Annotated in this window: 175 protein-coding genes (1 of these 175 running past the window's edge); 110 read left to right on the forward strand and 65 right to left on the reverse strand. The window is 42.9% G+C overall.

The window, feature by feature from the left end; genetic code table 11:
* Window positions 1-167: 167 nt before the first annotated feature.
* Together clpX and ACEN9X_RS22780 are read left to right on the forward strand one after the other, a co-directional pair.
* On the forward strand, window positions 168-1,406 hold the full coding sequence (gene clpX / locus ACEN9X_RS22775) for an ATP-dependent Clp protease ATP-binding subunit ClpX (RefSeq protein ID WP_413671152.1): 1,239 nt from the start codon (window positions 168-170) through the stop codon (window positions 1,404-1,406).
* A gap of 91 nt (window positions 1,407-1,497) precedes the next feature.
* Window positions 1,498-2,355, forward strand: coding sequence for an AMP nucleosidase (locus ACEN9X_RS22780; RefSeq protein WP_413667311.1), 858 nt, complete (start codon window positions 1,498-1,500; stop codon window positions 2,353-2,355).
* Window positions 2,356-2,445: 90 nt separating this feature from the next.
* Here the strand turns inward: ACEN9X_RS22780 and ACEN9X_RS22785 are convergent, their stop codons facing one another.
* A complete protein-coding gene (locus ACEN9X_RS22785) occupies window positions 2,446-2,700 on the reverse strand; it encodes a hypothetical protein (protein WP_413671153.1) in 255 nt (84 codons plus the stop codon).
* Window positions 2,701-2,793: 93 nt separating this feature from the next.
* On the opposite strand from ACEN9X_RS22785, the gene ACEN9X_RS22790 reads away from it, so the two are divergent.
* Entirely contained in the window at window positions 2,794-4,155 is a 1,362-nt protein-coding gene (locus ACEN9X_RS22790; protein WP_091211422.1) for a pyridoxal-phosphate dependent enzyme, read from the forward strand.
* Between the two features lie 83 nt (window positions 4,156-4,238).
* On the opposite strand, the gene ACEN9X_RS22795 is transcribed toward ACEN9X_RS22790, so the two are convergent.
* The 4 genes from ACEN9X_RS22795 to ACEN9X_RS22810 all read right to left on the reverse strand — a co-directional run bounded on the left by ACEN9X_RS22795 (window position 4,239) and on the right by ACEN9X_RS22810 (window position 9,864).
* The gene (locus tag ACEN9X_RS22795) at window positions 4,239-5,354 is read right to left on the reverse strand and encodes a DUF6438 domain-containing protein (protein ID WP_413667312.1); all 1,116 of its coding nucleotides are present in this window, start codon (window positions 5,352-5,354) and stop codon (window positions 4,239-4,241) included.
* 108 nt (window positions 5,355-5,462) lie between these two features.
* A complete protein-coding gene (locus ACEN9X_RS22800) occupies window positions 5,463-7,025 on the reverse strand; it encodes an ArnT family glycosyltransferase (protein WP_413667313.1) in 1,563 nt (520 codons plus the stop codon).
* A gap of 230 nt (window positions 7,026-7,255) precedes the next feature.
* Window positions 7,256-8,563, reverse strand: coding sequence for a UDP-N-acetylglucosamine 1-carboxyvinyltransferase (gene murA / locus ACEN9X_RS22805; protein WP_091211425.1), 1,308 nt, complete (start codon window positions 8,561-8,563; stop codon window positions 7,256-7,258).
* Between the two features lie 560 nt (window positions 8,564-9,123).
* Window positions 9,124-9,864 (reverse strand): DUF4290 domain-containing protein, encoded by a 741-nt coding sequence (locus ACEN9X_RS22810; protein WP_413667314.1) that lies wholly within the window; start codon window positions 9,862-9,864, stop codon window positions 9,124-9,126.
* Between the two features lie 206 nt (window positions 9,865-10,070).
* Between ACEN9X_RS22810 and ACEN9X_RS22815 the strand changes: the two genes are divergently transcribed.
* The gene (locus tag ACEN9X_RS22815) at window positions 10,071-11,168 is read left to right on the forward strand and encodes a mandelate racemase/muconate lactonizing enzyme family protein (protein WP_413671154.1); all 1,098 of its coding nucleotides are present in this window, start codon (window positions 10,071-10,073) and stop codon (window positions 11,166-11,168) included.
* 4 nt (window positions 11,169-11,172) lie between these two features.
* Window positions 11,173-11,631 (forward strand): N-acetyltransferase family protein, encoded by a 459-nt coding sequence (locus ACEN9X_RS22820; protein ID WP_413667315.1) that lies wholly within the window; start codon window positions 11,173-11,175, stop codon window positions 11,629-11,631.
* A gap of 57 nt (window positions 11,632-11,688) precedes the next feature.
* Here the strand turns inward: ACEN9X_RS22820 and ACEN9X_RS22825 are convergent, their stop codons facing one another.
* From ACEN9X_RS22825 to ACEN9X_RS22850, 6 genes are all read right to left on the reverse strand, one after another.
* The gene (locus ACEN9X_RS22825) at window positions 11,689-11,826 is read right to left on the reverse strand and encodes a hypothetical protein (protein ID WP_162996922.1); all 138 of its coding nucleotides are present in this window, start codon (window positions 11,824-11,826) and stop codon (window positions 11,689-11,691) included.
* A gap of 101 nt (window positions 11,827-11,927) precedes the next feature.
* Window positions 11,928-13,298: a dipeptidase gene (locus ACEN9X_RS22830; protein ID WP_413667316.1), complete on the reverse strand. Its 1,371-nt coding sequence runs from the start codon at window positions 13,296-13,298 to the stop codon at window positions 11,928-11,930.
* Between the two features lie 106 nt (window positions 13,299-13,404).
* Window positions 13,405-13,572, reverse strand: a complete 168-nt coding sequence (locus ACEN9X_RS22835) for a hypothetical protein (protein WP_413667317.1) — start codon at window positions 13,570-13,572, stop codon at window positions 13,405-13,407.
* A gap of 32 nt (window positions 13,573-13,604) precedes the next feature.
* Window positions 13,605-14,705 (reverse strand): hypothetical protein, encoded by a 1,101-nt coding sequence (locus ACEN9X_RS22840; RefSeq protein ID WP_413667318.1) that lies wholly within the window; start codon window positions 14,703-14,705, stop codon window positions 13,605-13,607.
* Window positions 14,706-14,784: 79 nt separating this feature from the next.
* Complete coding sequence (locus tag ACEN9X_RS22845) at window positions 14,785-14,937, reverse strand: hypothetical protein (RefSeq protein WP_413667319.1); 153 nt, start codon at window positions 14,935-14,937, stop codon at window positions 14,785-14,787.
* 231 nt (window positions 14,938-15,168) lie between these two features.
* Window positions 15,169-15,330, reverse strand: coding sequence for a hypothetical protein (locus ACEN9X_RS22850; RefSeq protein ID WP_158286821.1), 162 nt, complete (start codon window positions 15,328-15,330; stop codon window positions 15,169-15,171).
* Between the two features lie 568 nt (window positions 15,331-15,898).
* On the opposite strand from ACEN9X_RS22850, the gene ACEN9X_RS22855 reads away from it, so the two are divergent.
* Complete coding sequence (locus ACEN9X_RS22855; RefSeq protein WP_413667320.1) at window positions 15,899-17,329, forward strand: tetratricopeptide repeat protein; 1,431 nt, start codon at window positions 15,899-15,901, stop codon at window positions 17,327-17,329.
* Between the two features lie 25 nt (window positions 17,330-17,354).
* Here the strand turns inward: ACEN9X_RS22855 and ACEN9X_RS22860 are convergent, their stop codons facing one another.
* The 3 genes from ACEN9X_RS22860 to ACEN9X_RS22870 all read right to left on the reverse strand — a co-directional run bounded on the left by ACEN9X_RS22860 (window position 17,355) and on the right by ACEN9X_RS22870 (window position 20,693).
* A complete protein-coding gene (locus tag ACEN9X_RS22860; RefSeq protein ID WP_413667321.1) occupies window positions 17,355-17,651 on the reverse strand; it encodes a hypothetical protein in 297 nt (98 codons plus the stop codon).
* 218 nt (window positions 17,652-17,869) lie between these two features.
* A complete protein-coding gene (locus ACEN9X_RS22865; protein WP_413667322.1) occupies window positions 17,870-18,238 on the reverse strand; it encodes a helix-turn-helix domain-containing protein in 369 nt (122 codons plus the stop codon).
* Window positions 18,239-18,407: 169 nt separating this feature from the next.
* Complete coding sequence (locus tag ACEN9X_RS22870) at window positions 18,408-20,693, reverse strand: ATP-dependent helicase (protein WP_413667323.1); 2,286 nt, start codon at window positions 20,691-20,693, stop codon at window positions 18,408-18,410.
* Between the two features lie 330 nt (window positions 20,694-21,023).
* Here ACEN9X_RS22870 and ACEN9X_RS22875 point away from each other — a divergent pair, with 330 nt between their 5' ends.
* The gene (locus ACEN9X_RS22875) at window positions 21,024-21,584 is read left to right on the forward strand and encodes an NADAR family protein (RefSeq protein WP_413667324.1); all 561 of its coding nucleotides are present in this window, start codon (window positions 21,024-21,026) and stop codon (window positions 21,582-21,584) included.
* 54 nt (window positions 21,585-21,638) lie between these two features.
* On the opposite strand, the gene ACEN9X_RS22880 is transcribed toward ACEN9X_RS22875, so the two are convergent.
* Entirely contained in the window at window positions 21,639-21,998 is a 360-nt protein-coding gene (locus tag ACEN9X_RS22880) for a two-component system response regulator (protein WP_110585230.1), read from the reverse strand.
* A gap of 352 nt (window positions 21,999-22,350) precedes the next feature.
* Between ACEN9X_RS22880 and ACEN9X_RS22885 the strand changes: the two genes are divergently transcribed.
* Window positions 22,351-23,505 carry a hypothetical protein gene (locus tag ACEN9X_RS22885; RefSeq protein WP_413667325.1) on the forward strand — a complete coding sequence of 385 codons (1,155 nt, stop codon included), beginning with the start codon at window positions 22,351-22,353 and terminating at the stop codon, window positions 23,503-23,505.
* 109 nt (window positions 23,506-23,614) lie between these two features.
* Here ACEN9X_RS22885 and ACEN9X_RS22890 read toward each other — a convergent pair whose 3' ends face one another.
* Complete coding sequence (locus ACEN9X_RS22890; protein WP_413667326.1) at window positions 23,615-25,579, reverse strand: M1 family metallopeptidase; 1,965 nt, start codon at window positions 25,577-25,579, stop codon at window positions 23,615-23,617.
* A 265-nt stretch (window positions 25,580-25,844) separates the two neighbouring features.
* Between ACEN9X_RS22890 and ACEN9X_RS22895 the strand changes: the two genes are divergently transcribed.
* Window positions 25,845-27,866, forward strand: a complete 2,022-nt coding sequence (locus ACEN9X_RS22895; RefSeq protein WP_413667327.1) for a thioredoxin domain-containing protein — start codon at window positions 25,845-25,847, stop codon at window positions 27,864-27,866.
* 12 nt (window positions 27,867-27,878) lie between these two features.
* Window positions 27,879-28,382 carry an FKBP-type peptidyl-prolyl cis-trans isomerase gene (locus ACEN9X_RS22900; RefSeq protein ID WP_091211441.1) on the forward strand — a complete coding sequence of 168 codons (504 nt, stop codon included), beginning with the start codon at window positions 27,879-27,881 and terminating at the stop codon, window positions 28,380-28,382.
* 130 nt (window positions 28,383-28,512) lie between these two features.
* Here ACEN9X_RS22900 and ACEN9X_RS22905 read toward each other — a convergent pair whose 3' ends face one another.
* Window positions 28,513-29,232, reverse strand: a complete 720-nt coding sequence (locus ACEN9X_RS22905) for a hypothetical protein (protein WP_413667328.1) — start codon at window positions 29,230-29,232, stop codon at window positions 28,513-28,515.
* A 68-nt stretch (window positions 29,233-29,300) separates the two neighbouring features.
* Window positions 29,301-32,090 carry a TonB-dependent receptor domain-containing protein gene (locus tag ACEN9X_RS22910; protein ID WP_413667329.1) on the reverse strand — a complete coding sequence of 930 codons (2,790 nt, stop codon included), beginning with the start codon at window positions 32,088-32,090 and terminating at the stop codon, window positions 29,301-29,303.
* Window positions 32,091-32,217: 127 nt separating this feature from the next.
* Between ACEN9X_RS22910 and ACEN9X_RS22915 the strand changes: the two genes are divergently transcribed.
* From ACEN9X_RS22915 to ACEN9X_RS23060, 30 genes are all read left to right on the forward strand, one after another.
* Window positions 32,218-32,784 (forward strand): acyl-CoA thioesterase, encoded by a 567-nt coding sequence (locus tag ACEN9X_RS22915; RefSeq protein WP_413667330.1) that lies wholly within the window; start codon window positions 32,218-32,220, stop codon window positions 32,782-32,784.
* Window positions 32,785-32,836: 52 nt separating this feature from the next.
* Window positions 32,837-34,741 (forward strand): ATP-binding protein, encoded by a 1,905-nt coding sequence (locus tag ACEN9X_RS22920; RefSeq protein WP_413667331.1) that lies wholly within the window; start codon window positions 32,837-32,839, stop codon window positions 34,739-34,741.
* A gap of 259 nt (window positions 34,742-35,000) precedes the next feature.
* A complete protein-coding gene (locus ACEN9X_RS22925) occupies window positions 35,001-36,071 on the forward strand; it encodes a fatty acid desaturase (protein ID WP_413667332.1) in 1,071 nt (356 codons plus the stop codon).
* A gap of 329 nt (window positions 36,072-36,400) precedes the next feature.
* A complete protein-coding gene (locus tag ACEN9X_RS22930) occupies window positions 36,401-37,930 on the forward strand; it encodes a TolB family protein (RefSeq protein ID WP_413667333.1) in 1,530 nt (509 codons plus the stop codon).
* Window positions 37,931-37,946: 16 nt separating this feature from the next.
* Entirely contained in the window at window positions 37,947-38,861 is a 915-nt protein-coding gene (locus ACEN9X_RS22935; protein ID WP_413667334.1) for a TIM barrel protein, read from the forward strand.
* Between the two features lie 182 nt (window positions 38,862-39,043).
* Complete coding sequence (locus ACEN9X_RS22940) at window positions 39,044-39,655, forward strand: gluconate 2-dehydrogenase subunit 3 family protein (RefSeq protein ID WP_413667335.1); 612 nt, start codon at window positions 39,044-39,046, stop codon at window positions 39,653-39,655.
* A gap of 3 nt (window positions 39,656-39,658) precedes the next feature.
* On the forward strand, window positions 39,659-41,374 hold the full coding sequence (locus ACEN9X_RS22945; RefSeq protein WP_413667336.1) for a GMC oxidoreductase: 1,716 nt from the start codon (window positions 39,659-39,661) through the stop codon (window positions 41,372-41,374).
* A gap of 165 nt (window positions 41,375-41,539) precedes the next feature.
* Window positions 41,540-43,219, forward strand: coding sequence for a GMC oxidoreductase (locus ACEN9X_RS22950; RefSeq protein WP_413667337.1), 1,680 nt, complete (start codon window positions 41,540-41,542; stop codon window positions 43,217-43,219).
* A gap of 37 nt (window positions 43,220-43,256) precedes the next feature.
* A complete protein-coding gene (locus ACEN9X_RS22955; protein WP_413667338.1) occupies window positions 43,257-44,684 on the forward strand; it encodes a Gfo/Idh/MocA family protein in 1,428 nt (475 codons plus the stop codon).
* Between the two features lie 118 nt (window positions 44,685-44,802).
* Window positions 44,803-45,369 (forward strand): gluconate 2-dehydrogenase subunit 3 family protein, encoded by a 567-nt coding sequence (locus tag ACEN9X_RS22960; RefSeq protein WP_330858280.1) that lies wholly within the window; start codon window positions 44,803-44,805, stop codon window positions 45,367-45,369.
* Window positions 45,370-45,516: 147 nt separating this feature from the next.
* A complete protein-coding gene (locus tag ACEN9X_RS22965) occupies window positions 45,517-46,668 on the forward strand; it encodes a Gfo/Idh/MocA family protein (RefSeq protein WP_413667339.1) in 1,152 nt (383 codons plus the stop codon).
* Between the two features lie 26 nt (window positions 46,669-46,694).
* Complete coding sequence (locus ACEN9X_RS22970) at window positions 46,695-47,747, forward strand: sugar phosphate isomerase/epimerase family protein (protein WP_413667340.1); 1,053 nt, start codon at window positions 46,695-46,697, stop codon at window positions 47,745-47,747.
* Window positions 47,748-48,142: 395 nt separating this feature from the next.
* Entirely contained in the window at window positions 48,143-49,450 is a 1,308-nt protein-coding gene (locus ACEN9X_RS22975) for an MFS transporter (protein ID WP_413667341.1), read from the forward strand.
* Between the two features lie 141 nt (window positions 49,451-49,591).
* Window positions 49,592-50,035, forward strand: coding sequence for a c-type cytochrome (locus tag ACEN9X_RS22980; RefSeq protein WP_413667342.1), 444 nt, complete (start codon window positions 49,592-49,594; stop codon window positions 50,033-50,035).
* A 10-nt stretch (window positions 50,036-50,045) separates the two neighbouring features.
* Window positions 50,046-51,269, forward strand: a complete 1,224-nt coding sequence (locus tag ACEN9X_RS22985; RefSeq protein WP_413667343.1) for a nucleoside permease — start codon at window positions 50,046-50,048, stop codon at window positions 51,267-51,269.
* A gap of 26 nt (window positions 51,270-51,295) precedes the next feature.
* Entirely contained in the window at window positions 51,296-52,189 is an 894-nt protein-coding gene (locus ACEN9X_RS22990; protein WP_413667344.1) for a hydroxypyruvate isomerase family protein, read from the forward strand.
* A gap of 51 nt (window positions 52,190-52,240) precedes the next feature.
* Window positions 52,241-53,116: a sugar phosphate isomerase/epimerase family protein gene (locus ACEN9X_RS22995; protein WP_413667345.1), complete on the forward strand. Its 876-nt coding sequence runs from the start codon at window positions 52,241-52,243 to the stop codon at window positions 53,114-53,116.
* Window positions 53,117-53,134: 18 nt separating this feature from the next.
* Entirely contained in the window at window positions 53,135-53,905 is a 771-nt protein-coding gene (locus ACEN9X_RS23000) for a DUF1080 domain-containing protein (protein ID WP_413667346.1), read from the forward strand.
* A gap of 499 nt (window positions 53,906-54,404) precedes the next feature.
* The gene (locus tag ACEN9X_RS23005; RefSeq protein WP_413667347.1) at window positions 54,405-58,595 is read left to right on the forward strand and encodes a two-component regulator propeller domain-containing protein; all 4,191 of its coding nucleotides are present in this window, start codon (window positions 54,405-54,407) and stop codon (window positions 58,593-58,595) included.
* Between the two features lie 79 nt (window positions 58,596-58,674).
* Window positions 58,675-59,409, forward strand: coding sequence for an NIPSNAP family protein (locus tag ACEN9X_RS23010; protein ID WP_413667348.1), 735 nt, complete (start codon window positions 58,675-58,677; stop codon window positions 59,407-59,409).
* Window positions 59,410-59,700: 291 nt separating this feature from the next.
* Complete coding sequence (locus tag ACEN9X_RS23015) at window positions 59,701-60,948, forward strand: efflux RND transporter periplasmic adaptor subunit (RefSeq protein WP_413667349.1); 1,248 nt, start codon at window positions 59,701-59,703, stop codon at window positions 60,946-60,948.
* Window positions 60,949-61,250: 302 nt separating this feature from the next.
* Window positions 61,251-62,708 (forward strand): TolC family protein, encoded by a 1,458-nt coding sequence (locus ACEN9X_RS23020; RefSeq protein ID WP_413667350.1) that lies wholly within the window; start codon window positions 61,251-61,253, stop codon window positions 62,706-62,708.
* Window positions 62,709-62,794: 86 nt separating this feature from the next.
* A complete protein-coding gene (locus ACEN9X_RS23025; RefSeq protein ID WP_413667351.1) occupies window positions 62,795-63,460 on the forward strand; it encodes an ABC transporter ATP-binding protein in 666 nt (221 codons plus the stop codon).
* Between the two features lie 23 nt (window positions 63,461-63,483).
* Complete coding sequence (locus ACEN9X_RS23030; protein WP_413667352.1) at window positions 63,484-64,710, forward strand: ABC transporter permease; 1,227 nt, start codon at window positions 63,484-63,486, stop codon at window positions 64,708-64,710.
* A gap of 26 nt (window positions 64,711-64,736) precedes the next feature.
* Window positions 64,737-65,921, forward strand: a complete 1,185-nt coding sequence (locus ACEN9X_RS23035) for an ABC transporter permease (RefSeq protein ID WP_413667353.1) — start codon at window positions 64,737-64,739, stop codon at window positions 65,919-65,921.
* A gap of 21 nt (window positions 65,922-65,942) precedes the next feature.
* Window positions 65,943-67,316: a sigma-54-dependent transcriptional regulator gene (locus tag ACEN9X_RS23040; protein ID WP_413667354.1), complete on the forward strand. Its 1,374-nt coding sequence runs from the start codon at window positions 65,943-65,945 to the stop codon at window positions 67,314-67,316.
* Window positions 67,300-68,601 (forward strand): sensor histidine kinase, encoded by a 1,302-nt coding sequence (locus ACEN9X_RS23045; RefSeq protein ID WP_413667355.1) that lies wholly within the window; start codon window positions 67,300-67,302, stop codon window positions 68,599-68,601. Before ACEN9X_RS23040 ends, ACEN9X_RS23045 begins: the two co-directional genes overlap by 17 nt.
* Window positions 68,602-69,047: 446 nt before the next feature.
* Window positions 69,048-70,718 (forward strand): hypothetical protein, encoded by a 1,671-nt coding sequence (locus tag ACEN9X_RS23050; RefSeq protein WP_413667356.1) that lies wholly within the window; start codon window positions 69,048-69,050, stop codon window positions 70,716-70,718.
* A 586-nt stretch (window positions 70,719-71,304) separates the two neighbouring features.
* A complete protein-coding gene (gene uxuA / locus ACEN9X_RS23055) occupies window positions 71,305-72,498 on the forward strand; it encodes a mannonate dehydratase (RefSeq protein WP_413667357.1) in 1,194 nt (397 codons plus the stop codon).
* A 177-nt stretch (window positions 72,499-72,675) separates the two neighbouring features.
* Entirely contained in the window at window positions 72,676-73,359 is a 684-nt protein-coding gene (locus ACEN9X_RS23060) for a hypothetical protein (RefSeq protein WP_413667358.1), read from the forward strand.
* A 79-nt stretch (window positions 73,360-73,438) separates the two neighbouring features.
* Here the strand turns inward: ACEN9X_RS23060 and ACEN9X_RS23065 are convergent, their stop codons facing one another.
* Window positions 73,439-73,801: a SnoaL-like domain-containing protein gene (locus ACEN9X_RS23065; RefSeq protein WP_377022052.1), complete on the reverse strand. Its 363-nt coding sequence runs from the start codon at window positions 73,799-73,801 to the stop codon at window positions 73,439-73,441.
* A 182-nt stretch (window positions 73,802-73,983) separates the two neighbouring features.
* Between ACEN9X_RS23065 and ACEN9X_RS23070 the strand changes: the two genes are divergently transcribed.
* The 5 genes from ACEN9X_RS23070 (at window position 73,984) to ACEN9X_RS23090 (ending at window position 77,968) form a co-directional block, all read left to right on the forward strand.
* Window positions 73,984-74,532 carry an RNA polymerase sigma factor gene (locus tag ACEN9X_RS23070; RefSeq protein WP_208864721.1) on the forward strand — a complete coding sequence of 183 codons (549 nt, stop codon included), beginning with the start codon at window positions 73,984-73,986 and terminating at the stop codon, window positions 74,530-74,532.
* A gap of 11 nt (window positions 74,533-74,543) precedes the next feature.
* The gene (locus ACEN9X_RS23075) at window positions 74,544-75,359 is read left to right on the forward strand and encodes a zf-HC2 domain-containing protein (RefSeq protein ID WP_413667359.1); all 816 of its coding nucleotides are present in this window, start codon (window positions 74,544-74,546) and stop codon (window positions 75,357-75,359) included.
* A gap of 15 nt (window positions 75,360-75,374) precedes the next feature.
* The gene (locus ACEN9X_RS23080) at window positions 75,375-76,241 is read left to right on the forward strand and encodes a hypothetical protein (protein WP_413667360.1); all 867 of its coding nucleotides are present in this window, start codon (window positions 75,375-75,377) and stop codon (window positions 76,239-76,241) included.
* 11 nt (window positions 76,242-76,252) lie between these two features.
* Window positions 76,253-77,074: a DUF4097 family beta strand repeat-containing protein gene (locus ACEN9X_RS23085; protein WP_413667361.1), complete on the forward strand. Its 822-nt coding sequence runs from the start codon at window positions 76,253-76,255 to the stop codon at window positions 77,072-77,074.
* Window positions 77,075-77,548: 474 nt separating this feature from the next.
* A complete protein-coding gene (locus ACEN9X_RS23090; protein ID WP_413667362.1) occupies window positions 77,549-77,968 on the forward strand; it encodes an RNA recognition motif domain-containing protein in 420 nt (139 codons plus the stop codon).
* Between the two features lie 9 nt (window positions 77,969-77,977).
* Here ACEN9X_RS23090 and ACEN9X_RS23095 read toward each other — a convergent pair whose 3' ends face one another.
* Window positions 77,978-79,321, reverse strand: coding sequence for an FAD-binding protein (locus ACEN9X_RS23095; protein WP_413667363.1), 1,344 nt, complete (start codon window positions 79,319-79,321; stop codon window positions 77,978-77,980).
* Window positions 79,322-79,574: 253 nt separating this feature from the next.
* Between ACEN9X_RS23095 and ACEN9X_RS23100 the strand changes: the two genes are divergently transcribed.
* The 5 genes from ACEN9X_RS23100 to ligD all read left to right on the forward strand — a co-directional run bounded on the left by ACEN9X_RS23100 (window position 79,575) and on the right by ligD (window position 85,636).
* Window positions 79,575-80,219, forward strand: coding sequence for a carbohydrate-binding family 9-like protein (locus tag ACEN9X_RS23100; RefSeq protein ID WP_413667364.1), 645 nt, complete (start codon window positions 79,575-79,577; stop codon window positions 80,217-80,219).
* A gap of 31 nt (window positions 80,220-80,250) precedes the next feature.
* On the forward strand, window positions 80,251-81,543 hold the full coding sequence (locus tag ACEN9X_RS23105; RefSeq protein ID WP_413667365.1) for a sugar MFS transporter: 1,293 nt from the start codon (window positions 80,251-80,253) through the stop codon (window positions 81,541-81,543).
* Between the two features lie 328 nt (window positions 81,544-81,871).
* On the forward strand, window positions 81,872-82,162 hold the full coding sequence (locus ACEN9X_RS23110; RefSeq protein ID WP_091211483.1) for a hypothetical protein: 291 nt from the start codon (window positions 81,872-81,874) through the stop codon (window positions 82,160-82,162).
* 558 nt (window positions 82,163-82,720) lie between these two features.
* Window positions 82,721-82,897: a DUF3606 domain-containing protein gene (locus ACEN9X_RS23115; protein ID WP_413667366.1), complete on the forward strand. Its 177-nt coding sequence runs from the start codon at window positions 82,721-82,723 to the stop codon at window positions 82,895-82,897.
* 12 nt (window positions 82,898-82,909) lie between these two features.
* Window positions 82,910-85,636, forward strand: coding sequence for a DNA ligase D (ligD, locus tag ACEN9X_RS23120; protein ID WP_413667367.1), 2,727 nt, complete (start codon window positions 82,910-82,912; stop codon window positions 85,634-85,636).
* Window positions 85,637-85,797: 161 nt separating this feature from the next.
* On the opposite strand, the gene ACEN9X_RS23125 is transcribed toward ligD, so the two are convergent.
* The 3 genes from ACEN9X_RS23125 to ACEN9X_RS23135 form a co-directional block, all read right to left on the reverse strand.
* Window positions 85,798-86,304 carry a hypothetical protein gene (locus ACEN9X_RS23125; RefSeq protein ID WP_413667368.1) on the reverse strand — a complete coding sequence of 169 codons (507 nt, stop codon included), beginning with the start codon at window positions 86,302-86,304 and terminating at the stop codon, window positions 85,798-85,800.
* 307 nt (window positions 86,305-86,611) lie between these two features.
* Window positions 86,612-86,977 (reverse strand): hypothetical protein, encoded by a 366-nt coding sequence (locus tag ACEN9X_RS23130; RefSeq protein ID WP_413667369.1) that lies wholly within the window; start codon window positions 86,975-86,977, stop codon window positions 86,612-86,614.
* Complete coding sequence (locus ACEN9X_RS23135) at window positions 86,949-87,167, reverse strand: DUF1543 domain-containing protein (protein WP_413667370.1); 219 nt, start codon at window positions 87,165-87,167, stop codon at window positions 86,949-86,951. The genes ACEN9X_RS23130 and ACEN9X_RS23135 overlap by 29 nt, the downstream gene beginning before the upstream one ends.
* A gap of 152 nt (window positions 87,168-87,319) precedes the next feature.
* On the opposite strand from ACEN9X_RS23135, the gene msrA reads away from it, so the two are divergent.
* The 3 genes from msrA to ACEN9X_RS23150 all read left to right on the forward strand — a co-directional run bounded on the left by msrA (window position 87,320) and on the right by ACEN9X_RS23150 (window position 89,813).
* Window positions 87,320-87,928, forward strand: a complete 609-nt coding sequence (gene msrA, locus ACEN9X_RS23140; protein WP_413667371.1) for a peptide-methionine (S)-S-oxide reductase MsrA — start codon at window positions 87,320-87,322, stop codon at window positions 87,926-87,928.
* The gene (msrB, locus tag ACEN9X_RS23145; RefSeq protein ID WP_413667372.1) at window positions 87,928-88,446 is read left to right on the forward strand and encodes a peptide-methionine (R)-S-oxide reductase MsrB; all 519 of its coding nucleotides are present in this window, start codon (window positions 87,928-87,930) and stop codon (window positions 88,444-88,446) included. The genes msrA and msrB overlap by 1 nt, the downstream gene beginning before the upstream one ends.
* 335 nt (window positions 88,447-88,781) lie before the next feature.
* Entirely contained in the window at window positions 88,782-89,813 is a 1,032-nt protein-coding gene (locus ACEN9X_RS23150) for a class I fructose-bisphosphate aldolase (protein ID WP_413667373.1), read from the forward strand.
* A 47-nt stretch (window positions 89,814-89,860) separates the two neighbouring features.
* Here ACEN9X_RS23150 and ACEN9X_RS23155 read toward each other — a convergent pair whose 3' ends face one another.
* Both ACEN9X_RS23155 and ACEN9X_RS23160 read right to left on the reverse strand, forming a co-directional pair.
* Window positions 89,861-90,958, reverse strand: coding sequence for an alginate lyase family protein (locus ACEN9X_RS23155; protein WP_413667374.1), 1,098 nt, complete (start codon window positions 90,956-90,958; stop codon window positions 89,861-89,863).
* Window positions 90,959-90,965: 7 nt separating this feature from the next.
* Window positions 90,966-92,528, reverse strand: a complete 1,563-nt coding sequence (locus tag ACEN9X_RS23160; RefSeq protein WP_413667375.1) for a M20/M25/M40 family metallo-hydrolase — start codon at window positions 92,526-92,528, stop codon at window positions 90,966-90,968.
* Between the two features lie 207 nt (window positions 92,529-92,735).
* Here ACEN9X_RS23160 and ACEN9X_RS23165 point away from each other — a divergent pair, with 207 nt between their 5' ends.
* From ACEN9X_RS23165 to ACEN9X_RS23190, 6 genes are all read left to right on the forward strand, one after another.
* On the forward strand, window positions 92,736-94,022 hold the full coding sequence (locus tag ACEN9X_RS23165) for an esterase-like activity of phytase family protein (protein WP_413667376.1): 1,287 nt from the start codon (window positions 92,736-92,738) through the stop codon (window positions 94,020-94,022).
* Window positions 94,023-94,438: 416 nt separating this feature from the next.
* The gene (locus tag ACEN9X_RS23170) at window positions 94,439-97,618 is read left to right on the forward strand and encodes a SusC/RagA family TonB-linked outer membrane protein (protein WP_413667377.1); all 3,180 of its coding nucleotides are present in this window, start codon (window positions 94,439-94,441) and stop codon (window positions 97,616-97,618) included.
* A gap of 27 nt (window positions 97,619-97,645) precedes the next feature.
* Window positions 97,646-99,265 carry a RagB/SusD family nutrient uptake outer membrane protein gene (locus ACEN9X_RS23175; protein WP_413667378.1) on the forward strand — a complete coding sequence of 540 codons (1,620 nt, stop codon included), beginning with the start codon at window positions 97,646-97,648 and terminating at the stop codon, window positions 99,263-99,265.
* Window positions 99,266-99,499: 234 nt separating this feature from the next.
* Window positions 99,500-101,335 carry a family 16 glycoside hydrolase gene (locus ACEN9X_RS23180; RefSeq protein WP_413667379.1) on the forward strand — a complete coding sequence of 612 codons (1,836 nt, stop codon included), beginning with the start codon at window positions 99,500-99,502 and terminating at the stop codon, window positions 101,333-101,335.
* A 12-nt stretch (window positions 101,336-101,347) separates the two neighbouring features.
* Window positions 101,348-103,312 carry a hypothetical protein gene (locus tag ACEN9X_RS23185; RefSeq protein WP_413667380.1) on the forward strand — a complete coding sequence of 655 codons (1,965 nt, stop codon included), beginning with the start codon at window positions 101,348-101,350 and terminating at the stop codon, window positions 103,310-103,312.
* Window positions 103,313-103,397: 85 nt separating this feature from the next.
* Complete coding sequence (locus ACEN9X_RS23190; protein ID WP_413667381.1) at window positions 103,398-104,168, forward strand: DUF1080 domain-containing protein; 771 nt, start codon at window positions 103,398-103,400, stop codon at window positions 104,166-104,168.
* A 286-nt stretch (window positions 104,169-104,454) separates the two neighbouring features.
* On the opposite strand, the gene ACEN9X_RS23195 is transcribed toward ACEN9X_RS23190, so the two are convergent.
* Together ACEN9X_RS23195 and ACEN9X_RS23200 are read right to left on the reverse strand one after the other, a co-directional pair.
* Window positions 104,455-105,687: an MFS transporter gene (locus ACEN9X_RS23195; RefSeq protein ID WP_413667382.1), complete on the reverse strand. Its 1,233-nt coding sequence runs from the start codon at window positions 105,685-105,687 to the stop codon at window positions 104,455-104,457.
* Window positions 105,688-105,744: 57 nt separating this feature from the next.
* On the reverse strand, window positions 105,745-106,398 hold the full coding sequence (locus tag ACEN9X_RS23200) for a FadR/GntR family transcriptional regulator (RefSeq protein ID WP_413667383.1): 654 nt from the start codon (window positions 106,396-106,398) through the stop codon (window positions 105,745-105,747).
* A 184-nt stretch (window positions 106,399-106,582) separates the two neighbouring features.
* Here ACEN9X_RS23200 and ACEN9X_RS23205 point away from each other — a divergent pair, with 184 nt between their 5' ends.
* From ACEN9X_RS23205 to ACEN9X_RS23225, 5 genes are all read left to right on the forward strand, one after another.
* The gene (locus ACEN9X_RS23205) at window positions 106,583-107,191 is read left to right on the forward strand and encodes an RNA polymerase sigma factor (protein ID WP_413667384.1); all 609 of its coding nucleotides are present in this window, start codon (window positions 106,583-106,585) and stop codon (window positions 107,189-107,191) included.
* A gap of 48 nt (window positions 107,192-107,239) precedes the next feature.
* On the forward strand, window positions 107,240-108,178 hold the full coding sequence (locus ACEN9X_RS23210; RefSeq protein WP_413667385.1) for a FecR family protein: 939 nt from the start codon (window positions 107,240-107,242) through the stop codon (window positions 108,176-108,178).
* A 110-nt stretch (window positions 108,179-108,288) separates the two neighbouring features.
* Window positions 108,289-111,642: a SusC/RagA family TonB-linked outer membrane protein gene (locus ACEN9X_RS23215; RefSeq protein WP_413667386.1), complete on the forward strand. Its 3,354-nt coding sequence runs from the start codon at window positions 108,289-108,291 to the stop codon at window positions 111,640-111,642.
* A gap of 33 nt (window positions 111,643-111,675) precedes the next feature.
* Entirely contained in the window at window positions 111,676-113,190 is a 1,515-nt protein-coding gene (locus tag ACEN9X_RS23220; protein WP_413667387.1) for a RagB/SusD family nutrient uptake outer membrane protein, read from the forward strand.
* Between the two features lie 58 nt (window positions 113,191-113,248).
* Window positions 113,249-115,084: an alkaline phosphatase gene (locus ACEN9X_RS23225; protein WP_413667388.1), complete on the forward strand. Its 1,836-nt coding sequence runs from the start codon at window positions 113,249-113,251 to the stop codon at window positions 115,082-115,084.
* A gap of 156 nt (window positions 115,085-115,240) precedes the next feature.
* On the opposite strand, the gene ACEN9X_RS23230 is transcribed toward ACEN9X_RS23225, so the two are convergent.
* From ACEN9X_RS23230 to ACEN9X_RS23245, 4 genes are all read right to left on the reverse strand, one after another.
* A complete protein-coding gene (locus tag ACEN9X_RS23230) occupies window positions 115,241-117,136 on the reverse strand; it encodes a gliding motility-associated C-terminal domain-containing protein (RefSeq protein ID WP_413667389.1) in 1,896 nt (631 codons plus the stop codon).
* A gap of 640 nt (window positions 117,137-117,776) precedes the next feature.
* Window positions 117,777-118,508 (reverse strand): MIP/aquaporin family protein, encoded by a 732-nt coding sequence (locus ACEN9X_RS23235; protein ID WP_413667390.1) that lies wholly within the window; start codon window positions 118,506-118,508, stop codon window positions 117,777-117,779.
* A gap of 25 nt (window positions 118,509-118,533) precedes the next feature.
* Entirely contained in the window at window positions 118,534-120,048 is a 1,515-nt protein-coding gene (gene glpK / locus ACEN9X_RS23240; protein ID WP_413667391.1) for a glycerol kinase GlpK, read from the reverse strand.
* 57 nt (window positions 120,049-120,105) lie between these two features.
* Window positions 120,106-121,686, reverse strand: a complete 1,581-nt coding sequence (locus ACEN9X_RS23245) for a glycerol-3-phosphate dehydrogenase/oxidase (RefSeq protein WP_413667392.1) — start codon at window positions 121,684-121,686, stop codon at window positions 120,106-120,108.
* Between the two features lie 152 nt (window positions 121,687-121,838).
* Here ACEN9X_RS23245 and ACEN9X_RS23250 point away from each other — a divergent pair, with 152 nt between their 5' ends.
* Window positions 121,839-122,603: a DeoR/GlpR family DNA-binding transcription regulator gene (locus ACEN9X_RS23250; protein WP_413667393.1), complete on the forward strand. Its 765-nt coding sequence runs from the start codon at window positions 121,839-121,841 to the stop codon at window positions 122,601-122,603.
* 4 nt (window positions 122,604-122,607) lie between these two features.
* Here the strand turns inward: ACEN9X_RS23250 and ACEN9X_RS23255 are convergent, their stop codons facing one another.
* A complete protein-coding gene (locus ACEN9X_RS23255; RefSeq protein ID WP_413667394.1) occupies window positions 122,608-123,636 on the reverse strand; it encodes a LacI family DNA-binding transcriptional regulator in 1,029 nt (342 codons plus the stop codon).
* A 352-nt stretch (window positions 123,637-123,988) separates the two neighbouring features.
* Here ACEN9X_RS23255 and ACEN9X_RS23260 point away from each other — a divergent pair, with 352 nt between their 5' ends.
* The 5 genes from ACEN9X_RS23260 to ACEN9X_RS23280 all read left to right on the forward strand — a co-directional run bounded on the left by ACEN9X_RS23260 (window position 123,989) and on the right by ACEN9X_RS23280 (window position 132,441).
* Window positions 123,989-124,609: an RNA polymerase sigma factor gene (locus ACEN9X_RS23260; protein WP_413667395.1), complete on the forward strand. Its 621-nt coding sequence runs from the start codon at window positions 123,989-123,991 to the stop codon at window positions 124,607-124,609.
* 79 nt (window positions 124,610-124,688) lie between these two features.
* A complete protein-coding gene (locus ACEN9X_RS23265) occupies window positions 124,689-125,723 on the forward strand; it encodes a FecR family protein (RefSeq protein WP_413667396.1) in 1,035 nt (344 codons plus the stop codon).
* Window positions 125,724-125,734: 11 nt separating this feature from the next.
* Window positions 125,735-129,184: a SusC/RagA family TonB-linked outer membrane protein gene (locus ACEN9X_RS23270; RefSeq protein ID WP_413667397.1), complete on the forward strand. Its 3,450-nt coding sequence runs from the start codon at window positions 125,735-125,737 to the stop codon at window positions 129,182-129,184.
* A gap of 19 nt (window positions 129,185-129,203) precedes the next feature.
* Window positions 129,204-130,736 (forward strand): SusD/RagB family nutrient-binding outer membrane lipoprotein, encoded by a 1,533-nt coding sequence (locus ACEN9X_RS23275; protein ID WP_413667398.1) that lies wholly within the window; start codon window positions 129,204-129,206, stop codon window positions 130,734-130,736.
* 76 nt (window positions 130,737-130,812) lie between these two features.
* Window positions 130,813-132,441, forward strand: coding sequence for an alpha-L-fucosidase (locus ACEN9X_RS23280; protein WP_413667399.1), 1,629 nt, complete (start codon window positions 130,813-130,815; stop codon window positions 132,439-132,441).
* Between the two features lie 148 nt (window positions 132,442-132,589).
* Here ACEN9X_RS23280 and ACEN9X_RS23285 read toward each other — a convergent pair whose 3' ends face one another.
* The 6 genes from ACEN9X_RS23285 to ACEN9X_RS23310 form a co-directional block, all read right to left on the reverse strand.
* Window positions 132,590-136,159, reverse strand: coding sequence for a hypothetical protein (locus ACEN9X_RS23285; protein WP_413667400.1), 3,570 nt, complete (start codon window positions 136,157-136,159; stop codon window positions 132,590-132,592).
* Window positions 136,160-136,250: 91 nt separating this feature from the next.
* Window positions 136,251-137,138: an ABC transporter ATP-binding protein gene (locus ACEN9X_RS23290; protein ID WP_413667401.1), complete on the reverse strand. Its 888-nt coding sequence runs from the start codon at window positions 137,136-137,138 to the stop codon at window positions 136,251-136,253.
* Window positions 137,139-137,155: 17 nt separating this feature from the next.
* On the reverse strand, window positions 137,156-137,893 hold the full coding sequence (locus tag ACEN9X_RS23295; protein ID WP_413667402.1) for a hypothetical protein: 738 nt from the start codon (window positions 137,891-137,893) through the stop codon (window positions 137,156-137,158).
* Window positions 137,877-138,284 (reverse strand): GntR family transcriptional regulator, encoded by a 408-nt coding sequence (locus tag ACEN9X_RS23300; RefSeq protein ID WP_413667403.1) that lies wholly within the window; start codon window positions 138,282-138,284, stop codon window positions 137,877-137,879. Before ACEN9X_RS23300 ends, ACEN9X_RS23295 begins: the two co-directional genes overlap by 17 nt.
* Window positions 138,285-138,295: 11 nt before the next feature.
* Complete coding sequence (locus tag ACEN9X_RS23305; protein WP_413667404.1) at window positions 138,296-139,066, reverse strand: hypothetical protein; 771 nt, start codon at window positions 139,064-139,066, stop codon at window positions 138,296-138,298.
* Window positions 139,059-139,907, reverse strand: coding sequence for an ATP-binding cassette domain-containing protein (locus tag ACEN9X_RS23310; protein ID WP_413667405.1), 849 nt, complete (start codon window positions 139,905-139,907; stop codon window positions 139,059-139,061). Before ACEN9X_RS23310 ends, ACEN9X_RS23305 begins: the two co-directional genes overlap by 8 nt.
* Window positions 139,908-140,029: 122 nt before the next feature.
* Here ACEN9X_RS23310 and ACEN9X_RS23315 point away from each other — a divergent pair, with 122 nt between their 5' ends.
* Entirely contained in the window at window positions 140,030-140,221 is a 192-nt protein-coding gene (locus ACEN9X_RS23315; RefSeq protein ID WP_413667406.1) for a hypothetical protein, read from the forward strand.
* 107 nt (window positions 140,222-140,328) lie between these two features.
* Window positions 140,329-141,111 carry an exodeoxyribonuclease III gene (gene xth, locus ACEN9X_RS23320; protein WP_413667407.1) on the forward strand — a complete coding sequence of 261 codons (783 nt, stop codon included), beginning with the start codon at window positions 140,329-140,331 and terminating at the stop codon, window positions 141,109-141,111.
* Between the two features lie 64 nt (window positions 141,112-141,175).
* Here xth and ACEN9X_RS23325 read toward each other — a convergent pair whose 3' ends face one another.
* Window positions 141,176-141,787: a hypothetical protein gene (locus ACEN9X_RS23325; RefSeq protein ID WP_413667408.1), complete on the reverse strand. Its 612-nt coding sequence runs from the start codon at window positions 141,785-141,787 to the stop codon at window positions 141,176-141,178.
* Between the two features lie 42 nt (window positions 141,788-141,829).
* Window positions 141,830-142,318 (reverse strand): hypothetical protein, encoded by a 489-nt coding sequence (locus ACEN9X_RS23330; protein WP_413667409.1) that lies wholly within the window; start codon window positions 142,316-142,318, stop codon window positions 141,830-141,832.
* Between the two features lie 540 nt (window positions 142,319-142,858).
* Here ACEN9X_RS23330 and ACEN9X_RS23335 point away from each other — a divergent pair.
* From ACEN9X_RS23335 to ACEN9X_RS23390, 12 genes are all read left to right on the forward strand, one after another.
* Entirely contained in the window at window positions 142,859-143,035 is a 177-nt protein-coding gene (locus tag ACEN9X_RS23335) for a hypothetical protein (protein WP_413667410.1), read from the forward strand.
* Window positions 143,032-143,226: a hypothetical protein gene (locus ACEN9X_RS23340; protein ID WP_413667411.1), complete on the forward strand. Its 195-nt coding sequence runs from the start codon at window positions 143,032-143,034 to the stop codon at window positions 143,224-143,226. Before ACEN9X_RS23335 ends, ACEN9X_RS23340 begins: the two co-directional genes overlap by 4 nt.
* Window positions 143,219-144,184, forward strand: a complete 966-nt coding sequence (locus tag ACEN9X_RS23345; RefSeq protein ID WP_413667412.1) for a sterol desaturase family protein — start codon at window positions 143,219-143,221, stop codon at window positions 144,182-144,184. The genes ACEN9X_RS23340 and ACEN9X_RS23345 overlap by 8 nt, the downstream gene beginning before the upstream one ends.
* The gene (locus tag ACEN9X_RS23350; RefSeq protein WP_413667413.1) at window positions 144,184-145,326 is read left to right on the forward strand and encodes a formylglycine-generating enzyme family protein; all 1,143 of its coding nucleotides are present in this window, start codon (window positions 144,184-144,186) and stop codon (window positions 145,324-145,326) included. Before ACEN9X_RS23345 ends, ACEN9X_RS23350 begins: the two co-directional genes overlap by 1 nt.
* Window positions 145,327-145,520: 194 nt before the next feature.
* Entirely contained in the window at window positions 145,521-145,697 is a 177-nt protein-coding gene (locus ACEN9X_RS23355; protein WP_413667414.1) for a hypothetical protein, read from the forward strand.
* The gene (locus tag ACEN9X_RS23360; RefSeq protein WP_413667415.1) at window positions 145,694-148,783 is read left to right on the forward strand and encodes a SusC/RagA family TonB-linked outer membrane protein; all 3,090 of its coding nucleotides are present in this window, start codon (window positions 145,694-145,696) and stop codon (window positions 148,781-148,783) included. Before ACEN9X_RS23355 ends, ACEN9X_RS23360 begins: the two co-directional genes overlap by 4 nt.
* Before the next feature lie 24 nt (window positions 148,784-148,807).
* Window positions 148,808-150,364 (forward strand): RagB/SusD family nutrient uptake outer membrane protein, encoded by a 1,557-nt coding sequence (locus ACEN9X_RS23365; protein ID WP_413667416.1) that lies wholly within the window; start codon window positions 148,808-148,810, stop codon window positions 150,362-150,364.
* 286 nt (window positions 150,365-150,650) lie between these two features.
* Complete coding sequence (locus ACEN9X_RS23370; protein ID WP_413667417.1) at window positions 150,651-151,127, forward strand: hypothetical protein; 477 nt, start codon at window positions 150,651-150,653, stop codon at window positions 151,125-151,127.
* A gap of 12 nt (window positions 151,128-151,139) precedes the next feature.
* Window positions 151,140-152,975: an arylsulfatase gene (locus tag ACEN9X_RS23375; protein WP_413667418.1), complete on the forward strand. Its 1,836-nt coding sequence runs from the start codon at window positions 151,140-151,142 to the stop codon at window positions 152,973-152,975.
* Between the two features lie 96 nt (window positions 152,976-153,071).
* Complete coding sequence (locus ACEN9X_RS23380; RefSeq protein WP_413667419.1) at window positions 153,072-154,952, forward strand: arylsulfatase; 1,881 nt, start codon at window positions 153,072-153,074, stop codon at window positions 154,950-154,952.
* A 2-nt stretch (window positions 154,953-154,954) separates the two neighbouring features.
* Complete coding sequence (locus tag ACEN9X_RS23385) at window positions 154,955-155,686, forward strand: thioredoxin domain-containing protein (RefSeq protein ID WP_413667420.1); 732 nt, start codon at window positions 154,955-154,957, stop codon at window positions 155,684-155,686.
* Window positions 155,687-155,695: 9 nt separating this feature from the next.
* On the forward strand, window positions 155,696-157,279 hold the full coding sequence (locus ACEN9X_RS23390) for an arylsulfatase (protein ID WP_413667421.1): 1,584 nt from the start codon (window positions 155,696-155,698) through the stop codon (window positions 157,277-157,279).
* Window positions 157,280-157,331: 52 nt separating this feature from the next.
* Here ACEN9X_RS23390 and ACEN9X_RS23395 read toward each other — a convergent pair whose 3' ends face one another.
* From ACEN9X_RS23395 to ACEN9X_RS23420, 6 genes are all read right to left on the reverse strand, one after another.
* Window positions 157,332-158,294 (reverse strand): hypothetical protein, encoded by a 963-nt coding sequence (locus ACEN9X_RS23395; RefSeq protein WP_413667422.1) that lies wholly within the window; start codon window positions 158,292-158,294, stop codon window positions 157,332-157,334.
* 61 nt (window positions 158,295-158,355) lie between these two features.
* A complete protein-coding gene (locus tag ACEN9X_RS23400) occupies window positions 158,356-159,621 on the reverse strand; it encodes an O-antigen ligase family protein (protein ID WP_413667423.1) in 1,266 nt (421 codons plus the stop codon).
* A complete protein-coding gene (locus ACEN9X_RS23405; protein WP_413667424.1) occupies window positions 159,599-160,723 on the reverse strand; it encodes a DUF1972 domain-containing protein in 1,125 nt (374 codons plus the stop codon). The genes ACEN9X_RS23400 and ACEN9X_RS23405 overlap by 23 nt, the downstream gene beginning before the upstream one ends.
* Window positions 160,662-161,864 carry a glycosyltransferase family 4 protein gene (locus tag ACEN9X_RS23410; RefSeq protein WP_413667425.1) on the reverse strand — a complete coding sequence of 401 codons (1,203 nt, stop codon included), beginning with the start codon at window positions 161,862-161,864 and terminating at the stop codon, window positions 160,662-160,664. The genes ACEN9X_RS23405 and ACEN9X_RS23410 overlap by 62 nt, the downstream gene beginning before the upstream one ends.
* Window positions 161,854-162,873, reverse strand: coding sequence for a glycosyltransferase (locus tag ACEN9X_RS23415; RefSeq protein WP_413667426.1), 1,020 nt, complete (start codon window positions 162,871-162,873; stop codon window positions 161,854-161,856). Before ACEN9X_RS23415 ends, ACEN9X_RS23410 begins: the two co-directional genes overlap by 11 nt.
* Window positions 162,866-164,548 carry a hypothetical protein gene (locus ACEN9X_RS23420; RefSeq protein WP_413667427.1) on the reverse strand — a complete coding sequence of 561 codons (1,683 nt, stop codon included), beginning with the start codon at window positions 164,546-164,548 and terminating at the stop codon, window positions 162,866-162,868. Before ACEN9X_RS23420 ends, ACEN9X_RS23415 begins: the two co-directional genes overlap by 8 nt.
* Window positions 164,549-164,752: 204 nt before the next feature.
* On the opposite strand from ACEN9X_RS23420, the gene ACEN9X_RS23425 reads away from it, so the two are divergent.
* A complete protein-coding gene (locus ACEN9X_RS23425) occupies window positions 164,753-166,165 on the forward strand; it encodes an oligosaccharide flippase family protein (RefSeq protein ID WP_413667428.1) in 1,413 nt (470 codons plus the stop codon).
* Window positions 166,162-167,376 (forward strand): glycosyltransferase family 4 protein, encoded by a 1,215-nt coding sequence (locus tag ACEN9X_RS23430; protein WP_413667429.1) that lies wholly within the window; start codon window positions 166,162-166,164, stop codon window positions 167,374-167,376. The genes ACEN9X_RS23425 and ACEN9X_RS23430 overlap by 4 nt, the downstream gene beginning before the upstream one ends.
* On the opposite strand, the gene ACEN9X_RS23435 is transcribed toward ACEN9X_RS23430, so the two are convergent.
* Window positions 167,360-168,160, reverse strand: a complete 801-nt coding sequence (locus ACEN9X_RS23435) for a glycosyltransferase family 2 protein (protein ID WP_413667430.1) — start codon at window positions 168,158-168,160, stop codon at window positions 167,360-167,362. The genes ACEN9X_RS23430 and ACEN9X_RS23435 overlap by 17 nt on opposite strands.
* A gap of 586 nt (window positions 168,161-168,746) precedes the next feature.
* Here ACEN9X_RS23435 and ACEN9X_RS23440 point away from each other — a divergent pair.
* The 6 genes from ACEN9X_RS23440 (at window position 168,747) to ACEN9X_RS23465 (ending at window position 175,894) form a co-directional block, all read left to right on the forward strand.
* Window positions 168,747-169,394, forward strand: coding sequence for an RNA polymerase sigma factor (locus ACEN9X_RS23440; RefSeq protein ID WP_413667431.1), 648 nt, complete (start codon window positions 168,747-168,749; stop codon window positions 169,392-169,394).
* Window positions 169,391-170,689: a hypothetical protein gene (locus ACEN9X_RS23445; RefSeq protein ID WP_413667432.1), complete on the forward strand. Its 1,299-nt coding sequence runs from the start codon at window positions 169,391-169,393 to the stop codon at window positions 170,687-170,689. Before ACEN9X_RS23440 ends, ACEN9X_RS23445 begins: the two co-directional genes overlap by 4 nt.
* A 94-nt stretch (window positions 170,690-170,783) precedes the next feature.
* Entirely contained in the window at window positions 170,784-172,094 is a 1,311-nt protein-coding gene (locus ACEN9X_RS23450) for a hypothetical protein (protein WP_413667433.1), read from the forward strand.
* Between the two features lie 420 nt (window positions 172,095-172,514).
* A complete protein-coding gene (locus tag ACEN9X_RS23455) occupies window positions 172,515-174,725 on the forward strand; it encodes a PQQ-binding-like beta-propeller repeat protein (protein WP_413667434.1) in 2,211 nt (736 codons plus the stop codon).
* A gap of 9 nt (window positions 174,726-174,734) precedes the next feature.
* On the forward strand, window positions 174,735-175,181 hold the full coding sequence (locus ACEN9X_RS23460; RefSeq protein WP_413667435.1) for a hypothetical protein: 447 nt from the start codon (window positions 174,735-174,737) through the stop codon (window positions 175,179-175,181).
* A gap of 47 nt (window positions 175,182-175,228) precedes the next feature.
* A complete protein-coding gene (locus ACEN9X_RS23465; protein ID WP_413667436.1) occupies window positions 175,229-175,894 on the forward strand; it encodes an FISUMP domain-containing protein in 666 nt (221 codons plus the stop codon).
* 55 nt (window positions 175,895-175,949) lie between these two features.
* On the opposite strand, the gene ACEN9X_RS23470 is transcribed toward ACEN9X_RS23465, so the two are convergent.
* A complete protein-coding gene (locus tag ACEN9X_RS23470; protein WP_413667437.1) occupies window positions 175,950-177,230 on the reverse strand; it encodes a hypothetical protein in 1,281 nt (426 codons plus the stop codon).
* A gap of 133 nt (window positions 177,231-177,363) precedes the next feature.
* Here ACEN9X_RS23470 and ACEN9X_RS23475 point away from each other — a divergent pair, with 133 nt between their 5' ends.
* From ACEN9X_RS23475 to ACEN9X_RS23495, 5 genes are all read left to right on the forward strand, one after another.
* On the forward strand, window positions 177,364-178,014 hold the full coding sequence (locus ACEN9X_RS23475) for a hypothetical protein (protein ID WP_413667438.1): 651 nt from the start codon (window positions 177,364-177,366) through the stop codon (window positions 178,012-178,014).
* A gap of 16 nt (window positions 178,015-178,030) precedes the next feature.
* Window positions 178,031-178,678, forward strand: a complete 648-nt coding sequence (locus ACEN9X_RS23480; RefSeq protein WP_413667439.1) for a LamG-like jellyroll fold domain-containing protein — start codon at window positions 178,031-178,033, stop codon at window positions 178,676-178,678.
* Window positions 178,679-178,901: 223 nt separating this feature from the next.
* A complete protein-coding gene (locus ACEN9X_RS23485; RefSeq protein ID WP_413667440.1) occupies window positions 178,902-179,435 on the forward strand; it encodes a M15 family metallopeptidase in 534 nt (177 codons plus the stop codon).
* A 201-nt stretch (window positions 179,436-179,636) separates the two neighbouring features.
* Complete coding sequence (locus tag ACEN9X_RS23490) at window positions 179,637-180,845, forward strand: glycoside hydrolase family 88 protein (protein WP_413667441.1); 1,209 nt, start codon at window positions 179,637-179,639, stop codon at window positions 180,843-180,845.
* 15 nt (window positions 180,846-180,860) lie between these two features.
* Window positions 180,861-181,445, forward strand: a complete 585-nt coding sequence (locus ACEN9X_RS23495) for a TMEM175 family protein (RefSeq protein WP_413667442.1) — start codon at window positions 180,861-180,863, stop codon at window positions 181,443-181,445.
* 2 nt (window positions 181,446-181,447) lie between these two features.
* Here ACEN9X_RS23495 and ACEN9X_RS23500 read toward each other — a convergent pair whose 3' ends face one another.
* On the reverse strand, window positions 181,448-182,890 hold the full coding sequence (locus tag ACEN9X_RS23500) for a hypothetical protein (protein ID WP_413667443.1): 1,443 nt from the start codon (window positions 182,888-182,890) through the stop codon (window positions 181,448-181,450).
* Between the two features lie 112 nt (window positions 182,891-183,002).
* On the opposite strand from ACEN9X_RS23500, the gene ACEN9X_RS23505 reads away from it, so the two are divergent.
* Window positions 183,003-184,985, forward strand: coding sequence for a phosphatidylinositol-specific phospholipase C domain-containing protein (locus ACEN9X_RS23505; RefSeq protein WP_413667444.1), 1,983 nt, complete (start codon window positions 183,003-183,005; stop codon window positions 184,983-184,985).
* 13 nt (window positions 184,986-184,998) lie between these two features.
* Here the strand turns inward: ACEN9X_RS23505 and ACEN9X_RS23510 are convergent, their stop codons facing one another.
* The 6 genes from ACEN9X_RS23510 to ACEN9X_RS23535 all read right to left on the reverse strand — a co-directional run bounded on the left by ACEN9X_RS23510 (window position 184,999) and on the right by ACEN9X_RS23535 (window position 198,692).
* A complete protein-coding gene (locus tag ACEN9X_RS23510) occupies window positions 184,999-186,552 on the reverse strand; it encodes an FG-GAP repeat domain-containing protein (RefSeq protein WP_413667445.1) in 1,554 nt (517 codons plus the stop codon).
* A 30-nt stretch (window positions 186,553-186,582) separates the two neighbouring features.
* Window positions 186,583-187,920, reverse strand: coding sequence for a vanadium-dependent haloperoxidase (locus tag ACEN9X_RS23515; protein WP_413667446.1), 1,338 nt, complete (start codon window positions 187,918-187,920; stop codon window positions 186,583-186,585).
* Window positions 187,921-188,273: 353 nt separating this feature from the next.
* Window positions 188,274-191,528, reverse strand: coding sequence for a VCBS repeat-containing protein (locus tag ACEN9X_RS23520; protein WP_413667447.1), 3,255 nt, complete (start codon window positions 191,526-191,528; stop codon window positions 188,274-188,276).
* 213 nt (window positions 191,529-191,741) lie between these two features.
* On the reverse strand, window positions 191,742-193,367 hold the full coding sequence (locus ACEN9X_RS23525) for a SusD/RagB family nutrient-binding outer membrane lipoprotein (protein ID WP_413667448.1): 1,626 nt from the start codon (window positions 193,365-193,367) through the stop codon (window positions 191,742-191,744).
* A 7-nt stretch (window positions 193,368-193,374) separates the two neighbouring features.
* Window positions 193,375-196,557: a SusC/RagA family TonB-linked outer membrane protein gene (locus ACEN9X_RS23530; RefSeq protein WP_413667449.1), complete on the reverse strand. Its 3,183-nt coding sequence runs from the start codon at window positions 196,555-196,557 to the stop codon at window positions 193,375-193,377.
* Window positions 196,558-197,033: 476 nt separating this feature from the next.
* Entirely contained in the window at window positions 197,034-198,692 is a 1,659-nt protein-coding gene (locus ACEN9X_RS23535; protein ID WP_413667450.1) for a L,D-transpeptidase family protein, read from the reverse strand.
* Between the two features lie 514 nt (window positions 198,693-199,206).
* Between ACEN9X_RS23535 and ACEN9X_RS23540 the strand changes: the two genes are divergently transcribed.
* Window positions 199,207-199,851, forward strand: coding sequence for a redoxin domain-containing protein (locus ACEN9X_RS23540; RefSeq protein WP_413667451.1), 645 nt, complete (start codon window positions 199,207-199,209; stop codon window positions 199,849-199,851).
* Window positions 199,852-199,959: 108 nt separating this feature from the next.
* On the opposite strand, the gene ACEN9X_RS23545 is transcribed toward ACEN9X_RS23540, so the two are convergent.
* A complete protein-coding gene (locus ACEN9X_RS23545) occupies window positions 199,960-200,892 on the reverse strand; it encodes an AraC family transcriptional regulator (protein WP_413667452.1) in 933 nt (310 codons plus the stop codon).
* Between the two features lie 129 nt (window positions 200,893-201,021).
* Here ACEN9X_RS23545 and ACEN9X_RS23550 point away from each other — a divergent pair, with 129 nt between their 5' ends.
* Together ACEN9X_RS23550 and ACEN9X_RS23555 are read left to right on the forward strand one after the other, a co-directional pair.
* A complete protein-coding gene (locus ACEN9X_RS23550; protein ID WP_413667453.1) occupies window positions 201,022-202,548 on the forward strand; it encodes an aldehyde dehydrogenase family protein in 1,527 nt (508 codons plus the stop codon).
* A 109-nt stretch (window positions 202,549-202,657) separates the two neighbouring features.
* The gene (locus tag ACEN9X_RS23555; protein ID WP_413667454.1) at window positions 202,658-203,029 is read left to right on the forward strand and encodes a DUF779 domain-containing protein; all 372 of its coding nucleotides are present in this window, start codon (window positions 202,658-202,660) and stop codon (window positions 203,027-203,029) included.
* Between the two features lie 53 nt (window positions 203,030-203,082).
* Here ACEN9X_RS23555 and ACEN9X_RS23560 read toward each other — a convergent pair whose 3' ends face one another.
* A complete protein-coding gene (locus tag ACEN9X_RS23560; RefSeq protein WP_413667455.1) occupies window positions 203,083-204,315 on the reverse strand; it encodes an alpha/beta hydrolase-fold protein in 1,233 nt (410 codons plus the stop codon).
* Window positions 204,316-204,493: 178 nt separating this feature from the next.
* On the opposite strand from ACEN9X_RS23560, the gene ACEN9X_RS23565 reads away from it, so the two are divergent.
* From ACEN9X_RS23565 to ACEN9X_RS23575, 3 genes are all read left to right on the forward strand, one after another.
* Window positions 204,494-205,186 carry a hypothetical protein gene (locus ACEN9X_RS23565; RefSeq protein ID WP_413667456.1) on the forward strand — a complete coding sequence of 231 codons (693 nt, stop codon included), beginning with the start codon at window positions 204,494-204,496 and terminating at the stop codon, window positions 205,184-205,186.
* 104 nt (window positions 205,187-205,290) lie between these two features.
* Window positions 205,291-206,832 carry an MFS transporter gene (locus tag ACEN9X_RS23570; protein ID WP_413667457.1) on the forward strand — a complete coding sequence of 514 codons (1,542 nt, stop codon included), beginning with the start codon at window positions 205,291-205,293 and terminating at the stop codon, window positions 206,830-206,832.
* A gap of 174 nt (window positions 206,833-207,006) precedes the next feature.
* Complete coding sequence (locus tag ACEN9X_RS23575) at window positions 207,007-207,588, forward strand: hypothetical protein (protein ID WP_413667458.1); 582 nt, start codon at window positions 207,007-207,009, stop codon at window positions 207,586-207,588.
* Window positions 207,589-207,930: 342 nt separating this feature from the next.
* Here ACEN9X_RS23575 and ACEN9X_RS23580 read toward each other — a convergent pair whose 3' ends face one another.
* The 4 genes from ACEN9X_RS23580 to ACEN9X_RS23595 all read right to left on the reverse strand — a co-directional run bounded on the left by ACEN9X_RS23580 (window position 207,931) and on the right by ACEN9X_RS23595 (window position 213,231).
* Window positions 207,931-209,538, reverse strand: a complete 1,608-nt coding sequence (locus tag ACEN9X_RS23580; protein WP_413667459.1) for a nucleoside hydrolase-like domain-containing protein — start codon at window positions 209,536-209,538, stop codon at window positions 207,931-207,933.
* Between the two features lie 96 nt (window positions 209,539-209,634).
* The gene (locus ACEN9X_RS23585; protein WP_413667460.1) at window positions 209,635-211,644 is read right to left on the reverse strand and encodes an FAD-dependent oxidoreductase; all 2,010 of its coding nucleotides are present in this window, start codon (window positions 211,642-211,644) and stop codon (window positions 209,635-209,637) included.
* 175 nt (window positions 211,645-211,819) lie between these two features.
* On the reverse strand, window positions 211,820-212,170 hold the full coding sequence (locus tag ACEN9X_RS23590) for a TfoX/Sxy family protein (protein ID WP_413667461.1): 351 nt from the start codon (window positions 212,168-212,170) through the stop codon (window positions 211,820-211,822).
* A 74-nt stretch (window positions 212,171-212,244) separates the two neighbouring features.
* Window positions 212,245-213,231 carry an aldo/keto reductase gene (locus ACEN9X_RS23595; RefSeq protein ID WP_413667462.1) on the reverse strand — a complete coding sequence of 329 codons (987 nt, stop codon included), beginning with the start codon at window positions 213,229-213,231 and terminating at the stop codon, window positions 212,245-212,247.
* A gap of 222 nt (window positions 213,232-213,453) precedes the next feature.
* Between ACEN9X_RS23595 and ACEN9X_RS23600 the strand changes: the two genes are divergently transcribed.
* Entirely contained in the window at window positions 213,454-213,804 is a 351-nt protein-coding gene (locus tag ACEN9X_RS23600) for a YciI family protein (protein ID WP_413667463.1), read from the forward strand.
* A gap of 69 nt (window positions 213,805-213,873) precedes the next feature.
* Entirely contained in the window at window positions 213,874-215,070 is a 1,197-nt protein-coding gene (locus ACEN9X_RS23605) for an RNA polymerase sigma factor (protein ID WP_413667464.1), read from the forward strand.
* 79 nt (window positions 215,071-215,149) lie between these two features.
* On the opposite strand, the gene ACEN9X_RS23610 is transcribed toward ACEN9X_RS23605, so the two are convergent.
* The 4 genes from ACEN9X_RS23610 to ACEN9X_RS23625 all read right to left on the reverse strand — a co-directional run bounded on the left by ACEN9X_RS23610 (window position 215,150) and on the right by ACEN9X_RS23625 (window position 222,614).
* A complete protein-coding gene (locus tag ACEN9X_RS23610) occupies window positions 215,150-217,327 on the reverse strand; it encodes a glycoside hydrolase family 3 N-terminal domain-containing protein (RefSeq protein WP_413667465.1) in 2,178 nt (725 codons plus the stop codon).
* A gap of 11 nt (window positions 217,328-217,338) precedes the next feature.
* Window positions 217,339-220,659: a SusC/RagA family TonB-linked outer membrane protein gene (locus ACEN9X_RS23615; RefSeq protein WP_413667466.1), complete on the reverse strand. Its 3,321-nt coding sequence runs from the start codon at window positions 220,657-220,659 to the stop codon at window positions 217,339-217,341.
* Window positions 220,660-220,820: 161 nt separating this feature from the next.
* A complete protein-coding gene (locus tag ACEN9X_RS23620) occupies window positions 220,821-221,918 on the reverse strand; it encodes a FecR family protein (protein ID WP_413667467.1) in 1,098 nt (365 codons plus the stop codon).
* 51 nt (window positions 221,919-221,969) lie between these two features.
* Window positions 221,970-222,614 carry an RNA polymerase sigma-70 factor gene (locus tag ACEN9X_RS23625; RefSeq protein ID WP_413667468.1) on the reverse strand — a complete coding sequence of 215 codons (645 nt, stop codon included), beginning with the start codon at window positions 222,612-222,614 and terminating at the stop codon, window positions 221,970-221,972.
* 182 nt (window positions 222,615-222,796) lie between these two features.
* On the opposite strand from ACEN9X_RS23625, the gene ACEN9X_RS23630 reads away from it, so the two are divergent.
* The 4 genes from ACEN9X_RS23630 to ACEN9X_RS23645 all read left to right on the forward strand — a co-directional run.
* Window positions 222,797-224,236, forward strand: a complete 1,440-nt coding sequence (locus tag ACEN9X_RS23630) for an alpha-L-fucosidase (RefSeq protein WP_413667469.1) — start codon at window positions 222,797-222,799, stop codon at window positions 224,234-224,236.
* A 249-nt stretch (window positions 224,237-224,485) separates the two neighbouring features.
* Window positions 224,486-227,158, forward strand: a complete 2,673-nt coding sequence (locus ACEN9X_RS23635; protein WP_413667470.1) for a glycoside hydrolase family 2 protein — start codon at window positions 224,486-224,488, stop codon at window positions 227,156-227,158.
* A 12-nt stretch (window positions 227,159-227,170) separates the two neighbouring features.
* Window positions 227,171-229,465, forward strand: a complete 2,295-nt coding sequence (locus ACEN9X_RS23640) for a family 20 glycosylhydrolase (RefSeq protein ID WP_413667471.1) — start codon at window positions 227,171-227,173, stop codon at window positions 229,463-229,465.
* 16 nt (window positions 229,466-229,481) lie between these two features.
* Window positions 229,482-230,686 carry the 5' portion of an alpha-L-fucosidase gene (locus ACEN9X_RS23645; RefSeq protein ID WP_413667472.1) on the forward strand. 913 nt of this gene lie beyond the right edge of the window, so only the first 1,205 of its 2,118 coding nucleotides appear in the window; it begins with the start codon at window positions 229,482-229,484; the stop codon falls past the right edge of the window.

Here is a 230,686-nt window from a genome sequence, read left to right on the forward strand (position 1 = left end):
AAAGTCCGGAAGTCCGATAAGTCGGAAAGTCCGGATATTTGGAATGTGAAAAAGTTATTAAAGTCCGGAAGCTGAGCAGCTTCCGGACTTGCTGACTTTCCCGACTTACGGACAGAATTTTTTTTTCTGCCACTAATTTTTTAACTTTGAGTAAGAAGACGAATCAGATGAATAAAAACAGCAAGGAGATCAGGTGTTCATTTTGCGGTGCCGGTAAACAGGATTCCCTGATGTTAATAGCAGGACTTGATGCACACATTTGCGATAAATGTGTGAACCAGGCCAATGAAATATTGGCGGAAGAGTTGAAGGTACGTAAAGTGAAGTCATCGCCTCTGGCGCCGGCCTTGCTCAAGCCATCAGAAATGAAGGCCCACCTTGACCAGTATGTTATCGGTCAGGATGATGCCAAAAAGATACTTTCAGTAGCTGTATATAATCACTACAAACGCTTAAACCAGCGTGTTGACAAAGATGAGGTTGAGATTGAAAAGTCGAACATCATTATGGTAGGCGAAACGGGTACAGGTAAAACCCTGCTTGCCAAAACGCTTGCTAAAGTGTTAAACGTTCCATTCTGCATTTGCGATGCTACTGTGTTAACCGAAGCAGGGTATGTAGGGGAGGACGTTGAAAGTATCCTGACCCGCTTGTTGCAATCGGCCGATTATGATGTAACCCTTGCCGAAAAAGGTATTGTTTACATTGATGAGGTTGATAAAATTGCCCGTAAAAGTGATAATGCTTCTATAACCCGCGACGTATCAGGCGAAGGTGTACAACAGGCCTTATTGAAAATTCTGGAAGGTACTATGGTTAACGTCCCACCGCAAGGCGGCCGTAAACACCCAGATCAGAAAATGATCACTGTAAATACCAGCAACATCCTTTTCATCTGTGGTGGAGCATTTGACGGTATTGAAAGGAAAATCGCCAATCGTTTGCGTACCCAAACCGTTGGTTACAAATTTAAGCACGACGAGGGTGATATCGATACCAAAAACTTCTATAAGTATATTACGCCACAGGATCTGAAATCATTTGGTTTGATACCTGAGTTAATAGGCCGTTTGCCGGTACTTACCTACCTCAACCCGCTTGATAGGGAAGCATTGCACAATATCTTAACCGAGCCTAAAAACTCGTTACTGAAACAGTATAAAAAACTGTTTGAATACGAAGGTGTAAAGCTTGATTTTGAAGATGAGGTATTAGAGTTTATTGTTGATAAAGCAATGGAGTTTAAACTTGGTGCAAGGGGTTTACGCTCCATATGCGAAGCTATCATGATTGATGCGATGTTCGAGTTCCCATCCAAAAAAGATGTTAAACGTTTGAACGTAACATTGGATTACGCACACGAAAAGTTTGAAAAATCAGATCTGAAAAAGTTAAAAGTAGCTTAACGTACAATATATAAGTAAACACTTATATTTATTAAAAAATAAAGCGCGCCCTGGTTCTTATACCGGGGTTTGCTGTATAAAAACAAATCATATGAACGAAGAATTAAACATTAAAAAAGACGGAGATGCCTTACCACCGCAGGTGAAAGAAGTGCAATCGCCCGTAAAATCAGGACTAAAAACAAAGGATGCAATTGTAGCAAACTGGCTACCACGCTATACCGGCCGTCCGCTTGAAGCATTTGGTGAGTATATTATCCTTACCAATTTTTCAAAGTATATCCAGTTGTTTTCGCAATGGCATGATAACGCGCCTATCATGGGTGTTGACAAGCCAATGCAAAGCGTTACAGCCAACGGTATAACCATCATTAACTTTGGTATGGGTAGTTCGGTTGCTGCTACTGTTATGGATTTACTTACCGCCATTCATCCAAAAGCTGTGATATTTTTGGGCAAATGCGGTGGTCTTAAAAAGAAGAACAACGTTGGAGACCTGATATTACCGATTGCAGCCATCCGCGGCGAAGGTACATCAAACGATTATTTACCGCCCGAAGTGCCTGCACTGCCGTCATTCGCGCTGCAAAAGGCCATCTCAACCACCATTCGTGATTACTCACGCGATTACTGGACTGGCACCTGCTACACGACTAACCGCCGTGTTTGGGAGCATGACAAAGTATTCAAGAAATACCTTAAAGACCTGCGTGCCATGGCCGTTGATATGGAAACAGCAACGATATTTACCACAGGCTTTGCCAACAAGATCCCTACGGGCGCGCTGTTGCTGGTATCAGATCAACCAATGATTCCCGAAGGTGTTAAAACCGCCGAAAGCGATTCGTCAGTAACCGAACAATTTGTTGAAACACACCTGCATATCGGTATCGAATCGTTAAAGCAGTTGATCAACAACGGGTTAACGGTTAAGCATCTTAAATTTTAAGTTCATTAGTTCACTGGTTCATTAGTTCATTTGTCTTAGCAAGCGCTAAACAAATGAACCAAATAGCAGTGAGCCAGGCATACCAATGAACTAATGAACAAATGAACCAATGACAATCCGCTTCATCCCCTCTCTGCCGTAAAATACCGGGAAATACATCATTTCGGCTTTCGCCGGATTTAGGGTGTATTTACCGTTGTAACGAGGGATGAGGTTTACGTTGAATGTATATTTGCCCTGTTTAAGGCTGCGGCAAAATATGCTTACCTTCTTCTTAAAATATTCGCGGTGTACTTCGCTGTTTTGCCATTCTGATTTTTGGCATATCTTAGATAAGTTATTTATCTATTTACTTTTCCATAAAAGAAATATCATTTAAGAAACTTATTTTTGAGGCGTAACCCTGCTATATATACCGGGTTAGTAGAGATTTAAATTATGTGGTACAATAACATACTCGATACCATTGGCAATACGCCGCTGGTAAAACTGAATAAAGTAGCGAAAGACATCCCTGCTACCGTTTTAGCCAAGATAGAGACAACCAATCCCGGCAACTCCATAAAAGACCGTATGGCCCTTAAAATGATTGAGGATGCTGAAAAAAGCGGCAAGCTTAAACCCGGCGGAACCATTATTGAAGGTACATCGGGCAATACAGGGATGGGTTTGGCTATTGCTGCGGTAATAAAAGGCTACAAATGTATTTTTACCAGTACCGATAAACAATCAAAGGAAAAGTTTGACGCCTTGCGTGCCTTTGGCGCCGAGGTAATTGTTTGTCCAACCAATGTAGAGCCAGAAGATCCACGATCATACTATTCAGTATCATCACGTCTGGAACGGGAAGTTCCTAATTCGTGGAAGCCTAATCAGTATGATAACCTGAGCAATTCGCAGGCGCATTATGAATCAACTGGTCCCGAGATCTGGGAGCAAACCGAGGGTAAGATCACGCACCTTATTGCTGGTGTAGGTACCGGCGGCACTATCTCCGGTATTGCCCGTTATCTGAAAGAAAAGAACCCGGCTATACAGGTGTTGGGTATTGATACTTACGGATCGGTATTTAAAAAATACAAGGAGACAGGTGTTTTTGATAAAAACGAGATCTATCCGTACATCACTGAAGGCATTGGCGAAGACTTCCTGCCGCAAAATGTGGATTTCAGCCTGATAGATCACTTTGAAAAGGTGACCGATAAAGATGCTGCCCTCATGACCCGTGAAATTGCGCGTAAAGAAGGGATTTTCTCCGGTAACTCAACCGGCTCGGCGGTGGCAGGTTTGTTACAGATGAAGGATAAGTTTAAAGAAGGCGATGTAGTTGTGATCGTTTTCCCTGACCATGGTACCCGTTATCTTGGCAAAATGTACAACGACGACTGGCTGCGCGACCGCGGTTTCCTGAAAGACGAAAAATTAACCGCCCGCGATATAATCAGCAAAAAAGATGTACAGGAAATCATTACCATTGATTGCGAAAAGAGCGTACTGGAGGCCATCAATACCATTAAATCGCTTAATATCTCGCAGATCCCGGTTACGCAAAAGGGTATGGTAATAGGTAAGATCACCGAAAGCGATATCCTTGATTCGCTGATCGAAAACCCATCCATCAAATCGCAGCCGATCAAAAACATTACCACTGCACCGTTTCCGTTTGTTGATCTGAATACTTCGATAGACAGGATCTCGGCCATGATCAATAAAGATAATATTGCGGTGCTGGTTGAAGACGGGAATGGCAAAATTGAGATCATTACCCAATATGATATTATAAACGCTATATCAGCCTGATCTAGGTAAAAGGTTAAAGGCGAAAGGTGTTGTGCGATGAGCATGGCACCTTTTGTTTTTTAATGATTTATTGAATAGGTATTTTAATTATCGGTTGCTTTTTTCCAGTGCCAGTTTTGGGTATTTACATCATAAAAGTTAAAGCCAAGATCGATTATAAAGGGTTTGCCTTTTTTAATAAATTTGAAGTATCGCCCATCTGTATCAACGCTATCCCGGGGCTGCCCAAAAGAATACAAGTATAACTTAAAACGTGATTTAAATAAGCTTGTATTAACTTTCTTTCCTTTGTCAAGTAATTCAGAAAGATAAGCGACCTCTGAGTTTTTAAGATAAATTAATGAATCATTTTTCGTGAAAGAGGCACTTGCTATTATGTATGTGGTGGCTTTAATATTCGTTTCTGCCGCCTTTTTTAAAGGGATTGTTTGATATATATAACGTAAGGAATTGCAGGCCCAGTTAAGTGGTAAAAGATCAATATCACTACCGGATTGGATCGTTTTGTAAATTCTACCATTTTTTACATAAGTGGTTGTAACCGTCTCAATATCGGCCGGGAATATTCCATCTTGTTTAATTTTTTCAAAATTAATGATCCTAAAGCTTTTCTGTATCTGTTCATATTTATCTTGAGGCACTGTTCCTGTAAATTGTCCTTTCATTTCCCCGGTAAACATTTTACCACTAAAAAGTATAGTTCTGTCCGAATTCAAAGTAATATCCATTACAGGGCATGTACCCAAACAACCAGAAGTAGATAAAATGATTTTGTCAAACTTGTTTTCTGCGAAGTTATGTGGATTGAAACGCCGAAATGTGTACAAGCCCTCGCTTGAATCAAATTGTAATAAATCAGCCGAAAGTTTGATAAGGTGATAATGCTCCCATTGTCCTTTAACGGGGTCAAAAAGTATTAAACTGTCTATTTTGAGTTTGTACCTTGAACGGGTATCAAGATATGTTTGTGTGTTTTCATTATGTTTTATAAATCCTCCTTTATTATCAAATGTTTGGTCGGCGTAAAATGAGAAACCGGTTTTATTTGGTGGGGCTATAAGCGAGGACATTCCTGTTTTTTCAACGTCCGAATTTCTTATTCTGATCCAGTCGCCTAAAATATCTTTTTGATTATTTTGTAATGTGTTTTTACAGGATGAAAAGAGTAAAAGCAAAAATATAGGCAGCAGAAATTTCATGATTGATAAGGTTTAGGAAAGAAACGATTCTCAGTCTGTTTTATTACAGAAAACAATTTGCCTGTCTGGTCCTTAAAGTCTCCCTTTCAGGGGATATTTAGAGGGGCACTACTCCAACCTCTTCTTCGCTAATTCCGGGCTATACCTTTGATTTAACCGATAATTGGGTGTAATAATAAACACCGCCGTGCCTTTTTCTCTGGCAAGGGGATTGGTTACCTCGCCAACTTTGGTAAAACTGCCGATCATTTTTCCTTCGACAAATTCTTTAATATTTTTTCCGCCGTTTTCGTCTACATAAATCAGGTATTTGCATTTGAGGCTATCGGGTGCCCAGAGGGTGAAGCTGCTATTTAGCGAAATTACATCGGGATAGCCGTATTGTTTGCCATAATGGTGCAGGGCACCGGCTTCGCCGTAGTTATCGGCATAAACTATGGTTTGTTTTTGATCTTCAGGACTGAGGCTTTTGTAGGCTTTATCAACCAGTGAGGCCATATCGTCCCATCCCAGCATATCGGCATAGTCCTGCGTGGTTGCATGTTTTTTACCGTCTTCCCAGGTCATCGAAAAGCGAGCGGGGGGCAGGTGTTTATCGGCAAACCGAAAAAATGCCAGGGTTTGGTTCATTGGCAAAATGGGCAACAAAATTGGTAATAATAAGGCGTTAGGTAACGTAAATAATACCACTAGGGCTGTACGCAAAACATAACCATTCGTTTTTAATAAACGCTCAAAACCGAACGCACCTGCTGCAAACAACATGGGGTAGGCACCGAAGATGTAGTAGCTTTTACCATCCATCATCAGTAAAAAAAAGAAGATGAGTGCATAAGCTAATGCCAGAAACTGGAAATTACGCAACCTGAACGAAAATATCAGGAACGCCAACCCATTAAGCCATACAAATAACGCTATGCCGTTGACCAGTAATTGCTGTTTAATAAAGTCAGTTGGGGTAATGTAGTCAAGCTGCTGCTCGCGCAGGGCCTTCATATGCGTGAATACCGGCATATGGTGCGTTATTTGCCAGATAAGGTTTGGCAGTACTATAATTATGGAAATTAAAGCAGCACCAAGAATATGTTTGTTGAACAGTAATTTACGCTGTTTGCTGATAAGGATACCGATAATCAGCGAAGCTGCAAAAAACAGCATGGTATATTTAGTGAGTATGCCCAGGCCAACTGCAGCCCCCAGCCAGTACAAGTACCTTACATCGGTAGTGTTGAGGTATTTAATCAGCAGCCAAACCGTTATTACCCACCAAAATTGATCAAACACTACAGGTTGGAATAGATATTGAGTCGCTACTAAGGCAGGAGCAAAAATGAGCGATAAACAGGCAAGGGTTATGGCAAACTTCTTTCCGCCAAATTCAATAACTATGAGACCGGTAAGCAGGACAATGAGACCGCCAAACAGGGTAGGGAACAATCGCGCAGCAAAAACCGAATTGCCGAAACAGGTGATTGATATTTTTGCCAGTATGGCTATAAATGGTGGCACTTCCTTATACCCCCAATCCAGGTGATCGGCCAGTACAAGGTGCAAAAACTCATCCCGGTGAAAACCGAAATGGGATATAGCGAAAAGATTAAGAACAACTTTAATAAATACAAATATCAGTACAAAATAAACGTAGGTAGATTTCCGGTTTTTGTAAGGCATTGTTTATGTAATGGTTTTTTTAAAGGTAGTATTTTGAGGTGAAAGGCAAAAGGTTAAAGGAGAAAGGTTTTTAAAAAGAAAAGATCAAAGCTCCCTTTATGTACAACTATTTCAGTATTCCAGATTTAAATATCCTACTTTAATATAAAAAGTTCTAAAATAGAAAAAGGTTAAAGGTTGTGCTAAGTGCAGCTACCTTTAACCTTTAACCTTTCGCCTTTAACCTAAACTTATATTCGGGTTATATCAGCGCCCAAAGCTTTAAGCCTTGTATCGATGTGCTGATAGCCGCGTTCAATTTGTTCAATATTGTAAATGGTTGACTGTCCCTGTGCCGAAAGTGCAGCAATCAACAGGGAAACCCCGGCGCGGATATCCGGCGAGGTCATGGAAATGCCGCGTAGTTTAACCTGGTTATCTAAACCGATAACAGTAGCACGGTGCGGATCGCAAAGGATGATCTGCGCACCCATATCCAGCAGTTTATCCACGAAGAATAAACGGCTTTCAAACATTTTCTGGTGGATCAGTACCGAACCTTTGGCCTGGATGGCAACAACCAGTACAATGCTTAGCAAGTCGGGAGTAAAGCCCGGCCATGGTGCATCGGCAATGGTCATGATACTGCCGTCAATGAAAGTTTCTATTTCATAATGCTCCTGTGCAGGGATAAAAATATCGTCGCCTCTTAGCTCCAGTTTAATACCCAAACGCTTGAAAACGTCAGGGATCATACCCAGCTCTTTGTACTGAACATCTTTGATGGTGATCTCAGAACCAGTCATGGCCGCAAGACCAATGAACGAACCGATCTCGATCATATCAGGCAATAAGCGGTGCTCGGTACCGCCCAGCTTTTCAACGCCTTCAATAGTTAAAAGGTTTGAGCCGATACCGCTGATCTTGGCGCCCATACGGCTCAGCATTTTGCAAAGTTGCTGCAGGTAAGGTTCGCAAGCTGCATTGTAAATGGTAGTGGTGCCTTTAGCCAATACCGCGGCCATCACTACGTTGGCAGTTCCGGTTACGGAAGCTTCATCTAACAAAATATAAGTACCCTGCAGGTTTGATGCATCCACATTAAAGAAGCCATTTTCGGGATTGTAATTAAATTGTGCACCAAGTTTTTCAAAACCCAGGAAATGCGTATCCAACCTGCGGCGGCCGATTTTATCGCCACCCGGTTTAGGGATAGAAGCCTTGCCAAAGCGGGCAAGCAATGGGCCTACTATCATAATCGAGCCCCGTAAACCGCCGCCTTTTGATTTGAAAGTCTCAGATAAGAAGAAGTCCTGGTTGATATCTTTGGCTTCAAAAGTATAGGTATGCTCGTTGATGCGTTCAACAATAACACCCATATCGCCAAGCAGCTCTATCAGTTTGTTTACATCCTTAATATCAGGGATATTGCTGATGGTTACCTTTTCGGCGGTAAGCAATACGGCAGATATAACCTGTAAAGCTTCGTTTTTTGCACCTTGAGGGGTTATTTCACCTTTTAGCGGTTTGCCGCCATTTATTACAAATGCGTTAGTCATGCGGAGTTTCGGATAATTGATAAGATCACCAATGATAAACTATCAAAGCTGTGATCGGTTTTGCCAAATAAAATTTATATGGGGCAAAGATTAGAAAATTAATGCAGATAAAATAAAAGCCAGGTGGGATTTATCATTAATGATATTGGCGCAAAAACGTCATTGCTTAGGAACCATCAAAGAGGAATCCCTGAACAATCATGGTGATGTTTAAATATATTTTGGAGATGGTGCGTGGGGGCTGCTGCGTTAGGGATGGGAGCGGATACCGGCCTGTGGTTAAGGCCTTGTGCAGTATGAGCGCACAGCCCGGGCCGCGGGCAACGCCCTAACTAAAACTGATCAAAAAAACATAATAATCAATGATTTATAATCATGTTATTAATAAGGTACGAAATAATCACAAACTAAACAGAGCGAACCTGCTAATCGGGGATTGCTTTATTTCGAATTTGCACGATGTATACATCAGGACCCTATGCGAGAGACCTGATGGGACATGAAAGACGGTATGCCGTAGAAAGCAAAAGCCCTCCCCTTCAGGGGAGGGTTGGGTGGGATTAATATTTCTTCGCGCCGCCGTTATTACGGTTGCGGTTTTGATTGTTGTTGCGGTTTTGGTTGTTGTTTTGCCTGCCGCCATTGCCGCCGCCGCGGTTTTGGTTGTTTTGATTGTTGTTGCGGCCGCGGTTGTTGTTATTGTTGTTGTTTTGCTGAAAGTTATTAGGACGGAAATCCACGCGGTTAAGGTTAACGTTATCTTCCAGTTTCAGTGTGCCGCCTGATAATGCATATAAGTCGGCGATGATGCTTTCGTCGCTCACCGAATCTTTGTTCCATTGTACATAGGCCATTTTCATGAAATTGGCTATCGCCTGGATCATGTGGCGCTTGCGTTCCGGCTCCTCAATAGCCTTTGCCTTTTCAATCATCAGCTCAATGGTTTTGCCATAGTGCTTGTATTTTATACGCTGATGAGGGTAGTTTAAAGGTGCCGGCTTAATATGCACAGCATCAGGTGACGGTTTGGGGTATGGTGAATCTACATCAATCTGGTAATCAGATATGATATGCAGGTGGTCCCAAAGTTTGTGTTTAAAATCGGCCACATCGCGCAGGTGAGGGTTTAGGAAACCCATAAGGTCAATAACCACCTGTGCATAGCGGTTGCGTTCTTCTTTGGTTGGCAGCGCTACAATATATTTAACCATATTTTGTACGTTACGGCCATATTCAGACAGGATCAGTTTATTCCTGGTTGAGTTATAATCAAAATTTGCAGGCGTGTTTTCTTTAGCCATGTTAATAGTTTTTTATGAAGATTTGAAAGTTAGCCAGACAAATTTCCCTGATGGAAGGGCAAAAGAGGCTAAAATTGAATTGTTACTTGTATTGAAGTAGTGCAAATATAAACTAATACTTATAATACGCAAATTACGTTGGTTAATTGTTGCAATTATTTGTTTTATTTTAGCTTTTAAACATCTACAATTTGGAAAATCAGCAAATTACCATCACCCATACAGATATCTACCGCTTCAGCATCCCAATGGAGCCGTTTACCATTGCCACCGGAACTTTGCCTCATGCTCAAAATGTTTTTATCCGCGTACACACCGATGCCGGCTTTTACGGCGTAGGAGAGTGCTCTGCTTTCCCGATGATTGTTGGCGAAACGCAGGATACCTGCCTGGTTATGGCACGTGAATTTGCCCGGTTATGGAAAGGGAAGGATGCTCTTGATATCGAGGCGCGGCTTCAGGAACTGCATAGCTTTACAGCAGGTAATACAACCATAAAAAGTGCCTTTGATAATGCCCTGTTTGATATAGCTGCTAAAAATGAGGGCCTGCCATTATACCAGTTTTTGGGTGGCGAAAAGCGTATTGTTGAATCTGATATTACTATAGGTATAGCGGGGCACCACACCATGGCTTTAAAGGCGCTTGATTTTAAAGCTTCAGGAGCCAATATATTAAAGGTAAAGCTGGGTAAAAATGTAGTGGAGGATATAGAACGTATTAAGCAGATCCGTGAAGCAGTTGGGCCGGCTATGAAGATCCGGATAGACGCCAACCAGGGCTGGACTTTTAACGAAGCAGTGTTTGCTTTGCAGTCAATTGCACAATATGATATTGAATTTTGCGAGCAGCCTATACGTACCTGGTATGATGATAGGTTACCCGAATTGATGGAACTATCGCCGGTTAAGATCATGGCCGATGAAAGCGTATATAACCACCATGATGCCCGTAAACAGATCAACGCAGGTGCTTGCCATTATATTAATATAAAGATGTCTAAGTCGGGAGGTATTTATGAGGCTAAACAGGTTCATGATGTGGCGGCTTCATACGGCATTCCATGTATGATGGGCGGGATGCTGGAAAGCAGGATTGCCTTAAGTGCTAAATTACATTTTGTGTATGCCTGTCCTAATATCCGGTTTTATGATATGGATACCTGCAAATTAGGGCATTTGGTTGATCCCTGTGTTGGCGGAGCAGTGTATGATGGCTATCATTTAAACATTGAGGATGCGCCGGGGATAGGTGCCGATGCTGATGAATCATTCCTGGTAGATTGTGAACGATTTACTATTTAAATAAATGCTGATCAGAAAAGCTACCAATGATGACCTGCCCGTATTGCTGCAATTTGAGCAGGGGATAATTACTACCGAACGCCCTTTTGATAGCACGCTTAAACCCGATCCTATCAGCTATTATGATCTCAAGGCCTTTATTGCCTCACCCGAAGTGGAGGTGTTGGTTGCCGAAATTGACGGCGAGATTGCAGGCAGCGGATATGCCCGTATTAAAAAGAACCCCGATAACTATTACGACTTTGAAAAATATGCTTACCTGGGTTTTATGTATGTTTTGCCCGCCTATCGCGGAAGGGGCGTAAACCAGGCAATTATTGAGGAATTAAAAAAGTGGGTAGCAGATCAGGGACTTGCCGAAATCAGGCTTGAAGTATATAACGATAATATCGGTGCTATTAAAGCCTACGAAAAGGTAGGGTTTGAAAAGCGGATGATCGAGATGCGGATAAGGCTCAAATAACAAAAAAAACGAGCCGGTAAGTTTTTACTTTCCGGCTCGTGGGGTGTTATAAATATCTTATAACAGGGGCTTTCGTTTCCATTTGCTGTCGCTTAAAGTTTTAGCGGTGGTGTTTTTTTCCTGTTTAAGTGGTTTGTGATCGCGCAACGGCTTTGATGCATCGGTCTTTTCTTTGTCCAATTCTTTAGTTGCCATGGTTGTTTGATTTATATAGTTAGATAATATCATAAATATATTATTTGTTCCGCGTAAAATCAAAAATAACCACCGTTAAATTTAAATTAAAGCTTTATGCCTTAGTTTGATAGCTCGGCAAAATATTTGTGGAACAGTGGAATGGTTTCAATGCCTTTATAATAATTATAAATATCATATTTTTCGTTAGGCGAGTGCAGTGCATCGCTATCAAGACCGAAACCCATCAGTACCGTTTTTAACCCCAGCTCGGCTTCAAACAAGGCAACAATAGGGATACTGCCACCGCCACGGGTTGGGATGGGCTCTTTACCAAATGATTCGGCTATGGCTTTTTGCGCCGCACGGTAAGCTATACTATCGGTAGGGGTTACAGCGGGCTCGCCGCCATGGTGCGGCGTTACTGTAACTTTAACATAAGGAGGAGCGATACTCAAGAAGTGATCGGTAAACAGTTTTGTTATAGCTTCAGAGGTTTGGTTGGGCACCAGGCGCATAGAGATTTTAGCGTTTGCTTTTGAAGGTAATACTGTTTTGGCACCTTCGCCAATGTAACCACCCCAAATACCGTTTAACTCAAGAGTAGGGCGGGTGCCTGTACGCTCAAACGTGCTGTAACCTTTTTCACCCCAAAGCTCGGTAACGTCGAGGTCTTTCTTGTATTCGGCTTCATCATAAGGTGCGCTGTTCAAAGCCTTGCGTTCGGCTTCGGTAAGCGGCACTACATCATTATAAAAGCCAGGGATGGTGATGTGATTGTTTTCGTCATGCAGGCTGGCAATCATTTGTGCCAGCACAGTAATGGGATTAGCTACCGCGCCACCGTAAACACCCGAATGAAGGTCGCGGTTGGGGCCGGTTACTTCTACTTCAAGGTAGGAGAGACCCCGTAAGCCGGTTTCAAGTGATGGATGCTCCATGCTGATCATTGAGGTATCAGAGATCAGCACAACATCGGCTTTCAATTTTTCTTTATTGGCTTTTACAAAAATACCCAGGTTGGAAGAGCCCACTTCTTCTTCACCTTCAATCATAAATTTGATGTTGCAGGGAAGTGTGCCTGTTTGCATCATCAGCTCAAAAGCTTTTACATGCATGTAAAACTGGCCTTTGTCATCGCATGCACCGCGGGCATATATTTTTCCGTCGCGAACAGTTGGTTCGAAGGGAGGGGTTTTCCACAGTTCCAACGGATCTGGCGGTTGTACATCATAATGACCGTAAACCAATACTGTAGGTTTGGATACATCTATGATTTTTTCGCCGTATACGATAGGGTAGCCGGCAGTTTGGCAAATTTCAACATTATCGGCTCCGGCATCGCGAAGCTTTGCTGCCACATAGTCGGCAGTTTTTAATACTTCAGGTTTGTATTTTGGGTCGGCACTAACCGATGCTAAACGTAACAGATCGAATAATTCATCAAGTAAACGCTGTTTGTTTTGCTCAACATATTGCTTTATGTGCTGCATAATATTATGGTTTGCAGCAAATATAGTCAGTTCATTGGTTCACTCGTTCATTAGTTTATTGGTGAATGATTTTTTAGTTGTTAAAATCATAATACCAATTCGCCAATTAGTCTGCAGATCCAAGGTCGTGTTTTGGTGAATTGAGAGTCTGGTTTGAAAATTCAGTTTTCTCAACTTTTACTTTGATTTCAGTTTTCGCCTCTTTGTGAGTCAAGGACACGGCGGTAAGTCCTGTCGCTATTAAAACCGCTGCTGCTATGATAAACTTTTTCATATTGTTAACAGTTTTAGGATGGATTAAAGCAGTTATGCCATGAAATCAGCAGAACCCAAATCTCTTTTTGGGCCAGGACCAGACTGAGCGAAATCAGCAGAACCTAAATCTCTTTTCGGGCCAGGACCAGACTGAGCGAAATCAGCAGAGCCTAAATCTCTTTTTGGGCCAGGACCAGACTGAGCGAAATCAGCAGAGCCTAAATCTCTTTTTGGGCCAGGACCAGACTGCGCAAAATCAGCAGAACCTAAATCTCTTTTTGGGCCAGGGCCAGACTGAGCAAAATCAGCAGAACCTAAATCTCTTTTTGGGCCAGGACCAGACTGAGCAAAATCAGCAGAACCTAAATCTCTTTTTGGGCCAGGACCAGACTGCGCAAAATCAGCAGAACCTAAATCACGTTTTGGACCAGGACCAGACTGAGCGAAATCAGCAGAACCTAAATCTCTTTTTGGGCCAGGACCAGACTGAGCGAAATCAGCAGAGCCTAAATCTCTTTTTGGGCCAGGACCAGACTGAGCGAAATCAGCAGAACCTAAATCTCTTTTTGGACCAGGACCAGATTGAGCAAAATCGGCAGAACCTAAGTCACGTTTTGGCTGAGGACCGAAGGCAAAGTCGGCAGAACCTAAGTCACGTTTTGGTTGAGGACCGAAAGCGAAATCGGCAGAACCTAAATCACGTTTTGGCTGAGGACCGAAAGCGAAATCAGCAGAACCTAAATCACGTTTTGGCTGAGGACCGAAGGCAAAGTCAGCAGAACCTAAGTCACGTTTTGGCTGAGGACCGAAGGCAAAGTCGGCAGAACCTAAGTCACGTTTTGGCTGAGGACCGAAAGCAAAGTCAGCAGAACCTAAGTCACGTTTTGGCTGAGGACCACGGGCAAAGTCAGCAGAACCTAAGTCACGTTTTGGCTGAGGACCGCGGGCAAAATCAGCAGAACCTAAATCACGTTTTGGCTGGGGGCCACGGGCGAAGTCAGCAGAACCAAGATCACGTTTTGGTTGAGGGCCACGGGCATCGGCAGAGCCTAAATCACGTTTTGGTTGAGGGCCATTGGCGGCGTTTGCTAAAGTTGCTGTTGATAATATGGTGCTTAATGCTAAAGTTGCTATCAGTGTTAAATTTTTCATGACGTTTTTGAATGTGTGGGGGTACGTGAATATTTTTTTGTTTAATAAATCTCTCTTGTGTGTTGTTGTCTTTTTTTATTTAGTCGGCGCTGCCTAAATCTCTTTTAAAGCCGGTTGTCAACGAGTTAACCGGGGCAATCACCATTTTTTCTTTGCTTTCATTTTTGTTGGTAGCTGATGATAGTGCTCCTGCACTAAGGGTTACTGTTGCTATGAGGATGAATTTTTTCATGTTGTTTTATGTTTTATTGATCGTGAACAGATAAATCAGTCAGCACTTCCCAGGTCCCTTTTGTAACCCGTTGTGAATAAATGAAGGTTAGCAAACTCAGCTTTGGGGCTTTCCTTTTTGCAGGATGATATAACTCCTGTAAAAAGAACTGCTAAAGTGATGGTGATTATTTTTTTCATGATCGTGTGAATATTATCGATGTTGAATTTTCTGTATGATTTTAATCTGATCTCAGTCGGCGCTTCCCAGGTCGCGTTTAAAACCGGCGGGCGTTTTTGTGAAATTGACAGCTGTTGGCTGAGCATCTTTTTTTGTCGATGATGACAAAACCGATGACGATGAGAGTACTCCGGCGCCTGCGGTCAGAAGTACAAAAAACACTGCTTTTTTCATATTGATTAATTATTGTATTTAATATTCTATTTTTTAAATTAATACGATAGTAAATATTTATTAAAACTCATTAAGCTTATTTTAAGCTTATCACAAATATTTTAAAAGTCAGATTTTATACTCTGTTTTTTTAAAAATCCTGTTATTTTAAATTTTAAATAAAAGCTATCTGTTTCGTATTTTTATGCTGTTAATTATTCGGTTAAATTACTAATTTTAAATGTAATATCATTCCGGTTAGTTGTTAATATGGTATACAATTTGTTGCACGTTTTTCACGTTATTTCGCTTATTTGATATACAAACTATAAACATATGGTACATTTTGTATATATGTTTAAATATTATTGTAATTGGTTATAAGTTACCGTGGGTGATATTGGATGCTTGTTTTTATGTATTTAATACATTGTATATCAGATATTTAACACTGCAAATATAAATATGTTTTTTAATTAGTTAGAAAAAATATAAAAATAATTTTCCACATTGTTTTTTATTCTTAACATTAAATATAATTCAGCATTATTTTATAACTTTCACCCCAACAGAACGTAGAAGTGTTTTAATGAAAAAAATCGGCACATTTATATTATTCTTTTTATTATCGCTTACGGTATACGCGAATGATATAGCTGATGTTGCTGCTAAAGATACTACTGAAGTAATAAGCCTGAACACCAATGCTTATGCAAACAGGCTCACAAACCCCGAACAAACCGTAGAAGACGCTACCAAAGCGCTTAAACTATCTACCAAACTAAACTATATTGATGGTATTGCAGAGGCTTATCGGGTTATTGGTATTGGGAAATACTATCTTGATCAACCCGAAAAAGCTATTGAAAATTATTTGAATTCACTTTCATACTTCACCCGTAACAATAACCTGAGAGGTGAGGCCAAAGTTTATAATAATATCGGGATCCTGTTTCGGGACCATGATTACGAACGCTCGCTTACTTACCTCAACAGATCACTGGAGATAGCACAAAAAATAAACGATACTAAACTGGTTGGATCGCTGTATTTAAACATAGGCAACGTTTACACGCGCAAAAACAACCTGTACATGGCGCTTAAGTTTTATGATAAAAGCTTCCCGATATTTCAAAAACTAAGCGACTCGGTAAACCTGATCCAGTGCCTGCAAAACCGCGGTGTTATTTATTTTAAGCTTAAGGATTATGATAAAGCCCTGAGTTTGCTGCTGGAGGCCAATTCGGGCGCAAAGGCACGTGATTTAAATGAATCGGTTGCCAGCGTTGACCTCACGCTTGCAGCCCTTTATATGACAAAAGGCGATTTTAAGAACGCCGAAAAAATGGTACAGGAGGGAACCGCTTATACCCAGCTGGTAAAGGACCCTAAGCTCGATTACGATTATAAATATACCACGTACGAACTTGAGTATAATAAAAAGAATTTTGCCCGTGCAGTAAATCTGTTGAGGGAAATATATACCCAGGATAGTATTACCTACAAAACCAACGTATCGGCACAAATGAACCTGGTGGAGGCCAAACGCCGGCAGGAGGAGCAGCTGAAAGAAAATGAAAGGATTGCTGAGCGCCAGGCTTATGACCGGTCGAAATTTTGGGCGGTAACCGTGGTTGCGGGTTTGTTGCTTGTAGTAATTGGCTTGCTGATTAGTAATGTAAAGCGTAAAGCCAAAACCAATGCCCAGCTCACGCTGCTAAACGGCGAGGTATCCCGGCAAAAAGATAATCTTGACCGGATCAATCATCACCTCGAAGAAATTATTGATGAGCGTACCAAAGATTTACAGTTGAAGAATAAGAAACTTTCAGAGCATTCTTCATATCTGTCGCATCAGATCAGGGGGCCCATTGCTACTTTACGCGGTTTAATTAATCTTGAAAAAGAAGGCCTGGTTGACCAGGCCGAATGTTTGGATATGATGGATAAGTGTGTATCCGAAATTGATGAAAAAATCATCGAAATGAGCGATATGCTCCATAACCCGCCGCGGGTTTAATTCCAATTACCATTTCTCTTTCGTATTAACTAAAATGTACCGGCAGGCTTGAATGTATTTGCGCTTCAATAAGGCCCAGGTAAATACAATACCACGATATCATTTGTAAAACCAGCAGTTGCCTGTGTTTATCATAACCCTGTGTTTCAAAGGCCAAAGCTTCATTGCCGGCAGTCACAAAAAATCTTAATTCGCCTTTGCTGGGTTTAAAGCGAGCCCTTAGTAAGTCAAATGCTTTTATTTTTAACTTACTTTTAGGATCATGAATAATACCGTCGCTCAGGGTTTCATTTTTTGATATGGAGATAAGATAATTCGACATACAGTTTGTATTTGTAATCCGTATGCCACAATTATTACTCCAAACCTTTATAAAACGCTCATTATCGCTAAATTAGCTAATATAAGAAGAAGATTCTTTATTGATGTTTCCTTTTATTAAATATTGTTAACTGGTATTTAATGGAACCAATAAAACAGGACATCAAGCGAAGCAAACAATGTACACTATCTGTAAACTGTAATATTTACAGCACACATTCATATAGCTACGCTGGCCTTGTTGCGTAATTCTTCGTAAAGTAATATTACTTTGCGTTGTAAATTGGCAATTTCTGATTCGCGGTCTATTAGCTTTTTTTGCGCAACACTTAAACTTGAGGGCCTCATGTCAACTTCTTCGGTGTCAAGAGCCAGTATGTTCACAACGTTAATGTCAAAAATATTGGCTATCTGTTCAAGACGCGACAAGTTAATATCAGTTACTCCGGTTTCAATTTTTGAAAATGCCGGAATAGAGATGCCCAAACGGTTAGCCACATCTTCCTGGCTCCATCCATGCTGATGGCGTAATGTCCGGATGTTTTTACCAACGGATTTGTTTGTTTTCTTTTTTACAGTATCGCTCATATTTCAATCAAAATATTAATTAGGGAAAGGGATACTGATGTAATCCAAATGGTATGCCATCATTAAATTACCTTTAAATTAGTGTTATAAGGGCAATTTAATGATGGACTGTGGTGAGGCCTGGGGAATCAATTCCTCAAAGTAGGGATTTTAACTCTTGGTTTATGTTTTACTGAATGATGTAAAGCTTTGCAAATTTTAGCAATAACTGCTTTTGGCCAATCTCTTTAAAGAAGATGGTGGCTTTTATATCGGGCTTGTTGCCTTCAAGTGAGATCACTTTACCAAAGCCAAAACGTTCATGTTCTACCTCCATACCCACCTGCAGATTGGATGTGTCGGAAGGTTTGAAATTGGCCGATGGCACGTGCGCCTTAGCCAGTATGGACGTAGTTTTTACTGGTGCAGCAGCTGCCGGTTTTGGCCGCGAAAATGTATCAGGCTGCTTATCCCTGCTCCATGCTTTGCGTTCGTCCTCAAAAAATGGATTACTGCCGGAAGTCGGTTTTGCAGTGTAATCGAGTTCAAGGTATTTTGCATCAATTTCGTCCAAAAAGCGGCTCGGTTCGCAATTGATCAATGTTCCAAACTTAAAGCGTGAGGTGGCATAACTGATATGCAGCTTGCTTTCGGCACGGGTAACTGCCACATAAAACAACCGGCGCTCTTCTTCCAGGTCACTGCGCGAATTAAGTGACATCTGCGACGGGAAAAGATTTTCTTCAAGCCCCACAACATATACCTGCGGAAATTCCAAACCTTTTGACGAGTGGATGGTCATGAGCGAAACGGTGTCTGCATCTTTATTTTTATCCTTATCGTCATTGGTTAACAGGGCTACGTCCTGCATGAAAATATCGAGGCCTTTTTCTTCAATATCTTCCCGCTCCGAAAACTCCTTAATACCGTTTAAAAGCTCCTGGATATTTTCGTAACGGTTAAGTCCCTCTACAGATTTATCTTCATAAAGATCTTTCAATAAGCCCGAATGCTGGGCCACATATAAAGCAGATTCGTAGGCTGATTTTGTTTTGGCCAATACCTGGAAGCTCTGGATCATGGTGGCAAAATTGGCTACTGCACCGGATATTTTACCCTCAAGGTATTTGCCGGGTTCAACAATAACTTCCCATGGTGTTATGCCATGCTGATCGGCCGCTACGATGATCTTATCAACTGAGGTGTCGCCAATACCGCGTTTAGGGTAGTTGATAACACGTTTCAAAGCTTCTTCGTCGTTAGGGTTAAAGGTAAGCCTGAAATAGGCTATCAGGTCCTTGATCTCCTTGCGTTGATAGAACGACAGGCCTCCGTATATTTTATACGGGATGCCCAGCTTACGTAAAGCCTCCTCCATGGAGCGGGACTGTGCGTTGGTACGGTAAAGTATGGCAAACGCGGCCCATTTAAGCCCGTTCGAGCTGCGGTCCTGCATGATGGCTTCGGCTACCAGTTTACCTTCTTCGTTGTCGCTAAAGGCCCGCATAACTTTGATCTTATCGCCTGATTCTTTTTCGGAGAATACGTTCTTTTTAAGCTGATCTTTATTATTGCGGATAATGCTGTTGGCTACATTTACAATATTTTGTGTAGAACGATAGTTTTGCTCCAGCTTAAACACTTTCAGATCGGGATAATCCTTCTCAAAATTGAGGATATTTTGAATATTGGCACCGCGGAAAGCGTAGATACTTTGAGCATCATCCCCTACAACGCAAAGGTTTTCGTTAACGGCAGCAAGCTTTTTAACAATCAGGTATTGCGAAAAGTTGGTATCCTGATACTCATCAACCATGAGGTATTTAAACTTATGCTGATACTTGTTTAGCACATCAGGGTGCAGTTTCAGCAGTTCGTTGGTTTTGTACAGCAAATCGTCAAAATCCATAGCGCCGGCACGGTAGCAGCGGGTAGCATACATCTCGTATATTTTGCCCATTTGCCCGCGGCCGCTCGAAAAGTCGTCGGCCTGGATCTGTTCGTTCTTGTTATATTCCTGCCAGGAGATCAGGTTATTTTTTGACGCTGAGATGCGGTTGAGTACAAAGTTTACATTGTACAACTTATCATCAAGGTTCATTTCTTTTAAAATGGCCCTTAAAACACTCTTGCTATCGTCGGTATCGTAGATGGTAAAATTGCTTGGATAGCCAATTTTTTCAGCCTCAACCCGCAAAATTTTGGCAAACACCGAGTGGAAGGTGCCCATCCATATATTTTTGGCTTCGGTACCAACTACATGGGTAATACGCTCGCGCATTTCGCGGGCGGCCTTATTGGTAAATGTTAGTACCAGTATGTTAAATGAATCAACACCCTTGCGTATCAAATGCGCCACGCGATAGGTAATAACACGTGTTTTGCCCGATCCGGCACCAGCAATAATCATTACCGGCCCTTCAGTTTGTTCAACTGCTGCCCTTTGTTCGGGGTTTAATCCCTGTAAGTAATCCAAAATCTTTTCCTCTTTCTATGAGCCAGCGAAATTAAGGTTTTGAGGCGAAAGGGGAAAGGATTTCGGATGTCGAATTTGAGATTTCGGATTTGGATTTTTTGTTGGGATTACACCGATTATTTTTTGATTACACCGATTTTGAATGTTGATGTAGATAACTGCGTTGATTACGCTAATTTTTTAAAGACTGGTTTTAGATTGGGGATTCCTTTTTTACTTCACTTTTATCCTTGCGCTCATCTGTGATGAGTGCTTAACATGGCTTCGCGATTGTATCGCGCGGTGGACGATCTTTAATACTGTTAAACAAAATTTTTATAGTTTTAAACCATGCTACAGCACTATGATAAACAATGGCTCATTCAGGAGTTTAAACAGGAAAAACCGGTTAAATATCTTTTCTTTTGGGGACATACTCCGAAACCAGGCGAACAGGTAGGGAAATTTTGTTTCAGTCAATGGTTTGAATTGCCTTTTACCGTTGATGGGATAACCTATCGCACTGCCGAACATTGGATGATGGCCAAAAAAGCTTTGTTATTTAACGACACCGAAATTCACGATAAAATTATTGAAGCCGTTAAGCCCGGCGAAGCCAAAGATCTTGGTCGGGAAGTAAGAAACTTTGACGACGAGGCATGGAAAGCGCAACGTTACGAAATAGTAAAACAAGGCAACATACACAAGTTTAGTCAATATCCACTTTTTGCCGATTATCTGTTGGCTACCGGAGACCGCGTTTTAGTTGAAGCGAGCCCAAGAGACACGATATGGGGTATAGGTTTAGGAGGGGATAATCCCAAAGCACAGCATCCGGATACCTGGCGGGGATTGAACCTGTTAGGGTTCGCGCTGATGGAAGTGAGGGCTATTTTGAAAGCTGCGAAGTAATATTTTGTTAGGTTTATGGGAATAACTTTTAATTGATTTTAATGAAGTTATTCCTCAATTCAAAAACCTGTTAATGGTTTTCACCAGCTTATTTACATCAAAAGGCTTGGGTACAAAAGCATCATAACCAAAGTTAACCAGGGCAATGGCCTGTTCATGGTAGGCCGAAATTAGGATCACGGGGATATGCCGGGTATCCTCATTGCCTTTGATAAGCTGACAAATACGACCGCCGTTAAGGCCCGGCAACATATAATCAGTTAGTACAAGATCGGGGTTGTAATTTTTTACGGCTGCAATAATATCATCAGTACGGTCAAGACCTGTAACCTCAAAATCATGAAAGGTAAGCACAGTTTCAAGCACCCGTAAAATTTCGGCATCATCTTCAATTATGAGTATATTTTTTGCCATAAGTAAATTGCTAATTTAATACAGTTAGTTATTAGCTTTTAATGTCACAAATAAACAAAATGTTTTATAATTAAAAATATTTCGCGGTATTTAGGTGGAGTTAATATAGAGCTATATTACAAATATCTTCCTTATAAGCAGTTAGATATCATGCTATTTTGATAGTATATTATCTTTTGTAAAGATAATTGCTTTGATCCCTTTTTCCAATAGAAACAACTGATAGTTAACCATATAATCACTTTGTGACAATAGTGCAAACGGCTGCAATGCTTGTTTTTATCAATGAGGTGCAACGCATTGAAAAGTTGCTTGTCAATTAGGGCATAACCTGACAAATATGATTTGCAAAATGAAAATTAAATTTAACCTAAGCTTAATGTTTTTGATGCTTTTTGTTGCTATTGCAAACAACAGTGTTGCGCAGTTAGCCAATAAGATGGAAAGTGATGACAGCGCTCCTGCGGGCCGGGGCGAAAGAGATACGCTTGGCAACAATGCAGCCGGGATCCTTCCCGCTCCTGATGTTTTGAAAAATACAGGTATCGTTTATGATGATAGTGGCGATTGGCAGGATCGGGTTAAAAACGGAGTGTTGAAGATTGCGTCGAAAAAATATGGCAAAGTTTATACAGCCGGTAAATTGGACGAGCTAATGATCGATAACCGTTTTGGCGAGGTTAAAGTAAATACCTGGAGCCGCAACGAGTTTAGTGTGGAAGTACAGGTGAAAATTTATGCCGATAAACAAGCCGACGCCCAGAGTTTTTTAGATGTGGTTGGTGTAAGCGATAAAAGGGGAGAGGCGATGGTATCTTTTAAAACAATTATTGGGAATAACGGCAGTAACAGCAATGTGTTATGGACAGGAGAGGACAAGCCGCATCTTAAAAAAATCGAGATCAATTATGTAGTTTTTATGCCCGCAAAAAATGCATTAAGTATCAGCAATAGTTGCGGCACAACTATTCTGCCCGATTTTAGCGGGAAACTCATATTGAACACTTTGTACTGTGATGTTACGGCAAAGAGGCTGATCAACCCGTTAAACAACGTAAAGGTAAACTTTGGTAATGCCAATATTGAAGCGTTTAGTGGTACCCGGCTCGAGGTTTTGCATGGTAGTCTGGACCTTAATGAAGGCAGTAACTTTAATGTAAGCGTAAGCTATGGCCCCGCAAGGATAGGGCGAATTTATTCTTCGGCTAACGTTGATGTAAAATTTGGCAAACAGTTCAGGATTGAAAATATCGACAAAAGCATCAAAACATTAAACGTAAATGCAGCCTACTGTAGCGTTCAGGTGGGCCGGGTCACCGGGGTAAATGCCAATTGTAATATCAATACCTTTTATGGACAATTGAACATCAACGATCCTAATATTAAATTGCTGAGTAATGCAACATCAGATAATGCAGCAAAAAGCTATAAAGGCTGCCTGGGCAAAGGGAATACAAGCAGGAATATCGTTATAAAAACAAATTTTGGACAGGTTAATTTTGATTAAAAGAACAAAAAATGGCGGTAAGCCCAAACACTCACCGCCATTCAAAATTCCATCTAATCTCTAATTTTCCATAAATCCGAAATTGAAATTCCCAAATCCGAAATTAAAATCACTCTCCCCTGTAAACGTTGTTTTTAAGGTCAACGTCGGGCAGTTGATGATTAGGATCAATCTCCATGCTTTTAATGGCCGATGTTGAAGGATATTTAAACTTCCAAACGCCATCCCGCTGCCAGATATTTACCGGCAAATGAAGAATTTCAGTTTTGCCATTAGCCTGAACAATTTTAAGATCAACAGGCATGGCCATTTTTTCCTTATTGGTAAGGGTGATCAGCGCACCTTCGGCCGGGTTGCCTTTGATATAGCTTACCGAAGTAATGGCCTGGTCAAGCTTCCAGGTGGTAAAGAACCATGATTTCCAAAACCAGTTCAGGTCTTCGCCTGTGGCGTCATTCATTGCCCTGAAAAGATCGTAAGGCAGCGGGTGTTTAAATGCCCAGTTTTTTACATACTCACGGAAGGCATAATCAAAACGCTCGGGACCGATTACTACGTTTCTTAAGATATCCAAACCTAAAGCTGTTTTTGTATAGTATTGACCGTAATCATTCAATCCGATAGCCTCCGGAGGGGTCATGAGCGGGTCTTTGCTGTTGCGGTAACCGGCCAGTATATTTTGTGCCGAACTGCTTCTTTCAACATATTCGCCGTTGTTAAATGCCTTGGTGGCATATTCATTGATGAAAGTATTAAAACCTTCGTCCTGCCACATGTATTTACGCTCGTTTGAGCCCACGATCATCGGGAACCAGTTATGACCTATTTCATGGGTAACATCGCCCCAAAGGTCGCCTTTTTTCAGGTTGCTCAGGCAGAAGATGGCGCCCGGATATTCCATTCCCAAAGCTACGCCCGATACGTTCACTGCCGAGTTCCATGGATATTCAAAATATAAGTTTGAATAGATCTCCATGCTGTTTTTTAGATACTCGGTTGAACGGCCCCAACTGTCATAGCCTGAGCTTTCAACCGGGTAAGCCGACTGGGCAATGCCTTTGCGGCCCGAAGGGAAGTTAACCCGTGCTGCATCCCAGATAAAGGCATCCGAAGCACCCCAGGCAATGTCGCGGGTGTTTTGCATTTTAAAATGCCAGGTAAGCGTACCCTTAAACGGACGGGTTGAACCTTTACCAACTTCTGCAGCGCTGATGACGGTTACCGTTTTATCGCTGTTGCGGGCTTGCTCCAGTCGCTTCAATTGGGTTGGCGTAAGTACTTCTTCAGGATTTTGCAAATCGCCCGAACCAACTACAATTTTATTGGCCGGGGCTGTGATGTAGTAATCAAAATCGCCGTACTCGCAATAAAACTCGCCTAAGCCCATGTAAGGCAGGGTGTTCCAGCCTTCTACATCATCGTATACGCACATACGCGGATACCACTGTGCAATTTCATAAACATAGCCTTGTTTGAATTTTTTGCGGCCCATACGGTCGGCGCCATAAAATGGAATGGCGAAATCATAATTTACCTTGATCTCAATTTTTTCGCCTTTGCCGTCCATTGGGGAATTAAGGCGCAGTTGCATGCGGGCGTCAGTAATGATCGGATCAACCTTATAAGTTTCGCCTTTATAGGTAACCTCAACAGAAGCAATATGGTAACCTCCGCGGCTAAAACCACGAACATCAAACCTATCGCCGGTATAAGGAGTTACCGCTGCTCCGCGCGAGTCGGGTTTAAAAAGGTTTTGATCCAATTGCAGCCACAGGTAGTCGAGCTTATCAGGGCTGTTGTTGGTATAGGTAATGTTAACCTCTCCGGTAATGGTAGTGTCTTTGCCTTCGTTAAGTGAAGCTTTGATCTGATAATCGGCCCGGTTTTGCCAGTAATTTGGCGAAGGTTTTCCGGCAGCAGAGCGGGTTCCGCCGCTGGTAACCGGCCAGGTAATCGGGCCAAAAAGATCGCGGTGATTGTATTTTGTTGTGTCGGTGCTTTGGGCCGATGCCGTTCGCGTTAAGGGCATCAGCGCTACAGCGCATAATAAATAATTCAGTTTAAAACAGTTCATCTTAAATTTTTGGTAACAAGGGGGCAAATAAAGGGAAATAATTTGTGAGTTTGATAATTTTTAGCGTTGAAATGGTTGGATATAAGAACCTCACCTAAATCCTCTCCAAAGGAGAGGACTTTGAATTGCATCATTGGTGAAGTATCAAAGTTTTTACACCCTCTCCTTTGGAGAGGGAAGGGTGAGGTTAAAACTTTTCTAAATAATTACCATTTAACTTACAGGTGCAATTATATCTGCATTTTTGCAGCAAATACACAGCTATATGAATCGTTTGGCCAACTCTACATCGCCATATTTATTACAACACGCCAATAACCCGGTTAACTGGTACCCCTGGGGCAAAGAAGCCCTTGATAAAGCCAGGGCCGAAAATAAACTGATCCTGGTTAGTATTGGTTACTCGGCCTGCCACTGGTGCCATGTAATGGAGCACGAAAGCTTTGAAGATGAAGCGGTGGCTGCCGTAATGAACGAATACTTTGTTTGTATTAAGGTGGATAGGGAAGAGCGCCCCGATGTCGACCAGATTTATATGAGTGCCGTGCAACTCATGAGCGGCAGGGGCGGCTGGCCGCTTAACTGCATCTGCCTGCCCGATCAACGGCCCATTTACGGCGGTACCTACTTCCGTAAAAACGACTGGACATCGTTACTCTTTAACCTTGCCGATTTCTACAAACAAAAGCCCGAAGAAGCTGAAGACTATGCAGTACGGCTTACCGAAGGAATCCAAAAATACGAGTCGATTGAATTTGTGGTTGCACAGGCAGAACATACCAAAGATGATCTGCAATCTATTGTAAATAACTGGAAACGGTATTTTGATAAGCAGGAGGGAGGTACCGGCAATGCACCCAAATTCCCGATGCCCAATAATTGGCTGGCTTTAATGCGCTACGCTCATTTAATGAAGGATGAAGAGATTGCCCAACAGGTAAAACTCTCCCTGCATAAAATGGCGTTCGGCGGCATTTATGACCATGTTGGCGGCGGCTTTGCCCGTTATTCGGTTGATGGGCGCTGGCATGTACCGCACTTTGAAAAAATGTTGTATGATAATGCCCAGCTTATCGGCCTGTATGCCGAGGCCTACACCTGGAAGCCGGATGAATTGTACAGGCAGGTAGTTGATGAGATCATCACTTTCAGTACCCGCGAGCTGATGTCGCCAGATTATGGGTTTTACTCGGCGCTTGACGCGGATAGCGAAGGGAAGGAAGGCAAGTTTTATATTTTTACCAAAGATGAGATCGAAGAGATCCTGGGAGATGAAGCCGGACTGTTCAGCATCTACTACAATATTACGGAGGATGGCAACTGGGAAGAGGAAGAATCGAACGTATTGTTCCGTAAGGATAGTGACGAAGAACTTGCCCAAAAGTTAGGTTTGCCGGTTGATGAATTACTTGCCAAAATAAACGCTTCAAAACAAAAAGTATTTGAAGCACGCAGCATACGTGTACGACCTGGATTGGATAACAAGATACTTGCCTCATGGAACGGCCTGATGTTAAAAGGTTTGAGTGATGCTTATCGAACGTTTAATAAATCGGCCTATCTTGAACTGGCGCTGAATAACGCCGGGTTTATTTTAAATAACCTGCTTGGTCAAAATGGCAGGCTATCACGGGTTTATAGTGCCACATCGTCGCAGGATAAATCTGTAGCATTTTTGGATGATTATGCCAATATCATCGATGGGCTTATCGCCTTATATGAAGTTACCTTTAATGAGCACTGGCTGCAGCTGGCCAAAAGCCTTACTGATACGGCTATAGCCCACTATTATGACGAAACAAAGGGTATTTTCTTTTTCACGGCCGACGATGATGAGCAGCTGATTGCCCGTAAATCTGAAATTATGGATGGGGTGATCCCGGCCTCCAATTCGGTTATGGCAAGGGTGCTTAAAAAGTTAGGCTTGCTTTTTGATAACGAAAGCTACGTTGAGGTTTCGGCTCAATTGTTACGCAATGTAATGCCACAGCTGGCAAAGTATGGTTCGGCCTATTCAAACTGGGTGATGCTTTTGGTGGATGAAGTATTTGGTATAAACGAAATTGCGATAACAGGTACCGAAGCCGAAGCTTTCAGAAAGGAAATGGAAAATAATTACATCCCCAATAAAATTATGTTGGGTGGTAATACAGGAAGTTTACCTTTGCTGCAGGATAAGTTTGGTGCATCAACACAAATTTTCATTTGTAAAGATAAAACCTGCGGATTACCTGCTAATAACCCGGCCGACGCCCTTAATGAAGTTGAAGCCAGATTTTACAACTAAAAACAATTTACAATGAAGATTGCACCTCAGCACGTAGTATCATTAACCTACGATTTGTACGTAGACCGCGAAAACACCGGTACCGAAACTTTGGTAGAAAGTACCACCCAGGAACAGCCGCTTACCTTTTTATTTGGTGCCGGTCAGATGTTGCCTAAATTTGAAGAAAACCTGAGCACACTTTCAACCGGTGATACTTACGAGTTTCGCTTATCTCCTGAAGATGCTTACGGTGTATATGATGAAGAAGCTGTAGCCAACCTGCCTAAAGAAATGTTCCAGGGAACTGAAATTCCTGAAATTGGCAGCATTTTGCCTTTACAGGATAACCAGGGCCACCGTTTCCAGGCTATGGTAGTTTCAATTGCCGAAGATGCCGTTATTGTTGACCTTAACCACCCAATGGCTGGCCAGGAACTGCATTTTAAAGGTAATATCCTTAACGTGCGCCCTGCAACCCCTGAAGAATTATCACACGGCCACGCACATGGTCCGGATGGTCATCACCACCATTAAACCCCACCCAAACCCTCCCCTAAAGGGAGAGTGCTTTAAATAAAAAAGGTTCGCTTTAAGTGAACCTTTTTTATTTAAAGTATGCAAGGAAAGTCTCCCCTTTAGGGGAGATTTAGAGGGGTTGAGGTGCTCAATAAAACTCCAACCCTCCGTCATTCCTGAAACCGCATTTGATCACTACCCGGCAGCTAACTGCTTGGCCGTTTACAGTAGCTGGTACAAATATCTTGTCGGCAGGGTCGGGTACGTCGATGCTCATATTAAAGGTTTTTTCGTACGAGCCGCTATATACATGTACCTTGAATGATGCAAGCCTTCCTAACGGACTAATAAGCAATTCTACAGCGCCAAATGATACATTGGGATTAAGGTTCATTAATTCCGGCGGAAGCTTAAAGAGGTTGAGATAGGGAAGATATCCAAAAAATCTGCCGCCTACTTTAAGCGGCTTGGTTGTTTTTGCCGTATCATTAAGTTTTACATCAACAAAATACTGCAGATTGGAGGTACTGTCTTCAGGCGCTTCATAGGTGATCTGGTTGGTCCTGTAGTCGAAATTTTGTACCAGGTGCCCGCGGTTATCAAAAAAGTGCCAAACGCCAGTTCGCTTATCATTATCGTAATAGCCACTGGCCAGGGCATAGTTTTTTTGATACAACGCCTGGTATAGCCCCTGCCTGATACCCCTGTTAACTTTTAGCACGTTAAACCGTTCAATTACCGAATCGGTGAGGCGATGTTTTACAACCACAGTTTCGGGGCTGTTTTTTGCGGCGGCAGCATCTTTGGTTTGTGCAAACGCACAGCCGATAAATAGTATCGATATAAAGGTTAAAATAAGCTTTCTCAATGCAGGGATATAGATTGTTGTAAATATATAACAGCGGTTAACGTATCTCCAAAAAAACGGGATACAAATTATCCCCTGCCTCCACGACGCCCGCCGCCACCTCCGCCGAAACCGCGCCCGCCACCGTTACGCCCTCCTTGCGGACGACTGCCCGTAAATTTTTGGAGCCGGAGTGTAAAGCTCAGCATAAAATACCTGCCCAGGCGGTTAGTGCGCGTATCAATTATCTGGTTTCCAACCGCTGTACGGGTGATGCCTTTGTTTTCGTCAAAAATGTCAAAGGCCTGGAACCGGAGCGAAGCAATATGCTTGTTTAAAAACTGGTATTCAAGATAACTGCTCAGCAGGGTAGGGTTGGCCTTAACAGTACTGCTGAAGCCGTGATTGATGGTTTGGGTTAAACTATAACCAAGCACCCAGCTGTAAAAAAAGTAATTGCGGCCATCCAGTCCCAGTGTCCAGGTTTGGGCATCGGTATTTAATGAGGATGGCAGGCTGTAACGGGTGGTATTAATGCTGTAATTTGCGCTGATCTCACTGTCCATAATGCTGTCAAGGTCAACCCGGAGTTTAGCCCCCTGGTTAAGTACCCAGTTTTTACCCTCGTTGCGTTGATTCTCTATAAATGATATGTTGTTATTATAGCTGGCGCCGCCATTTAATGATACAGTGTACTTACGCTCGGCAAAAGGTTTGGAAAAGGAATAATTGCCGTTTACATTATAAACGCCATTGGTGTTAATATAACGGGTTTCCTGTATGGTGTTATTGCCTTTGGTGGTTTGGGTATTAGCACTAACCGGCGATGAGTTGGTAACTATTGCATCCTGTGTTTCGGCAAATGATAAATTGGTAAACAGTGAATTGCCGCTTGCAATATCGAATTGATTGTACCTTACATTGAAGCTATTGGTAAAGGACGGTTTCAAATCCGGGTTACCATAAACCCTGTTTTGAGGGTCGGAATAATCTGGCTGAAGCTGTAACTGACTAAACGACGGCTGTGCATTTGATCCGCTGTAATTGAATGAGAATGAATGGTTTTTTGAAAAATTATAGATAAACCTTGCCGTTGGGATAATATTAAAAGTAGATGTAGTGGTATGGAAATTATGTGATTCGCCATCGAGCTTTGAAGGCTGAACCGCCAATCCCAATGTGTAATTATACTTAGGTTGTACCCCCCGAAGGTTTAACCCGATGCGGTTGGTGATAAACTGATAGTTATACAACGTACTTAAGGAGTCGACATAAGTTTGATTACCCGTTACAGGATCAACCCGGTAATTGTAGCGGTTATTATCGGTATTGGAATAATTGTAGCTGTAATTGCTTTCCAGGTAAGTTGTTTTACCAATAGGTTCGATATATGAAAAGTGAAGGCTTACTTTTTGAGATTGATTATCGGAGTTAACCTGCTGAAACAGGGGCGTTACTACGGTATCAGCCCGGGTGGTATACTTATCGTTAAGTTCCTGATCGTTTTTAGAATAGCTTACATTGGCGTTAACGCTAAAATTGCGCCCTTTTTTATGGAACTTGTGGTTGTAAAGCACATTAAGGCTGCCGGTTTGTGATGAGTTGTTGGTTAAAGCCAGTTCATTACCTGTAACTAAATTTTCATTACGGGTATTGCTGAAGGTATCGGTACTCATGTTTTCAGCAGTAGCGTACGAAAACCCCGGGTTTATTTTGATATAGTTGGATGTGTCTATTTTGTATTCGATATTGAAATCAAACCTGTGGTTAATACCGTGATTATGGTTAGTGCTGTTATCCATATTGATGATATTGCCCGATTGATAAAGGTTTTGTTGCAGGGTTGTGCTATTGATATCCCTGTCTTTATCTGCAAAACTGTAGCTGCCATACACCGTTACTTTTTTGCTCCAGTCATCGCGGTAATTGGTGCCTATTGAGCGGTTAGTAGTGATGCCATTAGCAGTACTTACCCCTCCGCCACTGCCGCCGCCTCCACCGCCTCCACGCCCGGCGCGACCGCCACCGCCGCCGCTGCTGCCAATGTTGAACGTATTGGTGTTGTTGTTATTCCATGTGCCGATGAGCGCCAGCTGCCTTGCATCATAAAATGAATTGGCCGACAGGCGGGCCTGGTACCGATCGTCATTACCAACACCCACGCTTCCCTGGCCAAAGTTGCCTTTGCTTTTTCCTTTTTGTATGGTAATGTTCAGGATCTTATCCGGATCACCTGTTTTAATGCCGGTTAAATTGGCCTGGTCGCCATAGTCGTCAATCACCTGTATATTTTCTACGATATCAGCAGGCAGGTTTTGGGTGGCTGTTTGCACATCGCCGGTAAAATAATCCTTGCCGTTTACCCGCACCTTGGTAACCTGTTTGCCATGTGCGGTTACATTGCCATCCTTATCAACGCTTACGCCCGGCAGTTTTTTAAGCAGGTCCTCTACGGGTGATCCTTCTCTTACTTTATAGGCGCTGGCTTTGTATTCGACGGTGTCTTCTTTTATGGTGATGGGGATCACAGCCGAAACCACTACCGTGTTTAGCATATTGGTTTGAACTTTTACTTTAATAGGATCAAGCTTAATAGGCTTGGTATCATTATCCATTACATAACGGCGTGTAAAAGGCTGATAGCCTATACCGCTGATGGTAAGTTTAAAGTTTTTGGATACAACGGCAGGGAAAAAGAATACCCCTGCGGTACTGGTTGCTACTACTGCACTATCTTTATCGGATATCAGTTTTACGGTAATGCCGGGTACCGCGCCCACACTGTCAATCACAGTTCCGTGTACCTCACGGGACTGTTGGGCATAGGCCGTTGATAAAAAAAGAATGCCAATAAACGCAAGCAGTAAGTGTTTTTTCATAGTTTAGGGTCAATTTAGGTTATTGACCGTTAAAGTTTAATGAAGGTTTAATCATTTAATCCTGTGTAATACTAATGTTGCATAAATTGTATTTTAGTGCATAACCTTATACTATCTTAACATCATTATGAGCACTTTATCCGATATCGACGGCTATAAAAGCGTAGCCTTTTCACAAGCCACCATTACCGAACTGATGATCCCTTCATACTCCAATTTCGGCGGAAAAATTCACGGAGGGATCTTGCTTTCACTAATGGATAAAGTAGCCTATGTATGCGCCGCCAAACATGCGGGCAACTATTGCGTTACCGCGTCTATCGACACAGTAGATTTTTTACAGCCTGTAGAAGTAGGGGAGCTGGTGTCGCTAATGGCATCGGTAAACTATGTAGGCAATACCTCACTGGTGGTGGGCATTAGGGTAATATCTGAAAATATCAAAAATCACTCGGTAAAACATACCAATACCAGCTATTTTACCATGGTGGCAAAAGACGAGTTTAACAAGCCAGCCAAAGTGCCCGGCCTGGTACTGGAAAACCGGGAGCAGGTAAGGCGGTTTATCGAAGCCCGCCGCCGTAAAGAAATAAAACAAAGCTATATGAAAGAAGTTGAGCAGATTCAAATGCCTGATAATTATGAACATTGCATTGAACTGTTGCAGGGCGAGCGCTGCCTGGTTGCCGGATAGCTATTGTCCATATTAAGTTTATTATTAGATTGCAGTCCGAAACTGTTTGCGAATGACGAGGCCCGTAGGTTTATTATTGCTGTTGTTGATGCATGGTGGTATGTATGCCCAAAAAGCAAGCGGAACTGATCCCCAAAAATCGCAGTCATTAATCAAAACTATTGATAGCCTTAACAGGGTTATCGAAAATATCTACGTTGGCGCTCCTCATGAGGCAAGGGCAATGGCCGAGCATGCTTTACTGCTTTCGGAAAAAATAAAATATAACGAAGGTACCGGTAGTGCCTTTTTGAATTTGGGGCACGTATATTGGTCACAATCCTATTATCCTATCAGTTTGTTTTATTTCAATTCGGCTTTAACCTATCTGCCCAAAAGCAACCCCCTGATACTTGCTCACTGTTATAGTTCAATAGGCCGCGCTTACACCGATTTGCAGAATTATGGCAAGGCTTTAAAAAATTTAGACATAGCTGCCCGGTTTGCAGGCCATGATCCCGAAATGCTGGCCGAGGTTTACAACGAACGTTCATTTGTTTATGCAAAGCTTAAACAATATGATAAGGGGATAGCCCTCGCAAAGTTCGCCATGCGGCTTAGCCGCACTATAAATGACCAGCCCGCTATTTGCATATTGTATAGCCGGCTTGCCAACGCTTACCGGTTAAAGGGGCAGTATAAGCAGGCAATTGCTTATTCGGATACCGCTTTGCATATGAGTTACTTTGTTAACAACAAGCGCTTAAGGGCTATATCATTTATTGAGCAAGCCACTATTTATAATCTGGTAAATCAGTACGATAAAGCAATTGAACTTTCTAAAAAAGGCGCAGTGTTATCAGATAGCATAGGGATTATGGATGGCATATCATCTGCATACAAAACTATAGCTCACAGCTTTGAGCAAAAGCATGATCTGGTGCAATCGCTGGCTTACCAAAAGAAATATACAGCAGCACTTGATAGTCTTAATGCTACCAATAAGCGTAAAAATACCGAGCTGATCCAAAGCTATTTTGAACTTAACAGTCGCCTAACTGCTATTGCGGCAGTTGAGCAAAAAGCTAAGGAATATCGCGGAAAAATCCATCTGCAGAAAACGATTATCATTACCCTGCTTATTGCGCTGTTGGTTGTGATACTGGCTTTATCCGTTACCTACTATCATTATAAGCAAAAAAGGGTTTTAACCAACCGGATGCGTAAACAGCATAAGGCCCTGCTGATTCAGAAAGAACTGATAGAAGAACAATCTTCAAACCTGGCCAGCATCAACAGCCTTAAAGATAAGTTGCTGGCTGTTATAGGGCATGACCTCCGTACGCCTATTGCCAACCTGCACTCTATATTACGCTTGTATAATACCAATGTTTTAACTGATACAGAGGTACAAAGCCTGATGAAGGAGATTGAACCGGTAGTACAGGGTGCCGAATTAACACTTTTAAACCTGCTTGAATGGGCGGGGAGCCAAATCAAAGGTATTAATCATGAGCCATCGGCAGTTGATATTTATCTGATTGGTGTTGAAATGGAGCGGATCTTCAGCTACCTTTTTCAGCAAAAAGATATCCGGTTTGAAAACAGGGCCTTACCCGGAATATGTGTGCATGCCGACGAAAGGCATATCAAAGTAGTTTTAAGCAATCTGGTTAGCAATGCCATTAAGTTTACTGGCGACAAGGGAATAATCACTTTATCAACTCTTAATGGTCAAAACTCCCTTAAAATTAATATTGCGGATACCGGCAAGGGAATTCCTGCTGAAAAGCTTCAACACTTATTTAGCCTCAATACCAAATATTCAGCAACAGGTACCTCCGGCGAAAAAGGGACAGGCATTGGCTTGTTTTTATGTAAGGAGCTTATTGAGTTTAACGGCGGCAGTCTTTGGGTAAACTCGGAAGTAAATAAAGGCAGCACCTTTAGTTTTAGCCTTCCTTTGGTAACGGATTAACCTTTCCTCAAAAATTATTCCTATTTAAAATCTGTGGGTTTGCTACATGATTAATGCTTATTAAGTAATATCTGTAGGGTATTTGCTTTTGTAATTTCCTATAAAGAAATTTAATTATTTTGAAAAAGTTTTAATCATTTGTTGGGTACTTTAAATCTTTTTCTGTCGTTAATACGTATAAGCAATAAGTAATTTTTACTATATTGTGACAAAATAGACAGATATTTCCTACTCTTTAAACTAACCACCCCAAAACTTAATGGCATTTTTAAACACTGTGCTCGAACCACCTGCATATGGTTGGACAGATGAACTTGGCAATCTCTCAAAACCCACCAACAAGCAAATTGTAAAGGAATTTTTTAAAAGGCTCAACGTATTCAGCAATAAAAAGAACTGGCTTTCATTTTTAAGCTGGTCGCTGGTTGTGGCTTTGGTGCCATTTTTAGGCCTGTTCATTTTTAAATATTTCAGCATCACAGGGCTTATCGTTGCCTTTGTATATAGCATGATCATTATGGGGACCCATGGCACTATCTGGCACCATAGGTATTGTACGCATGGCGCATATACTTTTAAAAATAAATTCTGGCGTTTTTTTACCCAAAATCTTACGCTTAAAATTATTCCTGAAGAGATTTACGCGGTATCACACCACGTGCACCACGCTTTATCTGATCAGCCTGGCGACCCGTACAACGCACAAGGTGGTTTTATGTATTGCTTTCTGGCCGATGTTAACCACCAGCCTATAGCCCGCAACATGGACGAGGCCTGCTATAAAAAATGTGTTAACCTGATGAAGCATACCGGGGTAACCACCAATACTTACAAGCAGTATCAAAAATGGGGCACCTTGGCTAATCCAACGCGTACCATAGTTGGTATTATACTCAACTGGGGCTTTTGGTTTGCGGCTTTCTACCTGTTAGGCGGCCCGGCGCTTGCCTGTGCAGTATTTGGTTCGGCGGGGATCTGGGCAGTTGGCGTACGTACATTTAATTACGAAGGTCACGGCAAAGGAAAAGACATGCGCCGTGATGGTATCGACCATAACCGCGAGGATATGTCGATCAACCAATTATGGCCGGGTTATGTTGCAGGCGAATGGCATAATAACCACCACCTGTATCCTAAAAGTGCCCGTTCAGGCTTTAAACCATACCAGTTTGACCTGGCCTGGTGCTATATTAAAATGATGAGTATGCTGGGTGCGGTAAGCTCATACCGGGATTCCAAAGCTGATTTTTTGAAGGAGTATTGTACGCCTGTTCCTGTTATTGTACCTGTGGCGATACCCGTTAACGAGATATTGGCCGAGGCGGAGTAAGCTGCTTTATAATATTATATATGGAAAGCCATAGCGGGATGATTGCTATGGCCTTTTTGTATTTTGAAATTCCCGTTTCCCTTAGCCGTTGTTGGTGTTGTCACCAACAACTCTGCTCCAAGCCAGCGAGGTTCAGCGTTACCTGCCAGGTTGTTGTTGGTGACAACACCAACAACGGCTTAAATCTCCACTCCGTGTTAAAATTACACTTTGTAAAAATCTGGTTATATGTTAAAAAAGTGGAGAATTGTTAAAATAGTACTATCTTAATTGCGAATTGATTATATACCTTAGTGAACCGATTATAGTGTACACTAAACACCAAACCAATGCGCTGTAAAATATTAAACGTTGTGTTATGCATGGCTTGCGTTGCCTTGTTTTCATTTCGGGTTAAGGCTCAGGGACCGGGAATTTTTGACGGGCAAACCGATGTAGGTACAGTTAAACATGCGGGTAGCGGGGTATATGACCCCAAACTGCAGCAGTATACCCTAACCGGTTCGGGCCAAAACATCTGGGCTACGCATGATGACTTCCATTTTGTGTGGAAGAAAATGAAAGGCGATTTCATCCTTCGCACCAACGCAGCTTTTATAGGTAAAGGCGTTGAGGCCCACCGCAAGGTAGGTTTAATGGTGCGTGCCACGCTCGATTCAAACTCAAAACATATCAATGCGGTTGTGCATGGCGATGGTTTAACTTCATTGCAATACCGTAAAACTGTAAGTGGAATCACTGAGGAAAAGAAAGCATCCATCACCGCCGCCGATGTGATCCAGTTGGAGCGTAAAGGCAATACCTACACCATGTCGGTAGCACGTAAAGGTGATTTGTTTGTGAGTGAAGAAGTTACCGATCTTGATTTAGGCGACGACGTGTATGTTGGCATCTTCATCTGTTCGCACAATGCTGATGTTACCGAGAAAGCGGTATTTAACAATACACGTATTGTTACACCAGCCCCGGCTACGCTTGTGCCGTATAAACAGTATTTAGGCAGTGCGATTGAACTGCTCGACCTGGAGAGTCGGAACGCTACTGTGATTTATCAGTCGCCAAAATCGATCCAGGCGCCAAACTGGATGCTTGATGGGAAATCGCTTATTTATAACAGCGAAGGCTCGCTTTATAAATTTGATCTTAAATCGCATACGCCAACAGTACTCAATACAGGCATCGCTAAGAACAATAATAATGATCATGTGCTTTCCTTTGATGGCAAAATGCTGGCCATTAGCAGTGGTGATGGTGGCCCTTCAATTGGGTACACTGTGTCATCAGCAGGGGGGGAGGCAACCCGGGTAACACAAACCGGGCACGGTGCAAGCTATATGCATGGCTGGTCGCCCGATAAAAAGTATATTGTTTTTTGCGGCGAACGCAATAAGGAATTTGATGTGTACCGCATCCCGGCGAACGGTGGTCCCGAAGAGCGTCTCACCAATACCCCCGGGCTTGATGACGGGCCTGAATATTCGCCCGATGGTAAGTATATTTACTTCAACTCGGTACGTAGCGGCCTCATGCAGGTTTGGCGTATGAAAGCCGACGGCAGTGAGCAAACACAGCTTACTAACGATGATTATAATAACTGGTTTCCGCATATTTCGCCGGATGGCAAATGGATAGTTTACATCACATTCCTGAAAAGCGAAGTATCTCCCGGCGATCATCCATTTTATAAACATGTATATTTACGGGTAATGCCAATTGAAGGCGGTCCGTCAAAAGTAGTTGCTTACCTATACGGCGGGCAGGGTACTATCAACACCCCGTCATGGGCGCCGGATAGCAAGCATCTTGCTTTTGTAAGTAATTCCGATTTATTGTTTCCTGTATTCCCGATAGCAAAATAACCTTAAACATATAACCATGTATACATCACGCAGATCATTTTTAAAAACCGGTGCAATGGCAGTAGCCGGAGCGGCTTTGCTTCATGATAGTTTATTTGCAGCAACTGACAATAAACTAAAGCGCGTAGGGGTGCAGCTTTATAGTGTACGCGATGCCATGAAAGCCGATCCGCAGGGAACGCTTAAAAAGATTGCTGATGCGGGTTATGCACATGTGGAGCATGCTAATTATATCGACAGGAAATTTTACGGCTATACTGCTAAAGAATTTAAAAAGGTCCTGGCCGACCTTGACCTGAAAATGCCAAGCGGCCATACCGTAATGACACCTCAGCACTGGGATGCATCTAAAAATGATTTTACCGATGCCTGGAAATATACCATTGAGGATGCAGCCACCATGGGGCAAAAATTTGTGATAAGTCCATGGCTTGACGAAAAGGTACGCACCGACACCGATGCCCTGAAACGTACAATGGAGCAGTTTAACAAGTGTGGTGAACTTTGTAAGCAATCGTCAATGATGTTTGGTTATCATAACCACAATTTTGAGATCAGTACCAAAGTAGGTGATATCACGCTTTATGATTATATCATTCAAAATACCGATCCGGCTTTGGTTGCTCAGCAAATTGACATCGGCAACATGTTCAGCACCGGCGGTATGGCGTTAGAGTTTATTAATAAGTATCCCGGCAGGTTCCAGTCAATGCACGTAAAAGACGAAATTAAGGTGCCGCCACATAATGGCGATGACACCGAAAGTACAATTTTAGGTAAAGGGATACTGCCCGTTAAAGATATTGTAAAGGCTGGTGCAAAAAAAGGAGGCACCTCGTTATTTATTATTGAGCAGGAATCATACCAGGGGATGGACCCAATCGATTGTGTAAAAATTGATTTACAAATCATGAAAAAATGGGGTTATTAAGAGTATAAAGCTATCTTACGCTCTCGTGAATATTTAATTCCCCGGCCTTTAATTTTAGATTGTAATTATTAAGTTTGGGAACACGTTATAAATCATAAAAAGCCTCATCCTTTATCTGTTCAATAGACTAAAAATAGTATGGCAGATAAAATGGGCTTCGCTAAAACAATTTAGTTTAAACAATGGACCGGCGTACCGTCATTAAAAACCTGGCTTTGATCATAGGAGGAGCGGCATTGCTCCCGGCCTGTTCACAGGATAAAACAAAGTCGAAGGTTGCACTCAAAAATATCGACATCACTGCCAATCAGGAGCAGTTGATAGGTGATGTTTCGGAAACTATTATTCCTAAAACAACAACGCCGGGCGCTAAAGACCTGCAGCTGCATTTATTTGTACTGAAAATGCTGGATGATTGCTATAAAAAAGAAGATCAGCAGGCATTTGTAACCGGTATGGAACATTTTGCAGATCAGTCTCAAAAATTATATAGTAAAACGTTTGACCAGCTGGATACCAAAACCCGGGAGGCATTTTTACTGGATATAGAAAAGGAAGGTAAAGCGGAAGAAGCGGCTGCACAGAAAAGCGGCGACAAGAAGGATGCTGCACCGGCCACTCCGCCGGCAGGGAAATATTCGCCCGAGCTTAAAAAGTTTTACAGCATAGTAAAAAGGCAAACCATAAACGGTTACACCAATTCAAAATATTTTATGACCAACATAGTGGTATATGAGCTTGTGCCGGGCAGGTACAATGCACATTTCCCTTATAAACAAAAGCAAGCAGTATAAGTAATGGCTAATTTAAATATCGACAGCGTTAAGGAACGCACTTTCGACGCGATAGTAATTGGCTCGGGTATGAGCGGGGGATGGGCTGCTAAGGAGTTTACAGATAAAGGGTTGAAAACGCTGATATTGGAGCGGGGCCGCGATGTAAAACACATAAAAGACTATCCCACTACCAATATGTACCCCTGGGAGTTTGAGCACCGCGGCGAATTGCCGATGGCTGTTCAGGAGGCCAACCCAATAGTGAACCGCTGCTATGCATTTGGAGAAAGCGCGGCACACTTTTTTGTAAAAGATGCTGAGCACCCGTATATACAGGATAAACCCTTCGATTGGATCCGCGGTTACCAGGTTGGCGGTAAATCCCTGCTATGGGCACGCCAAACCCAACGCTGGAGTGACTTTGATTTTGAAGGCCCTGCCCGTGATGGTTTCGCTGTTGACTGGCCTATTCGTTATAAGGATATTGCCCCATGGTATAGTTATGTAGAGAAATTTGCGGGTATTTCCGGTAACCGGGATGGTATTGCCGAATTGCCGGATGGTGAGTTTCTGCCCGCATTTCCGTTAAACACTGTTGAGGAATATTTTAGAGATCACGTAAAAAGTAAATATAAAAACAGGTATGTGATCAGTGCGCGTTGTGCGCATTTGTCAACCCCTAAACAGATTCACTTAGATCAGGGTAGGGTACAATGCCAAAGACGTACTATCTGCGAGCGTGGTTGCCCGTTTGGTGGATATTTCAGCGCGAATGCTACTACAATTCCATGGGCGTTAAAATCAGGCCACGCTACGTTAAGGCCTTTCTCGGTGGTTGAATCCATTATTTATGACGACAAGCTTGGCAAAGCAACCGGCGTAAGGGTTATTGATACCAATACCAAAGAAGCTATTGAGTATTACGCCAAAGTAATCTTTGTGAATGCAGCAGCGTTAAATACCAACCTGATATTGCTTAACTCCAAATCGCACCGCTTCCCTAATGGCCTCGGCAACGACAGTGGTGTGTTGGGTAAATATGTTGCCTTCCATAATTATTCGGCCCATATTGGTGCCGAGTATGATGGCGCTAAAGAATGGACAACCGATGGCCGTAACCCTGCCGGCGGTGGTTACATTCCCCGGTTCAGGAACGTATATAAACAGGAAACTGACTTTTTACGCGGCTATGCATCGGGCTTTAGTGCTTATCGTTATCCGCAGCGCAGCTGGGATGGCGTAGGCAGCAGCCTGAAAGAAAACCTGGCTAATAAAGAGCTTGGCCCATGGCACGTAGGTTCGCACATGATGGGCGAAACCATCCCGAAGGAAAGCAATTTTGTAAGCCTGGATGATAAGCAAAAAGATGCCTGGGGCGTGCCTTTATTAAAGATGAACGTTGATTACGACGATAACGATGAAAAGATGAAGAAGGATTATATAGAGCAGCTAACCGAAATGTTTAGCAGCGCCGGCTTTACTAATATTAAAGCCAGTACCGATAAACGCGCCCCCGGTTTGGATATCCACGAAATGGGCGGTGCACGCATGGGTAATGATCCTAAAACATCCATATTGAACAAATGGAACCAGGTGCATAGCGTTAAGAACGTATTTGTTACTGATGGCGCCAGCATGACCTCAACCTCATGCCAAAACCCATCATTAACCTATATGGCCTTTACCGCACGTGCTGCTGATTACGCCATGAGCGAGATGAAGAAGGGGAATATTTAGCCCCCCAACCCCCTAAAGGGGATGTAAAAGCAGCTCCCCCTTTAGGGGGCCGGGGGGCGACCTATGTGTAAAAAAAACACAATGTAATTTTGCAAAATGAATTTTATTCATACATTTAACCAGATAACCAAGTACTAAACAAATTAAACTAATCATATTATTCGTATGTCTGCAAACACTTATGACGCAATAGTCATTGGCTCAGGAATTTCAGGCGGGTGGGCTGCCAAAGAACTAACACAAAAGGGTTTGAAAACCATCATGCTTGAGCGTGGTCGTAATATCGAGCATATTAAAGATTACGTAAATGCAACCAAAGATCCATGGGAATTTCCGCATAGAGGCGGTCGTACCCAAAAAATGATTGAGGATTACCCGGTTCTTAAGCGCGACTATCCGTTAAATGAAACAAACCTTGACTATTGGGCAAGTGATAAAGACAGCCCATACACCGAGATCAAAAGGTTCGACTGGTTTCGTGGTTATCACGTAGGCGGTCGTTCACTAATGTGGGGACGCCAGTCATACCGCTGGGCTGATGTTGACTTTGAAGCCAACTTGAAAGATGGTATAGCTGTGGATTGGCCTATCCGTTATAAAGATATCGCTCCATGGTATAGTTATGCCGAGCAATTTGCCGGTATCTCTGGTAATAAAGATGGTTTACCAATTCTTCCTGATGGCGATTTTATGCCGCCAATGGAAATGAACGTGGTTGAAAAAGACGTTTCAAAACGCCTTAAAGAATTCTATAAAGAAGCACGTCACATGATCATTGGCCGTACGGCCAATATCACTGTGCCGCATAACAACCGTACCAACTGCCAGTACCGTAATAAATGCTGGTTAGGTTGTCCGTTCGGTGCTTATTTCAGCACACAATCGGCTACTTTGCCTGCGGCTATGGCTACCGGCAATTTAACGGTGCGTCCATGGTCTATCGTTACCAAAATATTGTACGATAAGGACACCAAGAAAGCTAAAGGTGTAGAAGTACTGGATGCTGAAACCAACAAAACTTATGAATACTTCGCTAAGATCGTATTCGTAAACGCTTCAACCATAAACTCGGCCTGGATCCTGATGAACTCAGCAACCGACGTATGGGAAGGCGGCTTAGGTAGCAGCAGCGGCGAGTTGGGCCACAACCTGATGGACCACCACCTTAATGTTAGTGCTTATGGCAGAATTGAAGGGTATGAGGACAAATATTATTTCGGTCGCCGTGCAAATGGTTTCTATATCCCACGCTATCGTAACCTTAACGGCGAAAAGCGTGATTACATCCGCGGTTTCGGTTATCAGGGTTCGGCAAGCCGCGAAGGCTGGAGCCGCGACATTGCCGAACTGAATATCGGTGGTGCATTTAAGGATGCATTGACTGAGCCAGGTTCATGGCATATAGGTATGGGCGCTTTCGGCGAAACATTACCTTACCACGACAATAAGGTTACTATCGACAAAACCAAAAAAGATAAATGGGGCTTACCAGTTGTTGCCATTGATGCCGAATTAAAAGCAAACGAGCTGAAAATGCGTATCGATATGGAAAAAGACGGCAAAGAAATGCTTGAAGCAATTGGGGCTAAAGATGTTCAAACTTCCAGCACTAATCCGTTCCTTGGTCGTGGTATTCACGAAATGGGTACTGCACGTATGGGCCGCGATCCAAAAACTTCAGTATTGAATGAGTGGAACCAGGTTTGGGATGCTAAAAACGTATTTGTTACCGATGGATCATGTATGACATCGGCAGCATGCCAAAACCCTTCGCTTACTTATATGGCATTAACTGCACGTGCTGCCAATCATGCTGTTGAGATACTTAAAAAAGGCGAAATTTAATCTGCATCACATAAAAACAACCTAATAAGAACAACCTATGACTGAAGAAAAGGACAAAACCCCAAACCCGTCGAGACGGCAATTTATCAAAAGCAGCGCTATTGCAGCCGCTGGTTTTATGATAGTTCCACGCCATGTTTTGGGCGGTAAGGGTTTTATAGCTCCAAGCGACAAGTTATTGATTGCCGGCGTAGGCGCCGGTGGTAAAGGCCAAAGCGATATTGCTAACTTTTACAAAAGCGGTAAAGCCGAAATCGCTTTCCTGTGCGATGTGGACGACCGCAGAGCGGCCAAATCACGCGGCGATTTCCCTAAAGCAAAGTATTATAAAGACTGGCGCGAAATGTTTGATAAAGAACACAAACATTTTGATGCCGTTTCGGTTTCAACTCCCGATCATAACCACGCTATCATCACATACAATGCGATGCAGTTAAACAAGCACGTTTATGTTCAGAAGCCATTAACCCATGATATTTGGGAAGCGCGTTTGTTAACAGAGGCTGCAAAAAAATACAAAGTGGTAACACAAATGGGTAACCAGGGTTCATCAAATGATGGTACCCGTTTACTTTCAGAATGGTATGATGCCGACCTGATTGGTGATGTGCATACCGTTTACTGCTGGACAAACCGCCCGGTTTGGCCGCAAGGTATTGCATGGCCACCGCCACAGCCAAACATCCCTAAAGAGTTGGATTGGGACCTGTGGTTAGGTACTGCGCCTAAAAAAGATTACGTTGATAAACTGGTTCCATTTAACTGGCGTGGTTGGTGGGATTACGGCACAGGTGCCCTTGGCGATATGGGCTGCCACCTGGTTGAAGCTCCTTTCCGCGTATTGGGTATCCAGTATGCAAAAGATGTTCAGGCCAGCGTTGGCAGTGTTTATGTAGATGAGTTTAAAGAAGGCCATTTCCCTGAAAGCTGCCCTCCGTCAAGCCACATCACATTGACATTCCCTAAAACTAATAAAACAAAAGGCGACGTTACCCTGCACTGGATGGACGGTGGTATCCAGCCTGAAAGACCTATCGAATTGTTAGCAAGTGAAAACTTCGGCGGCGAAGAAGGCAACGGTACTTTGTTCATCGGTACAAAAGGAAAAATGTACGCAAGTACTTATTCTGATGCGCCTACGTTATTACCAAAATCGCTTACCAAAGATGCGAAAGCTCCGCAAAAATGGGCACGTGTACCGGGCGGCGCCAATGGTCACTATGCGCAGTGGGTTGAAGGCTGTATTGCCGGTTACGGTAAAACAGAACTAAGCTCATCGTTTGATAAGGCTGGTCCGCTTACGGAGGCTTTATTGATGGCTAACCTTGCGGTGCGTGGTCATGAGCTTAACGGCGGCAGGGTAAAATTAGTTTGGGATAACCAGGCTATGAAAGTTACCAACTTTGATGCAGTTAACCAATATATAAAGCGCGATTACCGCGAAGGTTTCGTATTAAAAGCGTAATTTAGGAATACGTGATTAGTTGGGAAAAGAGTTACGAAGTTTTTAAACTTCGTAACTCTGGTAAACACTAATTCACTAACCCAACTAATTCACTAATTCATTAAATCAATAATTAAACATGAATAGAAGAGAAGCGATAGGCAGGGTAGGTTTGATCCTTGGCGGTACCATCATCGGCGCCGAGTTCTTCATCTCCGGATGTAAACCATCTTCGCCGAAAGTAAACGACCTTTTTACACAGGATGATGTGGCCCTGATGGATGAAATTGGCGAAACCATTTTGCCTGCAACTTCAACCCCGGGTGCTAAAGCAGCCGAAATTGGTAAGTTTATGACGGTAATGGTACAGGATTGCTACACTGCCGATGATCAGAAAATTTTCACTAAAGGCCTTAAGGACCTGAATGATGCAAGCGACAAAAAATATGGTAAAAAGTTTTTGGAGGCTACTCCTGAACAGCGTACCGAACTATTAACCGCGCTTGACAAAGAACAAAAAGAATATACCAAAACCAAAAAGCCCGAAGATCCTAACCATTACTTCAGGATGCTGAAAGAATTAACCCTGTTGGGTTTCTTCACTTCAAAGCCGGGTGCTACACAGGCATTACGTTATATTGCCGTTCCGGGCAAGTACGACGGCAACCTGCCATACAAAAAAGGCGATAAAGCCTGGGCAACCTAAAAAATTGCAATATCAATTGATCATATCTTTGGTGATTACCCCAATGAATTTATTGTCAAAAACAGCATTATAATGTAATGCTGTTTTTGACGTATACAATCGATTGAGAAGCCTTTAATCAAAAAACATCAACCCCAACAAAAACAAATGAAATTAAGATTAGGAATGATTGGCGGCGGACAAGGTGCCTTTATTGGTGCTGTACACCGCATAGCCGCCCGTATTGATGGCGAATATGAACTGGTTTGCGGCGCTTTTAGCAGTAATGCCGAAAAATCGCAAGCCAGCGGCCTTTTGCTGGGCTTACCTGCAAGCCGCTCATACAGCTCATACCAGGAACTAATTGAAAAAGAAAAACAAATGCCCGAAGACGAGCGTGTACAGGTGATCAGTATTGTAACGCCAAACCATGTGCATTTTGCCCCAACCAAAATGGCGCTTGAGAATGGCTTCCATGTGGTGCTTGATAAGCCCATGACCTTTTCGCTTGAAGAAGCTAAAGAACTGGAAAAAGTGGTTAAGGCATCGGGTAAACTGTTTTGCCTTACGCATACTTATACCGGTTACCCTATGGTTAAGGAAGCTAAACAATTGATCAAAGCAGGCGCCATAGGCACTGTTAAAAAGGTTTATGTTGAGTATCCACAGGGATGGTTAAGCACATTTTTAGAAGGAGAAGATAATAAGCAGGCTTCATGGCGTACCGATCCGGGTAAAAGCGGTATTGCAGGTGCTATGGGCGATATAGGTACACACGCCTTTAACCTGGCCGAGTACGTTACAGGTTTAGAGGTGACAAAAATTTGTGCTGATATCAACATTGTAGTTCCTGGCCGCAAGCTGGACGACGATGGCGCTGCCTTATTGAAATTCAACAACGGTGCAAGCGGTGTGCTTACTGCTACCCAGATTGCTGCCGGCGAAGAAAATAATGTGAAGATCAGGGTGTATGGTGAAAAAGGTGGTTTGGAATGGCACCAGAGTGATGCTAATTCATTAACTGTGATGTACACCGATAAACCGGCTGAGATTTGGCGTACTGGCGGTGGTTATACCAGCTCATTTGCTCAGCATAACACACGTACACCAGCTGGTCACCCGGAAGGTTATCTGGAAGCATTTGCCAATCTGTACCGCAACTTTGCTTTAACGGTTAAAGCCGGTTTGGAAGGTAAAGAAGCTACTCCTGAAGAACTGGATTTCCCGGGTATTGAACAAGGCGTTCGCGGAATGGCCTTTATCGAAAATGTGATAGCATCAGGTAAATCGGACCTTAAATGGACTGATTTCACTATTTAATTTACCATCTACTTAAAATAAAAAACATGACTACTATAAAAGGACCTGCCATATTTATAGCACAATTTATAGGAGACGCGGCACCATTTAACAGCCTTGAATCTATTTGTCAATGGGCAGCTGGCCTGGGTTATAAAGGCGTGCAGTTGCCAACAAATGATGCCCGTTTCATTGATCTGCAAAAAGCTGCCGAAAGCAAAACTTATGCCGATGAAATCAAAGGTATAGTAAATGCTGCCGGTTTGGAAATTACCGAACTATCAACTCACTTGCAAGGTCAGCTGGTTGCTGTAAACCCGGTTTATGATGCACTGTTTGATGGTTTCGCACCTGAACATCTGCGCGGTAACCCGGCCGAAAGACAAAAATGGGCTGTACAGCAGTTAAAATATGCAGCACAAGCTTCAAAAAATTTAGGTTTAAATGCTTCGGTAACTTTTAGTGGTGCGCTGCTTTGGCCTATGGTATACCCATGGCCTCAACGCCCTGCCGGTATAGTCGAAACTGCTTTTGGCGAATTAGCTAAACGCTGGACACCGATTTTGGATGTTTACGAAGAAAACGGCATCGACCTTTGCTACGAGATCCATCCGGGCGAAGACCTGCATGACGGTATCACTTACGAGATGTTCCTTGATCATGTAAAAGGCCACAAACGTGCTAATTTACTGTATGATCCGTCGCATTTTGTATTGCAATGCCTGGATTACCTGGAATATATCGACCTCTATCATGAACGTATCAAAATGTTCCATGTTAAGGATGCTGAGTTTAACCCAACCGGGCGTCAGGGTGTTTACGGAGGCTACCAAAACTGGGTTAACCGTGCCGGCCGTTTCCGTTCATTGGGCGATGGACAGGTTGATTTTAAATCGATATTCAGTAAATTAACGCAATATGATTACAAAGGATGGGCTGTGCTTGAATGGGAATGTGCACTTAAACATCCTGAAGACGGCGCAAGAGAAGGCGCCCCGTTCATCAGAGATCATATTATCCGTGTAACAGAACGTGCTTTTGACGATTTCGCAGCGTCAGGCTCTGATGATGCTTTCAATAGGAAAACATTGGGAATATAATTTTTTGATTTCGGAATTCGGATTTTTGATTTCGGATTTAATCAATGATTTAGAATTTTAAAAAACGTCATGCTAAACTTGTTTCGGCATGACAATAGGGTCTAAGACTTACGAAGTTTTTAAAACTTCGTAAGTCTGGATTTGCAACTTGCTGTCCCCGTCTCGCGCCCGTTTCTAATGAGCGCGTAAGGTGACTTCGTGTTTGTAACGCGAGTGGCGATACAATCGCCAAACCATATTAAGCATTCATTACAAATGAGCGCAAGGAGTATGAATAACCCGCCGGCAAAGAGGGATTTGCAAAGCGGGCAAATACAAAGCTGATGTAATTCGGCAAAACGCATTTTGATAAACCAATTAACCCAATTATCATATAAACCTAAAGTAATTTGAAAATGCAAACTATTAACCGTGCACAGCTATTCAGGGCAAGCTGCCTGTCATTGCTGGTAACTTCATTGTCATTCGGTATCCGTGCCGGGATCCTGAGCGACCAGGGTGTAAGATTCCACCTGAACGCTTCACAATTAGGCACTATCGCGGCAACCGCCTTCTGGGGATTTCCGCTGGCTATTATTATCGGGGGCTTTATTGTTGATATCATCGGTATGAAAAAACTATTGGTATCAGCTTTCGTATTTCACCTGGTAGGGATTTTGCTTACCATTTTTGCCAATGGCTATTGGACGTTGTTCCTCTCTACTTTAATGATAGGGATTGCCAACGGCACTGTTGAAGCTTCCTGCAACCCGCTGGTAGCGTCATTGTTTACCGATAATAAAACAACCAAGCTTAACCACTTTCACCTTTGGTTTCCTGCAGGGATTGTAATTGGTACCTTAATCGTATTTGGGCTGGATACTGCGTTGGCCCATGGCGTATCGCCTAAACCATACTGGATCTCACAGGTAGAGATAGCGTTGATGCTGATCCCTACCATAGCCTATGGTTATTTGTTTTCGAAACTGGATTTCCCGGTTACGGAGCGTGTATCGGCAGGTGTTAGTACCGAGGATATGTATAAAGCATTGATCAACCCACTGTTTCTGTTCATGATTATTTGCATGTTCGGTACAGCTATTACCGAGTTGTTCACCAACCAATGGACAGACGTTTTGTTCAAAACGGTTACGGATAATGCTATCCTTATCTTAACTTTCGTTGCTTCGGTACAGGTATTGGGCCGTGCGTTTGCAAGTCCGATTGTACATCGTTTGGCTCCGCAGGGTGTATTGCTGATCTCTGCGATATTATCGGCATTGGGTATTTACCTGATGGTGCATTTGCACGGCGATGCTATTTATTTTGCAGCGGTGGTTTTTGGCCTTGGTGTAGCTTTCTTTTGGCCATGTATGATAGGTTTTGTGGCCGAAAACCTGCCGCGTACAGGTGCCGTGGGTTTAAACCTGATGGGGGGCGCCGGTATGTTCGGGGTATCCATTTATATGATGTTCATGGGCGGTTTTTATGACAAGATCATGGTTTCGAAATTACCGGCAGGGGCAAGTTTGGATGCTTACCGCTCTGCGCCGGCGGGCTCGGACATGGCTAAGGCATTTGATGCTGCGCGATCTGCAGCGGGCCCGGAAGTGTTGAATACAACGCTGATTATCCCGGTTGCATTAATCGTAGCATTTGTGGGGCTGGTAATTTACATGCGTTCACGTAAAAAAACCGCTTCATTAGGCGCTATATCGGTTTAATAGGGTTTTAATTATGATAAAAAGTTGTAATTTTCGCCTGATTAACCAACCCAATTAAAATTACATGATGAAAAACAGCAGGGGCTTTGTTAAGGAACAGATTTTCTGTTAGGTTATCATCATAAACCACAATTAATCTTTATGAAAAAAGTATTCGTTATTCTTTGTATCAGTGCGGCATTTGCTGCCTGTGGCGGAAATTCATCAAAAAACACCGGTGGCAGCGACAGCACTAACGGTGCCAATCAATCAGCTAAAGCTGCCGATGCTAATGCTGATACTGTAGTAGCAAAAACCGGTACCGAATCGGCAGGTGGTTCTGCAGGTTCATCAGCCGGCGAAAAATTAATGGCTTCGTTAGATTGCAGCACCTGTCATAAAGTTGACACCAAAGTTATTGGCCCTGCATTTGAAGATGTGGCTAAAAAATATGATGCTTCAGAGGCTAATATCGATATGCTTGCTAAAAAGATCATTGCCGGCGGCAGCGGTAACTGGGGTAACATTGCTATGACTCCACACCCTTCATTGCCTGAAAGCGACGCTAAAGAAATTGTAAAGTACATTTTATCACTAAAAAAATAATAAAATTTTCATGACCATAGGGATAAAATCAAAGCTATCGTTCATGATGTTCCTGGAGTTTTTTATCTGGGGCGCATGGTTTGTAACTTTAGGTACTTTTTTAGATAAATCGCTTCACGCTACAGGTGCACAGTCTGGCGAAGTTTTTTCAACACAATCATGGGGCGCTATCATTGCTCCGTTTATTATTGGCTTAATTGCCGATAAATATTTTAATGCTGAGAAGATATTAGGTGTGCTTCATTTAGTGGGCGCTGCATTAATGTATCAAATGTACTCTGCTACTGATGTTTCTGTATTTTATCCCTATGTGTTAGGTTACATGATATTGTACATGCCAACGCTGGCGTTGGTAAACTCGGTGTCATTTAACCAGATGACCGACCCCGAAAAGGAATTTTCATCAATAAGGGTTTTTGGTACAGCAGGCTGGATTATAGCCGGTTTGCTTATCAGCTTTGTTTTTCATTGGGATTCCCCCGCTGGTATAAGCAGAAACATGCTGAAAAATACCTTCCTTATGGCTGGTATAGCATCAGCTGTTTTAGGTTTGTTCAGTTTCACGCTGCCGGCAACCCCGCCAAAGGTTGCTAAGGGCGAAAAGGTAAGCATCAGCCAGATGCTTGGCTTAGATGCCTTAAAATTACTTAAGGATACAAACTATGCTATCTTTTTTGTTGCCTCTATTTTGATCTGTATCCCGTTGGCATTTTACTATCAAAATGCCAATAGCTTCCTTACTGATATTAAGATGGATAATCCAACCGGTAAAATGACCATCGGCCAGATTTCAGAATTATTGTTCCTGCTTTGTTTACCAATTTTCTTTAAAAAGGCCGGCTTTAAATGGACAATACTTGTTGGCATGTTGGCCTGGACTGTGCGTTATGTTTTATTCGCCTACGGTAACGCAGGTGATCTGAGCTTTATGCTGCTTATTGGCCTGGCATTGCATGGCGTTTGTTATGACTTTTTCTTTGTATCAGGGCAGATTTATACAGACTCGAAAGCCGGTGTACAATACAAAAGTGCCGCACAGGGTATGATTACTCTTGCTACTTATGGCGTGGGTATGTTGATTGGCTTTTACGTAGCAGGAAAGATATCTGATAGCTATAATAGTCCCGCAGGTCACGATTGGAAAATGATTTGGCTGATACCGGCTTCTATCGCTGCTGCGGTATTCCTGTTATTCTTCCTGTCGTTCAAAGAAAAAAAGGGTGCAACCCAATAATTACCAGCTCAAACCAAAATATAACCATGGCATCAAATCAAAACAGGCGTTCGGCTATTAAAAGCATGATCGCGGGCACGGCGGCAATTGGCGCGTCGGGCGTATTATCTTCATTTACCACCGAAAACGAAAAAAATATGCAGGCGGATAATAAGCTAAAAGGCAATATTAACCATGCAGTATGCCGCTGGTGCTATGGTGATTTTACCGTAGATCAGCTTTGTGCTGCTGCTAAAGATATCGGCATAAAAGGTATTGATCTTGTAGGCCCTTCAGATTGGCCAACTCTTAAAAAATATGGCTTGTTCTCATCCATGTGTAACGGTGCCGAAATTAACCTTACCGATGGTTTTGGCGATAAACAGTTTCACGCCAAGTTACATGAAAACTATACTAAAATGATTCCGTTGGTAGCTGAAGCCGGTTACAAAAACCTGATCTGCTTTAGCGGCAGCCGTCGCGGTAAAACCGACGAGGAAGGCTGGAACAACTGTGTTGAAGGCCTTAAGCCAATGGTTGCCCTTGCCGAAAAGCATAATATAATACTGGTAATGGAACTGTTGAACAGTAAAATTGACCATAAAGATTACCAGTGCGATAGAGTAGAGTGGGGAGCAGAGCTTTGCCGCAGGATTGGTTCTGAACACTTTAAACTGCTTTATGATATTTATCATATGCAGATTGACGAAGGCGATGTGATCCGTAACATCCGCGCAAACCACCAATACATTGCGCATTACCATACCGGCGGTGTTCCGGGCCGTAACGAAATTGACGAAACACAGGAACTTTACTACCCGGCCATTATGCGCGCCATAGTTGAGGTAGGGCATAAGGGCTTTGTGGCCCAGGAATTCATTCCGAAACAAAAAGACAAAATAGCTTCGCTTAAAAAGGCGGTGCATATTTGTGATGTTTAAACCTTACATCACCTTATCACTCTAAAAAGCTAAACAAACTAAAACAAATACATGACAACCAGAAGAACATTTTTAGCACAAGCCGGACTAATTGCTGCCGGTGCGGTTATTGCACCTAAATTGGTATCGGCGAAGGCTTCAAATAAAGTGGGCCTGCAATTGTATAGCCTGCGCGATCAATTGCCCAAAGATGTAAAAGGTGTTATTGCACAAGTAGCAAAAGCCGGTTATAATGAGGTAGAAACCTTTGGTTTTAATAAAGAAACCGGTTATTGGGGATTAAAAGGCAAGGAATTTAGCCAGCTTTTAAAGGATAACGGCTTAACAACGCCAAGCGGTCATTACGGCCTGGACGAATACTTAGGCTCAGGTAAAACTGATGACCTGAACGCATACATTGAGGTTGCCAATACTATTGGTCAATCACATATCATTATACCCGCATTAAACCACAGCTTTATTAAAACGGTTGACGACTGCAAAGGCGTTGCCGAAAAAATGAATAAGATTGCTGAGATTCTGAAAAAATCGGGCTTGAAATTAGGTTACCATAACCACAATTTTGAGTGGGCACCTGTTGGCGATACTACTTTTTACGATGTGGTGTTAAACAATACCGATCCTAAGCTGGTAGCCATGGAAATGGATATTTACTGGGTAGTACGTGCCGGTAAAAATCCGGTTGAAATTTTTGAAAAACATCCGGGCCGTTTCAATTTTGTACATGTTAAAGACAGGGATAAAACCAATGCCGAACTGAATACTGAGATAGGTAACGGTGATATCGACTTTAAAACCATATTGGGTAAAGCTAAACTTGCGGGCATTAAGCATTTTATTGTTGAGCAGGAAAACTATACCAATATCGATCCGTATGTGAGCATCGCAAAAAGTGCTTCATATCTGAAAAATACGCTTCACGTTTAAACCAATTATTTTAGAGAGATGAAATATCCATTAATATTAACCGCCCTTTTAGCAGGGAGCTGCTTCATGGCAAATGCGCAAAACGCTAAACCAGAGGATACTGAAATTTGGGAACCAATTCCTAAAGTAGTTACACCCGGTAAAAACTTAGGCGATGCCCCTTCAGATGCTATCATCCTGTTTAATGGCAAAGGCCTTGACGAATGGGTTTCTGTTGAAGATAAAACCCCGGCCAAATGGTTGGTAAAAGGTGATGTACTTACCGTAAACAAAGCTACCGGTAATATCGAGACCAAAAAAAGTTTTAACAACTATCAACTGCATATAGAGTGGAAAGTACCTGCAAACATTACAGGCAGCGGACAGGCCCGCGGTAACAGCGGTGTATTTCTGGCCTCAATAGGTAAAGGTGATGCCGGTTATGAGTTACAGGTTTTAGATTCGTACGAAAACAAAACCTATGTTAACGGCATGGCAGGCAGCTTGTACAAACAGGTGATCCCATTGGCAAACCCAGGCCGCAAACCCGGCGAGTGGAACGTTTATGACGTTATCTGGACTGCCCCTGTATTTAACGAAGACGGTTCATTAAAATCGGCAGCAAGGGCTACTGTGTTCTTTAATGGTGTGTTGGTTGAAAATAATTTTGAGCTGCTTGGCCCTACACAATACATAGGTAAACCATCGTATGAAGGTAAAAAACATGGTGCTTCACCAATTAAATTACAAGCTCACGGCGATAAAAGCGAGCCGCTTAGCTTCCGTAATATTTGGGTAAGAGAACTGTAAGCTATATAGCTTTTCTGAAATTATAATAAGCCTTCCGGTATCTGCCGGGAGGCTTTTTTGTGGTGTGTACAGTGTGCTATCGGCGGATATCCTATAACGGGAAATTTCCACACGAATACTTTTCAAATCTTCCACAATTAATCGAATTACACGAATCTTAAATTACATAAAATCTATTAATTGATTGATAAATAATATTGATAAACAGGTTGTTAGCTTTAAGCTTTGTGCATTCGGCTTTAAGCTTAACTAATATCAAATAAAACTCGTGTAATTCGATTAATACGTAAAAATTAGTGTGAAATTTTTTTATTCATCATTTTTTAATCTGCTCCTGATTATGGCTCTCGCTTAATACTGTACCTGTTTTGTTTCTTTTTTTTGCCTATTTTAAACTTATAAATAATATAGCCGTATAAGTTAACTATAAGCCATTTTGTTTCTCTTTTTAAGAGACAGATTTTTCCGGGATCATTAAAACTCAACGCAGACTGTTATTGTGAATATCTATAAATATTTGTTTGTTGTGGTTGCCTTATTGGTTGCCCAAAATGGGTTTTCGCAGGATAGGAACCTTAAGTTTGAGCATATCGGTACCCGGGAGGGTTTATCTCAAATTAACGTAAGCTCCGTAATTCAGGATAGCCGTGGCTTTATGTGGATAGGCACCCGAGATGGCCTCAACCGTTATGACGGGTATGGCTTTGTGATCTATAAACACAGTATCCAGGATGACAATTCGCTAAGCAGCAACCTGGTATCGGATATTGCTGAGGATAAAGATGGTAACATATGGCTGGCAACACTATTTGGCCTGAATAAACTTGATCGTAAAACGGGAAGGTTTGTACATTATTTTCATGACAGCGCCAATCCTAACAGCATCTCAAGTAACCTTGTAAACCGGCTGATATTTGATCATGAGGGTATTTTATGGGTAGCAAGCCAAAAAGGCGGGCTCGACAGGTTTGATATTCCTGCAAATAAGATCACCCATTATAAACATAGCGATACAAATTCATCTTCATTAAGCGACGATGATGTAACAGCACTAAAAGAAGATTCAAAACATCAGTTATGGGTTGGCACCCTTGGAGGGGGGCTTAACCTATTTGATCGAAAGACCGGAGCCTTTACCCGGTATCAAAATAAGCCGGGGATAGCTACCAGTATTTCCGGAACCTATGTAAGTTGTATTTATGAAGATAACTCTGGCCGGCTGTGGGTTGGTACGGAAGATGGTGGCCTTAATTTATTTGCTCCGGAAACAGGTACATTTAAGCACTATCTCCATAACGATAAAGATGCGAACAGCATTTCTGGCAATACCATTTTGTCGTTAAGTATGGATCTGAATGGTAAACTCTGGATAGGTTCGGAAAATAATGGCGTTAATATTCTTGATCCGGTTACAGGCAAAATAACAAACTATAAGCACGATGATATTGACAGGGGAAGTTTAAACGGTAATTCGATCTATAGTATTTGCCGCGACAGGATGGGTAATATGTGGCTTGGGGCGTTTAGCGGGGGCATTAACCTTTATAAGCGCAGCACCGAAAGTTTTTCGCATTTCAGGCATAACTCATCGCCCCAAAGCCTGGCTAATAATTTTGTACTTTGTTTACATGAAGATCAGAATGGTAATATTTGGGTAGGCACCGATGGAGGAGGGGTTAACGTGTTTAACAAGGACGGTACTGTTAAGCATTTTGTAAATGATCCTGCAAATCCTAACAGCCTGATAGGGAATTATATATTAAACATTACCCAGGATTTTAGGGGCGATTTTTGGATGGGGACCTGGGCTTACGGTTTGTGCAGGTACAGTCCTGGCACCGGTAAGTTCACCTACTTTAAACACGATGACTCAAAGCCCGGCAGTTTAAGCAATAATAATATTTACGCCCTCACCCATACCCGCGATCACCGCACCTGGGTAGGCACCTATAACGGAGGCCTTGATTTATTTGACGAAAAGTCGGGGACATTTTCCGCGTTTCGTTATGATCCTAATGATCCTAAAAGTATCAGCAGCGACAGGGTATACGCATTGCTTGAAGATCATGACAATAACTTTTGGGTTGGCACTTTTGATGCCGGGCTCAATTTGATGGACAGGAAAACCGGAACCTTTACCCGTTTTCAGCACGATGAAAAACGCAACAGCATCAGCAATAACAGCATCCCCGATTTGTTTGAGGATAGCAAAGGCCGTATTTGGATAAGTACACTTTCCGGCCTCAACCTGTTTAACCCGGTCACTAAGCATTTTACGGTATTCACCACAAAAAGTGGCTTACCAAGTGATGTAATATATGCTGTGCGCGAAGATAAGCTGGGTACTATTTGGGTAAGCACAAACAATGGTTTATCTAATTATGATCCGGTTAGGCACACCTTTAAAAATTATACTATTGAAGACGGTTTGCAGGACGAAGAGTTTAAGTCGCATTCGGCGCTGCAGACAAAGGAAGGCAGGATCTTTTTTGGAGGGATTAACGGATTCAACTCTTTTACTCCCCAGCAGATTTTAAAGCCATCTGCCTTTATGCCGCTGGTGATCACCAATTTTCAATTGTTCAATAAAACCGTAAAAATTGCCCGCGATAAAGATGATCCCTCGCCCTTAAAGCAGGATATAAGCGATACTAAGGCAATTAAATTATCATATAAACAATCGGTAGTAACCTTACAGTATGCGGCGCTCGACTACTCTTCGTCTGATAAAAAGAATTATAGCTATATACTCGAAAATTTTGATACAGAATGGAATAACGTTGGCAGCCGCAATACGGCATCTTACACCAATTTGCCGCCGGGCGAATACACCTTTAAACTAAAATATCAAAATACGTCGGGGCTATGGTCCCCGCCTACAACTGGCTTAAAAATTACTATTGTGCCTCCGTTTTGGCTAACGTGGTGGTTTAAGTTGATAGCGGCAGCAACTATAATTGGTTTGATATATTTTGTTTATGCCTACCGTGTTAAGTTTTTAAGGGCGCAGAAAACAGTGTTGGAGCGGCAGGTAAAAGAACGTACCGAAAGCCTGGTAAAAATGACAGCTAATGAGCGACTGGCCCGGGAGGCTGCAGAAGAAGCACGTGAGGAAGCCGAAAGTGCTAATAAAGCCAAGAGCATTTTCCTTGCGACTATGAGCCACGAAATTCGTACCCCTATGAACGGGGTTATTGGTATGGCAACGCTACTGGCCAGTACCAGGCTTACAAGCGAACAGGAAGAGTATACCGAAACCATAAAAAATTGCGGCGATGCCCTGCTAACCGTTATTAATGATATCCTCGATTTTTCTAAGATTGAATCGGGCAATATGGAGCTAGATGAGGAAGATTTTGACCTGCGCGACTGCATTGAAGGTGTTTTGGACGTTTTTGCCGAAAAGGCTTCGCGTTTAAATCTCGACCTCGTTTATCAGGTTGAGCATAATGTACCGGTGCAAATTATTTCCGATTCGATACGCCTTCGGCAGATCCTGATTAACCTGGTGGGTAATGCTGTAAAGTTTACAACCCAGGGCGAGGTTTTTATAAAAGTTGGGGTGAAAGCGTTAAAAGGCGATGACCTGGAGTTGATATTTAAAATAAGGGATACAGGCATAGGTATTGCCGACGATAAACTGGAACGTTTATTTAAACCGTTTTCGCAGGTTGATTCAAGCACAACCCGTAAGTACGGCGGCACCGGTTTAGGTTTGGCTATCAGCGAAAAACTGGTGAAGTTGATGGGGGGCGAAATTAGCGTACAAAGCGAAGTTGGGAGAGGGACCACCTTTTCGTTTACTTTAAAATCAAAAGTGGGGCAAAAAGTAAAACGCAATTACGTTTACCTTAACCTCGCCGAACTTGAAAATAAGCGGATCTTATTTGTTGATGATAATGCTACCAACCGTGATATTATTGATACCCAATTGCGGCAGTGGAAGTATGACCCTGTAGTTGTGGCATCGGCAACCGAGGCGTTGAAGGTGCTTAACCAACAGGACGAGCCTGTTGATCTTTTGATAACAGACATGAGCATGCCCGAAATGGATGGCCTGGAACTGGCTAAGGAGGTAAAACAAAAATTTCCTGAAATACCCATTGTGTTGCTAAGCTCCATTGGCAGCGAACAAAGCAAACGGGAGGATAATGTCTTTAACGCGATACTGACTAAGCCTACCAAGCATAATCTTTTACATAAACATATTGTTGAACAATTAAAGGCCGGCAGCGGGATCAAAACAGAGTATAAGCCCGCACAAACAGCTTTTTCAAAGGATTTTGCTAAAAATTACCCTATGAGTATTTTGATAGCCGAGGATAATTTAATAAACCAGAAATTGGCTATACACATGCTAAGCAAAATGGGCTATAGTGCAGATATTGCCGAAAATGGCCATGTTGCACTAAATGCTATGGTAGCAAAGCACTACAACCTCATTTTAATGGATGTACAGATGCCAGATATGGATGGCCTGGAAACAACCCGTTTTATCCGCAGTAATATGCATGACCAGCCGGTAATTATTGCCATGACTGCCAACGCTATGCCCGAAGACAGGCAGGCATGCATGGATGCCGGTATGAATGATTATCTGAGCAAGCCCATGAAACTTTCTGATTTAACGGAAATGCTTGAAAAGTGGGGTAAATATATAAACGGACTCAATAAAGATTTACTGAATTGATTTATATTTACTCCCCAAACATCCCACCATTATGAACCTTTTTTTTAAATCGTCTGTCGCTTTTTTTACATGTTTATTGATGGTTACTATAGCGTTGGCAAAAGCGCCAGCACGTAATTATTATCAGCTTAAAATATATCATTACAAAACACAGGCCCAGGAAAGCACAATTGAAAAGTATTTACAGCAGGCCTACATACCTGCGTTGCATAGGGCTGGCATTAAAAATGTTGGTGTGTTTAAACCTATAAGCCAGGTTGATACTGCAAAGCTGTTATACGTATTTACGCCTTTTCAGTCATGGGATAGGTTAATGGGGATTGATCAAAAGTTGCAGGCCGATGCAGCATATCTTGCTGATGGTAAGGATTATATTGATGCGGCCTACAACGAACAGCCATATACCCGGTTAGAAACTATTATATTACAGGCTTTTCCAGGAATGCCTTCAACAGCAGTTCCAAACCTTACCGCTAACAAAGCTGATAGGGTTTACGAGTTGCGCAGTTATGAAAGCCCTACCGAAAAATACAATGTAAACAAGGTAACTATGTTTAATGTAGGCGATGAAATAGGTCTTTTCAAGCGCCTTGGTTTCAATGCTGTTTTTTATTCGGAAGTTATTGCAGGCAGTCACATGCCTAATTTAATGTATATGACCACCTTTAACAGCAAAGAGGATAGGGACAAGCATTGGGATACCTTTGGCAAAGATGCCTACTGGAAAACACTTTCTGCCAAAGCTGAGTACCAGCATAACGTTTCTCATGCTGATATTATCTTTCTTCGCCCGGCAGATTACTCTGATTTTTAGGTTGCTGGCAGGTTCAACTTATGGACTTGCATCAGAGGTGCAAAAGGTTTGCAGCTTCTAAGTGAATTACATTTTTAGTATGCCAGAGGTATACAACATCTCCGCCTGGAACAGCTCAACGGTAAAAAATAAATCAGCGCCATCAACGCAATCAAAAATCAATCAACGGTCGATATTGAAGATTTTGTCCGATATCGATCACTTTTTGAAAATTATAATATCATAATTTATTTATAATCAATGATTTAATATTGGTATAGCTCTTGCAAAACTTTATCCAAATTTATCATAATGGATAAGGAAATTGCACTTGAAGTTACTACTGCCAAACGCAAAAAAACAGCGCTGGTCATCATTAGCAGCATAGCTGTTTTGGTGCTTGCTGTGATGCTTTTGCGGGGATATATTAAATCAACCATCACCCGGGCCGAAATAACAACCGCCAGGGTTGAAATTGGCAATATAGAAAATACCATAAACGCTACCGGTGAGGTGTTGCCGGAGTTTGAAGAAATCATCACCAGTCCGATAAATGCATCGATCAAAAGCGCGCTGATGGACGCGGGTAATAAGATCAAAGCCGGGCAATCGATATTAACGCTAGATAAATCGGCTACCCAAACCGATTATGAAAAACAAAAGTTTCAGCTCGAAACCAAACGCACCGAGATCAGCAAACTCAAACTTGATCTGAATAAAAGCTTCTACGACATCCAATCAAATAACGACATTAAACAGCTTCACATCAGCAACCTCGCCGATGCGGTTGAAAACGCTAAACGCCTGTACAAAGCCGGCGGCGGCACCCGCGAAAATATTGAGCAAGCCGAACTGAACCTGAAAGTTGCCCAGCTTGAAAAAAAGCAACTTGAAAACGAGATCAAAAGCAAACAACAAACCATGCAGCTGGAGATTAAGGAAGCTGAAATAGCTGCCGATATTCAGCAAAATGATTTGAAAGAATTACAACGCAAGCTTAATCTGGCAAATGTAGTTGCGACACGAGCGGGCGTCATCACTTACGTAAATAAAAACATCGGCGCCAACATTCAGCAAGGAGAGACCCTCGCCCGCATTGCCGATTTAGGCAGTTTCCGGATCCAGGGTAGTGTGTCTGATAACGTGGCCGATCAGGTTCATAGCGGCCTACCAGTTATTGTTCGAATCAATGATGATCAATTGCGCGGACATGTAAGTAATGTATCCCCATCGATACAAAACAGCATAGTTTCTTTCGATGTACAGCTTGACGACAGGGCGAGCAAACTGCTCAGGCCTAATATGAAAGTAGATGTTTTTTTGGTAACGGCCACACACAGCAAAATCATGAGGGTAGCCAACGGTCCGGCGTTTAAAGGTCCCACTGTTCAGGACATCTTTGTGCTTAACAATGGCAAAGCCGAGCGGAGAACGGTACATATTGGCCTCACCAATTTTGATTATGTGGAGATACAAAGCGGGGTGAAGCAAGGTGAAGAGGTTATTACATCGGATATGAGCGAATACAAAAACTCGAGGGAAGTAACGGTAAAGAATTAGAAAGGAAATCGGAATTGCTCGGTCGGTTGGAAATGTTAGTTAAAAAAGCCATGTCATTGCGAGGAGGTACGACGAAGCAATCTCGTAGCTATACAGATCGGACATGCATTGGCTACGAGATTGCCGCACTACGCTTGTAATGAAGTGCCTCTGCCGCTGTTGGTGTTGTCACCAATAGCTCTACGTCAGGCTTTCGAATACGACTTTCCGTGATTATGAAAATCATTGGGGTAAAAGTTGTTGGTGACAACACCAACAACAGCAAAGAGGGGGGCTGGCTGTTTATTTAAAAGGATATTGTCATGAAAATACTATACATCATATTATTACTAACCATAAGCACAGCAGCGTTCGGCCTGAGCAGCAGCGATACGCTCAGGCTAACCCTGCAGCAGGTGGTTGAGCTGGCCAAGGCCAACTCCATAGCCGCCAAACAGGCCGCTACCACGCGCGAAACCAAATATTGGGAGTATCGCACGTACAAATCAAACTATCAGCCGCAACTGGCGTTAAGCGGTATTTTACCGGGGTATACCAAAACATTTTCGCAGGTACAGCAGCCCGATGGTACGATACTTTTTCAGCCTATTCATAATGATAATTCGCAGTTAAGGCTTGATTTCAGCCAGAGTATCGCAGCCACCGGTGGCACCATTTTCGGCACTACACAGTTGCAGCGTTTTGACGATTTTGACAGGCACAATGTATTGTATAACGGCATTCCTTATGGTATCAACTACGCGCAGCCGCTGTTTCAGTTCAATAGCCTTAAATGGGATAAAAGAATTGAGCCTTTAAAGTTTAACGAAAGCAAGCAGGCTTATATCGAAGCCCAGGAAAAGATAGCGGTTGACGTGGAAGGTTATTTTTTCGACCTGCTGCTGGCCCAGGTAAACCTTAAAATGGCAGAAACCAATTTGGCCAATACCGAAGGGATCATCAAAATAGCCAACCTGAAATACGAGTTAGGGAAAGTGTCAAAAAACGATATCCTTCAACTGCAGCTGGAAAAGATCAACGCGCAGAAAGCAGTGGGCACAGCCAGGCGTGATGTGGAAATCACTACGCTTACGTTGCGCAGTTTTATAGGACAGGCGGGAGATGACAGGATAGTTTTGGCAGTTCCGAAAGATATCAATAATATGATTGTCTCATCGGATAGGGTACTTGCCGAGGCTAATGCTAACCGGTCGGCAGCTATCGCTTTTTCACGCCGCCTTGCCGAAGCTAAGCGCGATGTAGCCAGGGCCAAAGGGCAAAACGGCCTTACAGCCACGCTCACCGCTAGTTTAGGCTTTTCAAATACGGCAACCAATATTCCGGATGTATACAAGAACCCTCAAAACCAACAGGTGCTGGAACTGCAGCTATCGATACCGATATTGGATTGGGGCAGATCGAAATCACGGGCTAAAACAGCCCTGGCTAACCAGAAGCTTACAGAATACGCCGTTGAACAGGATAAACAGACTTTTAAGCAGGAGATAGTTACCCAGGTGTCACTCTTTAATATGATGAAGGAACAACTGGTTTACACGGCCAGTGCTGATAGTATTGCGGGCGAAAAATATAAGATAGCCCGTGAACGGTATGTGCTTGGAGATCTGAGCATAACAGATCTTGGTATCGCATTCCGCGAAAATGACCAGGCCCAGCGTGATTATGTAACCGCCCTCCGCGATTTTTGGGGAGCTTACTATCAGTTGCGTTATCTGTCGCTTTACGATTTTGAAACAAATAAGAAAATCACTTATAACTAAATCAATAATTCAATAACCCGATATCAATCCATAACCCATAAAAAATCACTAAATCACTAATTCATTAAATCAATAATTAACCTCTCATGATACGTTTACAAAACATTGAAAAGGTGTACCGCACCGATACCATCGAAACCCTGGCCTTGAACAGCGTAAGCCTTGATATTGCCAAAGGCGAATTTTTATCCATTATGGGCCCTTCGGGCTGTGGAAAGAGTACTCTGCTCAACATTATGGGGCTGCTTGATGCGCCTTCAAAAGGCAATATCCATATTGACGATCAGCAAACAGCTGGCATGAATGATAAACAGCTGGCACAGTTCCGCAATAAAAAGCTGGGTTTTATTTTTCAAAGCTATCACCTCATTAATGACCTCCAGGTGCTTGATAATGTGGAGCTGCCCTTGCTTTATCGCGATACTACTGCCAAACAACGCCGCCAGCTGGCAGCCGAAGCGCTGGAAAAAGTTGGCCTGGCTAATCGTTTAAAACATTTCCCTACGCAGCTTTCAGGCGGTCAGCGCCAGCGTGTGGCTATTGCAAGAGCTATTGTAGGTAAGCCCGAAATTATTTTGGCCGATGAGCCAACCGGTAACCTGGATAGCGCTATGGGCAACGAGATTATGGAAATCCTGCTTAATCTTAACCGCAACGATGGCACTACCATAGTAATGGTAACGCACGATGAAAATATGGCCCACAAAACCCATCGTTTGGTGCGCCTGTTTGATGGCGCGCAGGTTCAGTAATTAACTGGTTTTAAATTAAAATTATGCTTAAAAATTATTTTAAAATAGCCATAGCGGTGTTAAAGCGCCGCAAGTTTTTCACGTTCATCAGTTTGTTTGGGATTAGCTTTACCTTAACTATACTGATGGTTTTAACTGCGTTTATTGATAAAGTGGTAGGTGATACTTATCCGGATAAAAAACGCGACAGATCATTATACATTAACCGCATCCAGGAATCGGGTAAAGATAATTTGCAGTCGAGCACATTATCATATTACTTTTTAAGCCACTATACAAGTATGTTGAAAACACCGGTAAAGGTTGCCATATCATCAGCATTTAACGGTACCAATACCTACGTTAACAATAAAAAAATAGCAGTAAATTATAAATATACCAATGCCGAATATTGGGATGTGCTTGATTATGATTTTACCGAAGGTAAGGCATTCAACGGCCAGCAGGTTACCAATGCTGATCGTGTAGCGGTAATATCTGAGGATATGAAACGGGAGTATTTTGGAGATGCACCCTCGGTAGTTGGTAAATATATCGAAGCGGATAACGTAAGCTACCGGGTTATAGGTGTAGTTAAAAACGTACCCATAACCGATTATATGCTTTACAGTGATATCTACCTGCCTTACACCGTTTCCAAAGCCAATTATAAAGATAAAGGGTACATGGGTGGATATATGGGGATTTTATTGGCTAATTCAACGGGCGATGTACAAAAGATGCGTGATGAGTATGAAAACCTTATGAAAAGGGTACCGGTTGAAAGAAAGGAATTTACCCATCTGTACAGCCATGCCAACCCGTTTTTGGCGGCTTATCTTGATACAGGTAATGAACAGCATTCCGGGGTGTCTATAGCGCTTATGGCCATAAGCGTGTTTGTTTTCATATTTACCCTTTTGCCAACGCTTAATCTGATAAATATCAACATCACCCGAATTATGGAGCGCTCTTCAGAAATTGGGGTACGTAAGGCTTTTGGCGCATCATCCAAGACATTGGTTTACCAATTTATTGTCGAAAACCTGATCCTTACCTTGTTGGGGGGCGTTCTTGGTGTTGCTTTATCGCTGCTGGCACTTTATGTTATCAATAACGCCAATTTGATAGCCAACCTTGAGTTAAGCATCAATTTTACAGTATTAATTATAGGCCTGCTGGTATGCCTTGTTTTTGGTTTATTATCAGGCGTGTATCCGGCCTGGCGCATGTCAAAACTGAATGTGGTTATGGCACTTAAGGCTCAGTAAAATATTTATCATTAATTAAAAATATTATGTTTAAGCATTTATTTAAACTCATCTGGAATAAAAAGAAGCAGAACTTCCTGCTCATGACCGAGATGCTGGTGTCATTCCTGGTACTGTTTGCGGTATTTACGCTGATGGTTTACTATTATAGCAATTATAAAAAGCCCATGGGTATTGAATATCAAAACGTTTGGGTCATAAACTACGGCAATGCATATCAAACAAAAAATATCGATTCACTTAACCTGTACTATGAAACGTTAAGAAAAACAATAAAATCATTGCCGCAGGTGCAGGAAATAAGCTTTGTAAGCGGCAATATCCCATTTTCTCAACAGGTTAATGAAAGTGCCTTAACCTTTAACGGAAAGCACGTTAACCATTTAAATAATTTTACTGTTGAAGACGGTTACAAAGACGTGCTTCAGGTGCAGTTGCTTGAAGGCCGGTGGTTTAACAAGCAGGATGCTGTTGCCAAAAACAAAAGTGTTGTAATTGATGCGGCATTAAAGGAGGCAACTTTTGGTAATGAACCGGCTGCGGGTAAACTTTTTGGTAATGATAACGATAAAGACAGGTTAAGAGTAGTTGGCGTAATTCAAACGATAAAAAGGAACGGCGATTATGTAAATCCAGGCCCCGGGCTGTTTTTCAGAACTGATACTGGGTCGTTTCGCTGGCTTGGTAAAATCCTGGTTAGGGTAGCTCCGGGTACCGACGCAACCTTTGAAGGTAAACTCTACAAAACAATGGCCAATTACATGAAAAATTCAAATGTAGAGATCGAGCACCTCTCCAACAAGCTCAAGGATAGTAATTATTTTGCATTGGTACCCATGATCATATTGGGTATTGTAAGTGCATTTTTGGTAATTAATGTTGCGCTCGGGTTATTTGGGGTATTGTGGTATAACATCAATAAACGCCGGGGCGAAATCGGGCTGCGCAGGGCAATCGGCGCTACCGGTAATTCAGTGTCATCACAATTGGTAAGCGAATCCATGATCCTGGCTACACTTTCACTTATTATCGGGGTGTTTTTCGCCGTGCAATTTCCGCTGCTTAATGTATTCGACCTGTCTGCCGGTATATATATCGGAGGGATGCTTTTATCAGTGCTGTTTGTTTACCTGTTAGTGCTCATTTGTTCACTTTACCCTGGCAAACAGGCTGCGGCTATTTATCCCGCTGTTGCTTTACACGAAGAATAATTACGATATTGACCGCCTGTTATGATATTGGTTATTGATGATGATATTGCTGTACGCACCTCGCTGATCCTGCTGTTAAAAAGCGAGGGCTATGATGCTGTAAGTGCCAATGAACCTGCCGAAGCTTTGAAGATCATTAAGAAAAAAACGGTCGAGCTGATCATTCTCGATCTTAATTTTTCGATAGATACATCGGGGCAGGAAGGAATGGACCTGCTTGCAAAGATCAAGGCTTTTAACAGTGCCATTCCTGTAATCCTGATTACCGGCTGGGGAAGTATCGAGCTTGCTGTAAAAGGCATGAAGCTGGGTGCTAATGATTTCATCAATAAACCCTGGGTAAACGAACACCTCATCCAATCGGTTAAAACCTTGCTCGACTTGCAGGATAAAAAGACCGAACATCGTACCCGCAAACAACTGGATAAAACCTACAATTTTGAAAATATCGTAGGCGAAGATGCACGGATGCTTGATATCCTGGAAACCATAGGCCGCGTTGCGTCAACTGATGCATCGGTGCTGATCATGGGTGAAAGCGGTACAGGTAAGGAGCTGATAGCGGAAGCGATTCACCAAAATAGTCTTCGCCGTAATAAGCCATTTATCAAGGTGAATTTGGGTGGCATTTCTACCTCTTTGTTTGAGAGCGAAATGTTCGGCCACATTCGCGGAGCGTTTACCGATGCACGGTTTGACCGGATGGGCCGCTTTGAAATGGCCAACAAAGGCACCATTTTTTTAGATGAAATAGGCGACCTGGATGCCAGCAGCCAGGTAAAGTTGCTCCGCGTATTGCAGGACCGCACTTATGAAGTATTGGGCAGCAGCCGAACCAAAACGGTTGATACCCGCGTAGTATGCGCTACCAATAAAAACCTGAATGACATGGTATCGCGCGGTACTTTTCGTGAGGATTTATTGTACCGTATCAACCTGATCACCGTTTACCTGCCGGCTTTGCGCGAGCGGCCGAAAGATATTCCTTTGCTGGTTGACTTTTTTATTAATAACTTAAAGCAGATCTATAACCGGCCTAATTTGTCGGTAGCGCCATCAGCCATGAAGTGGTTGCAGCAGTTACCTTTACCCGGCAATATCAGGCAATTGAAAAACCTGGTGGAGCGCTCTATTTTGGTGAGCAGGAGGGATGAGTTGAGTATCGATGATTTCCGGTCGCAACTGGAATTGTCACCTGTTAAAAAAGGAAATATCCAATTGCCGGGCGTAGGCACATTAACTTTAGAAGAGGTAGAAGTAGAGATGATAAGACGGGCATTGGATCACCATAAAAACAAGATAAGCAAGGCGGCAGCGGCGCTGGGCCTCACGCGCAGCGCCCTGTACCGGCGGCTCGAAAAATACCAGATCCCGTACGATGAAGCTGAGGACTAAATACATTTTATTTGTGGTGATCCTGCACCTGCTTACCCTGGTGCTTGCATGGTTTATTTTCATCGACAATAAGATCTATTTTATCATAGCCGAGGCCTTTGTTCTTCTTTCGGCAGCCGTAGCGATACAGCTTTACCGCCAGCTTGTACTGCCTTTAAAAATGTTACTACAGGGGATAGAGGCCATAAAAGACAAAGATTTTAACGTGAAATTTCTTTCAACCGGTAAACTGGAGGTTGACGCGCTGATTGATGTTTATAACCAGATGATGGACGAGTTAAGAACCGAACGGACACGACAGGAGCAACAACATTTCTTTTTAGAAAAGCTCATCCACACTTCGCCAACGGGTATCATTATCCTTGATTTTGATGACCGCGTGCAACAAATCAACCCTAAAGCTTTGCAGGTTTTGGGTATTGATGAAAAAGCCGTGATTGGTGAATTAATTGGCGAGCTCGCTCACTCTATCTTCAAGCACATCAAAGCCCTTAAATCGGGCGAAACGGAGGTGGTTAAGCTGGATGGGGTTAATTCGTTCAAACTGCAAAAATCGCATTTTATCGACCGGGGGTTCTCACGTCATTTTATCATGTTAGAGGATTTGACAGCCGAAATACTGGCGGCCGAAAAGAAAGTTTATGGCAAAGTGATCAGGATGATGGCACATGAGGTTAATAACACCATAGGGCCTGTAAATTCCATCATGCAATCAGCCATGAAAACCGATCAGCTTTGGGCAGGTCATGATTTCGACCCGATAAAAGATGCGCTGCAGGTTGCAATGGACAGGAATCAAAACCTCAATCTGTTCATGCGTAATTTTGCAGATTTGGTTAAGCTGCCTCCGGCCAACAAACAGCCTGTTGTATTGCAAAAGCTCTTAGAATCGGTAGTAACGCTGATGGGCATTCGTGCTGAAGAAAAAGGGATATCGCTTGCAGTTGACCTACCCGAAGAACCGGTTAAAATAATGGCCGATGAACAGCAACTGGAGCAGGCATTCATCAATATTGTTAAAAATGCCATCGAGGCTATTGATGATCAGGGATCGGTAACATTTACCATCAATCTTAAAGAAAAAAAACTCATCATTACCGACACCGGAAAAGGCATCTCGGCCGAACAAAACGCCAACCTGTTTACCCCATTCTTCAGCACCAAAAAAGATGGGCAGGGGATAGGCCTCACCCTGGTACGTGAAATCATGTTAAACCACGGCTTTGAGTTTTCATTGAAAACTGTTGCCGAACGGCAGACGGAGTTTGTGGTTTATTGGGGCTGAAATGGGGTGATAGAAAGAAGGAAATTACGCCGCCGCTCGGCTCCAGCCGAGTGGCAATTATCCAGCGGCCTCTGGCCGCCGTGGCAAAAGTAGCCTAACCTTGGACGAAGCCTGTCTGAAAGAACCTAACCCTGGTCGAAGTTTAGCGTAGCGTAACTTCGTCCAGTAATTGTAGAAGCATTCTGCTTCCGTAGCAAAAGAAAAACATAGCCTTTATAGTCAGGTCGGTAACATACAATCAAGAGTTGTTGAGTTAAGCTGGAAGCTTAACCCATTTTAGGACGAAGTTTAGCGTAGCGTAACTTCGTCCAGTAATTGGATTTTATATGATTGTGCAAAGCCAATAAAAATCCATAATTGTATTAGCATTTGCTTAATCCTTTTAGTAACGTTGTAAACCAATTTACATGTTACCTTAACAGATAATTACTGCAACCACATTCACCATGCAAAGACGGCATTTTATAAAACTTTCTGCGGCTACATCAGCTGCCATGCTTTTCAGCAAGCTCACTTACTCGGCCTCAAACGGAGCTGCAATTATGAATGCTCCCGATGAGGTGTGGGCACAATCAGGCGCCGACTGGGTTAAGCTTACAGCATCAAACGGATCTCATTACACTTATAAAGATATCAGCGCAAGCCTTAAAACTAATGGCAACGGGCTTGGCGTATATATTTCATCACCAAAACAAGAGTTAAATGCGGTGCGCTTAAAATGGAAACATAATACATCTGCTTCTGCTAAATTTCTGGGCGATCATTGGGAACGCTCGTATGGTGACCTGCAATGGAAAACTATGGCTTCCGGTATTAAAAATCCCTGGTATGTAATTATCCATGATGATAAACAAACCGTTTGCTTCGGTGTAAAAACCGGTGCTAACAGTATTTGCTGGTGGGGCGTTAATGCCGATAATATCGAACTTACTTTAGATACAACCTCAGGCGGGGTAGGCGTGTTGCTGGGCGACAGGCAACTGCACGCTGCTGATGTAATTACTACCAATGCTAAAACAGGGGAGGATGCTTTTGCCGCAACGCATCGTTTTTGTAAAATGATGTGCGAAAAACCGCGTATTCCAAAACAACCGGTATATGGTATCAACGACTGGTATTTCGCCTATGGCAATAACTCGGCAGAGCTGATCAAAAAGACAACGGCCATGATGGCCGAACTGGTTACAGATCACAGCAATAAACCTTTTTCTGTTATTGACGCAGGTTGGGCTACCTATTCGCCGTTGTTACCCGGCGATGGCGGCTGGAACGATGATTTCTCGAAGCCAAACGATAAGTTTAAAGATATGCATGCTTTGGGCGATGAGATCAAGAAATTAGGCATGCGCCCCGGCCTGTGGATGCGACCGCTTTGTGCCAAACATGATGAAAAGGCCAGTCTACTGGCACCGAAGATTCCGGGCAGGAATGATCCGAAAAATCCGGTACTTGATCCTACTATTCCTGAAAACATAGCCCGTATCCAGCATAACTTTGATGTGTATAAGCAATGGGGGTACGAAATGGTGAAACACGATTTTACAACCTATGATATTGCCGGTCGCTGGGGTTTTGATATGAAGAATAGTTTCACCGCGCCAAACTGGCATTTTAACGACAGAAGCAAGACTAATGCTGAGATTATCCTGCGCCTGTACCGCTCCATTCGCGAAGCAGCAGGCGATGGCATTTATGTGATCGGTTGTAATACGATGAGCCATCTTTCGGCCGGGGTATTTGAGATGTGCCGTATAGGTGACGATACCAGTGGTCATGAATGGGAGCGCACCCGTAAAATGGGTGTTAACACATTGGCTTTCCGCCTGCCGCAACACAATGCATTTTATGCGGTAGATGGTGATTGTGTAGGCCTTACTACCGATATTGAATGGAAAAGGAACAAACAATGGCTGCAATTATTAGCCGAAAGCGGCGCACCGCTGTTCATCTCCGTTCAGCCGGAAGCTATGGGCGAAGAGCAAAGGAAAGCTGTTAAAACAGCCTTTGCACAGGCGGCAAAAGTACAACCGCTGGGCCAGCCATTGGATTGGATGGAAACATTAACACCCACCAAATGGAAACTGAACGGCAGGGTGGTTGATTTTGATTGGGCATAAACAAAAAGGGTGGGTGTCGCCCTGAGCTTTTCGAAGGGGCGCGCGCAGAGGCCTTGCCCACCATGCTTCGACAGGCTACCCATGACACCCATTTTTAATATAGCGAAGAATCTTCTTCAACATGCAGAACTACTATACAGGGTGAAGAAGTTGCTTCGTTTCTGCTCTTGACATGTTGCAGAACCCAGACTTACGAAGTTTTTAAAACTTCGTAAGTCTTTGCCTTTTTAATTCACTTTTCAAAACCCACCGAATGAGAAGAAATTCCCTTATGCATTCGTAGCACAAAATAATTTGCAATTAACTGTTAGGCGATTAAAAAAATATAACGATTATTGGAGCGCGATAAATTGCAGCCTGACATGTTTTACTGACATTGTTTTGTCAGTGTTCAACTTTTAAAAAACAAGTGTTCAATTAAATATACCGGTAAATATTAAACCGCTGTTTATCAGCTTGTTGGTTGTTTTGTTGTAATTTATTGAACGCTTAAGTTGCTGACTGTCAATGCTGAGTTTTTTTTGAGCTGTTCACACTTTTAAAATTGAACACTCCTGTTTTTGCATATTAAACCTACGATATAAAAATGAGTGATACCAATACAAGCAATACTTTCAGCATGATCAACACCATGCGCTGGTATGGCCCCAATGATCCTGTGAGTTTAGCCGATATCAGGCAGGCAGGGTGTACAGGTGTAGTGAGCGCCCCGCACCAAATCCCCAATGGCCAGGTATGGACCGTTGAGGCTATCAACGAGCGCAAAGCGATTATCGAAGCGGCCGGCCTTACCTGGGATGTGGTTGAAAGTGTACCTGTACACGAGGCCATCAAAACCCAAACCGGCGATTATCAGCAATATATTGAAAACTACAAGCAAAGCCTGCAAAACTTGGCAACCTGTGGTATCCATATCGTTACCTATAACTTTATGCCGGTACTTGACTGGACCCGTACCGATTTGAGCTTTACCGTTGAAGATGGCTCCAAAGCGCTACGCTTTGAAAAAGCCGCCTTTATTGCTTTTGATGTATTCATGCTGCAAAGGCCAGGTGCCGAATGGGAGTACACCAGCGATGAACTTGACCGCGCCAAAGCCCGCTTTGACGGCATGACGGAAGATGATAAACAATTACTGCAGCGCAATATTATAGCAGGTTTACCAGGCAGTGAGGAAAGTTTCACGCTGGATAAATTCAGGGAAGCTTTGGCTGCTTATGATGGTATCGATGCCAAGCGGTTAAGGGAAAACCTTATTTATTTTCTGAGCGAGATCATCCCCGTTGCAGATGCCAACAATGTTAAAATGGTGATCCACCCCGATGACCCGCCATATGCTATTTTAGGCCTGCCAAGGGTAGTAAGTACTGCCGAACATATTAACGCCCTGATAGAGGCTGTGCCATCGTTAAACAATGGCCTCTGCTTCTGTACAGGATCATACGGTGTAAGGCCGGACAATGACCTGCCTGCCATGGTTAAACAATTTGGCGACAGGATCAATTTCATCCACCTGCGCAGTACCCGCCGCAATGAATTTGGCGATTTTTATGAAGATAACCACCTGGAAGGTGATGTGGATATGTACTCGGTGGTGAAAGAGTTAGTACAGGTAATGAAGCAACGTAAATTAAGCATCCCAATGCGCCCCGATCATGGTCACCAGATGCTGGATGATCTTAAAAAGAAAACCAACCCCGGTTATTCTGCCATCGGAAGGCTGCGTGGCCTTGCCGAGTTGAGAGGGCTTGAACTGGGCATCATCCGCTCAATGGAATAAAATAATTTTTAATACAATCCGGAAACGGGAGGTTCAAAAGAGCCTCCCGTTTTTGTTTTATGGATATATACACTTTTTGAAATTATGGTGTACTTAAATGAAATGCCAGTGTAATTGTAAGTTTATTGATGTGCATAGCTTTAGTTAATTATTAAAACCAATTAATTAAATCAAATTATGAAAAAACAATTAAGCAAACTGATGTTTGGCAGCTCGCTGCTGCTTTTAACCCTCGTATCGGCCTGTAGCAAAGACGCAGGCAAACCTGCCGCAACCAATGGCAACACCACAGCGCCGCGGGCCGCTGTTCCTCAAAGCGGTTTTAGTTTATGGGGAACCTGTAATGGTGCACCCTATAACATTTCGGGAACCAATGGTATTTGTGTTCCGGTAGGTAATTGCAGTACCGATATTGATGCGGCGCAACAAAGCACAGGGCAAAACGCTACCGGGCTTCAGTTTAATGGTTGCTTTAAAGGTGGTACAAGCGCTTCCAGTTCGGCAAGTGAGCAGGCAGTTTTCCTGTGCGATAATGTTTCGCAGTGGAATGGTAATGAAATGGGTTTCGTGAAAACCCTGAATGACAATGCCCTGAAAGGGTATTTACAGGGAGGCGGGCAGTACATTACCCAGGTAATATCTGTGGGCGATAACGGTTACCATACTTTTAAATGCCAGGCCCGTTCAGGTAATGTGCACCAGGTTGATTTTTATGTGGATGGGACATATAAATTCACCCTCACCAACAACAGCGGCACTTACTGGAACAACTGGTATTACTTTGTAGGCACAAATCATTGGTATGGCGGTTCAAGCAATACCGGTCAGCAAATTGAAATGTATAACATGACCACTTTTTAATTTTTACTACCCCGATTAAAAAACAAAAGGCCTTTGCGGAGAGCGAAGGCCTTTGTTGCTTATTATTGGTTAGGTGTTCTTAGCCCATGTTATAAAAAAACTGCTCGGCTATAATTTTTCCATCTTTTACTTCATAAACCGCTATTTCATTCATCGGCATACGGCCGCCTTCTTTATAGGTAACATCCATATCCATAGTTACCGCAAAAAAGTTACCGGTAACAATCGGGTCAGATACCTCGCCGCTGTGTACTTCCTGTACCGAGGCATACCAGTATTCTGTTTTGCCTTTAACAGCCTCTTTGCCCTCGGTAAGTTCCATTGGCGAACCCTTTGGCTCACGGCTCACAATATTATCTGCATAAAGTTCATCAATAGCCTGGGTATGCTGGCCCTCGCGGCAATACTGTACTAATTTTTCTGCTACTTCGGTGGTGGTCATGATCTTATGGTTTTAATTGTTGTTATAAAGTTAGTTAATAACGCTTCAAACCAATCGCCTTTTTGGTTTAAATTTCTGTTAAGTTTGATCTGCAATTGCACCTCCCGAAAAAAAATAAAAATTTTCTGTAACCATTTTATGCCGCCGAAGTACTTAAGGTATATTACATAATTACAAACTGATTGAACACGCTTACAGACAATGCCATTATGCTAAAGGTGAAAGCCGGCGACCTTGACAGGATGGGTATGCTCTTTGAACGCTACAATCGGCAGCTGTACGGCTTTCTGTTCCACATGACCTATCAGCGCGAACTGAGCGAAGACATGGTGCAGCAAGTGTTTTATAAAATGCTTAAATACCGGCACACCTTTACCGGTACCGGCGAATATATACACTGGATGTACTCCATCGCACGCAACGTTTTAAAAGATCATTGGCGCAAAAACAAGCAGCAGGTACAGCACGAGGGTGTGGAAGCTGCCGAAACCATAGCCGGGGGCCTGGTACCCGACGAAGCTTTTGAAAAAAAGCAAGCCAAGGCCGAGCTGCACCGGGCCATGGAAAAGTTAAGCGAAAGTCAGCGGGAGATTTTGGCCCTGAGCCGGTTTCAGGAGTTAAAATGCCAGGAGATTGCCGAAATACTGGGCATGACCGAAGGTACAGTAAAAGTGCGCATTCACCGGGCTATGCAGGAGCTTAAAAGTATTTATGTAAAAATGGAACGATAAAACAGTATAAGATGAAATGTGAGCTATATGAAGAACTGTTTACCGGTTGGATAAACAAAGAATTAAATGCCGAAGAAAAGGGGGCGCTGGAACAACATATATCGGGCTGCGACAGTTGCCGCAATGAGTTGCAGGCTTTGCAGCAGCTATGGGGCCACATGGGGCAAATTGAAACACCCGAACCATCGGCCAACATGAGTGTGAAGTTTTATGCGATGCTTGATACTTATAAAGAATCTGTAAAGGAGCAAAGGAGCTTATGGGCTGATGTCAAATACCAGGTAAGCCGCATCTGGGAATGGCAGCCACGCTGGCCAATGGCCTATAACCTGGCAATGGTTGTGCTTTTAGTTGGAGCTGGTTACCTGTTTTTCGGAAAAAGCAAAAGCGATGATCAGGATAAACAATTAAAAGCCCTAAGCTCGCAGGTACACGAGCTTAAACAAACTATGATGCTGGCCCTGCTTGAAAACCCTTCGGCATCTGAACGAATCAGGGGGGTAAGCTATACCAGCGAGATCAAACATGCCGATAAGCAGGTGATCGATGCTTTATTAGCTACGCTGAATAACGACCCTAATGTAAATGTACGCCTGAGCACACTTGATGCATTAACCCATCTTGCCGGTCACGCGGAGGTAAGGGAAGGCCTCATCAAATCAATAGTTGAGCAGGATTCGCCGCTGATGCAACTGGCTATTGCCGATGTGATGCTTAAACTGCAGGAAAAAAGATCCGTGGGTTCATTCAGGGAGTTATTAAAACAAAAAGACCTTGATCATGGCGTACGCGACAAGATCAAACAAACAATAACCCAACTAATTTAAAAAATAAACCAAATCATGAAAAGATCACTAATACCTGTTTTAACAGGTCTCGGGCTTTGCCTTGCCCAACTTTCTGCCCATGCCCAGGATTTTAAGGAACATGTTAGCAAACAGTTCACTTTGCAGGGAGCGGCTTCAGGTACCACCCTGGCTATTTACAATGTTTTTGGATCCATAAGCGTGCAGGGATATTCAGGCAACCAGGTATCTATCGAGATAGATGAAACCATCCGGGGTAACGAGGCATCTGATGTGGAGCAAGGTAAAAAGGAATTTAAACTGGGGTTTGAACAGAAAGCTGATAGCATAATTGCTTACACAGCTGAGCCTTATGACAGCCGCCCGCGCCGCAATTGGAACAGGGACGAGGAGCACAGGCATGTTCACTATACCGTAAAACTGGAATACACCGTAAAAGTACCTTATGGCATGAACCTCTGCGTATCTACAGTAAACGATGGTAATGTTGAAGTTAAAGATGTTTACGGCGCCTTAAAAGTTAATAACGTAAATGGTGGTATTACTATAGCCAATGCTAAAGGCACAACCAGTGCACATACCATCAACGGACCGCTTAGCGTAACTTACCTGTCGGTACCGCCGGATGCTTCAAGTTACTATACGCTTAACGGGAAGCTCGAAGTAACTTATCCGGGCAATTTAGCTGCCGATCTGGAATTTAAAAGCATGAACGGTCAATTTTATACGGATTTTCCGGACGCCGAAGTATTGCCTACCCGGGTAAGTAAAACCGAATCAAAAAGTGGTGCAGGCACTACTTATAAACTCAGTAAAAACAATGGCGTGCGCATAGGGGCGGGAGGGAAGCTGTTTAAGTTTGAAACCCTCAATGGAAATATTTATATCAAAAAACAACAATAAAAGATAAAAACATGAAAACGATAAGATTTACAGGAATATTGATGCTAACTGTGCTGCTGAGCGCGAGGCTTTGGGCACAGGAAGATAAAGGGCAGCTGGTTGTGCCTTTGAGCGAGCCGGGGAAACCTTATAAGCTGGATATAAGCTTGGTTAATGGTTCCATAACAGTGACCGGCTATGAGGGTAAAGATATTATTATTGATGCACAGGGTGAAGAAAGAAAGCATCGTGAAAGAGAAGCAGCTCCCGGAGGAATGAAGCGTTTATTTGCCGGGAATAATTTAGATGTGCAGGCACAGGAAAATAATAATCAGGTAAATATTCATGGCAGCCCCAATAAAACTACTAATTTGACTATTAAAGTCCCCATGAATAGTACCAGTGTAAAGCTGTCGACCGTAAATAATGGTAATATCAATGCTACCAATCTAAACGGTGATCTGGAAATCAGGAATGTTAACGGTTATATTAAACTGAACAATATTTCAGGGTCTGTTGTAGCCAACACGGTTAATGGCAATGTGGAAGTTACCTTTAAAAGCATTGATGCAAAAGCCGCTATGGCCTTTTCAACACTTAACGGCAAAGTCGATGTTACGTTCCCGGCAAGTCTTAAGGCTAATGTGAAGTTAAAATCAGACCAGGGTGATATTTTTACCGATTTTGATGTAGTTACTGAACAGCGCAAACCGGTTGTTACCAAAAATACAGGTGAAAAAGGAATGTACAGCCTGAAGATGGAGGATTGGGTTTACGGAAAAATAGCCGGCGGTGGCCCCGAATTATTGATGAAAACTACTTTTGGCAGTCTCTATATCCGCAAGGCAAAATAAAATTAGCAACATCAGTTAGTTATTGGGAAACTGTGGGGAATTTTGTCGGCAAATTTGGGCTGATGACCAACGATTCACGAATTTTAAGAACGTGGACAAGATAAAATCAAACCATCAGGTTGTAAATGACATTCTGCATACAATACTATGACCGGCCAGTTAATAATAACGATCTGTTGAGCGCAGATGTGCTGAAAAGAGGTCTTGTCTACTGGTAATATCTAAATTTTCGTTCATTAGTTCAAAAGCAAATGTTTGAATATGAGATGAAATGATAAAATGAAGAAATTAGCTCAGAATAGGTTCAATTCAGTACAGTTTAAGTATACAATTTGTGTAAAATTGGCGTTCCGTAAAAAAAACGGAATGCTTTTTTTATAAATAAGCACCCAACTGACCGTTGAGCAATAGGCTAAACCATTTTTGTGCATTATATTTGCTCACTGGTTACTTGTTGCAATTACAAAGTATAGTATGGTTAAACTTTTTATCGTGGGTTTTCCGCGAGACATGGAAGAAATTGAACTTGTTGAACTGTTCAGTGCTTATGGCACGGTAAGCACCGTGCGGATAATTACCGATAAAGACAGTGGCATAAGTAAAGGTTATGGTTTTTTAGAAATGACCGACGAAGCGGGAGCCCAGCGGGCAATTGACGCTATGAACGGTGCTACTATTGATGAACGTGAAATAAGCGTTAGGATAGCAGAGCAAAAACATCAGCCACAACAAAGGCAACAGCAATTTACCAAGCCTAATAAGCCAGGGTTTAATAAAGTAAAACCGCAGGGATACAACAAACCCCGCTTTCCGCGCGAAAATAACAATAGATTTGAACAGCAGGAAGCTGCGGCCCCGGTAAGAGCAAAACGTCCCCGCAGGCAGCAGCCATAAGCTTTAGTTTCAGGAATTATAAAGTTCGTTTGATAAAAACTGGTTCCGGAATTTCCCATGCGGGTCATATTCGGCTACCACAGCTTTAAAGGCATCCATTTTTTCGTAACGAGCTGCTAATGTTTTAGCTGGTATAGTGAAAATTTTGCCCCAGTGCGGTCTTGCTTTAAACGGCGAAAGTTCCCGTTCAATTTGGGGAAGTAATTTCAGTACGGCTTCTGTTTCTTGTTTCCAGGTAAAGTGGATAGCCACTGATTTTTGATTATGGGCAGGGCTCATCCAAAGATCATCGGCGGCAATAGTGCGGATCTCGGTGATGAAAAGGTGAGGGCCTATTTGCTTGCCCAATTTGGCTACCGCTTCAATAGCTTCAACTGCATGGTTAAACGGAATAAAAAACTCTGATTGCAGCTCTTTTCCGCTGCTTGGGGTAAAGCCCATTTTAAAATGTGGTAGGCGTTCATACCATGGTCCCGGAACCCCCATTTGCTCGGTACAGTTTTCGGCAGAGAGCCCTATAATCGGGTGCAGGTTTTTTGTAGCTGCTTTTGCCCCGTAAAATTCTTTCAGGTTTTCGTCTTTATCTGTACCTATCCGGCTTTTTATCCAAACCTCGTTAATATGGTCGCTTTGCCAGTCGGTAAACAGGCTTACGCTATATCCTGCCGAAACAATTTTTTCAAAATGCTGCTTTAGCTCACTCATAGGCAGCTCGGTAAAAACATGTTGTTTCATCATGTAAGTTGGCTGTATTTGCAGTGTAACTTTGGTGATTACACCCAATGCCCCAAGCCCCACCACAGCGGCATTCAGCTTAGCCGCATCTTTGGTTTTTGAAAGGTGAACAATACTGCCATTGGCCTTAACAATTTCCAGGCCCATCACTGCACTTGAAAGATTGCCGTTTTTTACGCCCGAGCCATGTGTTGCAGTAGTAATTGACCCTGCTACTGATATATGCGGCAGCGACGCAAGGTTATGCAGGGCGAAGCCTTCTTTATGAAGATAAGGTGCAAGTTCTCCATATTTTATGCCGCCTTCTACAGTAACGGTGTGGTTTTGCCTGTCGATAGATACCACTTTGTTAAGATCGCGGGTTGAGAGCAGGTTGTCTTTACTATCGGCAATGTTATTGAAGCAATGTCGTGTACCCAGTGCCTTTATTTTATCGTGTTTTTTAATAAGCTGCTGTACTTCTTCAACCGATTTTGGGTAAAATACATTGCCCGTGCTGTAAGTTAAATTACCCGACCAGTTTTGCAGGCGAGGTTGTTGCGCGAATGATTCAAGAGATGATAGTAGGGGAGATGCCATTAAGGTAGTACTTAGTTGAATGAAAGTTTTTCTTTTCATAACAAATTGGTTAGTACAAGGTAGCTAATTATTAAGCAGAATTGAAAGAGAAATTGCAGGGGGCTTCGCAGGCAAGCGCAAGGATTAAAAAGTTTTTATATTTTTTTAATAAGTAAAAATAGATTTTTAAATAATTTATAAACTTTTTGTTTATTTTGGTAAAATAATTAACGTTTACCTGTTAATTCGGTGTTAGCTTTTGGCTAAAGGTGAGTTTTTGGTAAATTGAAACTGAAATATTTATAAAATAGCTGTGAAGGAAGTTTGCGTCCCGTTTATTCCGGGTAATTACAATGAAAATAACCTCGACGAGTTGTCCGCTTTACTCAACCGGGAACAAAAGCACGGTATCGATAATCTTTTATGGACGGATACCGGCTATTTTCCGTCGGTTAGTTTTTCAATAGCCCATGTTAATAACAGTATAGCGCTAAAATATTTTGTAAAGGAACAGCATACCCGGGCAACTTATACAGCCGTAAACGATCCTGTTTATAAAGATAGCTGCGTAGAGTTTTTTTTAGGTTTGGGTGATGATGGGAATTACTATAATATGGAGTTTAATACCCTCGGAACAGCGTTGGTTGGCTTCGGTAAAGACCGTAACGGAAGGCTGGGTATACCTGATGATAAAGTGAGGGACATAAAGTCACTAAGCAATATCAATTGGGCGCAGGATGCAACAGGGCTTAACGCATGGGAGTTAACCTTATTGGTCCCTTTTTCCGTTTTTATTTATCATGATATTAAAACATTGGAAGGAATTACAAGCAAGGCAAACTTTTTTAAATGCGGCGATGAATTGCCCGAACCGCATTTTATAAGCTGGAATAATATCGATAGCCCCGTACCCGATTTTCACCTGTCTAAGTTTTTCGGTACGATAAAGTTCAATTAAATTAAAATATCTCTAATCAAAACAAACTAATATGGCCCAAACAGCAACAGTAATCGAATCGCCGGTAAAAAAAACAGCGATAAACCCGATTGTAATTATCGGTGCTTTATTCTTCATTTTTGGTTTTGTAACCTGGATGAATGGTACACTCATTCCTTATTTAAAAATAGCCTGTGAACTTAGTACCAAGGAAGCTTATTTTGTAACCACCGCTTTTTATATTGCTTACGTTGTAATGGGGATCCCCGCGGGCAAAACCATCAAAAAATTTGGTTTTAAAAACGGTATGGCCATAGGTCTGTTTGTAATGGCAATTGGGGCATTGATATTTATACCCGCCGCGATGACCCGTACTTACGGCATATTTTTGATTGGTTTGTTTGTTCAGGGTACAGGTTTAACGGTACTGCAAACAGCATCGAACCCATATATCACCATTTTAGGCCCTGCCGAAACTGCCGCGAGGCGGATCAGCATCATGGGGATCTGTAACAAAATTGCCGGTGCTTTAGCCCCGGTTATCCTGGGTACTGTCGTACTTGCCAATATTGATTCAATAACTGAAAAGCTTAAAACTTTAAGTGCCGGTGAAAAAGCGCTGGAACTTAACCAGCTGGCGTCAAGGGTAATATTGCCTTACGGTATTATGGTAGTTGTTTTAATTTTACTGGCTATCCTTATTTATTTTTCATCACTGCCGGAGATTAACACCGAGCATGAAGACGAAACCGTAGCTGCGGCAAACACTAATAAAACAAGTATTGTACAATTCCCGCATCTGATGCTTGGCGTGGCAACCTTGTTTGTTTATGTAGGGGCTGAGGTTATTGCAGGCGATTCAATTTCGCTTTATGGTACTTCGCAGCATATTCCGTTGTCAACAGCCAAATTTTTTACATCGTGTACTTTGATCTCGATGATAGTAGGTTATCTTGTTGGTGTTTTTTGTATCCCGAAACTGATAACACAACAAAAGGCATTGGTAGCCTCGGCAATTTTGGGTATCCTTTTAACACTGGCAACCTTGCTTACCCATGGTTATGCATCGGTATTCTGTATTGCATTGCTTGGTTTAGCCAACTCGTTAATGTGGCCGGCAATATGGCCGCTTGCATTAGCTGGTTTGGGCAGGTTTACCAAAATAGCATCATCATTGTTAGTTATGGGTATTGCCGGTGGTGCAGTTTTACCTCCGCTGTACGGCTATTTTTCAGAGAAGTTTTCGGCGCAGTCAGCGTATATCATGCTTATCCCTATTTACCTATTCATTTTATATTATTCAACCATAGGGCATAAGGCCGGCAGAAGTAACGTAAAAGCTTAATCAGAATAATTTTATCTTCTATAACCAAACCGGGTATCATCAGTTCTCAAGCTGTTGCTATCCGGTTTTGTTGTATAACAGTTTTATGTGCTTGATATATAGTTGATTGTGTTTTGGCTATATATCGTTATGTGTTTGGTTTTTTTGCGAAATATAGCTATTGAATTTTAATTAAATTTACTTAACTTTCTGTTTGTTAGTGTGTTGTGTGTTTGGTTCGATTGTTGGCCAAAAACGGATAAAATGAACAACATTTGCCGGAATATTAGTTCATAACTTTTGATGAACTATGCCAGGAAACAGGGGTAATCAATTAAAAATCAGCGCTATGAAAAATGTAAAAACCTGCAAAAAGCTTAATCGAACTTTAACCAAATGGGTTATAGATCTGCATGGCAAAGGTTATATCAATGATTTTTCGCAAATAAACAATCAAAGGTTACGTTGTGTTCAAAACTGCGAGGATTTTTCGATTACCGACCTCAACATCAATGTTATTGATGAAGCTTTTGACCAGTTAACCCAAACATATAAGTATATCCATACCATCGAAACAATGGATGGTGACAAAGGACTACTTGTTGTTGAAGCTTTATGTACGCCGCCACTCGTAAATTGATCAGGACATAATAATTATTGAATCCCTCTGTAATAGTATCAACAGCGAAGGGAGTAACATATCTTTATCTTATTTATCTAAAAGCCTGAAAATTGACACCCGATTTTCAGGCTTTGTTGTTTGGTGTTGCCTTGGCTGTGATGGAAAAATTCATTATGTCCCTTATAACAGGATTGGTTTTTTGCTACCAATAATCGTTAGTATAAGCGTAAATACCCGAAATATAGTGAGTTTTGATTTGATGATTTGATTTTAAACTGCTTATAATCAAATAGTTGAATTGATGGCATGTTCTGTGCATACGCCCTTATAACAAACCCAAATTAAAAACATGTAAAGAAACAACTATGGAAATGTGCATATTCTGGATAACCCGTTTTGTGTTGCTTGTTTGCCTTGCAGTGCTCGTTTATATGATCATGCCAAATTATACCGAACAAAGCGACGGTTGGGATTAGGTGCAATACCGATAAATTTTATTATAACAATTTATTAATTAATACTCAAACCTTTGTCAGGGAGTATCTGTTAATATTTTATTCAGTTATAAAACTAATCATGGACAACAGGAGTAAAGCAGGATGGCCCGACAACAGCCTCATTAATACCAGCGAAAATTATGAAGTTGAATATTGGGCAAACAAATTTGGTGTTCGCCCTGAGCGATTAAAAACAGCGGTGCGTGCCGTTGGAAATTCGGCGGCAGCAGTAGCCAAATATTTAAACAGCAAATAAAAAATCACCAATATGAGCCTGGAAAAGTATGTAGAGAAACGCGATTTCAGCAAAACCAAAGAGCCTAAAGCGGGCAGAAGCAAGGATAAGGATCACTTGATGTTCGTGATCCAGAAGCATGATGCTTCGCGTTTACATTATGATTTCAGGCTGGAGATGGATGGTGTGCTTAAAAGCTGGGCTATTCCCAAAGGGCCTTCAACCGATCCTAAAGTAAAGCGCCTCGCCATGATGGTTGAAGATCACCCTTTTGACTATCGGAATTTTGAAGGCATTATCCCCAAAGGCGAATATGGCGGTGGTACTGTTATTGTTTGGGACGAAGGTACCTATGAGCCAATTGAAGAGATCAAAGGGAAAAAAGCCCAGGAAAAATACCTGCTTAAACAACTCGAAGCCGGTTCGGTAAAGATCAAACTTCACGGAGAAAAGCTGGAAGGCGAATTTGCACTGGTTAAAACCCATGGCATGGGCGAAAATGGCTGGTTGCTGATTAAGCATAACGATAAGTTTGCTTCAGTTAAGGATGTTACCAAAAAGGATAAATCCATTCTATCAGGCAAAAGCATCGAAAGTATGGAGAAAACCAGCGAAAAGGTTTGGCAGCACGGACATGAAGAAGATTTAGAAAAACCTAAAAAGGAAAGTAAAGAAAAAGTCCTGAACAAACCGGTAGAAGAACTGGAGAGCAAAGTTGATACCAATGAAGCGGAGGAATTTGATGTTGAAGCTTTACTAAAAAAAGTTCCCAAATCAAAAGCACCAACCAATATAAAGCCGATGAAGGCTACTTTGGTTGATGAGCCTTTTGATGATCCCGACTGGCTTTACGAGGTTAAATGGGATGGTTACAGGGCTATTGCAGTGATCGACAAAAAGCGAGCGGAGCTTATCTCCCGTAATAATCTGCCTTTCGACAAATATTATCCGATCAATAAATTACTGAAAAACTGGCAAATCAACGCAGTGATTGATGGCGAGATCCTGGTATTGAACGATAAAGGAATCTCCGACTTTGGAGCCCTGCAAAACTGGCGAAGCGAGGCTGATGGCAATTTGGTTTATTACGTGTTCGATATCCTTTGGTATGAAGGTAAAAACCTGATGGATTTACCCCTTAAACAGCGCCAGGCCATATTGACATCCATCCTCCCCACAAATGACGATCGTATCCGGCAAAGTAAGGTTTTTGATACCGGCGGCATCGAGTTTTTTAATGCTGCTGAACGCATAGGCTTAGAGGGTATCATCGCCAAAAAAGCAAGCAGTGTTTATACTTCTGATCTCCGCTCAAAGGAGTGGCTTAAAATAAAGGTGCACCGCAGGCAGGAAGTGATCATTGCGGGGTTTACCAAAAACGCAGGTACTTCCAAATCGTTTAGTGCTTTGGTGCTTGCTTTATATGATGATAAAGGCGAGCTACAGTACGCCGGCAAAGTGGGCACCGGTTTTTCTGATAAACTGCAAAAAGAAATGATGGAGCAGTTTAAGCCCATTATCATAAATAAAAGCCCGTTTGAGGTGGAGCCGGATGTGGATAAGCCATCGCGGTTCAGGCCGCAGCGTTTGGGCGCAAAGCCAACCTGGCTTAAACCCGAACTGGTTTGTGAAGTTGCCTTTGCAGAAGTAACGGGGGACGGCGTGTTCCGGCAAGCTTCTTTTAAAGGGATGCGTACCGATAAGAAAGCAAAAGATGTAGTCTTGGAAACTCCTAAACATACTGATGAAACGGTAGCAGAAGCCGAAAGTGCAGATATTGATAAACATGCCAAAGCCATTAAACCCGTGAAAGATACCAGTCGTAAAACCCTGCTTAACCCTAAAGATGAAACCCAGGTGCGTGAAATTTGCGGACATGAACTCAAGTTTACCCACCTGAGTAAAATTTACTGGCCCGAAGATGGTGTAACCAAGCGGGATATGTTCAACTATTATTACCAGGTTGCAGATTATATTTTACCATACTTAAAAGACAGGCCAATGTCGCTCAACAGGTTTCCTAATGGGATACATGGCCCATCCTTTTATCAAAAGGATGTGAAAGGCAAAGCCCCGGACTGGGTCACCAAAACTTTTCCGTATACCAATGGGGAAGGGGAGCATAAGGAATATTTGGTAGGCTCTGATGAATCATATTTACTTTGGATGGCCTCATTAGGATGCATTGAAATGAACCCCTGGTTTAGCCGGGTGAAATCGCCGGATAACCCGGATTATTGCGTGATAGACCTCGATCCTGATAAAAATACCTTCGACCAGGTTATTGAAGCCGCTTTGGAGGTGAAAAAAGTATTGGACGTAGTGGATGTACCGTCATGCTGCAAAACGTCGGGCTCAACAGGGATGCATATTTATATTCCGCTGGGTGCTAAGTATGATTATGATCAGTCGCAGCTATTCGCACGGCTTGTTGTAGATATTGTGCATAAACAAATTCCGGGTTATACCAGTCTGGAACGCATGGTAGCAAACCGGAAAGGTAAAATGTACCTCGATTTTCTGCAGAACCGCCCGGGGGCTACCATTGCCGGTCCGTATTCATTGCGGCCTAAACCGGGCGCTACTGTTTCTATGCCCTTACATTGGGACGAGGTTAAACCTGGACTTACCATGAAAGATTTTACCATTTTCAATTCGATAGACCGCCTTAAGGAAACCGGCGATCTTTTTAAAGGTGTACTGGCAAAAGGTATCGACCTGGAGAAAACGATTAAAAAGGCGAAGAGTGTGTTTGAATAAGATCAAGATAGCAAGTATAAAATATGTCATTGCGAGCGAAGCGTGGCAACCGCATGCTCTACAGAGCGGCTGTGCTTCCGTGCGATTGCTTCGTCGTACCTCCTCGCAATGACATATTTTGCTTTCCGATAACGTATTATTAATATACTTATAACTTTTTACTAAGCCACAGCCGCCGACAGGATAATACCATTGTGCGCATTTTCTACGCCATTTGCATAACCATTACTGTCGATAAACATCTTTTCATTTTCGATGAGGAAATGTGCCCCGCCAACAAAGAAATTCCCTTTAATGGTGACCACATGATCAGGGTGCTGCGCGTGAATTTCATTCAGCACATGGCTTGAAAGTCCATGATATTCATGCGGGTCGAACTGGTAAACATCCAGCACCGGCTCGGCATTGCCGGGTTGAAATACTTTGATGCGGCCGCTGGTTACATTAAGCTGCACGTTAGCATTGTTTTCGTTGTTGTTAGCGCTTATCCTGATGACTTCGCCGTTTGGCGCGTTAATGTTGGCATCAATGGTAAGCAACTTGCCTTTTTGGTTGTCATAAAATGACAGGATCCTCAAAAACTCAATATTACTAAGCCCATCGCTGTAAGTGAGCGTGTTTCTTTCACTTAAAAAAATGGTAGTCCCAAAAATGAATGCATGTTTCATAACGGAAATTTTTAATTGGTTAATTGATAATAATAAAATTACCAAAAAAGCAAAATGTTTTAAAATTCCGTTATTCTTTCCTCGGTGAATGCAGGATGCAATCACAAAACTTTTTCCGGTGAAAATTAGGGATCATGTAGGCACAAACATCAGCCTTGATATTTCCAAAAGATATAGTTATAAGTAGCCCTGTGCACCCGTTGATCACCAAAATGATGTTCTTCCCAGTTTTCAACAGAGAAGGAATCCTTAAATATCCCGGTTGGCAATGATATTCAAATGCTCAGGCTTTTTTATGAGGTCACTATTACAAATTGCTCAACTTAAAATAGCCAAGGGTGATCTTATCTTCCGGAAGATCGGCATTTGGAATAAGCTCGATCTGGTATTTTTCTTTTTGAACTGGATTTAAAATATCCTCTACTTTATAAATATCGTCAACGTCAACGCCGTATTTATCATCGATGTGCGAGTTAGCCCCGTTAAAATGATTATGCTTAAAGAAAAATGTTTCTTTGGCGTTTTTTGTGGCCGATGCAAAATCGTTCTGAACGGTGAGCACAATGTAGTGCCGCTCTTCAAACTTATTGGGTTGATATCCGCCAAGGTTGATGAAAAACAATTTATTACCCTGAGGGATGTTGTTACCACGCGGGGGTGATCTTAACAGCATATCCATCAACCGCATTTACTTCCCGCCAGGCATCGATATGGATTTTTTCGGGCTCGGGCCAAAAGGCCTGGATCTCGGGTACTAAATCACCAAGCGATGGCGCTATTCCAAAGAATACGTCATGTTGTTCTACGTGCCTTCCCGGTGGTTTACAGCCCAGCATCAGCATAAAAAGTTTAAGGTTTTCCATGGTTTAAAGTTAACATAAGCATGGCGGGCAATGTAACGAGTTTGTCAAACAACTATCACAAAGTGTTAAAGTGGTAACTTTGTTCAACGCTACCAATGTTTTTTACGTTAGTTGCTGTAGATACGCATCGTATTAAAACCTATTTGATATACATGAAAAAAGTAATTTGTTCAGTAGCCGTGTTATTAACGGCATGTTTCTCTGTTTTTGCGTCGGTTCCTAAAAAAGGTTTGGATACGGCCACTTTTGCCACAGGCTGCTTTTGGTGTACCGAAGCCAAGTTTCAGCAATTGAAAGGGGTTGAAAAAGTGATCTCCGGATTTTCCGGCGGGCATGTGGCCAATCCATCTTATGAGCTGGTTTGCACCGGTACAACCGGCCATGCCGAAGCTTGTAATATTATCTACGATCCCTCAAAGATCACTTATGATGAACTGCTCGCCGCGTTTTTTGTAGCCCATGACCCAACACAACTAAACAGGCAGGGAAATGATGTGGGTACACAATACCGCTCTGCTATATTTTATCATAATGCCCTGCAAAAGCAAAAGGCCCAATATTACATCACTAAACTGAACGCCGAAAAAGCTTATAAAGATCCAATAGTAACGCAAGTGGTGCCATACAAAGCTTTTTACAAGGCTGAAGACTATCACCAGAACTATTTTAACCAGAACGGCAGCCAGCCTTACTGTAAATATGTGATCCAGCCCGAGTTGGAAAAATTTAAAAAGGTGTTTAAAGATAAACTGAAGCAATAATGAAAGCGGTATATATTATAGCAGCCTTGTTCTGTTACGCTACAGGAGTATTTGCACAGCAGCTCAAAACAATAAAAGGGCACGAGAACAATCCATATTATTCTAACACTGACACCAAACATTTAAACGTGTCAAATGCTGAATGGAAGAAGATCCTGCCGCCTGCTTTATACGCCACAGCAAGGGAGCAGGAAACAGAACGGGCATTTACCGGCAAATACTGGAATAAGGATACCAAGGGAACCTATTATTGCGCAGTATGCGGTAACAAGCTTTTCCGCTCGGATGCCAAATTTGCAAGTGATTGCGGCTGGCCAAGTTTTTATGAGCCGGTACGCAAAAACAGCGTGATCTACAAAGAAGATAATTCATATGGTATGCAGCGCACCGAGGTACTTTGTGCCCGTTGTGATTCGCACCTGGGACATATATTTGATGACGGTCCACCGCCAACCTATAAAAGGTTTTGTATGAACTCTGTATCGCTTGATTTTGTGCCGGAGGGGTTTGGGTTGTAGCCTGATAATATCGGCTAACTGAAGGGGAAATTATGTCATTGCCGTCGACTTTAGTCGACGGTTAAAGAAACTAAATAAAGGGCTTTAGCCCAAATGCCGCATGCATTTGGGCTAAAGCCCTTTGCTTTTAAGCACTATCCCGTTGACTAAAGTCAACGACAATGAATTATTTTACGGGATACCCGAGATCGGCTTTTTTACCGGTATTTCGAAGTTTTGTTACATCAATTCACCAGTTAAAGTCATCTATACGTAAACCTGCAATATTCCCTGCACTGCTTAAAACAAGTATGAATTAACTTGTGTTTATCCACCAATAATCAAGCAAATTACTTATGGAACTGCAAAGCCTGAAAGATATCGCAAAACAGCTGATGGCCGGGAATAAAGGCCTTTTAGCCATGGACGAAAGTACCGCCACCTGCAACAAACGATTTAAAGCGCTCAATATTCCGCAAACGGAAGAATATCGCCGTAAATACCGCGACCTGATCGTGAACACGCCGAGACTGGAGGAAGCTATAAGCGGGGCCATTTTGTTTGATGAAACGATAAGGCAAAGTACTGCAGATGGTAAACTGTTTGTTGATATCCTGAAGGAAAAAGGAATTATTCCGGGTATTAAGGTAGATGAAAGCGCAAGGGACATGGATGGGTTCCCCGGCGAAAAAATAACTGAAGGATTGGACGGTTTGCCTGAACGCCTGGCCGAATATTATAAATTGGGTGCCCGCTTCGCCAAATGGCGTGCAGTGATTACCATAGGTGAAAACACGCCTACAAGCGGTAGTATCAAAGCCAATGCATTTTTGCTGGCCCGTTACGCGATCATTTGCCAGGAGGCAGGTATTGTGCCCATTGTAGAGCCTGAAGTTTTGATGGACGGTGATCATTCACTTCAAACCTGTGCCGATGTAACCAATGAGGTTTTGCATACGGTATTTAACCAGTTGTACCAGCAAAGGGTGAATTTTGAAGGAATGATACTGAAGCCCAATATGATTGTGCCCGGTATTAAAGCCCCACAGCAGGATAGCGCAGATGTGGTGGCCGACACTACCATCAACTGTTTTTTACGCTGTGTACCAGCCTCTGTACCCGGCATCGCGTTCCTTTCGGGCGGGCAATCTCCCGAACTGGCATCTGAGCGTTTAAACGCTATGCATGTACGTTTCAAAGATAAAATGCCCTGGGCTTTAACATTCTCGTATTCAAGAGCTGTACAGCAACCCGCGTTGGAAAAATGGGCAGGGAAGGATGAAAATATTGAAGAGGCGCAAAGGTTATTATATGAGCGTGCACATATCAATACCATAGCCCGCGATGGCAAATATACACCGGAGCTGGAAAAGCACCCGGTAGCATAAAACAAGAAAGCCGCCTTATTCGGGCGGCTTTCTTGTTTTATGTAGGTTTATAATCCTTTAACTTTGTAATGGGTATAAGTAGTAAAACCTAAAAATGTATTATCAATAGGGACGCCAAGCGGAGCCTGTAATTTTCTCAAATACTTTAGGTTATCGGTATTGTAGTGTCCATAGGCAACTTCGACTCCGGGAAAAATGCGGCTGTTTAAATCGCAGTAATCACAGCCCGTTTTTTGCTCGTAAGCTTTCCGCATAAAATCATAGCCAAGGCTGATATTTTTATTGCTGATCTCCCATAAACTATTATCACCCTGTATTTTGGCAATGGCGGCAGCATAAGCATAGGCCGTTAGCGAGTATTGGTAATGAACACAATCTTTACGCACACAAAGCTCGGGTAGGGTGCCATCCGGTTGAATGACGTTTGGCAATTCTTTTACTAAAAGGTCATAGCCGGCACGATAAGCAGTATCGTTATTTAAAAATACGCCGATAGCCATTTTAGCATATCCTGCCGATGCATCCCAGTTATTTTTATAATCGGGGATCTTATTGATGTAATTATCCTTTACATCAACAAGGTACTTGCTGAACTGCTCAATGTCAGCAGTAGCCCATCCGGCAGATTTGCCCTTTACCTTATAATGCCTGATGATCTCCGCTGCAGCCACAAAGCTTGGCGTTGTCCATGAGGCTTCCAGATCGGGCTGGTTAGGATTGGTTTTTCCTGCCAGCAGGCCATAATCCTTAAAAGCGTAAGCCCATCCGTTCAGTAAGCCGATTGCCTTCTTAGCATAGTCTGCATTGCCGGTAGCAGCCCATGTCAATGCAAATGCGTAAACCAGTTCGCAATCCTTCCTGATCTGCGTTTTTGAAGGCGATGTTGCCCCGTTTGAACCAACTACGATGGTTGATGGAAACGAAGACGGGTATTCATGATCCTTAATAAAATCAAGCACTTTTTGATAGGCAGCGGTTCGCATAGTGTCACCTGCTTTTAGTTGGGCACTGATGAAATCCAAACTGGCCCTGGTATTTAAAATACCAGGGTGCACAAATTTGGTTTTATTGTTTTCCTGCGCTTTCAGACTGAAGCTAAAGAGCATCAGGAGGGATGCAAGCAAGGTTATTTTACAGTGTCTCATCTTCAGCCTACTTATCCAATCCGCCGCGGCGCGTAGCTTTAACCTGTGCAGGCCATTTAATGCCTTCGGTTTTGGTGTTAACGGTTTTTTGCGGGTCCTCGCTGGCCATATAAGCCATGATGGCAGCTAAAATGGCGTTGTTTTTCAGGTCATCAAAAACAACCTTATCATAAGTATCACGGTTGGTATGCCATGTGTATGATCCGTACGACCAGTTAAGTGAGCTTAATGAAAAGCCAGGTGCACCAACTGCTACAAACGATGCGAAGTCAGATCCGCCACCTCCAGGTTGCCCCGGAAAGTTTGTTTTGATCCGCTTTTTGATGGTATCAGGTACAGCGGCAAGCCATCTGCTTAAATAATCCTTAGCTTCAACAAAGCCCTGGCCGGTAAGGTTCACTACGCGGCCTGTACCGTTATCCTGGTTAAACAATGCCTGCAGATTACTCACAATTTCGGGATGGTCCTCAACAAAAGCACGTGAGCCGTTCAGTCCTTCTTCTTCGCTGCCCCAGTGACCTACCAATATGGTACGTTTTGGATGCGGATAGAACTTTTTCAACAGGCGCATAGCCTCCATCATAGTCAGGGTGCCTGTGCCGTTATCGGTAGCGCCGGTGCCGCCATCCCATGAATCAAAGTGGGCGCTTAGCATTACATACTCATTAGGTTTTTCGGTTCCTTTAATCTCGGCAATGGTATTAAAGGTTGGCACTACGCCCAGTTCTTTTGATTCGCAATGGATACTGATCACAGGTTTGCTACCAGATTCGCTCAGGCGATATAGCATACCATAATCTTCCAGCGAAATATCAACCGTAGGTACAATTTTGGTATAGGCAGCGAAGATCTTATCAACCCCAAACCCTGCCGACCAGTTATTGGTCAGGATGCCTGCTGCGCCCGCGTTTTCTAAAGCTACAGGCAATGTTTTATTGGTAAAGCCTGTTTTGCTGATGCGTTTTTTCCATGCATCAGTTTGGGCCGTACGGTCAGCTTTCATCTTATCAAATGACTCTTTCAGGGCAAACTCCTGCCAGTTATAATCGGGCCTGCCCGTTGGCTGCAGCATGGAGATCATTACAAACTTACCTTTAACATTGGGCAGCCATTGCTGAAAGGCTACAGAATCGGCCACATCCGGCAGGATAATTACTTCGGCAGTGGTGGTTTTTTTGCCCATGCCCGGGCTCCAGGCCAGTTGCGTGCCTTCTAATGATTTTACCCTTGGCGATACCATATCAATATGCGAAATGCCGCGTTCCCATCCGCGCCATTCGCCCCATTTTTCGTTTTTTGCCTGAATGTCCCAACTTTTATATTTAGCTACCGCCCAGTCGTTAGCCTGTTTCATTTGCGGTGTGCCAACCAAGCGGGGGCCGATGCCGTCAAACAATTCGTGCGCCAGCTTTTCCAGCTGTGAGTTGCTGGTTTCCTCATTCATGATGCTGTTGATAACCGGATTTGTTGATTGTGCCGAAGCTATGCCGCTGCAAAGCAGCATACCAAGAACAAGAGGCTTTGTCTTGTTCCACAGGTTGTTGCAGGTATGATGGTAAATATGTTTCATAGTGCCTAAATTATGAAAAAGTAGTCGCGGTAATACGTTTTATCCAAATTGATATTGCCAGGTAACATAATTATTGCAAAACGTTAAGTTGTTAATAGATTAATATCGAACAGGGTTTGTGCTTTTAGATTAAATTATTGTTATTGAATTAACAATAGGTTTACACGTTGCGGGTTCTTTTGTAAAAGTTAATCAATCACAGATCAAATGAAAAAACAACTACTTGGCGTCATTGCCGTATCGGCGGTGATCCTTTCATCCTGTCATGACGATAATAAGGTCAATCCATTCAGCTATCCTGATATGGCCGAGGCTCAAAACCCGGCAGTGCTTTTCACTACAGCCGATGGCGTAAAGGTGTATAACGGTGGCTTTGGTTCGGCGGTTGCGGCTGATCCAAAACAGAAAGATGTATTTTATCTGCTTACTGACCGGGGTTCAAATGTTGCCGGTCAAACAGCAAATTCAATCATTATTGGTAAACCGGATTTTGATCCGCAGATAGGTAAATTCAGGCTCACAGAAGGTAAGCTCTTTTTAGAACAAACTATTGAACTTAAAAACGCCAACGGCGGCAAATTGAACGGGCTGCCAAATCCTGCAGGCATGGGGGCCTCCGGCGAAATTCCTTTTGACCTGAGTGGAAATCAACTGTCGCCAAGTGCAGACGGGATCGATTCGGAAGGTTTGGTTTTGGCAGCCGATGGTACTTTTTGGGTAAGCGATGAATACGGCCCGCATATAGTGCATTTTGATGTCAATGGCAAAACCATCGAGCGCATTAACCCTTACGGATCAGGAACCGGTGGCCGTAAAATCCCGGCTGTATTTGCTACCCGCAGGGCCAACCGCGGCATGGAAGGTTTGGCCATTACGCCTGATGGCAAAACACTGGTAGGCATGATGCAATCGCCAATGTACAACCCATCTAAAGCAAAAGTTGCTAACTCAACTGTATTACGCATCCTTACTTTTGATATTACTACGGGGGCCACAAAACAGTATGCTTACCTTATGGACAACACCTCGTTAACAGGAGTAAGCGATATAACTGCTGTTAGCGCAACCACGTTTTTAACCATTGAACGCGACGGCAATTTTGGCGGCGCACCAACCAACCCGGCTATGTTTAAAAAGGTGTTTAAAATAGATCTTAGCAATGCAACCGATATTTCTGACCCGGCCAATGGCGCCAACGGCAAATTATATGGAGGAAAAACTGTTGAAGAGCTTAATGACGCTGCCGGTTTGCAGGCAGCCGGTATTACTCCGGTTACCAAAACCCAGGTGCTTGATCTGTTAAAAGATTTGCCAACCGTTTATCCGCATGATAAAGCGGAAGGTTTGGCCTTGCTGCCCGGCAATATTCTGGCAATATCTAACGATGATGACTTCGGCGTTGTCGATAATGGTAAAAATGGTTTTGCAGCTAAGATCTTACCAGCCACTAATTCGGTTGACAGGAACCGGATTTATTTTGTGAAGCTTAAATAGGGGGGTAAAAGTTAAAAAATGATTAATGCCTTTCGGTTAGCACCGGAAGGCATTTTTGTTTATACGACTTGCAGGGCGTTAGGGTAATGTTTTGAAATTAAAATGAATTTTACTGTTAAAATAACATTTATTCAATGATTTAATTTTAACATTGGTATATATTATTTTATCACGATGACGATAATATATTGCCTTTTGATTTTATTTTCAATATTTAACTAATTGATAATTAGTTATTTGTAATTTTTAATTTCTATTTTTAACTTATGTTAAAATAATACAAAAAACCACTCATATCGTATTACAATCGATTGAGGCCTCTGGCTACATTTACTTAGCATATAATCTCTTTGGCAATAACTGTTAAAAAGTGATTATCTGCTTCAAACCAATTTTAACAATTTAAAGTAAAATGTATGAGAGGAAAACTACGCATTAAAAAAGTTGTGGCCTTCATCTGCTTAAATTTATCGCTTGTGCTGATAAGTTTTTCAGGTTATGCTCAAAGCAAACAGGTAACCGGTAAAATTACCGGTTCGGATAACGGGCTCCCTTTACCCGGAGTTACTGTTAAGATAAAAGGCAGCACGCAAGCTGCCGGCTCTAAGCCCGACGGTACTTACTCAATAATGGCCGGAAGTAATGAAACGCTTGTTTTTAGCTTTGTTGGTTTCTTAAGCCAGGAAGTTGCCATTAACGGCAGGTCGGTTGTCAATGTATCATTAGTGCCCGACAATAAAACCCTTACAGAGGTTGTTGTTGTTGGTTATGGTACCACCAAACGTAAAGATTTAACTGGTTCGGTTAGTTCGGTTACTGCCGAGCAAATCGCTAAAGTGCCTGTTACTGCTTTGGATCAGGCTTTGCAAGGCCGTTCATCAGGTGTGCAGGTTACTAATAATGATGGTGCACCGGGTGGTGGCGTTAGCGTACAGATCAGGGGTATTGGTAGTTTAGGGAATAATGATCCGTTATATGTAGTGGACGGTTATCCTATTACCGGCGGCCTTAACAATATCAACCCAAATGATATTGCTTCAATGGATGTATTAAAAGATGCATCTGCTACAGCTATTTACGGTGTGAGGGCATCAAATGGTGTTGTTATCATCACAACCAAAAAAGGTAAAAAAGATGGCGTACAGGTATCATTAGATGCTTATGCCTCTCTTCAATCCGAGCCTAAAAAATATAAAGTGCTTAATGCACAGCAATGGGCTACATTGGCAAATGAAGTTCATGCTGCCGAAGGTTTTACCGAACTGCCTGAATGGAGCACTCCATCATCTTTGCACAATGTTGATTGGCAAAATGCGGTTTATCGTAAAGGCTTGAAACAAGATTATAACCTTGCTATCCGCGGTGGGAATGATAAAATCCAATCAGCTTTTTCTGCCGGCTATTATGATCAGAAGGGTATAGTACTTGGCTCATTCTTTAAAAGGATCAACCTTGGCATGAACATCGATTATAATATCGCCAATTGGTTAAAATCATCAACAAGCGCTAAATTCTCAAGGCAAAATACCAAAAATCCATTCGGAACAGGTTCATTAGCACAATTAAGCCAGCTGATCCCTACGCTTGATGGCGGTAATAAGCTTACCAATGAAATTAAAGATTCAAAAGGCAACTATGGTTTCTTTAACCCGGTAAATATTTATACTAAAAGCTGGAATAACCCTGTTTACTCTATCGAAACACAGGATATCAAAAATTTACAGAATTACTTTTTAGGTTCTACCTCCTTAGAGGCTACTTTATTTGAAGGCCTGAAAATCAAAAGTAATTTAGGTATCAATACCAGTGATTTTTCAGGTTATTATTTTCAGCCTGAAGATAACAGGTCAAGCGAGCAATACAATTTAGGTGGTGCAAACCAGCTAAGTGTTTATTCACAAAATGCAAGCAATACATTTGAATGGCTGTGGGAAAACACCATTTCGTACAGCAAAACATTTGGTCAGCATGCCATTGATTTTGTAGGTGGTGTATCTGAACAGGAAAATACCGGCAGACAAATAGGTGGCAGCGGTAATAACCTGCCAAGTAACTCCATCAGGGATTTAAGCCAGGTACAAAATCTTGTTGCTTATGGCGGTCAGCAAACCTACTCGCTGGCATCGCAGTTTGCAAGGTTAAACTACAAGTTTGCCGATAAATATTTGCTTACAGCTACTGTAAGGCGCGATGGTTCGTCTAAATTTTACACGGGGCATAAATACGGTACTTTTCCATCTGGTTCATTAGCCTGGAAAGCCAAAGAAGAATCGTTTTTAAAGAATGTTAACTGGCTGTCTGACTTGAAATTCCGTGGTAGCTACGGTACAGTTGGTAACCAGTCAAGCATTGGCCTTTTCCAATATCTGGCACGTTATACTTCGGGCGGCCCGGCTACTTCCGGTTCAAACGTTGGTTACCCTTTTGGCAAGATTTACCAGAGCGGTTTAGCACTTACCAATCTTGACAATGTTAACTTAAAATGGGAAACATCAAAGCAAACCGATATTGGTATGGATGTAGCTTTCCTGAATAACAGCTTAACTTTAACTGTTGATTATTATAAAAAAGATTCAAAAGATTTCTTATTAAACCTGCTTACTCCGGCCCAAACCGGTTTTACATCGGCAACACAAAACGCGGGCAGTATCAGTAATAAAGGTTTTGAGTTTGCTTTAAACTACAGGCATACCATCAGAGATTTTAACTATGGTTTAGGGTTAAACATTACCACTGTTAGCAATAAATTGGTGAGTATAAACAAAAACACTCAATTTATTACCAACCTGGTTAACCTGCCGCTGCCTGCTAACGGTTGGTCAACCTTTAGCGAAACAAATATAGGCCAGCCGGTAGGCGAGTTTTATGGCTACCAGTCATTGGGTATATTCCAAACACAGGCCGAAATTGATGCACTGAATGCTAAATCGCCTACGGGGCATTATCAGGTGGCTACTACACAGCCCGGCGACCGTAAGTTTAAAGATATCAATGGCGATGGCCAGATCACTGCCGATGACCGCACCAGTTTAGGAAGCCCGATCCCTAAATTTTATGGCGGCTTCAATATCGATCTGTCTTATAAATCCTTTGATTTCAATGCATTCTTCTACGGTAGCTATGGTAACAAAATTTTCAACTACCAGGAGCGTAACCTTGAAAGTTTCCAGGCACCTGGCTTTGTGGGCGTTGAAAACGTAAGTCAGCAATATTATGAAAACCGCTGGACACCAACCAACCCTTCAAACCGTTTTGCAAGGGCTACCTACAATGATGATGTTAGCGCTAATAACGTAGCCTCAAGTGTATACGTTGAAAATGGCAGTTACCTGCGTTTAAGGAACGTTACGTTTGGTTATACTTTACCTGCGGCACTTACCAAAAAGATGAGTGTTACCAAAATCAGGTTCTATATAGCAGCTCAGAACTTGTTCACGATCACCAAATACACTGGTCTTGATCCGGAAATCGGGCAGGCTACTGGTACCGATCCTATTACTGGTGCTACTATCACAAACCCAACCGGCTCGGGTATCGACTTAGGTACTTATCCGTCATCCAAATTTTACACCTTAGGTTTAAATGTAACTTTCTAACCAAACATTTAACATAACAGTAAAGAAATGAAATTCAACAAGAAATATATATACGTACTTTCAGTTGGACTGGCAGTATTGCTCCCGCTAAGCTGTAAGAAGAACTTTCTGGATCAAACCGATTCGCAACATCCTACGGCAACAACTTTGTTTGATAAACCGGCTGATGGGATAGCCCTTGTAAACGCTATTTATGATACCTATCAAAATGCCGATCTGTTAAAAAAATCGCTTTGGTATTACGCCAATTTCCAATCGCATGATTTTTTCAACTGGGGCAACGACAGGTTTTATAATACCTACGCCATCCCATCAACATTCGGCGCTATTGAGGTGTTTTGGACACGTGCTTATGTTGGTATAGCCCGGGCTAACTCGGCCTTGCCAATCATTGCAAAAATGAAAGCCAACGGTGTTTTAACCGCGGCTCTTGCCGACAGGCTTACCGGCGAAGTTTACTTTTTGCGCGGTATGACCTATTATTACCTGGCTGCAAGCTTTGGTGGTGTTCCGTTGGAGTTAAAGGACGGCACAAACCTTGGCTTAACACCAAGAAGTACACAAGACCAGGTGTTTACCCAAGTGGTATCTGATCTTACTGCTGCTGCTGGTTTATTGCCATGGAAAGAAGCATTGGCAGATGCAGACAAAGGCCGTGCTACTAAAGGTGCTGCATTGGGGTACCTGGGTGCTGCACAAATGTGGTTGAAAAAATATTCTGATGCTTTAACCTCATACAATCAATTAACAGGAAAATATACCTTGCTGCCCAATTTTATTGATGTAAATGAATATGATAAGCAAAACAATGACGAGTCGCTTTTTGAGGTACAGTTTGATGTTGCAGGTACCCAAAGCTGGGGCGCCAGTAACGAGGTAGCCTGGATCAGCACTTTTGGTATGCCCGAAGAGGTAACCAACTTTGGTTATGATTATGCTAATGCTGCTTTGGCAAGCTCATTCCAGGATGGTGATTTACGCAGGGTGGCAACTGTAATTGGCCCCGGCGATGAAAATCCAAGCCCAGGTATCAAAGCTCGCGGCGGTATTAAATCATATCCACTGGTAATTTCGGGTTTTGCAAGCACCGACCCGGCCGTGAAAGCAAAATATACAGGCGATGACGGCAAGATCATCAATACCTGCGGTACAAAAACCCGTCCATGGGTAGGTTCGGATAATTCACAATTGAGGACTGGCTATTACAACGAAAAATTTTGGCGCGATCCTACTTTGGTAGGTAACTCAGGCGATCAAACCATATTTGGTGCCCAAAACCAGGTCTTGTTGCGTTTTGGCGAAGTATTGTTGAGCAAAGCTGAATGCCAGGCACGTACAGGCGACGCTGCCGGCGCATTAGCTACGCTGAAACAGGTTCGTGACCGTGCTTTTGGCGGCTCGGCTCCGTTAACTTTCATCAGTGATGGTAAGGTAATAACCGATCCGCTGCAGATGATTTACAGCGAATACAGGCATGAATTATCAGGCGAGTATTCAACTTTTTATGATTTGAGAAGGGCTGGTGTAGCAACTGATTTTGTGAAGAGTGTTTATGGTGTAACCATACCTGCCGGTCGTGAGTTATATCCAATCCCTCAGTTTGAAATTGGTCTTAACCCTAATTTAACGCAAAACCCGGGGTATTGAAATTTAATTTGATTTAAGAAAAGGGTTTCTTCCAGTCGGGAGAGACCCTTTTTTGTATTTTTCAACCGGGAGTGTTTTACAAGCCGGCTTATTGTATTTGTCTGGCTTGCTTTAAATCGGATATGACAAAATTTTTTCGTAATCGATTGCGTAAATTACTATCTTGCGGGATAAATGTGAGGTCGACATTATTATGCGTCCTTCGCCAATAAACCATATTATAATTAAAAACCAATGCATCGCTTTAACCAATCTCCTAAACTATTTTGTAAAAAAAGGTTTTGGATCGCGTGTGTATGCCTGTTGGGTTGCCAGCAACTCAGGGCGCAGAACGCATTATCTCTCAATGACCTTTCTTTTTTCGATAACCCTTCATCAAACTGGAAAGTAGCGGCTGGTGTACAGGCCGATATTGTGCAGGACGAAGTTTTAACCACTAAAGATGGAAGCGGAACCCTGGTAAACCTGCCCGGAAAAAAGGAAGCTAAAGATCTGTTCACCAAAACTGTTTATGGGGATGCTGATCTGGAGCTTGACTATATGATGGCGAAAGGCTCCAACTCGGGCATTTATTTGCAGGGGCGTTATGAAATTCAGCTTTTAGATAGCTGGGGAACGGTGAACCCTAAATCGGGCGATAATGGCGGCATTTATGAGCGCTGGGACGATAGCAAGCCAGACGGGCAGCAAGGTTATGATGGCCATGCACCAAGGCAAAATGCCAGCCGTGCACCGGGTTTGTGGCAGCACATGAAAATTTCATTCCAGGCGCCGCGTTTTGACGGTAATGGGCAAAAGATCAGCAATGCAAAAGTGCTTTACGTTTGGCTCAACGGTGTTTTGATTCAGGATAATGTGGAGCTTGCCGGGCCAACACGTGGAGCTTTTGATAATAAAGAAGCTGCAACGGGCCCGTTGCGTTTACAGGGAGATCATGGTCCGGTAGCTTTTCGTAACATCAGGATAACCAGCTACGATAAACCGCATCCAACGTTATCAAACCTCAAATATTGGGTTTACAAAGGAGGCGAAATTGCAGGCGATAGTTATAAAAAGCTGAAACCTGAATCTGAAGGGATTTCGCCTGTACTATCTTCAAACCAGAGCAAGCTTAATAATGATTTTTTAATTCGTTACACAGGTAATATACAGATTAAAGAAGCAGGCGAGTACGCCTTTAAACTGAGTGTACCCGGTGGAAAGGGCGTATTTAGGATTAACGGTAGCGATGCAGTTGCATTAGCCGAAAACAGGGGCGATGGAAAGATACAATTGCAACCTGGCGATCATCCATTTGAATTACTCTATTCAAAAACTGTCGATTGGGTTAAACCGGCACTGGGACTTACCGTAGCTGGTCCGGGTGTACGTGAGTATCTGTTAAGCGACGCCAATGTGAGTAATAATGATCCGGTTGATCCTATTTTGATTAATGCTACATCAAACACCATTTTGCGCAGTTTCTCCGATTTGCCGGGTGGTATCAGGGTTACACATGGTGTAAATGTGGGCAGCCCGGAGCTGTTACATTATACTTATGATTTGGATAAAGGAATGATTGTGGAGATCTGGCGCGGTGGCTTTCTGGATGCCACGCCTATGTGGCACGACAGGGGCGATGGCTCATCACGACCTTCCGGTTCTGTTCAATATCTTGGTAAACCTGTTCCCGCAATCGAAAAACTCAGCGATGCAAATGCAGTCTGGGCCATGGATACCGCAGGTACAGGATACAGACCTAAAGGCTATGTTTTAAATGCAGATGATGTTCCAGCTTTTAAATATATCGTTTACGGATCGCCTGTAACTGATGCCAGCAGCGTGATGGATAAAGGCCAAGGCATCCACCGGGAAATAACCCTTGCTAATGCTGTTGATGGATTGTTTTATCATCTCGCTTCGGGAAACATTGAAGCGCTTGGCAACGGATTGTATGCTATTGATGATAAATCATACTATATCCGTATTGATGATGCGGCGGGAGCTAAAGCCGTTGTTCGTGATGCCGGAGGTAAGCAGGAGCTTATCATTCCTATTCAAAAGAAATTAACCTATTCTATTATTTTTTAAGCTGCCCACATCATGAACAATACTTTAAAACAAATGATAAACAGGGGCGCGTTTTTATTTACGCTTTTAATTATCGCGCTGTTGAGCGATATCAAAAATACCTTTGCCCAGGCCGAATCGCCTAAAGAGGATGATTTTTTTAAGATCATGAAAGTGCCTGCCCCCGAAGGCACTATACTTGAAGTTGGCGGTTTGTGCACACTGCCTAATGGTACATTGGCGGTAACAACCCGCCGCGGGGATATATTTATGGTCGAAAATCCAACCGGTCAGCATCCGTTTTTCCGCAAATTTGCTTCGGGTTTGCATGAGGTTTTGGGCGCGGCATGGAAAGAAGGGGCTTTATACGTTGTTCAACGAGGCGAATTAACCAAGCTGGTTGATACCAATATGGATGGCAAGGCCGATGTTTTTGAAACCATTTATGCCTGGCCGTTATCAGGCAATTACCACGAATATAGCTTTGGCCCTAAAATAGCGCCAGATGGCTCATTCTTTGTAACCTTGAATCTTGGCTTCCCGCCCGATTGGTGGCACCCCAAAAGCTTTGTACCTTACAGGGGATGGGCTTTAAATATTAAGGAAGATGGTACAGTTACCCCATGGGCGGCCGGTCTGCGTTCACCATGTGGGATCAGTATGATTGACGGCGAGCTTTGGTATGCCGATAACCAGGGCGACTGGGTAGGCTCGGGCAGTATTATGCCAATTAAAAAAGGTGCATTTATGGGGCACCCATCAAGTTTGGTTTGGACCGGTTTGCCTAATTCGCCATTAAAACTTACGTCCGAACAGTTCTTCGCCAAAAATAATCCGCGGATAGAATTTGATAAAAACGGGCAACCCGTAAAACCACAGGATATAGTGAATGAAAAATTCAAAACTGAATTTGAGGCTAAAAAGGAAATCCCTGAATTGCAGTTACCTGTCGTTTGGTTGCCGCATGGTATCCTGGGGATTTCGAACTCTGAGATAGTGAAAATTCCGGAAGGTGCATTCGGTCCTTTTGCTGGGCAATTGTTGATCTGTGACCAGGGACAAAGTATGATTGACAGGATTTTCCTGGAAAAAGTTAACGGTGAATACCAGGGAGCTGCCTGGGCTTTCAGGAGTGGTTTTCAGTCGGGAATTGTAAGGTTGGCCTGGTTGCCTGATGGTTCATTAGCGGCCGGCGAAACCAACCGGGGATGGGGATCGGCAGGGGAGGCTACCATGGGCTTGCAGCGTTTGGTATGGAATAATAAAGTTCCGTTTGAGATGCGCGCCATCCGCGCCATGCCCGATGGTTTTGAGATAGAGTTTACCAAACCGGTTGATAAAAAGGTGGCTGAAGATCTTGCATCTTATTCGGTAGAAAGCTTTATCTATAAATATCACGGCGTATACGGTAGTCCGCCGGTAAATACCGAGAAATGCCCGATAGTTGGTGTCAAAGTATCAGCAGACGGTTTAAAAGCACGCCTTATTGTAAATAACCTACGTAAATATTACATCCATACCATTACGCTTACGGCTATTCGTGATAATGAAAACTATTTCAATCTCGTGCATCCAACGGCATATTATACATTGAATAACATCCCCGAAGGGCAAAAGCTCTCCATGACAGAAGTTAGTACAGTGAACTCGGCCAAAGCGACAGCTTCAACCGATTTAAAGAAAGGTGTTACCGGGAAAAAGGGTGCCGCTGTAAAACCTGCTGCGGCTGTAAATGCGATTCCTACTTATGCCGAGGTACAGCCCATCCTGTTGAAAAACACCTGTTTGTCGTGTCACAATGCAACAAAAAGACAGGTTGGTCCGGCATATGTTGATGTAGCTAAACGCAAATACAGTGTAGCAGAGCTAGTTCAATTGATCCATAGCCCTAAACCCGAACATTGGCCTGATTATTCAACGCCAATGCCGCCAATGCCGCAGGTGCCTAAGGATGAAGCCAGAAAGATAGCTTTATGGATTAAATCGCTGGCTAAATAATATAGGAGCTTAAAGCTAAAGGCAGAAAGCTAAAAGCTATTTATAAGTTACTGTTTAGGATATTAATGTTTTTATATAAAGTTCAATGAAACACAAGATTATTTTGACTGCTTTATTAGCAGGTAGTTCATTAGCCGCGTTCGCGCAACAAAATGCCAAGCCTGAAGATACCGAGATCTGGTCGCCGGTACCTGCTGTGGTTACACCCGGTAAAACTTTGGGAGATGCCCCGTCCGACGCTATTATTTTGTTTGATGGTAAAAATCTTGATGAATGGGTAGCTACCAACGATTCTACATCAAACCATAAATGGAATGTGGCGGATAAAGTAATTACCGTTGATAAAAGCGCGGGCGATATTCAAACCAAACGAAGATTTATGGATTTTCAGTTGCACATTGAATACCGAATTCCATCAAACATAACCGGCAGCGGACAAGCACGCGGCAACAGTGGTATTTTCCTGGCAGCCCTGCCATGGGGAGCCGGTGGTTACGAACTGCAGGTGTTGGACAATTATAACAATAAAACCTATGTTAACGGACAAGTGGGTAGTTTGTATAAGCAAGCAATTCCGCTGGCAAATGCCTGTCGTAAACCCGGCGAGTGGCAAACTTACGACGTGGTCTGGACGGCTCCGCGTTTTAACGAGGATGGCTCGTTGAAATCGGCAGCGCGTGCTACCGTGTTGCACAATGGTGTACTGGTTCAGAACAATACTTCGTTAATAGGAGACACACCGTATATAGGTAAGCCAGAGTATCGTAAGCATGGCGCTTCGCCAATAAAACTGCAGGCGCATGGCGATAAAAGCGAACCGATCAGCTATAGGAATATTTGGGTAAGGGAACTATAAATAAGTAACGGAACTATAAAAAACGTCATTGCTGAAGTAGGAAGCAATAATGTTTTTTATAGTTTTTCCTCTTGCGCTCGTTTGCAACGAGCGCTTAATATGGTTTGGCGATTGTATCGCCCGTTGCGTTACAAACGCAAACCCACGTTGCGCACTCGTTACAAACGAGCGCGAGATAAAACAAAACTCATGTCATTGCGAGCGTAGCGCGGCAATCGCATGCGCTACAGAGTCGCTCTGCTTCCGTGCGATTGCTTCGTCGTTCCTCCTCGCAATGACATGTTTTTTAACCCTTTGCCACTTTCTTTCCCTCAATATTTGGCAATAGGCCAGTAAAAATACCAATCAGCGGCAAATAAGCACAGATCTTAAATACATAGTTGATACTGGTCATATCGGCAACTTTACCTAATATGGCCGAGCCTAAACCACCCATACCAAAGGCCAGTCCAAAAAACAGACCTGCTATCAAGCCTACCTTTCCGGGTACCAGTTCGGTAGCATAAACTAAAATCGCTGAAAACGCTGACGAAAGGATGAGGCCGATAAATACCGATAAAACGCCTGTCCAAAACAGAGATACGTAGGGCAGGAGCATAGTAAAGGGAGCTACACCTAATATAGAAATCCAGATGATGTACTTGCGGCCAAAACGATCGCCCAATGGCCCGCCAAAAAGCGTTCCGGCCGCTACTGATCCTAAAAATATGAACAAATAAATTTGCGACTGTTGGATACTCAGATGAAATTTATTGATCAGGAAGAATGTGTAATAGCTGGTGATGCTGGCCAGATAAAAATATTTGGAGAAGATAAGTACCAGTAAAATGCCTAAAGAGAATATTATCCGCCTTTTTGATAAATTTAAATGTGATACTTCGTTAGCATTTTTATTCTTTGCCTTAAGGCTTAAGTGTTCGGCATACCATTTGGCAATCCGTAATAGCACCAAAATTCCGGCGAAAGCGATCAGGCAAAACCAGATCACGTTTGATTGCCCGTAAGGGATTACAATAAGGGCCGCCAGCAGCGGGCCAACGGCACTGCCGGCATTACCACCCAATTGGAAAATAGATTGTGCCAGTCCCTTTTTACCTCCGGATGCCAAATGCGCGACCCGCGATGATTCCGGATGAAATATAGATGAGCCTATCCCGATAAGGCTAACGGCTATCAGAATAACATAAAAGTTGCCCGCAAAGGAGGCCAGCAACAATCCCGATAAGGTAAAGCCCATGCCAATTGCGAGGGAATAAGGTTTTGGCTTTTTATCGGTGTAAAGCCCTACAAAAGGCTGCAGAATAGAGGCTGTAATTTGATAGGTAAACGTAATAAGCCCTATTTGAGCAAAGTTAAGGCTGAAGCGTTGCTTGATAAGCGGGTATATGGATGGTATAACCGATTGCAGCATGTCGTTAATAAAATGGGCCAGACTTATGGTAAACAAAATTGAATACACGGTTTGCTGAACCAATTTTTTAGGCTCGGTGGTAGTAATTGTTGGCGATGTAGATTCCATTTAGTGATAGATTAAATTATAAAACATTATAACATCAGATGAATTTTACGAAAATTTTTAATGTTGATGAATTTCGAGAGCTGTATTCCAGGCCTGTTTTGAATCGGAATCGAGAATGTTTTTCAGGAGCTTTTCGTGAAGATGTTGTGTGTCGATAAAAATACGTGTATCAGGGTGGATTTCAGTAAACCAGTTTTTTAAGTGGACGGCAGCTGTTTTATATAAATCGCTCAGGATCTCATTTTTTGACGCTTCGGCAATAGCAATGTGAAATTTAACATCGGCATCGATACATTCTTCCAATAGCCCGGCTTCGGCAGTTCTTTTCCGCGTTTCTAAATGGCTTTTCATGGTGAAAATATCCTTTTGTGAGCGGTTTATAGCTGCTTTTTCCGCTATTTTCATCTCCAGTAACTGCCTTACCTCATCAAGGTCTTGTGATCGGGCGCGTTTTATACGGGCTTCCATTGGCTCGGGGTTAACAGCTGTGCGTTCTACAAAAGTTCCTGCACCCTGCTGGATCCTGAGCAGGCCCGATTGCACCAGGCTTTTTGTAGCCTCTCGGATGCTTGAGCGGCCAACGCCAAACTCGGCCATAAGCTCGGGCTCTGTAGGGAGTTTATCATTTATTTGATATCGGCCACCGGCTATCTGCTCCTTTAGTTTCTCAGCAATCTCCTCAGCCAGCGACCTTTTAATAATCTTACTCATTTGTAAATCATCAGATGAATAGCAAATGTATGACTTTGTTTGAAAAATAAAAGTTATTTTGGGCGTAAAATCTATTTTTTAAAAATAGTACCAATTATTAGCCGGTGTTTTCTAAAGCATTAATATATATTTAAATTTAGCTTAACATTTGTGCCGTTACTTTGATGCCATAAAATACCCCTAAGTGAAACAATATTCGGATGCACAACTTCTATATGAACTGCAGGGCGGTAACGATGGGGCATTCCGGGAAATTTATGAGCGTTATGCTGATAAGCTGATTGCTTTCGCGTTAAAGAAAACGCAAAATGAAGATGAAGCGATGGATATGGTACAGGAGCTGTTCCTTTCCATATGGAAAAATCGTAATACCATCCAGGTAAATGGCGCGCTTGAAGCTTACCTTATGGTTTCGGTTAATTACATGAGCTATAAATGGTATAAAAAGCAAAGCACAAAGCCCCGTTCATTAGATGATGTTTGCGAATTGCAGGAAACTTACGAACAAAGCCCCGATCAAAAACTTTCCCTTGCCGAATTACGCCTGTTAATAAACAGGGAAGTAGCTGATATGCCCGAAAAAATGCGCCAGGTTTACCTGTGTAGTCGTGAGCAGGATATGACCGGGCCGCAAATCGCCGAGTTTTTAGGCTTATCGCACCAAACTGTGCGTAACCAGATCAGTAATGCTTTAAGCAGGCTCAAAAAGTCTGTTCAGAAATATTACGATGTTGTTCCGTTTGATAATTACAGCAGATTTTTGCTGCTGATAATTTTTTTCAAAAAGTTATAGTACACTCTCCCTTGTTCGGTCACTTAACAAGTATAAAGCCCCTGTTAGGTGAATCAAAAAGAAATAAAAAGATTACTCGATAAGTTTAACGCCGGTAAATGCACCGACGAGGAATTGCAGCTTTTACAACAAATGATGCATGAACTTGATGCGGACACTAATACCAGCGATAATATTAAAGCTCTGAAGCAACCACTTTGGGAACGTATAGAAAAACAAACCATAGCTAAAGGTAAGATTCGCAGGTTAAACACTACCTGGTTAAAAGTTGCTGCGGCTGTCTTAGTTGCAGTATGCGCCGGACTGTTCTATTCAAAAATAGCTACCCATAAAAATGAGCAGATTGCCTACCAGGTAATCACCGCCCCCAAAGGCAGCATGAAACAGATCACGTTGCCCGATAGTACCACAGTGCAGTTAAACGCAGGTACATCATTAAAATTCCCCGTTAGTTTCAGCGATTCAAGAAGGGAAGTTACTCTGATAAATGGCGAGGCATTTTTTGATGTAAAGCATGATGTAAAAAGGCCATTCATGGTGCATACCGCAAAAGTTACTACACAGGTATTGGGTACATCGTTTAATATCAAATTTTATAAAGAGCTGCCCGATCTGCAGGTTTACGTGAACAGTGGTAAGGTAGAAGTGCATGATCAGCGCCATACTTTGGGCTTTTATACCCCGAGGCAGCAGCTAACCTACAACAAACAACATGGAAGCTTTACGCGCCAGGAGTTAACTGTCGATCATTCCCTGAGCTGGATGCATGACGAACTGATACTGGATAATGCATCATTTAAGGAGATTACAGTTTACCTGCAAAATCGCTACAGCGTGAATTTTAAATACAATGAAAAACGCCTGGCACAGCAGCACTACTCGGTTAGGTTTTCAAATAAGCTGAATATCAGGCAGGTGCTGGATATACTTCAGTTTATTGATGGCCACAAGTATAAGTTAAACGGAGATATGGTAAATATTAAATAGCAATATAAAAGGAAAACCAATGCCTGCTCCAACAGGCACTGGCTCAATTAAGTGTAGCTGCCAAAACTAAAAGCCAACAGGCAGTTACTAATCACTTTAAAAACAAATGTATGGAAAAATCTTTAACCCGGATTTCAAGAAGATTAATCTCAGCAATTTTGTTGCTGGTAACAACCCTGACGGCATTATTGCCCTCACGCGCCTTCGCCGAGCGTAGTGTGTCGCTGATGGATCAGCCGGTAACCGTAAAGTTTGCCGATGAGACCATGGATGCATCGCTCGAGAAACTCAAAAAAGCGGTAAATACCGTTGCATTTAACTACAAGATGGATGATGTGGCCGCGGTAAAAGTAAAGGCAAATTCATTTGTTAACAAGCCCTTAAAAGATGTACTTAACGCTTTAACTGCTAATACGCAATTGGAGTACCGCGAAAAGTACGGCACTATCATCATCTCCCACAAAAAAGTGGTACGTGCACCCGAAAAAATTACAGTAACCGGAACGGTGACTGATAAGGATGGTCCGCTTGCGGGCGTAGCTGTACGCAGCAAAACCTCAGCCGCCGCTACCTCAACGGATGTTAACGGCAATTTTAAAATTACTGTTGAAAAAGGTGAGGCGCTGGTATTTAGTTTTATCGGTTACAAAAGCCGTGAAGTTGTTGCCGGCCAGTCGCCGCTTAACATTACTTTGGAGGCTGATGTTACCGGTCTTAACGCTGTAGTTGTAGTAGGTTACGGCACACAGAAAAATACCGATGTAACCGGTTCGGTAGGCTCATTAAAAGTTAGCAATGTTAAAGACCGCTCTGTAGGCTCGGTTACCGAAATGTTGCAGGGACAGATAGCCGGTGTTACGGTTTTGAACGAAGGTGGTGACCCAACTTCGGGCCCGAGCATTAGGTTACGTGGTCAAAGCTCTTTCAACAATGAAGGCCCGCTGATGGTTGTTGACGGTACTATTTACAACGGAGGTCCGATTGATCCTTCAGATATCGAATCAATAGACGTATTGAAAGACTCATACGCAGCTATCTACGGTGCTAAAGCTGCCGGTGGCGTAATTTTGATCACTACCAAACGTGGTAAACAAGGCAAAACCAATCTTGACATTACTGCAAAAGGCGGTGTGCAAAATGCTTTGAAGATCTTGCAAGCGTTAAACGCTGCCGATTATGCAGATGCGATAAATACTGCTTATGATAATGCAGGCAAAACCCGTTTGCCCGCCTTTGATGCAACTATCAACCCAGATTCGCGTGTAACCCGTACCAACTGGACAGATGCCTTGTTCAGAACAGGTTACATTCAGGATTATAATATGAATATCAGCGGTGGTACAGAGAAATCTAACTTTTACGTATCAGGTGGCTACCGTAAAAACGATGCTATCCTGTTAAATACTAACGCTATCCGTTACAACTTTCGTGTAAACTCCGATCACCAGATCAATAACTGGCTGAAGATTGGCGAGAGCTTCTCATACTCTTATAACAACGGACAAGGCGCTAATACAACCAGCGCCTATACCGGTGCTATTTTATCGGCAATTTTCTATCCGCCTAATGCTTCTATCTACAACCCCGATGGCAGCTTTGGTGGTGTGCCCGCACAGTACGCAGGCTCTTATGGCGACGTTATTAACCCGGTTGCCTATTTAAAACGTTTGGATAACAGCGACGCTGTAAATAGCTTCAATATCAACCCTTATGTTGAAATAAACCTGGTTAAAGGTTTAAAATTCCGCTCAAACCTGGGGATTACTAAAAACTCTGAAACCATTAAAAACTTTAGTACAAGGGTTTTGGAGCCGGGAAAGAAATTCTTCGATAACTTCCTGTTCCAGGAGCAAAATAATACGCGTACCATCCTGGCCGAACAAACTTTAAACTACGACAGAACCTTTGGTAATCACCACGTAACTGCTTTGGCAGGTTATACCTATCAGGATGATACCCAGGAGTTTTTTAGCGTAAATACGGATAACTATTTAAGCGAGGACCCTGCTTACCGTTACATCATCAATGGTAGCCTTAACCCAACCGGTGTGCCTCTGCAGGGCAACAAAAACGAATCAGCTTTGATCTCGTACCTTGGCAGGATCGGTTATGATTATGCCGGCAAATACTTTATCAACGGTATCATCCGTCGTGACGCTACGTCACTGTTAACAAGTAAAAACCGCGCTGAGGTTTATCCGGGTGTATCTGCAGGCTGGTTAATCAGCAAGGAATCATTTTTTCCTACTGATGCGTTGGTGTCATTTGCTAAGTTAAGGGCAAGCTATGGTCAGTCGGGTAACCTTGCAGGTTTGCCAAGCTTCCCAACTTCGGTTTCGCTAACCAAAACTGCAGGCTATTTAGGTAGTCCGGCTGCTGCCATCACCGGTTCGGCTGTTGATGGTTTGGCTAACCTTGACCTTAAATGGGAAAAAGCTACTCAAACCGATATCGGTGTTGATTTAGGTTTAATGAATGGCAAGATCAATGTTACTGCTGATGTGTTCCAAAAAAGAAATACACGGTTCCTGTTCCAACCGCCGGTTGCAGCGGTTTATGGTGTGTCAAATCCCCCGTTTGTTAATGGTGGCCAGATCACAAACAGAGGCGTAGAGTTAGCCGTTAAATACCAGGGTGCCGTTGGTGAATTCCACTATAACCTGGCAGCTAACGGATCATACATCAAAAATAAAATTGATAACATACTTCCAGGTCAGCAAACTATCCTTTCCGGTCCAACAGTAAGGGACAACCTGGTACCTGTATGGTTACAGCAAGGTTACTCTTTGTACTCTTTCTTTGGTTACAAAACTGCCGGTCTGTTCCAGTCACAGGATGAGGTTAATAATTACAAAGACGGTTCAGGTAACCTGATCCAGCCAAACGCTAAAGCAGGTGATATCAAATTCCAAGACCTTAACCACGATGGTAAAATAACCGAGGCCGATAAAACTTACCTGGGTACACCGTTTCCTAAATTCAGCTACGGGTTTACTGCAAACTTCAGCTACGGTCCGTTTGATATGAGCGTGTTTTTACAGGGTATTGCAGGTAATAAACTTTTCAACGCTGTTAAATACACCGGTTTAAATGCATCTATCCAAAATTATAACCTGCTGGCTGATGCTAAAAATGCATGGACCCCAACTCATACTAATACCAATATCCCGCGCTTATCTGCAAGTGATGCAAACGGAAACTTTGGTAACGTATCTGATTTTTATGTTGAGAATGGCTCATACATGCGCATAAAAAACGTGACCCTTGGTTATACGCTGCCAAAAGCATTGATGACTAAAATAGGTGTACGTAGTGCCCGTGTTTTCGCCAATGCTCAAAACCTGGCCACATTTACAAAATATACAGGTCTTGACCCGGAAGTTGGTATCAACCAAAACGGTGTTGATTTAGGTCTGTACCCACAGGCAAGGATCATTTTAATAGGTGTTAACGTAGGCTTATAAAAAATCAGGAACCACAATTAAGAAGATACAGAGATGAAATTCAAAAATATAATTAGCAAAGGCTTAATGGGTGTAATGGTTATCGCACTGGCCCAAAGCTGTAAAAAAGGCACTTTAGATAATATTAAACCAACCGGTACGCCAACCAGTACCAACTTCTGGAAAACAGCTGCTGATGCTCAGGCAGCGGCCAATGGGTTATATGAGAAACAAAGTAACAGCGAAGACCTTTATGGCCGCGGTTTCTTTTGGTTCATTAACGCCAGTGATGATATGGTTGTAGGCCGTACATCAGCGGATAGGGAAAATATCAAAAACTTTGTATGTACAGGTAACGAAAACAGTATTTACGCGCCATGGCAATTACACTTTGTGGTAATGAAACGCGCCAATGATGTGATTAACAACGTGCCAAACATTAACATGGATGCCGCTACCAAAAACTTTATTTTGGGTCAGGCTTACTTTATCCATGCAGTAATGCACCTGGAGATAGCTGATTTATATGGATCAGATAAACAAGGTGCTCCTTTACAAAATCGCGCTAATCCGTTGGCATTCCCGGCTCAGTTACCTTCAGTAAAAGATAACTACGCTTACATTGAGGCGGATTTGAAAAAAGCAGCTTCATTGCTTCCTTATTTTGATAAGCTGGCTACTTCCGATTACGGCCGCGCGCACAAAACTGCGGCCTTGGCTTATCTTGCCAAAACTTACCTGCATGCTAAGGACTACGCCAATGCCGAAAAATATGCCGATTCGGTTATCCTGAGCGGTAAGCATGCCTTGTTAAGCAATTATGCCGATGTATTTAAGATCGCCAATAACTACAGTTCTGAGTATATCTGGTCGGTAGCCAGTAACCTAAATGGTCAAAGCATTTTACCGGGTGCGATGCTGGAGAACAAAGGCTGGGGTTTATATAACGGTTTCGGTTACTATCAGCCAACTAAAGAATTGGTTGATGAATTTGAGGCAGGCGATAAAAGGCTTCCGGCTACTATCCTGCAAAAAGGTGATAGCTTCCAGTATTTCGGTCAAACTTATACTTACCCAATCGGCGGCAAAAGCAATAGCTTAACCGGTTATCAGTTCAATAAATATATGGAGCCGTTTAGCTATGCGGGTGGTATCCACGTAAGCCCTAATGGTGATGAGCCATCAACAGATTTAAACGTGCCATTATTGCGTTACGCCGAGATCTTGCTGATTAAAGCCGAAGCTCAGATCATGCAGGGCAAAAACGGCGATGCCGCGCTTAACCAGGTGCGTGTACGTGCAGGATTGAGTCCAATTACTAATGCTACGATGGCAAACCTCAAACACGAACGTCGTGTTGAATTGGCAGGCGAGTGGAGCGATCGTAATTTTGACCTTGTTCGTTGGGGCGATGCGCAGGCAATTTACGCAAAACCGTTACACGGTTCAAATGGCTCAGTTGTGTGGAAAGCTCGTAACTTTGACCCGGCGAGGGATAACGTTTGGCCTATCCCGCCAAAGGACATCCAGATAAGCCAGGGCCAGCTGAAACAGAATGCCGGCTGGTAATTGACATATTGAAACTTACAAAACCGGGCCTAGCCCGGTTTTGCTATATCTATACCAAATGAAAAAAAGTACTACCCTGATTACGCTGGCGGCTCTGCTGGCAAACACCGGCCTGACGGCCAACGCGCAGGTTAAAAACTACACCGTAGCCGACGCACATTCACACAACGATTACAAAAACAACATCCCTTTTTACCGGGCCTATGAAAAAGGTTTCGGTTCTATCGAGGCCGACTGTTATGCCGTTAACGGGCAGCTGATGGTTGCGCATGATAAAAAGGAGATCGATGCAAAGCGGTCATTAAAAGCTTTATATATAGATCCGCTGATTGAAAAATTTAAACGCGACCCGCAACGTCATTTAAGACTGCTGATTGAAATTAAAGAAGATCATAAAGCAGTATTGCCGCTGGTGATTAAAGAACTAAAACCGTTGGAGCAATATTTTGATTATGAAGGTCATCCGGGCAGACTATCGATAGTTATGACAGGAGCAGTGCCGCCTCCAGCTGAGATGACTAACTACCCAGCATGGATCTCGTTTGATGTAGATCATATGAACGGCTTTACGCCAGCGCAATGGAAAAAAATCGGACTGGTAAGTTTTCCGTTTGGTAAATACATACACTGGAATGGTAAAGGTGTATTGAATAATGAAGAAATTGCGAGGATAAAAGCGGGGATCGATAGCGTACATAACTCCGGTAAAAAAGTCCGTTTTTGGGAAACACCTGATACCAAAAGCAGTTGGCTGGCCCTTATCCGTTTAGGTGTTGATGTAATTGGTACCGATAAAATTGAGGAGCTTGGCGATTTCCTGAACAAGAAGCCAGCAAGCGAATACACCGCACCGCAAGCGTACACCATTTATAAACCAGCTTATAAATCGGACGGCGCGGTTAAGAAAGTTAAAAACATCATTTTGTGCATTGGCGATGGCATGGGGCTTTCGCAAATCTATTCAACCTATACAGCCAACCGTGGGCAGTTGAATATTTTCCAAATGCTGAATATTGGTTTTTCGGTAACCAATTCTGCCGATGCTTATATCACCGATTCTGCTGCAGGAGCAACCGCCTTTGCGTCAGGCCAAAAAACTAATGATAGGGCAGTGGGTGTTGATCCGTCAGGAAAACCATTGAAGTCATTAGCTGATTACAGCGCGGAAGCAGGTAAGAAAACCGCGGATATTGTGGTTTGTGAATTAACGGACGCTACCCCCGCAGCTTTTTATGCACATGATTTAGAAAGGAGCCATTCGATAGCAATCGCGAATCAGATCACTTCATCGCCAATTGATATTTTCTTAGGTTCGTCATATAAAGACTTTATCTGGCCGGTTAATGGTGAAAGTCCTGTTGATAAGATGAAGAAGAGGGGATATACAGTTATCCGCAACTTCGATGAATTTTTAAATAGCTCGGCTCCTAAAATCCTGGGCTTAATGGATGACAGCGTAACCCGCCCGAAAATGGAGGGTAGGGGCAATTATCTCCCGCTGGCATTCAATAAGGTAACCCAAGCATTTAAGAATGCGCCAAAAGGTTTTTTTATGATGATTGAGGGTTCGCAGATTGATCACGGCGGTCACGCCAATAACCTGAAACAGGTAATTACTGAGAATAGTGACTTTGACCGCGTAGTTGGCGATGCGCTGAAATTTGCCGATGAAGATGGTGAAACCCTGGTAATTGTGACCGCGGATCATGAAACCGGAGGTTTAACTCTGCTCGATGGCAGTATTAATAACGGTTACGTATGGGGCGATTTCAGTACCAATGATCATACGGGCATCCCAGTTCCTGTGTTTAGTTACGGGCCTCATTCGCTTGATTTCAGAGGGGTTTATAGTAATACCGAGATCTTTAATAAGATTAAGGCTTTGTTGCAATAGCTGCAATTAACAGAAACGATAATAAACCCATGTCATTGCGAGGAACGAAGCAATCGCATGCTATACAGGGTGGCTATGCTTCCGTGCGGTTGCCACGCTACGCTCGCAATGACATGGTTTTTAATTTCTCTATTGCGGTGAACCGGTCAGGAATAATCAGCCTATGATCTGCACCCATCCAGAGTAAACCGTACCATTCTTCAGATCGATCTTGTAGTAATAGGTTCCCGTAGGCAGCCTGTTGCCATTGTATGTTCCATCCCAAGCTTTTGTATAGCCTTTGGCGTTGTAAACTATTGTTCCGTATCGGTTAAAAACCTGTGTAATGGCATTGTCGTAGGCTCCCAGCGCATCTATTTGCCAGGTGTCGTTTATGCCATCTCCATTGGGAGTAAACGTGTTGGGGATGGTGAATTTATCAATAACCTTTACCTCAACAGCAGCTTTAGACTCCAGGTTGCACGATCCGGGTTGCAATACATGCAAAATATAGGTGATGTTGCTGGTTGGAAATACAAAGGGTTCTAAAGATGTGGTATTGCTGATGTTTTCGTTAGGTGTCCAGTAATAAGTAACATTTTCGCCGCTTACCTGGGCATGAAGCTGTATCCTATCGCCTTTCATGACTTCACGTGTGGCGGTGGCGTAGGCTCCGGGACCCTGGTTTACCGTTAAGGTTACGGCGCTTTTGGCCTTGCAGCTGTTATTGGTCACTTCAACTGTGTAGGTGGTTGTTTCATCTGGGGATGCCATTGGGTTGGGGATGTTTGGGTCCGACAGGCCGGTTGCGGGGTACCATCTGTAGGATGTTCCGCCCGTGGCGTGGAGCTGTGTTTTGTCGCCTTTGCAAATTGTCCGATTGTCACCTGCATTAGCAACTACAGGTGCGTTTATATTTACTGTAACCCCAGGCGCAACGCTTGAGCATCCGTTTTTAAATACAGTAACTTGATATTGCCCGCTCATAGCCGCTGTTGCACCGCTAATGACTGGGTTTTGTTGCGCAGACGTAAAGCCATTTGGCCCTGTCCAGCTATAACTATCGCCAGCTGATGCCGTAAGATAAATGTTTTCGCCAGGACAGACGGGCGAACTTGCAGTGGCAGTAGCCGGTTCCGGATTGATAACGGTTAACGTTACAGCCGATGAAATTAATCTGCATTGCGCCGAATTAATATTGCCCTGCTGGGCAACTAATACCCTGTATTGATAATTGCCGGTGGTGATAGGTTGATGGAGCGGGTAGGAGCCCGATACAGCGCCGGGAATATTTATCCATCCGTTTGGTGTACTTATTTGCCACTGATAAACAGGATTTTCATAAGGTAGATCGGATGCGGTGCTAACATTCAAGGTGTAAAACTTATCAGCTTCAGCGCATCCCTGTGCTGTTATGGCTGTTTTGTCGTTTCCGAAATAGGTAGTAAGTGCAGGGCCGTAGGGGCGTAGTGAAATATCGTCTAACGCCACGTCGTTACCGTAGCCGCCACTGGCATTATTAGTCATTTTGATAGTTACATCGCCGCCGGTTGGCGGGGTATTAAAAGTAATATTGTATTCCAGCCAGCCTAAGCCATTGTCGATAGGGCCGGTATGTTTTGTTTTGGTTTCGAGAGCAGTGGTTACAGAAAATGTAATGTCGGGCTTAATGCCGCCCTGTTTCATTAAGTTTAATACATAAACGCTGAACCTGTAAGTAGTACCGGGACACAGGGTTTTAACCGTTCTTTTATAAAATTCGTCGATGGCATTGGTGGCATCCACAATCATCATGTAGCCATTGGGTTGCCCAGGTGTATGATTACCTGTTTGCAGCCACGATTCAGGGTACATGCCGGCAGTGGAGTTGGCAATAGTATAGCTGCCTTCACCCGGTTGTGATGGAATGTAATTATAGGTAGTAGAAAAATTCCCGTCATTTATTTTCGGACCTATTTGAGCCGTTCCGTCCCCAAAGTCTTCAATTAATACCGGTTCCCCCTCCTGCGCTTTCAGATGCAGGGTTAACTGTGGCCATAGGAATCCCATCGCCAGTAAAGTGATAAATTTCATGTGTTTTTACGCATGTCGGCAAGACTTGCAACGCGCTCGCGTATCTTGCTTAAAAGTTTAATCAAAGCGGCCGGGGGACAGCCGGTATTGATATAAACTTGGGTTAATGTTGTGTTTTTTTAGGGGTAGGTTGCAAAAGCAAAGCCATGCCGGAGGCTTAAAACAATGAAGAGTAGAAATGTGCAGTGTGTGAAAATGAAATTTGGCGAGTGGTGAAAAACAAATTTGTAAAAGGTACACTAAGTAGCTGTATTATACTTTTTTGAAAGTTGCTGCTTTGAAATATGCATCACAGGTTGTAAAATGTTGTTTACGAAAAATGAATTTTAGTGGCGCGATTTTTGCTAAGCCGGTGGATTTGAATTTTGATAGCATTGTTGCTTATTTTCTACCATTAATCTTGTTGTGGGGAAATAAATCTACAAAATTTGATTTCTGTGTTGATAGCAAACTCTATTCCTGTTAGCTCTTCGCTTAAGTTTTAATTAAATGAACAACTTGAACAAAATGTGTATTAAAAGCACAAAAAGAACGGAATGAACAAAGGGGGATTTTAAGAGCCGGAGAGGCGTAACATGGCGTTTTAAAGACTTACGAAGTTTTTAAAACTTCGTAAGTCTGGGGCTGCCTCAAATGAGATTTATTGCTTAATCGAAAGGTACAATACCGCAGCAATAGAAGCGCCAACCAACGGGGCTATCACGGGGATCCAGGCGTAAGCCCAATCGCTGGTACCCTTACCTTTTATCGGTAATAGCATGTGCATGAAACGCGGGCCAAGGTCGCGGGCGGGGTTAATAGCGTAACCGGTGGTGCCTCCTAACGACAGGCCTATTACCCACACCAATAAGGCTACAGGGATTGCACCAATAGAGCCAAGGCCGATAGGCGTTTTAGCCGGCGTAATTTCCGCGCCTGCTATATAGAAAATGGTAAATAGCAGCACAAACGCACCAATTACTTCACTGGCGATATTGGAGACGTAATTTCTTACTGCAGGGCCGGTGCAAAATACAGCCAGTATGGAGGCTGGATCATTTGTGCGCTTAAAATGATCATAATACATTATCCAAACTAAAAATGCACCGAGGCAAGCGCCTGTAAATTGAGCAATAATGTAGGGTATAACATTTGCCCAGGAAAACTTGCCCGCAATGGCCAGCGCCAAAGTTACGGCGGGATTGAGATGCGCCCCGCTATACGGTCCTGCTACAACAACCCCAACAAAAACAGCCAGGCCCCAGGCGGTAGTGATCACTATCCATCCGCTGTTATTTCCCTTCGTATCTTTTAAAACTACGTTGGCCACTACGCCATCGCCTAACAATATCATGAGCATGGTGCCTATCAATTCGGCTACAAATGGAGACATGTTTAAAATATTTTAATGGTGGATATTAAATAACAGATACGGGGTGGCTGGAATTAGACCAGCATTGGGCTGTGCTTACCGCGCGTTCCCAGCCAGCTATGCCGGTTTTTACTTCTTCCAGATCATCGCCCGGGTTGAACTCGGCCTCAACTGCCCATAAATGCTGGATCTCGGCAATGTCTTTCCAGTAGCCTACGGCAAGCCCGGCCATGTAAGCTACGCCGAGCGCCGTTGTTTCAGTTACCTCCGGTCTTATAACCTTACAGTTCAGCACGTCTGATTGAAACTGCATCAGCAGGTTATTGGCCGTTGCACCGCCGTCTACACGTAATTCTTTAATTTCCATACCTGCGTCGGCCTCCATCGCTTTAAGTACGTCCATAGTTTGGTAGGCTATTGATGCCAATGCGGCCCTTGAAATATGGGCGGCGGTAGCCCCGCGGGTTAGGCCAACTATAGCCCCGCGCACTTCCGGGTCCCAGTAGGGGGCGCCCAGGCCTGCAAATGCAGGTACAAAATATACACCGGCGGTATCTTTTACCGATGTAGCCAGTTTTTCAATATCCGCCGAGGTTTTGATAATGCCAAGACCATCGCGCAGCCATTGTACAACTGCACCGCCTATAAAGATGCTTCCCTCAAAAGCGTAAGTGATCTCACCATTTATTTTCCAGGCAACTGTGGTAAGCAGATTGTTTTTTGATTTAATAAACTCGTGCCCGATATTCATCAGCATAAAACAGCCAGTGCCATAGGTGTTTTTAACCATAGCCTTATCAATGCACATCTGCCCGAACAAGGCTGCATGCTGATCGCCGGCTATGCCTGCAATGGGGATCCTTTGCGCAAATATATTATTGGCGGTGTGGCCATATAGTTCGCTTGATTGTTTTACCTCGGGCAATATGCTTTTAGGGATATTGAACAATTGTAGCAGTTCATCATCCCATTGCTGGGTGCGGATGTTAAATAACATGGTGCGGCCGGCGTTGGTTACATCGGTAGCATGTACTTCGCTGCGGGTTAACTGCCAGATGAGCCAGCTGTCAACCGTGCCAAAGGCAAGCTCGCCTGCTTCGGCCTGCGCCCGTGCACCTTCAACATTATCCAGGATCCATTTTATTTTTGATCCGGAAAAGTAGGCATCAATCACAAGGCCTGTTTTGTCGCGGATCATATCGCTATAGCCGTTTTGTTTGAGCTCATCGCAAAATGCGGCAGTGCGCCTGTCCTGCCAAACAATGGCATTATGGATGGGTTCGCCGGTTTTGCGGTTCCATACTATGGTTGTTTCGCGCTGGTTGGTTATACCTATGGCTTTGATGTTTCCGCCACCTAAGCCTGCTTTGGCAATGGCCTCAACCGCAACGGAGATCTGCCCTGCCCAAATCTCGTTAGGATCGTGCTCAACCCAGCCTGGTTTTGGGAAATACTGTTTAAATTCCTTTTGTGCCGAAGTAATGATCTTGCCCGCATGATCAAAAATTATGGCCCGCGAACTGGTAGTGCCCTGGTCGAGCGCTAAAATATATTCCTGCATAATTTGGTTTGGTTTACCTTGGTTTATTTATTGAATATCACATTAAATTTGTTCATTTTAATGCGGTGTTAGTATATAATTTTTTGCTGTTTCGTTAAAGGCTTTAATCTGTGCTTGTTCCCAGGCTACATCTTTTCCGAGTTCGCCGGCCATGAGGCGGGCTACTTCGGGTGCCATTTCGATAGCCAGGCGGGCATCTAAAAATAACACACGGGTACGGCGTGCCAGTATATCTTCAACAGTTCGTGCCATCTCCTTTCTTACCGACCAGATCACTTCGCCCTTTGTATAACTGCCTTCAGCATGAACAGGGTTTTTCCAGTCAGCGTTCTCCTTGTACAAAGCCAAAACGTTTTCAATATCGGCGCCGTAAACAAACATTGGGTTGGTGCGATCAGGGTTGGGGCGACTGCCATGTATAGATAATGAATCTGTTTTACAAGACGCGTTTTTAAGCCCGCCAACCTCAATAGCCTTATCAACAATATCCTCAGCCATTTTGCGATAAGTAGTCCATTTGCCGCCGGTTATGGTAATCAGTCCTGATGCGGAAACGATCAGCTTATGGCTCCTTGAAATTTCTTTTGTTTTTGATGATCCGTCCTGCGGGGCAGCAAGCGGCCTTAAGCCTGCAAAAACGCTTAAAACATCTGCACGGGTTGGGGCTTTGGTGAAGTATTTGCCGGCGGTTCTCAATATAAATTCCACTTCCTCATCCAGCGCTACCGGCTCCAGGCTGTGCGAGTCGATAGGAGTATCGGTGGTACCTATCAGCAATTTCTCATGCCACGGAACGGCGAAAAGTACGCGCCCATCCTCGGTTTTGGGGATCATCAGTGCATCTTCGGCCGGTAAAAACTTACGGTCGAGCACAAGGTGTACACCCTGGCTTGGCCTAACCATCGGCTTTTTCTCGGGCGTATCCATTCTAAGCACATCATCAACAAAAACGCCGGTGGCATTGATTACCGTTTTGGCTTTTAACTGATAGCTGGCACCTGTTTCTGTATCGGTAGTTTTTACGCCTGTGATTTTACTGGCTGTGTTTTTAATTAATCCGGTTACTTTAAAGTAATTGAGCAGGGTTGCGCCCTGTTCAACGGCGGTTTGCGCCAGGTTAATTGCCAGCCTCGAATCATCGAACTGCCCATCATGGTAAACAACGCCGCCGTGAAGTCCTTTTTCCAGGATTCCCGGCAATCGTTTAGTGGTTTCTTTTTTTGAAATATGTTTTGCCCGGCCAAAACTTAGTTTGCCAGCCAGTAGATCATAAATGCTGAGGCCTATAGTATAAAAAACACCATCCCACCATGTATAATTGGGAATAATGAAACTTTCATTTTTTACAAGGTGCGGCGCATTTTTTAGTAGTAACCCCCGCTCACGTAAGGCCTCCCGCACAAGTCCTATATCGCCCTGTGCCAAATACCGAACGCCGCCGTGTACCAGTTTGGTCGCACGGCTCGAGGTGCCTTTAGCAAAATCGGCTTGTTCCAGCAATAACGTAGAGAAGCCTCGCGAAGCTGAATCGACAGCTGCGCCAAGTCCCGTAGCTCCACCACCTATGATGATCAGGTCCCAGATCTTTTCGGTATCAGTAAGATAGTTAAGATTCGCCTCTCTTGTAAACTGATTCATTTTATTTCGATGTTTATTCAAATATATAAAATCGAAATAAAATAAAACTAAATGAAATTAAAAATAATTTTATTTGATTACATTTGATTAACGAGGAGCACAGTAAGCCTTACAAAACATTACAATCAATTTTTCTGTTTAATTTAGCGATTATGAGTAAAAACACTGACCGGCATAAGTTTATCTTGCAAAAGATTGATACAGATGGTTTTGTGAATGTACAGGACCTCAGTAACCAGTTAAGTGTTTCGGAAGTTACTATCCGAAAGGACCTGAAACTTTTGGAAGATAAAAACCTGCTTTTCAGAACGCATGGCGGTGCAAGTAAAACAAACCCTTATGCCAATGACAGGCCGGTTGCCGAAAAAGAAAAGTTGAATGGCCCTGAAAAGAAGAGGATAGCTTTTGAAGCCGCAAGCCGTATTGGTGCTAACGATTCGGTTATTATAGCCTCGGGTACTACCATGCTTGCCCTTGCCCGGGCTATGCAGCCAAATAAGCATATTACTGTTGTTACAGCAGCCCTGCCGGTGGCTCTTGAACTTTTGCAGCATCCGCAGGTTGATATTGTTCAATTGGGAGGGCAGATGCGTAATACCTCGTCGTCAGTAACCGGTAACTATGCCGAACTGATGCTTGACGATATGCTATGCGGTGTTTTGTTTTTAGGGGTAGATGGCATCGATCCGGAAATAGGGCTCACCACAACCAATTTATCCGAAGCACGCCTTAATCAAAAAATGATCAATGCTGCCCAGGCTACGATTGTACTTGCCGATAGTACAAAGTTTGGCAAGCGTGGATTAGCGAAGATCTGCTCGTTAGATCAGATCAATGAGATCATTACCGATAGCGGCATCAGCCCGGCAATGCTTAATATGCTGGAAGAAAAAGGAGTGAAAGTAACGGTTGTGTAATTGCTTAAACTTTATTAGATGATGACCTTACTATCAACTGCGTATCAACCTTCTCCGTAGTAAATTCTTCAACGGGCCATTTACTTTCGATGGTTTTGATCAGCATTTCGGTGGCCATTTGCCCAATCTGAAAAGCAGGCTGGCGTACCACCGTTAAAGGCGGGTCAAACAGGTCAACCACATCCGAGTTAGTGAACCCGGCTATCGCAATATCTCCGGGAACCTTTAAGCCCCATTTTTTTAATATCGACATACTGCTGATGGTTAGCCTGTCGCTGCCACTAAAAATAGCCTCCGGTTTATCATCCAATGCCAGCAATTCTTTCAGCACAATCTCCACTTCGTCGTGTATCATGCCACCATGGTTGCAATGTTTAAGGTATTCGGGCCTGAATTCGATGCCGTGTTTATCAAGTGCCGCCTTGTAGCCTTCAAAGCGCTCATGGCTTATGAGCAGGTTATTTGAGTTGGTAAGGTGTGCAATTTTGGTGAAACCCGAGTTGATTAATGCTTCCGTACCGTTAAACGAGCCCTGGAAGTTATTGGCTATCACCTTGTGGGTGTTCAGATCTGGAGCTGCCCTGTCAAAAAATACAATAGGGAAACCTTTATCCAGCAGGTATTTATATTGAGAGGTATCGGTTGTTTGGGCCGATAATGATACCAGCAAACCATCCACATGTCTTGATAGCAAGTGCTTTACATTGGCGCTTTCCCTGTCAAATGACTCGTGCGTTTGGGTAATGATAACGTGATATCCGCGGTTATAAGCTATGGACTCGATGCCGTTAATGGCCTGCGAAAAATAATCATTTGCCACCTCGCAAACCACTACGCCTATCGAGTGACTTTTTTGTTCTTTAAGACTTAAAGCAATAGGGTTGGGCCGGTAGTTTATCTTTTCGGCATACTCAAGGACAAGCTTTTTGGTTTCGGTACCTATTTCATAGCTTCCGTTCAGCGCTCTTGATACCGTTGATGTTGACACACCCAAAGCCTTGGCAATATCCTTAATAGTAACTGATTCAAACATAATTTAATCCGGCAGCAGGTTCTTAAATATCCAGGGAAAAATTGATACGGGCTAAGTTATTTTAAAAAAAGAATATTTCAGCGTTTTTCAATTTTCAAACTGTATAACTCATTTGTAATGGTTCCCATATCAGTTCTATCGTCTAAGCACATTTTTTAAATAAAAGAAAATGACATTCGATTTTATTGATTGATTTTCATTAACAAGATGTGTCCACACGATAAATATACGTTAGGATAATCTCACTTTAATTTAAGTGACATTGATTTTTAAAGTTGACGTAAAATTATTGTTATAATTATTACATTGTACCTGATTTCAATTGTAAAACGTTTTATCCCCTGGTTAAGCTATGTCTCACGAACAAATTGTTCATGACGATCATAATACTGCTATTTGGCTTGCTTTTAAAGAAGGCAATTGGGATGCCTACACACAATTATATAACCAATATTTTAAGGTACTCAATAACTACGGGCATAAATTTACCAGGGATGTCAATGTCATTGAGGATGCTATCCATGATCTTTTTATCAGGCTGTGGACAAACAGGGCAGGGCTTGGCAATCCTGCTTCGGTAAAAAACTATCTTTTTAAATCTTTACGCAGCATTATTTTCCGCAAGCTGCAATCAAAATCGCGCTTTGTCGATCTGGAAGATGAAGCGGAGCATAACTTTCCGTTCGAAATATCCTTCGATCAGCAGATCATGGCCGATGAGGAAGAACAGGAGTTACAAAAGAAGATTAAATTTCATGTAAAAGCTTTGCCGGCGCGGCAACAGGAAATCATCTACCTGCGCTTTTATGAAGGTTTGGGTTATGATGAAATTGCTGATATTATGGAGATAAACGTCAGTTCGGCCTATAAACTGATCTATAAGGCGTTTGATAACCTCCAGGATGTACTCAAAACTTCCAAATTGGCTATTGTTTTAGCCTTGTATTCATGCTTTTACGTAAATAATCATTAAAAATTAATTTTTTTTTCGGTTTGTAGGGATAATTAGGGTAGGGTGCTGTCTATAAGGAGTAAATAACACCTTATAACCCATGCAGATAGCCAAATACAGTAATTATACCCTGCCGGATTTTTTAGAAGACGATGATTTTCTCCGTTTTGTGATTAACCCCTCACATAACGACACTGTTTTTTGGCAGCAGGTTGAAACAGCATACCCGCGACAGAAAGAAATAATAGCCGAAGCTTCAAAAATTATTACCGCATACCGCAAGCAGGATGTTTTTACCAACGAGGCTAATCAATCAAAAGTTTGGCTCCGGATTGAATCATCACTGCAAAGAGATCGGGGTAAGCCAAAGATCTTCACGTTAAACAGGTTCCTTCGTGTTGCCGCAATGTTATTGCTGGTATCATCTGTAGGTATTGCTTTATGGCTGATAAAAGGCAGGCCAAATGAAATTGACACCACTTTTGGCGAACTGCGTACCGCTACCTTGCCTGATGGCTCAACAGTGGTGCTTAATGGTAACTCGAAATTAACTTACTCTGATAACTGGGATAAAAATTCAAGGGAGGTTTGGATAAATGGAGAAGGACTGTTCAACGTAAAACATATCAATAAAGAGCCCGACCATATTAAACCCTCTGAAAGATTTATAGTGCATTGCGCTGATATGGATATTGAGGTGTTGGGAACAACTTTTAATGTCAGAAGCAGGCATAACAAAACCAATGTGGGTTTAGTACAGGGAAAGATCAGGCTTGATTACGTTGACGCCGCATCCGGGAAACAATCGCTTATTATGAAACCGGGCGATTACGTGCAGCATGCTTATAAAAAAGCCCTTACCCGTATTATTCTTCCCGCGCCTGAAAAAATCACAAAATGGACCAAACACCAGCTTTTATTTAACAACGCCAGCCTTGCGCAAATCGGCGAGGTCATGACCGATGATTATGGCTATCACGTTGATTTTTCGAACGCCGATTTAACTACCCTCAAAATAGAAGGGGAAATAAACGTGCCTAATGTTGACGAGCTGATTGAAACTATCTCCACCACACTCCCGGTGAAAATTATCCGAACAGACAAAAATATCACTATAACAAAATTAAACCCCTAAACGAATAACTTATGAGAAAACTCGACTCATCCAATTTTTTAAGATGTTGCTGTTTCCTGATGGTATTACTTGGCCGGTCGGCGTACGGCTATGCCCAAATGGCGTTAACCAGTAACAGCAGGATTCATGCAAAAAGCTTCGGTTATGCGGCTCCGCAGACTGTTGAAAACAAGGTGCTGCTAAAAGATGCGCTGGATAACTTGAAAAAACAATTCAACGTTCAGATAGCTTACCAGGAAGGCTTGCTTGACAACAAATTTGTGCCCGCAAATTTGACCAATAACATCAGCCAGTTAACGCTTGATGATAATCTGAAGCAATTGTTATCGGCCTTTCAGCTAACGTACCGTAAGATAAACGATAACCAGATCTCGATTTTTACGGCGAAGGATCTTACCTCCACCAATGCAGCTGTTGCAGCAGTTACATTAACAGGTAAGGTTGTGGATGCCGGCGATGGCCAACCGGTTGTGGGCGCATCGGTTTACTTAAAAATTGACAATAAGGTGGGAGCTATCACCGATATTACGGGCAGCTTCCGGTTAATAGTGCCTGATAAATATTCAGGCAGGCCATTAACCCTGGTGGTAGCTTATGTAGGATACAACCAGGAGGAAATTAACGTGGCCGACCCGGGTTCACCTTTGCAAATTAAACTGGTGCAAAATAATAAAGCTCTTAACGAGGTTGTAGTTACTGCCCTGGGTATCAGTAAGCAAAAAAAATCGTTAGGCTATTCCGTTACTGAGGTTAAGGGTACAGAGTTTACCCAGGCCCGCGAAAACAACGTGGCCAATGCGCTTACCGGTAAAGTTGCCGGTGTTAACGCAGCCGGTTTGTCAACTGGTCCGGGTGGTTCAAGCCGCGTGGTGATCAGGGGTAATGGTGGCCTTGCAGGTGATAACCAACCTTTATATGTGGTAAACGGTATGCCGATTGATAACAGCGTACCCGGTGGCGCGGCTACAGTTAATGGTATTACTAACAACGTTGACCGCGGCGATGGTATAGCAGCAATCAATCCAGACGATATAGAATCGATAAGTGTACTTAAAGGAGGTACAGCAGCGGCACTTTATGGCTCACGGGCGGCAAATGGTGTTATTTTGATTACCACCAAAAAAGGCCGGATCCAGAAAGGAGTAGGAGTTGAATTTAACTCGACGGCTACTTATGATAATGTGGCGGTTTTCCCTGATTACCAGTATGAGTACGGGCAGGGCGATGGCGGGGTAAAACCAACCACGCTGGCCGCTGCACAAGCAAGCGGAAGGCGCTCATGGGGTTCAAAAATTGATGGTTCAACCGATTATGTGGCGGTCGACGGGAAAACCCACCCTTATGTTGCACAGAAAAATAACCTCAAAAACTATTATCAAACGGGAAGCACTTATACCAACAGCCTTGCTTTTTTAGGTGGTAACGAAGCTTTTACCTACAGGTTTTCGGCTGCTGATTTGAATAGTAAAGGTATTTTGCCGGGCACTACTTATGACCGTAAAACTTTTAACCTTGCCCTGAACGGCAAACTGAGTGATAAACTATCGATTGAAGCGTTGGCCCAATATAACATTGAAACCGGCCATAACCGTACCGGTGCGGGCGACGCATTGGGTAATCCCAACTGGACCCCTCTTGAAGTAGCCAACACGGTTGATGTTCGCTGGCTGAAGCCAGGTTATGATGCTTTAGGCAACGAACAGATCTGGAACGATGCATCCATCGCATCAAACGGTTATTTTGTAATCAATAAATATAAGGAAGATGATGTGAAGAACCGTTTTATTGGTCAGGGATCGGTTATTTATTCGCCCATAAAAGATCTTACTTTCAAAGCTACCATCAGCCGCGACTTTTTCAATTACAACTATACCAATATCCTGCCAACGGGTACATTGTATATCCCTAACGGCCAGTACGCGGGTATCAAATCGGACGTGTCTGAAACCAACGAGCTGGCAACTGTTAGCTACAAAACAAAGATCATTCATGATTTAAACGTGAATGTCTTGGGTGGTGTAAACAGTCGTAAAAACACAACAAACCAGTTAACGTTCAGTGGTTCGCAGTTTACTATTCCATATTTTTACAGCTTTACCAACCTTGCAGTTTCATCAACTACACCATATAATGCCAAGATTGTAACCAACTCGGTTTTTGGCTCGGCCGATTTTGATTACAAGAGCCTGGTATTCCTGTCATTTACCGGCAGGAAGGACTGGTTTTCAACGCTTAGCCCTAAAAGTAACAGTATCTTTTACCCAAGCATAGGCGGCAGCTTTATCCTGTCGGATGCGGTTAAACTCCCTGAGTTTTTTAACCTTGCCAAACTGCGCGGTTCATGGGCGCAGGTGGGCGGCGGCGCGCCGGATCCCTACGTTATTAACCTTACTTACAGTAACGTACCAAGCGCCGGTCAGCCGCTGCAAAACGTAACTACTAATAACATTACCAATAGCAATCTTAAGCCGTATGCTTCAACAACATTTGAAGGCGGTTTTGAATTGCAGATGCTTAAGAACCGTTTAGGTTTGGATGTTACGCTGTATGATCGTAAAACAACCAACGATATTGTAAATACGGCTATTTCTTCTACATCAGGCTACAATAATGTGATCCTGAACGTTGGTAAGGTAAGCAATAGGGGTATCGAGGTATTATTGAACGGTACGCCCGTAAAAACAGGCAGCTTTACCTGGACCGCGAGCTATAACGTAGCCTACAACGATAACAAGGTAGTTAAACTGGCCCCCGGCCTTAACACCATTCAGCTGGCTACATCAGTAGGTAACTGGGGTATTTTAGATAATATTGAAGGTAAGCCCTTTGGTATGCTGGTTGGTACCCGTATGCAAAAGGATGCTCAGGGCAATGTGGTGTTCAATGCCACCACCGGTTTGCCGGTACAAACTCCACTGCAACAGCTGGGTAAAAGCGTTGCCCCGCTTACCATGGGTTTAACCAACGAATTCAGGTATAAAAGGTTCTCGTTGAACTTCCTGGTTGATGGCAAGTTTGGCAACAAGGTGTTTTCGGTTATGGAGGTATATGCTACCCGTTTAGGCTTGATGAAATCAACATTGCCGGGCCGTGAAAACGGATTGGTGCTGAACGGTGTTGATCAAACAGGCGCGCCTTATACCCGTACAGTGCCTGTAAGTGGACTAAGATCATATTATGATAACTATAAAACGTATTCAGATCTGTTTTTGCACGATGGCAGCTTTGTTAAACTTCGCCAGGTTATCCTGTCATACGCGCTTCCAGCAAGTCTTTTAAATAGAGTTAATATCCAGTCGGCCAGTATCTCCTTTGTGGCCCGGAACTTATGGACTATTTATAAGCAGACAGACAATTTTGATCCGGAGCAAAGCTTTACCAATAGTAATGCGCAGGGCTTTGAGTCTATCGGCTTGCCGCGCACCCGTTCACTTGGTGTAAACCTGGCTGTTAAGTTTTAACACTTTTAAATTGAATACGATGAAAAGACATTTAACCCAATATATTTATTGTTCCCTGATGATGCTTTGCATTATCGCCGCACAATCGTGTACCAAAAACTTCGATACGCTTAACGTTAATCCGGATGCATCGTCGAAAGCGGTACCGCAGTACATTTTTACCAAGGCCCAGTATGATGGTACTGCCCGTATGCTTGATCTTTTACTGGGCACCATGCAGTATACTACCAGCTTTAATGACGTGGCTGGTTTCGGATCAAAATATGTGCTGAGCCAGAGCCAGCAGTCGGCAGCGGCTTTCAGCAATGCTTATCCAAATGAGATCAACGAACTGGTGGAGGTTTTAAAGGCAGTTGGTACCGATGCATCGCAGGTTAACCTGCAGGCCGAAGCACGGATCTGGAAGGTGTACTGCTTTAGCAGGCTTACCGATCTTTATGGCGATATCCCATATTCGCAGGCAGCACAGGGTTATAACCAGGCAATTTATAAACCTGCTTATGATGCGCAGAAAGATATCTATGCCGATTTATTGAAGGAGCTTGACCAGGCGGCACAAAGTCTTGATGCTTCCAAAACAACCTTTGGCTCTGCGGATTTAATTTACGGTGGTAATACCGTAAAATGGAAAAAGTTTGCCTACTCACTTATGCTCAGGTGTGCCATGCGCATGACCAAAGTTGATATAGCCCAAGCTCAAACCTGGGCAACAAAGGCTATAGCAGGCGGAGTTATTTTGGATGATGCCGATGTTGCCAAAGTAGCTTACGTGGGTGCCGGTCAGGACATCAACAAAAACCCTTTAGCGCTTGATCTTTATAACAACGATTATATTGCAGGTAACGGCAGTACCAATACCGAGGGCGGCAAGTACCAGGATGTATTTATCAGTTACCTGAAAGCTAATAAAGATCCGCGTTTGGCTGTGGTGTCTGTAGTATGGAACGGTGGGGGTGCTGATACAACCTCGGCTATCCAAAAGGGCATGTCAGCAGGCTTGAATGCCAAGCCTGCCGATTTTGTGACGTACTCCGAGCCAAATCCTAAAACTATATTGTTGTTAAACTCTCCGCGATTGGTTTTTACTGCTGCCGAAAGCTACTTCCTGTTATCTGAAGCTGCTGCAAGGGGTTGGTATACCGCAGCTACTGCCGAGTCATTGTACCAGAATGGTATAGCCGCGTCAATGCGCCAATGGAGCATTATTGCAGGCAGCGCGGGCACAATTACTACTGCTCAGATCAATTCATACATTAACGCACACCCATTCAATACAGGTGGTACATTAGATCAAAAAATGGAGCAGATCTATACCCAGTTTTGGGTGGGCATTTTTCCCGATGCACAAGAGGTTTTTGCAAGCTACAGGCGTACCGGTTACCCTGCACTTGTACCTAATAATTATGTGGGCAATGCTACTGGTGGTAAAATATTCAGGCGGATGCTGTACCCTGTTGGCGAGCAAAACCTCAATGCTGCATCATATGCTGCTGCCATTGCACGGCAAGGTCCCGATGACTTTTTAACCCGGATTTGGTGGGATAAACAATAATGTGAAAGTTTGATTAGTTGATGTTGTTTTCGGGGAGGGCGTGGGGCCTTCCCTGATTTTTTTAAACGTTTTTTTGATGTATAAGAAATATCTTTTTTCCCTGCTGCTGTTTTGTTGTATCCAAGGCGTATCGGCACAAAATGATCTGGTTAAGGATGATAATGCAAGTAATTATAACCTGAATAAGCCCGAACGCGAACTATGGCTTAAAAACACCGGCTTGGGTTTGTTTATCCATTTCAGTATGGATAGCCAATTAGGTGTGGTGATCAGTCACTCGCTGGTTGGCGCAAGCGATGATTATGTGAACCGATACTTTAATGAGCTGCCTAAAACCTTTGATCCTTCCAAGTTTGATCCGCACCAGATAGCAACACTGGCTAAGCTGGCCGGGATGAAATACATCGTATTTACAACCAAACATCATTCGGGTTTTTGTATGTGGGATACCAAGACCACCGATTTTAGCATAACCCATACCCCTTATAAAAAGGACTTGTTAAAGGAGTTTGTTGATGCCACGCGCGAAGCCGGGCTGCAGGTTGGCTTCTATTTTTCGCCGGAGGATTTTAACTTTCTACGTGACCATCGCATTGCCATCAGCCGTACCGATGTTAAGATGGATGCCCAAACCCGGCATCAATATGATGAGTACACCCGAAAACAATGCGAGGAGTTGATAACTAATTATGGTAAGATAGATGTGCTTTTTATAGATGGTGATCCGAAGGAAGTAGTTAAGCAAACCTGCTGGAAATTGCAGCCCGATTTACTGATAACCCGCGGCGCTATCAAAACACCCGAGCAGATCATGCCGGGCGCAATGATCAATGAACCATGGCTCTCCTGTATAACTATGGGTACGGCCTGGGGATATCAGCCAACTAATGAGCGCTATAAATCGGGCGGTCAGTTGATAGGTTTATTGATTGAGGCAAGAGCTAAAGGTGGGTCGTTGTTGCTGAACGTTGGCCCGAAGCCTGATGGCGCATTACCTATTGAGCAAGAAGAACGGCTGCGCGAAATGTCGGCATGGTATTTTGTTAACCGCGAATGTATTGATAGCGTACGAAGCTGGGTAATAAGTAAAGAAGGAGATACCTGGTTTACCGCTAAAAACGGTCATACACTTTATGCTATAGTAACTAATGCCGCTGATTGGAAGGAGGGGACACGCAAAAGTTTCCTGATCCGCTCGGCCATAGCCACTAATAATACTAAGGTGAGTGTGTTAGGGCAAAACAGCAGGATCATCGAATATAAAAATGATGATGTAAGCTGCAGGTATAAGCAAACCGATAAGGGGCTTGAAGTATCGGTAGTAAAGGCACAACGCATTTATGACGATCACCGCTGGCCTAACCCGGTAGTGATCAAACTGGAAAATGTTAACCCCGTTTTTAAAGAAGCCGCCATAGTTGAAACGGGTGCAAGTTCAAAAGTACAAACCGGCGCGGTTTTGAAAGGGAAGGTCCTGAACTACAAGAACATTTCAGCAAAAAGGGCCCGGTTTGATTACCGCCCTTATCATGGGCAGGTTGAAACGTTGTATGCAGGCAAGTGGACAGCCGGCACCTGGGTAAGCATCCATGCTGATGGTACTTTTGAAGCAGCGTTACCACTAAAAGCCGATTATGAATATAAAGCAGTAGTTGAACAGGCTAATGTTGAAATTGAGGGAGAGAACAAATTATTTAAGCCGTAGTATTTCTAAGAAGCTGTTTACAAACGAATGGAAAGTTTTTTGGAGAGACGCATCACATGCGTCTCTCCATTTAGAGAAAATCAAATTTTAACAGATCCTTAACATTATGAAAAACGGGATTGCGTTTTGCGTAATCCCGTTTTTAGTTTTAAAGGTCTTTGATATTATCGTTAGGATTCCTGTCAATCAGTTTGCTAAACGGATCGATGCCTATAGAAGCAGGCTGGCCTTTAACAACAATACTGAATTGCTGTTGCCCGCGTTTAACCTTATACTTTTTGAGGTATAAGGTATTACTCACCATGCGGTTACCTGCACCTTGAACCTGCTTCCCGAAAATTCCGATATCGATATAGTCGTTCATGTTAACAGCCGGGATGTCGTTGTTCTTTGCATCCTTCCACACTTTATCAATATCAAGCTTAAAGGTGACTTTATATTCATTTTTATTACCTGTGGGCTTGCTGCTTGCTTCAACCACCCGGTTATCATACAGGGTGATCTTCTGCCAGGTATCGGTAAGGTAATATTGCAGCGAATCGGGCACGTGCTTTTGAAGATATTGGTAAAGATTGTTGGCTCCGGCAAAAGGGCCGTCTGTTTTAAAAGTATAGGCCTTTTTAAATTCGCGCAATGCCACGTTTATGCTGTCTTCACCAATCAGGTCGCGCAAGCCATATAAAGCTACGCTTGCCTTGCCTCCCCATAAAAACCATTGATCGGCTTTTATCAAAGGATGTTCATTTTCATTAAGGTGCCGCCGGATAAACAGGTAGTACCACAACTGGTCAAGCACAATGTAACGCATGTTATCTTTACCGTATTTGCGTTCTGACATTACCAGTTGATCATAGTTTGAAAGGCCTTCAGGTATTACCAGGCTACCAATGGTACTGTTTGGTGCTGTCTGAAAACGCCACCATTGTTGGGACAATAGTCTTGTGGTACTGGCATAACAATAATCAAAGCTGTTGGGATCCCTGAAATCGGCATTCCATCCAAAATATTCGGCGTATGTATCCAGGGTGGTCATAGAGGCATCCTGCGGACCATAAACAGATGTTTCTACCAGTCGGATGTCGTTGAACGGATAATTGCCGTAAACCTTGCTGTAATAAGTCAGGCCATCTTTATAAGCGGCAATATACCTGTCGATATTGATGTTATGTTCAGGGTGATAATAAACCTCAATGTTCACCTGGTGGTCTAACTGAACAATCGCCTTTTTTACGGCCAACTTTTCGGATATAATACCCATTGGCATGTACATGCCCGGCTTATCCTGCACATAATGGAAATAGCTACGGCCGTTCTGCTGCCAGTTTTTTACGAGCCGGCCGGGGGCGATGGCGGTTTGATCGGCCAGGGTTCCAATGGTTACATCAAGTTTCAGGAGATCGGCCGCCCTTCCTGCTTTGAGCGTGTTAATGCCTTCCGGGTTATCCTGCTGAATTTCTTCTTCCTTTTTTTCGGGCAGACCGGCTTTTTTACGTTCATAGGGGCTGCCCAGTTCGTCGTCTTCATCGTAGCCTAAACCGGGCAGTCCTCCGTTAAAAAAGGTGCCATTATTTATGAGGGCTGCCGCATACATGCCATTGGTAAACCCTTTGTGAACTATTTCAGACTTGATTTCCAGCTTTATGGAGTCGCCGGGCATTAATGGTTTTATAAACTTATATAAACGGAAATCGGCGGTATCCATTTTCGGCCTGAACCAGTTGAAAAATCCGCGGGTATACAGCAGCGGGGCGGTAAACGGAACTAATACACCATTGGTTTTAAGCGAATAATTGCTGAGTTCATCGCCATCAAGCAGCATTTGAGATATGGCAACTTTGTTTTTATTGGTTATAGTTACCCATGCGTGTGTAGATGCCTGTTGTTTATCGGGATAAAGTTCTACCTGCATTTTTATGCCGGTTACTTTAGGCAGCGGAAGGCGTTCATATTTTTTTAGCGTTTTTTCATATTGGACCGCTCTTGCTATGTTTTCACTTTTGATGAGATAGCTGTTTAAAAAGCTTACGTTGTAATAATTCCACGCGCCCACTGCCAAAAATGCCATCGCTACTATAGTAGTAATGAGTGCCGTGCTTTTGTTAAAGCGTTGAGGTAGTAAACGTAACCGGTCTTTAAAAGATGAGGTTACCCCCCGGTAATAAAATAGTGCCGAAACAATGATGAGCAGCCCTGCAAACAGCAGCCAGTACAGGTTAAACCAATTAATTGGTGTTACCATGTGGCCCATACCGGTCATATCAGAGATCCCAGAGGATGGAGTGTATGAATATAACAGCAGGTTGTAATCAAAGGTGCCCGTTTTACGCAAAAAGAAAACAATCACCCATAAAAACACACCTATGCCGTGGGCTGCAAATTTGTTATTGATAACAACATGTACCACATAGCAAAATACCACCATCTCCAGTAATGCAGGCAGCAATATGTACAATATGTAGAGAAAATATACCGACGGGTTCAACGTATGATAACCCTTTAATAATTGAACAATAACCCCGGTTAGTATGGGTATGAAGGATAAACCTGTACCTATCAATAACAAGGTAATGAGCTTTGACCCGTTCAGGATCCAGTTTGGCGGCGGGAGCGAATCATTGATAAAAGCATAGCGGGTTGTCCTGTCGCGGTGCAGGGTTTCGCCGGTATAAAACATCAGGATAAAGAAAATGAAGAAAGGAAAGGCTTCATTAAAAATTGCAAGCAATGTAACTGTACGCGGGAAGTCGGGAACGCCGTTTCTGTTGTCGCCAAGCCAGAGTACAAAGCCAAGGAATAAGCTGCCGCTGATCAATATGATCCAGAAGTAATTATCGCGAATGATATTAAGCAATTCAACCTTTACCAGGTTGCGTAATGTGTTCCTGTTGTATTTGCCCGTAAAGCTAACAGCCGGCTTAATAGTTATTGCGTTCTTGGTTTTAGTACCTACTTCATCAATTGCTGCTTTATCGCGCCTGCCGCTAAAAAAGCGCTCGAAGTTAAACCGCAAATAAGTAAAAATTACTACAATTATCCCGATGCCTCCCCATACTACACGGTTGAGCATAAAAGTACCAGTTACCGGGAACAACGTGGTGTTTTGTTCAAGGGTGCTTGAAGAGCTGGTTTGCAGCCTGATGCCGTTGAGACCAAAAGGATCGCTTAGGTTGATTACCGTTGGATTGTTGATATGGTTGAGGAAAAACAGCGCAATAAAATAAAACAGAAATAACAGGATACCACCAAAGTAAATCACCTTTACGTTGCGTGTAATAGCCACCAGTCCAAAAAACAACGAAGAAGTGAACAAAACGTTTGGCAGCCCGATAGTGAAAAACGGGTGCAGGTAGTAAATGAGGTTATTGGGGCCGTATTGTTTTACATCCGTCCATCCCATAGCCGGGCCAAGTTTGGTGCCTATAAATGCACCGATAATAACAGCCGATGCTATGAAGATCATAAAAACGAATGAGCCAAGGTAACGGCCCCAGAAATAACCCGCTTTTGTAATAGGGTAGGTTAGGTAATAATCTTTTGTGTTATACTCAATATCGCGATATAGCGCGGTACCCATAATAGACGAACTCACAAGTGTGATCATCATGGTGATGCCTGAGCACCATAAGGCAAGTACATAAGGTGCGTTTATGTGTTCTTTTTCGCCCAGCGGTAACGAGCCTGTTGAAAAGGTGAACACTGTAAATATGAGTGCTGCCAAAAAATATAGGTAAACGGCTGGCCTGCGGACCCTATTCCGGATCTCGAACAGAAATATTTTAAGAAACATAAACTATTGGTTTATAGTGAGTTTAAATAGTGTCTACATCTATTCGTGTAGCGATGTTGCTGAAGTACACATCTTCCAGGTTTGGGGTGCTGCTGATAAAACCGTTGCCGGGTTCGGCTTCGCTGATAATGCGGATATGGAGCTTGCCGGTTTTAAGCTGCGTTGATATTACCTGGTAATCATCTTTATAAAAGCCCAACTCTGATTGGGTGATCACCTTGCTGTAGATCTTCCCGTTCAATTCATTTACCGCGCTTTCCGGATCGCCGGCATATAAAACCTCGCCCTGGCAAATGATAGCAAAGTTGGCGCAAAGGGTGCTTACATCCTCAACAATATGGGTTGAAAGGATCACGATGGTATTTTCCCCCAAACGGCTTAACAGGTTGTAAAATCGGTTCCGCTCAGCCGGGTCGAGGCCTGCGGTTGGTTCATCAACAATGATAAGTTTGGGGTTACCAATTAATGCCTGTGCTATTCCGAAGCGCTGTTTCATACCGCCGGAGTAGGTGCCGAGGTGTTTTTTTCGGTCTTTATAAAGGTTTACGCTTTCCAACAGTTGCAGTACCAGGTTTTTTCGCTCGGCATTGTTGCCAACGCCTTTGAGCTGGGCAATATGGTCGAGCATGCGTTCGGCTGATATTTTAGGGTATACACCAAACTCCTGCGGTAGGTAACCCAGTAGCTGCCTGACTTCGGTTTTGTTTTTCAATACATCCAGGTCATCCAAAAAAATGCTGCCTTTATCGGCCTCCTGCAGGGTGGCGATGGTACGCATGAGGGATGATTTGCCGGCACCGTTTGGCCCAAGCAGGCCAAACATGCCATTATTCAGGGTCAGCGAAACATCTTTTAAAGCATGTACGCCGTTGGCATAGGTTTTTGATAGGGAGTTGATTACTAATTTCATGATTTGCTAAGTTTTGGTCATTTATTGTTCCGGATCTGTTTTGTATTGCCATTCAGGATAAGTTTGGCGCTATCAGCAAGTTTGTAGTTTATGTTGCTGAGGCTGTCGTCCTTGATCCATAAGCGGCTTTTGTTCCGGATGTCGAGATTGGTTTTACTGAACTGATTGCCTGTTTCAATGGTTAAATTTGAGACGGAGCCGTTACTGTTGCCAACAACAGCATTTAAGGTGTTGAATTTGTTGTTTTTTAAAAATATGTTGGAGGCATGGTCTGCGCTGATATTTAGCATATCTCCGCTAAAACCTGTAATAGTAGTGGGGCGCCATTTAAAGTCAGCACCAGCAACTGTATCAATAACTTGTGTTTCGGCGGCCATGTATTTGGCATCCGCATCAAATGAAGTGAGTTCTGGACATGATATGTATAATACCTGTTCTGAGCGTACGTTATGCCAGTTTGCCTTAAATTCTGCCCGTATCAAAAGCGAATCGTGGCGTTGTTCAATCTTAATGTACTCCATGGCATCAGGATCAGCAAGTACTTTGAAGGGGCCTTTTACCAGTGTGATATTTATAGCTGTTGATGAGCCGAGTTTAATGACTTTAAAATTCTTGTAATTTAGGTTTATGAACCCGTGATAGGGGTTTTTATAATCGCCTTTAAGATATTCGGCTTTAAGCTGAATATCATATATGCCAACCGAAATAATTAATAGTAATACCGCGGTAAGTAAAAATTTATTGCTTGTTTTCATCGTTGCTTGCCTGGTTTAGTTCATTGTTTTGTTGTGCCTGAAAATTTTGATATTGCAGGCTGATCTCATCTATTGAAATACCCAACAGGTACATGTTTTTAAAAAGCTCGGGCAGGTTTTGACGTACAAAGTTTTCTTTACGATAAGCTTTTACTTTATCAAAACCGTCATCGGCCACAAATAAACCCAGGCCGCGTTTGTTATATATAATTTCGAGCCCCTGCAAAAATTCGTATGATCGCATAACCGTATTGGGGTTTACTTCCAGTTCTATAGCCATATCGCGTACCGATGGGATTTTTTGCCCGGCAGGCCATTTGCCCATCAGGATCTGATCGCTCACAAAAGCCGCTATCTGGAGGTATATCGCTTCGTTATCTTTAAATTCCATTATCGTCTTTTTTAAGCCTGTTTTTCCTTGAGTTTAAAATATGCCGCTATCCAAAACAGCAGTGATATAAGGGGGACTACAATAAAAACCCAGGCAGATTGCTGTGCATTTAAACCAACGGAGTAAAAGTTTATGCCATCCTGAAAATTCAGAAATGAAAAAGGCATTACCGGTTTGATAGGCCTGCCAACAATAAATCTTACAAATACAGTATTCACAAGGATTAGCAGTGCATAAAAAATAAAGAAACTGAACCCTGTTTTTATGAAGTGTAGTTTTTCGAACCGGATTGCTCCGTATAAGGTGACGGAATGCAGAAATGAAAACAATACCATCACTATCACAAATTTGTCCTGGAACAACGAAAGTATTTCACTTTGGTGCCCGGGCCAGGGTTTTAGATTCATCAGTATAAATAATACCAGGTAAAAAACGCCTGTATAAACCAACAGGAATATAACGTACGAATAGATCCAGCTAACCATAAACTTCTCGAGTTGCGATGCGGGCAGGGTCAATATCGGAATAGCCCTTCGTTTGTCGCCCAGATCAGCAAAAATGGTGCTTGTAAATAATGGCCCCGCTATGATCATGAGTACCCCGAATATGGCCATCTGAAAGCCGGCGTCTACCGGGCCGGGGATCATATAAAATATAAACGAACCGCCAAGCAAAAATACGCCTGCCAAAACCGCTGCCGACATTAAATAGGTGCGGTAATGCTCCACGGTGTGTTTCATGAACAGCAGGCCAAAGCGTTTTAAACTGAAGTAGTTATGCATGGCTTGTAGTTGGTTTTAGTACGTTTAATAATTTGCTGCTGTTGGTTGTTGTGGCATTAAATAATAATTCAAGGTCCATTTTACCGTATTTACCTGCTGTGTTTTGTACAATAGCATACTTGCCCATGAGGGTATCTTCTTCATATAATACATTCATTCCGGTAAGGTCTTTGAACACGCCGAAAAACAATTTATCGGTAAGCTCATCTACAGTATTTTCTATCACTATGCGGTGATCATCTAAAATCAAAACCGTATCAATGAGGCTGTCCAAATCCCTCACCTGGTGGGTTGAAATAATAATGCAGCGTTCTTCATTTAAAACCGATGCAATCAATTTTCTGAACTGCACCTTTGATGGAATGTCAAGCCCGTTGGTAGGTTCATCGAGTATCAGTACGCCGGTATTTGTTGCCAGTCCGAAGGCGATGATCATCTTTTTTTGCTGCCCGTATGACATTTTGGTCATCAGCAAATCGGGATCAATATCTAATATTTTGAGGTAACTGTAAAAATCTGTAATGCTAAAAGCGGGGTAGAAGCTTGCTGTCCTTTCCAGAAATTGTCCTGGCGTTAGCGCAGGCACGTAAACCTCTTCGGCAATAAAATAAAGGTTTTGTAAAGTGGATACCAGCCGTTTTGAGCTTTCTGTTCCATTAATAAGGCATTTGCCCGATTGCGGAAAGGCCAGGCCTGCGATATTTTTAAGCAGGGTTGATTTACCTGCGCCATTTTTACCCAGCAAGCCATAAATGTGCCCCGCCTTTAATGAAAGGTTCAGATTTTTGAACAGCGGTTTTTTACTGTTGTAGCTGAAATTCAAATTATTTATTTGAATCATGATTTAGTGTATTAGTGTGGTAGTACACTACAAATGTAATTAAACTTTTTTAAAATGCAAATGATATTTTTTATTGGGAGATGTTCGTGAAAACTAATCATCCGCTTAACAGTTAATAAGATATGTCAAAGAAAAGAACCATGCCAAACGAACCAGATGAAATGCCGGTAAACCCGGAACGGCCGGAGATCAGGCAGCCTACAGACCCCGGTGAGCCGGAAATGCCTGAAGAAGCGCCCGAAAATATCCCGAATGAAATTCCCGATACCGAGCCGGATGAGCCAGAGGTTGACCCCGATGAGTTTGAAAAGTAAGAGGAGGGATATTAATTATTGTCATTGCAATCAAGCGTTTGCGTGAGTGGCTGCGCTTTTGTATTTTATAAAGGGGGGTATATAACCTAAACTGCTTAAATTGCATTATGAAAATAGCTACGTATAACGTAAATGGTGTAAACGGGCGCCTGCCTGTTTTGCTCCGCTGGTTAACTGAAACAACCCCTGATGTTGCCTGCTTGCAGGAACTCAAAGCCCCGCAGGAAAACTTCCCCGAACAGGCTATTCTTGATGCCGGTTATAAAGCCATTTGGCACGGACAAAAAAGCTGGAACGGTGTAGCCATACTGGCAAAAACAGATAAACAAATTACTGAAGTTTGCAGGGCGCTCCCGGGAGATCCCACAGATGAACATAGCCGTTATATTGAAGCTATTGTTGATGGTATCACCATTGGCTGCCTTTACCTGCCCAATGGTAACCCTGCGCCCGGCCCTAAGTTTGATTATAAATTAGGCTGGTTTGAACGATTGAAAATTCATGCAGCCGGTTTGCTTGCTGCTGATAAACCGGTTGTGTTAACCGGCGATTATAATGTGATGCCTACCGAGCTTGATGCTTATAAACCGGAGCGATGGGTAAATGACGCCCTCTTTCGCCCTGAAACCCGCGAGGCTTTTAAAACACTGGTGGAACAGGGATGGACGGATGCCATCCGCAAACTATATCCTACCGAGGTAATTTATACCTTCTTCGATTATTTCCGCGATGCTTACGGTCGTAACGCCGGTTTACGTATCGATCATTTTTTGTTGAGCCCGCACCTGGAAAAGCGGCTTGTAGCTGCCGGGGTAAACCGGGATGTACGCGGCTGGGAAAAAACAAGCGATCATGCGCCTGTATGGATTGAGTTGAAAGATGCTGAATGACCTTGAGGATTGAAGACTTACGAAGTTTTTAAAACTTCGTAAGTGTGGGTTCAAACTTGTTATGTTACCTCCTCATACCAATATTTTCGTGCACCCATTTAACCTCTTCTTCCGGTGTAACTTTATCTACGGTACTGCTTACCCGGCTAAATGTAGCCGCAGGAAAATCATAAGGGTTGCTATCGTCAAAAAACGGGCCTACAACGCCTAATATCCACACGTATTCGGTAGCCCAGTGGGGCGGATTGACCCGGTACTTAAATACCTCATAATGTATAAAGTTGCCTCGCCCGTTAAGATCAATGGTAACCCGTTTAATGTGTTCAATTTCGTCAGGACAGGCATCCAGTTCAGTAGGAAACTCCAGCCATTGGGCCAATGAGCTTTCTGCCCCTTTAATTAGCGTGTAGTATTCTTCGGGAAACAGGTGTAGTTCGCCAAGTTCCCTCAAATATAAAAAGGTATCATAGCGGGTAAGCAGGTTTTGGGCAAAGGGCAAAACATCTTCGGCGGTTAGGCCTGCAGCCGATTCTGCCTTTTTATAAAGTGGCAAAATCCTGGCCGATCGTTCTAACTCAAGTTTCTTCTTTTTCTTCTTAACGTCGAATAACCTGAAAGCCGCAAACGCTATAATAAAAACTATAACAGTAATGACAATAAGCGTGGTTATATCCATAATGATATGAATGTAAGCTTTTATGTGGACGTAGTATCAAATTTATCGTGTTATCAATGGAAAATCCACACTTAACGTTTTACCCGCCGCCGGAGCTGTTACAGCTAAAACCCTGTCATCCTTATTGATGGCGCCATCCATGTTAACATCCTGGTAATGATCACCGCCTACGGTTGCCGGGGGAGTCTGCACCGGCCAGTTATTGATCTCTTGCTGCGAAGTAAATACGCCTACTTTAATAAATGATCCAATTGTCGGATCGATAACCTGGCCATCACCTGTGTAATGGTACAGGTAATAAGTTTTGCCTGGTATAACGGAGAAGCTAAGCTGGCCGCCGGCGTTGCTTATTGCCGATAGGGTATCTTTCCCAGGATAAATCCGGGTTTGATCGGACAAGATAGAAATGTAAACATTGGATTTTGCGGAACTTGATTTTACATTAACAATAATCCGGGCTTTTCCGCCATCTTTTTTGCAGGAAAAGAACATAAGGACGATGGCCAAAACAGAAAGGAGTTTATTACGCATGATATTTTGTGAATAAGGCGGGGCTAAATTAGTAAAATAAGGGAAAACACAAGTAATGTGTTATAAAAGGGTTTAGATGCATAGGGACATGCATCTACATGAAAATAGAGGGTTAATACAGCTATTTATTTCATTTTTACCTCTTTTTTGTTGTAGAAACCACTTGGTTTTATAAAAAGTGAATTTATTTATATAATTTCTATAGAATTAGTAGTATTTATCAAATCTTTTTTTACATTTGCCTCAGAAAAATTAATCACAATAATCAAATCACTTAAAAGCACCCACCATGCAACCCGAACTTTTACCTAAATACGGCTTTGCTGATAATCAGTTAACTGCTGCTGCTTTTACTCCTTGTTGTTATTCTTGTTGCTGCTGTTAAGGCTGCCTTACCAGGGTTAACCCCTTCTTTATAACCTTGCGTTAATTCGCACAGGGTTCCAGATTTTTCAATTCATTACATTATTTATCAGGCATTGCTGCTTTATGCAGATTGCTATGCAATGCCTGCATTGTTAATCACTTAATAAGTTCATTATGACCATTAACGACGTTTCCCTTATCGGGAAAAAGGTGTTGGTAGGTGTTATAGTAACCCTCATACCTTTTGTTATCATTTTCGGTGGGCTGTGGCTTGGCCGTAAACTATTGGAAAAAGGCCCTGCAACTAAGACAGCACAAATTGTTCAACCCTCAAACAGCTTCCCCTTATGAAATTAGAGCAGGCAACTAAGGTACAGATAGCAAAGAATGCTTTGCTGAGCCTTTTTCTGTACATATTACCCATCGTGCTCATGTTTGTAACGTTCGCCATAACCGGCCAGCGCCCCTGGGAAAAGAAACAACAGCATAAACAGCAAATAACCTCAAAAAGTAAAACTGTAAACTCACAAGACAATGATTGATCAGATAAAACAAATAATAGAAAACCTTAACGGCTATGGTTTTTCCGTTTTGGTGTTGGTACTCGGTGTACTTGAATTTTCGTTCGGCCTTTATAAAAAACGCTGGAACAAAAATGAAAAATGGGTTGATATTGCCTGTTTCACCATCCCTAAGCTGGTAGTAAAACCATTGGTGGCTTACTACGGCTTAAAAGTGCTGCCGGCTATATTGCCCGGGTTAAAAAACACCTTTGATTGGGTTCCGTTTTTCTGGGGATTTATCATCATTGCGGTGGCCGATGATCTTACCCAATACTGGTACCACCGTTTGCACCACCAGGTGCCGTGGTTGTGGCGTTTTCACCGTACGCACCACTCGGCATCGTATATGGGTATGGCCATGGCCAGCAGGCAAAACATCATTTATACTATCTTTTTTTCGCAAACCTATTTAACTACAGCGCTGGTTTATCTTGGTTTGGGTATCCCGGCGGTAGTGGTAAAAGGTATCAAAGGCACCATTACTACATTGGCGCATTCAAGTATCCCATGGGATAAGCCTTTTTATCAATATAAAATATTGCATCCGCTGGCCTGGATCCTGGAACGCACCATTTCAACTCCGGCAACGCACCATGCACATCACGCTGCCACTACCGATGACGGGGTAGGTTATTACAAAGGCAACTTTGGCAACATGTTCTTTTGGTGGGATATCATTTTCGGTACGGCCCATATCTCTCGCCAATACCCTAAAGCATATGGCATTTCACATTACGAAGGGGATCAATGGTACGCACAATTGGCCTGGCCTTTATTTAAATCAAAAGTGCCCGGAAGCGAGCTTGCTGCTGATGGCCCTATGGTTAAGGATGATGTGCCTTTGCAGCCTCATCAATTATACCGGCCCGATGTTGTAGTTGAGCCCGAAACAGAACAGGTTGATGCGGCATTTCAATTACAGCCTGTAAAAGCGTAATGAAAAAGATTGTATTTATGTTTTTTAGTATCGTATGGTTTGCATCATGCAGGCAACCGGCGAAACCAGTGGTGAGTATTGCGGTAGCCACGGCTCCCGGTACTAAAAAGAAACTTTGCTGCGAATCAAATATCCCCAACAGGTTTAAAGCAGCAGGACTAAGCGGTGCGGCGCTTAGTTTACCTGAAACCGGTAACACCCATGCCAACCATGCGGGGATGGCATGGGTGCCGCCCGGCACTTTCAGGATGGGGGCAGATAACCAACAGGCCGAACCTGATGAATATCCCAAGCATGACGTAACTGTTGATGGTTTTTGGATAGATAAAACCGAAGTTACCAATGCCCAGTTCGAAAAATTTGTGAAAGCTACAGGCTATATTACCACAGCCGAGCGAAAGCCCGACTGGAACGAGCTAAAAAAACAAATGCCCCCGGGCACCGAAAAACCTGCAGATAGTTTGCTGGTACCGGCTTCGCTGGTGTTTGTGCCGGCTGATCATCAGGTTAATCTGAATGATTATAGCCAATGGTGGGCCTGGAAAACCGGGGCCAATTGGAAACATCCGCACGGGCCGGGCAGCGATATCAAGGGTAAAGACAATTACCCGGTAGTGCAGGTGTCATGGTATGATGCTGTGGCTTACAGTAAATGGGCCGGTAAACGTTTACCAACCGAAGCCGAATGGGAGCGGGCTGCGCGGGGGGGGCTTGAAGATAAGATCTATCCATGGGGGAATGAGAAGGTAAATGAGGGACAGCCCAAAGCAAATACCTGGGACGGTAGTTTTCCTTATAAGAATACCCAACGCGATCGTTACTATTATTTAGCCCCGGTTAGTTCATTTGCACCCAATGGTTACGGCTTGTACGATATGGCCGGTAATGTATGGGAATGGTGTGCCGATTTGTATAACAACAATTATTACAAAACGGTAAGCAGCCCGGCAGGTGTTAAAAACCCCAAAGGCGCTTCCAAATCATATGACCCTGATGAGCCTTATGCCATCAAAAGGGTAGTGCGGGGCGGCTCATTTTTGTGTAACGACAGCTACTGTTCAGGCTATCGTGTATCGCGCAGGATGAAAACTACCGAAGACAGCGGCATGGAGCACCTTGGTTTCCGTTGTGTTAGCAATTAAAATAATACCCCTGAAATAATTGATTGATCGGCCTGCTTTATCAGGCATAACCAGAAAGGAACATGAAAAAGTAAACAACTACATTCTTCAAATAAGGGAAAAGCAAAGCCTTTCCCTCAGTCATTAAAACAACGAAACAGGGATCGATTGGCGTTGAGCCTGTTTCAATTGAGTCATTTTAATTATTCAAATTTATGCAAAATATTGCAAATGCAGGGATTGGCTATGCGTTGCCTTTTCCGCTGCAGGCAGCATCTTTTACGCTGCAAATTATTGAGGATGCTTTTCATCCGCAGCAATTATACAGGCCGTTTAACGCGGTAACTGATCAGTCGTCCGGTTTTTCATCTTTTAAAAACCTGTCGACATGAAAAAATTACTATTAATCCCATTCCTGCTGTTTATTGCTTTTCCGTTGCTAACCATCGCGCAGCAAACCCAGCCTACCATCAATTCGCATTTGGTTGGCCGTGTAATTGACAGCGCAACCCGTGAGCCCTTGCCCGGTGCAGTGGTTAAGATCCAGGGTACCACTCACGTGGTTTCAACGGACATTGAAGGCAAATTCAGCTTTATAACCGGCCAGAAATTTCCTTATAAACTCATTATCACCTTTACCGGATACGAAAAGAAGGAGTTTATTGCTGATGGCAGTCCGGTTGAAATCAAACTTAAAGATGCTCAAACTCAGCTCAACCAGGTGGTTGTGGTAGGCTATGGCTCGCAAAAACGTAAGGATATCACCGGTTCGGTGGCTTCTGTTCCGGCACTGGCTTTAAAGCAACCGGTTCCTTCGCTCGACAGGGCCTTGCAGGGTTCTGTTTCGGGCATCCAGGTTACACAAGCTACCGGGCAGCCGGGAGCAGGTGTAACCGTGCAGATCCGCGGCGTAAACTCTATCAATGCTGTTGCCGAACCATTGTATATTATTGATGGTTTCCCAACATCAAACAGCAACTCGCTTACCGACGCGGGGGTAACCAACGGACCAAAGATCAATCCGCTGGCATCTATCAATACTTCGGATATTGAAAGTATCGAGGTTTTGAAAGATGCTTCGGCCACGGCTATTTATGGTACACGCGGCGCCAATGGTGTAATCATTATCACCACAAAAAAAGGTAAAGCAGGCGTATCATCTATCAATTATGATGGCAGCTACGGCAAGCAGGAGGTAATTAAAACCTTGTCTTTGCTTAATACTCCTCAGTGGGAAGCTTTACGTAACGACGCGCTGGTAAATACCGGAAAAACCGCTCAAACAGAGGCGCAGCTAAACCCATATAATGCCAATACCGACTGGCAGGCCGCCGCTTTCCGTAAGGGAACGTCGCAAAATCATAGTCTTTCAATATTTTCTGGTACCGAGCGCACGAGACTTGCTTTTTCCGGCAATTACTTTAAACAGGATGGTATTCTGCAAAATACCAATTTTGAGCGTTACGCGGGCCGTGTGAATGTGGAGCATGATTATAACGACAAGTTTAAGATTTCGTCATATATCACCGGCAGCCGTACCACCGCGCAGATAGCACCGGCTGGCGTAGTTCCTGCCATTTTGCTGATGACCCCAACCACACCCATTTATAATACAGATGGCTCCTTCTTTAGTAAAAATATATTCGAAGGCACTTACGGAAACCCAATCAATACGCTATATAACCAAACCAACACCACTACCACAAGCCGCATTTTAGGTAACATCGCGGGCGATTATAAGATTACCGAAAACCTTACCGCAAGGGTATTGGCTGGTGTGGATATCATCGACAATAAACAAAACCGTTACCTGCCTGCTACCGTTTATGAGGGCTCAGGCTACTCAGGTCTCGGTGAAGTTGGTACACTAAACTCATTTAACTGGCTTAATGAAAATACGCTTACTTACAACAAAAAGTTTGGCAAGCACTCGCTTAATGTATTGGCCGGTTTTACGCAGCAGCAATTTAAAGCAGAAGGTTCTATTAATGGAGCATCAGGTTTTGTGAGCGATTATGATACTTTCAATAACCTTGGATCAGGCAGTGTAACCAACGTTTCAGGAAGTGGTTTTGCTATTGCACCATCTTCGTCGTCAAATACATGGGCTTTAAAATCCTACCTGGGCAGGATCAATTATGGTTTTAACAGCAAATATCTGTTAACCTTAACCCTGCGTGCTGATGGTTCGTCGAAGTTCGCGCCCGGGCATCAGTGGGCATCTTTCCCATCGGCTGCCATAGCCTGGAACGCATCGAGCGAAGATTTCCTGAAAAACGTAACTGCTATCAGTCAGTTAAAACTGAGGTTGAGCGCCGGTCAAACCGGTAACAGCGATATCCCGGCTTACCAGTCGTACTCGCAATTAGGTTACTATCGCTACAATTTCGGTAACGCTACGGTTGCCGGTTTTGCACCCAATAGTTTGTACAATCCCAATTTAACCTGGGAAAAAACAAGTCAGTATGATTTTGGTTTTGACCTGGGCTTGTTTAAAGACAGGGTTACCGTAACGGCGGATGTTTATTATAAGAAAACCACTAACCTGCTGCTTTATCTTCCCTTGCCGGCAACAAGCGGTTTAACCATTATTACCAATACAGCTATTACCAACCCGCAGCAGTATGAAAACGTAGGTTCGGTACAGAATAAAGGTTTTGAATTGGGCATTAACTCTCATAACCTTGTTGGCAGTTTTGTATGGAATACTAACCTGGTATTTGCACTTAACCGTAACAAGGTGTTAAGCCTTGGCGGTAACGGTGTTAATCAATTTATCCCCGATTCATCCCTGCCATCCATCATTAAGGTTGGCGAACCTATAGGTTCGTTTATCGGTTACAAAACAAACGGACTTATCCAGGCTGGCGGACCGGTACTTACCCCGGCGGCCAATACACAACCCGGCGGCCAAAACTACCAGGATATTAACGGTGATGGTAAAATAACACAAGCAGGCGACAGGGTAATTCTTGGTAATGCCCAGCCTAAGTTTACCGGAGGTATTACCAACACATTTGCCTATAAAGGTTTTGACCTGAGTGTGTTTTTACAAGGATCATACGGTAATAAGATCTACAACCAGCAACGAAACGTACTGGAACTGGGTACCGGCTATACCAATGCTACAACCACCTTGCTAAACCGCTGGACACCAACCAACACCAATACCGACGTACACAGCGCATACCAGGATCCTGCGCCAACCATATCAGACAGGTTTGTGGAGAATGGGTCGTACCTGCGGTTGAAAAGCCTTGGTTTGGGTTACACCTTTCCGCAATCGGTACTTTCCAGGTCGCCAATCAAGAAAGTCAGGATTTACCTGAGTGCACAAAACCTGGCAACCTGGACCAAATATACCGGTTACGACCCTGAAGTAAGCAGCAACGAGCAATCGGCCATTACATCGGGAGTTGACAACGGAGCTTACCCGAATAATAAATCTGTAATAGTTGGCATAGGAGTTACCCTGTAACGGCTAAACCTTGATTTTTTAGATATGAAGACGAAAAATATTAAATACCTTATTATACTGGTCGCTTTTGCCGCGGTTTCGTGCGCAAAGCTCAAAGAAGACCCGCGGTCGTTCATCCCGGCAAGTCAGTTTTATAAAACCCAGGCAGACGCCGTGGCAGCAGTTACCGCCGCTTATTCGTTATTGAACGCCGGGGCAAATAGTGTCCAGACACCTTATAACACCCTTTTTAACACGGGCATGAATTTTATGGCCGATGACGAAGCTCCGGGCCCGGGCGCTACCAATCCCGATGTACGCTCACAAGCAGTATTGGGGCATTCGGCATCAGGTTTGCGTGTTTTGCAGATCTGGCAGCAGCATTATGCCGCGATTAAAAAGGCCAACATTGCTATTGATACTATCCCCGATATCAAGTTTGATGCTACGTTAAACAAAAGACTTGTTGCCGAAGCTAAGTTTTTAAGGGCACTGTATTATTTTAACCTTGTGAGGCTTTATGGCGATGTGCCATTAGTTTTGCATGATCAAACCTCTATAAACCTGGCCGATCTTCAAATTCCGAGAACGGCCGCGGCTACCGTGTATGCGCAAATAGAAACCGATTTAACCAATGCAGCCACCGATTTACCCAATAACTATACTGGCCCTGATATAGGCAGGGCTACAGCGGGTGCAGCCAACTCCTTACTGGCTAAGGTTTATCTTACCGAACGCAAATGGGATAAAGCCGTAGCACAGGCAGAGGCTGTAATTAATGGCCCATACGGGTACGATCTGTTTGCCAATTACGCCGATGTGTTTTTGCCTGCAACTAAAAACGGAAAGGAGCATATTTTTTCGGCGCAGTTTAAATCAAATTCGCAGGGACAGGGCAACAACCAGGCACCCCGGTCAATATTAAACGGTATCCCGGGAATGGTGGGCAGCTATGCCGATCAGGTAGTGTTTTATTCAGTACCAGATGCTACCAAGCCGGGCGGTGTAGATAAATTTTTCAGCATTTATAAGCTGTATCCGGCCAATGATAAGCGTAAACGGGTAAGCTTTGTAACGCGCTTTCAAAGCCCTACTACCAACCTTTGGTATGGTAAGCTGAATGACGCTACTATCGCTAATGATTCAATCCCATTCTTTAATAAATATTATGACCCAAGCGTTGCCGCTAACGAGGCAGAATCGGGTGCTAATGTATCTATCATTCGCTTTTCGGATGTACTGCTGATCCACGCCGAAGCCGAGAATGAACTGAACGGGCCAACTGCTAAAGCATATGCTTCCATCAACAGGGTAAGGAAACGTGCGGGGCTTGACGACCTTGCCGGGCTTGACCAGGCTTCATTCCGTAACGCGGTTTATCTGGAACGCCGGCTGGAGTTTGTATTTGAATACCAGCGCTGGTTTGATCTGATCCGTGAACGCGATGCTTCGGGTAACGGTATATTGGAGGCAAGCCTGCTTAAAGTTGGTAAAACCAATGTAAGCAAAGGTGCGGCAGGCAAATTCTATTTGTTCCCGATACCACAGCAGGAGATTGATAACAGCAATGGTAAGTTGACGCAAAATCCGGGCTGGCAGTAAACGGTTGATGAATTGAGCGATGCGGGCAATGGCCAGCGCGATTCCCCTCTTGAGAGGGGCGGAGGGGTGTGTTACTCTGTAAGCGACTTATCGCCCCTATAACACACCCCTCCCAACGCTCTGTCCATCGCGCCCCCTCACAAGAGGGGAGCAAGGAATTTAAACTCAATAACCCCGCAAGTTCAAGCGTCCACGCTCCCGGTTTAGTAAGCGTGGACGCTTACCATGGATATAATTCAAGCGTGGACGCTTGAACTTGCGAAAGATGTTTTAAAAGCGATATTCTATGAAGAAGATAACAATGTTCGTGCTAATCCTGGCCACCGTAATCAGTAAGGTATCGGCACAAAGAGCACCTGTAGAAAGTGGCTCTCACGGCATCGATCCAAGAGTGAGCGCCGCTGTTTTCCAGGTGCTTGACGAATACATGGCAACCTTTAATGCTAAAGATTTAAAAGGATGGGAAACAACTTACCAGTTTCCGCATTACCGGTTGGCCGGCGGCAAAATGTCAGTATTGGAGAGGGCTGGTCTGCGCGATTCAGTTAAGGTATTTGGCGAATTGCAAAAAGCAGGGTGGGACCACAGCCAGTGGGACCACCGTAACATTGTGCAGGCATCGGCAGATAAGGTGCATGTTGATACCCGCTTTTCGCGCTTCCGCGCCGATGGCAGCCTGATAGGGCATTACGAGTCACTATACATATTAACCAAAGAAAACGGCCGCTGGGGTGTAAAATTCCGCTCCAGCTATGCCGAATAAACCTACATAAACATGAAAACAAAAAAAATAACATTGTTCCTGTCGCTTGGCCTGTTAGCAGCATTTACAGCCAAAGCACAAAACGGACAAGCACCGGCATTTGGCGGCACGGTGGGTAAAACGCTTGATGAATCGAAGGAGTGGTGGCCCGAGCCTCATAAAGCGCCCACCGGTGCGCCAAACGTTTTGTGGATCATTTTAGATGACGTAGGCTTTGGTGCCACAAGCACCTTTGGCGGCATCATTAAAACCCCCAATTTTGATACGCTGGCCAATAATGGTTTGCGTTATACCAATTTCCACACAGCAGGGATCTGTGCACCAACACGCTCGGCTTTATTAACCGGGCGTAATCATCATTATGTTCATGAGGGCGGATTTTCGCATGTAACTCTGTCTGCCGGCTTCCCCGGATATGATGGCAGGATCCCATCGGATAAAGGTACGGTAGCCGAAATATTACGCGAAAATGGCTACAACACCTTCGCTGTGGGCAAATATGGGTTAACGCCGGATGAGGACGCTACCGATGCCGGTCCGTTCGATCGCTGGCCTACGGGCAAAGGGTTTGATCATTTCTTCGGGTTTTTAGGTTCGGCAACAGATCAGTATAAACCCGACCTGGTAGAGGATAACGCCCACGTAACACCGGATGGCCGTCACCTCACTGATCAGATCACTGATAAAGCCATCTTCTACCTTACACGGCAGCATAAAGTTGCACCTGACAAACCGTTCTTTTTATACTATGCACCAGGCGCTACACATTCACCTCACCAGGTGGCAAAAGAGTGGAGCGACCTGTACAAAGGTCAGTTTGACAGCGGTTGGGACGATTTCAGGGAGAAGGTGATTGCAAGGCAAAAACAATTGGGCATTATCCCGGCCTATGCCAAATTGCCCGAGCGTAACTCACGCATCCCGGCATGGAAATCACTACCCGATGCCGAGAAAAAACTGTACGCCCGTTTCATGGAAGTTTATGCCGGATATTTGACCTATACGGATCATGAAGTTGGCCGTTTGATCAATCACCTGAAACAAAGCGGTCAGTTGGATAATACATTGGTGTTTGTAATTATCGGCGATAACGGTGCCAGTAAAGAAGGTACAGTTCACGGTGTTATCAACCCTAAAAAGAACTCGTCCAAATTGGTTGCTGAAGATGCTTACCTGAAAACTAATATCGAGGATATTGACGATATCGGTACTCCGCAAGCAAGCACCAACTATCCGCTTGGCTGGGCACAGGCAGCCAATACGCCGTTTAAATACTGGAAACAGGATGCCAACTCTGAAGGTGGCACCCGTAACCCATTGATTGTTTATTATCCCAAAGGAATTAAAGACAAAGGAAGTATCCGCACCCAATATGGTCACGTAATTGATGTGCTTCCTACCACGCTTGAATATACCGGTATTAAGCTACCTGAATATATCCGTGGCATTAAGCAGGATACTTTGCAGGGCACTTCATTGGTGTATTCGTTTGATCATCCCGAGGCAAAATCAAAACATGTTTTGCAGCACTATTACATTTTCGGTTCGAGGTCGATTTATAGCGATGGCTGGAAGGCCGAAGCCGCTCATCACCCTGATAATGTGGAATTGGGCGACTTTAAAGTTGGGCAAAACGTACCCGATAAAAGCTTTGATGAGGATACCTGGGAATTGTATAACCTGAATGAAGATTTTAACGAGCGCATTGACCTCGCCAAAAAATATCCCGAAAAGTTAAAAGAGCTGAAAGCTGTATTTGAAGCACAGGCCCAAAAGAACAACCTATATCCGTTTATCGATTGGTATGATGTGTATCACCAGCGTATCCACAAAAATTATAAAAAGTAACCAATTATATAAAAGCTAAAAGCAGAAGGCAAAAAGCCCAAAGCTTGATCGCTATTTGTGAACTGAATAATAAACTTTATATAACCATTTACAATTATGAAATACGCTTATCAACGAATTGTCGCCTTATCGGCAATAGCCGTGGCGTTCAGCTTGCCTGCCTTTGCGCAATTGCCGCAGGTTAAGGTGACGCCCGCTAATATAGCGCCCATCGATCCCGCCAATTATAAAGGCGTGGAAGGTAAAACCCTTGCCGAATCAAAAGAGTGGTGGAATAAACCACTCAAGGCGCCGAAGGGTGCACCAAACATTGTCTGGATTTTGCTGGATGATGTTGGCTTCGGCGCATCAGGCACCTTTGGTGGTTTGATCAGTACGCCAAATTTTGATACGCTGGCTAATAATGGCTTACGCTATGTCAATTTTCATACAGCAGGTATCTGTGCGCCAACACGATCTTCATTACTAACCGGACGTAATCACCATTATGTACACATGGGTAACTTTGCACACGCTTCAACGGCTGCCGGTTTTCCGGGCTATGATGGCCGGATCCCGCCAGATAAAGGCACTATTGCCGAAGCTCTTCGAGCCAATGGCTATAGTACTTTCGCGGTAGGTAAATGGGGGGTAACACCTGATGAGGATACTACGGCCGTTGGTCCGTTTGACCGCTGGCCTACTGGTAAAGGTTTTGACCATCACTTCGGGTTCCTGGAGTCGGCTACCGATCAGTATAACCCGCCGCATTTGGTGGAGGATAATTTCCACATCAAACCGGATGGCCGCAACCTGAACGAGCAGATCACTGATAAAGCTATAGCTTATATCGATGCAGCACATAAGGCGGCACCTGATCAACCTTTCTTTTTATACTACGCCCCAGGAGCTACCCACGCACCTCACCAGGTAAGTCATGAATGGAGCGATTTGTATAAAGGCAAATTTGATGAAGGATGGGATGTATACCGTGAAAAAGTATTTGAAAACCAGAAAAAGGCCGGCTATATTCCTGCTTATGCCAAATTGCCCGAGCGTAACGAGCGTATCAAGGCCTGGAACAGCCTGCCTGCCGATCAGAAAAAATTGTATGCCCGGTTCATGGAAGTTTATGCAGGTTATCTGACCTATATCGACCACCAGGTGGGCCGCGTAATCAGCTACCTGAAAGCTTCGGGCCAGTTTGACAATACTTTGGTTTTTGTGATGATAGGTGATAACGGCGCCAGCAAAGAAGGAACCGTACACGGTGTGATCAATCCAAAAAACTCGGCAGCAACCACACCCGAAGCAGACTACATCAAAAGGAATGAAAGCGATTACGAAACCATCGGTACGCCCGAAGCTTCAACCAATTATCCTTTAGGTTGGGCACAGGCAGCCAATACGCCGTTTAAATATTGGAAATCGGACGCTGATGCTGAGGGCGGTACCCATAACCCGCTGATAGTTTATTATCCAAAACTCATCACCGAAAAAGGCGGCATCCGCACGCAGTACAGCCATGTATCTGATGTATTCCCAACCACTATTGAGGCTGCCGGGTTAAAACTGCCCGAGTACGTTAAAGGCATTAAGCAGGATACGTTGCAGGGTAAATCATTCTTCGGTTCGTTCAATAATGCGCAGGCAAAAACATTGCATACACAGCAGTACTATTACATTTTTACTTCGAGGTCGATATATAAAGATGGCTGGAAAGCCGAGGCTGCACACCGCCCGGATAATGTGGACCTGCTGAACTTTCCAAAAGAGAAAACGATTCCTGAACGTAATTACGATAAGGATGTTTGGAAATTGTATAACCTGAACGAGGATTTTAACGAGCGTGTTGACCTGGCCAAAAAATATCCTGAAAAGTTAAAAGAATTGAAAGACCTGTTTGATGCGGAAGCTAAAAAGAACCACATCTATCCATTTATTGACAGGGACGATATCAACAACAAAAGGATCCATAAACTCGAAAACAACAATTAATTATGAAAAACTTAAAAATTGTATTACTGGCCCTGCTGGTAGTTTTCACCGGCGAAGTGAAAGCACAATCACCTGCTTTATTATCGCTCGAAGCTTTTGCGACTAAACTGAAACAGACAAAAGAACCACAGATATTGGATGCCCGTTCGGCGGAGGAATTTGCGCAAAACCATATTAAAGGTGCTGTAAACGTTGATGCCAAAGCAGCAGATTATCAGCAAAAACTGGATGGTTTGGATAAGGAAAAGCCAACCTTTGTTTACTCAATAGCTAATGGCCGTAGCACAGTGCTTTCGCGCGAGTTGCGTGCTAAAGGGTTTACCAACGTGGAGGAACTGCCTGGCGGTTTAGCCAATTGGATAGGTTCGGGTTATCCTATCATTTCGACGACAAAAAAGGGCGTTTCGTTATCAAAAGCACAGTTTAATGAATTGGCTGCTTCGTCATCTTTAGTGTTGGTTGATTTTGGGTCGAAGTATTGCGGGGCCTGCAAAAAGCTGGTGCCTGTGTTGGATTCGCTCAAAGCAAATTCTGCTTTTACACCAAAAGTGATCAGTATTGAGGTTTATGACAATACCAACTTAGCTAAAGAGTTAAAGGTTAATGTGCTGCCAACGCTGGTGCTTTATAAAAATGGTAAGGAGGTTTGGAAAAAACAGGGCTTCTCGTCAACAGTGCAAGTTGAGGCTGTTGCCGAACAGGCCAAAACCGGGCTGGCTGCAAGTGGCAAATAAAACACAACTATGCTAAAAAATATCTGCTACTTACTCATCGCTATATGTTGTACGGGGCCTGTATTTGGGCAGGCCCCTAAACAAAAGCCCAATATCGTTGTCATTTTAGCCGACGATATGGGCTTTTCTGATATTGGCTGCTTTGGTTCGGAGATCAGTACGCCTAATATCGACAGACTTGCCCGCGAAGGTCTGAAGATGACACAGTTTTACAATGCCGGCAGATGCTGTCCATCGCGGGCTGCATTATTAACCGGCCTGTACCCGCACCAGGCCGGTGTTGGCGACATGGTAAAATACAAAGGCTCTCCCGCTTACCAGGGTTACCTGAATGACCATAGCGCTACCATTGCCGAGTTGCTGAAAGATGAGGCAGGTTATAACACCATCGTATCCGGTAAATGGCATGTTGGGTTGCAAAAATCTGCACTGGCCTATAACCGCGGTTTTGATCAATCTTTTACCATGCTAAACAACGGGAGCAGTTATTTCAACTCGGCGCCGTTGTATAATGATGGCAGCAAGATCACCTTTATGCTGAATGATAAGGAGATCACCCGCAGTGATACTTCAAAATATCTTACACAAGCCATTACCGACTTTGCTATCAAATCATTGAATGAGATCAAAGACCAGCAGAGGCCGTTTTTTATGTACGTAGCTTATAATGCCCCACATTGGCCTATTCAGGCGCTGCCACAGGATATTGCGAAGTATAAAGGCCAATATCTTAAAGGCTGGGATGTGTTACGGAAACAGCGTTATGAAAAACAGTTAGCTGCCGGTATTATCAAAAAGCAATGGCAACTATCGGCAAGGGATAAACGCGCCCTTGCATGGGATTCGTTATCTCCCGAAGAAAAAGACAAATGGGATACTCGCATGGCCATTTATGCCGCCATGGTTTACCGCATGGATGCCTGTATTGGCGAGATCATGACCAAACTCAAACAATTTGGGAAAGATAAAAACACCATCGTCCTGTTTGCTTCAGATAATGGCGGTAGTGCAGATGAAGTTAAAAGCTTATCGACCGTGATACAAAAGAACGGAACTCCCGGTTCTGTAAATTCAATTGACAGTTACGAAATTCCCTGGGCCAACGTTAGCAATACCCCGTTTAAGTTGTTTAAACGCAATACACACGAAGGCGGTATAGCAACGCCGCTTATTGCCTGGTATCCCGGCCATATCAAGCCCGGAAGCAGTAATAGTAGTCCCGGCCACTTGATTGATCTGATGCCAACCTGCCTTGACATTGCAGGTATTAGTTATCCAACGCAATATAAAAACAGGCAGTTAACGCCGTTGGCGGGTATTAGTTTAGTTGATGCTCTTAAAGGGAATCCTTATAAAGGTAATGAAACTTTATTTTGGGAACACGAGGGCAGCAGGGCTATAAGAAAAGGACGCTGGAAACTGGTTGCAGAAATTGGTGAGCCCTGGGAGTTATATGATCTGGAAGCAGATCGATCTGAAATAAATAACCTTGCAGCTCAATATCCCGATAAAGTTAAAACCCTTGAAACAGAATATTTGGAATGGGCCAAAAAAGTTGGCGTTGTTGATTGGAATAGTATTAAAGGGTTGTAAACAAACAGTAAGCAAAGCTGAAACCAGATAGGGGGGCGGCTTTGCTTATTAACTATTGTGCTATCCGGTCTTCAAATTCCTGTAATAGCATAGAAACTTTGACCCGGTACCGCTCTATTAGTTTCTTTTGAAAGTTTTCGGGAGATGGTTTGGCGAAATGTTTGCTTGCTGCCATACTCATTACATTACCCCGCATATTCAGCTTTTTCATTTCGGTTTTTTTGTTCCAGCGGCCAGATGTGATCTGCATTAATGTATTATCGAGCCAGTTGCCAAATGGGTTATTAAACAGCCGCTCTGCAAATGCCTTATACCAGGGCTTTTTTAACGGCAGGGCAGTGGCAAGGCGCATGCATTTATTGGGCAGGAAATCGTGCATCCAGGCATTGGCTTTATAAAAATTCTCAAAGGTAACGTCGCCTTCAAGCGGAATAATAGTTGCTACTTCAATGGCTGTATAAATGTTTTTTTCAACTATCTGTAGCTGTACCTCATCGATATAATAGTTCATGCAGTAGTTGTGCTGTTTACCAACCAAAAAAGTAAGCTTTTTGAACATGTGCATCAACGTACGCGCAATCCAAAGCCGGTTACGTTCGGTGATGATAAAGAAATCAATATCTGAATTATCGTCCGCGCAGTTTTTAGATAAGGACCCTGAAATGCCTATACCACGCACATAAGGAAATTTGATCAGGAAAGCTCCCACTTCTTTAGCCTTATTGATCAGTTCGGCTGCTTTCTTATTTCCTTTATTTCGCTTTACCGCAATCATATAGTCGTTTTTGAGCGAATAGAACCTGTCGAAATGGAACACCAGCTTATTAGCAACAAGCTGATCAAGAGCTTCGGTAAAATCATATTGCCTATATTTATTTTCCAGAAACAGGAATATTTCGCCATATGTTAGCGGATAATCCCACATGTCAAAATAGGCAAGGGTAGCTAAGATATTGTTCCGGGTATTCAACAAGCGTTTATTGTTTTGTTCAACTAAGGTGGCTATACTTTTCACGTCTTTGTATATATAGTGATGACGTACCCCTTGTAGCTTTGGTTGCCTGCTAACAAAGTAGTTACACAATATTTTTAGCTTGATTGCCAACATCCTGAAGGCTTCCTGAAAATATCAATAACGAGAAAAATACGCTGTAAAAAAAGATGCCCTTATCTACGTCTAAAAAGTTTTCGGAAAGGGAAACGGCAGTTACAATAACCATAAAAGCCATCAGTAATAAGTCGCGTTTTGCAATTGCCGTTCTGATGCCAAAAGCCAGCACAAACAGGTAAACCAACAAGCCGGCGATCCCCGATTTAATAAAGAAGCTAATGAACTGGTTATGTGCATTTAATTCTGCTAAATACGATCGGTAAAATTGATGATCAAAAAATGGGTCTTTGAGCAAACCAATCTCGGTACCTGCACCATGACCAATAACCGGCGATTGCGCGCCCACGCTAACGGCTACACCCCAACGGGCCAGCCGCGGATCGGTAAGACCGGGGCCGGTTGATTCACTAAGGTCTTTTCTTAGTTCGGTGACATATCTTTCACGGAAGGCCCGCATCGCAAAAATGCCTGCAACCACTACAACAAACATCGATGTAACTATAGTTGTGTATTTTAACCGTACCTGCCCCTTCAGTATAAACCATGGTATAATCACATTCAAAATAATAACTATCGCCGCAAATATTGATTTTGAGCTAAGCTGGATAATGCCGGCAGCCAGTAAACAACAGCATAACATATAAAGTATCTTAAGCCTGGCTGAGCTTTCTTTTATGAACATATATAATAGATAAACCAGTGCAATAGCTATCTGCATGGAAAAAAACGTGGCGTGGATCTCCAGCGGTCCTGAAAAATTATGATTTGTAAATGCCGGTGATACCAACGCTTTAAGTGGTAAATGATAATATCTGATGGTAATAAGGGCCTGCAAAAAAAGATATGCTATCGTAATCGTACATCCAATGGAAAATATTAGTAGCAGGTTATGTCGGTATTTTTTTATATCCAGCGGATTAAAGATAAAGATTAATGGAATCAGCAAAATGGTAACCTGCCTGCCTAATTCTGTAAAAGCCTGCGGTTTATTGGTAGTATAAATCGTGCTCAGCAGCGTTACAAAAAATACTGCCGTTAAAGCAAGGTTGGTCTTGGTTAAAACAGGCTTGATATTGTTTCTACGAACCTGAATAATAGTATGCAGAGCCAGGCTTATCAACAACAGGTGGCTGTAAAACATATTGAACGGCAAGCTCAGCAACAATAGCATCAGCAGGTAATAGCTGATCCTGTTATTCAGCGTATCATCAGGCTTTAGCAGCTTTTCCATGTTGTTCCTGGTAACATTGCAATATAAAATCCTCGTAATCGTTGATCACTACTTCCCAGTTAAACTGGTATTGTATCTTTTGAAGGTTGTTCTTAACCATTTCGCGCTCGATATCCTTGCGCTGTACGTTTTCAACCAGGTGCCGAACCTCGTTGGCATTATCAAAATAAAAAGCATCCGAGTTAAGTACCGATTTATTGAAAGGATTATTATGGGCAGCAATGAGCGCTTCGCTGGCCATGGCTTCAAGCAGGGATGGGTTAGTGCCGCCCACGCTGTGCCCGTGAAAGTACAGGTAACTGTTGTTCTGCAATGCACGCACAACCGAGTTGTCAAAATTGGCGCCTTTAAATTGTATGCGGTCGTCGTTTTTAAACCGGTGCGTTATGAATTTGCCAAAGCGGTTGCTGGTATCGCCCAAAACCATAAAGCTTTTTGTTGATGAACTGTTGTTAAAACCCTCTAAAATGGTTTCGATATTGTTTTCGGGCTCCATGCGGGCCATTAGCAAAAAGTAATCTTCTTTCAATACTTCGCTTTTATCAAACTGCTCACGTTCCTGTTCCGAAAAAAGATCGGCACCATAAGGGATATAGCGGCTGTCAACCTCGTACTTATCTTTAAGATATGACCTGATCACCCTTGAATCGGAGATGTAATACTGGCTATGTTTTACGGCCAGCTTTTCGGCATATTTAAGGAATTGTTGTACCGGTTTTGAGTACTTGGAGCGTTTCCATTCCAGGCCATCCATATTGGTAATGATTACGCTGTTTGGCGGATAAAGGTGGCCCCAAACCGAGCTGCTGGTATAGCCCATCAGCAGTACCACGTCAAACTTACGTTTGCGGGCGTCCATAAGGCAGTTAAAATCATAGGCAAACTGCCCGGCGGTGCCTACCAGGTATTCCGGGTCATAACAATGCACTATGTTAACGCCGTTCCAGGTATCGGCTTTGTAAGGGTGGTTATGCGAGTTATAAACAGTAACCGAATGCCCTTTTTTCACCAAACCGGCCGATACATATTCAGAAATATGCTCAAACCCGCCATAGTAGTTCGGGATGCCCCGCGTGCCTAAGATCGCTATTTTTAGTTTCATGACAATGAAAGTTTGCTTGTAATAAATTGTAAAATATGATGCCGCTTTTTTGCCAGTGGTACCGTTGTTCAACATGTTCGGCTACCCGGCTGGTAAATGCATAACCGGGAGGTTGGTGAACGGCGAGTGACAGTTTTTGCTCAAAAACGGCCTGATTTGCCGGGTCGAAAGTATATGGCGCAAAAAAGCCAAAGTTTTTCATGGCTGTTTCTGATGAGCACAGTACCGGCGCTCCGCAAATGGCAGCTTCAAGTGGCGGAATCCCAAAACCTTCGGCTTTTGAGGGATACACAAACAATCTGCATGCGCGGTAAAACGCTGCCAGATCGGCTTGTTCTGCCTGTGGGATCCACCTGAAAAACTGCTTTTGCTCCGGCGTGAGGCTCCTGATGAGCTTGGTTAACCCGGGTGTTTTTATTGACGCTTTGCCGATAAATACTAAGCTGATCCCTTTTTCATATAACTTCAACTTTAAGTATTTCTGAAGTAATAAAAGGTGATTCTTACGCGGTTCAATGCGGCTTATATAGAGGATGAAATTCCGGATCCCAAACTTTTCTGCTATTTGGTCTTCAGCTTCTTGCTTTGATGCCTGGTATTGCAGCAGCGAGTTACTTACTCCGTTTTGGATGATGTGTACTTCATTGGCGGGAATCTGATAGTAATCACAGATCCGCGCTTTTGAATAGTCGGATACCGTGGTTTTTATATCGGCATTTTTGATGGCACGGCCAAAAATGTAGTTGCGAGGTATGCTGAACAGGATAGGGAAATCCTTCCTGAAGTCGTTAAAAAGCATATCATGCATGGTGACGATATACTGGCAGCCGGCTATTTTTTTTGGGCAGATGTACTGGAAATGCGCGAAATCAAACCTGTATTTTTTGATATAAGCAGGGATATCAAAAATGAAACGTAAAATGTTAAATCCCCGGTTTTTGTAGGGCAATACGTTTTGCGGCGGCAGCAGCGGGAACTGCCGGCGAATATTTTCGATATCACGTGCACCGATGTAAATATCTATATCAGGGCGCTCGGCCAGCAGGTGATTGTATAACTCGCGTATAAAAGTTTGCGCCCCCTGAAATTCTTTATCAAAGGAGTGTGCGTCAACAAACAGTTTTATCTTTTTAGCTGCCATAGTTTAATTCCTTTTGATTTAGAACAGCAGTTGGCAGTTCGGCTTCGTCGAGACGAAAATTGCCTTTGCCTATTTGATACAGTCTGAGCAATGTACGCTCGGGCAAAAACGTCATCAGCAGTAAAAAGTAATTCTTAATATGCAGCGGACTAATAGACAGCGTTTTGATCAGGTTTTTTCGTGCTTTTTCGGGCTGGTAATTATTCCATAAGTATTTTTTGCCGATTAGGGCATAGTAAGCCCCTTTTTTGATGCGGGGAGACAGCTGCTTAATGCCAATCTCCGATAACTGCCTTCCTTCGGCCTCAGTAATGCTCAGCTTACGCAGGGTTTTGTATTTGATCTGCCTGAATTTTCCTGTGCGCCACTTTTCATCAATGGTAATAGATTCGGCATTAAGCCTTACTTTAATGAGTGGTTGATTGAGATTAAAAGCCTTTTCGTGTTTAAGGATACCAGCCCACAAAAAATGATCTTCAAAAGTATAGGCCAGCTCATTATAGCCACCTGCATTTAACACAGCGTCGCGTTTGTAAAATACGCTTGAATGAATAAACGGACAGGTCTTGTAACTCAACTGCCTGATCTCATTGTGGCTCAGTGCATCGGGCTGCCAGGTAAATATCAGGTCGCCATGCACGTCGGTATAATCAACTCCTGATCCTATTATACTGTAGTATGGATGCGAAGTGATAAAATCATACTGCACCTGCAGCCGATAGGGATAGCATATATCATCGGCATCAAAACGGGCAATGTAAGGCGCGCGGGCATGGCATAAACCGTTATTAAGCGCTGCCGCTACGCCCTTGTTTTCCTGTGTTAAAACCTTTATGCGCTCATCTTTAAATGAATTGATGATCTCGAGTGTGTTATCTGTAGAACCGTCATTTACAATGAGTAGCTCAAAATCAGTAAACGTTTGTTCAAGTACCGAAGTAATAGCTTCGCGGATATAGTTACCTGCGTTATAAGCAGGCATTAGAACAGTAATTTGAGGGTTATGCATATGCAAGTTCCTCCGGCACTGTGGTTTTTGTTTCCAAATCGGGCGTTGTGGTTTCTTTTATATTGAGGAATAGCATCAGTTCAAAAAGCACGAGTACCGAAAGTTGCTCAAACCAGTAATCGAGAAAAAATATGCCCGCTACCATCATGATTATGGGTAAACCGTAACTAAGCTTTTTGAAATGCCGCGCAAAAAAGCCGAGGTAAAAAATAATGAGGGCAAGAAAGCCCGGGATGCCATATTCGCTCAGCATCTGATCATAAGTGGAGTAAGGGCTATTGCGTACCGAACGGAACTCGGCATTTTTGCTGAAGAAGCTCAGGTACAAGTCGAGATGGTTACTCATAAAGGCCGGGTTGATATAGATGTATTTTTTAGGATAATCGCCCCTGATACCTGCGCCCACAGCCCTGAATGCTATTTTGGACGAAAAATTTCCCGGGCCTAAGCCGGCTATGCTTTGCAGCGGATGTGCCGCGAGGTAATTGAACGTTTGTGCAGCACCGGTGATTTTACCGGGTAGGGTTGGCCTGAAAGGTTCAACCTGGCAAAGCGGCAGTTGAGCCCGGTGAGTAGTTATGCAATCAATCAATTGTTGCCTGTCGGGCGTTATCTCACCAATATTATAAAATTCGGCAAAGTGGGTGTTGGGAGCGGGTATGTACAATCTGCCATCATCTGTAAGGGGCAGTTTTTTGATTTTTTTATCGAGTGCGCTGAACTTTTCCTGACTGGCCTTTATCGCGCTCAGGCTATCGAGGTAGTGTTGCGCATATTGTCTGCGGCGTTCGTCCCTGCTTAATGTATTGCCAGTATGGGAAACCGCGTTGTTAACTGTTCCTATTTGCTTTTCAGGGCGATTTTCACGCAATGCACTTGCCGTAACCTCATTAAGGTATTTTCCGTTTTGCGGCGATATTTTAACCATGGAGATGATATAGATCATCAACGCTACCACGATCATGCTTTTTTGATCGCGCGTAGTTTTAAAAGCAAATATGAAAACCAGGATAAGGAGAAATAATACACTAATGAGGTTACTGTAGGTAAGTACCAGCGTGCTCATACACACAATCATCATGGCCAGGTTGCGTTTATAGATAAAATAAAACACACCGAAAGCGCAGATTACCGCGTTGGTTGACGAGAGATCAAAGCTAATGCCCATTACATCATCGCCGGTATTTATAAAATAGCGCTGGTGCATTCCCATGTACGCGTAAGGGTTAATGCTTTTGATTATCCACATAATATGCACCAGGTTCGCTGCCGAAAAAATTGCATTTATGATAAAAAAGATGATGAGCGTGCGGTAAATGGTTTCGGCATCCGTTTTATCAACCATGAGTTTAACCTGGTGAACTGCCAGTATGGCCAGTACCCAGCATATTAATGCCCAGCCAAAGACAGGTAAATAGTATAAGTCAACAAAGTTTTGGTTAATGAGCGCGGCAATGACGGCTATCGGAAAAACGAGCAGGTAAAACTGAGGGATCCTGGAATTGCGAAGCTTAAACCCAAACCTGAAGTTAAACTGCGTTAAATAAGCAAAAAGCAGCGCAACTATCTTAAACGGAATGCGTACGTTGATGAACAGCAGCAGGAAAATAAGCAGCCGCCAATCGGCGTAAGTTTTCCACTTCTTAATATCAAAACCCGGCAAGCTGATTGTCATTATTCCCCTTGTATTTATTGATGTTTATTCCCGGTTTTGCAGGCCCGTTCGTGATTGTTCTGTTTAAATAGGTTACGTGTCAAAAAATAGAATGGTTGCCTCGGCTTTGTGCTGATATATGCAGATATTTAACCGGTTTATAAAAATGTTACAGGCAACCTGCCGGTAAAAACATTAGTATAAGGGTATAAACAACATACAGCGTTGCTCAGGAGTAAAGCGTTCATCAGGTTTTTTTCATCAGGTTTGCAGGCATTGGCCCTGCAGGTGCTTGGCAGTATCTTTTTTTATGTTATTTCTGTTTACCTCAGCAAGGATAGCTTTGGAGCTATAAGCTGGATGAATGCAATCTCTATCTTCATTACTACAATACTTGGTTTTGGTTTGGAGCAGGTGGTGATTCGCCGCATAGCAGCCTCACAACGATCAGACTGGGCTGCTGCGGCATTTTTATTTCATTCGTTGGTTGCTTTTTCGGCAACACTTGCCGTGTTGTGGCTATTGAGTTTAGTACTTCATGATGATATCTACAGGTTGCTTCCCTGGTTTTTTGCGGCTCAGGGTTTGCTTTTTATGGGGATACCGTTAAAGCAGTTTTTAAACGCCAAGGAAAAATTCACGCCGTATGGTGTCATTGCTATTGTAAGCAATAGTTTGCGGGTTTGTGGGGCATTTTATCTTATTGCAGTTCATCAGTTGCAGGTCCGTTCTATCATCATGGTCATGATATGTACTGCCGGGGCCGAATTATTGGCCTTGCTCACATACGTTATCGCCAAAACTGATTTTAGTTTTAAATTTCGTTTTCAGGCTTATAAAAAACTGCTTAAAGAGTCCACAGCGCAATATATATCTGTAATTTTTGACATGAGCCTTTCGCGGATGGACTGGCTGCTGTTGGGCTTCATGGCAAGTAAAGCCGTTTTGGCCGATTATAGTTTCGCTTACCGGGCTTATGAGCTTACCCGGCTGCCCATGCTTATTATAGCTCCGGTTATTTTGCCGCGTTTATCGAGGTTAATGACGTCAAAACTAACTAACGAGCTGCGTGATCAGGTAAACGCTTTTAATACTGCCGAACTGTTGCTGGCCATGCTTTTGCCTTTCGTGTTTAATATACTTTGGACACCTGTAGTTGGCATGATAACCGGCGGTAAGTATGGTGCCACCAACGCCGGCGAGTTTTTGATACTATCGTTGTGTATACCATTGCAGTTTTTTATCAACCTGCTTTGGTCGTTAAGTTTCAGTATTAAAAAATATAAGGCGGTATCGTCTGTTACCGTAACATGCGCCATAACAAACATCGGCCTTAACTTTGTATTGATCCCACTATTTAATGGTATCGGTTCGGCGGTAGCGTTTTTAATTACCAATGTGTTACAGGCTGTACTTTATTACCGGCTGGTAAATAAACATGTGATGCATATCAGCTTAAAGCCCTTTGCAATATTGTTGCCGATAGCCCTGGCAGGTTGGTTTATAACAGCTTTTTTAAACGTTCATTTTTTGTTAAGGCTTTTATTGGGGGTTGGTTTTTATCTGGCAGCGGCCGTGGTTACAAAGCAACTAAGCAGGCGCACTATACAAAATACTCAACAATTTTTAACGCAATGAACATTTTATACCTGTGCGATGAATACCCTCCAGGGCCGCATGGCGGTATAGGTACCTATGTATGGCTTATTGCCCGGCAAATGGCAAAGCTTGGACATAAGGTAATTGTTGCCGGTTTGTACAGCCGCGGGTATGGAGGCGCTGATGAATTTGAAGATGATGGTGTAAAGGTTTTCAGGTACCGTTGGGGAATTGATGGCAAGTTGTTTGAAAAGCAGCAGGGTATAGGCACGCGAATAGTTAACAGGGTATTGCTGGATACGGGCATAACCCGGCGGGATATTAAAAAAAGCCTGGCTGCTTACCAAGTTAAACTGGAACAGATCATCGCCTCTGAGAAAATTGATATTATTGAAATGCCTGATTATAACGACTACATCAGGTTTTGTAGTTCTTATATCCCGTTCCCCAATTTATCAGTTCCGGTAATTGTTAAGCTGAATGGTTCAATTACTTATTTTAACGCTGAGGCCGGAAAATCTGTAGCTCCGTATGTTTTGAAAATGGAGCAGGATATTTTAAACCATGCGGCAGCTGTAAGTAGTGCGAGCGCTTATACTGCTGATAAAAGCGCCTCGTATCTGTTGTATAATAAGCCCATAAGCATATTATATAACGGTATCGATACTGATATCCCTTTTGAGAGGAATAGGATGTGTGATAACAAGCAAGTTGTATTTACAGGCAGTCTTGTTCAAAAGAAAGGGGTTTTTCAGCTGGTAAAAGCCTGGAATATAGTAGTTAAAGAGGTTCCTGATGCCCGGTTGCTGATACTCGGCAAAGGCCCGGTAGGTAAGGTTGCCGCTTTTTTACAGGAGCACGCAAAAAGCAGTGTGACCTTTAAAGGTCATGTAAATAAAGATGAGCTTTATGGCTGTTTAGCCGACTCGGCAATGGCGGTATTCCCGTCATACGCCGAGGCCTTTGCGCTGGCGCCATTGGAGGCCATGGCATGCCGAACGGCCGTGATCAATTCAAACCGAACATCAGGTCCGGAACTGATTGATGATGGCGTTAACGGATTACTAATAAATCCTGACGATGTTGAGCAATTGGCATCGGCAATTATAATGCTGCTTAACGATCCCGAAAAGCGATTGAAACTCTCCGTAGCAGGAAATGAAAAAGTGAAGCAGTGTTTTGATATCGATATTATAGCAAGGCAGACGCTGCAATTTTATGCGGAAGTGCTCATTAAACATGTTCAATAGTCAATTCACTATGATAAGCATCTTGTGTTTGCGGCAACTCTTTATATTGTTTCAAATAAAGGTATTTAAGATGCGTGTTTTTATAAATAACACGTGCTATGGCCAATCCCTCAGCGCCATCCAAAAAGCCCAGCCTGATAATGTAATTGCGTAAAAAGCCAAAAGCAGGCGAAAAGTAAAGCTTTATAAACGTTGCTTTTTTACCGGCTTTATAATACTTAGCGGCACTTAGTTGCGCATAGTGAACAGCTTTGCGTTTAAAGTCATCAATATCTGTTACCGAATGATGATGGATATAACCTGCTATGTTTTTAATTTCTGCACCGGGTGGCAAAAGCAAAGTTTCGTGCACTTCTGTTTCGCCCCATTTTACCAACAACCGGTTAAATAAACGCAGGTGATGATCGTTCCCCCAATTGCCAAAGCGGATCAGCTTTTTACCAAAGTATGATCTGAATTTGATGTCATAAACAATGTTTGGTTTATCTAAATTTAAATTGTGAAGCGCTTCGATAAGTTCCGCGTCTGGTACTTCATCGGCATCAAGGCTTAATATCCAGTTATACCGTGCCTCGGCTATCCCTTTATTTTTGTTTGCACCGTACCCGCTCCAGCTTTTTTGAAACACCCTGCAGCCGTAACGGGAAGCAATGAGTGGGGTACCATCGGTACTGTCATTATCAATCACAACAATATCATCCGTAATTAAACGGGCCATTTTAATACAATCCTCAATAAAGGCAGCCTCGTTTTTAGTAATGATCACAACAGACACCGGTACCATGCAGCAGTAGTATTAGTAGTATATATTAATCAAGGATCTGTTACAACCCTTTATAAGATATATCGTACATGTTTTGCGTATGGTTGCCTTAAGTTGGGTAAACAAAAAAATATTATGGATTTTGTTTATTCCATGCTGCTACATTGATCAGTTTATCAGAAACAGTATTTCGACAGGCTGCATTAGGGCATAGAATGACCCAGCGATCTTTGGTTTGTTCAATAACCGGGCGGCGCCCGCATATTTTACAATTGTTAACAGGGAAGTTCGGGTTTATCTCGGTTCTCATAAAAGGCCTTTAAAACAGGCGGAAGTTGTATACATGAATATTACGCTATAAACACACATTCCGGTTGCCTTCAAATCAAAAATATAACTATTTGCAGGGATTTATTGGGGATGCACTAACTTGTACATATTTTGTATAAATAGCCCTCATAAATGTGAAAATTGAGCATAGTTTTGCTCAGATATGAGAAATAATAAAAATATTTTCAGCAACAGGCAACCTTTTAATATTAGTTGCCGTGATGTGCGTAGATTAGGTTAAATTTATGCACTTGATTCTGAGTTTATAAAACCCCATATGGGCGAAGAAGAGTTACATCAATTGATCAATGGCTGCGTAAAGCAGGACAGGAAGAGTCAAAAAATGCTCTATAAGGCGTTTTATGGCTTTTCTATGGGTATTTGCCTGCGTTATGCTGGCAACCGTGATGAGGCTGCAGAAGTGATGAACCAGGGCTTTATGAAGGTATTTACCCATATTGACAGGTTTGACACTTCAAGGCCGTTTAAGGCGTGGATAGGTCGTATCATGATGAACGTTTCTATCGATTATTACCGCGCCAATTTAAAAATGGCTTACACGGAAGATTTAGAGAAAGCAGAGAATGTGAGCGAGGGAGACCTTACAGATAAAAATTTAAATTACGAAGATCTGCTGGCTATGGTGCAGCAGTTGCCGCAGGCTTATCGTACTGTATTTAACCTTTTCGCGATTGATGGATATTCGCATGAGGAAATAGGTGAAATGCTGAACATAAGTCCGGGAACTTCTAAGTCAAACCTGCATAAAGCAAGGCACAAACTAAAACAAATGATATTAAAAGCAGAGGAAACTGCTAATAAAACCAATTACAACAGGGGTATGGATTTTAACCCGATTGTGGCCTGTAATGGCATAGGTATAGATGTAAGGACTACTTTTTTTAATAATGGTATCAGAGGATGAAAAGCGAAGAGGATTTAGATAACATTTTTAAGAAGGGGCTGGAAGACCCGGCAAATCATCGCGCGTTTAACGAGGATGACTGGGATGCGCTTGAGCAAATGCTTGACAAGGGCAAAAAACGCCGTGGAATTATTTACTGGTTGCCAATTGCAAGCGGCATAGCAGCTATGTTACTGTTGTTTTTAGGCTGGTGGTTTTTTAAACCCAATGTACAGGATAATAACACAACAGGACAACAACAGGTTAAAGTTAAACCAGTTGCGCCTAAAACCAATTCTGTAACAGGTAACGGGGGGATACAACAACCCCAAACAGATACCATCCAAAAAGCGCTGCCGGCAAATAATAACCTGGCTGCCAATAGCAGCAGTACAAGCAGTCATGCTAATACTGCTCAAACTACTTTATTACCATCTGTAAGGGCCGGACACCGTAATGCCGGAGGTACAGGTGACAAATCTACGATCGGTTCAGATACCATTATGCGGCGTTATCCTGCACTCATAGCAGATACCGGTACAAAAGGGAATAACAATCCTGCTTCAAATTTGCTGGCAAGTAGTGTCTCGTCTTTGAACCTTACACAGGCTTCTTTATCAGCGCCTGATTTTAAAACTCAAATTGACAGGCCGCTCGTAATAAATACAAGTACATCTAAACCCGATAAAAAAATAACCAAACAAAGTTTTGGCTACCGGCCGCAATGGGCTATTACCGCACTGGCTTCATCTGATGTTAATGGTACAAGCTCTTTCCAGGGTAAAGTTGGCAGCAATTATGGCTTGCTGCTTTCATTTGGTGCTACTAAAAAGTTAACCATTACCAGTGGCGTAGTGTATTCATCAAAACCTTACAACACAAGCTTTGCTAATTATAATACCACATATAACTTTAAGCATGATCCAATTGATGTAACTGCCGACTGTAAAATGCTTGATATCCCAATCAATATAGGTTACCAGGTGTATGGTAATTTCCGCAATAAATTATCGGTGGGCACTGGTTTATCATCGTACCTGATGCTGCATGAAAAGTATACCTATAACTATGGTAATGGTGCTAACAGTGCCGCATGGCCTCAAACTTATACTGTACCAAACAGTAAGGGATATTTATTGAGCATTATCAATATCAACGCAACCTATGAGCACAAAATAAACTCAAAGTTTGGTGTAAGCGTTCAGCCATATATGAAAGTGCCAATTTCGGGAGTGGGGTATTCTGATATTAAACTGCAATCCACAGGTGTAGCAGTGGGGGTAACCTATAATCTTAATTCGTTCAGAAAGCCGTAATAGCTTGTACAACTCTTACGATGAGGCTCGAATTCCTTTTATAATAAATGGAATTATTATCTTGCGCCACATTTACCGCACAAGATCAACATCCATGAAAAAACTACTGTTTTTTGCTCCTTTGTTATTACTGTTTTCATGTGGACATGGCCCGGCACAGCAACTCGAAAATAAAAAACTCAATAGCCTTGCTGTTGAATATGTAAAGCTTGGCCTTGCAATAGGGCAATACGATGGTGATTTTGTAGATGCCTATTACGGGCCGGATTCATTGAAGCCAAAATCAGAGCCTCTTAAAATTTTCCCGAAGGATAGTTTGCTGGCATCGGCAAATAGTTTGATGAACGATTTACGTATTGTTGCCAATACTACAAAAATTGATACCAATAAAATCCGTGCTAACTGGATGGCCGATCAACTGGTGGCTTTTAGTCGCCGCATCCGTATTTTTTCGGGCGAAGATAGACCCTTTGACGAAGAATCACGCGAATTATTTGGTGTAGCCGCGCCGGTTTACACCGATGATTTTTTTAAGGGACAAATAGCCTTGCTGGATAGTATTTTGCCGGGCAAAGGCAACGTGAATGACAGGTTTCAAAAACTGGCCAATAAATTTATTATCCCAAAAGATAAACTTGATCCGGTTATAAAAGCGGCCATAGCTGAGGCCCGTAAACGCACCCTTGCCCATTACCAGCTACCGGCCGGCGAAACGTTTACGCTGGAATACGTGACTAATAAACCATGGTCGGGTTATAACTGGTATAAGGGAGGCTATAAAAGCACCGTACAGATCAATACCGATCTGAAGATCTTTATTGATCGTGCTATTGATGTGGGCAGCCATGAAAGTTATCCGGGGCATCATGTATACAATATGCTGCTGGAGAAAAACCTGTATCATGATAAAGGCTGGGTGGAGATCTCGTTATATCCACTGTTTTGCCCGCAATCGCTCATCGCCGAAGGCAGTGCCAATTATGGTATCGAGGTAGCCTTCCCGGGCGATGATAAAATAAAATTCGCCAAAAATGTACTGTTGCCGCTGGCCGGTTTGGATACTACCAGTATCGATCTGTATTTCAAAGCCCTTGCTATAAAAGGAACTTTAAATTATGCCCGCAACGAAGCAGCACGAGGTTTGATCAATAATACCATGAGCCAGGATAAGGCTTTATCATACCTAAAAAAATACTGCCTGATGAACGACGAAACTGCGCAAAAATCAATCAGCTTTATCAAAAAATATCGCAGTTACGTTATCAATTACAATTATGGTCAGGATTTGGTGAAAAACTATATTGAATCAAATGGAGGTACAGCCAAAGCACCCGCAAAACGTTGGGAATTGTTTGGCAAATTGCTGAGCCAGGAAGTTGAGCCGGTAAGTTTGGTGAAAAAGTAAACGGCGTTTTACCGTTTGGACGATGTTGTGTCCGTTTGAAACAGAGGTCTGTATAGAAGAAGCTGTGTCATAAATCAAATTGGCGACTCTGGTATTTTTGGTAATTATTAGTTAAGTTTTGCCGGAATTTTTGTACAAAAGGGGGTTAACACATTTTTGCTGTAAAATTATATTAATTATCTGATTGTAAGCTATTTAAATAAATGTTAACCCTGAATTGTGTTAACCCTGTTAACCCCCATTTTGTTAATAAAGTTAATTCAACAGAAACTATATATCGCTTAAGTTATCTGAATAAAAAAATAATGCTGATCATTTATGATACCGCCTTCTTCTATTTATAAGATAATTTTTATTCATACTTTAGAGGGCGTCGTTTCCTTATACATAACCAATTTAACACCAATATTACCCTTATAAATGATTAAGTCCCGGTACTTTATTGCCATGTGTTTTGTGGCTGGTATTTATGTGTCCTGTAAAAATCAACACAGTGATCAAAACAAGGATTATAGCGGCTGGCCGGCTTATGCGGGTTCAAAAGAAGGGCTGCGATACTCCTCAAACGAAGAAATTACTTTAAATAATGTAAACAAGCTAAAAGTGATGTGGACTTTTAGCACCGGCGATAGGGACACCGCTAACCTGAGTCAAAATCAATGCAACCCGATTATGGTGGATAGCATTTTGTATGGCACCAGTCCTAAATTAAAGCTGTTCGCCGTAAACGCCGTCACCGGTAAACAAAAATGGCTGTTTAACCCTGCAAAGGATGACACCACCAATAACGGCGACCCGATGGCCTATTATATGGTGAGCCGGGGCGTAACTTACTGGCAAAATGATGATGGCGGTGAAAAACGGATTTTCTACAGTGTAGGCGCTAAAACCTGGGCTATTGATGCGGAAACAGGTGCCCCCATACGTTCATTTGGCAAAAATGGATATCTTGACCTTACCAAAAACCTGGACAGGGATACCAAATCGTTTGTGGCAGGCACTACGCCGGGTGTAGTATATAAAGATGTACTGATTGTGGGCGATCGTGTATCAGAATCGGTTGATGCCGCTCCGGGACATGTGCGTGCTTATGATACGCGTACAGGCAAATTAAAATGGATTTTTCATACTATACCTCATCCTGGCGAAGTAGGGTATAATACCTGGGCCGATACCGCGGCTTATAAAAAGTTCGGCGGGGCCAATAACTGGTCGGGCATGGCACTGGATGAGAAGCGGGGGATTGTTTATATCCCGACCGGTTCGGTAGGCGGCGATTTTTATGGCGGTTTCCGGAAAGGGCAAAACCTGTTTGCCAACTCACTGCTGGCGCTTGATGCTGCTACAGGCAAGTTGAAATGGTATTATCAGTTTGTGCATCATGATTTGTGGGACCGCGATTTGCCTGCTAATCCCAACCTGGTAACCATTGTTAAAGACGGTAAAACGATAGATGCCGTAACACAGATCACCAAACACGGCTATGTATTCATGTTCGATAGAACTACCGGCAAGCCGATATTTCCGATAGTGGAAACGCCCGTGCCAACAAAAGGCCTGCCCGGCGAAGCCCCATGGCCAACACAACCTATTCCAACGCTGCCTCAACCTTTTGCACGGCAAACGTTTAATCCCGAAGATGTTACCAACCGCACTCCCGAGGTGCACCGGGAGATGCTGGCTAAATATAACCAGGTTAAAAACCGAATTATGTTTACACCGCCAAGTAAAGAAGGCGGCTGGATTTTCCCCGGATTTGATGGAGGGGGCGAATGGGGCGGAGCGGCAGTTGACCCCGAAACCAAGATCCTGTACGTTAATTGTTCGGAATTGCCCTGGGCCCAGGTAATGATAGATGTGCCTAAAACTAATACTGATGACCATTCGCCGCAGGCACTGGGACATGTGGTATATAATACCAATTGTATTGGCTGCCACGGCGCGGAACTGAAAGGGAACGGAACATCATATCCCTCGTTAGTTAACATCGGCAAAAAATACACAGCCGATCAGGTGAGCGGAATTATTGCCAGTGGCCGTAACATGATGCCATCGTTTAAACAAATTTCGCCCCAGGATAAGAAAAATCTTCTTGCGTTCCTGCTTAAAATTCCTGAAACAAAGGTGGCAAAAGAAGTAGCCAAAGAACCAACCAGTGATCGTACGGCAAGTTCGGCAACGGAGAAGAAAATGGTTGATGAAATACCTTATACCATGAACGGTTATAACCGTTTTCTGGATAAAGACGGTTATCCCGGCATAAAACCACCCTGGGGCACGCTCAATGCTGTCGACCTTACATCGGGCAAACTGCTCTGGAAAGTACCTTTGGGCGAATTTGCCGAGCTAAGCAAAAAAGGTATCCCTGTAACCGGTACCCAAAATTACGGCGGCCCGGTGGTTACTAAAGGCGGTCTGATCTTTATTGCAGCAACTAAAGATGAAAAGATCCGCGCGTTTGATAAACGCACCGGAAAAGTAGTTTGGGAAGCTCAGCTACCCGCGGCGGGCTACGCTACCCCGGCAACTTATTCAATTGATGGTAAACAATACGTAGTTATAGCCTGCGGAGGCGGAAAAATTGGAAGTAAGTCGGGAGATAGTTATGTTTGTTTTGGATTACCCCGCTAATACCTCATTATGGATTTATTTGAAGCAGTTTTTGATTTATACGAGCAAATAAGGTTAAAGGCCGAAAACGATTTTCAGGACCTGATCAAATGCCAGTATACGCAGCAATGTTACAGCGATAATGGCGCTTTTTGCCTTGTATTGGAAATTACTGTTTTGAAAAATATCTCCGATGATGATTACGGACTGGTATTTTCCATCAACGCCCAAACAGAACCTAACCACGCCGGTCATAAAAGCGATACTAAAGGCATCTTTTTAATTGCCGATGTACATCATGGTGATCATAAAGTAATTAGTAGTTTGGATGAGCTTGTTTTTGATCCGCAAAATGATGCTGAAGTAAGAGCGGCATATGCAAAAATTGAGCATTTTATTAAACCTTTTACTACAAGTGTGAGCGATTTGCTTTTGCAGGGATATGATATTAAAGTAGAAGATAATTCGGTAAATTAGTTTCGGCGCAAAATCTTTTTATTTTAGCTAAACAAAACAGCCTTCATATGCAACCTAAACTTTTGATAATCTTTATTGTCGCTGTAGGGTTATTGGGCTGTACTAAAGAGAAAACAAAAACACCAGACAAAGTTGTCCCCCCGGTTAAGATTAATTACGGAAGTGTGGTTGTTGGGGATACTACCTATAAAACTATCGAAATAGGCACCCAGGTTTGGATGGCGGAAAGTTATCGTGGTTTTGGAAGCCCGTTGGCTATTGCAGTCGTCCAGGGGCATAACACCAATTTATATTATGGTTTATACATGACCGAGGATTATAAATTACCCGCCGGGTGGCGTGTACCAACAATAGCTGATTATAATAAGCTAAGCAGTAATGTAACTAAAACCAGGGATAGCAATGGAAACTATTTGGCTTTAAAAAACGATAGTGCGAGAAAGCTTACTTCTCCTTTTTTATGGAAAGGAACTGACGGTACAAACACACTTCATTTTAACGGTGAGCCGTCAGGTTATTATCTTCATTTTGGGCCAAGTGGGTTTTACCTTCACAATACAGACAGGGGCTACTACGTCATTGATGATAAAACATCTGATAAAAATAACAATAAGAAATTTTACTGTTTAAGCCCGGATTATGCCGGAATAGTTACGATTAATGATAAGGATAGCGTCGGGTATGCGCTTTTAAGGCTGGTTAAAGATAAATAGACTCTAAAGAAAGCTACGCGACTACACTATCGATATACGTGGAAGTATTTGAAAATTAAAACTTCTCCTCATAAACCGATCCTCCCGGTGTTTCCAGCTTATATTGCTTAACCTCACCGGGCCCTTCAAACTCAAACCGGATACCTACAATGCGGCCCATATTGCTGGCTTGTTTAAATTCAAAGATCTGCTTGTCGTTGAGGTAGATCTTCAGATAGCGATCTTTAACACTACACCTCAGGTTCTGGAATTGCGACATATCTGTACCAAAGGCACTCAGGTCATGATCTTTGCCGCTAACCCAGGCTGTGCCGGTTAAAATGCCCATATCGGATATGCAGCCTTTGTTTACTATAGGGATAACAATAGCGGTACCATTACCTAAAATAGTAAGGTCGGCTTTGGCACAGGCCGACTGGCCGGGTGTTGAGGTGTTGCGCAGGGTACAATCCATCGTAAAATTGTCTGCATTGACGCCCGGAAATTCACGGATGTTAGCAAACTTTACCCATGTATTATTAAAAACAGGCGTACCCAATTTTTGCTGCATTAGTTTTGCATCAACCCCCATGTATCCCTCTCCTTTAATCTCATCGGACGCAAGGTAAACAGGTATAGGCTGATGGTCGAGAATGCCTTTCCAACCTTTGGTTTTGATAAATACCGCTGTCTCTTTTTTTACATATTTATCTACAATCAGTTTTGCTATGAAATAGCCCGGATAGTAATAAATTGAGGTGAATTGTTTGCCATCCCCCGGAACCTGCTCGCGGCGGTTGGGATCCCATGACTGCTGGATAAAAACGCTGTCGGAGTGAAATGCCGAAGCATCGTAATTAAATACAACCGAGTTTGGCAAATCGTCAGAAACCTTTTTACTGCTGAATTTTATTGAAGCCGGATCAACAGGCTTATTGCGCTTGCTGCTCATGAAAAATAAAGCACCAAGAACAAGCAATACAGTACTGCCAACCCATATATAACGTAAACGAGGCTTGGAGCGAGTGACAACAGGGAGGTTCTTTATCTCGTTGACTTCAGCAGGTTGTTCAATTATGCCGTTAACCTGGTGGCGCTGCCTGAAATCGCGCCAACTGGTGTAATCAAGGAAACAGGCAAGGGCGTTCAGCGTAGCTGCATTGGGGAAGCTTTCATAGCGCACTTTGCCCCAAATCCGTTTTAGGGTTGATACGCTGAGCTGTACCCTGGTTTTATCAAAAATCTGTTGACTTAGCTGCTCAAAGTCATCATTGCCCCAAATGCTGCTATCACCCCAGTTTAACATTTGCTCAATAAGCTGCCGGCATAGCAAAAGCAATTGTTTTTCCTTTTCCATTGATCTACAGGTAATAATGTGGTTTAAAAGACTTTTAAAACGCCTTGAACAAATTTGAACTTAACTTGAAACGCCGCCCGCGCCTGATTGTAAAGGCAATTTGCAAGTTTTGACTAAAGTTAAATCAAAACCAATGAACAACAAGATTTTATTCATTGCCATACTAAGCATGACGCTTGGCAGCAGTTTTTGTTACAGCCAGCAGAAAAAAGTTACATATGATATTAATAGCTTACTGAAGGAAAATAAGCTGATTAAAGCCTATCCCCGCCAAACTGTTGCGGAGGTCACTGACGGCAGTAAGCAGGGCCTTACTTCAGATGGTATATTATGGCTCAAGAATGTAAACTTTAAAACAGGTACTATAGATGTAGACCTGCGTGGGCGGGATGTTTTTCAGCAAAGCTTTTTAGGAATAGCCTTTCATGGAGTAGATACTACAACCAATGATGTTATCTATTTTCGCCCTTTTAATTTTCAAACCACAGATACGCTTCGCCGGATGCATACGGTGCAATACATCAGCGAGCCCGATTTTCCCTGGGATAAACTCCGCAAAGAGCATCCTTTAGTTTATGAAAATGCGGTAAACCCATTTCCGGAGGCTATCGCCTGGTTCCATGCGCGTATCGTTGTAAATGCTCAGGATATAGTTGTGTATGTAGATCATTCGGATAAACCCTCGCTTACGGTAAAGAAACTCAACAACCGGCAAAGTGGGCTTATAGGTCTTTGGTCATCCGGGCTGCCCGGCGATTTTGCCAATCTTGTCATCACTCAATAGTCATAAATCAATCATCATGAAAAAACTAATCTTACTGGTCGCCTTGTTTGCTGCTGTAAAAATACAGGCTCAGCAAAAGTATCAGCTGTATGACCTTTCGGTTGTAAACCCTAAACAATGGATCATCCCCAAAAACGATACGCTCGACTACGAGTTGGGGAGTTTCGACGGAAAAAAAGCTTTGCTTATCAAACGAAAAATTCAAAACTACAAATCGGCCAGTTTGGCTTACAAGCCGGGTTTAAATTTTAAAGATGGCATTATTGAAATGGATGTAGCCTGTACTATCCCTAAGGGTGGTTTTGTGGGCCTCGCTTTTCATATTAAAGACGAGCATCATTATGAAACAGTTTATTTCAGGCCGGGATCATCAGGTACAACTAACGCCATACAATATATGCCCGAAAAAAAGACCGAGTTTAACTGGTGGGATTATGAGGCTACAAAATACCAGGCCAAAGCTATAATTCCGCAAAATAAATGGTTCCACATAAAAGTGGTGGTACAGGGCAGCAAAATGGAGGTGTATGTTGATAATGCCGCAAAACCAGCTATGACATATACTGCGCTTGACCCATCATTGAAAAGCGGTGCTGTAGGTTACTGGCATGGCAACTGCCCGCAGGGGGCTTATAAAAATCTTATTGTAAAGGCTTTTAATTAATGCAGTTATGAAAAAGGTTTTATTGCTGCTGCTGTTTTTTTACCCGTAATTGTTAAAGCGGGGCTTTGATGGAAACCATGGTGATGGGCTTCGTGCTAAAATAAATGGATAAATATTACTAATAGTTGTTAATAATCAATTAAATACGGTGTTTTCACGGATTGATTCATAAGCATCAGGGTTGTAAATTTATATTAATATTTCACTCTTTAAACCTATTACCATGTCAGTATTAGATTCATTAGTACCCGCTTTCAGGGACAAAGTAGTTCAGTTATTAGCTAATTGCAAAGCCGCAGGTTATGAAATGCAGCCAACAGCAGGGTTACGACACCCGGTTGAACAAGGAAAACTATGGCGCCAATCCCGGACCAAAGCCGAAGTTGATGCAAAAATAGCAGACCTACAGGCACATGGCGCCGCTTTTCTGGCCGATTGCATCATTAAGGCAGGCCCGCATAACGGCGATCATGTTACCAATTCAATTCCCGGACTATCATGGCACCAGTGGAATGAAGCCGTAGATTGTGTTTGGATAGTAAATGGCAAAGAAGAATGGAGTGTTAGTAAGCTTGTGAACGGCAAAAACGGCTACCATGTATATGCCGATGAAGCCAAAAAGCTGGGTTTAACTGCCGGCGGTTTGTGGAGCACTTTTAAAGACTGGCCACATGTACAGTTACATTCTGCACCAAGCCCAGCCGGAGATTTTTCATTGCAGCAAATAAACGATACAATGAAGAGACGTTTTTCATGAGATTGTACCGGACTTACGAAGTTTCCAAAACTTCGTAAGTCTCATCGTTGTCTTTTTGCCCCAAAAATCGCCCTCACTACATCGATGTAGTAGAAAAATCTGCCAATTACCCGTCTGTTGCTTGTTTTTTTGAGTACAAAATCTGCACTTTTATGACTTGAAACGTGCCCTGCATAAGCACTTTAACCAGTTATATAGTCTATGAAATTTAAACACTTGTACAAATCGACCATTACTGCATGTTTTTTAGCGCTGAGTCTCAATTCCTTTTCGCAAAACAGCTTTAAACCTCAAAAGGATGTATTAGCAACCATCAAAAAAAACTTTGCCGATGCCGATGTTCAATATAAGTATATGGCCAAACAATTTGGGAGCGATCAGTTTCCGAAAACCTATCACCCAACTACAGATAAGTTTGAAACAAGTAACAGCAGCTGGTGGTGCAGTGGCTTTTATTCGGGTACATTGTTGAAGATCTATCAGCAAACTAAAGATGCTGAGCTGCTTAACCAGGCTAATAATAATTTAAAAGGCCTCGAAAAAGAACAATATAACAAAGGGACACATGACCTTGGTTTTATGATGTATTGCAGCTTCGGCACGGCAAATCATCTTGAGCCAAAACCTGAGTACAAAGAAATTCTGATTAACAGTGCCAAATCGCTTTCAACCAGGTTTAACCCAACAGTTGGCTGTATCCGCTCATGGAATTCAAAAGCCAACGACTTTCTGGTGATCATTGACAACATGATGAACCTGGAACTGTTGTTTTACGCTACAAAAGCAACCGGCGATTCAAGTTTTTATAAAATAGCGGTTACCCACGCCAATACCACTATGAAAAATCACTTCCGCCCTGATTTTAGCTCGTACCACGTAATTAATTACGATGAGCAAACAGGTGCGGTGAAGGAAAAGAAAACCGCACAGGGTTTCGCTAACGAGTCGGCATGGGCAAGGGGACAATCATGGGGCTTGTACGGCTTCACTGTAATGTACCGCGAAACCAAAGAGAAGAAATATCTGGAAGAGGCAAAAAATATAGCTCATTTTATATTGACCAACCCAAACCTGCCGGCTGATAAAATACCTTATTGGGATTATAATGCGACAAATATCCCTAACGCGTTGCGTGATGCTTCTGCAGCATCGGTTATGGCTTCTGCCTTACTGGAGCTTTGCCGTTACGTTGATAAAAAAGATGGCCAGGAGTATTTCAACACAGCTCAAACCATTATCAAAAACTTATCAGCTCCTGCATATAAAGCCGATTTGAATACCAACGGCGGGTTTATTCTGAAACACAGTGTTGGTCATTTTCCGGCAGGTACCGAAGTTGATGTGCCTTTAACTTATGCTGATTATTACTTTATTGAAGCTATGCAGCGTTATAAGGCTTTTGCCAAATAATGCTATATTTAGCCCATGGCATTAGGCAAAGGCAGACTGGAAGCATTTAGTGATGGCGTAATAGCCATCATTATCACGATCATGGTTTTGGAGCTGAAAGTTCCGCACGAGGAAAGCCTGGAGGCTTTAAAACCATTGATTCCCGTTTTTCTAAGCTACCTGCTCAGCTTTGTATATGTAGGCATTTACTGGAACAATCATCACCACACCATGCAGGCTGTGCGGTCGGTAAACGGGAAAATATTGTGGGCCAATTTGCATTTGCTGTTTTGGCTGTCGCTGATACCTTTTGTAACTGCCTGGATGGGGGAGAACCACCTAACCCAATGGCCGGTCTTTTTTTACGGTGTAGTATTGATCATGAACGGGATAGCCTATCGTATTTTGGCCTTCTGCCTCATCAAACATCATGGTGAAGGCTCGTTGATAGCACAAGCTTTCGGCAATGATTTTAAAGGAAAAATATCAGTGCTGCTATATGCAGTTGCTATTTTTTGTACCTGGCTAAACCCTGTTATCAGTGTTGTAATTTACGTTGTGGTAGCCGGTACCTGGTTTATACCGGATAAACGTTTTGAACGCCTCCTCGATTCTGAATAGATTTAAAGGTTATGGATGTATGACAACATCAATCCTACCGAAAACTGGGATGCTTTGGTATATCCGGGATCGCCGCTTAAATAATTAGCTTCATTAGGGTTGTCGAAGTTCACGTTTTGCAGATATTTGTTAGTTGTACCGTATGATAACAGGAGGCCTGTGCGCAGGTTAAACTTGCGTTTCTTTACATTAGTGCCTAACTGGCAATGATAAATATTATAATTGCCAGTGTTTGACCTGTAGCCCGAATCATCTATACTATACAGCGTTTTGCTGATATTATTAAAATCGGTGTGAAAGGACACGTAGCCCATTAAATCGGGCTTTAGCAAATAACTCGCACCTATACCAAAGTTAGTTACCGATTTGCGGGCATCTTTGAATTTTAAAAATTCTGGCGTAAAAAAATCATCGCCACTATCCACGCCTTTTATAAAGCTTTGACTTTTAGGTGTTATGATGTTGTATTCGCCAACGCTGGCAAAATACTCTGCCGCAATGTAAAACTGGCCACCTTTGTAGTCACAGGCATAGCCAAATGCAACACTAAAGGGCATTTTGTAATTAACTTTGAGGCTGCGCTGTCTCGAATTAGCCAGCAAGTTTACCGTGTCTTTTTCCTGGGGCATTATTAAATCACTGGTCTGGCTGTCGCTTAATATGTTCCCGCTGCCTGCCACGTGCAGCAGAGGCGATGATAAGGTTAAACCCAAATGATGCCTTTCGTTATCATAGGCAAATCCACCTTTAAATCTGATCCCTACATTGTAGTAACCTGCAGTATAAGATTCCTGCACATTTGAAAATGGCGGAAGTTCAAAACCACTGGTATTATACAATGCCCTTGAACTTACATCGTAATCATAATCCTGCTTCCGGATCTGTCCTTCGGCACTGATACCAATGGCAAAATTATCAGAAGCTTTAAAGCCGCCGCTTATAATTCCTGCCGTTTCATTAATAGTATTTACGTTTTTGTATTGTCCCAAAAAATACTCGTTGCCGGGACTATAAGAGTCATCAAGGACGTTTAAAGTAGCATCGCGCTGTTGATTAACCCTGTACGTCATTACCGGGTTGTGGGTTAATGCATACCCGATAGTAAAAGGATGGCTACCTTTTAAGGATATGGTTGCCGATATCATTTGCGGGATGATGTTGGTAGATGTTGATTTAAGATCGAGCCCGGTGCCTGCACCGTTTTTGATATTAATACGTCCGTATTGATAAACTGATGCGTTGATAGAGGCTGTATTTTTTGTACTGTGGGCAAGTAGCGCCGGGTTCAGGAACATCACCCCACTATCGCGGTTAAAAGCTATAACAGCTCCGGGAGTTAAAAACCCACCCGGGTTATAACTTGACGACCAATAGTTAGCATCCTGGGCCTTAACGCCTTCAATAAACAGGAAAACGCACAGAAAAGTGGTAAGGAATTTTGTCATAGGTTCGTTTTTATATAAAAATATCATAAATTCACTTAAATGGTTAATAGTCAGTATAGAAATTTTCATTATAAGTGAAAATTCTGTTGGATTTAACTTAAGCCTATGCTTTATGAAACTTTTCCTGAATGCTTTTTTAGGTCCCTTTATGCTGATCCTTGTGGGTTTAGGTTCGGTTAGCGCTCAGAATTTAAGCCTTAGTGCACCCCTAAACTTTCTCCCCTCAGCCAGCACAGATAAGGCCATTGATATTACCAATTTTAAAGGACGATATTTTGTGACCTGGAAAGAATCCGGAGCTACCGGTCTTATTCATGTATGCTACCTGGGCAAACGATATGACACTCAGTTTTCGCAGTATGATGCTACAGTTGGTACAGAAACGAGTGCCTCGGCTCCGGTGCTCAGGGTAACCGACAAGCATATTTACACCTTTTGGATAGGTGTTGACGGCTTTTTGAAATACATTATCAATAACAGCGACACCACTTTTAACACCAGCACTGTGAATACTGTAAGTTTCGCTGGTATGCCGAAGTTGAAGCTGGGGGTTACGGCTACTACTATCGGCGGCAAGGTGATGATCGCATCGCATGCCGATAATAAAAATGATATGGTTTTTGCCCTGCTTGATGAAGATGAGAACGGAGTATTTAAACCTGCTGTTTTGGAAACTGTGGCAGATAAACGAAGTTCCGACTATCCTTTTATAGTGACCTTATCAGATAATCGCGCCAGAATCTGTTACACCAATGATGATGGTATGTTTTATGCCGACTATAATCCCAGAGATAAAATCTGGACTAAAAGGGTCGCCGTAGAAAAATCAAAAACAAAGGTAGCCCCGGCGGTTTACCATGCCTTTAATACTACCCGATTGTTTTACATGTGGAAAGGGTATAAAAAAGATAATTTTATTTATTATGCTTCAGAACACGAGCAGAACCAGCCGGTAAATGGCTACAGGCTGCCCGATTATTTTAAGACACCGTATCCGGTGTCGATATGTAATGTTGATGCTAAAAAGTTTATCATGGCATTTGTAGGTGAGGATCAAAAGTTATATCTCAGCTATTTTACCAATTACAATCCGGCAAGCTGGATGGAGGATACTTTGTTTCCGGCAAAGGGTAACCTTACGTTAAAGGATATTGTGATTCCGGGCGCTCACGATGCCGGCATGTCGGCCTTGAATGGTACAGGTGGTATTCATGGCAGCTCCATCAACCCCTGCAATACGCTTACGCAGAAACTAAATATCGGGAAGCAGTTAAATGCCGGCATCCGAATGTTTGATTTAAGGGTAGGGGCGTTTAAAAACGCCATTTACATTAAACATAGCTCGTCCGACTGCATGGCCGATGCTATGGGAGGTGGCTATGGTGAACAGTTTAAGGATATCCTTGATTCTGTTAAAACGTTCCTGAACCGTCATGAAAAGGAGTTTATAATTATAACATTCAGCCATTTTTGCCCAAAAGAAGCTTCTGCTGATCATGTGGCTGATACTATTTTCAGTGTACTCGGAAAAGGCATGATCTATAACAACCAATCAAAAAGTATAGGTGATATCAAACTAAATGACCTGGCTGGCAAAGTGATCATTACGTTTGAACAGTATGCCAACCGCGAAAAGCTGATCGACTCCAATTCAATGGCCGATAAGGCTAAAACTTTTCTGAATTTTCGGCGTGCTTATGCAGGCACTAATCAAATAAATAAATTGCTGGCAAGAGAAGAGTTGTTTTTTACATCGATGAAGGACGGCATCAATAAAAACGACCTGGTGCGGCTGGACTGGCAGTTAACCCAAAGCAGTGATGAAGCGGCTTTAATATGTAATGATTTTGAGGATGAAAAAGTTAGCCCTGTTGTAAACGGGATAATGCTGCTAACTAATGTTGTGAAAAAGAATCAAAGTATAACTGATCTTGCTCAATTCGGTAACAAATACTTGCCATCTAAAATTAACTCGTGGATAACGAGTGGTATCATCAATAAAAATAATAAACCCAATATATTATATGTTGATGTGGCCGGCACCTGGATAACAGATTATTGTATTGAGCTTAACGGCACACCTCTTTATAATTAAAACTGTTGCTTGATCATTTTTTCGGTTGGTATAGCTGGTTGTAAAAGATACTCAGTCCGTACTTTGCCGATTTCCATTTTTCGTCAAGCGCTGCAGAGACAGGTCCGGGGCTTTGGGCAAAATTACCGGTAATGATATCCATATCTCCATCGCCGTCAACATCTGCTTTTTCGAGGGTTAGGGTTTTGATAGGTACGTCGCTTTTTTGAATGTATGATTTAAATGTAAACTGATCTTTGTTTGTGTTTTCGAGATAAACGAATGATTCATCCACCAGCTTGCCAAACTCAGGAAAAAAGGAGGTTGCTACAAAGTCGATATCGCCATCCTTGTCAAAATCATCAGCTAAAACGCGGGTTACGCCATATATCGGATAAAAGAACTTTTCCTTGAAAACATCGACTCCCTGGTTTATATGCAGCCTGATGCCGTGGTATGCTTTCAGGATATTGGAATAATCGGCATTATCGCCATGTACGGTTACGATGTCGGTAAGGCCGTCGCTATTATAGTCAATCAAAAGCATATCGGTAGTACCATAATCAGGCGGGAAGCGTAACACGCGTTTGGCCTTGAATTTAAGGTTATCCTTTTGATAAAAAATATAAACGCTTTCATCACCCTGCGAAAACATGACTACAAGATCCTTTTTGCCATCGCCATCCATATCTTTTATATAACATTTGATGGCGCCGGGTAGGGACAGCAGCACATCCTCAACATATTTATCGGCTTTATTTTTCTTATACAGTGACAAGCCCCCTGTTTTATTACCAAAGTTACATACTACAATTTCGGGTACGCCATCGTTATTTAAATCTGCTATTCGTGTATTTACAGGTCTGTGCAATGATGTAATTAACGACGTGCTGGTGGTATCGTTAAGTTGCGCATACATACCGGTGCTTAATTCGGTAGGGTATAGTTTGCCTATTTCGGTTAAGTAAACGTTGTTTTGATAGAAATTGAAGTCGACGACAGGGCTGGCTGTATTTGCCGTTTTGACAACCCCTTTACCGTACCGCCAGTTTAGTACCTGGTTGTAAAAATTGCCTATCCAAAGGGTTTTAGTTGTAGTGTTATACTTAAGCCCGGTAATGAGTGATGGTGTTTTATCATCAATTTGCACATCCTGCCTTATAAACTGCGTAAGCGGGCTGTTGCGGGTGAGGCGTTTTTCATCGACACTTACACTATCAGGAGCATTGCTGATAATGTAATCCCTGATCTTAGCCCAATCTGCCTCCGTACAAACGGGGTCTTCGGGGATGATATTATGCTTTTTAACAATGGCGCGTTCTTCATCAGATAATCCCCTGAGCGGATCGTAATTGGGATAAATAATACCCATGCGTGCCGCCATAACAGGCAGCACATGGGTAGTCCAGATATTTTTTGTAAGCTCCGCCGGGTCGGGTGCTAAATGGCAAACAGCGCAATGCCGTAAAAACAATATACGGCCTTCTTCATCTGTAGCAGCCGTACGGGTTTGGATAGAGAACGAATTCAGGCTCAGGAGTCCGGTAATAATAAAAAGCGATAATAAAACCGTCCCCCTGATCCTCATAGTTAAAAGCTGTTTGCTTTTAACTACGTTCTAATTGCCCAAATAGTTTACTCCGGCTGCTTTTAATTTTTTTATAACTGCGGTGGCAACATCGCGTCCCTGCTTATTCCCGTTTACTATAGCATCATTAAAATGGATACCGCCATAGAAACGGGATACAGAAGCTTCTTCGGCAGCCTGCCTGAATGATTTAAAATCGCGCGGGCCAACACCGTACGGAATCTCAGAATCATCGGTATAACTAAACTTATCGCCCAATAGATAGCTTAACACACCGGCCGACGAATTCGACAACACAGCATGACCACTTGGATATTCGGGAAAGGGTGGAGTTTGCAACATAGGTACCCATTTAATATCAATATACTTGTTGATATAGGTTTCGGGCCGGATGCCGTTACTGCGGTATTTCTCGTCCCAGCAACTGATAAAAGCATCCATTTCGGTCATCGCCACCAGCGCTGTTACCTCTATCGATTTATCAAAACTAAGTCCGGCTTTTTTTACCGCAATGCCGGTAATATTCATCCAGTGTCCTCCTGGACTAATTTTTTTAAAGCCGATCATCATATGGCCGGATGTAGTAACTGCAAAAGGGTTACAATCCCAGAAATTGGCAATCATGATCTGCTCGGCCGACATATTTTTGGATACCTTGTATACTGCATAAGCCTCTTTGTAAAATTCACTGGTGCTATCGGTGCTGAAAACTGCGGGCCTAACCGGTACAAACTGATCCGACGAATCAATGAACATTGGGCGAATGGTTTTCCAGTTGGGTTCAACAGCTTCCATGTACATTGGTGGGGTGGGGAACCAGTTTTTACCACCTTTTATAGGCGAATACCTGAGCCTGCCGCTTAGTTTGTTGTAGTTATCTGATTTGGAATATTTAATAACCTTAGCTGTCATTTCGGTGGCAGCGGCTATTGATTGTTTGATCACCTCGTCGCTAATGCCGTTGTCTTTAAGCAGGGCTACATATTTATCCTCGTCATCCTGCAGCATAAAGCCCGATGGCAGCATTTGCTTACCGGTTTCCAGTATGCAGTACATAGCAGCAATACGGTAATCGTATTTATCGGCCGGGATGTTGATCTGGTTATCCTGTGTGTAGCTTTTGATGAAATTACCCACAGGTACTATTTGTTTATTGTTGATGCTCACCAGGTTATAAGCCCCCAGGGTTACATAAGCATAATACCGTGAGGCAGCAGGTGGGTTTACCACATCATGGATCATAACGGCCGAAATAGCGTTTACAGCCTTGTCAATTTGCAGGTACGGGAGGATTGGCTTTTTACTCTTTTGCGCGTAGGCTGTTGTAGCTATCAGTGCTAAAAACAATATGGATATTCGTTTGATCATTTTTTTAATCTTTTTCTGATTGTCAGGAATCGCTCCTTATAATGACTTTGTGATTGTAAGTTGTTGATTATTAGATTTTCTTTTTAAATCGACATTGCAAATATGGGCGTTGCCTGCGGCCCGTGCTATCCGCTCATACTACACAGGCATTATCCGTTGGCTAACGGACGGTATCCGCTACTATCACTAACGCGGCCCCGCACACTATCACTAAAATATATTTTATACGCCATCACGATTTTTTTCAGGGTTTTCCTGATGCTCACTCGGAATGACGGATTTTAAATTACATTATATTGTAAGCCATTTTACTTGATCTTAGAACTTAAGACTTTCGACTCAAGACTTCCAAATTAATACTTATAAAACTGCAATGCCTCTCCTGATGCGCCTATCAGTACATAATTAACGCCGTTTATTTTTACTTCAGTAGCCGATTTTACATCTCCATTTACTGATAGCCCTGCCAGTGGCTGAGTTTGGTATGTGAAATTGCCTTTACCGTCGCCGGTAAGCAGGCAGCCGTAATTAGCATCAAAACTACCCAGTTTAAGGCGGTTATCTGAGTGGTTGCCCAACAGCAGCAGGTCGGTTTTGCCGTCGTGGTTAAAATCGCCGGTAAGGATTTCTGATACCGATGAGTATTGAGCCTGTAAAGGCAGCTGGCCTTTTACAAACTTACCACCGCGGTTCAGGAAAAGGCTTGTCTCATCCTCGTTAGCAGTGAGTTTAGTGGCTTTTGCAAGCTCTTCCGGCGTAAAAATATCCTTCATAGTAGCATCGCAATAAGCTTTGTATGAAGCAAAGCGTTTGCGCATTGGATAAATCTGATCGTTCAGTTCATCACGGCTTACAAATGGATAGCTTACACCTTGTATGTAAAAGTTAAAGAACGGATCGATAGAGCCATTGCCGTCAAAATCGGCAAAGTACATTTCGGCAGGTTCGGCCTGGCTGGCATGAATCTGCGTATTTTGGCCAAGGTTTCCGGCAATAATATCGGGTTTGCCGTCACCATCTACATCGGTAATTGTTATGGTGTTCCAAAAGCCGCTTACCGGGCGATCAAAATATTTGGCGGTTTCGTCAACAAAGCCAGTTTTTGTATTGGTAAACACCAGGATGGACATAAATTCGCCACATATTACGAGGTCTTTACGGCCATCGCCGTTCAAATCTGTCCATTGTGCATCTTTGATCATGCCAATATTAGCAAATGGAGCGTCAGTAATTTCAAAATGACCACCGCCGGTATTGGTAAGCAGGTAACTTTTTGGAGCCGATGGGTAATAGCCCGGCGTAATGTTTGAGCCTACAAACAGGTCGGTTTTGCCATCGCCATTATAATCGCATGGGCGTACGCATGATTTACTGCTGCCGGTTAACATTGGGAGCGAAGTACTTGAAAAACTGAAGTTGCCTTTGCCATCGTTTAGGTACAGTTTATCCTGAAGCTCGCTGGCACCAGGCTCTAAAAGAGAATAGCCGCCTTTAGCAATGTATAGGTCAGGGAAACCATCGCCATTGGCATCAAAAAAGGCTGCCGCTGATGTGACCCCGGGGGTAACATCTGATATTTCCTGAATGGTGTAGGTACCGCCTGCTTTTTGAATAAAGATCTTGCCTGGTGTATTTTGATCACCGGCAATAAATAAGTCTTCAAGTCCATCTTTGTTCACATCAGCCTTAACAATCACAGGGCCCGTTTTTGAGCTCATGAAAAGCATCAAGGGCTGTCGCTTAAAATCGTTAATGGGGTTTTCGGTGTGGGTATAATCAATAATTGGTTTAGCTAAGTTGAAAACTGATTTGGCGGTGATTTTACCATCGGTTTTAAATATTGGGTTACCTGTTTTATAGGTGATGTTTAAACGCTGATTAGCTTTAACACCTGTAAGCAATTGCGACGTTTGGTCGGGCCAGATAATTCGTACAGAATCTACTTGCTGCTGATCGCCTAACCCAAAATTCAAAACAGTTGACACGCATGAAAGATAGCCCCTGTTAGGATTTATCTCCTGATATTGCACCTGCTTGCCGTTGTATACGAATACTTTTGAACCTATGGCATTTGTATTACCCTCCGGTTGTTTAAGGTTTACGGCCAGGTAATTCTTTTTACCGGTTTCCATAGTCATGTTCTGTAATATGGAAGCCTCGCTGTTGATGTTATTGGTCACCAGGTCAAGGTCACCATCATTATCAAGATCAGCATAAACCGATCCGCTGGAGATACCGCCTTTATTGATTCCCCAATCCTGTTTTTTATCAGTAAAGGTGAGGTTGTGATTATTTTGGAAAATATAGTTTGACAGGGTAGTAGAGGGCATAGCTTTAACCAGGTCCATGAGCCGGAAGGGTTCGCGGTCCATAGCTTTTTTTAGCTTATAATCGCCCCAGTAACGTAAAAAATCTTTGTTGGTATAATCGCGGAAATAGCCGTTGGAAATAAAGATGTCCTTATAGCCATCGTTATCAAAATCGGCAATGAGCGGGCACCAGCTCCAATCTGTATTGGAAACACCTGCAAGCTGACCAATTTCACTGAAAGTACCATCGCCATTATTAACCTGCAACATATTGCGCATGTATTGTTTGTACAGGTTTTGGTTCAGCATTAGCTCAAACGACTCATAGTTTTCCTGTAACTGCAATAACTTTTGGCGGCGGTTATCGGGCGGCAACATATCAAGCGTCATCATATCGGGGAGGCCATCGTTATTGATATCGGCTATATCAACCCCCATCGAAAATTGCGACAGATGTTTGAAACACTTTTTACTATCCTCAGTAAAAGTTCCGTTTCCGTTGTTTATGTATAGGTAGTCGGGTTCGTTGTAATCGTTGGTTACATAAATGTCCTGTAAACCATCTTTGTTTATATCGGCAATGGCAACACCAAGGCCAAAGGTGAGGGGATTTTGAATGATGCCCGCTTTTTTGGATACATCAACAAAATGGCCTCCCTGGTTTTCAAAAAGTTTATTGCTGGCAAGCTCGTCGGTTTCGCCTTTTGCTTGTGCAAGTTCAAGATTGCTGATTTTTTTTACGTTATGGTTAAGCAGGAACATATCCAGCTTACCATCATTATTATAATCAAAAAATACAGCCTGGGTGCTATACCCCGGATCATCAAGGCCATATTGTTTGGCCATTTCAACAAATTTGTTGTTGCCTTTATTAATGAAGAGCTGGTTGCGGCGTTTGGCATTATCGCCAAGGCCTGAGTAGCATACATAAATATCCAACAGGCCATCGCCGTTAACATCGGCCATGGTAACGCCTGTTTTCCAGTCGTCGGGCCTGCCTGCAAGGCCATCTCCGGCCTGCTGGGTAATATCTTTAAATTTAAAGTTCCCTAAATTAAGATAGAGTTTGTTTGGGCCAAGGTTACTTGTAAAAAAAAGGTCTTCGAGGCCATCGTTATTGATATCGCCGACGGCAACGCCTCCGCCATTGTACAGGTATTCGTACGAAAGTACATTAAGCTTTTCATCCTCAACCAAATCATTGCGGAATTTAATGCCGGTTTCTTCAGAAGGGAGTAGCTTGAAAAGCGGTTGCTGCGCATTTGCCCTAAATACTGAAAGGCCTAAAGCAAGAATCACAACTAAAGTTTTTGAACTTTTAATAGTCAAATTAAAGAGGGGAGAAGAACAACACATTATCAACAGATTTTTATTATTCCGGGTTGCAGGGATACTTAAAATTAAATATTTGAATTGAAAATTGCTACCGGATTACCAATCCTTTTTGTTGTAAAACTAAAAAACAAGGCTATGAAGCCATAGCCTTGTTTTTAGTGAATTTATATAGGGGTATTATTTATCCCACCATACTCGTGACGTAAAGTTATCGCCGCCTGATAAACTTTTAACCGCTGAGTTATAATTTGCAGTGTTAGTTGTGATCAGGGTAAGCGGATACTGAATACGACGAGGAATGGAGCCATCGGTGAACTGGCCAACATATTTAACCGGCGTAAGTGCAGGGATGCCTGTCCTTCTCCAGTTAGCCCAGGTTTCGTTATGGATAAAAGTTGAAGATGTTTCAACATAGTACTCCATATTTATTTGTTGCAGTGCTGTAGCTGGTAACAATGGATGAGCCGCTGCATAAGCAGTAGCTGTGGCATTGCTTATGGTTGCTGCTACATTGAACTGAGCAAGTTCAAGCTGGTCAGCAACAAGTGCGTTAGCGTAATGTGTTGCTGCAACGCCTGTATTCCAACCTTTTGTTGCTGCTTCTGCCAATAATAACTCGGTTTCGCCGTAAGTTAAAAGCATATTGATACCGCTCTTATCAACAGGGTTAATGTTTGATGATGATGTATAATAAACCTGAAGCCTTGGGCGTGAATATTTGCCATCCGGAGCGGCAGCATCATTTGTAACCGACGGATCGGCAGGTGAAGTGCCTGGGTAACCAGGTGCTTTGCTGATATCGGTAGCACCACCGTTAAGGTCATAGCCGTTTGGCATACCGTGCTGAACAGATGCATCGTTGTTGCCAGCTACGGTTTCGTTTGAATTAGCAGCTTTGCCGGTTCCGGATGAAACTTCAGCAATAGCCGAAATCCTTGGGTCGGCAGTGGTTTGCATGTAATCGATCAATGTTTTTGACCAGCGTACTTCCCTGAAATCGTCAGGAACTGTTAAAGCATTGATGGTGCTGTTTGCATTACCATTCTTGTTATCAGTTAAAACTTTAGCGTTATCGTCAATACTGGTCATAGTACCGCCTGCATATGCTTTTTCAACATATTTTTGAGCAGTAGCAGCGTCAGCTTTAGTTAAACGCATGGCAACACGTACCATTAATGAGTAACCTAATTTTTTCCACTTGGTGATATCACCGGTGTAGAAAAGATCAGAGCTTGGCTTGTCTTTTGATGCATCAAGGCCTGCGGTAGCGCCGTCAAGATCGGCCAGCATTGCATTATAAATATCCTGTTGCTTGTCAAATTTAGGGGTAAAGATCCCTTGTTTAGCCATACCGGCTTCCGAGTAAGGAACATCACCATACGCATCTGTTACACGTTGTAAAATGAACACCTTCATGATGGTGGCAATTTTATTCAAATTGGCGTATTCGGCTTTACCATCGGTAAGGTTTTTCATTTCCTGTACAAGTGTTTCGGCAGAGTAACCGCTGTTGTAAACCCTTGCTTTGTAATCATTAAATGAACCTTTATAGATGTACTTATCACCGTTGCCATAATAATCGTAAGTTGAAGCTAACGATTGTGACCACATGCTTTGGTAAAGCAATTGATCGTAACCAGTTTGTGAATACTGGATCTGGGCTTGTGCTAAAAGAAAGTTGGGGTTAAACACAGCTGCTGAAGTAGCATTTGGGTTTGTGTTTATCTTGGTGAAATCTTTTGTACAACCCGAAACAAGAGCCGCGGCTAAACATAAACCGCTATATATGAGTCGTTTTTTCATCTCTCTGTTATTTTTTAAGTTTAAAGTTAACATTTATACCGTAGGTACGTGTGCTTGGTAAGCTGGTACCTTCAATACCTGCATAAGCTACGCTATTGGCAAAGCCTGATTCAGGATCGATGTTGTTGGTATGTTTCATGATTGTCCAAAGGTTACGGCCAACAGTTGAAATAGTTACACCGCTAAATGGTGTGCCGGTAAGGAAGCCTTTGGTAAATGTATAACCTAAAGTAACCTGGCGTAATTTGATGAAGCTGCCGTCAAGCACGTTAAGTGCCGATACACTACGCGCTAAAGCCTGGTAGTAAACCTCTGCCTCAACCGATTTTGTATTTTTTTGGCCATCTTCGGTTACACCATCACCTACTACACCACCTTCACGGCCAACTAAAGTAGCTTTATTTAAACCGCGGTACATGCTATAGTAATTAGTTGCTGATAACACTTTGTTGCCAAACCTGTAATCAACCAGGAATGATAAGTTGATGTGTTTGTAGTTGAAATCGTTATTAAAACCACCATAGATTTTAGGAACGGTTGTGCCATGAGGCCTGCGTACACCATCTGATTCGGGTAAACCGTTTGAATCAAAAATGATTTGACCTGAAGAATTACGTTTGTAATCGGTAGCCATAACTTGTGGGCCAGGTAAACCAACCACAAATGCAAGGTTAGCATTTAATGGCCTATATGTACCTAAACCTTGAGTTGTCATAGCATCATCAGTTTTCAATACCTTGTTTTTAACATAGGTAAAGTTAATTGACGGTGTCCATGAGAACGATGAAGTTTGAACCGGCGTGCCTTTTAACTCAACCTCAATACCGTTATTCTGGAACGACTGGGTGCCAATGTAACGGGTGTTGTAACCTGTTGCAATATCCAGTGAACCTTTAAGGATCTCGTTTTTGGTTTTGCGGTGGAAATAAGCCACATCTAAAGCTGCACGACCGTTAAGGAACTTCATTTCGGTACCAACCTCAGTTTCTGTTAACGTAAACGGTTTCAGGAAGTAGTTTGGAAGGTCGCCTGAGAAACCACCGGTTACTACGCCGTTAACAGGGTTGTTGATGTTGTAGTATTGTTGGGTGATGTATTTATCAGTTGGCTCACCGCTGGTTTGTGCATATGAAACGCGCAGTTTACCAAAATCAAGAGCCGGCCAGTGTGTGAATTCAGAGAAGATAAAGCTGGCAGATGCTGAAGGTGCAAACAGACCGCCGTTACCTTTTACAACAACCGGATAAAGTGTTGAGTATGTGTCATAACGACCGCTGGTGCTTAATACTAAATAGTTTTTAAGCGAGAAATCCGCAGTGTAATAAGCCGAGTGAACTTCTGATTGATTGAAGGTATAGCTTGCTGCATTTTTAGTTTGCAGGTTTGAATAGCTATAGAAGTATGGCAAAATGAACGGACCACCGCTTAAGCTGGTATATGTATAGCTGTTTTTGCGGATGTTACCGCCACCTGTAAAATCAAATGATAACAGGTCTTTCACAATGTCATGCTTTACACCAAATAATACGTCGTAGTTTAACTCGTATTGCTGTGCCGTTGACTGCTCATCTAAACCGCCTGCGCCATTGCTTGAATAAGCGGTACCGGTAGGCGTTACTTTAAAGCGGCTGTCGTTAATGTTATCATAACCAATACGGCCTTGTAAATAGATCCATTTGGTGAAATCATAACGCGCAGTTAACGAGGAAATTAATCGTTTTCTGCCTGTGTTGTTGATGAAGCTGTTTGCAGCGAAGTAAGGGTTGGTAACATAAATGTCATTGTTCCATTGTTGCTCGGCGCCAGAAGCTGTTGTACCCGGGCTCAAAGCAGCCTGATCTTCGTTGGCGGCAAGGAACAATACGTTGTTAGGGTTACCCGGACCATCGCTTAAGCTTGGCCTGTTTTTTGAATTTTCGACAAGGTAATTGGCAACAACGGCGATGTTCAACTTATCGGTAACATTTTGATTGGCGTTTAAGTTGAAGGTTTTCCTGTCTAAATTGCTGTTTGGCACAATTGAATTGGCATGTGCGTCAGATAATGATAACCTGAAAGCACCTGTTTCATTACCACCGTCAAATGATACAGTATTGGTAAAGGTGCTGCCTGTACGATAAAAATCAAGATAGTTGCTTTTATTTGAGTACGGGTACATTTTACCATCAAACTGGATAGTTGGTTTACCATCCAATTTCTCGCCCCAGCCTAAGTTACCTGTTGATATGGCGGCAGCTACGTTCGCCGGCCTTACGCCATGCTCACCCTGGCCGTAAACGGTTTGGAAGTCTTCGTAGTTAATTGGTTTATCGAATTGCGTGTTACTGTTAACCTCAACACCAAAACCTGAGTTCTTTTTACCGCCTTTGGTAGTAATTAAGATAACGCCATTGGCCGCACGTGCACCGTACAATGCAGAAGCCGACTGACCTTTAAGTACGGTCATGGTTTCAACATCATCCGGATTGATGTTAGCGATACCATCGCCATAATCCGCACCACCCCATTCGCCTGATGTACCGCGGGATGAGTTATCCATTGGTACACCGTTGATAACGAATAACGGAGAACCGGCAGATCCACTGGTTACACCACGTAATAAGATACGTGCCGAAGAACCCGGGCCACCGCTAACGCCGCTGATGCTAACGCCGGCCACACGGCCTTCTAATGAATAAGCAATGTTTGTTTCTTTAGCTTTGTCAAGCAGGTCGCCTTTAACAGTTGTTACAGCGTAACCTAATTTTTTCTCTTCCTTTTTGATACCTAATGCCGTTACCACAACCTCGTTAAGATTTGTATTGGCATTTAATGTAATAGTGATTGTTGATTTACCTCCCACCGCAACTTCTTTGGTGGCATAACCAATATAGCTTACAATTAATACAGTGTTTGGCTGTACATCAAGTGTAAAGTTACCATTGGCATCTGTTTGGGTACCTGTGGTGGTGCCTTTGATCCTGATACTTACGCCTACAAGCGGTTCGCCTTTTTCGTCAACTATCTTACCGGTAAGTTTAGCGAAGTTTAAATTAAAATTGATGTTTGATTTGGCTTTTGCTTTAGGCGCTTCAGCAGCCGAAGCCTGCATGTTCAAAAGCACCATACCTGCAAGGGCAAATTTACACAGGTTGAGGGATTTTGATACCCATGGCCTGTGTACACCCACCGGGTGTTTGAAAAATTTCATATTTTATTGAATTTAAAGGGAGTTAATAGCGGAGCGCCCTGGAAGCACTGCGCAGTTATAAACATTCAAAAATCTTTTTCGGGGCAGTAAATTCCCTCCGGGTAATTATTGCCTGTAGTGGGGAGAGTAAGCTTTTTTTACATAGGCATTCGTTTTCCTGGGTTTATTAATAATGTCATATAGTTTGGTTAATGATCACCGTGCTGAAGGAAAAAAGTATCCTTCGTAGGGACGCACCATGGTGATTTAAAGTGAGGACAATTAAATTTTAGCGATTGCCTACAAACCCGTAAAAAATATTTTGTAACTATTATTTACCAGTATTTTAAACTGCGATAAAAAAAGAGGGGGGTAGGGGAACAGGTGTGATGTTAATCATGTAATGACAGATATTCATTAGCCGGAAGTCTTAAGTTCTAAATCAAAAATGTATGAACTTAACTTTTTACTTAAGACTTAGTACTATTAACTTAACACTAATATTGCCCGGTGCCTGACATGATCATGGAAGCAAGCTGATCATCACGTTCATAGATATCTTTGCGGAAGTTGAGAAGATTATTCCTATCGGTGAAAGCGGTAAAATAAGCTATAAATACAGGCATTTTTTGTTTGAGCGTAACCTGCTGCTCTTTACCAAGATGCATAGCTTTATTGATGCGGGGGGCTGTCCATGTGCTATCATATTTTAAAAGAAATGAAGCCAGTTTTGCAGGTTCACCTACACGGATACAACCATGGCTAAATGCCCTTGATGATTCGCCGAATAATGAGCGCGAGGGGGTATCATGCAAATAGATATTATAACTATTCGGAAACAGGAATTTAACCAGCCCCAAAGAGTTGGCTGGCCCCGGTTTTTGCTGAATTACCGGAAGCCCGTTTTCCTTTCCGGTTATTACCATATTGTGTTCGTTGAGATAATTACGGTTGCTGCGCATAGCTGGCAATACTTCGTTGCGTACAATGCTTTCGGGCAGGTTCCAGTAAGGACTAAATACAACATACTGCATTTCGCCGTAAAATATAACTGTTTGATGCACTTTTTGGCCAACCACCACATTACAGCTCCATAATAAGCTGTCGGCGTGATAAACGTGCAGCTTAAATTCAGGAATGTTTACGGCAAGATAGTCGGCATTTAAACTTACTGGCAGCCAGCGGCAGCGCTCCATGTTTACAATGATCTGTTTGATCCTCGACTTAAGGGGAATATTCATTTCAGCCATAGTGCCGGAACCAGGCAAACCATCAGCTGTAAGCCCGTGCCTGGCCTGAAATTGAGTTATGGCAGCCTTAAGCTCATCATCAAACTTATTGTTTAAAGTATCTCCCTTAAAATCTTCCAGTTTGTATAAGCGGGTTTTTATACGGGCAATTATTGCAGACGAATCGCCGGGTTTTAATTTGCTGTTGAGTTTGATCGGTTCCCAGCTTTCATGAGCATCGAGCTCGCGGTATTTGGTAAGAAAGTTCTTCAGTAAATCATACTGACGGTATACGGGCTCGCTTAAGGTGGATGCTTGTTTCGATGGCTTTTTCAGGAGCGTATCCAGAAAATCATCGTAAGCTATTTTTTTGCGCGGCAGAAACCAGTTTACCGCGCGGCTTACCGAATCGCTCATGCCCCGGAATGCCACTTTTGAAAAAGCGAAATATTGCGCTGTAAGCATTAGCTCGGTGCCAATATCCGGTTTTTTAACTTTTGTTTTGGAATGGCTGTCAAATATCAGCGAATCCAGATCTTTTTGATAGGGGATACCTTTATATATCCCTTCGTTTTGCAGGTTCATTAACCTGTCGTTCAGGTTGCCGGCCTGTTCAATTAATGCGCCTTTTTCATACCAGGCGTAGGCAAATTTGCGCTTGCGGTAAAAGCTTCGCAGATCTTGTTCATAAGGCACCAATGCAGGGTGGCTTTGTAGAAAGGCGGCAATGCGCGTGCTGTCAAATACAAGTTCGGTTTGATCACTAAAGTTACCCGGAATGGTTTTTGTCCATTCCCTGGTCATTTTCTTTTTTAGGGAATCGGCTTTAGAAACGAGATGTTGTTTTGTGTTGTTTTTACAGTTGGAAAGGACTAAAACACTTAAAGCAAGTACGATAATGTATTGTGGTTTCAGCCTGTTCTGCATAGTTAATTTATTAGTTATACGGAACGTAAATTACAAGGTTTTGTTTTTCAGAAAAGGAAAGGTATCGAATGTTAACCGATAGAAAACCCATATAGAACAGGAAATTCTGATATTGAAAAATGGGTAAATATTTTTTTAATAAATTCTACTAAGTTTATAGATATTATAGTATATTTGTTGCATAACATTCAAAAACAAATGACGGGCAACAGTTTAATCATCAGCGATAGATATACACCAGCTGAAACCAGGGGCGGAGTATATATGCCCATGTGTTGCTGTTGTTGAAATTTTCTTCAGAACATACAAGCTGTTACACTCCTTTAAATTTACTGACCTCAATTAATATATTTTTATGAACACATCCAGCAATAAACAAATTAGCAGCGTCATCCCGCCGGGCTTGCTCATGCGTTACCGGGTAGTTTATGGATTATGCCGTTGTTGTTGAACAATAAAACTCAACTACAATTACCTTGAAACATTATCCATAACATCATAAATCTATTTCAAAATGCAAACCACAAATAACAATAAATATCCTTTTTTTGACCTGCTTGAAGTTGTTGCCGAACGTGACCTTAGCTTTCGCAAGCTGAAGTCATTACACCCTGTTAAGGCTGGTAATTTGGTTCCTGAATTTAAATTAAGTAACGATTATAGCCGTTGGCAGCAATTTTATAATGGTGCCGAAACACACGGCCCAATTTCACAGCGCAATTTATTGAATAAACCATTGGTTATCTCTTTTTACTCGCGTCACTGGGGGCAGCAAGGTTTGGCTCAGCTTAAACAACTAAACAATCTGCATCATGAAGTTAAAGCAAGCGGAGGCAACCTGCTTATCATTAGTGATGACCGCACCGATGAGCTTGAGAAATGGGCATGGGAGCAAAGCCTTACCCTTAATTTTTATCATGATACCGATAAAGAAATAGCGCAACAATTCAGGGTATATTCTGATGATTACCCGGTATGGGACAGGTTTTCGGGCATCGACGAAAACGCGCCTTTACTGGCAACTTATATTATTGAGCCATCAAAGCAGGTTATCTACAGTCATATCGATTGGGATTTCCTGGGCACTTTTTCTTCGGAGGAGATCATCAGCGCAGTTTATGAATCGGCATTGATCAGCAACAGCCGCAAATCAGCATAAACATTCAGAAAGTTAATTATTAGGTAAAAGACATCTCACGTGTGTAGCTAACAAACGCACATGAGATGTCTTTTTTGCGTTGAAATGATCACCATCTATTTGCTTTTTCTAATTTAAATGCCCTCCCCTTAGCCTGGCTTTGTAATAGCTTGGGGTAGTACCCTCTATCTTTTTAAACGCCCGGCTAAAGTAATTAAGATTATTGAACCCGGCTTTAAAACAAGCTTCGGAGATGCTATTGTGCGGATTGTTCATGAGCTGCTTGGCTAATTGCAGACGCTCTTTAATGATATAATCTACCGGCGATATCCCCAGTTCATGTTTAAACGCCCGGAAAAAACTGGCTTTGCTCATGAAGGCCATCTGGCTCAAAGCATCAATATTAAGTTTTTCGCTTAGATGAACCCTGATATATTCAAGCAGATAAGCAAAACGGCTGCCGCTTGATAACTCATGCAGGTTATCGCTGATCTCGTTAAGATTTTGCATCTGCATAATGCGGATCAGCAATTCCTTTAAAGTGAGGTTGGCCAGCACATCTTTGGTTAACGCATCGCCGGTGCTGATGCGGATAAGTTTGTTGATGAGTTGGGCCAGTTCATAATTATTAAAAAAGTGGAACTGGTTATAATTAAGCTGCCATATCCGTCTATCTTCCCTTGGGTAGTTCTCATTTAAAAAATCAAGCGTATTGGCAATCTCCTGGTGGTTAATAGCCAAAGCGGTGCATTGCGATGGCTGGTTGATGGTGGCTTCCGGGAAATCAATTTTCATGGTAATATTGGGTGGAACGATAACCGTTTCACCAGGCAGATAATCAAAACCGGGCTTATCAAACAGGTGCATCACTTTTTTACCTCTAAGCATGCTGGTTATTACGAGGTCGCTAAAAGTAAGGGGCACGAGTTCGCTGCGCTGAAATGTTTCAAAAACGTTGAGCTCACAATGGTTCATGGTGTAAGCCTTGCGGTTTTCAATCAATGTATTCAGTTCTTTTCCGTGTGAAAGGCTTAGTGGAGATAACAGGGTTTTGTTATTCATAGCCGTTTATAATTTATACCAAATTAGGCATACTTATTTTGATTAACAAGCGGGTAATAAAAATGCGACCATTGTGCTACCATTTGAGAGCATAATGCAAATGCTTTACAGCGAGACCGCTCTACATTAGTGTTACCAAAAAACATAAAAATTATGAGCGCTGTTTCTAAACCATCCTTTAAGGAAAAGTACGACAATTTTATCGGCGGCAAATTTGTTCCGCCTGTTAAAGGCGAATATTTTGATAACATTTCGCCCATTGATGGCAAGGTGTTTACTAAAGCTGCACGGTCAGGAAAGGAAGATGTTGAATTGGCTTTGGATGCCGCTCATGCCGCATTCCCAACATGGGGCAAAACCTCGGCCGCACACAGGGCATCTCTGTTAAATAAAATAGCCGACGTTATTGAAGCTAACCTGGAGTTTTTGGCCGTTGTAGAATGTATTGATAATGGCAAAGCTATCCGTGAATGCCGCGCTGCAGATTTGCCTTTGGTGATTGATCATTTCCGTTATTTTGCAGGCGTGATCCGGGCAGAAGAGGGCGGTATTTCCGAACACGACGAATATACTGTAAGCATTTGTTTAAATGAGCCGCTGGGTGTGGTAGGACAGATCATTCCGTGGAATTTCCCGCTGTTGATGGCTACCTGGAAAATTGCCCCTGCGCTTGCTGCAGGTAACTGCTGTGTAGTTAAACCAGCCGAGCAAACCCCAACATCCATCATGGTTTTAATGGAACTGATCCAGGATATTTTGCCGCCGGGTGTTTTGAATATTATTACCGGTTTTGGTCCGGAAGCAGGCAAACCGCTGGCTTCATCGCCAAGGGTTGCCAAGGTTTCCTTCACCGGCGAAACAACAACAGGCCGTCTTATTATGCAGTATGCGTCTGAAAACCTGGTGCCGGTTACGATGGAACTTGGAGGCAAGTCGCCCAATATTTTCTTTGAATCGGTTGCCGATGCCGATGATGAATTTTTTGATAAAGCTGTGGAAGGTGCGGTACTGTTTGCCTTAAACCAGGGCGAGGTTTGTACCTGCCCGTCGAGGATCCTGGTGCATGAAAATATCTATGACAAGTTTATGTCGAAAGTGATTGAGCGCACCAATGCCATCATTATGGGTAATCCGCTTGATGGAAATACCATGATGGGGGCACAGGCATCTAACGATCAGTACGAGAAGATTCAGTCGTACCTTAAAATAGGTAAAGAGGAAGGTGCGGAAGTACTTTGTGGCGGCGATGTGAAAAAACAGGAAGGTGAGTTGGGAGGGGGCTATTATATTCAGCCAACTTTATTCAAAGGCAATAACAAAATGCGCATTTTCCAGGAGGAGATTTTTGGTCCTGTTGCTTGCGTAACCACTTTCAAAACCACCGAAGAAGCCATCGCGATAGCTAATGATACCTTATACGGTTTAGGTGCCGGTGTATGGACACGCGATGCACATGAACTTTACCAGGTGCCACGTGCCATACTGGCGGGCAGGGTTTGGGTAAACAACTATCATGCTTATCCTGCACATGCTCCGTTTGGTGGTTATAAAAAGTCAGGTTTTGGCCGCGAAAATCATAAAATGATGCTTGGTCACTACCGTCAAACTAAAAACATGCTAATCTCATATAACAAGAACAAATTAGGTTTTTTCTAAAATTTGATCCCCGTTCCCCCGAGACTTACGAAGATTTCAAAACTTCGTAAGTCTTTATGCGGTTATGTCATTGATATACTTTGAATGTTTAAAATGCAGTGATTTTTCCATGGTCAAAAGAGTAACCATAACACCAGAAGCTTCCGGGCTCATAGCCGAACTCAAATCCCGTTTCGGTGAATTGATGTTTCATCAAAGCGGTGGTTGCTGTGATGGATCATCGCCTATGTGCTTTGAAAAAGGAGAGTTTAAACTTGGAGGCAGCGATGTGAAAATAGGAGAGGTAGATGGCTGCGAATTTTGGATGAGTAAAGATCAGTTTGAATACTGGCAGCATACCCAGCTGCAGCTTGATATTACCAAAGGCCGTGGCTCAAGCTTTTCAATTGAAATCCCGACGGGGTTTAGGTTTATGATCCACTCCAGGTTGTTCACCGATGAAGAGTTGAAGGATTTGGAGCCCGTGAGTTTTATTGAATAGCCCCTCTAAATCTCCCCTGAAGGGGAGACTTGAAAATTTCCTTTTGCGTATAGTCATTTCTCCGCTTGTACCTTATCCAGCTTATCCATAATTTCTTTGGTATATTTTATTGATAAGGCTTTCTTAAAATACTTTTCGGCATTGGCCTTGTCATCGCGAGCTAAAAAACAATCGCCCATGCTATCGTAAACATTAAAGTTTTTTGGATAATTATCAATGTTCACCTGGAAAAACATAGCAGCTTTTTCATAGTCTTTTTGTTGTAAAAAGGCATAGCCTATGCCATTCATTTCGGCTTCGGGTGGGCGTACAGTGTAACATCTTTCGGCCGACACTGCTTTGTAATGTTCATCTATCATTTGCCTTAATTGCACAGCACTATATTGTTTGTTAAAGTATTGGTTATAAGGCTGGTTTCCCGGGAATCGATTGTTTTTAAAAATGAACCGCAACGCATCATATTCGGCATTGAACGGAACCGAATTATGATCATCATCGGGATAGTATTTTTTTACCCATAACAGTTTGTTGGTTTTATTGGCGGCAAGATTATCAGCCAGCTTCATGATCGACCGGATATGATGTGATACTTCGGACGTATCCTTTTTTACCTGTAACGTGTCTGTCCCGGTTGGCATGGTATTGGCAAAGCCAAGGAAAAGCTTTTTACCGTCGAAGCTCTTTTGTCTAAGTATAGCGTTTGCCTGTTTAAGCAGGTTATCATTATTATAAAACATGCTGGGGTCAATAGCTACATAGCCATTAAAAACCTGGGTGTGTTTTAATAGCATATTGATCACGGTTAATCCGCCCAGTGAATGGCCAATCATGGTACGATAGGGGGCAGTTGGATATGTTTTATCTATATATGGGATCAGCTCCTTCTCCATAAAAGTTGCAAAGTTTTCGCCTCCTCCTGATAATTTATCAATAGTGCTGTTGGTAGGCGTAAGATCCCGCGTGCGGTGCCCGGGCGTGTTCAGGATGCCGACTATGATCATTTGCGGCAATACGGTGTTACCGGCGGTTGCACTAAGTTCTTTGATCATGGTAACCAGCGACATGAAATGATCATCGGCATCTAAAACGTACAAAACCGGAAACTCCGGTTTTGAAAAATAGTTGGTATCAAATCCAGGCGTATAAACCCAGAGCGGCCGGTTTTCTTTCAGGGTGTTGGAGTAAACCGTGTCTATCCGTCCCAAAACAATGGGTTGTTGCGGCGGCTGGGCTTTTAAAAAGTACGCAATGGTGAGATGAATGAGTATCAGGATAAGCTTTTTCATGTGGCTGTTGATTTATAATTCAATGATACAGCAACAATGTGCCCTTCAGAAGTAAATGTGATGAATGCAGCCGTTGATGTGACGGAAATAATTCGGAGTATGTTTTCGTTTTAAAGAACACCGAAACATGTTTTGGTAAGTTTTTGTTAGTCGTTACATCATCTATAAAATAATTGCCGTGCTCAATACCTATAATACTGCCCGTAAAAAGAACAGCTTAACAAAGTTTGAGACATTGATATTCGGATTAATGATCATGTTCACCATAGGGGCTATTATGCTTTTCTTTGCCGCTAAAGTATATTTTGACATGATGTACAATCCTGCCGGTGGATTTATTGGTTATATCACCGTTTTGTTGCTGCTCATCATTCTTGGGGTTTCAATAGCATACATCATAAGGCTTTCCCGCTACCGCAGTATCCAATTTTGTATTGTTCTGATTTTGGCGGGAATAGTAAGCTTCTTTTTTATAGCCGAAAAAATGAGCAGTCTGCCTGATCTTTTTCATCTGTCAACCCATTCGCTGTTTAAAACCAACACGGTAATATTGGGGGCAAATGCAAACGGAATAATCAAAATTAATGAGACCGGCAAAATCGTGCTCTATTGGATTTTGATAGCCGCAGGTGCTTTTTATTTTTTGATACTGCCGTTTATATACCGGAGTAATTTTAAGGCTAAGCGATTTATTGATAGAATCGGGATCCCCATTCCGCATCGCAACCATGTTATCGCAATAATTACGTTAGCTATTTTAATGGTGCTATTTTCGGCTGTGAATGAATCAGAGGTTTTACCGCTTGATCTCTCCGCTATATTTTTGCTGATACTGCTATGCCCGGAAAATATCGGTGTTTTCAGGCGATAGTCATATTTTTTTGGCCATGCTGTAATTTGTTTCTTTTCGGCCGGGTTAATCCGATCATTTACTGCAACTTTGTAGTAAACCTTTCAGTTACAATCTTATAATATATGGCTACAGTTTCATTAGGCAGCCCTGCCGGCAAATGGATCATGGTTTCGGCTATACTGGCTTCGGCTATGGCGTTTATTGATGGTACTGCGCTTAATGTGGTGCTGCCGGCTTTACAACAAAGCCTCGATGCCAAAGGGGCCGACCTATTCTGGATCCTGAACGCTTACCTGCTCATGCTGGCTTCGCTTATTTTAGTTGGCGGTTCACTCGGTGATAAATTGGGGCGAAAGAAGGTTTTCATGATAGGCATCTTCATTTTCATAACCGGTTCGGCACTTTGTGGCCTTTCGCCGGGAGTATTTTACCTTATTGTTTTCAGGATAGTACAAGGTGTTGGCGGTGCGCTGATGATACCGGGGAGCCTTTCGCTTATTTCATCATCTATTGATGCAAAAGAAAGGGGGAAAGCAATAGGTACGTGGTCGGCCATTACAACGGTGGTAACTATGGGCGGCCCGGTGCTTGGCGGGGCTTTAGCCGATGCAGGTTTGTGGCGATACATATTTTTTATCAATGTGCCTATTGGGATAGTGGCATTACTCATTCTCTGGCGCAAAGTTGCTGAAAGCAAGGATGACAGCGCTGATCAGTCTATTGATTTTCCCGGCGCTATTTCTATTGCTCTGGGACTTGCGTTGCTTACTTTTGGCTTTTTGCGGATGCCCGCAGTTGGCTTTAATAACTGGCAGGTTTATGGCTCATTAGGAGCGGGAATATTGTTGCTGATAGTTTTTCTATATATCGAAAGTACAAGTAAACATCCCATGATGCCGTTAAGTCTCTTTAGCAACAGAACATTCAGCGGTATAAACCTGCTTACATTTTTTCTGTATGCCGGTTTGGGCGGGGGAATGTTATTCATGTCGTTAAACATGGTGCTGGTGCAGGGGTATAGCCAATTGCAATCGGGCTTAACGTTTTTACCTTTTACAGTGCTTATGATCTCCATTGCGCGTTATGCCGGTGCCATTGCCGATAAAAAAGGCCCGCGTTTATTACTCATTGTTGGTCCGGCGTTAGCAGGAGTGGGCTTGCTGATCCTGTCGTTTATAAAACAAACCGCAGGCCCGTCTGATTATTGGACAAGTTTTTTTCCGGGAGTACTTGTTTTTGGCTTTGGTATGTCGTTAACCGTTGCTCCGCTTACAGCTACAGTTATGGGCTCGGTGAGCGATCATTTTTCGGGAACGGCATCGGGCATTAACAATGCCATGACCCGGATAGCCAATGTTTTTGCCAATGCCATTTTTGGTGCACTGGCAGTATTGTTTTTTTCGGGGGCGATGCAGGGCGAGTTGAAGAAGCTAACCCTGAATGAAAAAGACAGAAAAGCAGTTATAGAGCAATCGGCAAATTTAGGCAACGCCAAAGTACCTGTTGGTATTAACGAGCCGGATAAAAAGGCAGTTGAGATTGCTTATCATAACGGATTTATTTCAGCATACGGGAATATTATGCGGATCTGCGCCGGGCTTGGTTTTTTGGGCGCGCTGATGTCGGTCATTTTTATCAGGAACAGTGAGGTTAAAAAGGAGTGATTTTTACAGGTAGAGGCTCATCACATGCGTCTCCGAATGTGTTGTTGCAGAAAAAAATAGAAGGAGATGCAAGTAATGTTTCTCTGAATAAATAAATCCTTAAAAATTCAGATCGGTGCAACCATTTGTTTATCACCATCGTCTACCTTATAAATCCATCTAAAACTTATTGTTATGTTCAATTCAATATTCCCCCGAAATTTTGTAAAACTCATTGCCCTATGTTTTTTATGCTTTGTTGCGGTTAACGTATCCGCCCAGGATAAAACCAAAGCTATAGGCAATAAGCCCCGTACGGGCTCATCAAACACTTCTTTTGATGCTGTTAAAGGCAGACAAGTTGGCATTGAAATGAGTGCCGGTAAAAAACAAGTACAACTGCTCAGGCTGAATTTTCATACGCAAAACCGCTCAAATGACAGCATTCCCTTTAAAGTAAATGTTTACCAAATGGCCGGAAAGTTTCCAAACGAAGCCAATTTGGTTAAAGACGAAATAAAAGGTTACATTAAAAAATACGACAATGTGGAAAGCCATCAACTAACCACTGTCGACTTATCACCGTACAATGTTAAAGTGGCCGGTGATATTGTGGTTTCTATTGAATTTTTGACAACTAAAACCAACTCCAACATTGGATTTGCCTGCGGTTTATTTAACGGAGGTACTTTCCATAAAGATGGCGAAACCCAACCTTGGAAAAAGATTCCGATTGTTGGTGTTGATTTTAGTGTGCAGGTTAAGAAGTTGAAATAAATCTTCTAAATCACACTCTCTGGAACTATTGTGTGGACTTATCTTGGTCAACGAAAATCGATCAATAAAATCGAATGTCATTTCGAACGAACCAGGGGGGATTGCGTAGCAGGAGTGAGGAGAAATCTTATACATCATGCTCTAAACCATCCACACGGCTCTACAAGGTGTATAAGATTTCTCTTTCGCTCCAGCACTCGACCCGGCCCCAGCTCAATCAAATGACATTTTCTTTTATTTTAAAAAATGTGTCTACACGATAACTTCAGGAAGGGGGATCGATTTAAAGTCCCAAGGTGCAAATAATAAAAATGGCCGTTTGCAGCTATAATAAAGGTTACATTATCGCACAGTAATAACTACACGTTGATACCTTGTAAGTGAAGGCGAACCATTATCTGTTGCTTCAAGAATAATGTGGATGGTTTGACCTGACACTGCATCGGCAGGAATCTCCACTACGGCCTGCGCAGAAGTAGCGTTGACTATATTCACTTTCTTTTGATAAGTTCCAACCTGAAACTGCCACCAATTGATTGAAACTGCGTTTCCATCCGGGTCAGATACTTTGCCGTTAAGGCGTATTTTTTCTCCTGCGGAGGCCATAATATTCAAGGGCCCTTCTATTTTTACTACGGGTTCATGATTGGCACCTGCATATTTAGGGGTTACAGACCATTTGAGGCGGGCAGCAAAATCCTGTTGTGCTGCAGGGAAAAAGTTGGGATAAGCGGCAACATCTGCAGTTTTGTTGGTTTGGGCAGTGGCGGTGCTGAGTGTAGCTGCCATGGCGCGTGACGAAGTATCACCCGTTTGAAAGAAGATGTTTTTGGTATTCGGGTTGATAATCTCACGGCCTCCCCAGCCACCGAAAGAACCCGCTTCGTAGGCGCGCAGCCCGTTTCGAAGCATATTCATAAAAGTAGGGTCATCACCTTCTCCCAGCCACGAGCCTTTTTCCTGTACAGGCATCCAAACAACATATCCCATTTTTCTTAGCTCATCATCAGTGTGGCCTGTTAAACCAAAGTAATCCATGATATCGCCTTTTGCCATCTGTTTGCCATCGCCCCAAACGCGGTATAACGAACCTAACGGGCCACGGCCTGATACGTTTTCTTTCATCCAGGATGATGTCATATAAACCGAATCTTCAGTTCTGGCTTTTAATTGTGCGCCATAACCATAATTTGGCCCGTCCTGAAATTGCCGGCACTCAATGCCCGGCCAATTGGGTTTGATATACTTTGCATAGGTATCATCCTGGTCGCCGGAAGGGAGCAACACAACTTTTCTGGAAATTTTTGCTTTGATCTGTTCCCATTGAGTAGTGTATTCATATTGCTCCTGGATAGATTTGAGGGCGCGGGCAATAGTACTTTGCCCTCCCCAGGCAGTGATATATAACTGTCCTGGTTTATTATCAAGTATTAATGATTTAATAAGATCTGATCCTGGCGAATCTTTCGAAATATCACCGTCAAATTCAATATTTCCAAAACGGATCTTTGACCGGAGCTCAGCAGGCAAAGGGTATGCGGGATTATGTATTTTTAGGTTTGGATACACTTTTGCGTAGGCCTCTACCGCGTCATGAATAAAATGCTCATCTTTTGCCCAGCGCCAGGATTCGCAGGGGCATAAATTCAACCCAAAGCGGGCATATTCCCTGCCGGGGACAAACCATTTGCTGCCCTTTCCGTCGCCCTTCCAATGGAAGGCGCTACTCGCGTATATCAGCCCTTCAACCTCTACATCGCTGCTGTAAAGTAAAAAACGGATAAGTGAATTATTGTCATCCAGTTCCGGATCGGCAGTAATCACAATACGCGGCCGTACTGGCTGATAAGGGCTTTGTGCAACTGCATTGTTATGGATACTGCTCAACAGTAAAAGAGCAACAATATATTCGCTTATGCGCGGAGATAAGCATTTTATATTCAGGTTCATAAGCTTGTTTTGATGCTGAGGTTATGATGCTGAAAATAAGTAATTATCTTAAAAAAAGTTCAATGCGTTTTGCTAATAATAATTTGATAGGTTTTATTACTTGTCGGGTTTAAATAATACCGCATCGGCTGTAATAGCGCCCGGTGATCCGTTGTTGCCGATCTCTACATAAGGCCGGTTTTTTTCAGAAAGTACAAAAGCTCCTAAAAACACCCATTCGCCCGATGTTTGCCCCTGAACTTTGATATCCGATTTGATGAGTGTTTGAAGATGTAGTTTCCGGCCGTCAAAAATTTTGATGCTGATAGTATCGGCGCCTGCCGGTAAGGCTGTATAATAACTATACAGCTTAAACGTACCGTTTGTTGATTTTTCGGGATAAAACCTAACTGCAGCAGTGCTTTTACCATGACTATCTAAATAAAGCAGATCCGGCCCGTAAGCATTGCCCTTTTTGGTTGCCCAATTCCCTTTTACCGCAATATCCTTGCTTTGATTATCGATTACCTGTTCAGGTTTTTGCCCATTTAATAAAGGATTGTTTTTAATTATGCTGTTGATATTTTGATAATTAACCTTTTGAACTGCGATATTATTGTCAATGGCTATCCCTGCAGCAACACCCGCCACCTGCGCCAATACCATAAATATAGGCTCCATACGTATCGAACCATAAGCAATATGACTGGCCGATAAACAAACAGGCACCAGCAGGTTATTGCATTCCTGCTGTTTTGGTAACAAAGCCCTGTACGATAAAGGATACGGAGGAAAACCGGGGATTTCTACATTCCCTTCGTTCTTCACCATATGGTTTACAACCAGGCGGTCACAATTATGAGAATCCATGGTGTAAGCAGCCATTGCAATACTATCAGCAACTTTTACTTTTCCGGTGCAGTTTGCCTGGGTCATGACATAAGCACCGATCATGCGCCTTGCTTCCCGGATATAAGGTTGAAACGACCAGTTATTATTGTCTTTAAATTCATCTTTAGGGTATCCCCATTGCATCATTTGTTTGCGTAGGGGCAGAGGGACCCGTTCATCATGCCCAAAAAAATACAGCAAACCTTGCGTATATAATTTCAGGTCATTGATGTACTGGTTTCTAACCTGATAGCTGCCATCGGGATATGAGTAATTTGTCCCGATCAGGTCGGTTGAAAACCCATTACGGTTATTGATATCAGTTTTTTGGCCCGGCATTGAGCTCCAGATAAAATAATCGTTTAGGCTTAGTTTATCCTTTTGTGCTTCAATTAGCCTGGCAAGCAATTCGTAACGTGTTGAATCATATCCCGCCGGCCGGCTGATGGGTATGCGGTTGGCTGGATTATTAGTTAAGCAGATGCGATAATTGTATGCCTGAACTTTTTTGTCGCCACTTCCCAGCGGAATCAATTTACTGGAGCTTATTCCCCAGATCATGCCGCTTGTTGAATCTCCCTTAACCCGATAGGGATCTATATGGTCGGGAAACTGGTGCCCTTCCAGGAGTTGCACGCCATTGTAGGTTTCATTGTAGGTTGTATTTGCTTCTCTGCCAACTGTATAGCTAACCCCGGATTTGGCCATCAAATCACCCTCGTAACTGCAATCAATAAATATTTTGGCCGAGATAAGCTGAGTGGGAGCAATTGAACCCGGTGATTCTACTACAATTGACTTAATGGCATTTGCTTTTTTAATCACATTTGAAAGCCTGTAACGATATAATACCTTAATATGGGCCTGGCTGATGTAACTTTGAAAGGTATTTTCTGCCACGTGCGGCTCAAAAATCCATTGTTCCAACTGTCCGTAATGTGTTCCTATCCTGCGGTAAAAATCTTTTGCCAGGCCGGTTACCACATACTTATTACCGATATCTGTAAAACCCAGGCCTCCTGAACTTAGCCCGCCAAGGTGATTCCCGGGTTCAATTAGTAGCACGGTTTTCCCCATTTTTTTGGCGGTATAGGCGGCGATAACTCCTGCTGATGTTCCGCCGTAAATGCATACATCTACCTGAGAGGCTGTTGCTTTTTGTCCCTTAGCTATTGAGCTGCCAGTCACAAAAAGTAAGAATAACAGGATAAAACCGTTGGCTTTGTGATTTTTCACGTATAGGTTTGCTTTTTATTTTGAATATAGTACGGTATGCCCGCACCTGTATTCAAATATAACAAAGCATTTTTAAAGGTTTACGGCGTAAACCCGGTTATCTCAGAAAGTAAAAATGGTATCAGTAATAGAGCTTCGAAAAAGAGCGGCTTTGTTTGATCTTTAATAAGAGGACCTATTTTTTAGGTTTCTTCTTTTTAGAAGCTTCGGCAAGCGGGTTAAATTCAAGGCACAGGTTTATCCAGTAGTTTAAATCTGCGTTGTTTTGTAAATTAAGATCTTCAACATAAACATAGCCTTTCATCACCCGGTTGCCGCTTACCATCTGGTTGCAGTTACCTTTCTCAAGTTCAAGTTGAGCGCGTTGCTCACCTATACGGCATAAGATACTATTATCGCGAACGCAAACACATAGTTTATCATCAACCATAAAACAAACTCCCTGAAACATTTTCTTTTCTTCCACTATGGGTAAGTCCATTAATGCTTCGCGGATGCGGTTGGCCATTTGTTGGTTGTAAGCCATGTTTTGATCGTTAATTTTCACGCAGAGGTATAGTGACAAGGTAACTATACCTCTGCGTGAAATGATGATGAATGTTAATTTTTATCAACGAATTTGTAATTGGCCTCGTTATACCTGTCGCCGGTATCTGGGTATTTGGCTAAAACTGCTTCAATATCCTGCAGATCGGCGGAAGTTAATTCCACATCAACCGATCCTGCATTATCCAGCAAATATTTTCTTCTTTTTGTACCCGGGATGGGGATAATATTATCACCCTGTGCCAACACCCATGCAAGTGCCAGCTGAGCAGGCGTGCATTGTTTTTGAGCCGCAAGCTGTGCAAATTCATGAGCAAGGCCCATATTGTTTTCGGCGTTTTCGCTCTGATAACGGGGCAGACTTTTCCTGAAATCGTTATCGGCAAGTTTGGTTACATCTAACGCGTTGGTTACCAATCCTCGCACCAGCGGACTAAACGGTATAAAAGAAATCCCCAATTCTTTACAAACGGGTAGGATTTCGGCTTCAACATCGCGGGTCAATAATGAGTACTCGCTTTGCAAGGCGCTGATTGGATGTACTGCATGGGCACGGCGGATAGAATTGGCCGAAGCTTCAGATAAACCCAGATATTTTACTTTGCCTTCTTTTACCAACTCGGCCATTGCGCCAACCATGTCCTCCACGGGTACGTTAGGATCGATGCGGTGAGCGTAATACAGGTCTATCACATCTGTTTTTAAACGTTTCAAGCTTTGCTCAACGGCGGTTTTGATATAGGCAGGCGAGCCATCAAACTCGGTAAGCCTGCCATCTGAGCCTGCCCTGAACCCGAATTTAGTGGCGATGAAAATTTTATCACGATTAGGCACCAATACTTTTGATACCAGTTCCTCATTTCGGCCATTGGCGTATACATCGGCTGTATCCCAAAAGTTGATGCCTATTTCTATTGATTTTTCAAGTGTTGCTATCGATTCATTATCATCCGGCTGGCCGTAAGCATGGTTCATGCCCATACAGCCCAGTCCGATGGCCGAAAGTTCGACTCCGGTGTTTCCTAATTTTCTGTATTTCATGGTTTGGTAGTGTTGTAGTGTTGTTATATATCAAAGTACGTGAAATAACAAAAGCATATCAACCTTAATTTATAAGTGTTATGTAATGTTATAGATTGCGCGCACTGAAATAGTATTAGGCAGATTAAGCTTTTTCTGATTACTTTGAAAAAAAAATTGTGCAGTTGTCCAATTCAACCAAACCTGATCGTCTTTTGGTTTTTAACCATTAAATTTAAAAACATGAACGAGTTCTTATTGATTTTCAGAAGAGATGCAGAAGCCACAGCAGCAAAACGGTCACCCGAGCAAATGCAAACCATGATGAACTACTGGCGCGAGTGGATTGGCGGCATTGCTACGCAAAACAAACTGGTAGCCGTTGGTAACAGGCTGGACACTGCCGGCAGTGTAATTAAACCAGATAATGTAGTAACAGATGGCCCTTATGTTGAGGTGAAGGAAGCTATTGGCGGTTACACCATTATCAAAGCATCAACCTTAGAGGAGGCAACCGAACTATCAAAAGGATGCCCGATATTATCGGTAGGGGGCAGTGTTGAAGTCCGTCCTATCATCCCAATGGAAGTGTAAATTAATTTTGCCGCCTCTCATATACGGGAGGCGGCTTCTTTTATGCAGCAGGATCAGCTTTTACCGCATTTGTTTCGCTCCGAATATCAAAAGATAATTGCAGTATTATGCCATTATTTCGGCTTTGAACATATTGAAGCTGCAGAAGATATTGCCAGCGATACATTCCTCACCGCCGCTGAAACATGGGGTATTAAGGGGCTGCCTGATAATCCTAAAGCATGGTTATATACCGTAGCCCGCAACAAAGCAACCGACTATGTAAGGCGTGGTGCAAGGTTTAAGCAAAAAATAGTTGAAGGGTTTGATGCGGAAGATAATTTTGAAGCAGAGATCGACCTGTCTGATCAAAATATCAGCGACAGCCAGCTGCAAATGATGTTTGCCATTTGCCACCCGGTACTTCCTGCCGAGGCGCAGATTGGTCTTGCCCTGCGCATTCTTTGCGGCTTTGGGATTGACGAAATTGCCGAAGCTTTTTTATCCAATAAAGAAACCATTAATAAGCGCCTGTTCAGGGCCAAAGAAAAACTGCGGGAGCAGAAAGTGAAAATTGTTTTCCCTGAACCGGGCGATATCGTTAACCGTTTAGGCATTGTATTGAAAACCTTATACCTGCTTTTTAATGAAGGTTATTACTCCAGTTGCCAGAGTACTACATTGCGTAAAGACCTTTGTTTAGAGGCTATGCGCCTTAACTATCTCCTGATAGAAAATAAACAAACCAATTTGCCAGAAGTAAATGCCTTGTTATCGCTGATGTGTTTTCATGCTTCAAGGTTTGATGCCCGGATAGATGAAAGCGGCGAAATGATCCGCTATGACGATCAGGACAGGACGCTTTGGAATGACGAACTGATAGCGAAGGGAAGACACTATCTTAACCTGGCCTCAAAAGGGAACGAGGCGGGCAAATATCATATTGAAGCTGCTATAGCCTATTGGCATACTGTTAAAGCAGACACTGCCGAAAAGTGGGAAAATATATTAATGCTATACAACAGGTTGCTTATTGCAGCTTATTCGCCCGCGGCTGCGCTGAACCGGGCATACGCTCTGGCGAAAGTAAAAGGGAAAGAGAAAGCTATTAATGAGGCCGAGAAATTAAAGCTGGATACCAACCACCTGTACCATGTGTTGCTTGGCTATTTGTATACAGATGTGGATGGTGAAAAAGCAGTATCGCATTTGCAAACTGCACTAAAATTGGCTAAGACTGCTACTGATAAAAGTAGAATTAGGAAGGATTTAACGGCTTTGTTGTAAAAAACTTAAAAGTATAATCCAGACTTACGAAGTTTTTAAAACTTCGTAAGTCTTTATCGTATTAGCTCAAAATAGCTTCCTAATTAGCTATTTTAAAATCAGCCGTCAGCTTTTCATCGGTCGAGCTGCTGCCCAGAACCAGCTTATAGCTGCCTGGATAAAGTTTCCATTTGTGGGTAGCAAGGTCCCATTTTTGCAGATCCTGAACCGGGATTTTCAGTGTAACCACACCCTCTTTATCCTGCTCCAGGCTAATGCGTTTAAAGCTTTTCAATTCCTTAACCGGCATCCTGTCGATGTTTGGATATTTGATATAAGCTTGTACTACCTCGTCGCCGTTGAATTTGCCGGTATTTTTAACATTTACAGTTACTGCAACGGTGTCTGCTTTTTTGTAGGTAGCTTTCAATTTGCTGCCAAGAGTATAGTTGAATGTGGTATAGCTTAAACCAAAACCAAAAGGGTATTGCACAGGGCCGGTATAGTAACGGTAGGTGCGGTTTTTCATATTGTAATCGCTATAATCGGGCAAGTCGCTCATGTCTTTATAAAAAGTAAGCGGCAGGTGACCTGAAGGCGAAACTTCGCCAAAAATAATATCAGCTAAAGCGTTACCACCCTGTTCGCCAGGATACCAGGCAAAGATGATGGCATCTGCATAAGGTTCAATGGCAGATACATCAATATCGCTGCCTGCGGTAATTACGGCTACGAGCGGTTTGTTTTTTACGCTTTTACGTAATTCTTTCATAAAGGCAATTTCGCTGGCAGGCAAACTTAAAGTCTTTTTATCGCCTCCACTTTCTGACAGGAATGCATCGCCAGCTTCGCCCTCTAAAACAGGGGACAGGCCAATAACCGCGATGGTTGCATCGGCATTACCTGCAGCCCAGGTGCCGCCAAAGTGGGTGGTATCTTTATAGTCGCAACCTAAATCATATTCAACGCGGGTAGCTTTATCAACAGCGCCGGTAATACCTTCAACAAAGTTGATCACCTTGCTGCTGGTACCATGGTAGTTAGCTATCATAGCATCAAGCGAGGCCGCGTTTGGCCCAACTACCATAATGCTCGAATAATTGCTTTTTTTGAAAGGCAGAACATTGTTGTTATTCTTTAACAGTACCATACTTTGCTGGGCCACTTTACGTGCCAATGCTAAATGCTGGTCGTTATGAACGCTGTCTGCACCGTAGCCATGATATGGGTTAGCAGTCTGGTCATCATAAAAGCCCAGTTTAAACTCGGTACGTAATATAGCGCTCAACGCCTGGTCAACATCCTTTTCGGTTAGCAGGCCTTGTTTAATAGCCTTGATACCATCGTTTTGCAAAATAGATGAACAATCCAGGTCAACACCTGCTTTGATTGCTGCGGCAGCTACTTCAACAGCAGTAGGCAGGGTTTTGTGGGTAAGGTAAACATCATCCAAAGCGCCGCAATCAGTAACTACGTGGCCATTAAAGCCCCATTCTTTACGCAGAATGTCTGTAAGTAATACTTTATTAATTGAATTGGGCACGCCGTTAATGCGGTTGTATGCGCTCATTACCGATTCCACATGGTTTTTAACCAGTTCGTGAAAAGCATACAGGTAAGTTTCGCGCAAGTCTTTTTCATCAACTTTGGCGTCAAATTTATCGCGGGTAGCTTCAGGTCCGCTGTGTACTGCAAAGTGTTTGGCTGTTGCCGATGCTTTCAGATATTTAGGATCGTCGCCCTGCAAACCTTTAACAAAAGCCGAACCCATACGGCCGGTTAGGAAAGGATCTTCTCCATAAGTTTCCTGTCCACGTCCCCAGCGTGGGTCGCGGAAAATGTTGATGTTGGGTGTCCAAAAGGTAAGGCCCATGTATTGCAAGTGCCTGTCCTGGGCAATAGCCAGGTTGTATTTTGCACGGGCTTCAGTTGAAATAGCAGTTGATACCTGCTTTAGCAGATCGTCGTTAAAGGTAGCAGCCATGCCGATGGCTTGTGGAAATATAGTTGCCTCGCCGGCACGGGCCACACCGTGTAAAGCTTCGTTCCACCAGTTGTAGGCAGGGATGCCTAAACGAGGGACAGCCTGGCTGCGGTAGCCTAGCAGGGAGATCTTTTCTTCAAGGGTTAATTTTGATAAAAGGTCTTTAACACGTAAATCAATCGATTGCGAAGCGTCTTTGTAAAAAGGGACCTGCGCATTTGCGGTAGAAAATTTTAGTAACGCCGCAAGCATTACTAAACAGGATAGGAGTTTGTGTTTTATGGTGGATGCCATTTTAGGGTAATTTATTTTTTGAGTTTAAAGTTAACATTTATTCCGTAAGTATGCGTTGGCGGAAGGCTCGCACCCTCAATTCCGGCATATTTTATATCCGGCGAAAAGCCCGATTCGGGGTCAATATTGTCAGATCGTTTCATGATCGTCCACAGGTTTCGGCCTACTAATGAAAAAGTTATCCCTTCAAATGGCGTTTTATCAAGAAAGCCTTTTGAAAATGTATAACCAAAAGTAACCTGCCGCAATTTAATAAACCTGCCATCCAAAACATTCAATGCCGAAACGCTTTGGGCAAGTGCCTGGTAATAGGTTTGTGCCGGTACAACAACCGTATTTTTATCTCCATTGGCGTTTACGCCATCACCAACAACACCTGTTTCGCGCCCCGGTAAGGTAAGTTTATTAAAGCCACGATAGATACTGTTGTAGTTTGTGGCCGAAAGTATTTTGTTGCCAAACCGGTAATCGATCAAAAATGATAGACTGAATTTTTTGTAGGTGAAACTGTTATTAAACCCGCCGTAAATATTAGGCACCGCACTGCCCATCGGTACCCGCGGACCGGCCTGCGGTAAGCCATTTCCATCAAAAATAATTTGTCCTTTACTGTTTCTGAGGTAATCATTGGCCATAATCTGTGGGCCTGGCAAGCCTTTAACCAGGGCCGTGGCCGCATTAAGCGGGCGGTAAGTACCAAAACTTATATTAGCCGATTCGGTCGTGCCATCTGTCTGGAGAATTTTGTTTTGTACATAAGTAAAATTAAACGATGGTGACCAGTTGAAATTAACAGTTTTAACAGGTGTAGCATTTAGCGAAACTTCAATGCCATTGTTTTGGGTGGAGCCTGTAGGGATAAACCTGCGGGCAAAACCTGTTGCCAGGTCAAGATCTCCCTTAATGATCTCGTTCCTGGTTTTTCGATGGAAATAGGCCACATCAAGTCCCAGTCTCCCGTTAAAAAATTTCAGGTCTGTACCCACTTCCATTTCTGTAAGTGTATACGGCTTTAAAAAAAGATTAGGCAAACTATCGTTGAAACCTCCTGTAGGTATGCCATTTACAGGATTATTAATGGTATAGTATTGTGATGTGATGTATACATCCGTGGGTTCGCCACTTGTTTGGGCATATGATAACCGGAGCTTGCCAAAATCAAGCCCGGGGATGTGTACAAGGTCCGAAAACAGGACACTCGCCGATACCGATGGCGTAAAAATACTCCGGTTATCAACCGGCAGGGTTGAGTAAGTGTCATAACGGCCTGTAGTAGTTACTGTTAAGAAATCTTTTAACGACAGGTCGACTGAATAATAAGTTGAATGTGTTTCAGAGCTTTTATAATCATAGCTGCTGCTTTTGGTTGCCAGGTTGCTATAACTGTAAAAGTTAGGTATGATGAACGGCCCCCCGAAAAGGCGCGTAAATTCATAGCTGTTTTTACGAAGGTTTGCCCCGCCGGATAAATCAAAGCTAAGCAGGTTTTTTATAATGTCCCGCTTGGCACCGATCAAGACGTCGGCATTAAGTTCAGAGCGTTCTGTAGATGATTGTTCATCCATCGAACCCGCATCACCAGGCGAATAAGCAGTACCGGTAGGGGTAATGGTTAACCTTTTATCATACAGCACATCGTCGCCCAGGCGGGCCTGGGCATACAGCCAGCTTTGAATATTGTATCGGGCGGTAATGGCCGATATCAAACGGTTCCGGCTTATGTTATTAACAAATTTGTTTACAGCAAAATATGGATTGGTTACAAATGTATCGCCGGTCCATCTCAGTTCGTTACCGCTTGAGTCATATCCCGGTGCCAGGGCCGCCTGGTTTTCGTTGGCAGCAAGGTATTGAATGTTATTGGGGTTAAGAGGCCCATCACTCAAATTGGGTTTCAGGTTTGATGACTCATCTATATAGTTAGCAATAACATTTACGTTGAATTTATCGGTAATTCCCTGGGTTGCAGTGAGGTTTACTGTTTTGCGGTTAAGGCCGCTGTTACGGATGATTGAGCCATTGCGGAGATCTGAAACCGATAGGCGAAAAGCCCCCGTTTCATTACCGCCATTAAAAGCTACGGTATTGGTGTATGTATAACCACGGCGATAAAATTTATCAATATTATCCGTAACGGCCGAGTAGGGGTAGTATTTACCGTCAAACTGTATAGTTGGCTTACCGTCAAGCTTTTCACCCCAGCCGAAATTGCCCGATGTTATGGCGTTATTCACTGAAGCGGGCCTGATACCATACAGCCCCTGCCCGTAAACCGTTTGATAATCAAAGGTATTAATGGCTTTATCGGTTTGATAATTGGTGTTAAATTCAACACCAAAACCCGAATTCTTTTTTGCGGTTTTAGTAGTGATAAGGATTACGCCATTAGCTGCCCTTGCGCCATATAATGCTGATGCAGCCTGTCCCTTCAGTACGGTCATGCTTTCAACATCATCGGGGTTGATATTGCTGATACCGTCGCCAAAATCGGCACCGCCCCATTCGTTGGCCGCTCCGCGCTGGGTATTATCAATAGGGACGCCGTTGATGATAAAAAGAGGCGCGCTTGCTCCAAAACTGGTAACCCCTCTTAGTAAAATACGTGCGGACGATGCAGGCCCACCGTTAACACCGTTGATGCTTAAACCTGCTACGCGACCCTCCAATGAGTAGGCCACGTTTGATTCTTTGGCTTTATCAAGCACTTCGCCGCCTACTGTTGTTACCGAATAGCCAACTTTTTTCTCTTCTTTTTTTATGCCAAGTGCAGTTACCACAACTTCACTTAAAACATTGCTTACGGTAAGTGTTATTTTAAGCGGAGCTGCGCCCGATAGTTTTACATCTTTGGTGACATAGCCTACAAAGCTGATAATCAATGTTGACTGGTCTGGCGCTTCAAATGAGAAGGCACCCTTTTGATCAGTAGGTGCACCCATTGTTGAGCCTCTTACCCTAACAGTAGCGCCGGCAAGCGGTGCTCCGGTTTCATCAACCACAGTGCCTGTTACCTTAACCACATTAACTATTTCATCAACCGGGGCAATTACTATGAGGTGATTGGCAAGTTCGGTGTAAGAAAAACCAGAGTTAGCTAAAATCTTATCCAACACGGCTTTAACATCTTCATTATCAAAGCTAATGTCGGTTTTATTTAAAACAGGAATCTTCCGTTCGCTGTAAACAAAATGATAAATACTTTGATGCTCGATGGTTGATATTACCTTTTTAAAATCGGCCGATTTTAAATTGATAGTGACACGGGTTTGTGAATATACAGTTAATATAGCCAGTAAATTGAAGAATAATATTAACGTAAACCGTATTTTCATTTATACCGATAACCTAACCTGTCGCCAACATCCATTGGGGATGCCTAAATTTACATAAATTTTATAATTAGAATATAATTAGAACAGGTAATAGTGTAAAATGAACGGATTGATGTGTAACAATTATGAATATTGTAAAGCTATCGAAAGAAAATCGGCAGTTAATAAATATAAATGGCCGAGTTTTTTACCTTATAGTGGAAATCTTCGGTAATGCGTAATGCATCAAGCGCCTGGGTAATGGTTTCTTTTTCATAAGTGCCAGTAAAACGGTACTTTTTCATGTCATCATTTTTAAACTTGATTTCAACACCATACCAACGTTCCATACGCATGGCGAGATCGGCAAAGTTTTCATCTCTGAAAATGAGTTTATTTTGAGTCCATGAAGTTTCTAAAACGGCGCTGTCATCCTGGTGAAGGCGGGTAAAGCTTGTTAAAACATATTGCGGACCCTCACTGCTGTCGGTAGCGGGTGAAAGTTTGTCCTGTTTTTTATGAACAGTAGTAAACGATCCTTTTTTAACAATCAGTTTTTCGCTTGGTTTTAAAATGATCCTGTCAGATGGGCGGTCATCAAGTGTAACTTCAATAGCCCCTCTGATCAGGGTTGTTTCACTTGATGGTTCATTGGGATATGATTTAACGTTGAAAGCAGTGCCCAGTACCTTAATGTTCATTTTTTCGGTATGAATAATAAACGGATGTTCATGGTCCTTATGTACATCAAAAAAGGCCTCGCCGCTTAAATAAACTTCACGGGTTTTGCCGGTAAAGTTTGTTGGGTATCTTAATGAACTTTTTGAATTAAGCGTAATGCGCGTACCATCGACTAATACAATAGTGGATTTTTCACGAACGAAAGTGCTTTTGTTTTGCCAGGCGCTGGGAGCTGCGTTTGCAATTTCCCTGCCCGAAATACTCATTTTTGAATAAAAAAGGTAGGAGCAGCCTCCTATTAAAACAACTGCAGCGGCAGCCCGCCATAGATAATATATAATACCTTTTTTTGCAGAAGAAATGATGGTTGAAGGTTCAGTAACCTCTTGTGCTTTAATTTTTGATTTTATTTTTTGAAAGGCAAGGGCATTATCGGCGTATACGGTATCGCTATGTTTCCAATAGGCAGAAATAGCCTCGTATTGTTCACGAAGGGAAGCATCATTAGCTAAGCAACGCTGAAGTTCGGTATTTTCATCAGAGCTGATTTCATTTGACAGTTTTTTGCCTACCAGCTCTATAAATTTATCATTGCCCATCTTATAATTGCATCCTTTTTATTGATAGGACAACTTATTTAGGTAAATTACTTACAAGTGTAAAAAAAATAATTGTAAAATCACAATTACAGAGCCTAAAATGTTGACAGCGTTTGGTTTAGGTTGGATATCGTTATGTTTATTGTATTGTGTCAAAACGACACTAAGCTTTTTAATTGCTCTGAATAACTGAGTTTGCACGGTGCGGGGCGAAATATTAAGAATTTCGGCTACTTCTTTGTACTTCATGCCATCTTCTTTTATCAGTCTGAAAACTATGCGGCATTGTTGCGGTAAACCGGCTATGGCCTGGTCCATTCTGAAAATCAGCTCTTTGTTTTCTATTTCCCTTTGCGGGTTATAGGTATTCACAAATTCAACCGAGTTGGTTTCTTCAATTTGTACAAGATGAATGGTCGAGAATTTTTTAATATGGTTTAGCGATTGGTTTTTTACCGCTACAAACAGGTAGGTTTCGGGGTTTTGGATTTCGGTGAGGTTTTTACGGTTAATCCAACACTTTACAAATACATCCGAAACTATTTCTTCGGCAATCTCCCGTTGATGTACGTATAGTACACAAAATTTAATGAGCGAGTTGTTAAGAATATGGAAAAACAGCTCAAAGGCATTCTCATCGTCATTATTGCAAATGAGTTTCCATAATTTCAGCGTATCAACTTTTCTGTCTCTCAAACCGAAGATTTTTTAATTAATCAACTAAATTTAAAACTTAATAATGGTGTAACAATAATAACATATTAATATCGAAAAATAAAATTTTATGATGTAAGTTGCGATGTTTTTTAAAAAATTTTAAAAAGTGTGTAGGCAATACACTATATAAAATTGTCAGTAATTTATAAAATAAAAGCTTGATGAAACGATTATTTACAGCATTTCTTTTGGTTTTAAGCTGTTACAAAACCTTTGGGCAACAGCACAATATGTCAAAGCAATATGTTCCTGCAGGCGACCCTGCAGTTGAGCAAAAAATTGCAAATTGGCAGGATCTTAAGTTTGGTTTGTTTATGCATTGGGGTACCTACAGCCAGTGGGGGGTAGTTGAAAGCTGGAGCATTTGTCCGGAAGATGAGGGCTGGACACAACGACGCGGCCCGTATGGTGCAACTTATAATGGTTATAAAGCTGCTTATGAAAATTTGCAAACCACTTTTAACCCAACCAAATTCAATCCCGAAAAATGGGTGAAGGCTGCTAAAGATGCCGGTATGAAATATGTAATTTTTACTACCAAGCATCACGATGGTTTTTGCATGTTTGATACCAAAGAAACCGATTATAAGATCACAAGCAGTAAAACACCTTTTTCAAGCAATCCAAGGAGCAACGTAACTAAAGAAATCTTCAATGCTTTCCGTAAAGATAACTTTATGATAGGGGCTTACTTTTCAAAGCCCGACTGGCATACCGAAAATTACTGGTGGCCATATTTCCCGCCAAAAGATCGTAATGTAAACTACGACCCTAAAAAATATCCTGAGCGCTGGCAAAAGTTTAAAGATTTTACCTATAACCAGATAAGCGAGTTGATGAGCGATTATGGTAAAGTTGATATTTTATGGCTCGACGGAGGATGGGTACGCCCTAAAAGCAGTGTTGATACCACTGTAGAATGGCAGCGCGGAATCAAATTTGACCAGGATATCGATATGCCGAAGATAGCCGCTATGGGCAGGCAAAAACAACCAGGATTAATAGTGGTTGACCGTACTGTAGCCGGCAAATATGAAAATTACACTACTCCGGAGCAGGAAGTACCCGAAGTACCGCTTGATCATCCCTGGGAAAGTTGCATAACCATGGGTAACTCATGGAGCTATGTTCCCGGCGATCATTATAAATCGGTACAGCAAATAGTTCAGTTGTTGGTGAAGACCGTATCGCGCGGTGGTAACCTGCTCATGAATATTGGTCCCGGCCCTGATGGTGATTGGGATCCGGTTGCCTATGAACGCCTGCAAGGTATTAGCCAATGGATGAAGATCAATGGCGAAGGTATTTATGCCAGCCAGTCAGTTGCACCATATTCAACAGGTAATATATACTATACAAAAGCCAAAAGCAGCAACACCATTTACGCATTTGCCTTAAGCGATCAGGAAAAAGTAGTTTTGCCTGCTACCGTATCTGTAAAATTAAAAGATATAAAAAAGGTGAAGAAAGTAACCCTTCTTGGCAGTACCCAAAGCCTTAAGTGGAAACAGGTAGCTGATGGTATCGATATCAGTATCCCGGCAAAATTGCAACAGGCCAGCGGGCTAAATGAAGCGGCCGGTTTTAAAATAGTTTATTAATTACGTAGCCAAAATATCATGTCATTTCGACGAACAGGCGGGGTTGAGCAATAGGAGTGAGGAGAAATCTTATATAAGCAATAAGCAAACTTTGAAGAGTGTATAAGATTTCCTTCGTTCCGTATCCACGCCTCTGCATACTCGTCTGAATGACAATTATACCGACAAAATCCCACATCATATAGCCAAGTTGTTACAGCTAAAATGATTTGGCAGTTTTTAATTTTGACATTCATCCAATCTAAATAAATGACAACAACCCGTTCTGCAGGCAGATCTGCATTGTTTAAATTTTCATTAGTGTTATCCGTGCTTGCTTCAGGCGTTTATCAAAACGCAGAGGCGCAAACCAGTTATGAACTTAACAGTGGCTGGAAATGCACCTCAATGAATAGTGTTAAAGATAATGGCACAATTATTTCTCAAACTAATTATGATCTGGCTGCATGGAACCCTGCTGTGGTGCCGGGAACTGTGCTTACAACGCAAGTGGCTAATAAACAGGTTCCGGATCCATTTTACGGGATGAACAATGAAAAGATCCCTGATATCTATAAAGTAGGCCGCGATTATTACACTTATTGGTTTGCCAAAGATTTTAAAGAGGCTGCGCCAACTGGTAGTAATCAAACCTATCTTAACTTTCGTGGTGTAAATTATAGTTGCGATGTTTTCCTTAACGGGCATAAGCTTAACAGCAAACTACATAAAGGTATGTTTTTGCGCCAGAGCTATAACATTACTAAATGGCTGAACAAAAATGGCAACAACCGTTTAGCGGTGGTTGTTTATCCGCCGGATGTTGTTGGTAACCCCAACGGCGGTCAGGGTGGTGACGGAACCATTGCCCGCGGTGTAGGTATCCAATACACAGCAGGGTGGGACTGGATCCAACCCATTCGCGACCGCAATACCGGTATCTGGGATAAAGTGACCATTGAGCATACCGGCGCTGTGGCTATCAAAGATCCGCATGTGGTTACGCTGGTTCCGGGTGTTCGCAAGCCAGAAGGTGCACAGCAGCCTGCTATTATACAGGTATCTGCCGAGGTTGAAAACGCTACAGGTGCAGCGGTGAGCGGTACTTTACAATATAATTTAGATGGCAAGCTGGTGTCACAGCCTGTTACACTAAAAGCCAATTCAAAACAGGAAGTTAAACTGACCGATTACAGCCTTAAAAATCCTAAGCTTTGGTGGCCAAATGGCTACGGTCCGCAAAATTTGTATAAGCTTAATTTACAGTTTGTAGCAGGTGGCAAGGTATCCGATCAAAAAAGTATTGAAGTCGGCGTACGCCAGATCACTACCGAGTGGAACAACAAAACCGAAAGCCGCCAGGTTAACATAAATGGTCAAAAGATCTTTATTAAAGGTGGTAACTGGATCATCTCCGATCAGATGCTGCGTTTTAGTGATGCCCGTTATGATGCCGAGGTTCGTTTTCACCGTGATATGAACCTGAACCTGATCCGGGTTTGGGGTGGCGCACTGATTGAACGCCCAGAATTTTATGAAGCTTGTGATAAATACGGTATGCTGGTTTTTCAGGATATGTGGGGATCGGGCGACTGCAACGGCCGTTGGATCGATCCAATGAAAGCTGATGACCAATGGACCCGCCGCAAATATCCGGATGATCATGACCTTTATTTAAAATCAGTTGCCGATCAAGTTAAACTGGTACGTAACTTCCCGTCGCTGGCAATCTGGTGTGGTGGTAATGAGATCACCCCGCCCGAAGATATTTTTGCAGCCATGCGCGATACCATTATGCCAAAACTGGATAATACCCGTTGGTTTATCCCTTATTCAAACTCCGAAGAAATGTCGCGCAATGTACAGGGCGGCAATGGCGATGGCCCTTACGGCATCCAAAGCCTTACAACTTTCTGGGATCATCAAACTTATCCGTTCAATTCGGAAGTAGGTTCGGTTGGGGTTAGCGATTATGAATCGTTAAAGCGTTTTATCCCTGCCGAAAATATGATTGTGCCTGAATTTGATGCCTCTACCGGCAAAACTAAAACAGACCCGGTTTGGGAATATCATAAATATATTGGCTACGACGGTTTTGTTGATAAATACGGAAAAGCCAAAAATGTTGAAGATTTTGCAACCAAAGCACAGTTGGTAAATTATGATCAATACCGTGCTTTGATGGAAGGTTTTAGCTCACACATGTGGGATTGGTATACAGGTACCATCATCTGGAAAACTCAAAACCCGTGGACAGCGATGCGAGGCCAGATGTATGATTATTACCTTGATCCTAACGCTTGTTTGTACGGCTTACATAACGGTAGTGAACCTTTACACATCATGTACAACCAAACAGATGGTATGGTGATGGTAGCCAACAATACCTTTAAAACGCATAGCAATATGCTGCTAGTAGCCAAAACTTATGATATGGATGGCAAGGAGAAAGTGTTAACAAAGGTTTTTGCCGATGTAACACCAACTACCACTAAACGCTATTTATCACTGAAAAGAGAGATCGAGAGAGAAGCAAAAGACAAAGGCATTTTCCTTTGCCTGCAATTGCTTAAATCAGATAACGAAGTGATCGACGAAAACATTTACTGGCTGCCTGATGCCAATGGTGATTTCTCCGGTTTACAGAAAATGCCTAAAGGTGATTTAGGTGCAACAGCTAAATATTTAAAGAACGGCAAGGTTGAGGTAACGCTCACTAACGAAGGTAATGGTGCCTTGGCATTCTTCAACCGTTTATCATTAGTTAATGCTGATACCAAACAACGCATCCTTCCGGCTTTTTATAGCGATAACTATGTAACCGTATTGCCGGGCCAAACTAAAAAAGTTGTTATCGACCATAACCCTGGTGCCGATAAAAACCTTGCAGTAACTATCGGTGGCTGGAACGTAACAGAAAGAACCATATCTATCGACAAATAACAAACAGAAACAATGAAGATCATTTCAAAATATTTGTCAGCAGCGGCATTAGCGCTTATTTGTACCGGTGCTGTTAACGCCCAGGAAACAGCAGCAAAATTTCCTCTGATCCCTTACCCGGCTCAATTAACGGCGGGTGAAGGTTCATTTACTATAACATCTAAAACCGGCATAGTAACTTCCAATGCTTTTAATACTGAGGCTTATGCCTTGAAAGACCTGCTGCGTAAAGGCTTAGGTAAGCCTATTGAAGTAAGTAAGGTAAAGAAAGCTCATGCTATTAACCTTGTTTATGACGCAAGTATAACCACTCCCGAAGCGTACCGCATGAGCGTTACTAAGGAGCAGATTGTTATTCGCGCAAAAGACCCTGCCGGTGTGTTTCACGCGGTAGAAACTATCCGTCAGTTATTGCCTGTTGGCATTGAAGCGGGCGTTGTGCAAAAGCAATTGTCTTTACCCGTTGTAGCTATTGAAGACGCGCCTGTTTACGAGTGGCGTGGTATGCACCTGGATGTATCGAGGCATTTCTTTTCGGTAAGCTACCTGAAAAAATTTATCGACAGGATGGCTTTGTACAAGATGAACAAGCTTCACCTGCATTTAACCGATGATCAGGGCTGGCGTATCGAAATAAAAAAATATCCCCTGCTTACCGAAGCCGGTGCATGGCGCACCTTCAACAATCAGGACTCGGCCTGCATGAAAAAGGCTAAGGATAATCCGGATTTTGTGATCGATAAGGAGCACATCATTCAAAAAAATGGCAAAACATTATACGGTGGTTTTTACACGCAGGATGAAATGAAAGGCGTAGTGGCTTATGCCGCAGCCCGTCATATCGACATTGTTCCGGAAATTGATATGCCGGGGCATATGATGGCGGCCATTAACTCATATCCGTTTTTAACCTGCGATGGTGAAAATAAATGGGGCGAGCTGTTCACCAAACCAATCTGCCCGTGTAATGAAAGTACCTTTGAGTTTGCCGAAAATGTATTTACCGAGATTATGCAGATCTTCCCGTCTAAATATATCCACATTGGCGGCGATGAAGTTGATCGTACCAATTGGGGCAAATCAGACGCCTGTAAAGCTTTGATGGCCAAAGAGGGACTTAAAGATCTGGCCGCATTGCACAGTTATTTCATTAACCGCATGGAGAAGTTTTTCAACTCTAAAGGCCGCAAGCTAATTGGTTGGGACGAGGTAATTGAAGGCGGCATCAGTCCAACAGCTATTATTATGTACTGGCGTACCTGGGTGCCTGATGCCCCGGTTAAAGCTGTTAAGAATGGCAATACCGTGATCATGACACCCGGCGAACCGCTTTACTTTGATAACCAGCCCGACCAGTATTCTGTTAGTAAGGTATATCATTTTAACCCTGTGCCAAAAGTATTGAACGCCGAAGAAGCAAAATCAATCATTGGTGCGCAGGCCAATCTCTGGTCAGAAATGATTCCTTCAGAAAAACGCGCCGATTATATGTATATGCCGCGGTTAACCGCATTGTCTGAAATGCTGTGGACGCACAAGGAAAGTGAATACGATTCATACCTGGAACGTTTAACTCAACAATATAAAAGGATGGACGCGATGAAGATCAACTATCGTCTGCCTGATCTTCCTAACCTGCTTAATCAGTATGTTTTCACTAACGAAGGCAAGCTAAGCATTGCGTCTCCATTGCCAAGCCTTACTATCCGTTATACTACCGATGGTACTTTGCCTGATACCCAATCGCCGGTATTGCCACCGCCATTAACTATCTCTAAATCAGAGTTGGTAAGGGTTGCAGCGTTTACACCAACCGGGACACGTGGCGATGTTTATAATTTGAACTACACACAACAGCAAATGCTGGGCCCGGTAAAAATTGCCCCGCCTAAACCCGGACTCGCAGCTACTTATTACAAGGCTTTCTTTAAAAAGACTGCATTAATGCAAAATGCAAAGGTTGACAGCACGTTTAGTACTGATAAAATAGAAGTACCTGCTACGGTTAAAGCTCCGTCATTTGGTATCACTTACAAAGGCTATATCGATGTGCCAACCGATGGTATTTACAGCTTTTACTTAACCTGCGATGATGGCGGTGTGCTGTACATTGGCGATAAAACTGTTGTTGATAACGATGGTAATCACTCGGCGCAGGAACGGAGCGGACAGGTTGCGCTAAAAATGGGTGCGCATCCGTTTAAGCTTGATTTTATTGAAGGCGGCGGCGGCTTTAAGTTGCTGCTGAAATACAGTGTTAATGGCTCGGCCCCTCAGGATGTGCCGTCATCATGGTTCAAAAACTAATAACCTAATACCAATTATGAAGAAGTTTACAGGCATTGCCTTATTGTTACTTACGGCCGGTTTAAATAGTTTCGGCCAAACTGCTCCTAAGCCTTATGGCGTATTGCCTACACAAGGGCAGCTTAACTGGCAGGAAACTGGGATGTATTGCATTATCCATTACGGCGTTGATACTTATACCAACAAGGAGTGGGGATTTGGCGATGAAGATCCGAAGATTTTTAACCCATCGCAGTTCAGCGCCATGCAGATAGTTGCTGCTGCAAAAGCCGGTGGTTTTAAAGGTGTGGTTGTGGTAGCCAAACACCACGATGGTTTCTGCATCTGGCCAACCAAAACTACCGAGCACAATATCACCAAAAGCCCATATAAAAACGGCAAGGGCGATATGCTGAAAGAATATCGTGAAGCTTGCGATAAGTTAGGCATGAAACTAGGTGTTTACTGCTCACCATGGGACAGGAACAACCCTAATTACGGCACGGCCGAATATGTAAAGATCTACCGTGAGCAACTGAAAGAATTGTATACCAATTACGGTCCGTTGTTTATTTCATGGCACGATGGCGCTAATGGCGGTGATGGCTATTACGGCGGCAAACGTGAAGTAAGAAAAATTGACCGTTCAACTTATTATGGATGGGATACTACCTGGGGCATTACACGCAAATTGCAACCGAATGCTGTTTTATTTGGCGATGTTGGCCCGGATGTGCGTTGGGTAGGTAATGAGGAAGGCCATGCAGGTGAAACATGCTGGGCCACTTACACTCCTCACGCTCCTGATGAAGGCAAGATCCCTGCTAATGGTTATGTAAAGGATTATGAAGGCACCGAAGGCACCCGTAACGGTAAGTATTGGATGCCGGCCGAATGCGATGTGTCATTGCGTCCGGGATGGTTTTATCACAAAGCGCAGGATGAAGGTGTAAAATCGCCTTATACCTTGCTCGATCTGTATTACAAAAGCGTAGGCCGTGGCGCGGCGCTTGATTTGGGTTTATCTCCTGATCCGCGTGGTATTATTAACGAGATTGATGTTAAATCATTAACCGAGTTCGGCAACTTGCTTAAGCAAACCTTTGCTGTTAATTTGGCAAAAGGGGCAACACTAACGGCAAGTAATGTGCGTGGCGGTAACAAAGCCAAATTTGGTCCGCAGTTTTTGTTGGATGATAACCGCTACAGCTATTGGGCTACTGATGATAAAGTAACTACTCC

Origin of the sequence: Mucilaginibacter sp. Mucisp86 (assembly GCF_047324315.1) — a bacterium.
Taxonomy (GTDB): Bacteria; Bacteroidota; Bacteroidia; order Sphingobacteriales; family Sphingobacteriaceae; genus Mucilaginibacter.

Excerpts from the sequence above, each read along its gene's own strand:
- ACEN9X_RS23030 (WP_413667352.1), top strand. The coding sequence starts at position 63,484 with ATGCTTAAAAATTATTTTAAAATAGCCATAGCGGTGTTAAAGCGCCGC.
- clpX (WP_413671152.1), top strand. The coding sequence starts at position 168 with ATGAATAAAAACAGCAAGGAGATCAGGTGTTCATTTTGCGGTGCCGGT.
- ACEN9X_RS23490 (WP_413667441.1), top strand. The coding sequence starts at position 179,637 with ATGAAATTTAAACACTTGTACAAATCGACCATTACTGCATGTTTTTTA.
- glpK (WP_413667391.1), bottom strand. The coding sequence starts at position 120,048 with ATGCAGGAATATATTTTAGCGCTCGACCAGGGCACTACCAGTTCGCGG.
- ACEN9X_RS22925 (WP_413667332.1), top strand. The coding sequence starts at position 35,001 with ATGGCATTTTTAAACACTGTGCTCGAACCACCTGCATATGGTTGGACA.
- ACEN9X_RS23185 (WP_413667380.1), top strand. The coding sequence starts at position 101,348 with ATGAACAATACTTTAAAACAAATGATAAACAGGGGCGCGTTTTTATTT.
- ACEN9X_RS23485 (WP_413667440.1), top strand. The coding sequence starts at position 178,902 with ATGTCAGTATTAGATTCATTAGTACCCGCTTTCAGGGACAAAGTAGTT.
- ACEN9X_RS23335 (WP_413667410.1), top strand. The coding sequence starts at position 142,859 with ATGACCATTAACGACGTTTCCCTTATCGGGAAAAAGGTGTTGGTAGGT.
- ACEN9X_RS23505 (WP_413667444.1), top strand. The coding sequence starts at position 183,003 with ATGAAACTTTTCCTGAATGCTTTTTTAGGTCCCTTTATGCTGATCCTT.
- ACEN9X_RS22835 (WP_413667317.1), bottom strand. The coding sequence starts at position 13,572 with ATGAAAAAGTTTATCATAGCAGCAGCGGTTTTAATAGCGACAGGACTT.
- ACEN9X_RS23470 (WP_413667437.1), bottom strand. The coding sequence starts at position 177,230 with ATGGAAAAGGAAAAACAATTGCTTTTGCTATGCCGGCAGCTTATTGAG.
- ACEN9X_RS23300 (WP_413667403.1), bottom strand. The coding sequence starts at position 138,284 with ATGGAATTTAAAGATAACGAAGCGATATACCTCCAGATAGCGGCTTTT.
- ACEN9X_RS23305 (WP_413667404.1), bottom strand. The coding sequence starts at position 139,066 with ATGCATAACTACTTCAGTTTAAAACGCTTTGGCCTGCTGTTCATGAAA.
- ACEN9X_RS23275 (WP_413667398.1), top strand. The coding sequence starts at position 129,204 with ATGAAAAGACATTTAACCCAATATATTTATTGTTCCCTGATGATGCTT.
- ACEN9X_RS22900 (WP_091211441.1), top strand. The coding sequence starts at position 27,879 with ATGAAGATTGCACCTCAGCACGTAGTATCATTAACCTACGATTTGTAC.
- ACEN9X_RS22820 (WP_413667315.1), top strand. The coding sequence starts at position 11,173 with ATGCTGATCAGAAAAGCTACCAATGATGACCTGCCCGTATTGCTGCAA.
- ACEN9X_RS22845 (WP_413667319.1), bottom strand. The coding sequence starts at position 14,937 with ATGAAAAAATTCATCCTCATAGCAACAGTAACCCTTAGTGCAGGAGCA.
- ACEN9X_RS22865 (WP_413667322.1), bottom strand. The coding sequence starts at position 18,238 with ATGAGCGATACTGTAAAAAAGAAAACAAACAAATCCGTTGGTAAAAAC.
- ACEN9X_RS23460 (WP_413667435.1), top strand. The coding sequence starts at position 174,735 with ATGGATTTATTTGAAGCAGTTTTTGATTTATACGAGCAAATAAGGTTA.
- ACEN9X_RS23295 (WP_413667402.1), bottom strand. The coding sequence starts at position 137,893 with ATGAAAACAAGCAATAAATTTTTACTTACCGCGGTATTACTATTAATT.
- ACEN9X_RS23370 (WP_413667417.1), top strand. The coding sequence starts at position 150,651 with ATGAAGAAGATAACAATGTTCGTGCTAATCCTGGCCACCGTAATCAGT.
- ACEN9X_RS23545 (WP_413667452.1), bottom strand. The coding sequence starts at position 200,892 with ATGAATAACAAAACCCTGTTATCTCCACTAAGCCTTTCACACGGAAAA.
- ACEN9X_RS23080 (WP_413667360.1), top strand. The coding sequence starts at position 75,375 with ATGAAAAGATCACTAATACCTGTTTTAACAGGTCTCGGGCTTTGCCTT.
- ACEN9X_RS23255 (WP_413667394.1), bottom strand. The coding sequence starts at position 123,636 with ATGTTTGAATCAGTTACTATTAAGGATATTGCCAAGGCTTTGGGTGTG.
- ACEN9X_RS22855 (WP_413667320.1), top strand. The coding sequence starts at position 15,899 with ATGAAAAAAATCGGCACATTTATATTATTCTTTTTATTATCGCTTACG.
- ACEN9X_RS23090 (WP_413667362.1), top strand. The coding sequence starts at position 77,549 with ATGGTTAAACTTTTTATCGTGGGTTTTCCGCGAGACATGGAAGAAATT.
- ACEN9X_RS23360 (WP_413667415.1), top strand. The coding sequence starts at position 145,694 with ATGAAAAAATTACTATTAATCCCATTCCTGCTGTTTATTGCTTTTCCG.
- ACEN9X_RS22840 (WP_413667318.1), bottom strand. The coding sequence starts at position 14,705 with ATGAAAAATTTAACACTGATAGCAACTTTAGCATTAAGCACCATATTA.
- ACEN9X_RS22890 (WP_413667326.1), bottom strand. The coding sequence starts at position 25,579 with ATGAACTGTTTTAAACTGAATTATTTATTATGCGCTGTAGCGCTGATG.
- ACEN9X_RS23290 (WP_413667401.1), bottom strand. The coding sequence starts at position 137,138 with ATGAAATTAGTAATCAACTCCCTATCAAAAACCTATGCCAACGGCGTA.
- ACEN9X_RS23040 (WP_413667354.1), top strand. The coding sequence starts at position 65,943 with ATGATATTGGTTATTGATGATGATATTGCTGTACGCACCTCGCTGATC.
- xth (WP_413667407.1), top strand. The coding sequence starts at position 140,329 with ATGAAAATAGCTACGTATAACGTAAATGGTGTAAACGGGCGCCTGCCT.
- ACEN9X_RS23280 (WP_413667399.1), top strand. The coding sequence starts at position 130,813 with ATGTATAAGAAATATCTTTTTTCCCTGCTGCTGTTTTGTTGTATCCAA.
- ACEN9X_RS23365 (WP_413667416.1), top strand. The coding sequence starts at position 148,808 with ATGAAGACGAAAAATATTAAATACCTTATTATACTGGTCGCTTTTGCC.
- ACEN9X_RS22960 (WP_330858280.1), top strand. The coding sequence starts at position 44,803 with ATGAATAGAAGAGAAGCGATAGGCAGGGTAGGTTTGATCCTTGGCGGT.
- ACEN9X_RS23130 (WP_413667369.1), bottom strand. The coding sequence starts at position 86,977 with ATGCTGTTAAGATCACCCCCGCGTGGTAACAACATCCCTCAGGGTAAT.
- ACEN9X_RS23310 (WP_413667405.1), bottom strand. The coding sequence starts at position 139,907 with ATGATTCAAATAAATAATTTGAATTTCAGCTACAACAGTAAAAAACCG.
- ACEN9X_RS22830 (WP_413667316.1), bottom strand. The coding sequence starts at position 13,298 with ATGCAGCACATAAAGCAATATGTTGAGCAAAACAAACAGCGTTTACTT.
- ACEN9X_RS22945 (WP_413667336.1), top strand. The coding sequence starts at position 39,659 with ATGGCTAATTTAAATATCGACAGCGTTAAGGAACGCACTTTCGACGCG.
- ACEN9X_RS23475 (WP_413667438.1), top strand. The coding sequence starts at position 177,364 with ATGAACAACAAGATTTTATTCATTGCCATACTAAGCATGACGCTTGGC.
- ACEN9X_RS23615 (WP_413667466.1), bottom strand. The coding sequence starts at position 220,659 with ATGAAAATACGGTTTACGTTAATATTATTCTTCAATTTACTGGCTATA.
- ACEN9X_RS22935 (WP_413667334.1), top strand. The coding sequence starts at position 37,947 with ATGTATACATCACGCAGATCATTTTTAAAAACCGGTGCAATGGCAGTA.
- ACEN9X_RS22940 (WP_413667335.1), top strand. The coding sequence starts at position 39,044 with ATGGACCGGCGTACCGTCATTAAAAACCTGGCTTTGATCATAGGAGGA.
- ACEN9X_RS22790 (WP_091211422.1), top strand. The coding sequence starts at position 2,794 with ATGTGGTACAATAACATACTCGATACCATTGGCAATACGCCGCTGGTA.
- ACEN9X_RS23535 (WP_413667450.1), bottom strand. The coding sequence starts at position 198,692 with ATGCAGAACAGGCTGAAACCACAATACATTATCGTACTTGCTTTAAGT.
- murA (WP_091211425.1), bottom strand. The coding sequence starts at position 8,563 with ATGACTAACGCATTTGTAATAAATGGCGGCAAACCGCTAAAAGGTGAA.
- ACEN9X_RS22920 (WP_413667331.1), top strand. The coding sequence starts at position 32,837 with ATGACGAGGCCCGTAGGTTTATTATTGCTGTTGTTGATGCATGGTGGT.
- ACEN9X_RS23495 (WP_413667442.1), top strand. The coding sequence starts at position 180,861 with ATGGCATTAGGCAAAGGCAGACTGGAAGCATTTAGTGATGGCGTAATA.
- ACEN9X_RS23135 (WP_413667370.1), bottom strand. The coding sequence starts at position 87,167 with ATGGAAAACCTTAAACTTTTTATGCTGATGCTGGGCTGTAAACCACCG.
- ACEN9X_RS23190 (WP_413667381.1), top strand. The coding sequence starts at position 103,398 with ATGAAACACAAGATTATTTTGACTGCTTTATTAGCAGGTAGTTCATTA.
- ACEN9X_RS23000 (WP_413667346.1), top strand. The coding sequence starts at position 53,135 with ATGAAATATCCATTAATATTAACCGCCCTTTTAGCAGGGAGCTGCTTC.
- ACEN9X_RS23440 (WP_413667431.1), top strand. The coding sequence starts at position 168,747 with ATGGGCGAAGAAGAGTTACATCAATTGATCAATGGCTGCGTAAAGCAG.
- ACEN9X_RS23420 (WP_413667427.1), bottom strand. The coding sequence starts at position 164,548 with ATGACAATCAGCTTGCCGGGTTTTGATATTAAGAAGTGGAAAACTTAC.
- ACEN9X_RS23150 (WP_413667373.1), top strand. The coding sequence starts at position 88,782 with ATGGAACTGCAAAGCCTGAAAGATATCGCAAAACAGCTGATGGCCGGG.
- ACEN9X_RS23175 (WP_413667378.1), top strand. The coding sequence starts at position 97,646 with ATGAAATTCAACAAGAAATATATATACGTACTTTCAGTTGGACTGGCA.
- ACEN9X_RS23105 (WP_413667365.1), top strand. The coding sequence starts at position 80,251 with ATGGCCCAAACAGCAACAGTAATCGAATCGCCGGTAAAAAAAACAGCG.
- ACEN9X_RS23590 (WP_413667461.1), bottom strand. The coding sequence starts at position 212,170 with ATGGCTTACAACCAACAAATGGCCAACCGCATCCGCGAAGCATTAATG.
- ACEN9X_RS23530 (WP_413667449.1), bottom strand. The coding sequence starts at position 196,557 with ATGAAATTTTTCAAACACCCGGTGGGTGTACACAGGCCATGGGTATCA.
- ACEN9X_RS23430 (WP_413667429.1), top strand. The coding sequence starts at position 166,162 with ATGAACATTTTATACCTGTGCGATGAATACCCTCCAGGGCCGCATGGC.
- ACEN9X_RS23445 (WP_413667432.1), top strand. The coding sequence starts at position 169,391 with ATGAAAAGCGAAGAGGATTTAGATAACATTTTTAAGAAGGGGCTGGAA.
- ACEN9X_RS22955 (WP_413667338.1), top strand. The coding sequence starts at position 43,257 with ATGACTGAAGAAAAGGACAAAACCCCAAACCCGTCGAGACGGCAATTT.
- ACEN9X_RS23510 (WP_413667445.1), bottom strand. The coding sequence starts at position 186,552 with ATGAGGATCAGGGGGACGGTTTTATTATCGCTTTTTATTATTACCGGA.
- ACEN9X_RS23315 (WP_413667406.1), top strand. The coding sequence starts at position 140,030 with ATGTCAAAGAAAAGAACCATGCCAAACGAACCAGATGAAATGCCGGTA.
- ligD (WP_413667367.1), top strand. The coding sequence starts at position 82,910 with ATGAGCCTGGAAAAGTATGTAGAGAAACGCGATTTCAGCAAAACCAAA.
- ACEN9X_RS23450 (WP_413667433.1), top strand. The coding sequence starts at position 170,784 with ATGAAAAAACTACTGTTTTTTGCTCCTTTGTTATTACTGTTTTCATGT.
- ACEN9X_RS23230 (WP_413667389.1), bottom strand. The coding sequence starts at position 117,136 with ATGAAATTTATCACTTTACTGGCGATGGGATTCCTATGGCCACAGTTA.
- ACEN9X_RS22985 (WP_413667343.1), top strand. The coding sequence starts at position 50,046 with ATGACCATAGGGATAAAATCAAAGCTATCGTTCATGATGTTCCTGGAG.
- ACEN9X_RS23065 (WP_377022052.1), bottom strand. The coding sequence starts at position 73,801 with ATGACCACCACCGAAGTAGCAGAAAAATTAGTACAGTATTGCCGCGAG.
- ACEN9X_RS23595 (WP_413667462.1), bottom strand. The coding sequence starts at position 213,231 with ATGAAATACAGAAAATTAGGAAACACCGGAGTCGAACTTTCGGCCATC.
- ACEN9X_RS23155 (WP_413667374.1), bottom strand. The coding sequence starts at position 90,958 with ATGAGACACTGTAAAATAACCTTGCTTGCATCCCTCCTGATGCTCTTT.
- ACEN9X_RS23085 (WP_413667361.1), top strand. The coding sequence starts at position 76,253 with ATGAAAACGATAAGATTTACAGGAATATTGATGCTAACTGTGCTGCTG.
- ACEN9X_RS23110 (WP_091211483.1), top strand. The coding sequence starts at position 81,872 with ATGAAAAATGTAAAAACCTGCAAAAAGCTTAATCGAACTTTAACCAAA.
- ACEN9X_RS22795 (WP_413667312.1), bottom strand. The coding sequence starts at position 5,354 with ATGAAATTTCTGCTGCCTATATTTTTGCTTTTACTCTTTTCATCCTGT.
- ACEN9X_RS23620 (WP_413667467.1), bottom strand. The coding sequence starts at position 221,918 with ATGGGCAATGATAAATTTATAGAGCTGGTAGGCAAAAAACTGTCAAAT.
- ACEN9X_RS22980 (WP_413667342.1), top strand. The coding sequence starts at position 49,592 with ATGAAAAAAGTATTCGTTATTCTTTGTATCAGTGCGGCATTTGCTGCC.
- ACEN9X_RS22850 (WP_158286821.1), bottom strand. The coding sequence starts at position 15,330 with ATGAAAAAAGCAGTGTTTTTTGTACTTCTGACCGCAGGCGCCGGAGTA.
- ACEN9X_RS23050 (WP_413667356.1), top strand. The coding sequence starts at position 69,048 with ATGCAAAGACGGCATTTTATAAAACTTTCTGCGGCTACATCAGCTGCC.
- ACEN9X_RS22975 (WP_413667341.1), top strand. The coding sequence starts at position 48,143 with ATGCAAACTATTAACCGTGCACAGCTATTCAGGGCAAGCTGCCTGTCA.
- ACEN9X_RS23410 (WP_413667425.1), bottom strand. The coding sequence starts at position 161,864 with ATGGCAGCTAAAAAGATAAAACTGTTTGTTGACGCACACTCCTTTGAT.
- ACEN9X_RS23245 (WP_413667392.1), bottom strand. The coding sequence starts at position 121,686 with ATGAATCAGTTTACAAGAGAGGCGAATCTTAACTATCTTACTGATACC.
- ACEN9X_RS23215 (WP_413667386.1), top strand. The coding sequence starts at position 108,289 with ATGGAAAAATCTTTAACCCGGATTTCAAGAAGATTAATCTCAGCAATT.
- ACEN9X_RS23375 (WP_413667418.1), top strand. The coding sequence starts at position 151,140 with ATGAAAACAAAAAAAATAACATTGTTCCTGTCGCTTGGCCTGTTAGCA.
- ACEN9X_RS22895 (WP_413667327.1), top strand. The coding sequence starts at position 25,845 with ATGAATCGTTTGGCCAACTCTACATCGCCATATTTATTACAACACGCC.
- ACEN9X_RS23010 (WP_413667348.1), top strand. The coding sequence starts at position 58,675 with ATGGTTACTATAGCGTTGGCAAAAGCGCCAGCACGTAATTATTATCAG.
- ACEN9X_RS22995 (WP_413667345.1), top strand. The coding sequence starts at position 52,241 with ATGACAACCAGAAGAACATTTTTAGCACAAGCCGGACTAATTGCTGCC.
- ACEN9X_RS23325 (WP_413667408.1), bottom strand. The coding sequence starts at position 141,787 with ATGGATATAACCACGCTTATTGTCATTACTGTTATAGTTTTTATTATA.
- ACEN9X_RS23635 (WP_413667470.1), top strand. The coding sequence starts at position 224,486 with ATGACAACAACCCGTTCTGCAGGCAGATCTGCATTGTTTAAATTTTCA.
- ACEN9X_RS22930 (WP_413667333.1), top strand. The coding sequence starts at position 36,401 with ATGCGCTGTAAAATATTAAACGTTGTGTTATGCATGGCTTGCGTTGCC.
- ACEN9X_RS23250 (WP_413667393.1), top strand. The coding sequence starts at position 121,839 with ATGAGTAAAAACACTGACCGGCATAAGTTTATCTTGCAAAAGATTGAT.
- ACEN9X_RS23525 (WP_413667448.1), bottom strand. The coding sequence starts at position 193,367 with ATGAAAAAACGACTCATATATAGCGGTTTATGTTTAGCCGCGGCTCTT.
- ACEN9X_RS23235 (WP_413667390.1), bottom strand. The coding sequence starts at position 118,508 with ATGTCTCCATTTGTAGCCGAATTGATAGGCACCATGCTCATGATATTG.
- ACEN9X_RS22860 (WP_413667321.1), bottom strand. The coding sequence starts at position 17,651 with ATGTCGAATTATCTTATCTCCATATCAAAAAATGAAACCCTGAGCGAC.
- ACEN9X_RS23200 (WP_413667383.1), bottom strand. The coding sequence starts at position 106,398 with ATGAGTAAGATTATTAAAAGGTCGCTGGCTGAGGAGATTGCTGAGAAA.
- ACEN9X_RS23600 (WP_413667463.1), top strand. The coding sequence starts at position 213,454 with ATGAACGAGTTCTTATTGATTTTCAGAAGAGATGCAGAAGCCACAGCA.
- ACEN9X_RS23455 (WP_413667434.1), top strand. The coding sequence starts at position 172,515 with ATGATTAAGTCCCGGTACTTTATTGCCATGTGTTTTGTGGCTGGTATT.
- ACEN9X_RS22825 (WP_162996922.1), bottom strand. The coding sequence starts at position 11,826 with ATGGCAACTAAAGAATTGGACAAAGAAAAGACCGATGCATCAAAGCCG.
- ACEN9X_RS23630 (WP_413667469.1), top strand. The coding sequence starts at position 222,797 with ATGAAACGATTATTTACAGCATTTCTTTTGGTTTTAAGCTGTTACAAA.
- ACEN9X_RS23560 (WP_413667455.1), bottom strand. The coding sequence starts at position 204,315 with ATGAAAAAGCTTATCCTGATACTCATTCATCTCACCATTGCGTACTTT.
- ACEN9X_RS23390 (WP_413667421.1), top strand. The coding sequence starts at position 155,696 with ATGCTAAAAAATATCTGCTACTTACTCATCGCTATATGTTGTACGGGG.
- ACEN9X_RS22880 (WP_110585230.1), bottom strand. The coding sequence starts at position 21,998 with ATGGCAAAAAATATACTCATAATTGAAGATGATGCCGAAATTTTACGG.
- ACEN9X_RS23020 (WP_413667350.1), top strand. The coding sequence starts at position 61,251 with ATGAAAATACTATACATCATATTATTACTAACCATAAGCACAGCAGCG.
- ACEN9X_RS23355 (WP_413667414.1), top strand. The coding sequence starts at position 145,521 with ATGCAAAATATTGCAAATGCAGGGATTGGCTATGCGTTGCCTTTTCCG.
- ACEN9X_RS22950 (WP_413667337.1), top strand. The coding sequence starts at position 41,540 with ATGTCTGCAAACACTTATGACGCAATAGTCATTGGCTCAGGAATTTCA.
- ACEN9X_RS22875 (WP_413667324.1), top strand. The coding sequence starts at position 21,024 with ATGCTACAGCACTATGATAAACAATGGCTCATTCAGGAGTTTAAACAG.
- msrB (WP_413667372.1), top strand. The coding sequence starts at position 87,928 with ATGAAAGCGGTATATATTATAGCAGCCTTGTTCTGTTACGCTACAGGA.
- ACEN9X_RS23540 (WP_413667451.1), top strand. The coding sequence starts at position 199,207 with ATGCAAACCACAAATAACAATAAATATCCTTTTTTTGACCTGCTTGAA.
- ACEN9X_RS23195 (WP_413667382.1), bottom strand. The coding sequence starts at position 105,687 with ATGGAATCTACATCGCCAACAATTACTACCACCGAGCCTAAAAAATTG.
- ACEN9X_RS22910 (WP_413667329.1), bottom strand. The coding sequence starts at position 32,090 with ATGAAAAAACACTTACTGCTTGCGTTTATTGGCATTCTTTTTTTATCA.
- ACEN9X_RS23125 (WP_413667368.1), bottom strand. The coding sequence starts at position 86,304 with ATGAAACATGCATTCATTTTTGGGACTACCATTTTTTTAAGTGAAAGA.
- ACEN9X_RS23270 (WP_413667397.1), top strand. The coding sequence starts at position 125,735 with ATGAGAAAACTCGACTCATCCAATTTTTTAAGATGTTGCTGTTTCCTG.
- ACEN9X_RS23500 (WP_413667443.1), bottom strand. The coding sequence starts at position 182,890 with ATGACAAAATTCCTTACCACTTTTCTGTGCGTTTTCCTGTTTATTGAA.
- ACEN9X_RS23575 (WP_413667458.1), top strand. The coding sequence starts at position 207,007 with ATGTTCAATTCAATATTCCCCCGAAATTTTGTAAAACTCATTGCCCTA.
- ACEN9X_RS23435 (WP_413667430.1), bottom strand. The coding sequence starts at position 168,160 with ATGGTACCGGTGTCTGTTGTGATCATTACTAAAAACGAGGCTGCCTTT.
- ACEN9X_RS23380 (WP_413667419.1), top strand. The coding sequence starts at position 153,072 with ATGAAATACGCTTATCAACGAATTGTCGCCTTATCGGCAATAGCCGTG.
- ACEN9X_RS23405 (WP_413667424.1), bottom strand. The coding sequence starts at position 160,723 with ATGAAACTAAAAATAGCGATCTTAGGCACGCGGGGCATCCCGAACTAC.
- ACEN9X_RS23220 (WP_413667387.1), top strand. The coding sequence starts at position 111,676 with ATGAAATTCAAAAATATAATTAGCAAAGGCTTAATGGGTGTAATGGTT.
- ACEN9X_RS23400 (WP_413667423.1), bottom strand. The coding sequence starts at position 159,621 with ATGGAAAAGCTGCTAAAGCCTGATGATACGCTGAATAACAGGATCAGC.
- ACEN9X_RS23345 (WP_413667412.1), top strand. The coding sequence starts at position 143,219 with ATGATTGATCAGATAAAACAAATAATAGAAAACCTTAACGGCTATGGT.
- ACEN9X_RS23060 (WP_413667358.1), top strand. The coding sequence starts at position 72,676 with ATGAAAAAACAATTAAGCAAACTGATGTTTGGCAGCTCGCTGCTGCTT.
- ACEN9X_RS23170 (WP_413667377.1), top strand. The coding sequence starts at position 94,439 with ATGAGAGGAAAACTACGCATTAAAAAAGTTGTGGCCTTCATCTGCTTA.
- ACEN9X_RS23165 (WP_413667376.1), top strand. The coding sequence starts at position 92,736 with ATGAAAAAACAACTACTTGGCGTCATTGCCGTATCGGCGGTGATCCTT.
- ACEN9X_RS23640 (WP_413667471.1), top strand. The coding sequence starts at position 227,171 with ATGAAGATCATTTCAAAATATTTGTCAGCAGCGGCATTAGCGCTTATT.
- msrA (WP_413667371.1), top strand. The coding sequence starts at position 87,320 with ATGAAAAAAGTAATTTGTTCAGTAGCCGTGTTATTAACGGCATGTTTC.
- ACEN9X_RS23465 (WP_413667436.1), top strand. The coding sequence starts at position 175,229 with ATGCAACCTAAACTTTTGATAATCTTTATTGTCGCTGTAGGGTTATTG.
- ACEN9X_RS23160 (WP_413667375.1), bottom strand. The coding sequence starts at position 92,528 with ATGAAACATATTTACCATCATACCTGCAACAACCTGTGGAACAAGACA.
- ACEN9X_RS23330 (WP_413667409.1), bottom strand. The coding sequence starts at position 142,318 with ATGCGTAATAAACTCCTTTCTGTTTTGGCCATCGTCCTTATGTTCTTT.
- ACEN9X_RS22810 (WP_413667314.1), bottom strand. The coding sequence starts at position 9,864 with ATGGCTAAAGAAAACACGCCTGCAAATTTTGATTATAACTCAACCAGG.
- ACEN9X_RS23385 (WP_413667420.1), top strand. The coding sequence starts at position 154,955 with ATGAAAAACTTAAAAATTGTATTACTGGCCCTGCTGGTAGTTTTCACC.
- ACEN9X_RS23480 (WP_413667439.1), top strand. The coding sequence starts at position 178,031 with ATGAAAAAACTAATCTTACTGGTCGCCTTGTTTGCTGCTGTAAAAATA.
- ACEN9X_RS22915 (WP_413667330.1), top strand. The coding sequence starts at position 32,218 with ATGAGCACTTTATCCGATATCGACGGCTATAAAAGCGTAGCCTTTTCA.
- ACEN9X_RS23260 (WP_413667395.1), top strand. The coding sequence starts at position 123,989 with ATGTCTCACGAACAAATTGTTCATGACGATCATAATACTGCTATTTGG.
- ACEN9X_RS23180 (WP_413667379.1), top strand. The coding sequence starts at position 99,500 with ATGCATCGCTTTAACCAATCTCCTAAACTATTTTGTAAAAAAAGGTTT.
- ACEN9X_RS23025 (WP_413667351.1), top strand. The coding sequence starts at position 62,795 with ATGATACGTTTACAAAACATTGAAAAGGTGTACCGCACCGATACCATC.
- uxuA (WP_413667357.1), top strand. The coding sequence starts at position 71,305 with ATGAGTGATACCAATACAAGCAATACTTTCAGCATGATCAACACCATG.
- ACEN9X_RS23610 (WP_413667465.1), bottom strand. The coding sequence starts at position 217,327 with ATGGCATCCACCATAAAACACAAACTCCTATCCTGTTTAGTAATGCTT.
- ACEN9X_RS23265 (WP_413667396.1), top strand. The coding sequence starts at position 124,689 with ATGCAGATAGCCAAATACAGTAATTATACCCTGCCGGATTTTTTAGAA.
- ACEN9X_RS23045 (WP_413667355.1), top strand. The coding sequence starts at position 67,300 with ATGAAGCTGAGGACTAAATACATTTTATTTGTGGTGATCCTGCACCTG.
- ACEN9X_RS23075 (WP_413667359.1), top strand. The coding sequence starts at position 74,544 with ATGAAATGTGAGCTATATGAAGAACTGTTTACCGGTTGGATAAACAAA.
- ACEN9X_RS22970 (WP_413667340.1), top strand. The coding sequence starts at position 46,695 with ATGACTACTATAAAAGGACCTGCCATATTTATAGCACAATTTATAGGA.
- ACEN9X_RS22885 (WP_413667325.1), top strand. The coding sequence starts at position 22,351 with ATGAAAATTAAATTTAACCTAAGCTTAATGTTTTTGATGCTTTTTGTT.
- ACEN9X_RS23415 (WP_413667426.1), bottom strand. The coding sequence starts at position 162,873 with ATGCATAACCCTCAAATTACTGTTCTAATGCCTGCTTATAACGCAGGT.
- ACEN9X_RS23225 (WP_413667388.1), top strand. The coding sequence starts at position 113,249 with ATGAAAAAAAGTACTACCCTGATTACGCTGGCGGCTCTGCTGGCAAAC.
- ACEN9X_RS22990 (WP_413667344.1), top strand. The coding sequence starts at position 51,296 with ATGGCATCAAATCAAAACAGGCGTTCGGCTATTAAAAGCATGATCGCG.
- ACEN9X_RS23015 (WP_413667349.1), top strand. The coding sequence starts at position 59,701 with ATGGATAAGGAAATTGCACTTGAAGTTACTACTGCCAAACGCAAAAAA.
- ACEN9X_RS22800 (WP_413667313.1), bottom strand. The coding sequence starts at position 7,025 with ATGCCTTACAAAAACCGGAAATCTACCTACGTTTATTTTGTACTGATA.
- ACEN9X_RS23095 (WP_413667363.1), bottom strand. The coding sequence starts at position 79,321 with ATGAAAAGAAAAACTTTCATTCAACTAAGTACTACCTTAATGGCATCT.
- ACEN9X_RS23350 (WP_413667413.1), top strand. The coding sequence starts at position 144,184 with ATGAAAAAGATTGTATTTATGTTTTTTAGTATCGTATGGTTTGCATCA.
- ACEN9X_RS22965 (WP_413667339.1), top strand. The coding sequence starts at position 45,517 with ATGAAATTAAGATTAGGAATGATTGGCGGCGGACAAGGTGCCTTTATT.
- ACEN9X_RS23580 (WP_413667459.1), bottom strand. The coding sequence starts at position 209,538 with ATGAACCTGAATATAAAATGCTTATCTCCGCGCATAAGCGAATATATT.
- ACEN9X_RS23515 (WP_413667446.1), bottom strand. The coding sequence starts at position 187,920 with ATGATCAAACGAATATCCATATTGTTTTTAGCACTGATAGCTACAACA.
- ACEN9X_RS23340 (WP_413667411.1), top strand. The coding sequence starts at position 143,032 with ATGAAATTAGAGCAGGCAACTAAGGTACAGATAGCAAAGAATGCTTTG.
- ACEN9X_RS23570 (WP_413667457.1), top strand. The coding sequence starts at position 205,291 with ATGGCTACAGTTTCATTAGGCAGCCCTGCCGGCAAATGGATCATGGTT.
- ACEN9X_RS22780 (WP_413667311.1), top strand. The coding sequence starts at position 1,498 with ATGAACGAAGAATTAAACATTAAAAAAGACGGAGATGCCTTACCACCG.
- ACEN9X_RS23035 (WP_413667353.1), top strand. The coding sequence starts at position 64,737 with ATGTTTAAGCATTTATTTAAACTCATCTGGAATAAAAAGAAGCAGAAC.
- ACEN9X_RS23555 (WP_413667454.1), top strand. The coding sequence starts at position 202,658 with ATGGTCAAAAGAGTAACCATAACACCAGAAGCTTCCGGGCTCATAGCC.
- ACEN9X_RS23115 (WP_413667366.1), top strand. The coding sequence starts at position 82,721 with ATGGACAACAGGAGTAAAGCAGGATGGCCCGACAACAGCCTCATTAAT.